This is a genomic window from Pseudomonas sp. DP-17, from assembly GCF_022380625.1.
GTDB classification, from domain to species: domain Bacteria; phylum Pseudomonadota; class Gammaproteobacteria; order Pseudomonadales; family Pseudomonadaceae; genus Pseudomonas; species Pseudomonas nitroreducens_A.
Genome location: NZ_JAKSXG010000004.1, coordinates 1 through 228,693, shown reverse-complemented (window position 1 = coordinate 228,693; position 228,693 = coordinate 1). Strand labels below are relative to the sequence as shown.

General features: G+C 65.0%; 209 protein-coding genes, 3 tRNA genes, 2 rRNA genes and 1 riboswitch (1 of these 215 only partly in view). Of the genes, 98 read left to right on the top strand and 116 right to left on the bottom strand.

Annotated features, from left to right (window positions below):
- A protein-coding gene (locus MJ122_RS10425; RefSeq protein ID WP_239744100.1) for a fatty acid cis/trans isomerase crosses the window boundary here: on the bottom strand, positions 1-2,124 show its 5' portion. Its footprint begins 165 nt before the window's first position; only the first 2,124 of its 2,289 coding nucleotides appear in the window; it begins with the start codon at positions 2,122-2,124; its stop codon lies off the left edge, out of view.
- A 171-nt stretch (positions 2,125-2,295) separates the two neighbouring features.
- On the opposite strand from MJ122_RS10425, the gene metH reads away from it, so the two are divergent.
- The 6 genes from metH (at position 2,296) to MJ122_RS10395 (ending at position 11,686) form a co-directional block, all read left to right on the top strand.
- A complete protein-coding gene (gene metH, locus MJ122_RS10420; protein ID WP_239744099.1) occupies positions 2,296-5,988 on the top strand; it encodes a methionine synthase in 3,693 nt (1,230 codons plus the stop codon).
- 1,012 nt (positions 5,989-7,000) lie between these two features.
- Complete coding sequence (locus tag MJ122_RS10415; RefSeq protein ID WP_239744098.1) at positions 7,001-7,669, top strand: hypothetical protein; 669 nt, start codon at positions 7,001-7,003, stop codon at positions 7,667-7,669.
- A 14-nt stretch (positions 7,670-7,683) separates the two neighbouring features.
- Positions 7,684-8,493 (top strand): hypothetical protein, encoded by an 810-nt coding sequence (locus MJ122_RS10410; RefSeq protein WP_239744097.1) that lies wholly within the window; start codon positions 7,684-7,686, stop codon positions 8,491-8,493.
- Between the two features lie 134 nt (positions 8,494-8,627).
- The gene (locus tag MJ122_RS10405; RefSeq protein ID WP_239744096.1) at positions 8,628-9,743 is read left to right on the top strand and encodes a fimbrial protein; all 1,116 of its coding nucleotides are present in this window, start codon (positions 8,628-8,630) and stop codon (positions 9,741-9,743) included.
- Positions 9,744-9,846: 103 nt separating this feature from the next.
- A complete protein-coding gene (locus MJ122_RS10400) occupies positions 9,847-10,197 on the top strand; it encodes a 50S ribosome-binding protein YggL (protein ID WP_239744095.1) in 351 nt (116 codons plus the stop codon).
- A 127-nt stretch (positions 10,198-10,324) separates the two neighbouring features.
- Entirely contained in the window at positions 10,325-11,686 is a 1,362-nt protein-coding gene (locus MJ122_RS10395; protein ID WP_239744094.1) for an FAD/NAD(P)-binding protein, read from the top strand.
- Between the two features lie 81 nt (positions 11,687-11,767).
- Here the strand turns inward: MJ122_RS10395 and MJ122_RS10390 are convergent, their stop codons facing one another.
- From MJ122_RS10390 to MJ122_RS10375, 4 genes are all read right to left on the bottom strand, one after another.
- Complete coding sequence (locus tag MJ122_RS10390; protein WP_017519512.1) at positions 11,768-12,127, bottom strand: hypothetical protein; 360 nt, start codon at positions 12,125-12,127, stop codon at positions 11,768-11,770.
- A gap of 71 nt (positions 12,128-12,198) precedes the next feature.
- Positions 12,199-12,609, bottom strand: a complete 411-nt coding sequence (locus MJ122_RS10385; RefSeq protein ID WP_088417429.1) for a hypothetical protein — start codon at positions 12,607-12,609, stop codon at positions 12,199-12,201.
- A gap of 25 nt (positions 12,610-12,634) precedes the next feature.
- Positions 12,635-13,165: a GTP-binding protein gene (locus tag MJ122_RS10380; RefSeq protein WP_088417430.1), complete on the bottom strand. Its 531-nt coding sequence runs from the start codon at positions 13,163-13,165 to the stop codon at positions 12,635-12,637.
- Positions 13,162-13,761 carry a hypothetical protein gene (locus tag MJ122_RS10375; protein ID WP_239744093.1) on the bottom strand — a complete coding sequence of 200 codons (600 nt, stop codon included), beginning with the start codon at positions 13,759-13,761 and terminating at the stop codon, positions 13,162-13,164. The genes MJ122_RS10380 and MJ122_RS10375 overlap by 4 nt, the downstream gene beginning before the upstream one ends.
- Before the next feature lie 121 nt (positions 13,762-13,882).
- Positions 13,883-13,970: riboswitch (cyclic di-GMP riboswitch) on the bottom strand.
- Between the two features lie 226 nt (positions 13,971-14,196).
- On the opposite strand from MJ122_RS10375, the gene MJ122_RS10370 reads away from it, so the two are divergent.
- From MJ122_RS10370 to MJ122_RS10350, 5 genes are all read left to right on the top strand, one after another.
- Positions 14,197-15,522, top strand: coding sequence for an MATE family efflux transporter (locus MJ122_RS10370; RefSeq protein WP_239744092.1), 1,326 nt, complete (start codon positions 14,197-14,199; stop codon positions 15,520-15,522).
- 49 nt (positions 15,523-15,571) lie between these two features.
- Entirely contained in the window at positions 15,572-15,787 is a 216-nt protein-coding gene (locus tag MJ122_RS10365) for a DUF2970 domain-containing protein (RefSeq protein ID WP_239744091.1), read from the top strand.
- A 330-nt stretch (positions 15,788-16,117) separates the two neighbouring features.
- Positions 16,118-16,612, top strand: coding sequence for a PaaI family thioesterase (locus MJ122_RS10360; protein ID WP_239744090.1), 495 nt, complete (start codon positions 16,118-16,120; stop codon positions 16,610-16,612).
- A 261-nt stretch (positions 16,613-16,873) separates the two neighbouring features.
- The gene (locus MJ122_RS10355) at positions 16,874-18,532 is read left to right on the top strand and encodes a nitrite/sulfite reductase (RefSeq protein WP_088417434.1); all 1,659 of its coding nucleotides are present in this window, start codon (positions 16,874-16,876) and stop codon (positions 18,530-18,532) included.
- A complete protein-coding gene (locus MJ122_RS10350; protein ID WP_017519521.1) occupies positions 18,516-19,019 on the top strand; it encodes a DUF934 domain-containing protein in 504 nt (167 codons plus the stop codon). Before MJ122_RS10355 ends, MJ122_RS10350 begins: the two co-directional genes overlap by 17 nt.
- Before the next feature lie 143 nt (positions 19,020-19,162).
- Here MJ122_RS10350 and MJ122_RS10345 read toward each other — a convergent pair whose 3' ends face one another.
- Positions 19,163-19,741, bottom strand: coding sequence for a TetR/AcrR family transcriptional regulator (locus tag MJ122_RS10345; RefSeq protein ID WP_088417435.1), 579 nt, complete (start codon positions 19,739-19,741; stop codon positions 19,163-19,165).
- 122 nt (positions 19,742-19,863) lie between these two features.
- On the opposite strand from MJ122_RS10345, the gene MJ122_RS10340 reads away from it, so the two are divergent.
- Entirely contained in the window at positions 19,864-20,301 is a 438-nt protein-coding gene (locus tag MJ122_RS10340; RefSeq protein WP_239744089.1) for a hotdog fold domain-containing protein, read from the top strand.
- Positions 20,302-20,312: 11 nt separating this feature from the next.
- Positions 20,313-21,167, top strand: coding sequence for an alpha/beta fold hydrolase (locus tag MJ122_RS10335; protein WP_239744088.1), 855 nt, complete (start codon positions 20,313-20,315; stop codon positions 21,165-21,167).
- Between the two features lie 21 nt (positions 21,168-21,188).
- Here the strand turns inward: MJ122_RS10335 and MJ122_RS10330 are convergent, their stop codons facing one another.
- Together MJ122_RS10330 and sohB are read right to left on the bottom strand one after the other, a co-directional pair.
- Positions 21,189-22,181 (bottom strand): YhdH/YhfP family quinone oxidoreductase, encoded by a 993-nt coding sequence (locus tag MJ122_RS10330; protein ID WP_239744087.1) that lies wholly within the window; start codon positions 22,179-22,181, stop codon positions 21,189-21,191.
- A 70-nt stretch (positions 22,182-22,251) separates the two neighbouring features.
- On the bottom strand, positions 22,252-23,280 hold the full coding sequence (gene sohB, locus MJ122_RS10325) for a protease SohB (protein WP_088417439.1): 1,029 nt from the start codon (positions 23,278-23,280) through the stop codon (positions 22,252-22,254).
- Positions 23,281-23,491: 211 nt separating this feature from the next.
- On the opposite strand from sohB, the gene MJ122_RS10320 reads away from it, so the two are divergent.
- The 4 genes from MJ122_RS10320 (at position 23,492) to MJ122_RS10305 (ending at position 26,739) form a co-directional block, all read left to right on the top strand.
- Positions 23,492-24,202, top strand: coding sequence for a histidine phosphatase family protein (locus MJ122_RS10320; protein WP_239744086.1), 711 nt, complete (start codon positions 23,492-23,494; stop codon positions 24,200-24,202).
- A gap of 58 nt (positions 24,203-24,260) precedes the next feature.
- Positions 24,261-24,572, top strand: a complete 312-nt coding sequence (locus tag MJ122_RS10315) for an SCP2 sterol-binding domain-containing protein (protein WP_017519529.1) — start codon at positions 24,261-24,263, stop codon at positions 24,570-24,572.
- Between the two features lie 304 nt (positions 24,573-24,876).
- Positions 24,877-25,944 (top strand): phosphotransferase family protein, encoded by a 1,068-nt coding sequence (locus tag MJ122_RS10310; protein ID WP_088417440.1) that lies wholly within the window; start codon positions 24,877-24,879, stop codon positions 25,942-25,944.
- A gap of 27 nt (positions 25,945-25,971) precedes the next feature.
- Positions 25,972-26,739, top strand: coding sequence for an SDR family oxidoreductase (locus MJ122_RS10305; protein ID WP_239744085.1), 768 nt, complete (start codon positions 25,972-25,974; stop codon positions 26,737-26,739).
- A gap of 135 nt (positions 26,740-26,874) precedes the next feature.
- On the opposite strand, the gene MJ122_RS10300 is transcribed toward MJ122_RS10305, so the two are convergent.
- On the bottom strand, positions 26,875-27,519 hold the full coding sequence (locus MJ122_RS10300; protein ID WP_088417441.1) for a hypothetical protein: 645 nt from the start codon (positions 27,517-27,519) through the stop codon (positions 26,875-26,877).
- A 157-nt stretch (positions 27,520-27,676) separates the two neighbouring features.
- Between MJ122_RS10300 and MJ122_RS10295 the strand changes: the two genes are divergently transcribed.
- On the top strand, positions 27,677-28,459 hold the full coding sequence (locus tag MJ122_RS10295) for a TSUP family transporter (RefSeq protein WP_088417442.1): 783 nt from the start codon (positions 27,677-27,679) through the stop codon (positions 28,457-28,459).
- 24 nt (positions 28,460-28,483) lie between these two features.
- On the opposite strand, the gene nudC is transcribed toward MJ122_RS10295, so the two are convergent.
- The 9 genes from nudC to MJ122_RS10250 form a co-directional block, all read right to left on the bottom strand.
- Positions 28,484-29,323 (bottom strand): NAD(+) diphosphatase, encoded by an 840-nt coding sequence (gene nudC, locus MJ122_RS10290; RefSeq protein ID WP_239744084.1) that lies wholly within the window; start codon positions 29,321-29,323, stop codon positions 28,484-28,486.
- On the bottom strand, positions 29,323-30,996 hold the full coding sequence (locus tag MJ122_RS10285) for a ferrous iron transporter B (RefSeq protein ID WP_239744083.1): 1,674 nt from the start codon (positions 30,994-30,996) through the stop codon (positions 29,323-29,325). The genes nudC and MJ122_RS10285 overlap by 1 nt, the downstream gene beginning before the upstream one ends.
- 42 nt (positions 30,997-31,038) lie before the next feature.
- The gene (locus tag MJ122_RS10280) at positions 31,039-31,851 is read right to left on the bottom strand and encodes a crotonase/enoyl-CoA hydratase family protein (RefSeq protein WP_017519536.1); all 813 of its coding nucleotides are present in this window, start codon (positions 31,849-31,851) and stop codon (positions 31,039-31,041) included.
- 238 nt (positions 31,852-32,089) lie between these two features.
- Positions 32,090-33,433 carry an amino acid permease gene (locus MJ122_RS10275; RefSeq protein WP_239744082.1) on the bottom strand — a complete coding sequence of 448 codons (1,344 nt, stop codon included), beginning with the start codon at positions 33,431-33,433 and terminating at the stop codon, positions 32,090-32,092.
- Positions 33,434-33,623: 190 nt separating this feature from the next.
- Positions 33,624-35,810 carry an EAL domain-containing protein gene (locus tag MJ122_RS10270; RefSeq protein ID WP_239744081.1) on the bottom strand — a complete coding sequence of 729 codons (2,187 nt, stop codon included), beginning with the start codon at positions 35,808-35,810 and terminating at the stop codon, positions 33,624-33,626.
- A 105-nt stretch (positions 35,811-35,915) separates the two neighbouring features.
- A complete protein-coding gene (locus MJ122_RS10265) occupies positions 35,916-38,168 on the bottom strand; it encodes an arginine/lysine/ornithine decarboxylase (RefSeq protein WP_239744080.1) in 2,253 nt (750 codons plus the stop codon).
- 206 nt (positions 38,169-38,374) lie between these two features.
- Positions 38,375-39,112: a DNA polymerase III subunit epsilon gene (dnaQ, locus tag MJ122_RS10260; RefSeq protein WP_088417448.1), complete on the bottom strand. Its 738-nt coding sequence runs from the start codon at positions 39,110-39,112 to the stop codon at positions 38,375-38,377.
- Between the two features lie 58 nt (positions 39,113-39,170).
- On the bottom strand, positions 39,171-39,614 hold the full coding sequence (gene rnhA, locus MJ122_RS10255; RefSeq protein WP_017519541.1) for a ribonuclease HI: 444 nt from the start codon (positions 39,612-39,614) through the stop codon (positions 39,171-39,173).
- Between the two features lie 11 nt (positions 39,615-39,625).
- The gene (locus tag MJ122_RS10250) at positions 39,626-40,381 is read right to left on the bottom strand and encodes a methyltransferase domain-containing protein (protein ID WP_026079125.1); all 756 of its coding nucleotides are present in this window, start codon (positions 40,379-40,381) and stop codon (positions 39,626-39,628) included.
- An 89-nt stretch (positions 40,382-40,470) separates the two neighbouring features.
- Here MJ122_RS10250 and gloB point away from each other — a divergent pair, with 89 nt between their 5' ends.
- From gloB to fabI, 8 genes are all read left to right on the top strand, one after another.
- Entirely contained in the window at positions 40,471-41,265 is a 795-nt protein-coding gene (gene gloB, locus MJ122_RS10245; RefSeq protein ID WP_088417449.1) for a hydroxyacylglutathione hydrolase, read from the top strand.
- A gap of 79 nt (positions 41,266-41,344) precedes the next feature.
- Positions 41,345-42,964 (top strand): LysM peptidoglycan-binding domain-containing protein, encoded by a 1,620-nt coding sequence (locus tag MJ122_RS10240; RefSeq protein ID WP_088417450.1) that lies wholly within the window; start codon positions 41,345-41,347, stop codon positions 42,962-42,964.
- Between the two features lie 116 nt (positions 42,965-43,080).
- Positions 43,081-44,910, top strand: coding sequence for an extracellular solute-binding protein (locus MJ122_RS10235; RefSeq protein WP_239744079.1), 1,830 nt, complete (start codon positions 43,081-43,083; stop codon positions 44,908-44,910).
- Entirely contained in the window at positions 44,907-46,772 is a 1,866-nt protein-coding gene (locus MJ122_RS10230) for an extracellular solute-binding protein (protein WP_239744078.1), read from the top strand. Before MJ122_RS10235 ends, MJ122_RS10230 begins: the two co-directional genes overlap by 4 nt.
- A complete protein-coding gene (locus tag MJ122_RS10225; protein ID WP_017519547.1) occupies positions 46,772-47,854 on the top strand; it encodes a microcin C ABC transporter permease YejB in 1,083 nt (360 codons plus the stop codon). The genes MJ122_RS10230 and MJ122_RS10225 overlap by 1 nt, the downstream gene beginning before the upstream one ends.
- 4 nt (positions 47,855-47,858) lie before the next feature.
- Positions 47,859-48,878 carry an ABC transporter permease gene (locus MJ122_RS10220; protein WP_239744077.1) on the top strand — a complete coding sequence of 340 codons (1,020 nt, stop codon included), beginning with the start codon at positions 47,859-47,861 and terminating at the stop codon, positions 48,876-48,878.
- 1 nt (position 48,879) lies between these two features.
- Positions 48,880-50,490 carry an ABC transporter ATP-binding protein gene (locus MJ122_RS10215; RefSeq protein ID WP_239744076.1) on the top strand — a complete coding sequence of 537 codons (1,611 nt, stop codon included), beginning with the start codon at positions 48,880-48,882 and terminating at the stop codon, positions 50,488-50,490.
- Between the two features lie 29 nt (positions 50,491-50,519).
- Complete coding sequence (gene fabI, locus MJ122_RS10210) at positions 50,520-51,317, top strand: enoyl-ACP reductase FabI (RefSeq protein ID WP_239744075.1); 798 nt, start codon at positions 50,520-50,522, stop codon at positions 51,315-51,317.
- 90 nt (positions 51,318-51,407) lie between these two features.
- Here fabI and MJ122_RS10205 read toward each other — a convergent pair whose 3' ends face one another.
- The 9 genes from MJ122_RS10205 to MJ122_RS10165 form a co-directional block, all read right to left on the bottom strand.
- Positions 51,408-53,297 (bottom strand): SurA N-terminal domain-containing protein, encoded by a 1,890-nt coding sequence (locus MJ122_RS10205; protein ID WP_239744074.1) that lies wholly within the window; start codon positions 53,295-53,297, stop codon positions 51,408-51,410.
- 227 nt (positions 53,298-53,524) lie between these two features.
- Complete coding sequence (gene hupB, locus MJ122_RS10200; RefSeq protein ID WP_003087931.1) at positions 53,525-53,797, bottom strand: nucleoid-associated protein HU-beta; 273 nt, start codon at positions 53,795-53,797, stop codon at positions 53,525-53,527.
- Positions 53,798-53,933: 136 nt separating this feature from the next.
- Positions 53,934-56,330 (bottom strand): endopeptidase La, encoded by a 2,397-nt coding sequence (lon, locus tag MJ122_RS10195; RefSeq protein ID WP_239744073.1) that lies wholly within the window; start codon positions 56,328-56,330, stop codon positions 53,934-53,936.
- Positions 56,331-56,463: 133 nt separating this feature from the next.
- Positions 56,464-57,744: an ATP-dependent Clp protease ATP-binding subunit ClpX gene (gene clpX / locus MJ122_RS10190; protein ID WP_017519553.1), complete on the bottom strand. Its 1,281-nt coding sequence runs from the start codon at positions 57,742-57,744 to the stop codon at positions 56,464-56,466.
- 108 nt (positions 57,745-57,852) lie between these two features.
- On the bottom strand, positions 57,853-58,491 hold the full coding sequence (gene clpP, locus MJ122_RS10185; protein WP_037006195.1) for an ATP-dependent Clp endopeptidase proteolytic subunit ClpP: 639 nt from the start codon (positions 58,489-58,491) through the stop codon (positions 57,853-57,855).
- A gap of 93 nt (positions 58,492-58,584) precedes the next feature.
- Positions 58,585-59,895, bottom strand: coding sequence for a trigger factor (gene tig, locus MJ122_RS10180; protein ID WP_239744072.1), 1,311 nt, complete (start codon positions 59,893-59,895; stop codon positions 58,585-58,587).
- Between the two features lie 142 nt (positions 59,896-60,037).
- Positions 60,038-60,122, bottom strand: a tRNA-Leu gene (locus MJ122_RS10175).
- Positions 60,123-60,174: 52 nt separating this feature from the next.
- Positions 60,175-60,250: transfer RNA gene (locus MJ122_RS10170), tRNA-His, on the bottom strand.
- 31 nt (positions 60,251-60,281) lie between these two features.
- Positions 60,282-60,358 (bottom strand) — tRNA-Arg (locus MJ122_RS10165).
- Positions 60,359-60,620: 262 nt separating this feature from the next.
- Between MJ122_RS10165 and folD the strand changes: the two genes are divergently transcribed.
- Entirely contained in the window at positions 60,621-61,475 is an 855-nt protein-coding gene (gene folD, locus MJ122_RS10160) for a bifunctional methylenetetrahydrofolate dehydrogenase/methenyltetrahydrofolate cyclohydrolase FolD (RefSeq protein WP_239744071.1), read from the top strand.
- A 62-nt stretch (positions 61,476-61,537) separates the two neighbouring features.
- Here folD and cysS read toward each other — a convergent pair whose 3' ends face one another.
- Both cysS and MJ122_RS10150 read right to left on the bottom strand, forming a co-directional pair.
- Positions 61,538-62,926: a cysteine--tRNA ligase gene (gene cysS, locus MJ122_RS10155; protein WP_239744070.1), complete on the bottom strand. Its 1,389-nt coding sequence runs from the start codon at positions 62,924-62,926 to the stop codon at positions 61,538-61,540.
- Positions 62,927-62,929: 3 nt separating this feature from the next.
- Positions 62,930-64,612 (bottom strand): glutamine--tRNA ligase/YqeY domain fusion protein, encoded by a 1,683-nt coding sequence (locus MJ122_RS10150; protein WP_239744322.1) that lies wholly within the window; start codon positions 64,610-64,612, stop codon positions 62,930-62,932.
- 121 nt (positions 64,613-64,733) lie between these two features.
- On the opposite strand from MJ122_RS10150, the gene MJ122_RS10145 reads away from it, so the two are divergent.
- The 3 genes from MJ122_RS10145 (at position 64,734) to MJ122_RS10135 (ending at position 67,423) form a co-directional block, all read left to right on the top strand.
- The gene (locus tag MJ122_RS10145) at positions 64,734-65,240 is read left to right on the top strand and encodes a peptidylprolyl isomerase (RefSeq protein WP_017519610.1); all 507 of its coding nucleotides are present in this window, start codon (positions 64,734-64,736) and stop codon (positions 65,238-65,240) included.
- Positions 65,241-65,244: 4 nt separating this feature from the next.
- Positions 65,245-65,967 carry a UDP-2,3-diacylglucosamine diphosphatase gene (gene lpxH / locus MJ122_RS10140; RefSeq protein WP_088417460.1) on the top strand — a complete coding sequence of 241 codons (723 nt, stop codon included), beginning with the start codon at positions 65,245-65,247 and terminating at the stop codon, positions 65,965-65,967.
- A gap of 124 nt (positions 65,968-66,091) precedes the next feature.
- Positions 66,092-67,423, top strand: coding sequence for an SPFH domain-containing protein (locus tag MJ122_RS10135; RefSeq protein ID WP_088417461.1), 1,332 nt, complete (start codon positions 66,092-66,094; stop codon positions 67,421-67,423).
- 73 nt (positions 67,424-67,496) lie between these two features.
- Here MJ122_RS10135 and miaE read toward each other — a convergent pair whose 3' ends face one another.
- Entirely contained in the window at positions 67,497-68,108 is a 612-nt protein-coding gene (miaE, locus tag MJ122_RS10130; RefSeq protein WP_088417462.1) for a tRNA isopentenyl-2-thiomethyl-A-37 hydroxylase MiaE, read from the bottom strand.
- Between the two features lie 205 nt (positions 68,109-68,313).
- On the opposite strand from miaE, the gene MJ122_RS10125 reads away from it, so the two are divergent.
- Positions 68,314-69,177 (top strand): universal stress protein, encoded by an 864-nt coding sequence (locus MJ122_RS10125; protein WP_239744069.1) that lies wholly within the window; start codon positions 68,314-68,316, stop codon positions 69,175-69,177.
- A 152-nt stretch (positions 69,178-69,329) separates the two neighbouring features.
- Here the strand turns inward: MJ122_RS10125 and MJ122_RS10120 are convergent, their stop codons facing one another.
- A complete protein-coding gene (locus MJ122_RS10120; RefSeq protein ID WP_088417464.1) occupies positions 69,330-69,806 on the bottom strand; it encodes a DUF1289 domain-containing protein in 477 nt (158 codons plus the stop codon).
- Positions 69,807-70,188: 382 nt separating this feature from the next.
- Here MJ122_RS10120 and acnB point away from each other — a divergent pair, with 382 nt between their 5' ends.
- The 11 genes from acnB (at position 70,189) to cobA (ending at position 86,317) form a co-directional block, all read left to right on the top strand.
- Positions 70,189-72,798 (top strand): bifunctional aconitate hydratase 2/2-methylisocitrate dehydratase, encoded by a 2,610-nt coding sequence (acnB, locus tag MJ122_RS10115; RefSeq protein ID WP_088417465.1) that lies wholly within the window; start codon positions 70,189-70,191, stop codon positions 72,796-72,798.
- A gap of 416 nt (positions 72,799-73,214) precedes the next feature.
- Positions 73,215-74,417 carry a CmpA/NrtA family ABC transporter substrate-binding protein gene (locus tag MJ122_RS10110; RefSeq protein WP_239744067.1) on the top strand — a complete coding sequence of 401 codons (1,203 nt, stop codon included), beginning with the start codon at positions 73,215-73,217 and terminating at the stop codon, positions 74,415-74,417.
- A gap of 2 nt (positions 74,418-74,419) precedes the next feature.
- On the top strand, positions 74,420-74,998 hold the full coding sequence (locus MJ122_RS10105; RefSeq protein WP_088417466.1) for an ANTAR domain-containing protein: 579 nt from the start codon (positions 74,420-74,422) through the stop codon (positions 74,996-74,998).
- Positions 74,999-75,233: 235 nt separating this feature from the next.
- Positions 75,234-75,926: a polysaccharide lyase family 7 protein gene (locus MJ122_RS10100; RefSeq protein WP_239744065.1), complete on the top strand. Its 693-nt coding sequence runs from the start codon at positions 75,234-75,236 to the stop codon at positions 75,924-75,926.
- 110 nt (positions 75,927-76,036) lie between these two features.
- Complete coding sequence (locus MJ122_RS10095) at positions 76,037-76,465, top strand: thioesterase family protein (protein WP_088417468.1); 429 nt, start codon at positions 76,037-76,039, stop codon at positions 76,463-76,465.
- Between the two features lie 313 nt (positions 76,466-76,778).
- Positions 76,779-77,990, top strand: a complete 1,212-nt coding sequence (locus MJ122_RS10090; RefSeq protein ID WP_239744063.1) for a nitrate/nitrite transporter — start codon at positions 76,779-76,781, stop codon at positions 77,988-77,990.
- 26 nt (positions 77,991-78,016) lie between these two features.
- Positions 78,017-79,687 (top strand): bifunctional protein-serine/threonine kinase/phosphatase, encoded by a 1,671-nt coding sequence (locus MJ122_RS10085; RefSeq protein ID WP_239744061.1) that lies wholly within the window; start codon positions 78,017-78,019, stop codon positions 79,685-79,687.
- A 271-nt stretch (positions 79,688-79,958) separates the two neighbouring features.
- On the top strand, positions 79,959-82,409 hold the full coding sequence (gene nirB / locus MJ122_RS10080) for a nitrite reductase large subunit NirB (protein WP_239744059.1): 2,451 nt from the start codon (positions 79,959-79,961) through the stop codon (positions 82,407-82,409).
- Positions 82,410-82,463: 54 nt separating this feature from the next.
- Complete coding sequence (gene nirD, locus MJ122_RS10075) at positions 82,464-82,793, top strand: nitrite reductase small subunit NirD (protein WP_017516806.1); 330 nt, start codon at positions 82,464-82,466, stop codon at positions 82,791-82,793.
- A gap of 35 nt (positions 82,794-82,828) precedes the next feature.
- Positions 82,829-85,543 (top strand): nitrate reductase, encoded by a 2,715-nt coding sequence (locus MJ122_RS10070; protein WP_239744057.1) that lies wholly within the window; start codon positions 82,829-82,831, stop codon positions 85,541-85,543.
- A 36-nt stretch (positions 85,544-85,579) separates the two neighbouring features.
- Positions 85,580-86,317, top strand: coding sequence for a uroporphyrinogen-III C-methyltransferase (gene cobA / locus MJ122_RS10065; RefSeq protein ID WP_239744056.1), 738 nt, complete (start codon positions 85,580-85,582; stop codon positions 86,315-86,317).
- A 67-nt stretch (positions 86,318-86,384) separates the two neighbouring features.
- On the opposite strand, the gene MJ122_RS10060 is transcribed toward cobA, so the two are convergent.
- The 8 genes from MJ122_RS10060 to ppsA form a co-directional block, all read right to left on the bottom strand.
- On the bottom strand, positions 86,385-87,443 hold the full coding sequence (locus MJ122_RS10060) for an OmpA family protein (RefSeq protein WP_239744054.1): 1,059 nt from the start codon (positions 87,441-87,443) through the stop codon (positions 86,385-86,387).
- A 108-nt stretch (positions 87,444-87,551) separates the two neighbouring features.
- Complete coding sequence (gene sigX, locus MJ122_RS10055) at positions 87,552-88,142, bottom strand: RNA polymerase sigma factor SigX (protein ID WP_026078770.1); 591 nt, start codon at positions 88,140-88,142, stop codon at positions 87,552-87,554.
- Positions 88,143-88,215: 73 nt separating this feature from the next.
- A complete protein-coding gene (locus tag MJ122_RS10050; RefSeq protein WP_017516811.1) occupies positions 88,216-89,040 on the bottom strand; it encodes a mechanosensitive ion channel domain-containing protein in 825 nt (274 codons plus the stop codon).
- Positions 89,041-89,042: 2 nt separating this feature from the next.
- Positions 89,043-89,291 (bottom strand): hypothetical protein, encoded by a 249-nt coding sequence (locus MJ122_RS10045; protein ID WP_017516812.1) that lies wholly within the window; start codon positions 89,289-89,291, stop codon positions 89,043-89,045.
- Between the two features lie 54 nt (positions 89,292-89,345).
- Positions 89,346-90,344, bottom strand: coding sequence for a zinc transporter ZntB (locus tag MJ122_RS10040; protein ID WP_239744052.1), 999 nt, complete (start codon positions 90,342-90,344; stop codon positions 89,346-89,348).
- 99 nt (positions 90,345-90,443) lie between these two features.
- Positions 90,444-90,932, bottom strand: a complete 489-nt coding sequence (rraA, locus tag MJ122_RS10035) for a ribonuclease E activity regulator RraA (RefSeq protein WP_088417476.1) — start codon at positions 90,930-90,932, stop codon at positions 90,444-90,446.
- A 96-nt stretch (positions 90,933-91,028) separates the two neighbouring features.
- A complete protein-coding gene (locus MJ122_RS10030) occupies positions 91,029-92,003 on the bottom strand; it encodes an alpha/beta fold hydrolase (RefSeq protein ID WP_088417477.1) in 975 nt (324 codons plus the stop codon).
- A gap of 65 nt (positions 92,004-92,068) precedes the next feature.
- The gene (gene ppsA / locus MJ122_RS10025; RefSeq protein ID WP_088417478.1) at positions 92,069-94,438 is read right to left on the bottom strand and encodes a phosphoenolpyruvate synthase; all 2,370 of its coding nucleotides are present in this window, start codon (positions 94,436-94,438) and stop codon (positions 92,069-92,071) included.
- A 165-nt stretch (positions 94,439-94,603) separates the two neighbouring features.
- Here ppsA and MJ122_RS10020 point away from each other — a divergent pair, with 165 nt between their 5' ends.
- The 6 genes from MJ122_RS10020 (at position 94,604) to MJ122_RS09995 (ending at position 101,463) form a co-directional block, all read left to right on the top strand.
- Positions 94,604-95,422, top strand: a complete 819-nt coding sequence (locus tag MJ122_RS10020; RefSeq protein ID WP_017516884.1) for a pyruvate, water dikinase regulatory protein — start codon at positions 94,604-94,606, stop codon at positions 95,420-95,422.
- A gap of 154 nt (positions 95,423-95,576) precedes the next feature.
- Positions 95,577-97,205 (top strand): DUF3300 domain-containing protein, encoded by a 1,629-nt coding sequence (locus tag MJ122_RS10015; RefSeq protein ID WP_239744049.1) that lies wholly within the window; start codon positions 95,577-95,579, stop codon positions 97,203-97,205.
- A gap of 10 nt (positions 97,206-97,215) precedes the next feature.
- Entirely contained in the window at positions 97,216-98,109 is an 894-nt protein-coding gene (locus MJ122_RS10010; RefSeq protein ID WP_088417480.1) for a DUF2950 domain-containing protein, read from the top strand.
- A gap of 284 nt (positions 98,110-98,393) precedes the next feature.
- A complete protein-coding gene (locus MJ122_RS10005; protein ID WP_017516887.1) occupies positions 98,394-98,936 on the top strand; it encodes an ATP-dependent zinc protease in 543 nt (180 codons plus the stop codon).
- Between the two features lie 4 nt (positions 98,937-98,940).
- Positions 98,941-100,473, top strand: a complete 1,533-nt coding sequence (locus MJ122_RS10000) for an inactive transglutaminase family protein (RefSeq protein ID WP_017516888.1) — start codon at positions 98,941-98,943, stop codon at positions 100,471-100,473.
- 3 nt (positions 100,474-100,476) lie between these two features.
- A complete protein-coding gene (locus tag MJ122_RS09995; RefSeq protein ID WP_017516889.1) occupies positions 100,477-101,463 on the top strand; it encodes an alpha-L-glutamate ligase-like protein in 987 nt (328 codons plus the stop codon).
- Between the two features lie 84 nt (positions 101,464-101,547).
- Here the strand turns inward: MJ122_RS09995 and MJ122_RS09990 are convergent, their stop codons facing one another.
- The 7 genes from MJ122_RS09990 to MJ122_RS09960 all read right to left on the bottom strand — a co-directional run bounded on the left by MJ122_RS09990 (position 101,548) and on the right by MJ122_RS09960 (position 112,382).
- On the bottom strand, positions 101,548-102,729 hold the full coding sequence (locus MJ122_RS09990) for a MalM family protein (protein ID WP_239744047.1): 1,182 nt from the start codon (positions 102,727-102,729) through the stop codon (positions 101,548-101,550).
- A 10-nt stretch (positions 102,730-102,739) separates the two neighbouring features.
- Complete coding sequence (locus tag MJ122_RS09985; RefSeq protein WP_088417482.1) at positions 102,740-104,338, bottom strand: outer membrane protein transport protein; 1,599 nt, start codon at positions 104,336-104,338, stop codon at positions 102,740-102,742.
- Positions 104,339-104,356: 18 nt separating this feature from the next.
- Positions 104,357-105,361: a transporter gene (locus MJ122_RS09980; RefSeq protein WP_088417483.1), complete on the bottom strand. Its 1,005-nt coding sequence runs from the start codon at positions 105,359-105,361 to the stop codon at positions 104,357-104,359.
- A 48-nt stretch (positions 105,362-105,409) separates the two neighbouring features.
- Positions 105,410-106,171, bottom strand: a complete 762-nt coding sequence (locus tag MJ122_RS09975) for a C39 family peptidase (protein WP_017516893.1) — start codon at positions 106,169-106,171, stop codon at positions 105,410-105,412.
- Positions 106,172-106,261: 90 nt separating this feature from the next.
- The gene (locus MJ122_RS09970) at positions 106,262-106,717 is read right to left on the bottom strand and encodes a DUF6160 family protein (RefSeq protein ID WP_017516894.1); all 456 of its coding nucleotides are present in this window, start codon (positions 106,715-106,717) and stop codon (positions 106,262-106,264) included.
- Positions 106,718-106,948: 231 nt separating this feature from the next.
- Positions 106,949-109,672, bottom strand: a complete 2,724-nt coding sequence (locus tag MJ122_RS09965; protein WP_239744045.1) for a helix-turn-helix transcriptional regulator — start codon at positions 109,670-109,672, stop codon at positions 106,949-106,951.
- 1 nt (position 109,673) lies between these two features.
- The gene (locus tag MJ122_RS09960) at positions 109,674-112,382 is read right to left on the bottom strand and encodes a helix-turn-helix transcriptional regulator (protein WP_088417485.1); all 2,709 of its coding nucleotides are present in this window, start codon (positions 112,380-112,382) and stop codon (positions 109,674-109,676) included.
- Between the two features lie 162 nt (positions 112,383-112,544).
- On the opposite strand from MJ122_RS09960, the gene pabB reads away from it, so the two are divergent.
- Entirely contained in the window at positions 112,545-113,888 is a 1,344-nt protein-coding gene (gene pabB, locus MJ122_RS09955; protein ID WP_239744043.1) for an aminodeoxychorismate synthase component I, read from the top strand.
- 126 nt (positions 113,889-114,014) lie between these two features.
- Here the strand turns inward: pabB and thrH are convergent, their stop codons facing one another.
- Complete coding sequence (gene thrH / locus MJ122_RS09950; RefSeq protein ID WP_017516898.1) at positions 114,015-114,632, bottom strand: bifunctional phosphoserine phosphatase/homoserine phosphotransferase ThrH; 618 nt, start codon at positions 114,630-114,632, stop codon at positions 114,015-114,017.
- 189 nt (positions 114,633-114,821) lie between these two features.
- On the opposite strand from thrH, the gene MJ122_RS09945 reads away from it, so the two are divergent.
- The 3 genes from MJ122_RS09945 to MJ122_RS09935 all read left to right on the top strand — a co-directional run bounded on the left by MJ122_RS09945 (position 114,822) and on the right by MJ122_RS09935 (position 117,249).
- Entirely contained in the window at positions 114,822-115,556 is a 735-nt protein-coding gene (locus tag MJ122_RS09945; RefSeq protein WP_239744040.1) for a phosphoadenylyl-sulfate reductase, read from the top strand.
- A gap of 85 nt (positions 115,557-115,641) precedes the next feature.
- Positions 115,642-115,986: a hypothetical protein gene (locus MJ122_RS09940; RefSeq protein ID WP_239744038.1), complete on the top strand. Its 345-nt coding sequence runs from the start codon at positions 115,642-115,644 to the stop codon at positions 115,984-115,986.
- 78 nt (positions 115,987-116,064) lie between these two features.
- Positions 116,065-117,249, top strand: coding sequence for an MFS transporter (locus MJ122_RS09935; protein ID WP_239744036.1), 1,185 nt, complete (start codon positions 116,065-116,067; stop codon positions 117,247-117,249).
- A 126-nt stretch (positions 117,250-117,375) separates the two neighbouring features.
- On the opposite strand, the gene cysB is transcribed toward MJ122_RS09935, so the two are convergent.
- The 5 genes from cysB to MJ122_RS09910 all read right to left on the bottom strand — a co-directional run bounded on the left by cysB (position 117,376) and on the right by MJ122_RS09910 (position 121,363).
- A complete protein-coding gene (gene cysB / locus MJ122_RS09930) occupies positions 117,376-118,350 on the bottom strand; it encodes an HTH-type transcriptional regulator CysB (protein ID WP_192433759.1) in 975 nt (324 codons plus the stop codon).
- A 167-nt stretch (positions 118,351-118,517) separates the two neighbouring features.
- Positions 118,518-119,003, bottom strand: coding sequence for a universal stress protein (locus tag MJ122_RS09925; protein WP_239744034.1), 486 nt, complete (start codon positions 119,001-119,003; stop codon positions 118,518-118,520).
- A gap of 96 nt (positions 119,004-119,099) precedes the next feature.
- Positions 119,100-120,011 carry a 5'-nucleotidase gene (locus MJ122_RS09920; protein WP_017516904.1) on the bottom strand — a complete coding sequence of 304 codons (912 nt, stop codon included), beginning with the start codon at positions 120,009-120,011 and terminating at the stop codon, positions 119,100-119,102.
- 18 nt (positions 120,012-120,029) lie between these two features.
- Entirely contained in the window at positions 120,030-120,977 is a 948-nt protein-coding gene (locus MJ122_RS09915; protein ID WP_239744032.1) for a putative 2-dehydropantoate 2-reductase, read from the bottom strand.
- Positions 120,977-121,363 (bottom strand): thioredoxin, encoded by a 387-nt coding sequence (locus MJ122_RS09910; protein ID WP_088417492.1) that lies wholly within the window; start codon positions 121,361-121,363, stop codon positions 120,977-120,979. Before MJ122_RS09910 ends, MJ122_RS09915 begins: the two co-directional genes overlap by 1 nt.
- Here MJ122_RS09910 and MJ122_RS09905 point away from each other — a divergent pair.
- Positions 121,362-121,781: a PilZ domain-containing protein gene (locus MJ122_RS09905; RefSeq protein WP_088417493.1), complete on the top strand. Its 420-nt coding sequence runs from the start codon at positions 121,362-121,364 to the stop codon at positions 121,779-121,781. The two genes, MJ122_RS09910 and MJ122_RS09905, sit on opposite strands and share 2 nt — an antisense overlap.
- A 180-nt stretch (positions 121,782-121,961) precedes the next feature.
- Complete coding sequence (locus MJ122_RS09900) at positions 121,962-123,038, top strand: 3-deoxy-7-phosphoheptulonate synthase (protein WP_239744031.1); 1,077 nt, start codon at positions 121,962-121,964, stop codon at positions 123,036-123,038.
- A 177-nt stretch (positions 123,039-123,215) separates the two neighbouring features.
- Here the strand turns inward: MJ122_RS09900 and MJ122_RS09895 are convergent, their stop codons facing one another.
- Together MJ122_RS09895 and MJ122_RS09890 are read right to left on the bottom strand one after the other, a co-directional pair.
- Positions 123,216-123,500 (bottom strand): GNAT family N-acetyltransferase, encoded by a 285-nt coding sequence (locus tag MJ122_RS09895; RefSeq protein WP_017516909.1) that lies wholly within the window; start codon positions 123,498-123,500, stop codon positions 123,216-123,218.
- Between the two features lie 22 nt (positions 123,501-123,522).
- Positions 123,523-124,797, bottom strand: coding sequence for a hypothetical protein (locus MJ122_RS09890; RefSeq protein ID WP_239744029.1), 1,275 nt, complete (start codon positions 124,795-124,797; stop codon positions 123,523-123,525).
- Between the two features lie 238 nt (positions 124,798-125,035).
- Between MJ122_RS09890 and MJ122_RS09885 the strand changes: the two genes are divergently transcribed.
- The 4 genes from MJ122_RS09885 (at position 125,036) to MJ122_RS09870 (ending at position 127,676) form a co-directional block, all read left to right on the top strand.
- Positions 125,036-125,725, top strand: a complete 690-nt coding sequence (locus MJ122_RS09885) for a crotonase/enoyl-CoA hydratase family protein (protein ID WP_088417496.1) — start codon at positions 125,036-125,038, stop codon at positions 125,723-125,725.
- 157 nt (positions 125,726-125,882) lie between these two features.
- Positions 125,883-126,074, top strand: coding sequence for a hypothetical protein (locus MJ122_RS09880; RefSeq protein WP_017516912.1), 192 nt, complete (start codon positions 125,883-125,885; stop codon positions 126,072-126,074).
- A gap of 309 nt (positions 126,075-126,383) precedes the next feature.
- Positions 126,384-126,605, top strand: a complete 222-nt coding sequence (locus MJ122_RS09875) for a hypothetical protein (protein WP_088417497.1) — start codon at positions 126,384-126,386, stop codon at positions 126,603-126,605.
- 99 nt (positions 126,606-126,704) lie between these two features.
- A complete protein-coding gene (locus tag MJ122_RS09870; RefSeq protein WP_088417604.1) occupies positions 126,705-127,676 on the top strand; it encodes a magnesium and cobalt transport protein CorA in 972 nt (323 codons plus the stop codon).
- A gap of 175 nt (positions 127,677-127,851) precedes the next feature.
- On the opposite strand, the gene MJ122_RS09865 is transcribed toward MJ122_RS09870, so the two are convergent.
- From MJ122_RS09865 to MJ122_RS09855, 3 genes are read right to left on the bottom strand one after another with little or no spacing between them, the layout of a single operon-like run.
- Positions 127,852-128,340 carry a GAF domain-containing protein gene (locus MJ122_RS09865; protein ID WP_239744027.1) on the bottom strand — a complete coding sequence of 163 codons (489 nt, stop codon included), beginning with the start codon at positions 128,338-128,340 and terminating at the stop codon, positions 127,852-127,854.
- Between the two features lie 21 nt (positions 128,341-128,361).
- Entirely contained in the window at positions 128,362-129,030 is a 669-nt protein-coding gene (locus MJ122_RS09860) for a MarC family protein (protein ID WP_239744025.1), read from the bottom strand.
- Between the two features lie 26 nt (positions 129,031-129,056).
- Entirely contained in the window at positions 129,057-130,307 is a 1,251-nt protein-coding gene (locus MJ122_RS09855) for an amidohydrolase family protein (protein ID WP_239744023.1), read from the bottom strand.
- A 118-nt stretch (positions 130,308-130,425) separates the two neighbouring features.
- On the opposite strand from MJ122_RS09855, the gene MJ122_RS09850 reads away from it, so the two are divergent.
- Positions 130,426-131,370, top strand: coding sequence for a LysR family transcriptional regulator (locus tag MJ122_RS09850; protein ID WP_239744021.1), 945 nt, complete (start codon positions 130,426-130,428; stop codon positions 131,368-131,370).
- Between the two features lie 197 nt (positions 131,371-131,567).
- On the opposite strand, the gene MJ122_RS09845 is transcribed toward MJ122_RS09850, so the two are convergent.
- From MJ122_RS09845 to MJ122_RS09830, 4 genes are all read right to left on the bottom strand, one after another.
- Complete coding sequence (locus tag MJ122_RS09845) at positions 131,568-132,320, bottom strand: amidotransferase (protein ID WP_239744019.1); 753 nt, start codon at positions 132,318-132,320, stop codon at positions 131,568-131,570.
- A gap of 204 nt (positions 132,321-132,524) precedes the next feature.
- Positions 132,525-133,079, bottom strand: coding sequence for a cysteine hydrolase family protein (locus MJ122_RS09840; protein WP_239744017.1), 555 nt, complete (start codon positions 133,077-133,079; stop codon positions 132,525-132,527).
- Positions 133,080-133,252: 173 nt separating this feature from the next.
- A complete protein-coding gene (locus MJ122_RS09835) occupies positions 133,253-135,397 on the bottom strand; it encodes a 3-hydroxyacyl-CoA dehydrogenase NAD-binding domain-containing protein (RefSeq protein WP_239744015.1) in 2,145 nt (714 codons plus the stop codon).
- Between the two features lie 17 nt (positions 135,398-135,414).
- Positions 135,415-136,620 carry an acetyl-CoA C-acetyltransferase gene (locus tag MJ122_RS09830; RefSeq protein WP_239744013.1) on the bottom strand — a complete coding sequence of 402 codons (1,206 nt, stop codon included), beginning with the start codon at positions 136,618-136,620 and terminating at the stop codon, positions 135,415-135,417.
- A gap of 670 nt (positions 136,621-137,290) precedes the next feature.
- Here MJ122_RS09830 and MJ122_RS09825 point away from each other — a divergent pair.
- Positions 137,291-138,094, top strand: coding sequence for a cytochrome c (locus MJ122_RS09825; RefSeq protein ID WP_239744011.1), 804 nt, complete (start codon positions 137,291-137,293; stop codon positions 138,092-138,094).
- A 36-nt stretch (positions 138,095-138,130) separates the two neighbouring features.
- Here MJ122_RS09825 and MJ122_RS09820 read toward each other — a convergent pair whose 3' ends face one another.
- The 4 genes from MJ122_RS09820 to MJ122_RS09805 all read right to left on the bottom strand — a co-directional run bounded on the left by MJ122_RS09820 (position 138,131) and on the right by MJ122_RS09805 (position 142,115).
- Positions 138,131-138,865 carry a proteasome-type protease gene (locus tag MJ122_RS09820; RefSeq protein ID WP_239744009.1) on the bottom strand — a complete coding sequence of 245 codons (735 nt, stop codon included), beginning with the start codon at positions 138,863-138,865 and terminating at the stop codon, positions 138,131-138,133.
- Between the two features lie 79 nt (positions 138,866-138,944).
- Entirely contained in the window at positions 138,945-139,754 is an 810-nt protein-coding gene (locus MJ122_RS09815; RefSeq protein WP_088417504.1) for a transglutaminase family protein, read from the bottom strand.
- A complete protein-coding gene (locus MJ122_RS09810) occupies positions 139,751-140,698 on the bottom strand; it encodes an alpha-E domain-containing protein (protein ID WP_239744007.1) in 948 nt (315 codons plus the stop codon). The genes MJ122_RS09815 and MJ122_RS09810 overlap by 4 nt, the downstream gene beginning before the upstream one ends.
- 4 nt (positions 140,699-140,702) lie before the next feature.
- The gene (locus MJ122_RS09805) at positions 140,703-142,115 is read right to left on the bottom strand and encodes a circularly permuted type 2 ATP-grasp protein (RefSeq protein WP_088417506.1); all 1,413 of its coding nucleotides are present in this window, start codon (positions 142,113-142,115) and stop codon (positions 140,703-140,705) included.
- Positions 142,116-142,479: 364 nt separating this feature from the next.
- Here MJ122_RS09805 and ydcS point away from each other — a divergent pair, with 364 nt between their 5' ends.
- The 5 genes from ydcS to MJ122_RS09780 all read left to right on the top strand — a co-directional run bounded on the left by ydcS (position 142,480) and on the right by MJ122_RS09780 (position 148,121).
- Complete coding sequence (gene ydcS / locus MJ122_RS09800) at positions 142,480-143,652, top strand: putative ABC transporter substrate-binding protein YdcS (protein WP_239744005.1); 1,173 nt, start codon at positions 142,480-142,482, stop codon at positions 143,650-143,652.
- 290 nt (positions 143,653-143,942) lie between these two features.
- On the top strand, positions 143,943-144,962 hold the full coding sequence (locus MJ122_RS09795; protein WP_239744003.1) for an ABC transporter ATP-binding protein: 1,020 nt from the start codon (positions 143,943-143,945) through the stop codon (positions 144,960-144,962).
- 47 nt (positions 144,963-145,009) lie between these two features.
- Positions 145,010-145,861: an ABC transporter permease gene (locus MJ122_RS09790; protein ID WP_239744321.1), complete on the top strand. Its 852-nt coding sequence runs from the start codon at positions 145,010-145,012 to the stop codon at positions 145,859-145,861.
- Complete coding sequence (locus MJ122_RS09785; protein ID WP_088417510.1) at positions 145,851-146,672, top strand: ABC transporter permease; 822 nt, start codon at positions 145,851-145,853, stop codon at positions 146,670-146,672. The genes MJ122_RS09790 and MJ122_RS09785 overlap by 11 nt, the downstream gene beginning before the upstream one ends.
- 24 nt (positions 146,673-146,696) lie before the next feature.
- Positions 146,697-148,121 carry a gamma-aminobutyraldehyde dehydrogenase gene (locus tag MJ122_RS09780; RefSeq protein ID WP_239744002.1) on the top strand — a complete coding sequence of 475 codons (1,425 nt, stop codon included), beginning with the start codon at positions 146,697-146,699 and terminating at the stop codon, positions 148,119-148,121.
- A 135-nt stretch (positions 148,122-148,256) separates the two neighbouring features.
- Here MJ122_RS09780 and MJ122_RS09775 read toward each other — a convergent pair whose 3' ends face one another.
- The 6 genes from MJ122_RS09775 to MJ122_RS09750 all read right to left on the bottom strand — a co-directional run bounded on the left by MJ122_RS09775 (position 148,257) and on the right by MJ122_RS09750 (position 153,806).
- Positions 148,257-148,961 (bottom strand): type 1 glutamine amidotransferase, encoded by a 705-nt coding sequence (locus tag MJ122_RS09775; RefSeq protein WP_239744000.1) that lies wholly within the window; start codon positions 148,959-148,961, stop codon positions 148,257-148,259.
- A 213-nt stretch (positions 148,962-149,174) separates the two neighbouring features.
- Complete coding sequence (locus MJ122_RS09770) at positions 149,175-149,513, bottom strand: ribonuclease E inhibitor RraB (RefSeq protein WP_017517276.1); 339 nt, start codon at positions 149,511-149,513, stop codon at positions 149,175-149,177.
- A gap of 280 nt (positions 149,514-149,793) precedes the next feature.
- Entirely contained in the window at positions 149,794-150,477 is a 684-nt protein-coding gene (locus MJ122_RS09765; RefSeq protein ID WP_239743998.1) for a hypothetical protein, read from the bottom strand.
- Between the two features lie 152 nt (positions 150,478-150,629).
- Complete coding sequence (locus MJ122_RS09760; protein ID WP_239743996.1) at positions 150,630-151,388, bottom strand: SDR family oxidoreductase; 759 nt, start codon at positions 151,386-151,388, stop codon at positions 150,630-150,632.
- On the bottom strand, positions 151,385-152,347 hold the full coding sequence (locus MJ122_RS09755; RefSeq protein WP_239743994.1) for an alpha/beta hydrolase: 963 nt from the start codon (positions 152,345-152,347) through the stop codon (positions 151,385-151,387). Before MJ122_RS09755 ends, MJ122_RS09760 begins: the two co-directional genes overlap by 4 nt.
- Positions 152,331-153,806, bottom strand: a complete 1,476-nt coding sequence (locus MJ122_RS09750) for an NAD(P)/FAD-dependent oxidoreductase (protein ID WP_239743993.1) — start codon at positions 153,804-153,806, stop codon at positions 152,331-152,333. The genes MJ122_RS09755 and MJ122_RS09750 overlap by 17 nt, the downstream gene beginning before the upstream one ends.
- 146 nt (positions 153,807-153,952) lie before the next feature.
- On the opposite strand from MJ122_RS09750, the gene MJ122_RS09745 reads away from it, so the two are divergent.
- Positions 153,953-154,969 (top strand): AraC family transcriptional regulator, encoded by a 1,017-nt coding sequence (locus MJ122_RS09745; protein WP_088417517.1) that lies wholly within the window; start codon positions 153,953-153,955, stop codon positions 154,967-154,969.
- A 14-nt stretch (positions 154,970-154,983) separates the two neighbouring features.
- On the opposite strand, the gene MJ122_RS09740 is transcribed toward MJ122_RS09745, so the two are convergent.
- From MJ122_RS09740 to speE, 3 genes are all read right to left on the bottom strand, one after another.
- The gene (locus MJ122_RS09740) at positions 154,984-155,769 is read right to left on the bottom strand and encodes a sulfite exporter TauE/SafE family protein (RefSeq protein WP_088417518.1); all 786 of its coding nucleotides are present in this window, start codon (positions 155,767-155,769) and stop codon (positions 154,984-154,986) included.
- A 268-nt stretch (positions 155,770-156,037) separates the two neighbouring features.
- Entirely contained in the window at positions 156,038-158,113 is a 2,076-nt protein-coding gene (locus MJ122_RS09735) for an LTA synthase family protein (protein ID WP_088417519.1), read from the bottom strand.
- A gap of 319 nt (positions 158,114-158,432) precedes the next feature.
- On the bottom strand, positions 158,433-159,293 hold the full coding sequence (gene speE / locus MJ122_RS09730) for a polyamine aminopropyltransferase (RefSeq protein WP_239743991.1): 861 nt from the start codon (positions 159,291-159,293) through the stop codon (positions 158,433-158,435).
- A gap of 193 nt (positions 159,294-159,486) precedes the next feature.
- Between speE and MJ122_RS09725 the strand changes: the two genes are divergently transcribed.
- Positions 159,487-160,398: a DNA-3-methyladenine glycosylase gene (locus MJ122_RS09725; RefSeq protein WP_088417521.1), complete on the top strand. Its 912-nt coding sequence runs from the start codon at positions 159,487-159,489 to the stop codon at positions 160,396-160,398.
- A 2-nt stretch (positions 160,399-160,400) separates the two neighbouring features.
- On the top strand, positions 160,401-160,877 hold the full coding sequence (locus tag MJ122_RS09720; protein ID WP_088417522.1) for a methylated-DNA--[protein]-cysteine S-methyltransferase: 477 nt from the start codon (positions 160,401-160,403) through the stop codon (positions 160,875-160,877).
- 9 nt (positions 160,878-160,886) lie between these two features.
- Here the strand turns inward: MJ122_RS09720 and MJ122_RS09715 are convergent, their stop codons facing one another.
- On the bottom strand, positions 160,887-161,423 hold the full coding sequence (locus tag MJ122_RS09715; protein WP_239743989.1) for a methylated-DNA--[protein]-cysteine S-methyltransferase: 537 nt from the start codon (positions 161,421-161,423) through the stop codon (positions 160,887-160,889).
- Between the two features lie 24 nt (positions 161,424-161,447).
- Positions 161,448-162,026: a helix-turn-helix domain-containing protein gene (locus MJ122_RS09710; RefSeq protein ID WP_088417524.1), complete on the bottom strand. Its 579-nt coding sequence runs from the start codon at positions 162,024-162,026 to the stop codon at positions 161,448-161,450.
- Positions 162,027-162,093: 67 nt separating this feature from the next.
- Between MJ122_RS09710 and MJ122_RS09705 the strand changes: the two genes are divergently transcribed.
- Complete coding sequence (locus MJ122_RS09705; protein WP_239743987.1) at positions 162,094-162,621, top strand: dihydrofolate reductase family protein; 528 nt, start codon at positions 162,094-162,096, stop codon at positions 162,619-162,621.
- Between the two features lie 177 nt (positions 162,622-162,798).
- Here MJ122_RS09705 and MJ122_RS09700 read toward each other — a convergent pair whose 3' ends face one another.
- The 6 genes from MJ122_RS09700 to aroC form a co-directional block, all read right to left on the bottom strand.
- Positions 162,799-162,990 (bottom strand): PLD nuclease N-terminal domain-containing protein, encoded by a 192-nt coding sequence (locus MJ122_RS09700; RefSeq protein WP_088417526.1) that lies wholly within the window; start codon positions 162,988-162,990, stop codon positions 162,799-162,801.
- Between the two features lie 86 nt (positions 162,991-163,076).
- Positions 163,077-163,760 carry an acireductone synthase gene (gene mtnC, locus MJ122_RS09695; RefSeq protein ID WP_239743985.1) on the bottom strand — a complete coding sequence of 228 codons (684 nt, stop codon included), beginning with the start codon at positions 163,758-163,760 and terminating at the stop codon, positions 163,077-163,079.
- 200 nt (positions 163,761-163,960) lie between these two features.
- Positions 163,961-164,506: an acireductone dioxygenase gene (locus MJ122_RS09690; protein WP_239743983.1), complete on the bottom strand. Its 546-nt coding sequence runs from the start codon at positions 164,504-164,506 to the stop codon at positions 163,961-163,963.
- 47 nt (positions 164,507-164,553) lie between these two features.
- Positions 164,554-165,180: a methylthioribulose 1-phosphate dehydratase gene (locus MJ122_RS09685; protein ID WP_239743981.1), complete on the bottom strand. Its 627-nt coding sequence runs from the start codon at positions 165,178-165,180 to the stop codon at positions 164,554-164,556.
- On the bottom strand, positions 165,164-166,324 hold the full coding sequence (locus MJ122_RS09680; RefSeq protein ID WP_239743980.1) for an MFS transporter: 1,161 nt from the start codon (positions 166,322-166,324) through the stop codon (positions 165,164-165,166). The genes MJ122_RS09685 and MJ122_RS09680 overlap by 17 nt, the downstream gene beginning before the upstream one ends.
- Positions 166,325-166,379: 55 nt before the next feature.
- Positions 166,380-167,471, bottom strand: coding sequence for a chorismate synthase (gene aroC, locus MJ122_RS09675; RefSeq protein WP_239743978.1), 1,092 nt, complete (start codon positions 167,469-167,471; stop codon positions 166,380-166,382).
- 123 nt (positions 167,472-167,594) lie between these two features.
- Between aroC and MJ122_RS09670 the strand changes: the two genes are divergently transcribed.
- Complete coding sequence (locus MJ122_RS09670; RefSeq protein WP_239743976.1) at positions 167,595-168,629, top strand: alpha/beta fold hydrolase; 1,035 nt, start codon at positions 167,595-167,597, stop codon at positions 168,627-168,629.
- 48 nt (positions 168,630-168,677) lie between these two features.
- Positions 168,678-169,457 (top strand): hypothetical protein, encoded by a 780-nt coding sequence (locus MJ122_RS09665; RefSeq protein ID WP_088417533.1) that lies wholly within the window; start codon positions 168,678-168,680, stop codon positions 169,455-169,457.
- Between the two features lie 125 nt (positions 169,458-169,582).
- Here MJ122_RS09665 and prmB read toward each other — a convergent pair whose 3' ends face one another.
- Positions 169,583-170,497 carry a 50S ribosomal protein L3 N(5)-glutamine methyltransferase gene (gene prmB / locus MJ122_RS09660; RefSeq protein WP_088417534.1) on the bottom strand — a complete coding sequence of 305 codons (915 nt, stop codon included), beginning with the start codon at positions 170,495-170,497 and terminating at the stop codon, positions 169,583-169,585.
- A gap of 180 nt (positions 170,498-170,677) precedes the next feature.
- Here prmB and MJ122_RS09655 point away from each other — a divergent pair, with 180 nt between their 5' ends.
- The 3 genes from MJ122_RS09655 (at position 170,678) to MJ122_RS09645 (ending at position 172,394) form a co-directional block, all read left to right on the top strand.
- Complete coding sequence (locus MJ122_RS09655) at positions 170,678-171,274, top strand: cysteine hydrolase family protein (protein ID WP_088417535.1); 597 nt, start codon at positions 170,678-170,680, stop codon at positions 171,272-171,274.
- A gap of 173 nt (positions 171,275-171,447) precedes the next feature.
- On the top strand, positions 171,448-171,768 hold the full coding sequence (locus MJ122_RS09650) for a hypothetical protein (protein ID WP_017517253.1): 321 nt from the start codon (positions 171,448-171,450) through the stop codon (positions 171,766-171,768).
- 68 nt (positions 171,769-171,836) lie between these two features.
- Positions 171,837-172,394: a Smr/MutS family protein gene (locus tag MJ122_RS09645; protein WP_239743974.1), complete on the top strand. Its 558-nt coding sequence runs from the start codon at positions 171,837-171,839 to the stop codon at positions 172,392-172,394.
- Here the strand turns inward: MJ122_RS09645 and MJ122_RS09640 are convergent, their stop codons facing one another.
- On the bottom strand, positions 172,395-172,943 hold the full coding sequence (locus MJ122_RS09640) for a carboxymuconolactone decarboxylase family protein (RefSeq protein ID WP_239743972.1): 549 nt from the start codon (positions 172,941-172,943) through the stop codon (positions 172,395-172,397).
- Between the two features lie 74 nt (positions 172,944-173,017).
- Here MJ122_RS09640 and MJ122_RS09635 point away from each other — a divergent pair, with 74 nt between their 5' ends.
- Complete coding sequence (locus tag MJ122_RS09635; protein ID WP_239743970.1) at positions 173,018-173,359, top strand: helix-turn-helix domain-containing protein; 342 nt, start codon at positions 173,018-173,020, stop codon at positions 173,357-173,359.
- 91 nt (positions 173,360-173,450) lie between these two features.
- Complete coding sequence (gene folE, locus MJ122_RS09630) at positions 173,451-173,996, top strand: GTP cyclohydrolase I FolE (protein WP_024765420.1); 546 nt, start codon at positions 173,451-173,453, stop codon at positions 173,994-173,996.
- Between the two features lie 64 nt (positions 173,997-174,060).
- On the opposite strand, the gene MJ122_RS09625 is transcribed toward folE, so the two are convergent.
- The 4 genes from MJ122_RS09625 to MJ122_RS09610 all read right to left on the bottom strand — a co-directional run bounded on the left by MJ122_RS09625 (position 174,061) and on the right by MJ122_RS09610 (position 177,800).
- Positions 174,061-174,912 carry a cache domain-containing protein gene (locus tag MJ122_RS09625; RefSeq protein ID WP_037006004.1) on the bottom strand — a complete coding sequence of 284 codons (852 nt, stop codon included), beginning with the start codon at positions 174,910-174,912 and terminating at the stop codon, positions 174,061-174,063.
- Between the two features lie 97 nt (positions 174,913-175,009).
- Entirely contained in the window at positions 175,010-175,471 is a 462-nt protein-coding gene (locus MJ122_RS09620; protein ID WP_017517247.1) for a bacteriohemerythrin, read from the bottom strand.
- Positions 175,472-176,029: 558 nt separating this feature from the next.
- Positions 176,030-176,632, bottom strand: a complete 603-nt coding sequence (locus tag MJ122_RS09615; protein WP_239743968.1) for a glutathione S-transferase family protein — start codon at positions 176,630-176,632, stop codon at positions 176,030-176,032.
- A gap of 10 nt (positions 176,633-176,642) precedes the next feature.
- On the bottom strand, positions 176,643-177,800 hold the full coding sequence (locus tag MJ122_RS09610) for a PLP-dependent aminotransferase family protein (RefSeq protein WP_239743967.1): 1,158 nt from the start codon (positions 177,798-177,800) through the stop codon (positions 176,643-176,645).
- 81 nt (positions 177,801-177,881) lie between these two features.
- Here MJ122_RS09610 and MJ122_RS09605 point away from each other — a divergent pair, with 81 nt between their 5' ends.
- Entirely contained in the window at positions 177,882-178,325 is a 444-nt protein-coding gene (locus tag MJ122_RS09605; RefSeq protein ID WP_239743965.1) for a MarR family transcriptional regulator, read from the top strand.
- On the opposite strand, the gene MJ122_RS09600 is transcribed toward MJ122_RS09605, so the two are convergent.
- Complete coding sequence (locus tag MJ122_RS09600) at positions 178,322-178,963, bottom strand: hypothetical protein (RefSeq protein WP_239743963.1); 642 nt, start codon at positions 178,961-178,963, stop codon at positions 178,322-178,324. The two genes, MJ122_RS09605 and MJ122_RS09600, sit on opposite strands and share 4 nt — an antisense overlap.
- A gap of 166 nt (positions 178,964-179,129) precedes the next feature.
- On the opposite strand from MJ122_RS09600, the gene MJ122_RS09595 reads away from it, so the two are divergent.
- From MJ122_RS09595 to MJ122_RS09585, 3 genes are read left to right on the top strand one after another with little or no spacing between them, the layout of a single operon-like run.
- Positions 179,130-179,732: a LysE family translocator gene (locus MJ122_RS09595; RefSeq protein WP_088417542.1), complete on the top strand. Its 603-nt coding sequence runs from the start codon at positions 179,130-179,132 to the stop codon at positions 179,730-179,732.
- A 13-nt stretch (positions 179,733-179,745) separates the two neighbouring features.
- Positions 179,746-180,945 (top strand): benzoate/H(+) symporter BenE family transporter, encoded by a 1,200-nt coding sequence (locus MJ122_RS09590; RefSeq protein ID WP_239743961.1) that lies wholly within the window; start codon positions 179,746-179,748, stop codon positions 180,943-180,945.
- Between the two features lie 48 nt (positions 180,946-180,993).
- A complete protein-coding gene (locus MJ122_RS09585; protein ID WP_239743959.1) occupies positions 180,994-182,157 on the top strand; it encodes an AAA family ATPase in 1,164 nt (387 codons plus the stop codon).
- A 266-nt stretch (positions 182,158-182,423) separates the two neighbouring features.
- Here the strand turns inward: MJ122_RS09585 and MJ122_RS09580 are convergent, their stop codons facing one another.
- The 3 genes from MJ122_RS09580 to MJ122_RS09570 form a co-directional block, all read right to left on the bottom strand.
- Positions 182,424-182,723, bottom strand: coding sequence for a LasR-specific antiactivator QslA (locus tag MJ122_RS09580; RefSeq protein WP_239743958.1), 300 nt, complete (start codon positions 182,721-182,723; stop codon positions 182,424-182,426).
- A 797-nt stretch (positions 182,724-183,520) separates the two neighbouring features.
- Positions 183,521-184,411 (bottom strand): bile acid:sodium symporter family protein, encoded by an 891-nt coding sequence (locus tag MJ122_RS09575; protein WP_088417546.1) that lies wholly within the window; start codon positions 184,409-184,411, stop codon positions 183,521-183,523.
- A 329-nt stretch (positions 184,412-184,740) separates the two neighbouring features.
- Entirely contained in the window at positions 184,741-185,502 is a 762-nt protein-coding gene (locus MJ122_RS09570) for an SDR family oxidoreductase (RefSeq protein WP_081520647.1), read from the bottom strand.
- A gap of 233 nt (positions 185,503-185,735) precedes the next feature.
- Here MJ122_RS09570 and MJ122_RS09565 point away from each other — a divergent pair, with 233 nt between their 5' ends.
- Positions 185,736-186,740, top strand: coding sequence for an NADP-dependent oxidoreductase (locus MJ122_RS09565; protein ID WP_088417547.1), 1,005 nt, complete (start codon positions 185,736-185,738; stop codon positions 186,738-186,740).
- Between the two features lie 304 nt (positions 186,741-187,044).
- A complete protein-coding gene (locus MJ122_RS09560) occupies positions 187,045-188,784 on the top strand; it encodes a SulP family inorganic anion transporter (RefSeq protein WP_088417548.1) in 1,740 nt (579 codons plus the stop codon).
- Here the strand turns inward: MJ122_RS09560 and MJ122_RS09555 are convergent.
- On the bottom strand, positions 188,752-190,722 hold the full coding sequence (locus tag MJ122_RS09555; protein WP_239743957.1) for a methyl-accepting chemotaxis protein: 1,971 nt from the start codon (positions 190,720-190,722) through the stop codon (positions 188,752-188,754). The two genes, MJ122_RS09560 and MJ122_RS09555, sit on opposite strands and share 33 nt — an antisense overlap.
- Positions 190,723-190,996: 274 nt before the next feature.
- Here MJ122_RS09555 and MJ122_RS09550 point away from each other — a divergent pair, with 274 nt between their 5' ends.
- On the top strand, positions 190,997-191,371 hold the full coding sequence (locus MJ122_RS09550) for a hypothetical protein (RefSeq protein ID WP_088417550.1): 375 nt from the start codon (positions 190,997-190,999) through the stop codon (positions 191,369-191,371).
- Between the two features lie 23 nt (positions 191,372-191,394).
- On the opposite strand, the gene MJ122_RS09545 is transcribed toward MJ122_RS09550, so the two are convergent.
- Positions 191,395-192,003, bottom strand: coding sequence for a flavin reductase family protein (locus MJ122_RS09545; RefSeq protein ID WP_088417551.1), 609 nt, complete (start codon positions 192,001-192,003; stop codon positions 191,395-191,397).
- Between the two features lie 65 nt (positions 192,004-192,068).
- Positions 192,069-192,347: a hypothetical protein gene (locus MJ122_RS09540; RefSeq protein ID WP_017517358.1), complete on the bottom strand. Its 279-nt coding sequence runs from the start codon at positions 192,345-192,347 to the stop codon at positions 192,069-192,071.
- Between the two features lie 152 nt (positions 192,348-192,499).
- On the opposite strand from MJ122_RS09540, the gene MJ122_RS09535 reads away from it, so the two are divergent.
- On the top strand, positions 192,500-192,847 hold the full coding sequence (locus MJ122_RS09535; protein ID WP_088417552.1) for a GFA family protein: 348 nt from the start codon (positions 192,500-192,502) through the stop codon (positions 192,845-192,847).
- A 176-nt stretch (positions 192,848-193,023) separates the two neighbouring features.
- On the opposite strand, the gene mnmH is transcribed toward MJ122_RS09535, so the two are convergent.
- Both mnmH and selD read right to left on the bottom strand, forming a co-directional pair.
- Positions 193,024-194,124, bottom strand: coding sequence for a tRNA 2-selenouridine(34) synthase MnmH (gene mnmH, locus MJ122_RS09530; RefSeq protein WP_088417553.1), 1,101 nt, complete (start codon positions 194,122-194,124; stop codon positions 193,024-193,026).
- Positions 194,124-195,158 (bottom strand): selenide, water dikinase SelD, encoded by a 1,035-nt coding sequence (selD, locus tag MJ122_RS09525; RefSeq protein ID WP_088417554.1) that lies wholly within the window; start codon positions 195,156-195,158, stop codon positions 194,124-194,126. The genes mnmH and selD overlap by 1 nt, the downstream gene beginning before the upstream one ends.
- A 107-nt stretch (positions 195,159-195,265) precedes the next feature.
- Between selD and MJ122_RS09520 the strand changes: the two genes are divergently transcribed.
- The 3 genes from MJ122_RS09520 (at position 195,266) to MJ122_RS09510 (ending at position 196,942) form a co-directional block, all read left to right on the top strand.
- Complete coding sequence (locus tag MJ122_RS09520) at positions 195,266-196,303, top strand: patatin-like phospholipase family protein (protein WP_088417555.1); 1,038 nt, start codon at positions 195,266-195,268, stop codon at positions 196,301-196,303.
- 79 nt (positions 196,304-196,382) lie between these two features.
- A complete protein-coding gene (locus MJ122_RS09515) occupies positions 196,383-196,619 on the top strand; it encodes a type II toxin-antitoxin system ParD family antitoxin (protein WP_017517363.1) in 237 nt (78 codons plus the stop codon).
- Positions 196,616-196,942 (top strand): type II toxin-antitoxin system RelE/ParE family toxin, encoded by a 327-nt coding sequence (locus MJ122_RS09510; RefSeq protein ID WP_239743955.1) that lies wholly within the window; start codon positions 196,616-196,618, stop codon positions 196,940-196,942. The genes MJ122_RS09515 and MJ122_RS09510 overlap by 4 nt, the downstream gene beginning before the upstream one ends.
- Positions 196,943-197,014: 72 nt before the next feature.
- Here the strand turns inward: MJ122_RS09510 and MJ122_RS09505 are convergent, their stop codons facing one another.
- The 6 genes from MJ122_RS09505 to kdpF form a co-directional block, all read right to left on the bottom strand.
- The gene (locus tag MJ122_RS09505; RefSeq protein WP_239744320.1) at positions 197,015-197,707 is read right to left on the bottom strand and encodes a response regulator; all 693 of its coding nucleotides are present in this window, start codon (positions 197,705-197,707) and stop codon (positions 197,015-197,017) included.
- Positions 197,708-197,747: 40 nt separating this feature from the next.
- On the bottom strand, positions 197,748-200,405 hold the full coding sequence (locus MJ122_RS09500; RefSeq protein WP_239743953.1) for a sensor histidine kinase KdpD: 2,658 nt from the start codon (positions 200,403-200,405) through the stop codon (positions 197,748-197,750).
- A 153-nt stretch (positions 200,406-200,558) separates the two neighbouring features.
- Positions 200,559-201,107: a potassium-transporting ATPase subunit KdpC gene (kdpC, locus tag MJ122_RS09495; protein WP_088417558.1), complete on the bottom strand. Its 549-nt coding sequence runs from the start codon at positions 201,105-201,107 to the stop codon at positions 200,559-200,561.
- Positions 201,108-201,241: 134 nt separating this feature from the next.
- Positions 201,242-203,302, bottom strand: coding sequence for a potassium-transporting ATPase subunit KdpB (gene kdpB, locus MJ122_RS09490; protein ID WP_239743951.1), 2,061 nt, complete (start codon positions 203,300-203,302; stop codon positions 201,242-201,244).
- A gap of 12 nt (positions 203,303-203,314) precedes the next feature.
- Positions 203,315-205,009, bottom strand: coding sequence for a potassium-transporting ATPase subunit KdpA (gene kdpA, locus MJ122_RS09485; protein ID WP_239743949.1), 1,695 nt, complete (start codon positions 205,007-205,009; stop codon positions 203,315-203,317).
- An 8-nt stretch (positions 205,010-205,017) separates the two neighbouring features.
- Entirely contained in the window at positions 205,018-205,107 is a 90-nt protein-coding gene (gene kdpF, locus MJ122_RS09480) for a K(+)-transporting ATPase subunit F (RefSeq protein ID WP_009618573.1), read from the bottom strand.
- 321 nt (positions 205,108-205,428) lie between these two features.
- Here kdpF and MJ122_RS09475 point away from each other — a divergent pair, with 321 nt between their 5' ends.
- The 5 genes from MJ122_RS09475 (at position 205,429) to MJ122_RS09455 (ending at position 210,201) form a co-directional block, all read left to right on the top strand.
- The gene (locus tag MJ122_RS09475; RefSeq protein ID WP_088417561.1) at positions 205,429-206,184 is read left to right on the top strand and encodes a response regulator; all 756 of its coding nucleotides are present in this window, start codon (positions 205,429-205,431) and stop codon (positions 206,182-206,184) included.
- A complete protein-coding gene (locus MJ122_RS09470; protein WP_239743946.1) occupies positions 206,165-207,280 on the top strand; it encodes a HAMP domain-containing sensor histidine kinase in 1,116 nt (371 codons plus the stop codon). The genes MJ122_RS09475 and MJ122_RS09470 overlap by 20 nt, the downstream gene beginning before the upstream one ends.
- A gap of 98 nt (positions 207,281-207,378) precedes the next feature.
- The gene (locus MJ122_RS09465; RefSeq protein ID WP_239743943.1) at positions 207,379-208,092 is read left to right on the top strand and encodes an EF-hand domain-containing protein; all 714 of its coding nucleotides are present in this window, start codon (positions 207,379-207,381) and stop codon (positions 208,090-208,092) included.
- 123 nt (positions 208,093-208,215) lie between these two features.
- Positions 208,216-208,863 (top strand): FadR/GntR family transcriptional regulator, encoded by a 648-nt coding sequence (locus MJ122_RS09460; protein WP_239743942.1) that lies wholly within the window; start codon positions 208,216-208,218, stop codon positions 208,861-208,863.
- Between the two features lie 60 nt (positions 208,864-208,923).
- Entirely contained in the window at positions 208,924-210,201 is a 1,278-nt protein-coding gene (locus MJ122_RS09455; protein ID WP_239743940.1) for a CynX/NimT family MFS transporter, read from the top strand.
- A 185-nt stretch (positions 210,202-210,386) separates the two neighbouring features.
- On the opposite strand, the gene MJ122_RS09450 is transcribed toward MJ122_RS09455, so the two are convergent.
- The 11 genes from MJ122_RS09450 to MJ122_RS09400 form a co-directional block, all read right to left on the bottom strand.
- Positions 210,387-211,442 (bottom strand): AI-2E family transporter, encoded by a 1,056-nt coding sequence (locus MJ122_RS09450; protein WP_088417566.1) that lies wholly within the window; start codon positions 211,440-211,442, stop codon positions 210,387-210,389.
- An 88-nt stretch (positions 211,443-211,530) separates the two neighbouring features.
- Positions 211,531-212,349, bottom strand: coding sequence for a DUF4892 domain-containing protein (locus MJ122_RS09445; protein WP_239744319.1), 819 nt, complete (start codon positions 212,347-212,349; stop codon positions 211,531-211,533).
- A gap of 155 nt (positions 212,350-212,504) precedes the next feature.
- Entirely contained in the window at positions 212,505-213,365 is an 861-nt protein-coding gene (locus tag MJ122_RS09440; protein WP_088417568.1) for an alpha/beta hydrolase, read from the bottom strand.
- 9 nt (positions 213,366-213,374) lie between these two features.
- Complete coding sequence (locus MJ122_RS09435; RefSeq protein ID WP_088417569.1) at positions 213,375-214,175, bottom strand: alpha/beta hydrolase; 801 nt, start codon at positions 214,173-214,175, stop codon at positions 213,375-213,377.
- Positions 214,176-214,399: 224 nt separating this feature from the next.
- Entirely contained in the window at positions 214,400-215,047 is a 648-nt protein-coding gene (locus MJ122_RS09430) for a LysE family translocator (RefSeq protein ID WP_239743938.1), read from the bottom strand.
- A gap of 45 nt (positions 215,048-215,092) precedes the next feature.
- Positions 215,093-215,896 (bottom strand): AraC family transcriptional regulator, encoded by an 804-nt coding sequence (locus MJ122_RS09425; protein WP_239743936.1) that lies wholly within the window; start codon positions 215,894-215,896, stop codon positions 215,093-215,095.
- A gap of 254 nt (positions 215,897-216,150) precedes the next feature.
- On the bottom strand, positions 216,151-216,576 hold the full coding sequence (locus MJ122_RS09420) for a hotdog fold thioesterase (protein WP_239743934.1): 426 nt from the start codon (positions 216,574-216,576) through the stop codon (positions 216,151-216,153).
- A 15-nt stretch (positions 216,577-216,591) separates the two neighbouring features.
- Entirely contained in the window at positions 216,592-218,259 is a 1,668-nt protein-coding gene (locus tag MJ122_RS09415) for an AMP-binding protein (RefSeq protein WP_239743933.1), read from the bottom strand.
- 381 nt (positions 218,260-218,640) lie between these two features.
- Complete coding sequence (sixA, locus tag MJ122_RS09410; protein WP_239743931.1) at positions 218,641-219,105, bottom strand: phosphohistidine phosphatase SixA; 465 nt, start codon at positions 219,103-219,105, stop codon at positions 218,641-218,643.
- Positions 219,102-219,443: a DUF4389 domain-containing protein gene (locus MJ122_RS09405; RefSeq protein WP_017517384.1), complete on the bottom strand. Its 342-nt coding sequence runs from the start codon at positions 219,441-219,443 to the stop codon at positions 219,102-219,104. Before MJ122_RS09405 ends, sixA begins: the two co-directional genes overlap by 4 nt.
- A 12-nt stretch (positions 219,444-219,455) precedes the next feature.
- Complete coding sequence (locus MJ122_RS09400) at positions 219,456-220,478, bottom strand: NAD(P)H-dependent glycerol-3-phosphate dehydrogenase (protein ID WP_239743929.1); 1,023 nt, start codon at positions 220,476-220,478, stop codon at positions 219,456-219,458.
- Positions 220,479-220,660: 182 nt separating this feature from the next.
- Between MJ122_RS09400 and MJ122_RS09395 the strand changes: the two genes are divergently transcribed.
- The 6 genes from MJ122_RS09395 to MJ122_RS09370 all read left to right on the top strand — a co-directional run bounded on the left by MJ122_RS09395 (position 220,661) and on the right by MJ122_RS09370 (position 228,153).
- Complete coding sequence (locus MJ122_RS09395; RefSeq protein ID WP_239743927.1) at positions 220,661-222,769, top strand: TonB-dependent receptor; 2,109 nt, start codon at positions 220,661-220,663, stop codon at positions 222,767-222,769.
- 1 nt (position 222,770) lies between these two features.
- On the top strand, positions 222,771-223,691 hold the full coding sequence (locus MJ122_RS09390; protein ID WP_239743925.1) for an ABC transporter substrate-binding protein: 921 nt from the start codon (positions 222,771-222,773) through the stop codon (positions 223,689-223,691).
- Complete coding sequence (locus MJ122_RS09385; protein WP_088417576.1) at positions 223,688-225,604, top strand: ATP-binding protein; 1,917 nt, start codon at positions 223,688-223,690, stop codon at positions 225,602-225,604. The genes MJ122_RS09390 and MJ122_RS09385 overlap by 4 nt, the downstream gene beginning before the upstream one ends.
- 228 nt (positions 225,605-225,832) lie before the next feature.
- On the top strand, positions 225,833-226,348 hold the full coding sequence (fabA, locus tag MJ122_RS09380; RefSeq protein ID WP_017517389.1) for a 3-hydroxyacyl-[acyl-carrier-protein] dehydratase FabA: 516 nt from the start codon (positions 225,833-225,835) through the stop codon (positions 226,346-226,348).
- Positions 226,349-226,358: 10 nt separating this feature from the next.
- Positions 226,359-227,576 (top strand): beta-ketoacyl-ACP synthase I, encoded by a 1,218-nt coding sequence (fabB, locus tag MJ122_RS09375; RefSeq protein ID WP_045208787.1) that lies wholly within the window; start codon positions 226,359-226,361, stop codon positions 227,574-227,576.
- 118 nt (positions 227,577-227,694) lie between these two features.
- On the top strand, positions 227,695-228,153 hold the full coding sequence (locus MJ122_RS09370; protein ID WP_239743923.1) for a GNAT family N-acetyltransferase: 459 nt from the start codon (positions 227,695-227,697) through the stop codon (positions 228,151-228,153).
- Between the two features lie 195 nt (positions 228,154-228,348).
- Here MJ122_RS09370 and rrf (MJ122_RS09365) read toward each other — a convergent pair.
- Together rrf (MJ122_RS09365) and rrf (MJ122_RS09360) are read right to left on the bottom strand one after the other, a co-directional pair.
- Positions 228,349-228,464, bottom strand: a 5S ribosomal RNA gene (rrf, locus tag MJ122_RS09365).
- A gap of 105 nt (positions 228,465-228,569) precedes the next feature.
- Positions 228,570-228,685: ribosomal RNA gene (gene rrf, locus MJ122_RS09360) — 5S ribosomal RNA — on the bottom strand.
- Positions 228,686-228,693 lie beyond the last annotated feature (8 nt).

Here is a 228,693-nt window from a genome sequence, read left to right as displayed (position 1 = left end):
CTCCAGCGCAGCGACAAAGTCACCCACCTCGGCGGCTTTCAGGTTGAACATGAAGTTCGGGTAGCTCGACAGCACGCCAGGGTAGATGGTCAGGGTATCCAACCCGGGCTGGTAGCGCAGCGACTCGCCCATCATGAAGGCAACGTTGCTGTGCGCGCGGTTGCGCAGCACCGTGTAGATCTCGCGCTGGCCGTCCGGCAGTTCCACGCGCAGCAGGGTCGCCTCGGGGAACTGGTCGATGACCGGCAACCCGGCGGCCGGGCGGCTGACCAGGCGGCTGAAGGCCTGTTCGGCATCCTGCAGCGGCGCAGCCACGGTGTTGCGGTAGCAGGCGCCGTCCTCGCACAGGTTGATCGGATCAGGGCGCGCATTGAGCGCCACGAAGTGCTTCAGCAATTGCTTGGCGAAGGCCAGCTTGGCGCCTTTTTCCGGCAGGAAGAGGCCGGTGGGCGCGTCGCTGTCGGAGTTGTAGTAGTCGGCCCACATCTTCAGCTTGCCGCTGCTCTGGTACCAGTCGTCGAGCAGCTTCTTGCGCTCGCCAACCGGCATCAGGCGCAGGAAGTTCTGCTCGGCGCCGTTGCGGATCAGGTCGAAATACAGCCGTGTCTGCGCCTGGTGGGCGACGTTGCCGAACACGTCGAAGTTCACCACCAGCCCATAGTAGGTGCGCTCCAGCAGTGGGTAATCCATCCACCAGATGGTCTGCGGCACGCCGCCGATCAACCCCTTGCGCACCGAGGCGCTGTCGTATTGGCGGAAGATGCTCAGCACCGCGTTGTCGTTGCCGGCCCAGATGTCGGCCCAGGTCGGCGCCGGCGCCTCGTCATAGACGTCCTGGCGCAGCTCTTCGTACTGGTTGCGCTTGTCGCGGTAGGAACGCCACTGCGACAGCATGGCGCCGACGTCATCAATCTGCCCCGGCAGCGCCAGCAGCGGCGAGGCCTGGCGTTGGAACTTCGGATCGGTGACGTAGAGATCGTGGTCCGGGTCCTGGAACACTGCCCAGAAATTGTCGCGGATCACGTCGGTGGCAATCTGTCCGCGGCACACCGGCCCGCGAATGAAGGTGCGGACGAAGTACTCAGCGTTGTCCAGCATGAACTGGTAGCGCGCCCGCGCCGGAATCGCCTCGAAGGTCGCGAACGGATTGGCGCGGTGCTGCAGACCGTAGCCCGGCACCTTGTCGGTGTCCCAGGCGGAGCCGTAGAACAACTCCTGATTACGCTTGAGGCGGGCCTCGTTGAGCGGATAGGTGATGTGCGTCTTGTGCACGATCACGCCCTGGATGGGCCAGAGACGGTAGTAGAAGATATTGCCCGGATCGTCATTGGGCCGGCGCGTGGCGATAGGGTCGATGGGCTGGCCGCTGGGCGTGCGCGAACGTACCAGTTGGAAGAAATGCCCCGGCTCGCCGTGCTCGGTGAAATACAGATGGGCGAGGTACAAATGTTCGTAAATCCACCGCTGTACCAGGCTCTGGCGCGCGCCGGCCTGGTTCAGGAAAGCCTCCCATTCCGCGATCTGCCGCGCCTCGCCGCTGCCCGGCCGCCAGGCCTGTTCGTCCACCGGCGCGCCCTGGGCCAGCCAGGTCTTGATGGTGGACAGCTGCTGGTCGGTCAGGCCGGTGACGGCGAAGGGCATGCCGCTGCTCGGATTCTTCGCCACGAAATCGTCAATGCTGTCGGGGGTCGGGCATTGGTTGGTACGGTTGATCGACAGGTCCAGCCCATCGGGAATCTTCGCGTTGGGCACCAGCGGATGCTCATGGCCCAGGTCGATCATCCGCGCCATCAGCGCCGCCTGGCTGCCGCGGCCATCGAGTACCGACCAGAAGTCCTTGCGCCGCCAGGCATCCGCGCCGTGAGCATCGAGGAACAGCCGGGTCGGGTCCTGCGCCCTGGTACGCGCACCGTCATACACCGGCAGCTTGTTCGCCCCGCGCTGCGCGCCTTCGGCCGCCGTCAGGTTGAGCTGGCAGGGCGAGTCGTAGCAGGCGTGGCAGGCCACGCATTTCTCGGTGAAGATCGGCTGGACGTCCTTGGTGTAGGACAGCCCACCCGCCAAGGCCTGCGCCGAAAACGCCAGGGATGCGATGAGCAACGTGAAACGGGCTCGCAGGGACATGAAGGACTCCGGACATCAGCAAGGAGCGGATTCTAACGGGAGTGCCGCTGCAATGCGCTCCAACCAAAGCCCGAACATGAGGGATTCTCATGTAAAACCGCGCTCGGTCAAATTTCCTGCAGCTTTGTTATCATCAGCGACCTTTCGTCACGCCCTTTTCCAGGTATTCCCATGATCGACCGTGCCGCACGCCAGCAAGCCCTCCAGCAAGCCCTCAAGGAGCGCATCCTGATCCTCGACGGCGGCATGGGCACCATGATCCAGAGCTACAAGCTGCAGGAAGAGGACTACCGTGGCGCGCGCTTCGCCGACTGGCCGAGCGACGTGAAGGGCAACAACGACCTGCTGCTGCTCAGCCGCCCGGACGTCATCCAGGCCATCGAGAAGGCCTATCTGGACGCTGGCGCGGACATCCTCGAGACCAACACCTTCAACGCCACCCGCGTGTCCCAGGCCGACTACGACATGCAGGAACTGGCCTACGAGATGAACGTGGAAGGCGCGCGCCTGGCCCGTGAAGTGGCCGATGCCAAGACCGCCGAGACCCCGGACCGCCCGCGCTTCGTCGCCGGCGTCCTCGGCCCGACCAGCCGCACCTGCTCCATCTCCCCGGACGTCAACGACCCCGGCTTCCGCAACGTCACCTTCGACGAGCTGGTGGAGAACTACAGCGAATCGACCCGCGGCCTGATCGAGGGCGGCGCGGACCTGATCCTGATCGAGACCATCTTCGATACCCTCAACGCCAAGGCCGCGATCTTTGCCGTGCAGGGCGTCTATGAAGAGCTGGGCGTCGAACTGCCGATCATGATTTCCGGCACCATCACCGACGCCTCCGGCCGGACCCTGTCGGGCCAGACCACCGAGGCCTTCTGGAACTCGGTGCGCCACGCCAACCCGATTTCCGTCGGCCTGAACTGCGCCCTGGGCGCAAAGGAACTGCGTCCCTACCTGGAAGAGCTGGCGACCAAGGCCGGGACCCACGTCTCCGCTCACCCCAACGCCGGCCTGCCGAATGCCTTCGGCGAGTACGACGAGACCCCGGCTGAAATGGCGGTGGTCGTGGAAGAGTTCGCCGCCTCGGGCTTCCTCAACATCATCGGCGGCTGCTGCGGCACCACGCCAGCGCACATCGAGGCCATCGCCAAGGCCGTGGCCAAGTACGCCCCACGGGCGATTCCGGAAATCCCCCGCGCCTGCCGGCTCTCTGGCCTTGAGCCCTTCACCATCGACCGCAACTCGCTGTTCGTGAACGTTGGCGAGCGCACCAACATCACCGGCTCGGCCAAGTTCGCCCGGCTGATCCGCGAGGAGAACTACGCCGAAGCGCTGGAAGTGGCACAGCAGCAGGTGGAAGCCGGCGCCCAGGTGATCGACATCAACATGGACGAAGGCATGCTGGATTCGAAGGCCGCCATGGTTCGATTCCTCAACCTGATCGCCTCCGAGCCGGACATTTCCCGCGTGCCGATCATGATCGACTCCTCCAAGTGGGAAGTGATCGAAGCTGGCCTGAAATGCATCCAGGGCAAGGGCATCGTCAACTCCATCTCCATGAAGGAAGGCGTCGAGCAGTTCAAGCACCACGCCCGCCTGTGCAAGCGCTACGGTGCCGCCGTGGTGGTGATGGCCTTCGACGAAGCCGGCCAGGCCGACACCCAGGCGCGCAAGGAAGAAATCTGCCAGCGCTCCTACGACATCCTGGTCAACGAAGTGGGCTTCCCGCCGGAAGACATCATCTTCGACCCGAACATCTTTGCGGTGGCCACCGGCATCGAGGAACACAACAACTACGCGGTCGACTTCATCGAGGCCTGCGCCTACATCCGCGACAACCTCCCCTATGCGCTGACCTCGGGCGGTGTGTCCAACGTGTCGTTCTCGTTCCGCGGCAACAACCCGGTGCGCGAGGCGATCCACTCGGTGTTCCTCTACTACGCCATCCAGAACGGCCTGACCATGGGCATCGTCAACGCCGGCCAGCTGGAGATCTACGACGAGATCCCGCAGGAGCTGCGCGACAAGGTCGAGGACGTGGTGCTCAACCGCAGCCCGGATGCCACCGAAGCCCTGCTCGCCATTGCGGACAACTACAAGGGCGGCGGTGCGGTCAAGGAAGTCGAAGACGAAGAGTGGCGCAGCCACAGCGTCGAGAAGCGTCTGGAACACGCGCTGGTCAAGGGCATCACCACCTTCATCGTCGAAGATACCGAAGAATGCCGGCAGAAGTGCGCCCGCCCCATCGAGGTCATCGAAGGCCCGCTGATGTCCGGCATGAACGTGGTCGGCGACCTGTTCGGCGCCGGCAAGATGTTCCTCCCGCAGGTGGTGAAGTCCGCCCGCGTGATGAAGCAGGCCGTGGCCCACCTGATCCCCTTCATCGAAGCGGAAAAAGGCGACAAGCCCGAGGCCAAGGGCAAGATCCTCATGGCCACCGTGAAGGGCGACGTGCACGACATCGGCAAGAACATCGTCGGCGTGGTTCTGGGTTGCAACGGCTACGACATCGTCGACCTCGGCGTGATGGTTCCGGCGGAGAAAATCCTGCAGACCGCCCGCGAGCAGAAGTGCGACATCATCGGCCTGTCCGGCCTGATTACCCCGTCGCTGGACGAGATGGTCCACGTCGCCAAGGAAATGCAGCGGCAGAACTTCAGCCTGCCGCTGCTGATCGGCGGCGCCACCACCTCCAAGGCGCACACCGCAGTGAAGATCGATCCGCAGTACAGCAACGATGCGGTGGTCTACGTCACCGACGCTTCCCGCGCCGTGGGCGTGGCGACCACCCTGCTGTCCAAGGAACTGAAACCCGAGTACACCCGCAATCTGCGCGAGGAGTATGCGGAAGTCCGCGAGCGTACCGCCAGCCGCAGCGCGCGCACCGAGCGCCTGAGCTACGAGCAGGCCATCGCCGCCAAGCCGCAGTTCGACTGGACCGGCTACCAGCCACCGGTGCCTTCCTTCACCGGCGTGAAGGTGCTGGATGACATCGACCTCAACGTACTGGCCGAGTACATCGACTGGACGCCCTTCTTCATCTCCTGGGACCTGGCCGGCAAGTACCCGCGCATCCTCACCGACGAAGTCGTCGGCGAAGCGGCGCGCAGCCTGTTCAACGACGCCCAGGCGATGCTGAAGAAGCTGATCGACGAGAAGCTCATTCGCGCCAAGGCGGTCTTCGGCTTCTGGCCGGCCAACCAGGTGCACCACGACGACCTGGAAGTCTACGCCGACGACGGCCACAAGCTGGCCACCCTGCACCACCTGCGCCAGCAGACCATCAAGCCCGACGGCAAGCCGAACTTCAGCCTGGCCGACTTCGTCGCGCCCAAGGAGAGCGGCCTGAAAGATTACGTCGGCGGCTTCATTACCACCGCCGGCATCGGCGCCGAGGAAGTGGCCAAGGCCTATGAGGCCAAGGGCGACGACTACAACGCGATCATGGTCAAGGCCCTTGCCGACCGCCTCGCCGAAGCCTGCGCCGAGTGGCTGCACGAGCGTGTTCGCAAGGACTACTGGGGCTACCAGCCCGAGGAGCACCTGGACAACGAGGCGCTGATCAAGGAGCAGTACGTCGGCATCCGCCCGGCGCCCGGCTACCCGGCCTGCCCGGACCACACCGAGAAAGGCACGCTGTTCAAGCTGCTCGACCCGAAGGGCGTCTCCGGCGTGACCCTGACCGAGCACTACGCCATGTTCCCCGCCGCCGCCGTCAGCGGCTGGTACTTCGCCCACCCACAAGCGCAGTACTTTGCCGTCGGCAAGATCGACAAGGACCAGATCGAACGCTACAGCACGCGCAAGGACCAGGAAATCAGCACCAGCGAGCGCTGGCTGTCGCCGAACCTGGGTTACGACAACTAAAGCTCCCGTAACTGAGCAAAGGGCTGGACGGCAGGATGCAAGGCATTCTTCTGCCCGGCCCGGCGCAGCAACTACCCCTCTGAATCTGCACCACCTCGGCCTACCGCCGATCCTGCTCCTCTTCAGCAAAACCCGCCCCTGCCGTCTCCCCAATCACTCTCCTTCCCTGTCAGCGGCTACTAGCCTGCTGAATTACAGCAGCACGAAACCTTATGAGCAGTAACGGCTGAAACCAGAATCCTTCTGACTAATCCGAGGCTGCAAGGTAATGGCGACAGAACACATGCAAATACCAAGAAATCAACATTCAACAATCAAACATCCAAGTAAACCCACAAACCGAAAATCCATCACCCACCCAAAAACATAGAAACCTTCAGAACACTCCTACAAATTTATAGAAAACCTCTCAATTGCGGTTTAACTCTCACAAAAATATTATCCTCAACACAACCCAGACAGTCGGCAACAATCTAGACAAGCCGACTTTCTGAATATACCAAGTCAGTCTTGCACACCATCAATTAAATCTGGTTAACCCAAAACAAACTCATAACCAGAAAAAATAGCGCCACCGCTATAAGTTCAAGGCTTCCCTACATGGGGAAGGGGCCGAGAGAGCAACACCGCAACACCCAGCTTCATACATAAGCCATTTATTCAAGGAAAGTCTAAAATGAAGAAAGTAATCCGTGAAGAATTGAACAAGTCCGAATTGGCCGGCGGCTGCTGCAAATGCAAGAAGAAACCAGCTCCGTGCCCGGCCCCGGTCCCACCGAGCGGCGGCGGCACCGGCGGCAATACCGTCGCTCCGTAAGCCAACAGCCAACCGGGAGAGCCACACAATGAACTGACGACTCTCGACGCAATATCGATGAGTAGTGTGTATTCCCGGCGACCTTGGCTGTATTGCGCTGCCCACCTCCCTGTTGGGCAGCGCCTCTCATTCTGCTGTCAACGGCATTGAGAGACAGACAACCCCGAACAGTACCCCACTCAGCAAGGTTAAGAAGTGAGCATCCAAGCAGAGAGACTGCCGCGCTTCTCCGATATCTCTTGGCGCTGGATCGCCTATTTCACCTCGGGGGCAGTGACTCTCGGAGTTGCTTTCGCGTTCTTCCAGGAGATCGAACTCAAACGCGATGTTTCCTGCGAGATCGTTTCCTCCTCAGAAGTAAAGGTCAAAGGACTCACCGGTTTGGTAACCGACGTCCATGTCCTGTCCGGGCAGGAGGTCAGCCAGGGACAGCCGCTCTTTCAACTTGCCCGGGATCTCACCCTCTCCAGCGACGGCACGCCTCGTCCTCGATTCGACGAATCCATGCGCGATGATCAAATCGAGACCGCCACCACCCAGCACGACGACCGAAAAGCGGCCCTGGTCGCCCGACTGGACGCCAGCGAACGTACCGTAAAGGCTCGCGAACTCGAACTTCAGGCTGTCGGCAGGCAGCATTCGCGCACTCTGCAGATCGCCGCGGATACCCGTCGAACACTGGCGCGGCTGGAAGGAATGGCCAGCTATGTCGTGGCCGAGCGCATCGAACAGGCGCGCCTGCAGGCGCACCAGAGTGCCGCCGAAGTTGCCCAGGGCGACGCGCGCCGACAGGCGCTGCTCAGCGAGATCGAAACCCTGCGGGGAAGCCTGCGTGAGCCTGGGAGATATCCAGGCGCTAGATAATTGGCTGACGACCGATGCCCCGTGAAGCGGCCCCACTCAAGCCTCGCTGGCGGGATCGCTGGCTGCTGGCCTCATCCGCACTCACACTCCAGCGCACAGGCCTGTTGCTTTGGGGTCTGCGCAGCTTGTTCAGTAGCCGGACCCGCTGGAAAGGGTGGTTACGCTACGAATGGGGAAGCGACAGCGATGCGCTGAAGCGGACCGACCTCTGGCGCACCATGGCAGCCGAGGAAATCGAACACCTGATAGATCGTCGCATGCACTTGGGACGCCTCTACGGCGTGGGTAATCATTGGCCGGAACTCGAAATGGCAGCGCGGGACCTGGCTGCCGCGACCCGCAGGATTCAGAGCGAGTATCCCGGTCGGCCCGTGATATTTTCGCCGTTCCACTATGTTTCCGAATACGCCAACATCTACGTAGTCGACGCCTTGCGCAACGCGCTGGGTCTGACGGAACTCGCCGTCGTCTCCGGCAGCCCGCGGGAAGCCTACGGCAACCGGGAGGACATCCTGATTCCCGGTTTGCGCATCCTGCACACCTATGACGAGAACAACCGTTCGGGGCTGGGGCTACGCGTCATGCGAGCCTTGCGGCAGGAAAGCATGGCGGTTCTGTTCAGCGATACCCGAACTGGATTCTGGCAGATCATCCTTCACGCTACGGCTTTTCCCCTACTAAATGATAGCGGTGCCATTAATCGACTTGCCCTACTCCGAAGCTGCCCCGGGTATCAATACCAACGGAATTTAGGGAAATTTCCCTATATGCAGGATTACTTCTCGGACAGACCCGAAACAGTCCAGTCGGCCATTATTTCCTGATCAAGTGTAAACACCAGAACCTCTGAGCGGCCGAAGTACTACTTGGAGCTTTCATTTCCAAGTCAATGCGCCGGCCGCTCAATCCAAATGAATCGGCCACTCAACTTCGCAGGAACGCGTGCAGGAGCCTCCCAATGAATGCCAGCCAACTCAGCAATCGGCCTATCCTCTTCCGGCTTTGGTCGTATTCACTCTACAGCTCAGTGGTATTTGCAATTGCTCTCTGGGGCCAAACCGCTTGGGCCGCCGCCACTTGTACTTTCAATGGCACGGGCGCCGAGACTTTTACCTTCCCCGGCCCTATTTCTGTCCCGCGCGACAATAGCGCAACCATGGCCCCTCTTTCCGCCTGGGTGACGGGTGAGGCCGCTACCAATATCTATACGTGCACACTCAGCAACAAAACAAAGGGTGGTATCGGCGTCAAGTTTCCTACCTTGGCGCAGGCGGGAAGCTATAGCGAGGGCGGTACGACATACAAAGTCTTCAATACCGGCGTATCAGGTGTCGGCATCGTCTACGGATTCCGCATTTACACCGGTGGCCCCTTTTGTGATGAGGCTGGCGGTGTCAATGGCTGGAACCCGTGGTTGACTGGCTCGGGGTCATACCCTTACAGCGACCGTTGGTGCGACAACCTACAGTCGGGAAGTTATTCATTCGGTGCGCAACTGAAATTCCGATTGATTCAGACAGGGCGAATCACTGCCGGAACGACGCCCACCCTCACCGTTACCAACACCGCACAAGAGACCGATGGCGTATTCTCAACCGCCATCGGCAGCCGCAACTACGTCATCGGCCCCGTGACATTCCAGGCCTTGAGCTGCACCGCGGTCGGGGCCGATGTCCTCCTGGATACGGCGAGAAAAAGCGACTTCGCCAACGCCACCAGCGTCAGGACCAAACCTTTCCAGTTCACCTTGCAGAACTGCCCGGCCGGCATGAACAGCATCAGGTACCAGCTCGATCCTGTCGGTACCATTATCAGCGCCACCGACGGCACCTTCCAGAACGCCTCGGGCGCCGACATGGCGCAAGGCGTCGGACTGCGGATCACCAATGAAGCCAATACAGCGCCCATTCGCTTCGGCGATTCCAGCTACACCGTCACGGACTACAGCCCGACATCGGGCAACACGACGTTGCCGATCAAGATGAACGTCTCCTACTACCGGACCGGTACGGCGGCCCAGGTCACCGGCGGAAAAGTCCAGGGAACGGCGCAGCTGACGGTCTTCTACCTCTGATCCAGCAACACTTGGATCAGGGATGGCGGGCGCGACGTGATACCATGGGCGGCTGTCACTGATTCGGATCAGTCGCCGGATCCACGAACTCCCAGGAGCCCCCATGAAATACCTCACCCCCGAACAAATGGCCAAACCGCGCAAACGCCGCCTGCTGAAGAAACTGCGCCTGGGCGAGTTCCAGGAGTTCGGTTTCAGCCTGGAAGTGAACTACACCGGCGAACTGGACGACGTGCTCGATGAGTGGATCGCCTTCGTCGAGTCCGAGGGCTGGGTCTTCGTCGGCGGCGCCACTGAAGAGGGCGAGTTCACCGGCTACCTGTGCCTGAACGCCGCCGGCAGCCTGACCGAGGCCGACCGCGAAACCACCCGCCTGTGGCTGGAAAAGCAATCCTGGGCCAAGTCCTTCGAGCTGGGTGAACTGAGCGACTGCTGGCACGGCCTGTTCGAGTAAGGATTCGACTCATCCGGCGCCAGGCCAGGCGTCAGCGCCGGATGGAATCGACGGCGTCGATTCGCCACTGTTGTCAGCACGCCCCTGCTCTGCGACCCTGCCCCCGTTCAAACACGGAGCAGGTTGCATGGAACACATCGCCATCATCGGTAGCGGATTCTGCGGCACGGCATTGGCTATCCAATTGCTGCGTAGCGCCAAGGGGCCGTTGCGCCTCAGCCTGATCAATCGATCAGGGCGCCTCGCCCGCGGCCTGGCCTACGGTACGCGCTCCGTGAGCCATATCCTCAATGTGCCTGCCGAGCGCATGAGCCTGTTCCCGGACCAGCCGTCGGACTTTCTCCAATTCGCCCGCAAGCAGATGCCCGAGGCAAAGCCCGGCGACTTCCTGCCGCGCCGTTTCTACGGGGACTACCTGCAGGACCGGCTCGGCCATGCCATCGCCGAAGCCGCTCCGGGGGTGCGCTTCAGCAGCCTCTGCCAGCAGGTGCTGGAACTGACCGAGCACGGCGATCGTCTGCGCCTGCTGCTGGATGACGGCCAACCGCTGGACAGCCAGAAAGTGATCATCGCCACGGGCAACTTCGCACCCGCGACACCCGGCCCGCTCAAGCTGCTCGAGGCCGATCCGCGTTATCTGCGCGACCCCTGGGCGCCCGGCGCCCTGGAAAGCATCCCGACGCATGCCAATGTGCTGCTGCTGGGCACCGGACTGACCATGTACGACATGGCCCTCGCCCTGGAGGACCAGGGGCACCGCGGCCCTCTGTTGGCGCTGTCGCGCCGCGCGCTGCTGCCACAGGCACACCGGGACAACGCCAGCCATCCCGTGCTGCCCGATCTGCCGCAAGCCTTCCTCCGGCACATGGGCCTGAACGAGCGGCTGCGTGGCTTGCGCCGGTTGATCCGGCAGGCAGCCGAAGACGGGCACGACTGGCGCGACGTGATCGCCGCGCTACGCCCAGTCACCCCGCAGCTCTGGCAATCGCTGAACGACACCGAGCGCGGCCGCTTCCTGCGCCATCTGCAAACCTACTGGGACGTTCATCGGCACCGTGCCGCGCCGCCCGTGGCCCAGCGTATCGAAGACTTGCGCAACAGCGGCCAGTTGCGCGTACAGGCTGGGCGAGTCCTGGCCGCCAAGGCGACAGAGAACAGCATCGACCTGGAAATCCGCCCACGTGGCGCCAGGCATTCGCAACGCCAGGTCGTCGATTACCTGATCAACTGCACCGGCCCCTGCACCGACCTGCGGACCGTGAACGAGCCGCTCCTTTGCGGCTTGCTCGACCGCGGCGTCATCCGCCAGGACCGACAAGGCCTGGGGCTGGACACGGATGAGGAATTCCGCCTGCTGGACGCCAGCGGCAAGGCCAATCCAGACCTTTATCTGCTCAGCCCGATGTTGCGTGCCAGCCACTGGGAAGCCACTGCGGTGCCGGAACTGCGCGGCCACGCCGCGCGTCTTGCCGAATTGCTGTTGGCCTGAAACGAAGCTGGCCCACAAAGGGCCAGCCAGGATTCGTCGACGAGGGCGAGCCTCCCCGCTCCCCTCGCGCTCGGGACATCGTCAGATCGCCACCTGCGCCTCCACCTCCTGCAGCTTGCGCCGGGCCAACGCCAGGTTGGCTTTCACCTTGTCCAGCACGTAATACATGAACACGCCTTCGTGCTTCGCCATGGGACGGATGATGTGGTACTGGCGGCCGAGCGTGATGAGGATGTCTTCGATCACATCGTTGAGCGCCAGCGACTTCATGGTCTTGAGTTTGGCGCGGACCACCTCGGTATTGCCCGCAGCGGCCAGTTCGAGGTCCACGCCGCCGCCGGCCTGCCCAAGCAGCATGCCGCTCTTGGCATCCACCACGGCCGACGCCAGGGCCCCATCCAGGTTCAGCAGTTCGTCCAGCGATTGTTGCAGTGCTGCCATAGCGATTACTCCTTGAGTGCGCGTCCTGTTGTAGTGGCCCCGCAGCCGCGCGCGCCGCGAAGCCTTTTGTCTCAGCCGGCCAGCGACAGATCCGCCAGCCGTGTTGCGGTTCGTTTTGCCTGGTAGAGCACCTGACCGAGCATCTCCTCGCGGTCGGCGACCAGGTTCAGGATCATCGGGTGGCTCGGGTGCGGGATGTCGACGATGACGATGTAGCCCTCGCTCGCTTCGACTATCACATTCTGGTGCGGCCCCACTTCGCTCTCCTGGCCGACCATGGCGCCGAGGGCGGAGATCGAGCAGGCCATTGCAGCCAGCTTGGAAACCTCCAGCCCCTTGCCGGCGCGGGAGGCCACTTCGAAACCGTCCGTGGTGGCGATCACCGCCGCGCTCAGCCGGCCCAGGCTGGAGCCGAGCTCGTCCAGCGCCTGTTCGGCGTCACTGCGCAGTCGTTCCGGCAGGCTCATCAAGGCGTGTTCCATGATCGACTCCGATGGGTTGTGGGCGTCAGGCCGCCGTGCATTCCAGTTGCAGCAGGAGCAGGTCAAGCAGCAGGCGCACCTGCTCCGCTTCACGCACGTCCACCTCAACCACGGGGAAGCTGTATCCGGCTTGCGCCAGGGTGGCGGCGTAGTCGTCCAAGCCGGGATGCGGATGACCGGGCAGGCGACCGACGCCGACCACGCAGGGCGCGCGGCCGATGCAGTCGGCGAAACCATCGAGGTAGATCCGCAGATCGGCCAGCGGATCGGGCCGCGAGTTGTCGATCAGAATCACCAGTCCCAGTGCGCCGCGGGAAAGAATTCCCCACATGAAGGCGAAGCGCGCCTGGCCGGGGGTGCCATAGAGGCGCAGGCGCTCGTCCGGGCCAAGCACCACCTCCCCGTAATCGAGGCCGACCGTGGTGCGCGCCTTGTCCAGGCTGGGGTCGTTGTTCTGCACATCGGTGGTGACAGGCTCGATATCGCTGATCGCGGCGATGGCGGTGGTCTTGCCGGCGCCCATGGTGCCAGTGAAGAGGATCTTGTATTCCCTCATCGGCTGGCCTCCGCCACACCGCCCAGGCCCAAGTGGCGGCGGATACGTGCCAGCAGGCCAACGGGAGCGGCAGTCTGCTGCGCAGGTGCAAGTGGAATGGCCTCACTGTGTTGAAGCATCCCCTGCGCCTCCATCAGGCGGACGAAGTTTTCCGCTACCGGGCGCGGCACACCGGAGCGCTCGCATAGCTCTTCCAGGCTCATGGCCCGGGCACAGAGCAGCGTGGCCAGGCGTACGTAGCGATGATCGCCCTGGAGCAGGGAGGCCGCTGGCCAGTGCTTCAGGCGCAGCGCTGCGCCAGGTATCTCCACGGGCTGGTGGCCAATGGCGCGGGCGGCGCGCTCCAGGCAGTCGAAGACTTCACCGGCACGCAGCGGCCAGTGCACCCAGAGTGACTCACCCTCGGCTGTGCGCAACTGCACCCTGGGCTCGCCTTCCTCACCCTCGACCAGCAAATCGGCCGGACCGTCGACGTAGGCCCAACTCGCCAATGTACGGCCGCTTAGCAGGCCGACAATGGACTTGAAGACCACCTGATCTCGTAACGCCATGCGGGCGAACCCGTAGGTGTACTGAAGCTTGTACGGCTGATTCATCGGCGCGCTCCCTTGGGCCAACAAACACCATCAACCTGCACGGGTTGATCAGGAGGCTCACCGGGACGTTGAAGGAAGCCGAGCGCACGCTCGCAGAAGGCTCGGACGAACGTCCGGCCTGCCTGGCAACCCCGCGGTCATGGCCCTCTCGGGCTGTAGATCGGTGGCTTTGCGTCCCTGGCTTTCGCACAGGTTTGCCCTGGTCAATTGAGTCTCAGCGTAGTACGCCGATTTCGTTCGCCAAGGCAAAAAAATGCGAAATGCATCACACAAATATCGGAAATATCACCGGAACGACTTCGCAATATCTGTCGCTACATTTCGATCCAAAAGCGGCGAAAACTGCCCCGTCGGCTAGGATTTCCTACAGCGGCACCCTACCGGCAGGGGCTCGCCGAATCCCCTACAAGCCGGAGCTCACTGCCCAGAGACGCCATGCTAGAGCGCCAGCGCTTCCTGAATATTCTCAACCTGGGTCTGCCGATCATCGGCGGGATGCTCAGCCAGAGCCTGCTCAACCTGGTGGACGCAGCCATGGTCGGCCACCTCGGGGAAAAGTCTCTCGCCGGAGTCGGCATCGGCAGCTACGCCAACTTCGTCGCCATCTCCCTGGTGATGGGCATGGGCGCCGGCGTACAGGCACTGGTGGCGCGCCGTCGGGGCGAAGGACGCAGCGACGAACTCGCCGCGCCGCTGAACTGCGGGCTGCTGGTGGCGCTGGGCCTGTCGCTGCCGATCACGCTGTTCTGCCTGCTATTTGCCGAGCCCATTGTCCGCGCCCTATCCCATGACTCCGAGGTGCTCGCGGTCGGCATTCCCTACTTCGAATGGCGTGCCTTGTCGGTGCTCGCCGTCGGCCTCAACTTCTCCTTCCGCGGCTATTGGAACGGCACCCGGCGCTCGGGCACGTACATGCGTACCCTGGTGGTGATGCACCTGGCCAACGCGGCGATCAGCTACAGCCTGATCCACGGCCTGTTCGGCCTGCCGCAAATGGGCGCCGTGGGCAGCGGCCTGGGCACCACCCTGGCGCTCTACATCGGCTCGCTGATCTATGCCTGGATCACCTGGCGCGACACCCGCGCCCAAGGCGGCCACCCGCGCCTGCCAAGTGAACGCGATATCCGCACGTTGCTGCGCCTGTCGCTGCCCAACTCACTGCAGCAATTCTTCTTCGCCGCCGGCATCACCCTGCTGTTCTGGATCATCGCGCAGGTCGGCACCCGCGAGCTGGCGGTGGCCCACGTGCTGATCAACCTGGCGCTGTTCCTGATCCTGCCCGGCGTCGGCCTGGGGATGGCGGCGACCACCCTGGTCAGCCAGAGCATGGGCGAGCGCGACTTCGACAGTGCGCACCGATGGGGCTGGGACGTGGTGAAAGTGGCGGCCTGCGGACTGGCGATGCTGGGCGCTCCTTTCTGGACTTTTCCCGAAACCATCCTGCGGCTGTTCGTCAGCGACCCCGCGCTGATCGAACTGGGCCGCGTACCGCTGATGCTGACCGGCATGGGCATGGTGATCGACGCCACCGCGCTGGTATTGACCCAGGCGCTGCTGGGCGCGGGAGCCGTCCGCACTGTGATGGCGGTCAGCCTGGGCAACCAGTGGCTGTTCTTCCTGCCGCTGGCCTACCTGGTCGGCCCGGTGCTGGGCGGCGGGCTGCTGGCGATATGGAGCATGCAGATTCTGCAGCGCGGGCTGGCTTCGGCGATCTTCGCGGTGATGTGGCAGAAGCGCCAGTGGACGCAGATCGAACTCTAGCGTTCGCGCCCTCAGGAGCTAGGCTTGCAGGCAATAAGGAGGACCAACGATGGACGAGCAACAGAACAAGCCACCAAGCTTCTGGCAGATGCTCCACAGCGTGCTGGCCGCGGCCTTCGGCGTACAGAGCGCACGCAACCGCGCGCGCGACTTCACCCACGGCAAGCCGAGTCACTTCATCGCCATGGGCATTCTCTTCACGCTGGCCTTCGTGTTGCTGCTCTATGGGCTGGTGCAATTGGTACTGCATTTCGCCGGGCTGTAGGAAAGCCGACTGGGGGCATGAGGTACCGGCCGGGCCGCAGGACGACCCGCCGGCACTGCTGTCACTGGTGGCTGACCCAGAACACGGCCGTCGCGACCACCAGCAGGATCAGGATGAATGCGGCTCGAGCATCGACAACGCTGTCGCTGGTCTTGTGGGACGTTTCTTCGCTCATGTTTCCCCCATCTTCTCGTTATTGGCTGAAGGACCACAGGCAAGAGTTAAGACCAGGCCGGCCCCCCGCTCAAGGAACCGCCCCCTTTTCGCCGCCGCACAAATGCCGGTAGGCTGCCGCTTCGACAAGACAAGCGATATGAGAAAGGTAGGACCATGCACGTGGATTCACTGCAAGACACTGTCGCCCCGGAAGGCGTCTGCTACGGCTGCGGCGGCAGCAACCCGCACGGACTGCACATCAAGAGCCGCTGGCACGAAGACGGCATCCACGTTGTCGCCGAGCACCTGCCCGAAGCCAAGTACTGCGGCTGGCCGGAACTGGTCTACGGCGGTCTGATCGCCATGCTGGTGGACTGCCACTCGAACTGGACCGCCATGGCCTACCACTATCGCACCGAAGGCCGCGAGCCGGGCAGCCTGCCGCGCATCGACTGCGTCACCGGCAACCTGGGCATCAAGTACATCAAGCCGACGCCCATGGGCGTGCCGCTGACCCTCAGGGCCCATGTCGAGGGTGAGGTCGGGCGCAAGAGCCGGATCATCTGCGAGGTCTACGCCGGCGACGTGCTGACCTGCGTCGGCGACTCGATCTTCGTCCGCGTCGACACCTCGCAACTGCGCGATGCCGCCCACGGTCGCGATGCCTGACCCACTCCCGTTGCGGCGCCGCGAATGAGCAGGCGAAGCGGCGCCACGCAGGAACGGACGTCCGGCTTCGGGCACCCGCCCCGCCTGAGCTTCAGGCCCGGCGCGGCTTAGATCCGAAAGTTCTCGCCATATACTCAAACATCACTTTTGCGCATATTCCCGAACTGGTATCGTGCGCCCCACTCCGCGTGGAGCGCGTTGCCGTGCGCGCTGGGATACGCAATACGCCCTGAGCGCTATAGCCTGACAGCAGGATGATTCATGTACGTATATGACGAATACGATCAGAGGATCGTAGAGGATCGCGTCAAGCAGTTCCGCGATCAGACCCGCCGCTACCTGGCGGGCGAACTGACCGGCGAGGAATTCCGCCCGCTGCGTCTGCAGAATGGCCTGTACATCCAGCGCTACGCACCCATGCTGCGAGTGGCCGTGCCTTACGGCCTGCTGTCTTCGAAGCAGGTTCGCAAGCTGGCGCAGATCGCCCGCGACTACGACAAGGGCTATGCGCATATCAGCACCCGCCAGAACGTCCAGTACAACTGGCCGGAACTGGAAGACGTGCCGGAAATCCTCGCCGAGCTGGCCACCGTGCAGATGCACGCGATCCAGACCAGCGGCAACTGCATCCGCAACACCACCACCGACCAGTTCGCCGGCGTCGCCCGTGACGAACTCGTGGACCCCCGCCCCTGGTGCGAGATCATCCGCCAGTGGTCGACCTTCCACCCCGAATTCGCCCACCTGCCGCGCAAGTTCAAGATCGCTGTCAACGGCGCCGTGAGCGACCGCGCCGCCATCGAGGTGCACGACATCGGCCTGGAAGCGGTGAAGAACGAAGCCGGCGAACTGGGCTTCCGTGTCTCCGTCGGCGGCGGCCTGGGCCGTACCCCGATCGTCGGCAGCTTCATCAATGAATTCCTGCCCTGGCAGCACCTGCTGTCGTACCTCGACGCCATCCTGCGCGTGTACAACCGCTATGGCCGTCGGGACAACAAGTACAAGGCGCGCATCAAGATCCTGGTCAAGGCGCTGACCCCGGAAGTCTTCGCCGAGAAGGTCAACGCCGAGTGGGCGCACCTGAAGGACGGTCCGAGCACCCTGACCGACGCCGAACTGCAACGCGTGGCCGCGCACTTCGTCGACCCGGCCTACCAGGCCCTGGAAGACCAGGACGCCGCCCTCGCCCAGCTCGACGCCGAGCACCCCGGCTTCGCCCGCTGGCGCAGCCGCAACACCTTCGCCCACAAGAAGCCCGGCTATGTCGCCGTGACCCTGTCGCTCAAGCCCACCGGCGTGGCGCCCGGCGACATCACCGACAAGCAGCTGGACGTGGTCGCCGACCTGGCCGACCGCTACAGCTTCGGCGAAGTGCGCAACAGCCATAACCAGAACATCATCCTCGCCGACGTCGAACAGGCGCAGCTGTTCACCCTCTGGGGCGAACTGCGCGAGAACGGTTTCGCCACCCCGAACGTGGGCCTGCTGACCGACCTGATCTGCTGCCCGGGCGGCGACTTCTGCTCCCTGGCCAACGCCAAGTCGATCCCGGTGGCCGAAGCCATCCAGCGTCGTTTCGACGACCTGGACTACCTGTTCGACATCGGCGACATCGACCTGAACATCTCCGGCTGCATGAACGCCTGCGGCCACCACCACGTGGGCCACATCGGCATCCTCGGCGTGGACAAGAAGGGCGAAGAGTTCTACCAGGTGTCCCTGGGCGGCAGCGCCAGCCGCGAGGCGAGCCTCGCGCAGATCCTCGGCCCGTCGTTCGCCCAGGAGCAGATGGCCGACGTGATCGAGAAGATCATCAACGTCTACGTGGAACAGCGCACCGAAGAGGAACGCTTCCTCGATACCTACCGTCGCATCGGCATCGACCCCTTCAAGGAGCGCGTATATGCAGCGAATCATTAAGCACCGCGAGGTCGTCGACGACCGCTGGCATCTGCTGCCCAAGGACGCGACCCTCGAGACCGTGCCCAACTGCGACGACGTGATCATCCCGCTGAACCTGTGGCTGGAGCACGGCCCGGCCCTGCGCGGCCGTGACGGCGGCCTGGGCGTCTGGCTGGATGCGGACGAAGAACCCGAGGCCATCGCCGAGGACCTGGACAAGTTCAAGGTCATCGCCGTGAACTTCCCCGCCTTCACCGACGGCCGCGGCTTCAGCACCGCGCGCCTGCTGCGCGAGCGCTTCGGCTACAAGGGCGAAGTGCGCGCCATCGGCGATGTGCTGCGTGACCAGCTGTTCTTCATGCAGAGCTGCGGCTTCGACGCCTACGCCATCCGTGCCGACCGCGACCCGCAGGCCGCGCTGGCGGGCCTGGATGACTTCAGCGAGGTCTACCAGACCTCGGTGACCCAGCCGCAACCGCTGTTCCGGCGCCGCCAGCTGGCCTGAGCCGACCGATATGAAAAAGCCCCGCATTGCGGGGCTTTTTCTTTGGCTCTTCGTAGGAGCGAGCTTGCTCGCGAACCCGCCCAGCTTCAGCGCCGCCGGTAAATCTGTTCGCGAGCAAGCTCGCTCCTACAGGGAGGCCACGCTCAAGCGCGAACGCTCTCCCAGGCAATCTGCGCCAGCTGATCCCGGCAATCGATCAGGTCCACCTTCGTCCGCCCCGCCAGCCAATTGCGCGCATAGTCCTGGCTCGGACCGATGACCACCGAATTGAACAGCTCCGGCGCAAGCTCCTTGAAGGCGCCGGCTTTGCGGTGTTCAGAGAGCAGACTGGCAATGCGTCGGCCCTGTTGGCGGTTAGCCTCACGCAACGCCTCGCCCACTTCTCCTGCCTCGACCCGGCCGCGGCTGTGCAGGATGAAACGTGCCCACTCAGGGTTGGCCGCCACCCAGTCGACATAGCAGGTGACGAACAGCTTCACGCAAGCCTCCGCGCTCATTCCCTCCTCCAATCCAGCATCGAGCAGCGCCGCGTATTGGCCGACGCCAGTGAGGTACAGCGCGCCAATGATCCGTTCCTTGTTGCCGTAATGGTGATACAGGCTACCGATGCTGGCCCCTGAGCGGTCGCGGATCATTTCGATGGTGGTGGCGTCCACGCCGGATTCGCTGAAGCAGGCCAGCGCGGCCTGGAGAATATCGTCTTTGCGGGAAGGTCGGGCCATGGGGTTCCTGTGGAAAAAACGCTCGAACAGAATTCTAGAATATTTTTCTAGAATTATTTTCTAGTCTTCGTATACTGCCTGGGCGCGCATCCATCTTCAATCCGCTTTGCCCCGGAGTTGCCATGAGTCAGATGATGCAAATGTACCAGCAGGCCGGCCCGGCGCAGTTCAGCGCCATGATCGGCCAGGTCGCCCCCTATTTCGCCAGCATCGCCCCGCAGTTCGTCGAGCTGCGCCCAGGCTATGCGGAAGTGACGTTCCCCAAGCGCCGCGAAGTGCTCAACCACATCGGCACCGTGCATGCCATCGCCCTGTGCAACGCCGCCGAGCTGGCCGCCGGGACCATGACCGACGTTTCGATCCCCCAGGGACGCCGCTGGATTCCCCGCGGCATGACAGTGGAATACCTGGCCAAGGCCGAGGGCGACGTCCGCGCCGTGGCCGACGGCCGCGCGATCGACTGGAACCAGGAAGGCGATGTCGTCGTCCCGGTGCTCGCCTACGTCGGTGACAAGAAGGTCTTCCGCGCCGACATCACCATGTACGTCAGCCAGGCCTGAGGGACCGCACCATGATCACCCCGCTCCCCCGCCCGCTGGACAACGGCAACGGCCACAGCCTCTCCAGCCACTGGTACTATCCGCCCGGCGAAGCTCGCGGAGCGGTGCTGATCGTCCCCGCCATGGGCGTCGAACAGCGCTTCTACACGGCCTTCGCCCACTGGCTGGCCGAGCGCGGCTTCCTCGCCGTGACCTTCGACTACACCGGCATGGGCAAGTCCCGCACCGGCCATCTGCGCGACCTGGATATCGACATACAGGCCTGGGGCAATCACGACTGCAGCGCCATGCTCGACGCGGTGGTCGAGGCCGCCGGCGAATTGCCGGTGTACTGGATCGGCCACAGCCTCGGCGGGCAGATCCTGCCCTTCGTGCGCGGCACCGAGCGCATCCAGCGCGCCTTCACCATCGCCACCGGCAGCGGCTATTGGCGCGAGAACACCAAGGGCCTGCGGCACAAGGCCTGGCTGCTCTGGTACCTGCTGGCGCCAACCATCACGCCAGTGCTCGGCTACTTCCCCGGCAAGCGCCTGGGCGTGGTCGGCGACCTGCCGCGCGGCGTGATCGAACAATGGCGGCGCTGGTGCCTGGATCCGGAATACGCGGTGGGCGCAGAAGGCGGCGCGGTGCGCGAGGCCTATTCCTCGGTACGCACCCCCATCACCTCGATCTCCTTTACCGACGACGAGATGATGTCCGGGCGCAACACCGAATCGCTCCACGGCTTCTACCGGGGCTCGCCGAAGTCGCTGAAGCGAATTGCGCCGCAAGACATTGGCGTGAAGCGCATCGGCCACTTTGGCTTCTTCAGAAGCCAGTTCGCCGATTCGCTGTGGACGGATTACCTGTTGCCGGACCTGGGCTGACACTCAGGCCCGGCACGGGCATCAATCAAGCGTGACCAGCACCCGGCCGACCAGCTTGCCGGCCAGGATCTGGTGTATGGCGGCCGGCAGTTCGTCGAGCTTGACCTCGCGCACTGCCGCTTCGAGGTTGTCGAGCTTCCACTGCAGGGACAGCTTGTCCCACATGGAAGCCTTGACCACCAGCGGCAGCTCCACCGAGTCCACACCCAGCAGGTTCACGCCGCGCAGGATGAAGGGCAGGACGGTGGCCTTGAAGGCGGCGCCAGCGGTCAGGCCGCAGCAGGCGACGCTGCCGCCGTACTGCAGCGACTTGACCACGTTGAAAAGGATGTCGCCACCCACGGTGTCCACCGCGCCGGCCCACTGCTCGCGCAGCAATGGCTTGTCGACACCATCGGAGACGGTGGCGCGGTCGAGGATCTGCCGCGCACCGAGGCGGTTCAGCAGCTCGGCCTGTTCCAGCTTGCCGGTGGCGGCAGCCACCGTGTAGCCCAGTTGCGCCAGCAGCATCACCGCGATGCTACCCACGCCGCCGGTGGCGCCAGTGACCAGGATCGGTCCGGCGGACGGCGTGACGCCGGCGCGCTCCAGCTTGTCGACGCAAAGGGCGGCGGTCAGGCCGGCGGTGCCGAGGATCATCGACTCGCGCAGCGAAAGGCCCTGCGGGCGCTTGATCAGCCAGGCCGCGGGCACGCGGATGTATTGGCCGAAGCCGCCCGGCGTGTTCATGCCCAGGTCGTAGCCGGTGACGATGACTTCATCGCCCGCAGCGAACTCGCCCACCGAGGACTCTTCCACCACGCCGGCGGCGTCGATGCCGGGGGTGTGCGGGTACTTGCGGGTCACGCCACGGTTGCCGCTGGCGGACAGCGCATCCTTGTAGTTCAGCGACGAATACTTCACCCGCACCAGCACTTCACCCGCCGGCAGATCGGCAACCTGCCGCTCGGCCACCTGCAGGTCATATACGCCATGCGCGCTCTCCGTGACCCACAACGCCTTGAATGCACTCATCTCGACCCTCCTCTTTCGAATATGGAACGGGCGCGATCCCGGCGCCCGACGACAATCATTGCCAGAAGAGTCACTGCCAGAAGCGGCTGCGGCCCAGGCGGTCCCACCAGGTCACCAGCACGCGATCGATCACGCCGCTGACGCCCACGCCGAAGCGCTCCTGGATGGACTTCTTCTGCACATAACTGAGCTGGTAGACATCCGCCTCGCGGGCACGTTCGGCCAGGTACTCGTCACTGGTCTTGAGTTCGTCGACCAGTTTCTTGCCCAACGCCGCCTGGCCCAGCCAGACCTCGCCGGTGGCGATCTCGTCGATGGCCAGTTGTGGGCGGTAGTGAACGACGAAGCGCTTGAACAGCTCGTGGGTGGTTTCCAGGTCTTCCTGGAACTTCTCCCGGCCCTTGTCGGTGTTCTCGCCGAACACGGTCAGGGTGCGCTTGTACTCGCCGGCGGTGAGCACTTCGAAATCGATGTCGTGCTTCTTCAGCAGGCGGTTGACGTTGGGCAACTGCGCCACCACGCCAATGGAACCCAGAATGGCGAAGGGTGCGGACAGGATGCGCTCGCCGATGCAGGCCATCATGTAGCCGCCGCTGGCTGCGACCTTGTCGACGCAGACGGTCAGCGGTACGCCAGCCTGACGAATGCGCGCCAGCTGGGAAGCGGCCAGCCCATAGCCATGCACCATGCCGCCGCCGCTCTCCAGGCGCAGCACCACTTCATCGCGCGGGGTGGCGAGGGTCAGCAGCGCGGTCACCTCATGGCGCAGCTGCTCGGTGGCGGATGCCTTGATGTCGCCATCGAAGTCGAGCACATAGACGCGATTCTTCTCGCCGCCCTTCTTCTTTTTCGCGTCCTTCAGGCTTTTCGCCTCGGATTTGCGCAGGGCCTTGAGCTTGGCCTTTTCCAATACGCTGTGTTGCAGGCGCTCGCGCAGTTCCTTGTAGAAGTCGTTGAGCTTGTGCACCTCCAGGTGCCCGCTGCCACCGCGACGGCCACGGCCGCGCAACGCGGCGACCACCACCAGGACGATGACGATGGCCACCACCACGGTGAAGGTCTTGGCCAGGAAACCCGCGTAATCCGCTAGAAACTCCACTCACATCCCCTTTTACAATTCTGGTCGAGCCCGCCAGGCGAGCGCAGCGAATCCCGCAAGCATACCCACGCCGCAGGCCCGCCACCAGCGCTGGCAAACCGCTGCATCAGTCCAGCGAATGCCATTCAAACAAGCGTATGTTTTTTCGTTGACAGCCCCAGGTGATCCTCATAACCTCGCCGGAACTTTCAGCCCTGCCGGGATACTGCGCGTGGGAAGCATCTACCTGATTCGACATGGCCAGGCTTCATTCGGCGCCGACGACTACGATGTGCTCTCGGCCACCGGCGTACGCCAGGCGGAAATCCTCGGCGAGCACCTGGCCAGCCTGGGCCTGCGCTTCGACCGCTGCGTCGCCGGCGACCTGCGTCGGCAGCGCCACACGGCCGAAGCGGTGATGGGGCGGCTGAACGAAGCCGGGATCGAAACCCCATCCCTTGAGATCGATTCCGCCTTCAACGAATTCGAAGCCGACGCGGTGATCCGCGCGCACCTGCCGGACCTGCTGGAGATCGAGCCGCATGCGCTGCACATCATGCGCAACGCCGCCGACCACCGCGCCGAGTTCCAGCGCCTGTTCTCCACCGTGATCGCCCGCTGGGTTTCCGGCGACCATGACAAGGACGGTCTGGTCAGTTGGGCGGAATTCCTCGACACCGTGCACGGCGGCCTCAAGCGCCTGCTGGAGTCGGCCAGCGGCAAGGATAATATCGGCGTCTTCACCTCCGGCGGCACCATCACCGCGGTACTCCAGCAGGTGACCGGCATCCCCGCGCTGAACGCCTTCGAGCTCAACTGGCAGATCGTCAACACCTCGCTCAACCGCCTGAAGTTCCGCGGCAGCGAAGTGGCCCTGGCTTCCTTCAACAGTCACGTGCATCTGGAACTGTTGAGGGCGCCGGAACTCATCACCTATCGTTGAGTGCCGGCCCATTGCGACGCAAGCGTCGCGCGAGAAAACCTAGAAAAGGAATAGAACCATGAGTGTTGCTGACATCGTTTCCACCATGAAGAGCAAGTTCAACGCCAGCGCGGCCGCCGGTCTGGATCTGGTGTTCCAGTTCAACATCGAAGACGGCGACAACCACTACCTGGTCGTCAAGGACGGCACCTGCGAAGTCGTACAGGGCGACGCCGAGTCCCCCAACGTCACCCTGATCATGGACAGCGAAACCCTCAAGGGCATCACCAGCGGCGAAACCGACGGCATGCAGGCCTTCATGGCCGGCAAGCTGCGCGCCGAAGGCGACATGATGCTGGCGATGAAGCTGGGCGAACTGTTCCCGGTCTGATCCGAGGAAAACCTGCCCGCGCAACGCGAAGAACCGGAGTCCATGGCTCCGGTTTTTTTATGCCCGCGCCCCGCTGCAAGGCCCGGATCAGGCAGCCTGATCGGGGCCCAACACGAACGCCAATAACGGCTCCGGCCGCTTGTGACGGGCAGAGGCGGATATTAGATTAGCCAATGATCACCCGGCGCCATCATAGCTTTGCCTGATCCTGCAAGGCGTCACGCCGGCCTGCGCGCACCTCGCCAGGAGCCCTGAGGCCCTCGTGAGGACGACTCGTACAAGCTCGTATAAGAAAGGGACCAGCATGTCGTTGACCGACCAGACCATCCGCTCCCGCGAAGGCGAAGAACTCGATGCCGCCGTGATCGACGGCTACCTCAAGGACCACATCCCCGGCCTGCAGGGTCAGCCGCGCATCAGCCAGTTCCCCGGCGGCGCCTCGAACCTGACCTACCTGATTCAGTACGACAACCAGGAACTGGTCCTGCGCCGCCCGCCGTTCGGCAAGAAGGCCAAGTCCGCTCACGACATGGGCCGCGAATTCCGCATCCTGAACCAGCTCAAGGACGGCTTCCCCTACTGCCCCAAGGCGTACACCTATTGCACCGACGAATCGGTGATCGGCGCCGAGTTCTACGTCATGGAGCGGGTCAACGGCATCATCCTGCGCAGCGACCTGCCCAAGGAGCTGAACCTCGACGCCGAGAAGACCACCGCCCTGTGCAAGAGCTTCATCGACAAGTTCGTCGACCTGCACAACGTCGATTACAACGCCTGCGGCCTGGGTGACCTGGGCAAGCCCGAGGGCTATGTGCAGCGCCAGATCGGCGGCTGGATCGATCGCTACGAGAAGTCGCTGACCCCCGACGCGCCGGCCTGGGAACAGGTGAAGGTATGGCTGCGCGAGAAGATGCCGGCCGACCACCACAAGCCCGGCATTGTCCACAACGACTATCGCTTCGACAACGTCATCCTCGACCCGAACAACCCGATGCAGATCATCGGCGTGCTCGACTGGGAAATGACCACCCTCGGCGACCCGCTGATGGACCTGGGCAACACCCTCGCCTACTGGATCGAAGCGGGCGATCCGCAGCCGATGCAGATGCTGCGCCGCCAGCCCAGCCACGAGCCGGGCATGCTGACCCGCCAGCAGTTCGCCGACTATTACGCCGAGCGCGCCGGCATCCAGATCGACAACCTCGATTACTACTACACCTACGGCCTGTTCCGCCTGGCCGGCATCATGCAGCAGATCTACTACCGCTTCTTCCACGGCCAGACCCAGGACAAGCGCTTCGCCACCTTTATCCACGCCAACAAGCTGCTGGAACAGGTGAGCCTGCAGGTCATCGGCAAGTCCCGCCTGTAACGGCGCCCCAGAACAAGGAGAACCCCCATGTCCAAGACCCAACTGTTCGACCTCGACGGCAAGATCGCCTTCGTCTCCGGCGCCAGCCGCGGCATCGGCGAGGCCATCGCCAAGCTGCTGGCCCAGCAGGGCGCCCACGTGATCGTTTCCAGCCGCAAGATCGATGGCTGCCAGGCCGTGGCTGACGACATCGTCGCCGCCGGCGGCAAGGCCACTGCGATCGCCTGCCACATCGGCGAGATGGAGCAGATCCAGGCCGTCTTCGCACAGATCCGCGAGCAGTTCGGCCGCCTGGACATCCTGGTCAACAACGCCGCCACCAACCCGCAGTTCTGCAACGTGCTGGACACCGACCTGTCGGCCTTCCAGAAGACCGTCGACGTGAACATCCGCGGCTACTACTTCATGTCCATCGAGGGCGGCAAGCTGATGAAGGCCAACGGCGGCGGCAGCATCATCAACGTCGCTTCGGTCAACGGCGTCACCCCGGGCGAGTTCCAGGGCATCTACTCGGTGACCAAGGCCGCGGTGATCAGCATGACCAAGGTCTTCGCCAAGGAATGCGCGCAGTTCGGCATCCGCTGCAACGCCCTGCTGCCGGGCCTGACCGACACCAAGTTCGCCTCGGCGCTGGTGAGCAACGACGCCATCCGCAACGTCGCCCTGCAGCGCATCCCGCTCCAGCGCGTGGCCGACCCGAGCGAAATGGCCGGCGCCGTGCTGTACCTCGCCAGCGACGCCTCCAGCTACACCACCGGTGTGACGCTGAACGTCGATGGCGGCTTCCTCGCCTAAGGCGAGCGCCGCAACGAAGAAGGGAGCCGGTTGGCTCCCTTTTTCATGTCAGAACGACGGGAATTGCGTAGGAGCGGACTCCGTCCGCGTTCAGTATCCGCCGTGAAGAAAGCGCGGATGAATCCGCTCCTAACCTCACTGCCAGTCTTTCAGCGCCTGATTCGCCGCCGCGTTCATCGGCTCGGCGGTCAGCCCGCCGGCCCCATAGCGCACCGCGAAAACGGCCTGGTCGGCCATCGGCAGATAGGTCACCCGGCCCGCCTTGGGCACGAAGGTCAACAGGTCATGCTGGCCGTCGCGCAGCCAGCGCCACAGGTCGATGCCCGGCACGTCGTCCGCCAACGCCACCCTGCGCCCCTGGCTCTGCTGCTCCACGGCCAGGAAGCGGCCGCTGAGGTCCTGAAGGCGGTAGCCCGGCGCCATCCCGATCAGCCGCGCCAGCCCCTTCCACTCCAGCACGCGCGCGTCCAGCTGCCAGAGGTCGCCGGCCAGCTCCACGCGGCGCTCGTCATTGCCCTGCAACAGCGTTACCTCATAGCGCTGCTCGGCGACCTTGTGGAAGCTCAGCGTTGCCAGCGGGCGCTCTGCCGGCAGCGGGTCGTAGCTGCGCAGGTCCCAGGCGACCAGCGCCACCAGCACGGCGACGGCCACGAACAGCATTCCCGCCGTACCGCGCAACCAGCCGAGGAACCAGTGGCGGTCGAACAGAATGCGGGCGGCTACCATCAGGGCCAACAACGCCAAGAAGGCAACGACCCAGGCCAGACCGTCGTACTGCATCGAATGATTTCCTTCCTCGTAGAAATGCCGGCATTATGCGCACCGCGTACCTGCGCGGCCAGCCAGACCGTCGCAGCTTTCGGGCCCGTTAACGTTTCCTATGCCACCGCTCTTTACAAAAGAGCGGCGCCGCGGGCTCCTGATCAAGGCTGACCCAATGCCCTTCGAACTCGTCGTAGACCCGACCACCCTCGTCATCCTCGCCGGCGTCGCCTTTCTCGCCGGTTTCATCGACGCCATCGCCGGCGGCGGCGGCCTGCTCACCATCCCTGCCCTGCTCACTGCAGGCGTCCCGCCGCACCTGGCGCTGGGCACCAACAAGCTGAGCTCGACCTTCGGCGCCGCGGTGGCGAGCTACACCTTCTACCGGCGCAAACTGTTCCAGCCGCGCCAGTGGCGCAACGGCATCATCGCCACGGCCATCGGCGCGGCACTGGGCGCCTGGGCCGCGCACCTGATGCCGGCGGAATGGCTCAACCGCATGCTGCCGGTAGTGGTGTTCGGCTGCGGTCTCTACCTGCTCTTCGGCAAGACGCCCGAAGCGCCTTTGGACGCCAACCCGCGCATCGCCCAGCATCGCCAGTGGCCGCAGGGACTGGGCCTGGGCTTCTATGACGGCGTGGCGGGCCCCGGTACCGGTGCCTTCTGGACGGTCAGTTCCCTGCTGATGTACCCGCTCGACCTGGTCCGCGCCAGCGGCGTGGCGCGCAGCATGAACTTCGTCAGCAATATCGTCGCGCTGGCGGTGTTCATCGCTTCGGGCCAGGTGGTCTGGCTGATGGGCCTGTGCATGGGCAGTTCGTTGATGATCGGCGCGTACTTCGGCGCGCGCACGGCGATTGGCGGCGGCGCCAAGTTCATCCGTCCGGTATTCATCCTGGTGGTACTTGCATTGACTGTGCGCCTGGCCTGGCAGCACTGGTTCAGCGCCGGGGCCTGAGCAAGGCCGGAGCGGCGCCTGGGTTCAGGCGCCGCCGGGCAGGACAGGATCGGGACGACCGGCGCGGCGTGCCAGGTAGACCTCGATCAGGTAGCGGGCGATGGAGCGCTCGGCCGGCAGGCGCGGCAGCTCGTCGACGTGGAACCAGCGGGCATCTTCGATCTCGTCCGGCTGCATGACGATCTCGCCACTGACGTACTCGGCGTGGTAGCCGAACATCAGCGAATGCGGGAACGGCCAGGGCTGGCTGCCCATGTAGCGGATATTGCCGATCTCGACACCGACCTCTTCGCGTACTTCCCGCGCGACGCAGTGCTCCACCGACTCGCCCGGCTCGACGAAGCCGGCCAGGGTGCTGTACATCCCCGGCACGAAGCGCGGCGAACGCGCCAGCAGCACTTCATCGCCACGGGTCACGAGCACGATCATGCTCGGCGACAACAGCGGGTAGCGCTGGATGCCGCAGCTCTCGCAGTGCATGGCACGGTCGCGGGGCATGCGCAGGCTTGGCTGGCCGCAGCTGCCGCAGAAGCGGTTCTGCCGCCACCAGATACCGATCTGGCTGGCGAAGCCAAGCATGGCGAAGATGTCTTCCTCAGCCTGCATCATGAACTGGCGCAGGCCGATCCAGCTGGCGCCCTCCAATGGATCAGTGCGGTCGACTTCCAGCAGGTACACCGGCTCGCCGTCGAACAGGCCGACAGCGTGCTCGGAAAGCACCGAAAGGTCCTGGCGCTTGAGCCAGTCGCGGGGGAACAGCACGCCGTTGCTGTCGGCGAGGAACTGCTGCTGGCAGTGGGCGAGCGCCCAGCCACCGTTCGCCGCGACCTCGAACATCGAGGATTCCCAACGTCCGGTACGCATCAGGCTGCCACCGTCAGGCCCAGGGCCCTGACGCTCTCGCTGGCGACGTCCAGGACGTCGGGTTGGCCTTCAGGCCGCATCATGGCTCCCCCTTCCAGGTAGTACTCCAGGCCGGTCAGCGCATCCGCCAGGGTTTCCAGCATCTGCTCGGACGGCATCTGGGTCGTCTCGATCATCTGCCCCTGAATGTAATCGGCGCAGGCGCCCACGAGCAATGCCGCACGTTCCTGGCCGAGGAACCACAGGCCGCCGCGCACCGCCTGCAGGCTGATCGGGACATTGGCCAGGTGCAGCTTGTCGCCGTTGGATTCCAGGTACGCCGTGATCGCGCGCTTGGCCAGCGCCAGGCCGGCCTGGGCCTCGTCGATCACCACGATGCGCGCTTCGGCGAGCTGGTGCACGGCGAAGGAATCGTCCTCCCCCATCGGCGCCGGACGCGCGCTCATGCGCTCGCCACGCTCCAGGTTGCCGACCATGCTCTCGACGTACAGCAGCGCGTCGGCCAGCGCGTTGAGCGCCGCAGGTTCATCCACCGCGCCCTTGGCGACCCAGCCGGCGACGACGCCATGCTGGTGCTGCAGCGAAGTGGCGGCGGAGTTCAGGCCGACCATACCAAGGGTCTTGGCCAGCTTGCCCAGCTGGGTGTGCAGGATGCCCAGGGCATCGGCCTGGGACACGCCTCGCTCGATCAGGTCGAGCTGGTCCTTCACCGCGGTGAGTTCCTCGCGGATCGCCACCGACAGCGAGCGCATCACCGACTGGCCGGGACCGGAGAGGCGCCGCGATTCGTCTTCGAGCAGGTGATCGGTGAACGGCAACGGTGCCAGGCCAAATACCTGGCGCAATTCGGTAGCGCGTACGCCGCTGGTGTCAGCCAGCGTGGTGAGATACAGCAGCTCCTTGAGCAACTGGCGCGGCGCTTCGTATTGCGGGTTGGCGATCAGTTGCTTGAGTTCGCGGTCCAGCCGCGCGAACACCTGCTTGCGCGTCTTGCGCGGCAGCATCTGCGCGTCCACCAGGGCTTCCAGCGCGCCGGCGCCGACCCAGCACAGGCGGGTGCGCGCGGCGCTGCCCAGCAACACGTCGAGCTTGCCCAGCGCGCGGCCCATGAGCTTGAGGCTGGGGTAGAGATTCTGTTCGCGGATCAGCCCCACCAGACCGACCTGGTACATCTGCCGCAGGCGACGGACTTCGCGGGCCGGGTCTTCCACCTGCGGTGCGGTGACGGCGCGCAGCGGGCGCGGCAGATCCAGCCGCGCACTGAAGAAGAAGCTCTCCGGCAGTGCGGGCTGGCCGGCGGCCTGGCGCACGTCGTTGATCGCCGGCAGTAGCAGCTCGGGGATTTCCTGGCGGTGCGCTTCGAGGTTTTCCAGGTAGCGACGCAGCACATAGAGCGCATTGCCGAGCGCGGCCAGTTGGCCGTCGCGGTCCTCGCTGACCCCGGTGGGAATGTCGGTGGCCAGGTCCAGCGCTTCCTGCGCCAGCAGCTCGGCACCGGCCAGCTCGATGAGATTGAGCGTGCCGCGGATCTGGCTCAGGCAATCGACAGAATGTTGCAGCAGGCTGCCGTTCTGCCGCTCGGCGATGAAGTGCTCGAGATTCTGCTCGGCCTCCTCCATCGTGGCGAACAGCTCGTCGCGGACCAGACTGAGGGACGTGGCTCCAGTAACCATCGGCCTAGTGCGCCTCCTGCGCGCAAGAAGAGTGGACGGACATCAATCGGCAAACTCGGGGGTCTTCTTGCTCATGTGCGCCATCATGGCGGCCTGCAGGTCGGCAGACTGCAGCATCGCGGCGTTCCAGGTGGCGATGTATTCCAGGCCGTCCTCGACGCGGTGGTCGCGGGCATAGCCGATCATTTCCTTGGTGCCGCGGATGGCGATCGGCGACTTGGCGGCGATCTGCCGGGCCAGTTCCATAACACCATCGAACAGCGCGGCATGGTCGGCGTAGACGCTGTTGACCAGGCCGATGCGCTGCGCTTCCTCGGCGTTGACGTTACGCCCGGTGTAGGCCAGCTCACGCATGATGCCATCGCCGATCAGGCGTGGCAGGCGTTGCAAGGTGCCGACATCGGCTGCCATGCCCATGTCGATTTCCTTGATGGAGAACTGCGCGTCCGCGCTGCAGTAGCGCATGTCACAGGCAGAGATCAGGTCGATGCCGCCACCGATGCAGTAGCCCTGGATCGCCGCAAGCACCGGCTTGCTGCACTTGTCCACGGCGTTGAAGGAGCCTTGCAGTTGCAGGATGGTCTTGCGCAATGCGCGGGCGTTGCGGCCTACGTCCTTGCCCAGGTGGCTGGCGGCCTGGGCCAGCAGGGCGAGGTCGATACCGGCGGAGAAGTGCTTGCCGGAGCCGCTGAGGACGACGACACGGACTTCATCCGTTTCATCGGCCCACTGGAAGATATCGATGATTTCTTTCCAGAAATCGGCATTCATCGCGTTGAGCTTTTCCGGACGGTTGATCTGCACATGGGCGATCTTGTCCGCCAGTTCAACGCGGAAGGCTTTGTATTCAGTCACGGGAGATGTCCTCGGGAATGCCCTGCTTCTCGTCTGGGGGCGGCGCGCTGCCGCCGGAGCCCGGGCCAACAGTTCTTATGGGTGCGGCATACAGATTTTTGGCATCGCGCCACTATAACAAGGCAAGACCAAAAGTCGATGCCGCGGTCTGTGACACAGACCACGGCATCGGGCGTGAATTCGCTCGCAATACGCTCACCAACTGCTTGATCTGGCAGGAAGGTGGTCGCCGCGGCAATCAGTCGCCAGCGGCCAGCGGCAACCCCTGCGCACGGTTGCGGTACTGGCGCCAGGTGTACATCGGGATACCGGCCATGAACACCAGGAAGCCCCAGAAGATTGCCTGCTCGCCGGTGCCATACAACGCCCAAAGTGAATAGAGGAAGCCCAGGCAACCGATCGCCAGCACCTGCGGCCGCGAGCGCGGCGAGAAGGATTCCGGCTTGGTCGCCAGCAGTTGCAGCAGCGCGGCGGTACAGAAGGCATAGGGCACGACACCGGTCATGGTGCCCAGCAGGATGATGACGTTGAACACCTCCACCAACTCGCCATGGCCGTCGACCATCACCAGCGCCGTCACCAGCAGCCCGGAGGACAGCAGGCCATTGGCCGGCGCGCCATTCTTGTTGAGCTTGCCCAGGGATTCGGGAAACAACCCGTCACGAGCCGGCGCCACCGGAATCTGTCCCTGCAGCAGCACCCAGCCGTTGAGCGCCCCCAGGCAAGCGATCACCGCGCCGCCGGCGACCAGGTAGTAACCCCAGTTGCCCAGCAGGATGCGCGCGGCATCGGCGAAGGGCGAAGTGGACTTGGCCAGCACTTCCGGCGGCATCAGGCCCTGCACGGCGGTGATCGACAGGATGTACACCGCAGCGGCGGCCAGGGTGCCGAACAGCGTGGCGCGCGGGATGGTCTTCTTCGGGTCGCGCACATCGTCCGCCGGCACGGTCGCCGATTCCAGGCCGATGAAGGACCACAGCGTCAGCGCCGCCGTGGTGGCGATCGCCTGGGCATAGCCCATGTTCGGCAGTTCGCTGGGCGCCGGGATGGTCAGGTAGTCAGGGTTGAAATGGAACCAGCCAAGGATGCCTACCAGCAGCAACGGGATCAGCTTGAGCGCGGTCAGGCAGTTCTGCACCACGGCGAAGGCAGTGATGCCGCGCAGATTGATCAGGGTGCACAGCCAGATGGCGCCGATGGCCGTGGCGACCATCAGCAGCGGGTCGGCCAGCGCCGGTATGAACACTCGCAGGTAGCCCACCAGCGTGACGGCGATGGCGGCGTTGCCGATCCACGCGGCTTTCCAGTACGTCCAGGCACAGAGATAGCCGGCGAAGCTGCCGAAGCCATCGCGGGTATAGGCGTAAGGCCCGCCAGCACCGGGATTGAGCCGCGCCAGCCGAGCGAAGGTGAAGGCCAGGATCACCGCCCCGGTACTCGACACCAGCCAGCCGAACAGGCTGAGCCCACCGAACGCCGCCAGGCTCGATGGCAACAGGAAGACTCCTGACCCGACCATGTTGCCGACCACCAGCGCAGTGCAGCTCCAGAACCCCATGCTGCCCTTTTTCGCTTCCGCCATCTGCGCTCCTTAGAAGCCGAGATCCGTATTTTCGTTTTATCGTCCTGCCCTCGGAAAAGACGCAGAGCGGCGATCTGTCCTACAGGGTAGACAGCGCCGGGCAAAGGAGGAAACCGTTTTGCAGGACGAGACCGCTCGTTTCGAGCGATTTCGCCCTGCGCGGTCAATGCCGCTGCAGAAATTCCGCCGCTCAGGCGGAGCCGAACTGGCGCCTGCCGATCTCGTAGAGCTGCTCGAACTGCAACGACGGCATCGGCTTGGCGAACAGGTAGCCCTGCCCTTCGGTGCAGCGCTCGGCGCGCAAACGGTCGCGCTGGGCGGAGGTTTCGATGCCCTCGGCGATGGTCTCCAGGTCGAAGCTGCGGGCCATGTCGAGGATCGCGCGGATCACCGACAGGTCCTGCTGCGTCTCCAGCATGCCGATCACGAAGGTGCGGTCGATCTTGATGCGGCTCAGCGGGTAGGTCTTGAGCAGGCTGAGGGAGGCGTAGCCGGTGCCGAAGTCGTCGAACGCGATGCCGACCCCATAGGAACGCAGGCTCTGCAGGGTACTGAGCACGCTGTCGTCGTGATTGAGCACGATGTTCTCGGTGATCTCCAGCTCCAGCGCTTCCGCCGGCAGGCCGTGGCGTTCCAGTGCTTCAAGCACCTGGGTGACCAGGTTGCCCATGCGGAACTGGGCGCCGAACAGGTTCACCCCCATGCGCAGGTCCGGAGCACCATTGCGCCGCCAGTAGGCAGCCTGGGCGCAGGCTTCATCCAGTATCCAGGCACCGACGATGGCCGCCAGCGGCCCGCCCTCCAGCGATGGCAGGAAAGCTGCCGGCGACAGCAGGCCGCGCTGCGGATGCTGCCAGCGGATCAGTGCCTCGGCCCCGCGCAGGGAGCCGTCGCGCAGGCTGACCTGAGGCTGGTAGAACAGCAGGAACTCGCCATTGGCCACGGCACGATGCAACTCCATGCCATAAAGATGCCGTGCCGCCGCTTCCATCTTCAGCGCCGGAAGGAACACGAAGGCGTGACTGCGGCCGCTACTCTTGGCCTTGAACAGCGCAAGATCGGCGTCGCCCACCAGCTCCAGCGCTTCCTGGGCGTGCAAGGGCGCCAGCGCCACCCCGCAGCTGGCGGCCACTCGCACTTCATGGGCCTCGATGACGATGGGCTCGGCGATACTGGCGATCACGGCCTGGGCCAAGCGCATGGCGTGCTCCGGCGAAAGCAGGTTGGGCTCGAGGATGGCGAATTCGTCTCCGCCGATCCGCGCGACCGTGGCGTCCGCCGTGGCCAGCCGGTCCAGTCGTTCGGCCACCTGCCGCAGGATGCCGTCCCCCACGGCATGGCCAAGAGAATCATTGACGTCCTTGAAACCGTCCAGGTCGATCATCAGCACCGCCGCCGGCCGGGACTGCACCAGCACCTCCTCGGTGCGCCGGTAGAACTGGCCGCGATTGGCCAGTCCGGTGAGCACGTCGACGCAGGCCAACTGGCGCAACGCTTCTTCTTCCCGGTGGCGGGCGGTGAGGTCCTTGAGCACAGCCTCGAACTTGAGTTTGCCCCGCTCCGACCAACTGAACAGGGTCAGGCCGAGGGACACTTCCGAGCCATCCTTGCGCAAGCCGGTGATTTCTCCCGGCACGGCCATGCCGTCCAGGGAGGTGGCATCGCTGGCCCCGCTGATCAGACTGCGAAAGGACTGGCGGCTGCGCTCGGGCAACAGCAGTTCAAAAGCCTGTCCGCTGCCCTCGGCGAGATCATAGCCAAACAGGTTGGCGGCGGCCTCGTTCCAGGCGCCGATCTCACCCCAGCAGTCGAACCACACGACCGGCGTCGGCGACGTGCCGGCGTACTCCTCGAACAGCGGCCGAGTGCGCGCCGAGGCAACCTCGATACGCCTGAGCTCGAGGCGGTCGGCAGCCATTCGCGCCAGCTCCTTCAAGCGCTCGCAATCATCCCGACTGAAGTCTTCATGGGGCTGGCTATCGATGATGCACAGGGCGCCCAATGGCTGACCTTCCACTGACAGCAGCGGCACCCCGGCATAGAAGCGCACGCCATTGACCGCGGTCACCAGGGGGTTGTCATGGAAACGCTCATCGCGGCTGGCATCGCCCACCACCATCACGCCGTCCTGGGCGATGGCATGGGCGCAGAAGGACACGTCGCGTCCCATGTCCACTTCGCCGATACCGGTGGCGGCGGCGAAGAACACATGGTCACTGCCGATCATGTTCACCGCCGCGACCGGCATACCGAACATGCGCACGGCAATCTGCACCACCGGGTCGAGGCTCGGCAGCAGGTTTTCGTCGTCGAATCCGTAATCGGAGAGCGCTGTCAGGCGCTCGCTTTCGTTCGGCAACGTCACGGGACAGCGCATGGGGGAAACCTCCCTTTTTCCTCATTTCTCCCTTTACCGATGCGCAGAAGAATAGTTCCACTTTTCAAAAATGGACGGCGGCCCACGAGCGCAGGGGCCGAGCGGTCATTTGCAGCACTCCACGGTGTAGCGTTTTTCTCCATCGACCTCTCGTATCTGCAGCCCATGGACGTCGGAGTCAAAACCGGGGAAGTTGCGCTCGAAACTCTGCGCGAAGGCCAGGTAGTCGAGTATCGAGCGGGTGGATTCGGTGAACCGCTCCCCCGGCATGATCAGCGGTATACCTGGCGGATATGGCACCAGCATCACCGCCGCGACACGACCTTCCAACTGATCGACAGGCACCGCCTCGACTTCGCCGCGCACCAGCTGCGCATAGGCCTCCGCCGGGCGCATGGCGATTTCCGGCAGCACCGTGTACATGCGCTTCATCGCCTTGGCGGTGGCATGGTCCCGGTAGCAGCGGTGCAACTCGTCGCACAGGTCGCGCAGGCCCATGCCCGCATATCTCGCGCCCCCCGCCTGGGCAACGCTGGGCAGCGCGTCCGCCAGCGGCTGGTTGGCATCGTAGCTGCGCTTGAACTCCAGCAACTCGGTGACCAGGGTGCTCCACTTGCCCTTGGTCACCCCCATGGAGAACAGCACGAGGAAGGAGTAGAGCCCGGTTTTCTCCACCACCAGCCCACGCTCCCAGAGGAAGCGGCTGACCACCGCGGCGGGAATCCCGCGCGAATCGAGACGCCCGCCGGCGGTAAGGCCCGGCGTGGCCAGCGTGACCTTGATTGGGTCGAGCAGCACGTAGTCTTCCACCGCGTCGCCGAAGCCATGCCAGTCGGCGTTGGGCTCGAGCACCCAATCGCGGGTCTTCACCTCATCGGTGCCCTCGACACCCGGCGGCTGCCAGACGCTGAACCACCAGTCATCCTCGGCGAGGTTCTGCTGTACGTTGGCCAGGGCACGGCGGAAGCTCAGGGCTTCGTCGAAGGTTTCCTGGATCAGCGAGCGGCCCGCCGGGCCCTCCATCATCGCTGAGGCCACGTCCAGCGAGGCGATGATGCCGTACTGCGGCGAGGTGGAGATGTGCATCATGAAGGCTTCGTTGAAGCGCGCCTGCTCGAAGCGCCGCGCACCGGCATCCTGCACGTGGATCATCGAGGCCTGGCTGAAGGCCGCGAGCATCTTGTGCGTGGAGTGGGTAGTGAATACCAGCGGGCCGCTGTCATCGCGACGGGTGCCCATGCCATAACGGCCGTCGTAGAACTCGTGGAAAGCCGCGTAGGCGTACCAGGCCTCGTCGAAATGCAGCACCTCGACGCTGCCCCCCAGTGCCTGCTTGATCATCTGTGCGTTGTAGCAGAGGCCGTCGTAGGTGGAATTGGTCACCACTGCCAGCCGCACCTTGGGCTCGCGGCCGCGTGCCAATGGGCTGGCCTCGATCTTGGCGGCAATGGATTCGCGGCTGAACTCCGACAGCGGGATCGGCCCGATGATGCCCAGCTCGTTGCGCTCCGGCGTCAGGTACAGCGGGATGGCACCGGTCATGATGATCGCATGGAGGATGGACTTGTGGCAGTTGCGGTCCACCAGCACCAGGTCGTCGCGGCAGACCATCGAGTGCCAGACGATCTTGTTCGCCGTGGAGGTGCCGTTGATCACGAAGAAGGTGTGGTCGGCGCCGAAGTTGCGCGCGGCGCGGGCCTCCGCTTCGGCGAGCGGGCCAGTGTGGTCGAGCAGCGAGCCCAGTTCGGGCACCGAGACGGAGAGGTCCGAACGCAGGGTGTTTTCCCCGAAGAACTGGTGAAACGCCTGCCCCACCGGGCTCTTGCGATAGGCGACACCGCCGCCATGGCCGGGCGTGTGCCAGGAGTAGTTGGACTGCGCGGTGTGCTCCACCAGCGCGCGGAAGAACGGCGGCAGCAGACCCTCCAGGTACTTGCGCGCGGCGCGGCTGACCTGGCGGGCGAGGAAAGGCACGGTGTCTTCGAACAGGTAGAGGATGCCGCGCAGCTGGTGCAGGTCGGCCATGGACTCGGCCGGTGCGTTCTCGATGGTCATCTGCTCGCCCAGGGCGAAGATCGGCAGCTGCGGTGCGCGCACCCGGGCCATGCGGATCAGTTCCACCACGTCCTGCAGAAGGCGCTGGTTCTCCCCCGCCCCCTCGGCGGCGACCAGGATGCAGGCCAGCCCATGGTGAGTCGAGGCGACGATGCGCCCCTCGGCGGAGCTGGCAGTGGAAAGGATGCTGAAGCCGTCCTGCTCCAGCTCCCGCGCAATATCCCGCACCCGGTCGCCGGCCACGGTATCGGCCTTGATGTCGCGGTGAACGATGAGGATGGGGAATTTTAGATCTTTGTACATTGTGAACCCCTGAAAGGACGTACGACTGGCGTCGATCCTCTCCAGAGTATGGGCTCACGGAATGTAGGGGAATGCGCCCGGCTGACAGCTGTAATAAAACGTCGCGTGGCTGACAGGTGCGTTCACCTCGAGCGCCTGGCTCTGGCGACTGTTCGCAGAAATGAAAAAGACCCCTGTTCGGGGCCTTCTTCAAGCAGCGCGGAGGATCACTCCTTCGGCGCTTCCATCTGCGCCCACAACGACGGGCCGCCAGCGGACTTCTCGATCACCGCCAGGCGCGCGATATGCGCTTCGATCTCTTCATCGGTGGCACGGATCACGCGGGTCAGCGCGCGGTCCGCCGCCAGGCGACGGATCGCCGTAGCAGCAGCACGGCCGCTGCCGTCACCCTCGGCGCCGTTGCCAGCCAGCGACAGGCTGGTCTGGCCACCGGTCATCGCCAGGTAGACGTCGGCTAGAATCTCGGCATCGAGCAAGGCGCCGTGCAGGTCACGGCCGGAGTTGTCGACGCCATAGCGCTTGCACAGGGCATCGAGGTTGTTGCGCTGGCCCGGATGGCGCTCGCGGGCCATCAGCAGGGTATCGAGGATACTGCAGTAATCGGCGACGTCCGCGCGCTCGCTCTGTCCCAGCAGGGCGAATTCGTTGTTGATGAAGCCAACGTCGAACGCCGCGTTGTGGATGATCAGCTGGGCGCCCTTGATGAACTCGAAGAAGTCATCCGCCACTTCGCGGAAGCGCGGCATGTCCTTGACGTATTCATTGGTGATGCCGTGGACCGCGATGGCGCCCTCGTCGATCTCGCGATCGGGCTGCAGGTAGACATGGAAGTGCCGGCCAGTGAGGCGACGGCCTTCGAGCTCGACGCAACCGATCTCGATGATCCGGTGGCCGTCGGTGACCGGCATACCGGTCGTTTCAGTATCGAGTACGACGCTGCGCATTCTCTGTGAAACCTTCTTGCGGTTGATGCGCCCGGAGCTTTCCGGGCGCTCATGATTCTCAGCGCGGCAGTTCGCTCACGCCACGGTTGGCGAGCATGTCGGCGCGCTCGTTGCCGGGGTGGCCGGTGTGGCCGCGCACCCAGCGCCACTCGACATTATGCCGGTTCACCTGCTCGTCCAGCGCCTGCCACAGGTCGGCATTCTTCACCGGCTGCTTGGCGGCGGTCTTCCAGCCGCGCTTCTTCCAATTGACCATCCACTCGGTGATGCCCTGCATGACGTACTGCGAGTCGGTGACGATGCGCACGTCGCAATGCCGCTTGAGCGCAGCCAGGGCCATGATCGCGGCCATCAGTTCCATGCGGTTGTTGGTGGTTTCCGCCTCGCCGCCCCACAGTTCGCGCTCGGCGCCCTTGTAGAACAGCACGGCGCCCCAGCCACCCGGACCCGGATTGCCCTTGCAGGCGCCGTCGGTGTAGATCTCGACTTTCTCTTCGCTCATTTGGCTCGCTTTCAGGACTCGGAATCGCGGCGACTGACCTTGGCCACCGGCAGCGGCACCAGTTGGCCGCGCGGCTCGCGACGGGGCTGACGCAGGGGCCGCAGACCGACCACCAGCTTGCGCGCCACCAATAGATAGAAGCCGGCGCCGGAGCCCTGCAGGACGGGGCCCCAGGTCTCCATGCGGGCCAGGCGGCCCTGCCACTTCGCCGATGCAAGCGGCGGACGATAACACCCGAAGCGGCGTTTCTCCAGCGCGAAGCCCAGCAGGTTGAGCCAGTCGCAGACCCGGTTCGGCGAGATGCAGCGGGCGCGGCGCAGGGCGTCGCGGGCGAAATAATGGCGGATGCCCCAGGCACTCCAGGGATTGACCCCGACCACCAGCAGGTGTCCACCCGGACGCACGCTGCGCGCGGCTTCGCGCAACAGGCGGTGCGGCGACAGGCAGAAATCCAGGCCGTGGTGCAGCAGCACCACGTCGGCGGCATGCTCGCCCAGCGGCCAAGCCGCCTCGTCGCAGGCGATCTCCACGCCGGGCAAGGGTGGCCCGAGGCGCACGCCACGCTGGATATTGCCGACGCTGGCCGGCAGCTGCGCATGCGGTCCGTAATGCACGAGGTAACCGCCGAAATAGCGCTCCAGCTCGTCGATCAGCAGTTGCTGCTCTTCGGCGAGCATCATCCCGCCGATCGGCCCGGACAGCCAGTGGCGGGCCTGGTCGATCAGCTCGAGCCAGTCGGCATCCGCCTGGGCGAAGGGTTCTTCAATCATCACTACCCCCTGTGGGACAGCGCGACACAAAAGTGCGTATCCGCACTACTATGCGCCAATGCCCACCACTTGGCGACTTTCCACCCATGATACAGATAGATGCTCTGCCCGCCTTTTCCGACAACTACCTCTGGCTGTTGCAGGATGTGACCCGCCGCGAATGCGCGGTGGTCGATCCGGGTGACGCCGCGCCGGTCGAGCGATGGCTGCAGGCCCATCCCGGCTGGAAGCTGACCGATATCGTCATCACCCACCACCATGCCGACCACGTCGGCGGCGTCGCCCGCCTCAAGGCCGAAACCGGCGCCCGTGTACTGGGCCCGGCGGGGGAAAAGATTCCCGGGCGTGACGTGGCGCTGGAGGATGGCGACCGTGTCGCAGTGCTCGGCCTGGAGTTCGAGGTCATCCACGTGCCCGGCCATACCCTCGGCCACATTGCCTATTTTCATGCAACGAACCGCCATGACGATGAAAGCCTGCCACTGTTGTTCTGCGGCGACACTCTGTTCGCCGCCGGTTGCGGCCGACTGTTCGAAGGCACGCCGGCACAGATGCATGCGTCGCTGAGCCGTCTGGCCGCCCTGCCCGGCCACACCGCCGTGTACTGCGCCCACGAATACACCCTGAGCAACCTGCGCTTTGCCTGTGCAGTCGAACCGGGGAACCCGGAAGTCCTCGCGCGCTTCGAGGAAGTCAGCCGCTGGCGCGAACAGGGGAAGATCAGCCTTCCTTCTTCCATTGCTTTAGAGCGGGCGACGAATCCTTTCCTTCGCGTGTCGGAAACATCCGTTAAGAAAGTCGCCGACGAGCGGAACGGCCAGCAAATCCGCACGCCGGAAGAGGTCTTTGCGACCATTCGCCGCTGGAAGGATCAGTTCTGAGGGCTGGCGAAATCTTGACCAGGATGGGCCCGGTTTCTAGAATCGCCGAAATTTTTGCCCCGGACATAGTCATCAGCCAATGCCGCCCAAGACCAGAAAGACCTCCGATCTAGACGCATTGGCACGCGCCATCCGAGTCTCCATTGTCCTGCTCGCGGCGGGCCTGGCGGGTTGCCAGTCGACCCAGCAGACCGCCAGCGACAGCCAGGTCCGCAGCGCTTCCCGCGCCGTCGACGTGCAGTTCAACCCAGCCTGGAACCAGGCCCAGAACGATATCTGGGAACGCATGCGTGGCGGCTTCCAATTGCAGGACCAGCTCAATACCAACCCGCGTATCGAACGTCAGCGCCTGTGGTTCATGAGCAACCAGTCGTTCCTGGAAAACGCCAGCGAGCGCGGTGCGCCATACATGCACTACGTCGTCGAGCGCCTGGAAGAGCGCGATATGCCGCTGGAGCTGGCGCTGCTGCCGATGATCGAGAGCTCGTACAACCCGATGGCCGTGTCGCGCGCCCAGGCCGTTGGCCTGTGGCAGTTCATCCCGAGCACCGGCACGCACTTCAACCTGCGCCAGACCAACTTCTATGACGGCCGTCGCGACATCACCGCGTCGACCAACGCCGCGCTGACCTACCTGACCCGCCTGCACGACATGTTCAACGGCGACTGGCTGCTCGCGCTGGCCGCCTACAATGCCGGTGAAGGCACCGTCAGCCGCGCGATCGAACGCAACGAGCGTCTCGGCCTGCCCACCGACTACTGGAACCTGCCGCTGCCGCAGGAAACCCAGGACTATGTGCCCAAGCTGCTGGCCCTGTCGCAGCTGGTGAATGCCCCGACCATCTACGGCATCAACCTCAGCCCGATCGCCAACCAGCCCTACTTCACCTCGATCCGCGTCAAGCCGGGCCTGGATCTCTCCCAGGTCGCCGCGGTCGCCGACCTGGACCAGGACGAACTGCAACAGCTCAACCCAGCCTTCAAACGCGGCGTGACCCTGGACGGTCCGCACCACCTGCTGGTGCCGCTGGCCAAGGCCGACTCCCTTAAAGCCGGGGTCGCGAACCTGCAGCCGGTCGAACTCAAGCCGCTGGCAGCAACCGTGGCCAGCTCGGGCAGCCGCTACCGTGTACGCAAGGGCGATAGCCTGCACAGCATCGCCCAGCGCTACCGCCTGAGCGTGGCCGAGCTCAAGGCAGCCAACCGCCTGAGCGCGAACCGCCTGCGCAACGGCCAGACCCTGGTCATCCCCGGCCAGCCCGGCCGCCCGACCATCGAGCCGGAAAGTCCGCGCCAACTGGCACAGGTGGAAAGCTCGAAGACCGTCGCCAGCGCCCGCGTCGCCACCCGCAGCTACACCGTGAAGAACGGCGACACGCTGTGGAGCATCGCCAAGAAGAACAGCGTCGCGGTCGCGGACCTCAAGCGCTGGAACGGCCTGGACAGCCATGGCGTCAAGCCCGGCCAGACGCTCAAGCTGCAGAGCGCCGCTGCCACCCAACTGGCTTCCAGCAGCAAGAGCAAGGCCAAGCAGGACACCGCGACCTACTACAAGGTCAAGCAGGGCGACTCGATATCCATGATCGCCAAGCGCTTCAACGTCGAGACGCAACATATCCAGCGGTGGAATCCGCGCACCGGCAAGGCCCTGAAGCCCGGCCAGACGCTGACCCTGTACCTCGGCACCGCCAGCCGCTGAGTTTCAGCCTGCGCCGGGGCGCACAGCCCCGGCCGCATGTCTTCTGGCAGCACGGACAAGCTGCTACTGTACGACGCAACTCCCCTTCAGCCAGCCAGGATCGGATCCTACGCCTGATGCGTCGCTTGTCTCTGATGCTCCTGGGACTTTTCCTGGGCCTTCCCGCCTCCGCCCAGATCACCGAGAGCCACGGCTACGCCCAGTTCGGCGACCTCAAGTACCCGGCCAGCTTCGATCATTTCGACTGGGTCAACCCCAAGGCTCCGAAGGGCGGCGTGCTGCGGCTGATGGGCCTGGGCACCTTCGACACGCTAAACCCCTACACCTTCAAGGGCAGCCCGCCGGTCAGCACCGCGGACTTCCTGCAGTACGGCGTCAGCGAGCTTAACGAGCCGCTGATGGTCGGCACCGGCCTGTACGACCCCTCTGGCGACGAACCCGCCTCCAGCTACGGCCTGATCGCCCGCAGCGTGGAGTACGCTGAAGACCGCAGCTGGGTGGTGTTCAACCTGCGTCCGGAAGCTCGCTTCCACGACGGCAAGCCCATCACCGCCTACGACGTGGCGTTTTCCTACCGCACGCTGCTCAAGCATGGCCACCCGATGTACCGCACCAACCTGCAGGAAGTGCAGCGGGTCGACATCCTCTCGCCGCAGAGCATCCGCTTCGTCTTCAAGCGCCACGACAACCCGCTGCTGATCCTGCGCCTGGGTGAGATGCCGGTGCTACCGCAGCACTACTGGAAAGGCCGCGACTTCCAGGCCACAACTTTCGAACCGCCGCTGGGCAGCGGCCCCTACCGGATCACCGAGGTGGTGCCGGGGCGCCGTCTGGTGTTCGAGCGGGCCAAGGACTGGTGGGGCAAGGACCTGCCAGTAAACCGCGGCAAGTACAACTTCGACCGCGTCGAGGTGGACTTCTACCGTGACGCCGGTATCGCCTTCGAAGCCTTCAAGGCCGGCGAGTTCGACATCTACATCGAGCACCAGGCGAAGAACTGGCGCAGCAACTACCGCTTCCCGGCGGTACGCCGTGGCGACGTGGTGAAGGCAGAAATTCCCCACCAGATCCCCACCCAGACCCAGGCGCTGTTCCTCAATACCCGCCGCGCGACCTTCGCCGATCGTCGCCTGCGCGAGGCGCTGGGGATGATGTTCGACTTCGAGTGGACCAACCGCGCGCTGTTCAACGACGCCTATGTACGCGCCAGCAGCTACTACCCCAACAGCACCTTCGCCGCCACCGCCGTCCCCCAGGGCCAGGAATGGCTGCTGCTTTCGCCGTATCGTCAGCAGTTGCCCGAAGCGCTGTTCAAGCGTCCTTTCACGGTGCCGGTGACCAAGGGAGCCGGCATCCCGCGGGAAACCCTGCGCCATGCATTGGGTCTATTGGGCGAAGCCGGCTGGAAGCTCTCCGGCGACCGCCTGCTGGACGCCAACGGCAGGCAGCTGCGCTTCGAGATCCTGCTGGTCAACCCCAGCCTGGAACGCATTCTCCAGCCGTATCGCGAGAACCTCGCCAGCATCGGCATCGATACGAGCTTGCGCACCGTGGACCGTGCCCAGTACAAACAGCGTCTGGACCAGTTCGACTACGACATGATTCTGATGACCCTGCCCCAGACCCTGAGCCCCGGCCTCGAACAATGGCAGTACTTCCATTCCAGCCAGGTGGCGGTGAAGGGCAGCAAGAACTATGCGGGCATCGCCAACCCCGTGGTGGACGCGATGCTCGAGAAACTCCTCGGCGCCACCGACCGCGACCAGCAGGAAGCCGCGGCGCGCGCCCTGGACCGGGTGCTGCTGTGGCAGCACTACAGCATTCCCAACTGGTACCTGAACAAGCACCGACTGGCGTACCGCAACCGCTTCGCCTTCGTCACCACGCCGCCCTACACGCTGGGTCTGCGAGCCTGGTGGCAAAAAGACCAGGAGAAAACCCTATGAAAAGCCCCCGCCGCGCCGCGCTCTGCGCCGGCCTGTTGCTGGGACTGCTGGGCAGTGCGCAGGCCGCGCCGCAGCACGCCATCACCCTGTATGACGAGGCGCCCAAATACCCGGCGAACTTCAGGCACTTCGACTTCGTCAATGCCGATGCGCCCAAGGGCGGTACGCTGCGCCTCTCCGATTTCGGCGGCTTCGACAGCCTCAATCCCTTCATCGCCAAGGGCAACTCGGCCCCGCAGATCAACCTGATCTACGACACCCTGACCTTCCACTCCCTCGACGAACCCTTCACCGAGTACGGCCTGCTCGCCGAGAAGATCGAGAAGGACCCGGAGCACCGCTTCGTCCGCTACTACCTGCGCCCGGAGGCGAAGTTCCAGGACGGCACGCCGGTCACCGCCGAAGACGTGGTGTTCACCTTCGAGACGCTGATGAAGGACGGCGACCCCATGTACCGCAACTACTACGCGGACGTCGACAAGGTGGTGGCCGAAGACAAGCTGCGCGTGCGCTTCGACTTCAAGCACGGCGACAATCGCGAGCTGCCGCTGATTCTCGGCCAGTTGTCGATCCTGCCCAAGCACTGGTGGGCCAGCCGCGACTTCAACAAGACCAACATGGAGCCACCGCTGGGCAGTGGCCCCTACCGCATTGCCAAGGTCGAGGCCGGCCGCTCGATTCGCTATGAGAGGGTCAAGGACTGGTGGGGCAAGGACCTTCCGGTGAACCGCGGCTTCAACAACTTCGACGCCGTGGTGGTGGAGTCCTACCGCGACCTCACAGTGGCCCTGGAAGCCTTCAAGGCCGGGCAGTTCGACTTCAATGACGAGCGCATCGCGAAGAACTGGGCGACCGCCTACGATTCGCCCGCCGTGCGTGACGGCCGCATCGTTCGCGAAGAGCCGGTGAACGGCAACCCGTGGGGCATGCAGGCCTATGCCTTCAACATCCGCCGCCCGGTGTTCCAGGACCCGCGCGTGCGTGAAGCCATCACCAACCTGTTCGACTTCGAGTGGACCAACAAACAGCTGTTCTTCAGCTCCTACCTGCGCGATGGCAGCTACTTCGAGAACTCCGAGATGGCCGCCAAGGAGCTGCCCGACGCGGAGGAGTTGAAGATCCTCGAGCCGCTGCGCGACAAGCTGCCGCCAGAGGTCTTCACCCAGGTCTACGTGCCGCCCACCAGCGACGGCAGCGGCATCATCCGCGAGCAGAAGCGCAAGGCCTACCAACTGCTGCTGGACGCCGGCTACAGGATCGAGAACGACAAGATGGTCGGCCCCGACGGCAAGCAGCTGAGCTTCGAGTTCATGCTCGCCCAGGCCGACTTCGAGCGCGTACTGCTGCCCTTCAAGCGCAACCTCGCCGAACTGGGCATCGACATGCAGCTGCGCCGCGTCGACGTCTCGCAGTACATCAACCGCCTGCGCTCGCGGGACTACGACATGATCGTCAGCAGTTGGCCGCAGTCCAGCTCGCCCGGCAACGAGCAGCGCGAATTCTGGCACTCCAGCAGCGCCGACAAGCCCGGCAGTCGCAATTTCATCGGCCTCCGCGATCCGGGCATCGACGCCCTGGTGGAGGGCCTGATCAACGCCGGCTCCCGCGAAAGCCTGGTGCGCCACGCCCGCGCCCTCGACCGCGCCCTGCTCTGGGGCCACTACGTGGTGCCCAACTGGTACCTGGGCAACTGGCGTATCGCCTACTGGAACCGCATCGCCCACCCGGAAAAGCTGCCGCCCTACAGCTACGCCCTGCAGACCTGGTGGCAGGCCCGCGACAAGGCCGTACCGACCCATACGGATGCCAAGGCCGCGAGCGAAACGCCGGCTGACGGCACCGTCGCCCAAGGGTCCAACTGATGCTGGCCTACATCCTGCGGCGCCTGCTGCTGATCATCCCCACCCTGTTCGGCATCCTGCTGATCAACTTCATCATCATCCAGGCCGCCCCCGGCGGCCCGGTCGAGCAGATGATCGCCAAGCTGGAGGGCTTCGATGCCGCCAGCGGCGGCGCCACCGGGCGCATCTCCGGCGGCGGCGGTGAAGTCGCCTCCGCTGGCACGCACTACCGCGGCGCCCAGGGTCTGGACCCGGAGCTGGTGAAGGAAATCGAGAAGATGTACGGCTTCGACAAGCCGGCCCCCGAGCGCTTCTGGATCATGCTCAAGAACTACGTGCACCTGGACTTCGGCCAGAGCTTCTTCCGCGACGCCAAGGTCACCGACCTGATCGTCGAGAAGCTGCCCGTGTCCATCTCCCTGGGGCTATGGAGCACGCTGATCATGTACCTGGTGTCGATCCCGCTGGGTATCGCCAAGGCGGTGCGCCACGGCAGCCATTTCGACGTCTGGACCAGCTCGGCAATCATCGTCGGCTACGCCATCCCCGCGTTCCTCTTCGCCATCCTGCTGGTGGTTCTGTTCGCCGGCGGCAGCTACTGGGACTGGTTCCCCTTGCGCGGGCTGACCTCCAACAACTTCGACGAGCTGACCTGGGGCGGCAAGGTCCGCGACTATTTCTGGCACCTGGCACTGCCCATCACCGCGCTGGTGATCGGCAACTTCGCCACCATCACCCTGCTGACCAAGAACAGCTTCCTCGACGAGATCGGCAAGCAGTACGTGGTCACTGCCCGCGCCAAGGGCTTGACCGAACGCCGCGTGCTCTACGGCCACGTGTTCCGCAACGCCATGCTGCTGATCATCGCGGGCCTGCCGTCAGCCCTGCTGGGTATCTTCTTCACCGGTTCTCTGCTGATCGAGGTGATCTTCTCCCTCGACGGACTGGGACTGCTGAGCTTCGAGGCGGCACTGAACCGCGACTACCCGGTGGTATTCGGCACGCTGTTCATCTTCACCCTGTTCGGCCTGATCATGAAGCTGGTCAGCGACGTCCTCTACACGCTGGTCGATCCGCGCATCGACTTCGAGAACCGGGAGTAATCCGATGCGCCTGTCTCCCATCAATCAGCGCCGCTGGGCGCGCTTCAAGGCCAACAAGCGCGGCTGGTGGTCCCTCTGGCTGTTCCTCGCGCTGTTCGTCCTGAGCCTGGGCGCCGAGCTGATCGCCAACGACAAGCCGCTGGCGATCCGTTATGACGGCGAGTGGTACTTCCCGGTGGTCAAGCGCTACCCGGAAACCGTCTTTGGCGGCGAGTTCCCCATGGAGGCCAACTACAAGAGCCCGTACATGCGCGAGCAGATCGCGCAGAAGGACGGCTGGATTCTCTGGCCGCCGATCGCCTACAGCTACGACACCATCAACTACGACCTGCGGGTGCCCGCCCCCTCCGCGCCCACCGCGGAGAACTGGCTGGGCACCGACGACCAGGCGCGCGATGTCATGGCGCGGGTGATCTACGGCTTCCGTGTCTCCGTGCTGTTCGCCCTGATCCTCACCGTGCTCAGCTCCATCATCGGCGTCGCCGTGGGCGCGCTGCAGGGCTTCTACGGCGGCTGGATCGACCTGCTCGGCCAACGTTTCCTGGAAATCTGGTCGGGCCTGCCGGTGCTCTACCTGCTGATCATCCTCGCCAGCTTCGTGCAGCCGGGCTTCTGGTGGCTGCTGGGGATCATGCTGCTGTTCTCCTGGATGAGCCTGGTGGACGTGGTGCGCGCCGAGTTCCTCCGCGGCCGCAACCTGGAGTACGTGCGCGCCGCGCGCGCCCTGGGCATGCGCAACGGGGCGATCATGTTCCGCCACATCCTGCCCAACGCGATGATCTCCACCCTCACCTTCATGCCCTTCATCCTCACTGGCGCGATCGGCACCCTGACCTCCCTGGACTTCCTCGGCTTCGGCCTGCCCGCCGGCGCGCCGTCGCTGGGCGAGCTGGTCGCCCAGGGCAAGTCCAACCTGCAGGCGCCCTGGCTGGGCATCACCGCCTTCGTGGTGCTGGCCGTGATGCTGAGCCTGCTGGTGTTCATCGGCGAAGCCGCCCGCGATGCCTTCGACCCGAGGAAGTGACATGAACCAGTACGAGAACCTCATCGAAGTCCGCGATCTGTCCGTCGATTTCCGCTGCGGCGACGAACAAGTGCGTGCGGTCGAGCACATCAGCTTCGACATCCGCAAGGGCGAGACCCTGGCGCTGGTCGGCGAGAGCGGCTCCGGCAAGTCGGTCACCGCGCACTCCATCCTGCGCCTGCTGCCCTACCCCACCGCCAGCCATCCCTCCGGCAGCATCCAGTACGGCGGCAAGGACCTGCTCAAGCTGCCCGAGCGCAAGCTGCGCGGCATCCGCGGAAACCGCATCGCCATGGTGTTCCAGGAACCCATGACCTCGCTGAACCCGTTGCACACCATCGAGAAGCAGATCGGCGAAGTGCTCGCGTTGCACAAGGGCATGAGCGGCAATCAGGCCCGCGCGCGCACGCTGGAATTGCTCGACCTGGTCGGTATTCCCAATCCCGCCAGCCGCCTCAAGGCCTACCCCCACGAGCTTTCCGGCGGCCAGCGGCAGCGGGTGATGATCGCCATGGCGCTGGCCTGCGAGCCGGAGCTGCTGATCGCCGACGAACCGACCACGGCGCTCGACGTCACGGTGCAGCTGAAGATCCTCGACCTGCTGCGCGACCTGCAGCAGCGTCTGGGCATGGCCATGCTGCTGATCACCCACGACCTCAACCTGGTGCGGCGCATCGCCCATCGAGTTTGCGTAATGAAGCGCGGCTGCATCGTCGAGCAGGCCGATTGCGACACCCTCTTCGAGGCCCCGCAGCACCCCTACACGCGCGAATTGCTCGGCGCCGAACCCAGCGGTAGCCCCGCGCAGAACGAGCCCGGCGAGCCGCTGCTGGAGGTCGACGACCTGCGCGTGTGGTTCCCGATCAAGAAAGGCGTGTTCCGCAAGACCGTCGACCACGTCAAGGCGGTGGACGGCATCGACTTCAGCCTGCCGCGCGGCCAGACGTTGGGGATTGTCGGCGAGAGCGGCTCGGGCAAGTCGACCCTGGGCCTGGCCATCCTCCGGCTGATCAACAGCCGGGGCGGCATCCGCTTCGAAGGCCAGGCCATCGAAGGCATGAACCAGGCGGAAGTCAGGCCTCTGCGTCGCGAGATGCAGGTCGTCTTCCAGGACCCGTTCGGCAGCCTCAGCCCGCGCATGTCAGTGGGCCAGATCGTCGGCGAGGGCCTGGAGATCCATGGGATGGGCACCTCCGAGGAGCGCGAGCAGGCGATCATCGAGGCGCTCAAGGAAGTCGGGCTCGACCCCGGTACTCGCCACCGCTATCCCCACGAATTCTCCGGGGGGCAGCGGCAGCGCATCGCCATCGCCCGCGCGCTGGTGCTCAAGCCGGCGCTGATCCTGCTGGACGAACCGACCTCGGCGCTGGACCGCACAGTGCAGCGCCAGGTCGTCGAACTGCTGCGCGGATTGCAGGCCAAGTACAACCTGACCTACCTGTTCATCAGCCACGACCTGGCGGTGGTGAAAGCCCTCAGCCACCAACTGATGGTGATCCGCCATGGCAAGGTGGTCGAACAGGGAGCTGCAGAGGAAGTCTTCGCCGCGCCGCAACACACCTATACGCAACAACTGCTGGAAGCCGCTTTCCTGGCTCCGGCGGATGCGTAACCCAGCCTCAGCTCACAGAAGGAGAGCACATGGGTTTTCTCGCCGGTAAACGCGTACTGATAGTCGGAGTCGCCAGCAAGCTGTCCATCGCTTCCGGTATCGCTGCGGCGATGCACCGCGAAGGCGCCGCGCTCGCCTTCACCTACCAGAACGACAAGCTCAAGGGCCGCGTCGAGGAGTTCGCCGCCGGCTGGGGCTCCAGCGCCGATCTTTGCTTCCCCTGCGACGTGTCCAGCGACGAGGACATCGAGGCCGTGTTCGCCGCACTGGCGAAGCAGTGGGATGGCCTGGACTGCATCGTCCACTCGGTGGGCTTCGCGCCGGGCGACCAGCTCGACGGCGACTTCACCGAAGTCACCACCCGTGACGGCTTCCGCATCGCCCACGACATCAGCGCCTACAGCTTCATCGCCCTGGCCAAGGCCGGGCGCGGGTTGATGCAGGGCCGCAATGGCAGCCTGCTCACCCTCTCCTACCTGGGCGCCGAACGCACGATGCCCAACTACAACGTCATGGGCATGGCCAAGGCCAGCCTGGAGGCCGGCGTCCGCTACCTGGCCGGCAGCCTCGGTCCGGACGGCACCCGCGTCAACGCCATCTCCGCCGGCCCGATTCGCACCCTCGCCGCCTCGGGCATCAAGAGCTTCCGCAAGATGCTTGCCGCCAACGAACGCCAGACGCCGCTGCGGCGCAACGTGACCATCGAGGAGGTCGGCAACGCCAGTGCCTTCCTCTGCTCGGACCTGGCCAGTGGCATCAGTGGCGAGATTCTCTATGTCGACGGCGGCTTCAACACCACCGCCATGGGCCCGCTGGGCGACGACTGAGCCGCTCTCACAGACAAAGAAAAAGGCCGCATCAGCGGCCTTTTTCTTGTACCGGATAAAACGAGGGCCGCTTGCGCGGCCCCCTGTCCTTTACTTCTTGGCGTCGTCAAACTTCTCGATCTTCGCCTGATCCTGCAGATAGCGGCGGAAGGCCGAGAAATCGTCCTGGCCGCTGCGCGAGGCGAGGAAGCGCTGGTACATCGCCTTCTCCTGCTCGGTCGGCTTGGCCTCCGGCTCGCTCACACCGCTGAGCTTGACCACCACGAAGTCGCCGTTCTGCAGTGCGACACCGCCCAGGCTGGGCTTGCCGGCACCGTCCGGGCGAGCCATGCGGAACACGCTCTGCAGCACGACCGGATCGACCCCTTCCTGGCCACGGGCAGCCGCTTCCACGACTTTCCAGTCCTGGCCTTCCTGGGCCTGGGTCAGCGGGATCTTGCCATCGCGCAGCCCCGCCAGCAGCGCTTCGCCACGAGCCTTGGCATCGGTGGCGGCGTGCTCGACCTGCAGACGCTTGAGGATATCGCCACTGACCTGCTCCAGGGTTTCCTGTTGAGGCTTGTGGTGCTCCTTCACGCGCAGCACGACTACGGTGTCGGGGTCCAGTTCGATGGCGCCGCTGTTGGCGCCCTCTTCCAGCACTTCGGGGCTGAAGGCGGCCTGGATGACCTGGCGGTTGGCAGTCACACCCTCGCCACCTTCCTTGCCGAACGGCTTGCTGGTCTGCACCTTCAGGGCCATGTCCTGGGCCGGCTGGCCCAGATCGGAAGCTTCGTAGGCGGAGCTTTCCAGCTGCTTGGTGGCATCGACGAAGCGTTGTTCGACCAGCTGGGCCTTGGCTTCATGCTCAAGCTTGGCCTTCAGGCTGTCGAAGGTCGGGACTTCCGGCGCTTCGACTCCCAGCAGCTTGATCAGGTGCCAGCCGTAGGAAGTTTTCACCGGCGCGGAGACTTCGCCCTTCTTCAGCGCATACAGCGACTCTTCGAAGGCCGGGTCATACACGCCGCGACCGGCAAAGCCGAGGTCACCACCGTTGGCGGCGGAACCGGTGTCGTTGGACAGCTCCTTGGCCAGCTTGGCGAAGTCTTCACCCTTGTCCAGGCGCGCCTTGATCTCGTCGATCTTCGCCTTGGCCTGCTGGTCGTTCTGCTTGTCGTTCACCTCGATCAGGATGTGCGCGGCGTCGCGCTGCTCGGCCAGGCCGGCGATTTCCTTCTGATAGAGCGCGTCGAGGTCTTCCTTCTTCACCTCGACCTGGTCGAAGAAGGCGGACTTCTTCAGCTCGACGTAGTCGATGGTGACCTGTTCGGGTGTCATGAACTCGGCGCTATGGGCGTCATAGTAGGCCTTGATCTCGCTGTCCTCGACCTTGCTCCTGGCCGGGTCGGCCTTGAGGGTCAGGGTGGCGAAGTCGCGGGTCTGCTTCTCCAGGCGGGCGAAGGCATTGAGCTCGTCATCGGTGACGAACCCGGTACCGGCGATGCCGGCGCGCAGCTGACCAATGAGCATTTCCTCGCCGAACATGCGGCGGAACTGCATGCGGTCATAGCCCATCTGGCGGATGACCTGGTCGAAGCGCTCAGCACTGAACTTGCCGTCCACCTGGAATTCAGGGGTTGACAGGATCAGTTGGTCCAGCGCCTGCTGGGAGAAGGCGAACTTGTCGTTCTGGGCGGCTTGCAGGACCAGCTTGCGCTCGATGAGCGATTTCAGCGCGGCGTCCTTGAGCAGCTTGTCGTCGAGCATGGACGAATCGAAGTCCTTGCCCAGACGCTGCATCAGCTGGCGACGCTGCATGTCCGCAGCCTGCTGCAGCTCCGGCAGACCAATGTCTTCACCGTTGACCTGAGCAGCGACGTTCTCGTGGTGGGTTGCGCGAATGATCTGATCGAACCCGGTCAAAGCCATGAGGACAACGATCACGCCCAGGATGGTCTTGGTGATCCAGCCTTGGGAATTGTCCCTGATGTTTTGCAGCATGCGGCCCCCGACGCGGCCACGGCCCACCGTCAATGGCGGCGCGGCGTGGAAAAAAGGCGGATATAAGAAAGGCGCATCCGAGGATGCGCCTTCTCGTAACTGGTGGAGCTTGCGGGCTTTGAGCCCGTGACCCCTGATGATTCCAACCGACCTACGCCAGCCGGGTCACCGCTCCGTGACCGGCCCAACCGAGGTTGAACCGGTCCAGGTCAAGTCCAAAAAGACGCTTAGTTGACAGCGTCCTTGAGAGCTTTACCGGCCTTAAAGCCCGGGATCTTAGCAGCAGCAATCTTGATCGGCTTGCCGGTTTGCGGGTTGCGACCGGTGCGAGCAGCGCGCTCTTTGACAGCGAAGGTGCCGAAGCCTACCAGTACGACGGAGTCACCAGCCTTCAGGGCGCCAGTTACGGACTCGATCACCGCGTCCAGAGCGCGACCGGCAACAGCTTTCGGGATATCAGCAGATGCGGCGATAGCATCGATCAGTTCCGACTTGTTCACTCTAAGTCCCCTTATTTCTGTTGAGTATGTTTCTATGTGTTAGGTGTAAGCAAAAGCAGGTGCTGGTTTGCCAACTGACAAAGCAAGTGCCGCTTTATAACAAGGGCTCAAAAACAGTGTCAAGAAAGCCCCCCAACTAATGCGTGCTGATTCGCTCCTTGGAATCAGACTCGCGCTTCTCATCCTTTGCAACCATCTCGGGAGCCGCATCGGGCAAGGGCTCCGGGGCGTATTGCAGCGCAATTTGCAGGACTTCGTCAATCCATTTAACCGGTTTAATAACGAGATCAGCCTTAATATTATCCGGAATTTCCCTAAGGTCTCGTACATTTTCCTCGGGAATGATCACAGTCTTGATTCCACCCCGGTGCGCAGCCAGAAGTTTTTCCTTCAGGCCACCAATGGCCAGCACTTGACCACGCAGGGTGATCTCGCCGGTCATGGCAACGTCCGCCCGGACCGGGATCTGGGTAATCGCCGAGACCAGCGCAGTGCACATGCCGATACCCGCGCTAGGGCCGTCCTTGGGCGTGGCGCCCTCGGGCACGTGGATGTGGATATCGTGCTTCTCGTGGAAGTCCGGGGCGATGCCCAGGCTCTTCGAACGACTACGAACCACGGTCAGCGCAGCAGTGATGGACTCCGCCATGACGTCACCCAGCGAGCCGGTCTTGGTCAGTGCGCCCTTGCCGGGAACCATGGCCGATTCAATGGTCAGCAACTCGCCGCCCACCTGGGTCCAGGCGAGGCCGGTGACCTGGCCGATCTGGTCCTGCTGCTCGGCCAGGCCGTAGCGGAACTTGCGCACGCCCAGGTAGTTTTCCAGCGAATCCGGAGTCACCACCGCTTCGATGCGCTTGGCCTTGCCGCCATCCTTGACCGCCTTGCGGCAGACCTTGGCGATCTGGCGCTCGAGGCTGCGCACACCGGCTTCACGGGTGTAATAACGGATGATGTCACGGGTAGCCGCTTCTTCGAAGACCACCTCGCCCTTCTTGAGACCATTGGCCGCAGTCTGTTTCGGCACAAGATATTTCGAGGCGATGTTGATCTTCTCGTCCTCGGTGTAACCCGGAAGGCGGATGACTTCCATGCGGTCCAGCAACGCTGCCGGAATGTTCATGGAGTTCGCCGTGCAGAGGAACATCACGTCGGAGAGGTCGTAGTCGACTTCGAGATAGTGGTCGTTGAAATTGTGGTTCTGCTCCGGATCGAGCACTTCCAGCAGCGCCGACGCGGGGTCGCCGCGCATGTCGCTGCCCATCTTGTCGATCTCGTCGAGCAGGAACAGCGGGTTGCGCACGCCGACCTTGGTCATCTTCTGAATCAGACGGCCGGGCATGGAACCGATGTAGGTACGACGGTGACCACGAATCTCCGCCTCGTCACGCACGCCGCCCAGGGCCATGCGCACGAACTTGCGGTTGGTTGCGCGGGCGATGGACTCGGCCAGCGAGGTCTTGCCGACACCGGGCGGGCCGACCAGGCAAAGCACCGGGCCCTTGAGCTTCTTCACGCGCTTCTGCACGGCGAGGTACTCAAGGATGCGCTCCTTGACCTCTTCCAGACCGTAATGGTCGGCATCGAGGATATCCTCGGCCTTGTCCAGATCGTGGCGCACCTTGCTTTCGGCTTTCCACGGCACATTGACCAGCCAATCGATGTAGGAACGCACCACGGTCGCCTCGGCGGACATCGGCGACATCTGCTTGAGCTTGTTCAACTCGGCAGTAGCCTTGGCCATGGCTTCCTTGGTGAGGCCGGCAGCGTCGATGCGCTTCTTCAGCTCTTCGACTTCGTTGTGACCTTCATCGATGTCACCCAGCTCTTTCTGGATGGCCTTCATCTGCTCGTTCAGGTAGTACTCGCGCTGGCTGCGCTCCATCTGCTTCTTCACGCGGCCGCGGATGCGCTTCTCGACCTGCAGCAGATCGATCTCGGCATCCAGCATCGCCAGCACGTGTTCGACACGGGCAGACAGCTCGGTGATCTCGAGGATTTCCTGCTTCTGCTCGATCTTCAGCGCCATGTGGGCGGCCATGGTATCCACCAGGCGGCCGGGCTCGTCGATGCTGTTGAGTGAGGACAGGACCTCAGCCGGGACTTTCTTGCCCAGCTGGACGTACTGCTCGAACTGGCTGAGCAGGCTACGGGTGAAGACTTCGGATTCGCGCTCGCCGACGGAGACCTCGTCAATGATCGACACTTCGGCGCGGCAATAGGCTTCCTCATCGATAAAGCGCTCAACCTGGCCGCGCTGCTCGCCTTCGACCAGCACCTTGACGGTGCCGTCGGGCAGTTTCAGCAGCTGCAGGACGGTGGCCACGGTACCCATGCGGTACAGGCCGTCGGCGCCCGGATCGTCGTCGGCCGGGTTCTTCTGCGCCAGCAACAGGATCTGCTTGTCGCTGGTCATGGCGGCCTCGAGGGCCTCGATGGATTTCTCACGCCCCACGAAAAGCGGGATGACCATGTGCGGATAGACCACTACGTCACGCAGGGGGAGCAGGGGCAACTCGACGAGTGTTTTCATGATATTCGGCTCTACAGCGGCACTTGGCCTAAACGATGGGATTGGACCCTTCGGGCTAAGATGGGGTTAGGACTGGGAAAAAACAAGCGCGGTAGATGGGAAGAAAAAAGGGGCCCTAGGGCCCCTTCTGGTTTCAGGCGTCAGGTGCAGCCTTGGCCGGCTGCTCGCTGTTCTCGTAGATCAGCAGCGGCTGGGAGGAGCCCTCGATGACGCTTTCGTCGATCACCACCTTGCTGACGTCGTTCTGCGAGGGGATTTCGTACATGGTATCGAGCAGGATGCCTTCGAGGATCGAACGCAGGCCACGGGCGCCGGTCTTGCGCTCCAGGGCGCGACGAGCGACGGCCTTGAGCGCGTCCGGGCGGAACTCGAGGTCTACACCTTCCATTTCGAAGAGCTTGGCGTACTGCTTGGTGAGCGCGTTCTTCGGCTCGGTCAGAATCTGCATCAGCGCAGGTTCGTCCAGCTCGTCAAGGGTCGCGATGATCGGCAGGCGGCCGACGAACTCGGGGATCAGGCCGAATTTCACCAGATCTTCCGGCTCGACCTCACGCAGCGCCTCGCCCACTTTCTTGCCCGCTTCCTGGCTGCGAACTTCGGCGTTGAAGCCGATGCCGCCCTTGGTGGAGCGGTTCTGGATGACCTTTTCCAGGCCAGCGAACGCGCCACCGCAGATGAACAGGATGTTGCGGGTGTCGACCTGCAGGAATTCCTGCTGCGGGTGCTTGCGGCCGCCCTGGGGCGGTACGGAAGCCACCGTGCCTTCGATCAGCTTCAGCAGGGCCTGCTGAACGCCTTCGCCGGACACGTCGCGGGTGATCGACGGGTTGTCGGATTTGCGCGAGATCTTGTCGATTTCGTCGATGTAGACGATGCCCATCTGAGCCTTCTCGACATCGTAGTCGCACTTCTGCAGCAGCTTCTGGATGATGTTCTCGACATCCTCGCCCACGTAGCCAGCCTCGGTGAGGGTGGTGGCATCGGCGATGGTGAAGGGAACATTGAGCAGACGCGCCAGGGTCTCGGCGAGCAGGGTCTTGCCCGAGCCGGTCGGCCCGATCAGCAGGATGTTGCTCTTGCCGAGTTCGACGTCGTCCTTGCGCTCACGCTGGTTCAGGCGCTTGTAGTGGTTGTACACCGCTACAGCGAGCGTTTTCTTGGCACGTTCCTGGCCGATCACGTACTGATCGAGGATGGTGCGGATCTCTTTCGGCGCCGGTAGCTTGTGCGCACTGCTCTCCGCCTGTGCTTCCTGCACCTCCTCGCGGATGATGTCGTTGCACAGGTCGACGCACTCGTCGCAGATAAAGACCGAGGGGCCGGCAATCAACTTGCGCACTTCGTGCTGGCTCTTGCCGCAGAAGGAGCAATACAGCAGCTTGCCGTTGTCCTCGCCGTTGCGGGTGTCAGTCATTCGATCGTTCCAATCGGGGATATACGTGAAGGACAAGATGAAGGCATTCGCAGGCATTTTCAAGCCCGCGAAGCGGCCGGATCACCGGCCGCGGTATTGCGGAGAGACTCAGCTCGCAGCAGGACGCTGAGTGAAGACCTGGTCGATCAGACCGTATTTGACGGCCTCTTCGCCGCTCATGAAGCGGTCACGGTCGGTATCGCGGGCGATGATGTCCAGCGGCTGGCCGGTATGGTGCGCCAGCACCTGGTTCAGGCGCTCCTTGATGAAGAGGATTTCCTTGGCGTGGATCTCGATATCCGAGGCCTGGCCTTGGAAGCCGCCCAGCGGCTGGTGGATCATCATCCGCGAGTGCGGCAGGCAATAGCGCTTGCCCGCGGCGCCGCCAGCCAGCAACAAGGCGCCCATGCTGCACGCCTGGCCCACGCAGATGGTGGACACGTCGGGCTTGATGAACTGCATGGTGTCGTAGATCGACATGCCAGCGGTCACCGAACCACCCGGGGAGTTGATGTAGAGGTGGATATCCTTGTCCGGGTTCTCGGCTTCGAGGAACAGCAACTGGGCAACCACGAGGTTGGCCATGTAGTCCTCGACCTGGCCGACCAGGAAGATGATCCGCTCCTTGAGCAGGCGCGAATAGATGTCGTAGGAACGCTCACCGCGGGCGGACTGCTCCACCACCATCGGCACCAGACCACCAGCGGCCTGAATGTTCGGAACTTGCGGCATATAAGGATTATGCATGTCCGACGATCACTCCCTAATAAAAAGTCATGTCTCTATAGACGCACAAGCCAGCCCGAAGGCTGGCTTGTGACAATCGAACGAAGCGCTGGATCAGGCCGCTTGCGGAGCTTCTGCAGGCTTGACCGCTTCTTCGTAGGATACCTGCTTGTCGGTCACATTGGCCTTCTGCAGGACAGTATCTACAACTTGTTCTTCCAGTACAACCGAACGAACTTCGTTCAGTTGCTGGTCGTTCTTGTAGTACCAGGAAACAACTTGTTCCGGCTCCTGATAAGCGGAAGCCATCTCTTCGATCATTTCGCGAACGCGGGCTTCGTCAGCCTTCAGCTCATGCTGCTTGACCAGCTCGGCGACGATCAGACCCAGTACCACGCGACGCTTGGCTTGTTCTTCGAACAGCTCGGCCGGCAGTTGGTCGGGCTTGATGTTGCCACCGAACTGCTGAACAGCCTGAACGCGCAGACGATTGACTTCATTGCCGATCAGGGCTTTCGGAACTTCGATCGGGTTGGTCTCGACCAGACCTTCCATCACCTGGTTCTTCACCTTGGACTTGATGGCCTGACGCAGCTCACGCTCCATGTTCTTGCGAACTTCGGTGCGGAAGCCTTCCAGGGTGCTTTCCTTCACGCCGAACAGAGCGAAGAACTCTTCGTTCAGTTCCGGCAGCTTCGGCTCGGCGACGCTGTTGACGGTAGCGGTGAACTCGGCGGCTTTGCCGGCCAGGTCCAGATTCTGGTAGTCCTCGGGGAAGGTCACGTTCAGCACGCGCTCTTCACCGGCCTTGGCGCCAACCAGGCCTTCTTCGAAGCCCGGGATCATGCGACCGGAGCCCAGCACCAGCAGGGTGCCCTTGGCGGAACCGCCAGCGAAGGCTTCGCCGTCGATCTTGCCAACGAAGTCGATGTTCACCTGATCGTCGTTCTGAGCGGCGCGATCAACGGCTTCGAAGCGGGTGTTCTGCTTGCGCAGGATTTCCAGCATGTTGTCGAGATCGGCGTCAGCCACGTCGGCCTGCAGGCGCTCGACCTTGATGCCGTCGAAACCGGCAACCTTGAATTCCGGGAAGACTTCGAAGGTAGCGATGTACTCGAGGCCCTTCTCTTTCTCGAACACTTTCGGCTCGACAGAAGGAGCACCCGCCGGGTTCAGCTTCTGCTCGACCACGGCTTCGTAGAAGGTTTCCTGGATCAGGTCACCGAGGGCTTCCTGACGAGCGGCGGCTTCGTAGCGCTGACGGATCACGCTCATCGGCACCTTGCCGGGACGGAAGCCAGGAACCTTGGCGCGACGAGCGGTCTGCTGCAGACGCTTGTTGACTTCGGTCTCGATACGCTCGGCCGGCACGCCAACAGTCATGCGGCGCTCAAGAGCGGAGGTGCTTTCAACGGAAACTTGCATGGATATTCCTCGTGGCACAGACGTAAGCCGGTCCTTCCGGCTCCCAGAATCAAGGGCGAGCATTCTAGTAGCTAGAAATGCAGAAGTCACCCTGAGTGGAAGCTGCAGAAATTCACGGATGCGAGAGCTTATGGAAAGAAGATGGTGCGGACGGAGAGACTCGAACTCTCACAGCTTGCGCCACCGGAACCTAAATCCGGCGTGTCTACCAATTTCACCACGTCCGCAGGGTACCGCAGAAACGAAAACGCCAGGCTCTGGGCCTGGCGCTTCGGAATATGGGGTGGACGATGGGAATCGAACCCACGACACCAGGAGCCACAATCCTGTGCTCTACCAACTGAGCTACGCCCACCATATTACACTTGCTTGTACCGAACGCCACTTGGCGCACCCGGCAGGACTCGAACCTGCGACCATCCGCTTAGAAGGCGGATGCTCTATCCAGCTGAGCTACGGGCGCTTTAGTGGCTGCAACCCTTGCTAAGCAGACCCAGTGGAAACCACCGAATCGGTTGGCACCGCCTCTTTCGTGTTTCAGGCTGTGCTCGGCAAGCGGGGCGCATGTTATCGATGAGGCCATACCCCGTCAACAACTTTTTTAAAAAAAATTCAAAGAGATAAAGGAGTTACGCCAAATCGGGGACTCCCGCCTTTGCCTTATGGAGGCAGCGTGCGAAAATGCGCGCCTTCTTTTCACCCGCCTTAATGGTTATCCCCCCGACATGACTGCAAAACTGATCGACGGCAAAGCGATCGCCGCCAGCCTCCGCCAGCAGATTGGCCAACGCGTCGACGAACGCCGCCAGCAAGGACTGCGCATCCCCGGCCTGGCTGTGATCCTGGTCGGTAGCGACCCCGCCTCTCAGGTCTATGTCGCGCACAAGCGCAAGGACTGCGAAGAGGTCGGCTTCCTTTCCCAGGCGTACGACCTCCCTGCCAGCACCACACAGCAAGAGCTGCTGGCGTTGATCGACCGCCTGAACGCCGACCCGGCCATCGACGGTATCCTCGTGCAACTGCCCCTCCCTGCCCATCTCGACGCCTCCCAGTTGTTGGAACGCATCAGCCCGGACAAGGATGTGGACGGCTTCCACCCATTCAACATCGGCCGCCTGGCCCAGCGCATCCCGCTGCTGCGCCCCTGCACCCCGAAAGGCATCATGACCCTGCTGCAAAGCACCGGCGTCGACCTTTACGGCATGGACGCAGTGGTCGTGGGCGCGTCGAACATCGTCGGCCGCCCCATGGCACTGGAACTGCTGCTGGGTGGCTGCACCGTCACCGTGACCCACCGCTTCACCCGTGACCTGGCCGAGCACGTACGCCGCGCCGATCTGGTGGTCGTGGCCGCCGGTAAGCCGGGCCTGGTCAAGGGCGAGTGGATCAAGGAGGGCGCCATCGTCATCGACGTGGGCATCAACCGCCAGGAAGACGGCAAGCTGGTGGGCGACGTGGAATATGACGTGGCCGCCGAGCGCGCCAGCTGGATCACACCGGTGCCGGGCGGTGTCGGCCCGATGACCCGCGCCTGCCTGCTGGAAAACACCCTCTACGCCGCCGAACACCTGCATACCTGACAGGTTTCGACGAGCATGAAAAAGGCCGCTGATCAGCGGCCTTTTTCATTTTCAAGGAGCTATTACTCGGCGAGACGCCAGGTAGTACCGCCCTTGCCATCTTCCAGCACCACGCCCAGAGCGGTCAGCTCATCGCGGATACGGTCGGATTCGGCCCAGTTCTTCGCCGCGCGGGCATCCAGGCGAGCCTGGATCAACGCCTCGACCTGTTCCGCGTCGACCTTGCCAGCCGCGCCAGCCTGGAGGAACTCGTCGGCATCCAGCTGCAGCACGCCCAATAGAGCGCCCAGTTCACGCACCTGCGCAGCCAGTGCCGCAGCAGCCGCCGGATCACTCTCGCGCAGGCGGTTGACCTCGCGGACCATCTCGAACAGCACGGCAACCGCTTCCGGCGTACCGAAGTCGTCGTCCATCGCGGCGCCAAAGCGCGCGACGAACTCCTCGCCCCCCTCGGCCACCACCCGCGGCAGACCGCGCAGCGCGGTGTAGAAACGCTCCAGCGCGCCCTTGGCTTCCTTCAGGTTGTCTTCGGAGTAGTTGATCGGGCTGCGGTAGTGACTGGAGACCAGCAGGAAGCGCACGACTTCCGGGTGGTACTTCTCCAGCACCTCACGGATGGTGAAGAAGTTGCCCAGGGACTTGGACATCTTCTCGCCATCCACGCGCACGGCGCCGGCGTGCATCCAGCTGGCCGCGTAGAGCTTGCCGGTGGCCGCCTCGCTCTGGGCGATCTCGTTCTCGTGATGCGGGAACACCAGGTCGGGACCGCCGCCGTGGATATCGAAGGTCTCGCCCAGGCAGCAGGTGGACATCACCGAGCACTCGATGTGCCAGCCGGGACGCCCGGCGCCCCAGGGCGACTCCCAGCTCGGCTCGCCCGGCTTGGCGCCTTTCCAGAGCACGAAGTCCAGCGGGTCTTCCTTGGATTCGTCGACCTCGATCCGCGCACCGATGCGCAGGTCCTCGATCTTCTTGCGCGACAGCTTGCCGTAGCCGGCAAACTTGCCGACCCGGTAATAGACGTCGCCGTTGCCCGGAGCGTAGGCGTAACCCTTGTCGATCAGCGTCTGGATCATCTCGTGCATGCCGGCAATGTGGCCGGTGGCGCGCGGCTCGATGTCCGGACGCAGGACCGACAGGCGCGCCTCGTCCTCATGCATCGCGGCGATCATGCGGGCGGTCAGGTCTTCGAACGATTCGCCGTTCTCCTGGGCGCGACGGATGATCTTGTCGTCGATATCGGTGATGTTGCGCACGTAGGTCAGGTCATAGCCGCGATGGCGCAGCCAGCGGGCGATCACGTCGAACGCCACCATCACGCGGGCATGGCCGATGTGGCAGAAGTCGTAGACGGTCATGCCGCACACGTACATGCGCACCTGGTTGCTGACCAGCGGCTTGAAGACGTCCTTGGTCTTGGACAGCGTGCTGTAGATCTGCAAGTCAGCCATGCCTCACTGCCCCCAGGAGTCGCGCAGGGTCACGGTGCGGTTGAACACCAGGGCGCCGTGCCGGGAATCCTTCGAGTCCACGCAGAAGTAGCCCTCGCGCTCGAACTGGAAGCGGTCGACCGCGGTGGCACCAGCCAGCGACGGCTCGGCGCGGCAGCCCTTGAGTACCACCAGGGAGTCCGGGTTGATGTTGTCGAGGAAGCTGCCGCCCTCTTCCGACTTCTCCGGATTGGCGGAGCGGAACAGGCGGTCGTACAGGCGCACTTCGCACTCGATGCTCTCGGCGGCCGGCACCCAGTGGATAACGCCCTTGACCTTGCGGCCTTCGGGGTTCTTGCCCAGGGTGTTCTCGTCGTAGCTGCAACGCAGTTCGACGATGTTGCCGTCGGCATCCTTGATCGCCTCGTCGGCGCGGATCACGTAGCTGCCGCGCAGGCGCACTTCGCCGCCGGGGATCAGGCGCTTGTAGCCGGCCGGCGGGACTTCTTCGAAGTCGCTGGCGTCGATATAGATCTCGCGGCTGAACGGCAGCACGCGCATGCCCATGTCCTGCTTCGGATGGCACGGCAGCTCGAGGCTCTCGACCTGGCCTTCCGGGTAGTTGGTGATGACCACCTTCAGCGGCTTGAGCACGCACATGGCGCGACCGGCATTGGCATCCAGGTCGTCACGGATGGCGAATTCCAGCATGCCGATGTCCACCACGCCGCCGGCCCGGTTCACGCCGATCATGTCGCAGAAGGTGCGGATCGACGCCGGGGTGTAGCCGCGGCGGCGATAGCCGGAGAGGGTCGACATGCGCGGGTCATCCCAGCCGTCGACGTGCTTCTCGTCCACCAGTTGCTTGAGCTTGCGCTTGCTGGTGATGGTGTAGTTCAGGTTCAGGCGCGCGAACTCGTACTGGCGCGGCTGAGCCGGGACCGGCAGGTTGGCCAGGAACCACTCGTAAAGTGGGCGGTGATCCTCGAACTCCAGGGTGCAGATGGAGTGGGTGATGCCCTCGATGGCGTCCGACTGGCCGTGGGTGAAGTCGTAGCTGGGGTAGATGCACCACTTGTCGCCGGTCTGGTGGTGATTGGCGTGGCGAATGCGGTAGAGGATCGGGTCGCGCAGGTTGATGTTCGGCGAGGCCATGTCGATCTTCGCGCGCAGCGAGCGGGCGCCATCCGGGAATTCGCCTGATTTCATGCGGGCGAACAGGTCCAGGTTCTCTTCCACCGAACGGTCACGGAACGGGCTGTTCTTGCCCGGCTCGGTCAGGGAGCCGCGGTAGGCGCGCATTTCCTCGGCATTGAGGTCGCAGACGAAAGCCTTGCCGGCCTTGATCAGCTCCACCGCCCAGGCATGCAACTGGTCGAAGTAGCTGGACGCATAGCGCACCGGGCCGACCCAGTCGAAGCCCAGCCACTTCACATCGGCCTCGATGGCGTCGATGTATTCCTGGTCTTCCTTCGCCGGGTTGGTGTCGTCGAAGCGCAGGTGGCAGTCACCGCCGAACTCCTTGGCCAGGCCGAAGTTCAGGCAGATGGACTTGGCGTGGCCGATGTGCAGGTAGCCGTTGGGCTCCGGCGGGAAGCGGGTGACGATCTTCTGGTGCTTGCCACTTTCCAGGTCGGCCGCAACGATCGGGCGCAGGAAGTTGGCGGCAACAGTGGCTTCTTTCGTATCGGCGGTAGGCTTGCTCATGGTGTCCTTGATCATGCTGGTGTTCGGCCAGGGTAGGCCAGCCAAACCAAAGCGCTTATCATAGCCGAAGCTGTCAACCCCCTGACAGGCCTTCGATTTTTCAAAAGAGCGGATTTCCCTGATGACTACCACCGTCAAACTGCAGACCAATTTCGGCGATATCACCCTTGAACTCTTCGACGACAAGGCGCCGGAAACCGTGGCCAACTTCAAGGAGTACGTGAAGGCCGGCCATTACGACAACACCGTGTTCCACCGCGTGATCAACAACTTCATGATCCAGGGCGGCGGTTTCGAGCCGGGCATGAAGCAGAAGACCACCCGCAAGTCGATCAAGAACGAAGCCAACAACGGCGTCGGCAACAAGATCGGCACCGTTGCCATGGCCCGTACCATGGAGCCGCATTCGGCCAGCGCGCAGTTCTTCATCAACGTCGCCGACAACGACTTCCTCAACCACAGCGCGCCGACCGTGCAGGGTTGGGGCTACTGCGTGTTCGGTGAAGTGAAGGACGGCATGGACGTGGTCAACAAGATCAAGACCGTCGCGACCACCATGCGCTCCGGCCACCAGGACGTACCGGCCGACGACGTGATCATCGAGAAAGCAGAAGTCATCGGCGAGTGAGTCGATGAGCGTCCTGTTCATCTCGGACCTGCATCTTGAAGCGGAACGCCCGGACATCACCCGGGCGTTCTTGCATTTCCTTTCCACCCGCGCCCGCAAGGCGCAGGCGCTGTATATCCTCGGCGACTTCTTCGAAGCCTGGATCGGCGACGATGGCATGGACGAGTTCCAGCACTCCATCGCCCGCGCCCTGCGCGAACTGTCCGACCGCGGCACGCGTGTTTACCTCATGCACGGCAACCGCGACTTCCTGATCGGCCAGGCTTTCTGCCGCGAAGCCGGCTGCACCCTGCTGCGCGACCCGAGCCTGATCGACCTGGACGGCGAGAAGATCCTGCTGATGCACGGCGACAGCCTGTGCACCCTCGATGCAGCCTATATGAAGCTGCGCCGCTGGCTGCGCAACCCGCTGAGCCTGTTTATCCTGCGCAACCTGCCGTTGGCCACCCGCCACAAGCTGGCCCGCAAGCTGCGCAAGGAAAGCCGCGCACAGACCCGCATGAAGGCCAGCGAGATCGTCGACGTCACCCCGGCGGAAGTAGAGAAGATCATGCGCGACAAGGGCGTACGCATCCTGATCCACGGACACACCCACCGCCCTGCCGTCCACGAACTGGAAATCGACGGCCGCCCCGCGCGGCGAATCGTCCTCGGCGACTGGGACAGCCAGGGCTGGGCCCTGGAAGCCGACGAGCAGGGCCTGCAGCAGGCGCCCTTCCCGCTCTGAACCATCCTGGCCACTGCAATGGTGGCCTTCTGACGTTAACCGACTCGCACTGTAAGACCTTTCCTATTGACCAGGACCTGCCGTCTTCAGCAGCATTGCGGGTTTGCTCACTCAAGGAAGAAACATGCTGGTCTCCAAAGGAAATCTCATCAAATTCGGCGCGGCGCCGCTGGCGCTGGTCGCCGCTGGCTTCATCCTGTTCAACGGCGTCTTCTTCTATAACGAAGCCGGCTTCATGACCCACGTGCGGACCATCTTCGGCGACGAGAAGATCGTCGACGATGTCGGCTACGCCACCAAGTGGTTCGGCCGAGCCACCACCTGGAAGAAAGCCATCAGCGTGCAGTCCGTGCTGCTTGTGGACGAGAACGACAACAACCCGGACAACGACGGGCTGGGCGCCACCATCGAAGCCTTCCCCATCGTCTTCCTCGGCAACGTCGACGCCAAGGTCGAGTCCTCCGCGCGCTTCCGCCTGCCCGGCGGCGACCAGTTCCTGAAGATGGCCCAGGAATACCGCAACCCGGACAACTTCATCCGCACCGCACTGGTCCCGGCGATCAAGGAAACCCTGCAGGCCACCGCCTCGCTGATGACTGCCGACGATTACTACGCCGGCGCCCGCAGCGAGTTCGCCGCGGAATTCGAGAACCAGCTCAACGACGGCCTGTACCTGATCAAGCGCAAGGAAGTCCGCGGCCCGCGCGGCGCCTTACCGCACCAGACCGCGATCCTGCAGGCCGGCACCGAACAGGGCAGCTTCGGCGACAACAATGCCAGCCAGTTCGTCACCGAGAAGGTCACCGACGCCAAAGGCATCCCGGTGCGCAAACAGCAGCAATTCCGCAAGTTCGGCGTGGAAGTGGTGGAGGCGCGCATCACCAACGTCGACCCGAATCCGCAGTACAAGCAGCGCATGGTCAAGGTGCAGCAGGCCCTGGCCGAGCTGGCGGTGGCTCGCCAGAACCGCCTGAAGGAAGAGGAAGAGAAGCTGCTGGTCACCGCCCGCGGCGAGAAGGAAGTGGAAGCCAAGCGCCAGGAAACCCTGCGCGACCAGATCGAGCGCACCACCCAGGCAGAAACCGAGAAGCAGCTGGCGGTGATCAATGCCGAGCGCGAGAAGCAGCGCGCCGAGATCGAGAAGCAGACTGCCGAGCTGCTGCGTGACAAGGCTGCCGTGACCGCGCAGGCCACCAAGATCACCGCCGACGCCGATGCTTATGCCCGCGAAGCGGTCATCAAGGCGGACGGCGCGCTGCAGCCCAAACTGGACGCGCTGATCGCCATCAACAAGGTCTGGGCCGAAGCCGCCGCCCAGGCGCCGGTGCCGAGCGTGATGATGGCCGGCGGGCAGAACAGCGCCAGCAGCCGTCAGGACGAGATCGGCCAGCTGATGGGCGTGTTGGCGACCAAGGCCGCGCGTGACCTGGCGCTGGATCTGAAGGTGAAAGACTGATCGCGCAAGCGCACTCCTACAAAAGCGGAAAAAAAGCGCCCCTCAGGGCGCTTTTTTTATTTCGGCGAGCGGCTCAGGCCGCCTGCTCCAACGGCACACCGCTATGGAAGCGGAATTCGCTGTCCGGCGACTGGATCAGGCCAGCTTCCACTTCGCGGATCTCCGCCACGCGGCGGTCGATGTCGGCGTCATCGCCGTAGCGGCGCGCCAGGCTCAGGTAGCCCTGGAAGTGCCGCGCCTCGGACTTCAGCAGCGAGCCGTAGAATTTGGCCAGATCGGCATCCAGGTGATCCACCAGCGCGGCAAAACGCTCGCAACTGCGGCATTCAATGAAGGCGCCGACGATCAGGGTATCCACCAGTTTCTGTGGCTCGTGGTTGCGCACCACGGCGCGCAGGCCAGAGGCGTAACGACCGGCGGAGATCGGCCGCAGGGGTATGCCGCGCTTCTTGAGGATCGCCAGCACCTGCTCATGATGGCGCAGCTCTTCGCGGGCGAGGCGCGACATGAAGTTCACCAGCTCCTCGTGGGCGCTGTACTTGGCGATCAGGGCCAGGGCCGTGCTGGCAGCCTTGAACTCGTTGTTCTTGTGGTCGATCAGCATCACCGCCTGATCCCGCAGCGCGGCTTCCACCCACGCATCCGGCGTGGCACAACCGAGGAATTCCCTGATTTCAGACAGCATGTCAGTTCTCCAACCGCGGCCGCCATGCAGCCGCGCAAACGCTTGGCGCACCCTGCGCTTCTCTGGCCGGTGCAATAAAGGCGGAGCATTATACGAGTGCCGCCGCGCGGGACCAGCATCCGGCATTGATATGCCTCAACGTCATGAACGAGATATCCCGACTACAGTTGTTCCACATAAACAACGCGCACGAAGGGAGACGATCATGCAAGCCATCCGTAGCATCCTCGTAGTCGTGGACCCGGACCAGCCGGAAGGTCTCGCGCTGAAACGGGCCCGCCTGATCGCCAGCGTGACCCAGTCGCACCTGCACCTGCTCGCCTGCGAACGGCGCGCCGACTGCAGCGCCAAGCTCGAGGAAGTGGCGGAGGTCCTGCGCCAGGAAGGCTTCAGCGCATCCAGCCGCCAAGCCTGGAAGGACAACCTGCACCAGACCATCATCGCCGAGCAGCAGGCCGAAGGCTGCGGGCTGGTGATCAAGCAGCACAGCCCGGACAACCCGCTGAAGAAGGCACTGCTCACCCCCGACGATTGGAAGCTGCTGCGCTTCTGCCCTTCTCCGGTGCTGCTGGCGAAGACCAGCCTGCCCTGGGCCGGGCGCAACATCCTCGCCGCCGTGGACGTGGGCAACAACGACGTCGAGCACCGTACGCTGCACGCCGGGATTGTCAGCCACGCCTACGACATCGCCGGCCTCGCCCATGGCCAGTTGCACGTCATCAGCGCGCACCCCTCGCCCATGCTTTCGGCGGCCGACCCGACCTTCCAGCTCAGCGAGACCATCGAGGCCAAGTACCGCGAGGCATGCAAGGCGTTCCAGGCCGAATACGGCGTCGACGACCAGCATCTGCACATCGAGGAAGGCCCGGCGGACGTACTGATCCCGCGCGCGGCGCACAACCTCGACGCCGCGGTGACAGTGATCGGCAGTGTGGCGCGTACCGGGTTCGCCGGCGCGCTGATCGGCAATACCGCCGAAGTGGTGCTGGATACGCTGGAAAGCGACGTCCTGGTGCTCAAGCCGGACGACATCGTCGCCCACCTGGAAGAAATCGCCGCCAAGCCCTGACGGGCTTGAATGCCCGGGCGAGTGAAACCGCCTGGTCCTCGCTCGCGAACCCGCCCAGCGCAGGGCTACGGGGTGATCCGTTCGCGAGAAAGCTCGCTCCCCTAAAAGCAGAAAGCCGCCCATCGGGCGGCTTTCCTGTCGTGCGGCGGCGATCAGACCCTCGAGCCCAGCCCGTCAGCCAGGAAGCTCGGCGCGATGTACCGCTCGTAATGCGCCTCGGAGAGGATGAAGAACTCCTTGTCGATGGCATCGCGCAGGTCGGGCAGCGGCCAGCCACGAAACTCCGGCAGCAGCGCCAGACCGTAGGCCTCGATCTGGTTGATCATCCGCGAACCGCGGGCGATCAGCTGATAGGCCCAGCAATAAGGTGACTGCTCGGGCACGAAGCGGATCTGCCGCTGCTCCAGCTGGCTGCGCAGCAAGGACGCATCGAAGACCTCCAGCTTGGCCATCATCACCTGGGCCAGCAGGATTTCCAGACGACTCAGGACCGCCCGCTTCTCCTCGTCGCCGTAGCGGTTCCAGTTCACCACTTCATGGTGGAAACGCTTGCAGCCACGACAGACAAGGTCGCCATAGACCGTCGAGCAGAGCCCGACACAGGGGGTTTTGATGCGCTGGGAAGACATGGGGAAACAGGTTGTCGGCAAAGCGGGCATGTTAGCCCTTTGTCTAGGCAAGATCACCCTTTGGCGCCACGCAAATCGGCTTACCAAGGCCCATTAATTCCATTAGAATGGCTGCGCCTTTTTGGCGTCATTGTCCGAAAGAAGCTGTTTTCAAAGCGTCACGAAGCACAGATTCCGGCAGCCGCGCGGTCTGGGCGCTCCCCTCAAGCGTCCAGCCCCATCAGTCCCTGGCCACCCCGGCGTAAAACTTTGAAAACAGCTTCTGCCCGGAGATCGCCGGTGCCGTCGTAGGTCAGTGGATTACCGTCCACCATGCCTGACGAATGGATCGGAAGGGTCTCCTGGATACGCGTCCTCCGGGACCACTGATGAGGGAAATACTGTGCTTGAAGCCTATCGCAAACACGTAGAAGAGCGTGCCGCCCAGGGCGTCGTGCCCCAGCCGCTGAACGCCGAACAGACCGCTGGTCTGGTCGAACTCCTGAAGAACCCGCCGGCCGGCGAAGAAGAATTTCTCCTCGACCTGATCACCAACCGCGTACCGCCGGGCGTGGACGAAGCTGCGTACGTCAAGGCCGGTTTCCTGTCCGCCGTTGCCAAGGGTGAAGCCACCTCCCCGCTGCTCTCCAAGACCCGCGCCCTCGAGCTGCTGGGTACCATGCAAGGCGGTTACAACATCGCCACCATGGTCGAACTGCTGGACAACGCCGAGCTGGCCGAAGTCGCCGCCGAGCAACTCAAGCACACCCTGCTGATGTTCGACGCCTTCCACGACGTCGCCGAGCGCGCCAAGAAAGGCAACGCCGCCGCCAAGGCCGTGCTGCAATCCTGGGCCGAAGGCGAGTGGTTCAAGGCCCGTCCGGCCGTCGCCGAGAAGCTGACCCTGACCGTGTTCAAGGTCCCCGGCGAAACCAACACCGACGACCTGTCCCCCGCTCCGGACGCTTGGTCGCGTCCTGACATCCCGCTGCACGCCCTGGCCATGCTGAAGATGGCTCGCGACGGCATCGAGCCGGTTCAGCCGGGCTCCGTCGGTCCGCTGAAACAGATCGAAGCAGTCAAGGCCAAGGGCTTCCCGGTTGCCTACGTCGGCGACGTGGTCGGCACCGGTTCGTCCCGTAAATCCGCCACCAACTCGGTGCTGTGGTTCTTCGGCGACGACATCCCCTACGTACCGAACAAGCGCGCTGGCGGCTTCTGCTTCGGCACCAAGATCGCCCCGATCTTCTACAACACCATGGAAGACGCCGGCGCCCTGCCGATCGAGTTCGACTGCACCAACCTGGCCATGGGCGACGTCATCGACGTGTACCCCTACGAAGGCAAGGTCGTGCGCCATGACAGCGGCGAACTGGTCACCACCTTCGAGCTGAAGACCCCGGTCCTGCTGGACGAAGTCCGCGCCGGTGGCCGTATCCCGCTGATCGTTGGCCGTGGCCTGACCGAAAAGGCCCGCGCCGAGCTGGGTCTGGCTCCGTCCGACCTGTTCAAGAAGCCGGAAGCGCCGGCCGACAGCGGCAAGGGCTTCACCCTCGCGCAGAAGATGGTTGGCCGCGCCTGCGGTCTGGCCGAAGGCCAGGGCGTACGTCCGGGCACCTACTGCGAACCGAAGATGACCACCGTCGGTTCCCAGGACACCACCGGCCCGATGACCCGCGACGAGCTGAAAGACCTGGCTTGCCTGGGCTTCTCCGCCGACCTGGTGATGCAGTCCTTCTGCCACACCGCCGCCTATCCGAAGCCGATCGACGTCAAGACCCACCACACCCTGCCGGACTTCATCATGACCCGCGGCGGTGTCTCCCTGCGTCCGGGCGACGGCATCATCCACAGCTGGCTGAACCGCATGCTGCTGCCTGACACCGTCGGTACCGGCGGCGACTCGCACACCCGCTTCCCGATCGGCATCAGCTTCCCGGCCGGCTCCGGCCTGGTCGCCTTCGCCGCTGCCACCGGCGTCATGCCGCTGGACATGCCGGAATCGGTTCTGGTGCGCTTCAAGGGCAAGCTGCAACCGGGCATCACCCTGCGTGACCTGGTCCATGCGATCCCCTACTACGCCATCCAGGCGGGTCTGCTGACCGTCGAGAAGAAGGGCAAGAAGAACATCTTCTCCGGCCGCATCCTCGAGATCGAAGGTCTGAACGACCTGACCGTCGAGCAAGCCTTCGAGCTGTCCGACGCCTCCGCCGAGCGTTCGGCTGCCGGTTGCACCATCAAGCTGCCGGAAGAGGCCATCGCCGAGTACCTGAAGTCCAACATCACCCTGCTGCGCTGGATGATCGGCGAAGGCTACGGCGACGCCCGCACCCTGGAGCGCCGCGCGCAAGCGATGGAAGCCTGGCTGGCCAACCCGCAACTGCTGGAAGCCGACAAGGACGCCGAGTACGCCGCGGTCATCGAGATCGACCTGGCCGACGTCAAGGAGCCCGTACTTTGCGCTCCGAACGACCCGGACGACGCTCGCCTGCTGTCCAGCGTCGAAGGCCGCAAGATCGATGAAGTCTTCATCGGTTCCTGCATGACCAACATCGGCCACTTCCGCGCCGCCGGCAAACTGCTGGACAAGGTCAAGGGTGGCATTCCGACCCGTCTGTGGCTGGCTCCGCCGACCAAGATGGACGCCCACCAGCTGACCGAGGAAGGCTACTACGGCATCTACGGCAAGGCTGGCGCGCGCATGGAAATGCCGGGCTGCTCGCTGTGCATGGGTAACCAGGCTCGCGTACAGACCGGTTCGACCGTGGTCTCCACTTCGACCCGTAACTTCCCGAACCGTCTGGGCGACGCCACCGACGTGTTCCTGGCATCCGCCGAGCTGGCCGCTGTCGCTTCGATCATCGGCAAGCTGCCGACCGTCGAGGAGTACATGGCCTACGCGAAGGACATCGACAGCATGTCTGCCGATATCTACCGCTACCTGAGCTTCGACCAGATCGCCGAGTTCCGCGAAGCTGCAGCCAACGCGAAGATCCCGGCCGTTCAGGTCTGAGACTCCTAGCGCGATGAAAAGCCCCGCCCCGTGCGGGGCTTTTCTTTTCCAGGCCCGAAATAGAGCGCTCCCACCCTCCCCTCACGATGGGCCTAATACTTATTGACCGGTTGCACCACAGCCCACCGGGACTAAGGTGGACATCAGGCTCCTGCCGATATCCGTGCCCAGGTGCCCTTGTGGAACCCTCCAGAGGTGCGCTCCCTTCCTCTGCGCCCCGCCTGTATGGCGGGGCTTCTTTTTTCCCGCCCTGGCACAGCCCTTGCTCGACTCCTGAGGCTTGCGGTCCAACGGCGGATCGCCCCCGACAACCAACCATCGACAATGGCGTCGCGGCTACCTCCCTTCGGCGGCAGGTGGTGCGGCGCCATTTTTTTGCATTGGAAAGTGCATCGCGAATGCGCTCAGAGGTGGAGATGATCGACAGTACCAGCCCACTGCCGCACAGCCTGGCCTGGGTGGCCGGCTCCGACGCCCCGGAAAAGACCGCGCTCAACCTGGGCTTCATGGCCCTCACCGACTCCGCCTCGCTGGTGGTGGCCGCGACCCAGGGTTTCGGCCAGCCCTACGGCCTGACGCTCAACCTGCGGCGGCAGAACTCCTGGGCCGGGCTGCGAGACCGGCTGCTCAGCGGCGAGCTGGATGCCGCGCAAAGCCTCTACGGGCTGATCTACGACCTGCAATTGGGCCTGGGCGGTGCGCCGTCCACCGACATGGCAGTGCTCATGGGCCTGTGCCAGAACGGCCAGTCGATCAACCTTTCCGCCCCTTTGATGCGCGACGGCGTGACCTCCGCTGAAGCACTGCAACGCCATGTGCGCCAGAACGGTGCACAACTCACCCTCGCGCACACCTTCCCCACAGGCACCCATGCGATGTGGCTCTATTACTGGCTGGCGGCCCATGGCATCGATCCACTCCAGGATGTGCGCAGCCTGGTGGTGCCGCCGGCGAAGATGGTCGAGCATCTGAGGGCTGGACGCATCGACGGCTTCTGCGCCGGCGGCCCCTGGGGCGCGCTGGCCGTGGACGAAGGCATGGGCTTCACCCTTGCCACCAGCCAGCAGATCTGGCCGGATCACCCGGAAAAGGTATTGGGCAGCACCCGCGCCTTCGTCGAGCAATACCCCAACACCGCCCGCGCACTGGTCATGAGCCTGCTCGACGCCAGCCGTTTCATCGAGGCCAGCGCGGACAACCTGAGCAGCGCCGCCCAACTGATCAGCAGCGCAGACTACATCGACGCCCCGCTCGCCAGCATCGAGCCGCGCCTGCTCGGCCGCTACCAGGATGGTCTCGGCCACGCCTGGCAGGACGCGCACCCGCTGCGCTTCTTCGATGGAGGACAGGCCACCTACCCGTGGCTTTCCGACGGCCTGTGGTTCATGACCCAGTTTCGGCGTTGGGGCCTGCTGCGCGAAGACGTCGACTACCTCGGCATTGCGCGCCAGGTCCAGCAACTCGACCTTTACCGCGAAGCCGCCAGCGCCGTGGGCGTCAGAGTGCCGAACGTCGAGATGCGCCGCTCGACCCTGATCGACGGCCGCCCCTGGGACGGCAGCGACCCGGCCGGCTATGCGCGCAGCTTTGAGCTGAATGCCCTGGCGGAGCGAGGTTGAGCATGCTGCGCGTCCTGCTGATCAACGACACCCCGAAAAAGGTCGGGCGCCTCAAGGCTGCCTTGGTGGAGTGCGGTTTCGAGGTCATCGACGAATCCGGCCTCACGGTCGACCTCGCGCAACGGGTGGAAGCCTTGCACCCGGACGTGATCCTCATCGACACCGAGTCCCCCGGCCGCGACGTAATGGAACAGGTGGTGCTGGTCAGCCGCGACCAGCCGCGCCCCATCGTCATGTTCACCGACGAACACGACCCGCAGGTGATGCGTCAGGCCATCCGCTCCGGTGTCAGCGCCTACATCGTCGAGGGCATCCAGGCGCAGCGGCTGCAGCCGATCCTCGATGTCGCCATGGCCCGCTTCGAGAGCGACCAGGCCCTGCGCGCCCAGCTGCAGGCCCGCGAGCAGCAACTGGCCGAGCGCAAGCGCATCGAGCTGGCCAAGGGATTGTTGATGAAGATGAAGGGTTGTGCAGAGGAAGAGGCCTACACCCTGATGCGCCGCCAGGCCATGGGCCGCCAGCAGAAGCTGGCGCAGGTGGCGGAACAGATCATTGCGATGCACGAGATGCTCGGCCACTGAGATTGCGAGCGAGGTCCGGCCATCTGCCAGCGGCGGCACGGCGCGATCATTTCGCCAGCCACTCAGCTGGCCCCCGCTTCGCTGGCAACGCCCTATGCTGCGGCCGCCCGGCCAACTGGCCGGGCCCCGGAGCGCCATCGGCAGGGTTCGATGGCGTATCGCAGTGGCCGCCGCCGGCTAGGCACCTCGGCGCCACCCGACCTCGCCGCCAGTGCGGCCCAGCAAGGGCAAGCCCATGATCGACCTCAGCACCTGGAACCTCAGCGTCCCCACCGACCCCAGCCCCACCGAAGTCAGCACCGAGCAGATCGCCAGGGGCTACCAGAGCCAATATTTCCAGCGCGACGGCAGCCAGGTGATCTTCTGGGTGCCGGTTACCGGTTCGCACACTTCCGATAGCGTCTACCCGCGCAGCGAACTGCGCGAGACCACCACTGCCGGCGAAGTTTCCAACTGGTACTACAACCAGGGCGACAACGAGCTGCGCGTGACCATGAGCGTCCAGCAGGTCCCCTCGAAGAACAAGATCATCATCGGCCAGATCCACAGCCGCTCGCCCTACACCGGCGATGGCGAACCGTTGGTCAAGCTGCAATACCACTACCTGCCCACCCTGGAAAGCGGGCGCCTGGAAGCCCTGGTACGCAACCACCCCGACGACAGCGCCAGCATCAACATCCCGCTGATCGACAACGTCGCCCTGGACCAGGCCTTCAACTACAGCCTGCGCGTCACCTCGGTGGGCAACCTGGCGATCCGCGTGGAGACCTCCGACGGCCGCGCCAACTACTACCGCAAGATCCTCAGCACCGCCTGGTCCAGGCAACTGCTCTACTTCAAGGCCGGCGCCTACATCAACGACAACTATGGCGACAGCAGCGAGGGCGGGCGGATTACCGTGTTCCACCTGAACTCGGCGCACCGCTGACTCGTCATTCACTGGCCTGATGAGGCGCTGGGCGGGCGAACTGCGCGTAGAATGCACGGCACGCCCGCAACAACCCTCGCACTGCCCGCCGCATTTCGTCGAGATCGCCCATGGCCCGCCTGAAACTGGAATTTCCCGAAGAACTGTTCATCTACGAAACCAAGCTCACCGTCCGCGTCACCGACATCAACGGCGCTAACCACCTGGGCAACGACTCGATGATCTCGATGATCTCCGAAGCCCGCGCACGCTTCCTGTTCGACTATGGCATCCGCGAGACCGGCATCATCGTCACCGACCTCGCCACCACCTACCGCGCGGAGGCCCACGCCCGCGACCAGCTGCTGTTCGAAGTCGGCGTGATGGACTTCAACAAGTACGGCGGCGACATCATCTTCCGCATCACCCGCCCAGCCGACGACACCCTGGTGGCCATGGCGAAGTCCGGCTTCGTGTTCTTCGACTACGAGGCCGGCAAGGTCGTGCCGATCCCCGAGGCGTTCCGCGACACCTTCCCCAACGTCAACTGGGTCGCCTGACGCTCCAGTACGGGGCACGCCGCAACACGGCGCGCCCTTCGATGGACCACCGGTGCCCCGCACTCCTTCCTCATCCCCTTGATCTGACCGGGATTTTTCATCCTGGCCCGCGCCTTGCTCTACACAAGGCGATGGTAGTCAACGGCGATTACCCGACTTCGACAAAGGCGTCGCATCCACACCCGCGCAGTGCGGTGGGTGGAGCGACGCCTTTTTCGTTTGCCCCGGCGCAGGGGCTCAGGACCTTCTCGAACCCGGCGGCTGCCATGTGGCGCGCGACCGGGCTCCTCTACCGTCGATGATGAGGTGTTCGATGAACACGAGTTTCTGGAAAGCCGGCCATGCGCCGACCCTGTTTGCCGCCTTCCTGTATTTCGACCTGAGCTTCATGGTCTGGTACGTCCTCGGCCCGTTGGCGGTGCAGATCGCCACCGACCTGCAACTGACCACCCAGCAGCGCGCGCTGATGGTCGCAACGCCGATCCTCTCCGGCGCCATCCTGCGCTTCCTCATGGGCCTGCTGGCTGATCGCTGGTCGCCCAAGGCGGCCGGCATCCTCGGCCAGGTCATCGTCATCGGCGCACTGTTCGGTGCCTGGCAACTGGGCATCCACAGCCTGGAGCAGGCAATGATCCTCGGCGTGCTGCTGGGCATGGCCGGCGCCTCGTTCGCCGTGGCTTTGCCGCTGGCCTCGCAGTGGTACCCGCCGCAGCACCAGGGCAAGGCCATGGGCATCGCCGGCGCGGGCAACTCCGGCACCGTGCTCACCGCGCTGTTCGCACCGGCCATCGCCGCCGCGTTCGGCTGGCAGAACGTGTTCGGCTTCGCGCTGATCCCGCTGCTGGCCACCCTGGTGGTGTTCACCCTGCTCGCCCGCAATGCCCCGGAGCGACCGCCGGCCAAATCCCTGGGGGACTACCTGAAGGCCCTGGGCGACCGTGACAGCTGGTGGTTCATGTTCTTCTACAGCGTGACCTTTGGCGGTTTCCTCGGCCTTGCCAGCACCCTGCCTGGCTACTTCCACGACCAGTACGGCCTCGATCCGGTGAAGTCCGGCTACTACACCGCGGCCTGCGTCTTCGCCGGCAGCCTCATGCGCCCGCTGGGCGGCGCCCTGGCCGACCGCATTGGCGGCATCCGCAGCCTGCTGGTGATGTACACCGTGGCATCGATCTGCATCGCCGCCGTGGGCTTCCACCTGCCCAGCGCGATGGCGGCGCTGAGCCTCTTCGTGGTTGCCATGCTCAGCCTCGGCGCGGGCAACGGCGCGGTGTTCCAGCTGGTGCCGCAGCGCTTCCGCCAGACCATCGGCGTGATGACCGGCCTGATCGGCATGGCCGGCGGCATCGGCGGCTTCTGCCTGACGGCGGGCCTGGGCGCGATCAAGCAGGCCACCGGTGACTACCAGATCGGCCTCTGGCTGTTCGCCAGCCTCGGTGTACTGGCCTGGTTCGGCCTGCACGCGGTGAAAGCCCGCTGGCGCACCACCTGGGGCAGCGCAGCCGTCACAGCCGCACGGGTCTGAACGATGCGCTCCTACCGGTGTTGCCCATGACCCTGCAGGTCACCTTCGCCCAGGCCAGCGCCACGGGTCCGCGCGACGAGAACCAGGACGCCCTGCGGGTGGTCACCCCTCCCGCAGGGCTGGCCGCCAGCAAGGGTCACCTGTTCGCCATCGCCGACGGCGTCAGCCACTGCGCCGACGGCGGCCTGGCCGCGCGGCTGACCTTGCAGGCGCTCGCCGCCGACTACTACGCCACCCCCGAGACCTGGGCCGTCGCCCAGGCCCTCGACCGCCTGCTGATCTCGCAGAACCGCTGGCTGCAAGCCAACGGCGGCGGCCAGCCATTGCTCACCACCCTGACCGCGCTGATCCTGCGGGGCCGGCGCTTCACCCTGGCCCATGTCGGCGATTGTCGCCTGTACCGCTGGAGTGCCGGTCAGCTGGACTGCCTGACCCAGGACCACGTCTGGGAGCAGCCCGGCATGCAGCACGTGCTCAAGCGCGCGCTGGGCCTGGATCAGCACCTTGTGGTGGATTACCGCGACGGTGAGCTGGAGGCGGGGCAATGCTTCCTGCTGGTCAGCGACGGCATCTGGGCCGCCCTGGGCGATAGCGCCATCCAGCGCCTGCTGGAGGACGCCCAATCCCTGCAGGCCTGCGCCGACGCATTGGTCAGCGCCGCGCACCTGGCCGGCAGCCAGGACAACGCCAGCGCCCTGCTCCTGCAGGTGGGCGAACTGCCGCCGGCGAGCCTTGGAGATGCCCTTGCCCAGCTCGACCACTGGCCCACGCCGCCCGCGCTGCGGGAAGAACAGGAGTTCGAAGGCTGGCAGGTCGAAGGCAAGCTGGCCCAATCCCGCCAATCGCTGATCTACCGCGTGCGTGATCGACAGCATCGCCCCTGGTTGCTCAAGACCCTGCCGCCGGCGCTGCGCGATTCTCCGCAAGCCGCCCAGGCGCTCCTGCTGGAAGAATGGTTCCTGCGCCGGGTGCAGGGCCGCTATTTTCCCGAGCTGCACAGCCTGCCGCTGCGCCAGCACCTGTACTACGTGATGCGCGCGTACCCGGGGCAGACGTTGGACGAGCACCTGAAACTCAACGGCCCGCTGAACCTGCCCGACTGGCTGGACCTCGCCCAGCGCCTGCTGCGCGGCCTGGGCCAGCTGCATCGGCGCAACATCCTGCACCGCGACATCAAGCCGGAGAACCTGCACTGGGCGGACGACGGCGAGCTGCGCCTGCTGGACTTCGGCCTGGCCTACTGCCCTGGGTTATCGCAGGAAGACCCGCACGACCTGCCCGGCACCCCGAGCTACCTCGCCCCGGAATCCTTCCAGGGCGCGGCGCCGGACGCTCGCCAGGACCTTTACGCCGCCGGGGTCACGCTGTACCGCCTGCTCTGCGGGCACTACCCCTACGGCGAGATCGAAGCCTTCCAGCATCCGCGCTTCGGCACGCCGGCCCCGGCCAGCCGCTACCGTCCGGATGTACCGGCCTGGCTCGACGACTGGCTGGCGAAGCTGACTGCCGTCCAGCCGCAGCAGCGCTTCGAGACCGCCGAGCAATGCCTGCTCGCCCTGGAACAAGGCGAGCGGCAAGCCCCTGCGCGTCCTCGCCCGCTGCTGGAGCGCGAGCCGCTGCGGGTCTGGCGCGGCGTCGCCCTGGCCTCGCTGGCGATCAACCTGGGGCTGCTGCTCTGGCTGTTGCACAAAGGCTGAAGGCGCACCAGTTCGGTTCAGAACGCATCACCGCGGTGCAGCAAAATGGCCGGCCGGTACAACAGGCGAACTGAAAACCCCGGAAATCGGGGCCCGAGCAAGTTGGCACAGCCCCTGCAGTGACCTTGCAACAATCTACAAAAGCGCGTCCCTCAACGAAGAGGCTCGCACTTCCCGATCGATCGGGACTTGGACAAAGGCGTCCTCGCTGGGTAACCGGCGGGACGCCTTTTTTGTTTTCCGTGATTTATCCGTGACGCGGAGCCCCGACATGAAAAAGCTCAAGCTCGTCCTGATCGGCAACGGCATGGCCGGTGTGCGCACCCTGGAAGAACTGCTGAAGATCGCACCGGACCTCTACGACATCACCGTGTTCGGCGCCGAGCCGCACCCCAACTACAACCGCATCCTGCTCTCCCCCGTGCTGGCCGGCGAGCAGGCCTTCGAGGACATCGTCCTCAACGACCTCAACTGGTACAGCGAGAACGGCATCCGCCTGCTGCTCAACCGCAAGGTCAACCGCATCGACCGACATCGTCGCAAGGTCTACGCCGAAGACGGCACCGAGGCCGAGTATGACCGCCTGCTGATCGCCACCGGCTCCAATCCCTTCATCCTGCCAGTGCCCGGCAGCCGCCTGCAGGGCGTGATCGGCTATCGCGACATCGCCGACACCCAGACCATGATCGACACCGCCGCCACCCACAGCCACGCGGCGGTCATCGGCGGCGGCCTGCTCGGCCTGGAAGCGGCCAACGGCCTCAAGCAGCGCGGCATGGACGTCACCGTGGTGCACCTCTCCGACTGGCTGCTGGAACGCCAGCTGGACCGCACTGCCGGCAAGCTGCTGCAGGAAGCGCTGGAATCGCGCGGCATCCACTTCCGCCTGAACACCCACACCGAAGAGCTGATCGACGACGGCAACGGCCGTGTCTGCGCCATCCGCTTCAAGGACGGCGAAGTGATCGCCGCCGACCTGGTGGTGATGGCCGCCGGCATCCGTCCCAACACAGAACTGGCAGAGAAGACCGGCCTGCCCTGCAACCGCGGCATCCTGGTCAACGACACCCTGCAGACCTATGACCCACGCATCTACGCCCTGGGCGAATGCGCCAGCCACCGCGGCATTGCCTACGGCCTGGTGGCGCCGCTGTTCGAACAGGCCAAGGTCTGCGCCAACCACCTGGCCATGCTCGGCTTCGCACGCTACCAGGGCTCGGTGACCTCCACCAAGCTCAAGGTCACCGGCATCGACCTGTTCTCCGCCGGCCAGTTCATGGGCGGCGAAGGCACCGAGACCATCACCCTCTCCGACCCCATCGGCGGCGTGTACAAGAAGCTGGTAATCAAGGACGACGTGCTGGTCGGCGCCTGCCTCTACGGCGATACCGCCGACGGCGGCTGGTACTTCCGGCAGATCCGCGAGAACCACAACGTCGCGCAGATTCGCGACCACCTGATGTTCGGCGAAAGCAGCATTGGCGACGTCGGGCACCAGGGCCAGAACAGCGCGGCGAACATGCCCGACACCGCCGAGGTCTGCGGCTGCAATGGCGTATGCAAGGGCACCATCGTCAAGGCGATCCAGGAGAACGGCCTGTTCAGCGTCGACGAGGTGAAGAAGCACACCAAGGCCGCCAGCTCCTGCGGCTCCTGCGCCGGTCTTGTCGAGCAGATCCTGATCAGCACCGTGGGCGGCGCGGCAGATGTGAAGCCCAAGAGCGAAAAGGCCATCTGCGGCTGCAGCGACCTCAACCACGGCCAGGTCCGCCAGGCGATCCGTGAGCATCACCTGGTGACCCTGAGCAGCGCCATGCGCTTCATGGACTGGCGCACCCCGGACGGCTGCGCCACCTGTCGCCCGGCGTTGAACTACTACCTGATCTCCACCTGGCCGGGCGAAGCCAAGGACGATCCGCAGTCGCGCCTGATCAACGAACGCGCCCACGCCAACATCCAGAAGGACGGCACCTACTCGGTGGTCCCGCGCATGTGGGGGGGCGTCACCAATGCAGCCGAGCTGCGTCGCATTGCCGATGTGGCGGACAAGTACCAGGTGCCCATGGTCAAGGTCACCGGCGGCCAGCGCATCGACCTGCTGGGGATCAGGAAGGACGACCTGCCGGCGATCTGGAAGGAACTGGACATGCCTTCCGGCCATGCCTACGGCAAATCCATCCGCACCGTGAAGACCTGCGTGGGCAGCGAATTCTGCCGCTTCGGCACGCAGAACTCGACCCAGCTGGGCATCGACCTGGAGCACGACCTGTTCAACATGTGGTCGCCACACAAGGTCAAGCTGGCGGTCTCCGGCTGCCCGCGCAACTGCGCCGAGGCGGGAATCAAGGACATCGGCATCATCGGCGTGGATTCTGGCTGGGAGCTGTACATCGGCGGCAACGGCGGGATCAAGACCGAGGTGGCGGAGTTCTTCGTCAAGCTCAAGACCTCCGACGAAGTCCGCGAGTACAGCGGCGCCTTCCTCCAGCTCTACCGCGAGGAAGCCTTCTACCTCGAACGCACCGTGCACTACCTGCAGCGCGTCGGGATGGAGCGCATCCGGAAGGCCGTGCTGGAAGACGCGGACAACCGCAAGGCGCTCAACGCCCGCCTGCAGTTCTCCCTGTCGCTGGAGCAGGACCCATGGCAGGAGCGCATCGCCCTGCAGCCGCTGAAGAAGGAATTCGAACGGATTCCCCTCCAGCAGCTGGAGCCCGCCTGAGTGTTCGCCTGGCCCCGCCGGCGGCCCCTACCACCCGATTGCTGGAGACACCCCATGAACTGGTTAGACATCTGCGCCCTGGACGACATCAACCCGCTGGGCTCGCGCGTCATCGCCGGCCCCAAGGGCGACATTGCGATCTTCCGCACCTCCGATGACCAGGTCTTCGCCCTTGACGACCGCTGCCCGCACAAAGGCGGCCCGCTATCCCAGGGCCTGATCTACGGCAAGCGCGTGGCCTGCCCGCTGCACAACTGGCAGATCGAGCTGGAAAGCGGCGAGGCGGTAGCCCCCGACCAGGGCTGCGCCCACCGCCACGAGGCGAAGGTCGAAAAGGGCCGCGTACTGCTGGCCCTGCGCGACAACCTTGCCCACTGCGCCTGATCCTGACTTTGCCGAGACCCAAGCGAGGCTGCGCCATGACCCAGAACCGTCGCACTACCGCATCCACTTGCTGCTACTGCGGCGTGGGCTGCGGTGTACTGATCGAGCACGACGACGAGCGCATCCTGGGCGTGCAGGGCGACCCACGGCATCCGGCCAACTTCGGCCGCCTGTGCAGCAAGGGCTCGACCCTGCACCTCACCGGTGATGCGGATGCCCGCGCGCAGTTCCCGGAGCTGCGCCTGGGTAAAAGCCTGTCCCGCGCCCGTGCCGACTGGGACACCGCGCTGGAGCATGCCGCCGGCGTCTTCGCCGAAACCATTCGCGAGTACGGACCGGACAGCGTGGCCTTCTACGTCTCAGGCCAGTTGCTGACCGAGGACTACTACGCCTTCAACAAGCTGGCCCGCGCTTTGGTCGGCACCAACAACATCGACAGCAATTCACGCCTGTGCATGTCCTCGGCGGTGGTCGGCTACAAGCGCAGCCTGGGCGCCGACGCACCGCCCTGCAGCTACGAGGACATCGAGCTGGCCGACTGCGTGATGATTGCCGGCAGCAACATGGCCTACGCCCACCCGGTGCTGTTCCGCCGCCTGGAAGAAGCCCGCGTACGTCGCCCGGAGATGAAGCTGATCGTCATCGACCCGCGCGTCACCGACACCGCCGAGGCGGCCGACCTGCACCTCGCGATCCTGCCGGGCACCGATGTGGCGTTGTTCCACGGCATCCTGCACATCCTGCTCTGGGAAGGCTGGATCGACCGCGCCTTCCTCGACGCCCACACTGATGGCCTGGATGAACTGAAGGCCCTGGTGCGCGACTATGGCCCGCTGGCCGTGGCGGACATCTGCGGCATCGCGGTCGACGACCTGCAGCGCGCGGCCCAGTGGATCGGCCAGTCGCCCAGCTTCCTTTCGCTCTGGTGCATGGGCCTCAACCAGTCCACCGCCGGCAGCGCGAAGAACAGCGCGCTGATCAACCTGCACCTGGCCACCGGGCAGATCGGCCGCCCCGGCGCCGGCCCCTTCTCCCTCACCGGCCAACCCAATGCCATGGGTGGCCGTGAAACCGGCAGCCTGTCCAACCTGCTGCCCGGCCACCGCGACGCTGCCAATGCCGAACACCGTGCCGAAGTGGCGGCTTACTGGGGCGTCGAGCAATTGCCGGAAGCCCCCGGCCTGAGCGCCATCGAGCTCTTCGACGCGGTACGCGACGGGCGTATCAAGGCCCTGTGGATTGCCTGCACCAACCCGGCGCAATCGCTGCCGGACCAGACCCGCGTGCGCGAAGCCCTGGCCGCCTGCCCCTTCGTCATCGTCCAGGAAGCCTTCACCACCAGCGAAACCTGCCAATACGCGGACCTGCTGCTGCCGGCCGCCAGTTGGGGCGAGAAGGAAGGCACGGTGACCAACTCCGAACGCCGTATCAGCCATGTGCGCCCGGCCATTCCCGCTATCGGCGAGGCGCGGGCGGACTGGAGCATCGTCTGCGATTTCGCCCGCCGCCTGGAGCGGCGCCTGCGTCCCGGCGAAAGCAGCCTGTTCGACTTCGACTCTCCGTCCGCGCTGTTCGACGAATACAAGCTGCTGACCCGTGAGCGCGACCTTGATCTCTCCGGCATCGACTACACGCTGCTGGATACCCGCGGCCCGCAGCAATGGCCCTTCCGCGCCGGCGCAACACAGGGCACCGAGCGCCTGTATGGCGACGGACAGTTTCCCACCGCCAACGGCCGCGCGCGGCTCATCGCCGAACCCTACCGCGCACCAAAGGAAAAGCGCGACGCGCGCTATCCGCTGATCCTCAACACGGGCCGCCTGCGCGATCAGTGGCACGGCATGACCCGCACCGGTACCGCACCGCAATTGTTCGGCCACGTGGAAGAGGCCGTACTCGGCCTGCACCCGGACGAACTGCGCCGCCGGCGTATCAGCGACGGCCAACTGGTGCGCCTGCATAGCCGCCGTGGAGAACTGGTGCTGCCGGTGCAAGCCGACGAGCACCTGCGCCCCGGCCAGGCCTTCCTGCCAATGCACTGGGGCGACCGCTTCCTCAAGGGTCTGGGCATCAATGTGCTCACCCTGCCGGCGGTGGACCCGCTGTCCCGCCAGCCCGAGCTGAAACACGCCACTGTGGAAGTCAGCCGCATCGAGCTGCCCTGGCAGTTCTTCGCCCTGGTGGAAGGCGACGTCCAGAAACGCTTCGACGCCTTGCGCCCGCTTTTCGAAGACCTGCGCTACGCCAGCTTCAGCCCCATCGGCCGCGAGCGCCCGGCGCTGGTGATCCGTGCAGCGCACCACGAGGCCCCCAGTGCGGACTGGCTGGCCCGTATAGACGCCCTGCTTGACCTCGGCGATGGCCCGGTCATGGCCTATGACGACCCGCGCCGCACCGTCGGCAAACGCGTGCGTATCGAACAGTCTCGAATTGTCTCGTTGCGCCTGGCCGGCGAAACCGCCGCCCGCGCCTGGCTGCGCGAATTGTGGAAGGATGGCCGCGCCGACCAGGAGCTGCGCCGCTGGCTGCTGGCACCACTGAGCACCGCCCCCGGCAAGGCCGGCGCGGTGGCGGACAAGACACTGTGCAACTGCCTGAACGTCAGCCAGAGCCGCATCCAGACCGGCATCGACAAGGGTCTGGACCTGGAAGGCCTCAAATGCGAACTCAAGTGCGGGACCGCGTGCGGCTCCTGCGTACCGGAAATCAAGCGCCTGCTGGCCCGGAAGCCGCTGGCTGCTACCGCCTGACCCGAGTCGCGAAGACGGCAGCCTGAGGAGAACGACATGAGTGGAAAAGTCTGGCTGATCGGCGCCGGCCCCGGCGATCCGGAACTGCTGACGCTGAAGGCCGTCCGCGCCATGGCCAAGGCCGACGTGGTGCTGATCGACGACCTGGTGAATCCGGCGGTGCTGGAACACTGTCCTTCAGCCCGGGTGATCTCCGTCGGCAAACGCGGCGGCTGCCGCTCCACACCGCAGGATTTCATCCACCGCCTGATGCTGCGCTACGCCCGCCAGGGGCGCCACGTGGCACGCCTGAAAGGCGGCGACCCGTGCATTTTCGGCCGTGGCGGCGAAGAAGCCGACTGGCTCATTGCACGTGGCATCGAGTGCGAGTTGGTCAACGGTATCACCGCCGGGCTGGCAGCAGCGACTCAATGCGGCATATCCGTGACCCTGCGCGGCGTCAGCCGGGGCGTAACCCTGGTGACCGCCCACACCCAGGACGACAGCCCGCTGAATTGGCGCGGCCTGGCCGAAGGCGGCACGACGCTGGTGGTGTACATGGGTGTGGCGAAACTGGCGGAAATCCGCGACGGCCTGCTCGAAGGAGGTATGGCTGCCGGCACTCCGGTGGCGATGATCGAAAACGCCTCCCTGCCTGCCCAACGCGAATACCGCAGCCAACTGGGCAACCTGCTGGAAGACGCCCGGCGCTTCGCCCTGAAGAGCCCGGCAATCCTGGTGATCGGCGAAGTGGCGGCTGCCGCTCAGCAGGCAATCCTGGCCCGCACCGCCTGAAACTCACTTTTCTGCAGGCAAAGAAAAACCCGGCCTAGGCCGGGTTTTTCTCGTCAGCTCAGACCAATTACTTGGCCTGGGCTTCCACTTCGGCTTCTACGCGGCGGTTAACAGCGCGGCCTTCGGCGGTTGCGTTGTCAGCAACCGGACGGGACTCACCGTAACCAACAGCGTTTACGCGGCCGCCTTCAACACCGTACTCGTTGACCAGTACGTCACGAACGGCGTTGGCACGACGCTCGGACAGCTTCTGGTTGTAGGCGTCGGTGCCGACGGAGTCGGTGTGGCCTTCAACGGTGGTGGAGGTGGACGGGTACTGCTTCATGAAGTCAGCCAGGTTTTTGATGTCAGCGTAGCTGTTCTCTTTAACCTTGGACTTGTCGAAGTCGAACTTCACGTCCAGCTGAACGCGAACGACTTCGGCAACAGCCGGGCAGCCGTTGGCGTCAACGGTGACGTTGGCCGGGGTGTTCGGGCACTTGTCGACGTTGTCGCAGACGCCGTCGTTGTCGGAGTCGGAGCAGACTTCAGCAACCGGCTCAGGAGCCGGGGCCGGCTTGGCGCCGCCGCCGAAGTTCATACCAACGCCCAGGCCAGCCATCCACTCGCCCTGGTGACCGTTGTCACGCTTCTCCAGGCCGTACTGGCCGTCGAGGCTGGCTTTGGCATAGAAGTTTTCGGTGAAGTAGTACTTCAGACCGGTACCGATCATGGCCATGGTCAGGTTCTGACGGCCATCGTTGTCGGAGTTGATGTTGGTCAGGCTCTGGTGGCCAACGCCGGCGGAAACGTACGGACGCAGGTTGCCAGCACCCGGAGTGCCGAAGTGGTAGATGGCATCCAGAGTGCTCAGGTTGCCATGGACCTTCTTGTTGCCGGTCTCGTAGGTGCCACGTACGTCGTGGTATTCACCGTAGGACAGAGCCAGCTCGACGTCGTCGGTCAGGAAGTAGCCGACCGAACCGCCGTACAGATCGGCGTTCTTCATGTTGCGGGTGCTGTCGGTGAAGTAGCGCTTGCCGAAAGCTTCGACTTCGACGGCGCCCTGGCCTTGAGCGAACGCATTGACAGCGGCAGTGGCGATCAGCGAGCCAACTACGACGCCTAAGGTGTTCTTCAGTTTCATCCGTTAAATCCCCATCTTGGTGGTCAATAAGTTGTCTAACCAGAGGCCGTACAACTTGGGTGGCAAGTTTATCAGAACTTGCCAAACAGAGAGACAATATTTCCCGGACTAAGATTCCGTCACATTCGAAAACTTTTCTCTCATTCGATCGAGTGCACGTTTGTAGCGCATTTTCGTGGCGCTAAGCCCCATGTGCATGATGTCGGCGATCTCCTGGAACTCGAGTTCAGCAACAAAGCGAAGCACGAGGATTTCCCGATCAATGGGATTGACATGAACTAGCCAGCGGTCTAGTCCACCTCGCTCTTCGACTTTCGGAGCCTTCTCTTCAGAAGCTTCCTCGATTGGATCCAGACTCAGCGCATCGAGCAATCTGCGTTTACGCCGTTCCTTCCGATACTGCGTAATGCACTCGTTGTAAGTGATGCTGTACAGCCAGGTCTTGAACTTCGACTTTCCCTCGAAGTTCTTCAGACCATACAGCACCTTGAGCATGACCTCTTGACACACATCATCGGCGTCCCGGTCGTTGCCCAGATAGCGCGCACAGACGTTGAAGAGCGTGCGCTGGTAGCGGCGCATCAGCTCTTCATAGGCCCGCGTCACGTGGTAAAGCTCCTCGTGAGAACGCTCCACCAGCTCCTCGTCGGTAAGCTGGCGCGGGTCATAGCGCAAAGGCAGTGATTGCGGCTTGTTCAAGTCGGGTCGGGCCAGGTCAAGTCAGCGTCCGGCTCGGCCTTGCAGCAGCCGTACCGGCAATCGGTCATCATCTTCAGCGACTGGTTACACGCTGATCGAGCAGGATGCGGTTGGCGATCGACACCAGCTCACCCTCGTCTGTCAGCAGGATAGTCTTGATGGTACCAATTTCCTCGATGATGCCTTCGACATCCGCCACTTTCACCTGTTGTCCGACCTGATACAGCTCCCGCACGTAAATACCGGCAATGATCTGCCCCGCCACTTCGCGACTGCCCAGCCCCAGCGCCAGCGCAGCGGCCAGACCGATGGTGATCAGCACGATGGCGATGATGTAGTTGAGCAGATCGGTCTTCACCTCGAGCTGGCCGATGGCCACCGAGATGCTGATGATGATGACCAGCCATTGGGCGACACGGCCCAGGCCGTTGGAGTACTCCAGGCCGACTCCGTCGGCGGCGCCGCGAACGAGGCTGTTGGCCAGCTGGGCGAGCAGGATGCCGACGATCAGCACCAGCGCCGCGCCGAATACCTTGGGCAGGTACAGCGCGAGCATGTCCAGGGTTGCCGAGACGCGCTGCAGGCCAAGGGATTCCGCGGCAGATACGAGGAACACCAGCAGCACGAACCAGTAGACGATCTTGCCGATCAGCGTCGAGACCGGCACCTGGATACCGGCGCGCGACAGCAGCTTGGTCAGGCCGGTACCCGCCATCAGGCGATCCAGCCCCAGCTTGGCGAGCAGCTTGGAGAGCAGCGCGTCGAGCAGCTTGGCGACGACGAAGCCAAGCAGCACGATCACCAGAGCAGCGAGCAGGTTCGGAATGAACCCGGCCAGCTTGCCCCACAGGGTGTTCATGGCGGTCAGCAGGCTTTGCGTCCAGATGTCGAATTGCATGTTCAATCGGCCTTATCAGCGGAAGGGGCGGAATTCTGCGCGTGGCGCGAGACGGGTGCAAGGTGCGCGGCGCCTCGGCTCACACCAATGGAAAGGGCCTGGAACCAGTGCCCCATCAGGCTGAACAGATCGCCCGCGCCGACCTGGCGGTTGGCGGTCTTCAGGACGCGATCCAGCCGCGAATCGTCTCCCGGCTGTTCGGGGGGCATTCGCAGCAGATCGCGCAAGGATTCTTCAAATGGGTCGTGCATGCGCACCTCGCCTGTGTGAGGTGCTTGACGCCCCCACCACCTTAAAAGTCACACCTACAGCCAACGCATGCGGCGGAAGATCCACCATTGGAAAGCCACTATCCCGAGGATCACCATGCAGGCCACGGCGAAGCCGTAGGGTGCTTCGGCCCCGGGGATGCCGCCCACGTTGATGCCCAGGAGCCCGGTCACGAAACTCATGGGCAGGAAAAAGCCGGTAATGATACCAAGCAGGTACATGGTGCGGTTCATCCGCTCGGTAATTCGGCGATGTTCGGCCTCCTGGATCAGGCTGATACGCTCGCGTACCAGTTCCAGTTCCTCCAGGTTGCGGGTCAGACGGTTGTACAGCTCGTTCCAATAGTCTGCGTCGTCGGCGACCGTCCAGGACAGCTTGAACTTGACCATCTGCGAGTAGATTTCCCGCTGAGGCGCCAGGTAACGACGCAGCCCTGCGGCACGACGTCGCAGGGTGCGCAGCTGGTGCTGATCGGGAATGCTGCGCTCGTCCTCCTCGATGGCCTCCTCCATGGCGTCGAGCTGGTCGGCAAGGCCGCCGATCAGGGTATCAACGCGATCGGTAAGGTAATGAGCGAGGCTCAGGACCACTTCCGAAGCGGTTTTCGGCCCCCGCCCCGCCTCAAGGTCGGCACGCAGGTCGGCCACCGCCTTGAGCGGCCGCAGGCGCAGGGAAATGACGCGCTGCGACTCGGCGTAGACGCGCAACGAGACCATATCCTCCGGCACAGCGCCCGGGTTCAGGTTGACCCCGCGCAGGAACAGCAGCAGGCGCTCGCCGCCCAGATCCACGAGGCGCGGACGGGTCGCCTCTTCCAGCAGCAGGTCGCAGGCGAACCCGTTCAGCCCGCTGGATTCACGCAGCCAGGCCTGGGCCTCGGGCACTCCGCGGTCCCAGTGCACCCACAGGCTTTCCTCCGGCTTGAGATCGAGCAACGGCAACTCGCTGCGACTGATGCGCCGGCCGCCACCGTGGCCGTCCAGCACGAATCCGTCGATCAGTCCGCGCTCCGTGCCGCTTTCGTACTGCTGCATGCCTTTTCCTTCGCTTGGATCGTTACCGCGAAACGCCATGAAAAATGCCGGAAGCTTGCGCTTCCGGCATTGACCCGGACCTTTGCTGTAAGGTTCGAATTATTCCGGCATTTTCAATGCTTTAGGTGAGACGATGATGCCATTGTTGTCAGCATAGACGAACTCGCCCGGGCGGAAGGTGATGCCGCCAAAGGTCACGGCCACGTTCAGGTCGCCAATGCCGCGCTTGTCGGTCTTCATCGGGTGGCTGGCCAACGCCTGCACGCCCAGGTCGGTCTGCGCAATGACGTCGACGTCGCGGATGCAGCCATACACCACGATGCCTTCCCAACCGTTCTTGGCGGCCTTCTCGGCCAGCATGTCGCCCAGCAGCGCGCGGCGCAGCGAGCCGCCACCATCCACCACCAGCACCTTGCCCTTGCCGTCCTTCTCGACCTGCTCCTTGACCAGCGAGTTGTCTTCGAAGCACTTGATGGTGACGATCTCGCCACCGAAGGAGTCCCGTCCGCCGAAGTTGCTGAACATCGGCTCGACGACCTGGACCAGCTCCGGGTAGGCATCGCACAGATCGGGGGTGACGTAATGCATGGAGAAGCTCCTCTTGATGAAATCCGGCAGGGTTTCAGGCCTGGATGTGACCGAAAGCCGCAATGGCGTCACAGTCTACTCCCTGCCGCGCCAAGCTCAAGCCTGCGCCAGAGCGCCCTGTCCTTCCGGCAAGCCACTGTGTTCAAGCCAGTATTGCAGCAGCGGCCAGACTTCACGCTGGGCGCCTTTGCTGATCAGCATCTCGACGTGGCCGAAATCCTCGGAGAATCCGTGGCGCCGCCCCAGATGCAGGAACTGCCGAGTCTCGGAGCCAAACTGTTCCAGCAGCTTGCGGCAGGCCCAGGCTGGATCCTGGATATCGCCGTCGGAGCCGATGGCCAGCACCGGCAGGGAAGCTCTCTGCAAACCACCCCACCAGTCGTTGTCCTTCTCGCCGAAGCGGCCAAACAGGCTGTACCAATGCAGCGCCTCCAGGGCTAGCCCCAGCGGCTCGTCCTCCGGGCCGCGCTTGAGCCGCGAGCCGGACAGCCCGCCCATGCGCTTGAGCAGGAAACGCCCACCCCAGGTCACGGGCGGCAGCTTCAGCGGCCAGTAGGTGCGGCTGACCTGACTGCCGCACAGCGCCGCGCTGGCCGCCTGCCGCTCGTCCAGATAGCCGCCACCCAGCGCAGCAGCCAGGGTGACACCCCCCAGGGAATGCCCCACCCAATGCGGCGCCTGGCCGCTCTGCTCGACCACGAAACTGGCGATGGACGGCAGGTCGAAGCGGGCGTAGTCGGCAACGCGATTGCGATCGTAATCCGCGTTACGCGGCGACAGGCCATGACCGCGCATTTCGGGGATCCACACATCGAAGCCGGCTCGGGCCAGATGCGCGCCCAGGCCGATGCCTTTGGGTGAGTACCAGAAACGGCGGTTGGAAAAGCTGCCGTGCAACAGGACCACCGGCACACCACGCCGTCCTTCGGAGCGACCGAGACGGGTGACCGCCAGCTCGACACTGGAATCGGGGCTGTTGTTCGGCTTGAGGCGGTAGACATCCTCGGTGAGGTCGCCGCGCAATTCCGCGCTGACTAGCGCGACGGGAAAGAGTTGACTGCTGCTTTGCATGGAATCGCTTGCATAAAAAAGGGCGGGTGAAATCACCCGCCCTCTTCAGGATGGTAAAGGAGAGGTCAGGATTGGCCTTCGGCGAGGAAGAACCAGGTGTCGAGGACCGAGTCAGGGTTCAGCGACACACTCTCGATACCCTGCTCCATCAGCCACTTGGCGAGGTCCGGGTGGTCCGACGGACCCTGGCCGCAGATGCCGATGTACTTGCCGGCGCGGTTGCATGCCTGGATGGCATTGGACAGCAGCTTCTTCACCGCCGGGTTACGTTCGTCGAACAGGTGCGCGACGATGCCCGAGTCACGGTCCAGACCGAGGGTCAGCTGGGTCAGGTCGTTGGAACCGATGGAGAAGCCATCGAAGAACTCGAGGAACTCGTCAGCCAGCAGGGCGTTGGACGGCAGCTCGCACATCATGATGACGCGCAGGCCGTTCTCGCCACGCTTGAGACCATTGGTGGCCAGCAGGTCGACGACCTGGGAGGCTTCGCCCAGGGTACGGACGAACGGCACCATCAGCTCGACGTTGGTCAGGCCCATCTCGTTGCGGACCTTCTTCATCGCACGGCATTCGAGTTCGAAGCAGTCACGGAAGGATTCGCTGATGTAGCGCGAGGCGCCACGGAAGCCGAGCATCGGGTTCTCTTCTTCCGGCTCGTAGAGCTTGCCGCCGATCAGGTTGGCGTATTCGTTGGACTTGAAGTCCGACAGGCGCACGATGACCTTCTTCGGCCAGAACGCGGCGGCCAGGGTGCTGACACCCTCGACCAGCTTCTCGACGTAGAAGCCGACCGGATCGTCGTAGCCGGCGATGCGCTTCTCGACGCTGTCCTTGATATCTGCGGGCAGGCTGGCGAAGTTCAGCAGCGCCTTGGGATGCACGCCGATCATGCGGTTGATGATGAACTCCAGGCGGGCCAGGCCCACCCCTTCGTTCGGCAGCTGGGCGAAATCGAAGGCGCGGTCGGGGTTGCCGACGTTCATCATGATCTTAAACGGCAGCTCGGGCATGGCGTCGACCGAGTTCTGGCGGACGTCGAAGCCCAGCTCGCCTTCGTAGATCAGGCCGGTGTCGCCTTCGGCGCAGGATACGGTCACGCGCTGGCCGTCCTTCAGCGCCGCGGTGGCATTGCCACAGCCGACGACGGCCGGGATGCCCAGTTCACGAGCGATGATCGCGGCGTGGCAGGTACGGCCGCCGCGGTTGGTGACGATGGCGCTGGCGCGCTTCATCACCGGCTCCCAGTCCGGGTCGGTCATGTCGGAGACCAGCACGTCGCCCGGCTGGACCTTGTCCATCTCGGAAACGTCGTGGATCACCTTCACCGGGCCTGCGCCGATGCGCTGGCCGATGGCGCGGCCTTCGACCAGGACCTTGCCTTTTTCCTTGAGCAGGTAGCGTTCCATCACATTGGCGCTGGAACGGCTCTTAACGGTTTCCGGACGGGCCTGCACGATGTACAGCTTGCCGTCGTCACCGTCCTTGGCCCACTCGATGTCCATCGGACGCTCGTAGTGCTTCTCGATGATCAGCGCCTGCTTGGCCAGCTCGATCACTTCGGCGTCGGACAGGGCGAAGCGGGCGCGGTCGGCCTTGTCCACGTCGACCACCTTGACCGATTTACCGGCCTTGGCTTCCTCGCCGTAGATCATCTTGATGGCCTTGCTGCCCAGGTTGCGGCGCAAAATGGCCGGGCGGCCGGCTTCCAGAGTCGGCTTGTGGACGTAGAACTCGTCGGGGTTCACCGCGCCCTGCACCACGGTCTCGCCGAGGCCGTAGGCGCCGGTGATGAACACCACGTCACGGAAACCGGACTCGGTGTCCAGGGTGAACATCACGCCGGCGGTGCCGGTTTCCGAGCGGACCATGCGCTGCACGCCGGCGGACAGGGCGACCAGCTTGTGGTCGAAGCCCTGGTGTACACGGTAGGCGATGGCACGGTCATTGAAGAGGGAGGCGAAGACTTCCTTGGCCGCGCGGATCACGTTGTCCACGCCGCGGATGTTCAGGAAGGTCTCCTGCTGGCCGGCAAAGGAAGCGTCCGGCAGGTCTTCGGCGGTGGCGGAGGAACGCACGGCCACGGCCATGTTGTCGTTGCCGCCGGCCATCTCGGCGAAGGCCTTGCGAATCTCGGCATCCAGACGCTCGGGGAACTCGGCGTCCATCACCCATTGGCGAATCTGCGCGCCGGTCTTGGCCAGTGCGTTGACGTCGTCAACGTCCAGGGCGTCGAGGGCCGCGTGGATGCGATCGTTCAGGCCGCTCTGCTCGAGGAAGTCACGGTAGGCCTGGGCGGTAGTGGCGAAGCCACCCGGTACGGAAACGCCGGCACCGGCGAGGTTGCTGATCATTTCTCCCAGGGATGCGTTCTTGCCCCCCACATGTTCGACATCGTGGACGCCGAGCTTATCGAGGGAAACTACGTACTCTACCAAGGTGATCTCTCCACTAAGTGTTGGAAAAGCTCATACAAGTCGGAGCCGCCCCACCCTTCTGGCCGGAGCCGGAAAAATGGGTGAGAATGCCCCGGCAAAGGGCCTTGCAAACGCGGGGCCTATCATAACCAGGATTCGCTCCTACCTATAAGGCCCGCAGCGCACATGAAACGAACTGCATTTTTCATTTCCGACGGCACCGGCATCACTGCCGAAACCCTCGGCCAGAGCCTTCTGGCGCAGTTCGAGAACATCAACTTTACCAAACTGACGCGACCTTACATCGATACCGAGGAAAAGGCGCGCGTCATGGTACAGCAAATCAACCGGGCTGCGGAGGCGGACGGGGCACGACCGATCATCTTCGATACCATTGTCAATCGTGAGATCCGCTCGGTCCTTGCGCAGTCGAATGGCTTCATGATTGACATCTTCTCGACGTTTTTGTCCCCACTGGAACAGGAATTATCCTCAGATTCGTCGTATTCCGTCGGAAAGTCCCACAGCATCGGCCATAACCCGCATTACATGGAGCGGATCGATGCGGTGAACTTCGCTCTCGATAACGACGACGGCGCCCGCACCCACTATTACGACAAGGCCGACCTGATCCTGGTCGGCGTCTCGCGCTGCGGCAAAACGCCCACCTGCCTTTATATGGCCCTGCAATACGGCATCCGCGCGGCCAACTACCCGCTGACCGAAGAAGACATGGAGCGCCTGCAGTTACCCAACGCGCTCAAGCCCTACAAGCACAAGCTGTTCGGCCTGACCATCGACCCGGACCGGCTCACCGCCATCCGCCACGAGCGCAAGCCCAACAGCCGCTACGCCAGCTTCGCCCAGTGCGAGTTCGAAGTTCGCGAGGTCGAGAATCTGTTCCGACGCGAGAACATCGCCTACATCAACTCGACGCATTTCTCGGTGGAAGAAATCTCCGCCAAGATCCTCGTCGAGAAGGGCGTCGAACGCCGGCTGAAGTAACCGGCAATCGCGGAAAGATTCCACAACCAACGGCCGGCATCACCGGCCGTTCGACTTTCTGCAGCCTTTCATTCTGGCGCCTATCATTCCCTGAACCCGCGTATTACCCGTGGCAGTTTTCACGGATCGGGCATTCCCGGCACAGGAGAGCGCCATGCGAGAATGTCAGTACCTGATTCTGGTTGCCTTGTTGGCTTTGACGGGTTGCGATTCGGGCGACAAGCCCGTCGCCAAGACCGCCACCGCCGCCACGCCACCCGCCAGCCCGCCCGCAGCGACAGCACCTCCTCCGCCAGCACCACCTGCGCCACCAGCCGCCGCCCCTGCGCCAGCCGCGCCTGCTGCCGCGCCCTCGCAAGCCGTGTTCAGCGTCGAGGAGTTGGACCAGATGCTCGCGCCGCTGGCTTTGTACCCGGACTCCCTGCTCGCCCAGGTGCTGATGGCAACCACCTACCCTGGCAACGTAGCCGATGCGGTGGCCTGGTCGAAGGCCCACCCCAAGGCCGTGGGTGACGACGCAGTGAAACAGGTCGCCGACCAGCCATGGGACCCGAGCGTGCAATCGCTGGTCGCCTTCCCGCTGGTGCTGGCGACGCTGGGGCAGGACCCGGTCTGGGTGCAGCGCGTCGGCGACGCCTTCCTCGCCCAGCCCGAGGCGGTGATGGACTCCATCCAGCGCCTGCGTCGACAGGCCCAGGCCGCCGGCAACCTACAGTCCAACGAGCAGCAGACGGTGACCATCAAGCCGGCCGCGCAGCCAGCCCCGGCACAGCCTTCTTCCGGCGGAGACACCGTGGTGGTGCAGCAACCGGCAACGGCACAGACGATCATCATCGAGCCCGCCGATCCGCAGGTGGTCTACGTACCCAGCTACAACCCTACGCAGGTCTACGGCTCCTGGCCGTATCCCGCCAGCCCGCCGGTCTATTACCCGCCGCCGCCCGAATACCCCGTCGCCACGGCGCTGGCCACCGGCCTGGCGTTCGGCGCAGGCGTGGCCATCGTCGGTGAACTCTGGGGTGACTGCGACTGGGACGACCACGACATCGACGTCGATGTGGAGCATTACAACAATTTCAACAGCAACCGGAACGTGAACCGGAATGTGAATCGAGACTTCACCAGCAACGTCAACGGCAACCGGGCGAAGTGGCAGCACAACCCGACCTACCGCAACGGCGTGCCCTACCGCGACTCCGCCAGCCGCCAGCAGTACAACCGCCGGCTGGCCGGCAGCGAACAGCGCGAAGCCCTGCGCGGGTTCGACTCGGCGCGCACCCAGGAGCGGGCGCGGGCGAGGGAAAGCCTGACCCAGCGCGGCATCGCTCCGCCGCCAGCGAACAACGCACAGGCACGCGAGCGCGCCCAGGCGGTGACTCGTGACCTGCGGGACAATCCGCAAGCCCAGCAGCGCCTGCAACAAGGCAACCGCGACAACGCCCAGGCCAGGGAACGGGCGCAGGCCGCCACCCGCGAACTGAACCGCACGCCGGAAAACCGCCCGCGTGCCCAGACCCAGATGCAGAACCGCAGCAACCCGGTGCAGCAACGGCCGCGAACGCAGAACAACCAGCAGATCCGCGAACAGGCGCGCCTGCAGCACGCCCGCACCCAGGCGCCGCGCAACAACGCCTTCGCCGGCGCCAACAACCCGCGGCAATCCCGCGAGCTTGCCAACCGTGGCCAGGCCAGTCGCGCCGCTGCCAGCCGGCCGCAGGCGGCACGCGCCGGCCACACCGTGCAACGCCCCGCCCGCGCCCCGCGTGGCGGCGGACGCCGATAGGAGACGAGTCATGCCCATCGCCTCGCGCCTGCTGGCGCTCGCCTTCCTCGCCGCGCTGCCAGCCAGCCTGCTGGCTCAGGACAGCTTCCCCACCCCCGACGCGGCCGCCGACGCCTTCATCACCGCCCTGGGCACCGAAAAGGCCGACCCCGAACGCCTGGCCGCCCTGCTGGGCAAGGACTGGCAGAGCTATATACCCACCGCCGGCATCGACCGGAGCGAGGTCGACGCCTTCCTCGCCCACTACAAGGACAAGCACCGGATCGAGAAGGACAACGCCCACCTCGCCCATCTGGTCGTTGGCAACGACCCTTGGACCCTGCCCCTGCCGATCGTCCATGAGAAGAACGGCTGGGCTTTCAACGCCAAGGCCGGCGGCGAGGAAATCCGCATCCGCCGCATCGGCCGCAACGAGGAATCGACCCTGGAAGCCGTGCAGGCCTACCACGATGCGCAAATGGACTACGCCGAGGTGGACCGCAACGGCGACGGCGTCCTCGAATATGCGCAGCAGTTCGTCAGCAGCGACGGCCACCATGACGGGCTGTACTGGCCGGAGGAAGACGGCGGCGAGGAAAGCCCGCTCGGCCCGCTGTTCGGCGACGATCTGCCGGGCGACGGCTGGCACGGCTATCACTACCGCATCCTCACCGCCCAGGGCCCCTCGGCGCCTGGTGGCGCCTACGACTACCTGATCGGCGGGCGGATGACCCGCGGCTTTGCCCTCGTCGCCTGGCCGGTGAAGTACGGCGACAGCGGCGTGATGAGTTTCATGATCAGCCACGATGGCGAGATCTTCTCCAAGAACCTCGGCCCGGAGAGCGACAGGATCGCCAAGAAGATGACTCGGTTCGACCCGGACAGCAGCTGGACCGAGGTCACTGCGGAGGAAGAAAAGCCCTGAGCGGCTGAACCCGTCCGGCCGCCCTGCGGTCGGACGGGTTCTGGGAAAGCCCACCGCTTTCCCGGCTTCCGGCGGGCCGGAACGGGCTGTCATGAGCCTGAAACAAATACCCTGCCAACGAGCCAACCGACTGTCGCCAGCGAAAAACCACATGGTAGAATTCGCCGCGCTATTGCCTGGCGTCACCAGGCCACGCTGGCCGGCATGCCGGTCACGGCTGCACGGGGTGACGACCGGGGCGTTTCTTTATTCAAGGCTTTGCGGCCACTCACTCATCAAGGCCCATGAGACTCACGCCCACTGCCCTGCTCCTCTTCCTGAGCATCTTCCTGCTTCCCGGCATCAGCGCCGCTGCCGGCAAGACCGTCTATGGCCTGAACGAATACGCCCGGATCAACGACCTGGACATCGAACTGGCCGCCAAGCTCGACACCGGCGCCAAGACCGCCTCCCTCAGCGCCCGCGACATCAAGCGCTTCAAGCGCGACGGCGAGACCTGGGTACGCTTCTACCTGGCCACCGACACCGCCGACAGCCAGCCGATCGAGAAACCCCTGGCGCGCATCAGCAAGATCAAGCGTCGCCACGGCGACTACGACCCCGACGAAGGCAAGGCCTACACTGCGCGCCCGGTGATCGAGCTTCAGCTGTGCATGGGCAAGGCCCTGCGTACCATCGAAGTGAACCTTACCGACCGCAGCGCCTTCCAATACCCGCTTCTGATCGGCTCCGACGCGCTCAAGCGCTTCGGCGCCCTGGTCGACCCGAGCCTGAAATACGCTGCCGGCAAGCCCGGCTGCCAACCCGTAGCGAAACCTGCCGAGTAATCCCATGCGCTCTCTTACCCTGCATCTGAAGGTCCTGATCGCCATCCTGCTGACGCTGGGCGTCGCGATCACCGCCTACCAGATCTTCGTCCTCGGCATACCCATGACCGAGGCCGAGACCGACGACCTGTGGAACATCGACGCCAAGGTCGAGTTCGTCGCCACGCCGAAGACTCCGGTGAAGGTGCAGATGTTCGTACCGCCGCTGACCCAGGATTACGTCAGCCTCAACGAGAGCTTTGTCTCCAACAACTACGGCGTGGGCATCAACCGCTCCGACGGCAACCGCAAGGTCACCTGGTCCTCGCGCCGCGCCAACGGCCAGCAGACCCTCTACTACCGTCTGGTGCTGACCAAGCGCTATGCCGGCGCCACCGAGAAGGCCAAGGAGAAGGGCCCGATCTTCCGCGACAGCCTGCCGCTGGAAGGCCCGGACAAGATCGCCGCCGAAGCCCTGATCGCGCCCATCCGCCAGCACTCGGCGGACGTCGAGACCTTCGTCAGCGAAGCGATCAAGCGCGCCAACAACCTCAATGACGACAACGTGAAACTGCTGCTGGCCGGCGACACCAGCCTGGACAAGCGTTCCCACGTGGTCGAAACCCTGCTCGCGGTGGCCCACGTGCCGCTGGAGCGCGTGCACACCATCCGCCTGGTCGCCAACCAGCCGCAGCAACCCGAGCTTTGGCTGCGCAGCTACAACGGCAAGGAGTGGCTGTACTTCAACCCGGAAACCGGCGAGCGCGGCCTGCCCGCCGACCGCCTGATCTGGTGGCTGGGTGACGAAAGCCTGCTGTCGATCGAAGGTGGCAAGAAGGCCCAGGTCAGCTTCAGCCTCAACAGCAGCGAGATGAACGCCATCCGCCTGGCCAAGCTGTCGGACGAGAACACCGACGCAGCCTTCCTCGAGTACTCCCTGTACGGCCTGCCGCTGTCCACCCAGCAGACCTTCCAGATCATGATCATGATCCCCTTCGGCGTGCTGGTGATCCTGGTGCTGCGCAACCTGATCGGCCTGCAGACCCTGGGTACCTTCACCCCGGTGCTGATCGCCCTCGCCTTCCGCGAGACCGGCCTGCAGTGGGGCATCGGCCTGTTCACCGTGATCACCGCGCTGGGCCTGTCGCTACGCTCGTACCTGGAACACCTGAAGTTGCAGATGCTGCCGCGCCTGTCGGTGGTGCTGACCTTCGTGGTGGTGATGATCGCCGCCATCAGCCTGCTCAGCCACAAGCTCGGCTTCGAGAGCGGCCTGTCGGTCGCCCTGTTCCCGATGGTGATCCTGACCATGAGCATCGAGCGCCTGTCGATCACCTGGGAAGAGCGCGGCGCCGCCCACGCCATGAAGGCCGCCATCGGCACCCTGTTCGCCGCTGCGCTGGCGCATATCCTCATGCGCGTACCGGAGCTGGTGTACTTCGTGTTCACCTTCCCGGCCGTGCTGCTGATCCTGGTGTCGTTCATGCTGGCGATGGGTCGCTACCGCGGTTACCGCCTGACCGAACTGTTCCGCTTCAAAGCCTTCCTCAAGGACTAAGCCATGTTCGGCCTGATCAAGCGATGGAAAGCCCTGGAAGCCAAAGGCATCATGGGCATCAACCGACGCAACGCGGACTACGTGCTCAAGTACAACCAGCGGCACCTGTACCCGATCGTCGACGACAAGATCATCACCAAGCAGCGTGCCATCGAGGCGGGCATCCACGTACCGGAAATGTATGGGATCATCTCCACCGAGAAGGAGATCGAACGCCTGCCGGAAATCATCGGCGAACGCAGCGACTTCGTGATCAAGCCGGCGCAGGGCGCCGGCGGCGACGGCATCCTGGTGATCGCCGACCGCTTCGAGGAGCGCTACAAGACGGTTTCCGGGCGGATCATCAGCCATGAGGAAATCGAGCACCAGCTCTCGAGCATCCTCACCGGCCTGTACTCCCTGGGCGGCCACCGCGACCGCGCACTGATCGAGTACCGGGTGACCCCGGACCAGATCTTCAAGAGCATCAGCTACGAAGGCGTGCCGGACATCCGCATCATCGTGCTGATGGGCTACCCGGTGATGGCGATGCTGCGCCTGCCCACCCGCCAGTCCAACGGCAAGGCCAACCTGCACCAGGGCGCCATCGGCGTGGGTGTGGACCTGGCCACCGGCCTGACCCTGCGCGGCACCTGGCTGAACAACAAGATCAGCAAGCACCCGGACACCACCAACGCCGTGGACGGCGTGCAGCTGCCCAACTGGGACGGCTTCATGAAGCTCGCCGCCGGTTGCTATGAGCTGTGCGGCCTGGGCTACATCGGCGTGGACATGGTGCTGGACCAGGACAAGGGCCCGCTGATCCTCGAGCTCAATGCCCGCCCTGGCCTGAACATCCAGATCGCCAACGACTGCGGCCTGACCCTGCGCACCCATGCCGTCGAGGCGCACCTCGCCGAGCTGGAGGCCAAGGGCGTGAAGGAGACCGTGGAAGAGCGCGTGCGCTTCTCCCAGCAGCTCTTCGGCCACGTGCATCCGAAGGAAATCTGAGGCGCCCTGCCCCACGAAAAAAGCCCGGCGATCGTCGGGCTTTTTATTGCGCCGAGGGAAACGCTGCGAACCCGTGGGAGCGAGTCAGCGCACCACCGCCAGCTCGAAGCCACCCTGGTCACCGTGCTCACGCACCTTCATCCCCGCCTCGTTCACCGCCAGGTCTTCCAGCGGGCGTTTGTAGGGCTTGTTGTCGAGGGTCTGCAGGCTGCGGTCCTCATCGGTGGTGAGTAGCAGCACGTAGCGCTCGCCCTGGTTGGCCCGCACCGGGACGGTTCCCTCGATGAAGGCGTAGCGGTACCAGGTTTCCGGATTGAGCTTGTACACGGCGTCACTCACCAGCCGAGTCGGACGCTTCTGTTCGTCGAGGAACAGCAGCGACGGATACACCACCTGGTGGTTGGCGAAGCTGCGCACGCGCAGGCCGTAGACGCGCTGGGAACTGGGCAGTTTCATCGCCACGAAGTAGCTCTTGCCCATGGGGAAATCGAAACTCGGGGAGAATTTGTTCAACTCCTCGTAGCGCGGCTCGTCCGAGGACAGCTCGGTGAAGTCGCCATCGCCCATCTGCTCGCAACAGCGCCGTTGCAGGTCGACATAGAGATCGTCCAGGGTCTTGCCGCTGCCCTTGAGCAGTGCCTTCATGGCATCGGTCTGCTCGCCCATGCCGTCGAGCCCAGGCAGGTTGTTCGGGCCGCCCTTCAGATCGATCTGACGGCCCTCGGTGAAGGCGATATTGCTGCCGCCCTGCTCGCCGCGACGGAACATCGCCCCGCGCTGTTCCGCCGTGATCGGCGAGTTGCGCACCTGGCCCTTGTCATCGACCCAGGTGAAGTACGGGTTGCCGTTTTCGCTGCGGACGAAGCCGCGGTCTTCGTAGGACTCCGCGTCGATGTACTCGGAGGAGTGGTCGCCGTTGGGCAGCACGTAATCGGCGCGGCCGGGCGCTACCTGGCCGGCAGCATAGAAGCTGTTCTGCAGGTTGCCCTGGGCGTCCACCCAGGTGAAGTAGCGGCGCTTGCTCTCCCCTGCCGGTCGGCTGCCCGGCCACTGTGTGGCGCTGAGGTCGATCAGCCGCGCGCGGTCGCTCTGGTCGATGCGCTTGTCCGCCTGACGCTGCTGCTGGGTGTAGTTGGCGTCGACGAAGGTGTTGTGCACCTGGCCGCTGTCGTCGATCCACGACAGGTAGCGGCCGCTGGCGGCCTGGGCCGATGCACTCACGCCGGCGGCGGCGAGGCAGGAAATCAGGAGGGTCAGCCTGTTCATGTCGTTGCCCTCAGAAGGTGGTGCGGTAGGTCATGGCGAAGACGTAGGCCTTCACCGTGGTGCTGACGTCAAGGCCGGCATAGGGGTTGTAGACCAGGTTGTCGATGCCGGTGCAGTTGAGGTTGCAGCTGGTGCCCGCCTTGATGCTCTGCTTGGAGACGAAGTAGTTGAAGCCCAGGTCGATGACCGTGTCCTTGTCCCACTGGTAGCCCAGGCCCAGCCCGTAGAGGTTGGCATCGCCGATGGGCACCAGGGCGTCGGCCTTGTCCTTGGGAATCGCCGAGGGACGGTACTCGTAGCCGGCCCTTAGTTGCAGGCGGTCGTTGACGTCGTACTGCATCCCCATGGCGTAGCTCCAGGTGTCCTGGTAGCCGCGGTCGAGAATGATGCTGTGGTCGGTGGCGCCGTTGGGGGCGAAGTTCTTGGCGATGCGCAGCAGATCGAGTTCCTTGTCGAATTCGATTTCCAGCTTGTTCCAGTCGCTGTAGTCAGTCCATTTCAGGTCGAAGTTGAACTGCCATTTGTCGAACGGACGCACCTTGATGCCGGTGGAGAAGCTGTCCGGGTTGACCATGTTCAGCGTCGCCACGCCGTGTTCTTCCTCGGCATTGCCGTAGGGAAACAGCGGGCTGAGGAAAGCGCCGAACACCGAGCTCTGCATGCCGGACCAGAAGCCCTGCCAATCCTTGGTGTAGTCGACGCGGTACTTGCCCTTGAGGTGCATGCGCGATTCGCTCTGGTAGGTCGCCCCCCAGGCGAGCCAGTCGTAGGGCTCCCAGAGCACGCCCAGGTTGAAGCTGGGCGACAGGGTCTGCTGCATGTCCAGCTTGAGGTTGGCCAGCGAGTCGTAGGGGCCGATGCGCCCGCCGCAGACGTTGAACACCAGCTCGACGATTTCCTGCGCGCCCGGCACGCAGGTGGTGTCGTGCAGGGTCTGCAGCAGACCGGTGAGCAGGCCCGGGTTGCGGAAGTCGGTGTCCAGTGCCATGGCCTGGTGGGAGAAACCGATGCTCAAGCCCACCGACAGGTCGTCGTTGACCTCATAGCCCACCGAGGGCGAGAAGTAGGTGATGCGCTGCAGCGAGACGCGGCGCCCTTCGTAGCGCGCCGGGTCGCTGTCCGAATCGCGCGAATAGCCCAGGGCCTGGGGTGCGTAGACGTTGGTGGCGAAGGTGAACTTGGAGCCAGGCGGGTTGATCGACAAGCCAGCCAGCGGCGCCACCAGCAGTGGCATGTCGGTCATGCCGCCGAGGCCGGGCAGGTACATGGTCGGGGTCAGGGTGCGGCTGTTTTCGCCCGCCACCGGGTCGTTGTCCAGGCCGAAGGAAGAAGAACCGTAGTCAGGCGGCGCCTTGAAGCCGGCGCGGATATCCATGACCCCGGTGATCAGCTTGATCTGGGTCTGACGGCCCTTGAGCTTGGTCAGGGCGGCGGGGTTGTAGTGCACCGCGTCGATGCCGGTGGAGTCGGCCGTGACCGCGTTGGCCATGGCCATGGCCTTGGGGTTGCCGATGGTCAGGTCGTTGGCCAGTTGGGCGTCGGCCAGCGTCGCCCAGCCAAGCCCTACCCCTGCCATCGCCACCGCGAGGGGCGAAATGCGCATAGTCATGTGGTGGTCGCTCGTCGGTTACTGGGCTTTGAGGCCTTGGATATCCAGGGGAAGGGAAACCCCCAGCAGTACATCCGGCGAGTCTTCGGTCAGACCGAAACCGGCGTTCACGTTGACGATGTAGTCCGGCGATGTTCGCAGGCCGAGCGAGAAGTTCATGATCGCGCTGGTCTGCTCGGGCGCCTCGACCGTTCGGTCGTTGAAGTAGTACTTGTTCTTGAACGAGTAGGCCATCTGGTAGGAGGTGGCCAGGGAAACGTCGTAGGACAGCGCGTAGGCCATGCCCATGGCGAAGTTCAGGGTATCGCCCGGCACCACCTTCTCCAGTTCTTCGCCGTACTGGTTCTGGTGGATGTCGTCGACCTTCATGTTGTAGGTGTAACCGAGCGAGCCGTAGAGCACGACCGGGTCGATCACGTAGGACATGTTGGCGCCGGCGCCCAGGCTGTAGAAACCGTTGCCGGTGGAAACGTCGTCCTGCACGTTGCCCTTGTACGGGCTGTCGCCGGTGGGCAGGCCCAGGGTTGCGTAGAGCGTGGTGACCGGCCGGCCGCGGCGCGCGGCCCAGGGTTGCCAGCGCAGGGTCGCGGAGATGTCGCCCAGGCTGTAGGCATGGATGTCGCGTTCGGTGTCGTACTTGGCCACGAACGGCAGGCGCATGCTGAAGGTCAGGTTGTCCCAGATGCCGTAGTCGAAGGTGAAGGAGTTGGTGAAGGTGTGCTGCGCCTCGCTCTGGGCCAGCACGCTGTAGACGTTTTCGCCGCTGCGCACGGCCTGCAGGCGCGTATCGCGCATCAGGGTGTAGTCGAATCCGTAGGTCAGCTGGCGCTCACCCTTCTTGAGCAGGGTGTAGCTCTTCTCGGCGGCCTGGAATACCTGCTCGAGCGCCTTGGCGCTGTCGGCGTCGGTGTCCTTCTTGGCCAGCGCATCTCGCGCGTCCTCGGTTGTCGCTTCCTCGGCGATGGTGCTGGTACTTGCCAGCAAGGCCAGAGCGGCAACGCACGCAAACCCCTTGAAATCCATGTTGCTATCCCCTGGTCTTGTTCTTATTCGTATGGGCCGATCGGGCGGTCACTTGCGCCGGATGTACTGCACATCTCCATTCGTGGCGGCTTCGCCAATCTGGTTCTGGGTGATCTTGCTCATCTGCGGGAACTCGCGGAAAGCCAGCAGGCTGACGGTCCGGTCGTCCACCAGGCGCAGGTCGGCCTCGCGCAGCTCCAGGGCGTTTTTCGGCTCCTGGCCACTGGGGTAGATGACGAAGAGTACGTTCTGGTCCCAGATTTCCTCGAAACGGGCGCGGGTGAAACTGATGTTGCCCAAGGCAGGATCGGCAACGAAAACGTGGTCGTTGTAGACATCGCGGACCACGACGAAATGCTTGAAGCCGGCATAGTGGATCGGCACCAGCGCCGGATGTTCGAGCGAGTCCAGGTCGGAGAACTCGGCACGGAAGCCACCACTCTTGTAGCCGAGTGCGGCGGCGTAGCGCTTCATGTCCAGAAGCGAGAATCCACGGCGCTGGACGATCTTGTCGGCCTCGCCGTACTTGATCAGGCCTTCCATGACCTGACGCTCTTCCAGGTTGCGTCCCAGGTAGTAGTCCAGCAGCGTGGTCAGCGCCGCCGAGCCGCAGCTGTAGTCGTAGGCCTGGCGGATGACATTGCGGAACTGCACCTGGCTCATCGGCTCGAGCTGGACCGACTCGCGGAAGGGACCGTTGGGCGTGAGCGGCTGCGAGATGTTCACTGTGCCCTGCTGTTGCGGCTTGGTATCCACGGCCTGGGTAAAACCGAACAGGCCCAGCAGGCTTCCCAGCAGAATCTCGAACATCCCACCCCTCGCTTCAAATTCTGGAAGTCATTCCTGGAAGACCCTCGCCGGCAGGCGCCGGCAAGGGGTACTGCGCTGCAACCTTCGGGATCAGTGACCCCAGACCTTCACGGTCGAGCCGGCCAGGTTCAGGTTGGAAACGGTCAGCGAGCCGATGCTGGCGCCGCCGGTGCCGACCTTGACGGCGTCGATGGTCACGTCGCCGGTCACGGTGGGCAGGCCGATGGCCAGTTGCTCGGTGGCAACAGCGGTGCCGCCGCCAACCGGAGTGATGTTGGTTTTCACCACGTCGACGGTCATCGGGGCGTTGTCGGCGATGGTCACGCTCGGCAGGTGGATACCCTGCAGGACCAGGGAACCGCCGTTGGTGTCGGCGTCCTTGTAGGTGACAGCGCCGATGGAGGCGTTGAAGGTACCGGAAATGCTGATGCCATCCTGGCCGGTGATACCGGACAGTGCAGCGTCATCCATGGATTTCATGTCGGCATGTGCCAGGAACGGAGCGGCCAGAACTGCGCTTGCAAGAACCAGTTGCTTGATTTTCATTGTTATAACTCTCCAGTGTTCAGGTGGGGTTGCCCCAGGCACTGCAAGGGGCGTCCTACCCCGCTGCAGGTTGACCGGCTGCTGCCGATCTTCCAGACCCCCGACTTCTTCCTTAGGCGCCGCGGGCATGGATTCGTGAAGCACGTAGCTTCGCGTCCTGATCTCCAAGCTACTGACCCGCCGTGAACCTGCCAGCCCATCCAAGGGATGGCGCAAAACCAACCTTCCGACTCAAGCTTCGCTCAGCAATCCCAGACTCTTCCCCTTGAGCACAGCCTGGGTCCGACTGCGCACGCCGAGCTTGGCGAACAGGTTGTGCAGATGCCACTTGATGGTGGCCTCCGACAGATGCACCGCCTGGGCGATGTCCCGGTTCGACAAGCCCGCCGCCACGAGCCGCAGGATCTCCCGCTCTCGATGACTAACATCTTGATTTTCATCGAAACTTTCAGGGTCGACGGAGAGCCTGCGGCACTGCTCGCGAAGCATCTCCGCCACCCCCTGCCAGGCCGACGCGCGCTTGGGCTCGGCACCCTTCCAGGCCTCCCAGAGCGGCAGCAGCCACAGGGCGTCGTCCTGGAACAGGCGCCGATAGCCCAGGTTCCAGGCTTCCTCAAGGGTGGGGGCGAACAAGGCGAAGGCTTTTTCGCTGTTACCTTTCTGCCAATACGCCACAGAAAGTAACAGCGAAAGACGCAACCGCCGGTCGCGCTGATAAGGCGAGGTAAAGCCCGCCAGGCACGATTCCAGACGCTGCTGCGCACGCTCGGCATGGCGCTCGGAAAGCGCCAGGCGCGCCTCCGCCATCACCAGCGCCGCATGGGCATCGGCATAGCGTTCGGCGTTGAGCCCCGAGAGATGCCGCGCCAGTTGCAGGCACACGCGCTCGGCCTCGTTGGGCCGTCGCATCCACAGCAACAGCTGCACCTTGCAACTCATGGCCAGTGCATGCACCCGCTCGTAGCCCGGCGACTGCAGGCCAACCAGCCATTCGTCGAGCTGGGCCAGACCTTGCTCAGCCTCACCGGCAAAGAATCGCGCCTTGGCCATTACCAACTGGCCGCGGCTGATCAGCTCCACCGGCGTGGCGACGTCGCGCCAGGTGGTCGCCAAAGGCAGTTCGGCGAGGATCGCTGCGTGGCGATCCTGCTCGTACAGCAGGTCCGCGTAGGCCAGGGACAACGGCCCGCCGACCCGGCTGCGCCGGCCGAAAACCCTTTCCACGCGGCCGCGCGCGCTCTCGGCGATGGTCCGGCCGCGCTCCAGTTCACCGCGCTCCTTGCAGATCAGCGCCTCGATCATGCTGACGACGACCTGAAGGTATTCGCTGTCGGCCATGCGCAGGCAATCGCGGGCGACGCCGATGGCATTGGCCGCCTCGGCGTAATCGCCCAGCAGCGCATAGGCCGCCGCCTGGATGCACGACAGGCTGGCGCGGAACACCGGCTGATTGCCCGGCACCAGCGCCAGCCACTGGCGCGCCACCTTCAGGCAGGCCTCCAGCTTGTCCTGGTAGAGCAGCACCAGCGCCTTGAGCACCTGGGCCACGGCGAGCAGCTCGGCCATGCCGAAGTGGCGCACCTTGCCCTGCCCCTGCAGCAGCCGGACGCTCAGCTCCTCGATCAGCGCCTCGGCCTCGGCGAACTTCTGCTCGAAGGCCAGTTGCCAGGCGTAGAAGATCTGGAACACCGGGTGCTCGCGGATCACCTCGGCGGGGATGCTGCTGAGCATGCCGAGGATGCCGTAGACGCGGTTACCGGCGATCAGCTTGGCGCCCTGGCGCTCCAGCAGGTCGGCGGCGAAGGCATAGTCACGGGCACGCAGGGCGTACTTGATCGCCCGATCCGCCATGTCCCTCCCCTCGCACCAGCGCGCGGCGGCGTGCAGTAGCGGCGTCGGGTCGGAGTTGCGCGCCAGGCGGCCCTGGAGGAACTCGGCGAACAGATGGTGGTAACGGAACCACTCGCGCTGGTCGTCCAGCGGGATGATGAACAGCTGCTCGTTCTGCAGCCGCATCAGCATGTCCAGGCCATCGCGGCGCCCGGTCAGGGCATTGCACAGCTCGGCGCAGAATTCGTCGAGCACCGAAGTCTGGTCGAGGAACTGCTGCAGCGGCTCGGGCAGGCTGCGCAGCACATCCTCGGCGAGGTAGTCGGCGAGGTCGCGCTCGGTGCCGGAAAGCCCCTTGAGCAAGGCCACGCGGTCCGGGTTACGCGCCAGCGCCAGGGCGGCGAGATGCAGCGCGGTGATCCAGCCCTCGGTGCGCTTGTGCAGCAGCTTGAGCTCGCTGTCGCTCAGGGCCAGGCCCTTCAGCCCGGTGAGGAAGGTGTCGGTTTCCTCGCGGGTCAGGCGCAGGTCGTCGCCGCTCAGGCAGAAGGCCCAGGGCGCCAGGCCCGGTTCGTCCACCAAAAAGCGCGGGCGATAGCGGGTGCTGGTGACCAGGCGGATGTTGTCCGGCAGGTGCTCGATCAGGTAGCGCGCACCGTGGGCCAGTGCCGGGTGACGGATCTGGTGGAAGTCATCGAGCAGCAGGTAGAGCGGCCCGTCGAGACGGCGCAGGTCGGAAAGGAAGGCGTCGATGATGCCTTCCAGCGGCAGGGTCATGTCCGATTGCAGCAGGTTCGAGGTGTTGGCACCGAACTCCGCTTCGACGCTGCGGATGCTCGCCACCAGATACTGCACCAGGCGCTGCGGCTCGCTGTCGCCTTCATCGCAGGACATCCACGCGACCCGCGCGCCGCTCTCCACCAGGCGCTGGCGGAACAGGCTGAGGATGGTGCTCTTGCCGAAGCCGGCCGGCGCGCTGAGGATCAGCACGCGCTGCTGGCGGTTGGCGTACAGGCGGTCGATAAGGGCGCGACGCGGCAGCAACGAATCGCTGTCGGCGCGTGGCGGAAACAGCTTGGTGCGCAGCAGCGGCATGGGCTGCTGTGGCAGTGTGGTCAGGGTCGTCATGTCAGAGCAGACTCAGCTCGCGGGCACGGCGTATCGCTTGGGTCCGATTGCGTACCTTGAGCTTCTCGTAGATGTTGTGCAGGTGCCATTTGACGGTGCCCAGGGCCAGCGACAGCTGCTGGCCGATCTCCTCGTTGGAAAGTCCCTGGGCCGCCAGGCATACCACCTCGCGCTCGCGGTCGGTCAGACCTTCTTCGAGCACTTCGGGCGACCTGCGTGCTTCCTGCCCCGGCCAGACGGTCAACATTCCGCGAATGAAGACCTGCAGCGCCGGTTGCCGCTCGGTGGATTCCAGTTGCTGCAGCAACTGCCGAATCCCCTCGCCTTCCTCGATGAAGATGCTCCGCACCCCTTCCCGTTCGGCGCCGACCAGGCATTGGCCGAGCAGGCTGTGGGAACGTTCCTGATAGCCCAGGCGCTGGTAGCTCAGGGCCGCCAGCAGGTCCAGGCGCAGCCGTTGCAGGCCGTGCCAGCCCGGCTGCAGCATGCCGCGCAGCTGGGTGATTTCGTGCAGCGCCTCACTGAAGTGCCCGCGCGCCTGGAGCAGGCGCACGCGGCTGATGCCCTGCACCCAGAGCACCGGGTTGAACGACATCTGCTTGTAGTGACTGGCCAGTTTCGCCCAGTCGATCGCCTTGAGCCGCTGCTCGGCGCGCTTGCAGCGGTCGGTGGCGGTTTCCTGGAGAATCAGATTGACCTCCTCGCCCACCGCCATGGCGAAGAAGCGCCAGGACTGGTTGCGCGAGGCCAGGGTCTGCATCAGCCCGAGTGTGGCCAGCGCCTCCTTGCCGCGCCCCTGCAGGCGCTGGATACGCGCCAGGCACTGCATGCCCTGGGCGTAGAGATCGATCGGGTTGACCACGTCGACCCGGCCCAGCGCCCAGCGCAGACGCTCTTCCAGGCCGTCCAGCTCGGTGCGGTAGTAGGCGGTCAGCGCTTCGGCGATGGCCGGAAGCGCCAGGGCCTGGGAGCGCTTGTCGAACAGCGGCATGGCCTGCTCGCGCACCCGCTCGATGAGCATCTGCGCCTGCTTGACCTGACCCTGCTCCAGCGCCAGCACCACTTCGATGGTGCACTGCTGCATGTGCAGGTAGCGACCATCGAGGAAGTGGTTGCGCTGCTGCGCCAGGCCCATCAGGCGACGCGCCTGTTCCGCCTGGCCACGCACGACCTGGGCGAAGGCTCCGATCAGCAGGATGGCGCCTTCCAGGAACGCCGAGTTCTGGCCCAGCTGGCTCTCCACCTTGCGCGCCAGGGTGATGCACTGCTCGAGATCATCCTTCTGTAGCGCCAGCACGGCCTTCACCGCCAGCGCGGAGAGGTACTGATTGCCCATCGGGCCGCTGCCGCGCGAGTCGCCCCAGCGCGCCAGCAGCTCGTCGATCATGCGGTTGGCTTCGGGCAGGCTGAGCTCGGTGGCGCGGGTCCAGACGTCGCTGAGCACGAGGATCGGGTAGCGCTCGGCGATCTCGTTCGGCACGTGCTTGCGCCAGCGCGAGATCAGGTAGAGCTGGCCCCGGTTGATCAGATCCAGGCCGCAGCCATCCACCAGTGCGGCGAGCATCTCCGGGTCTTCGGCGAGGCAGGCATGCTCGATGGCCAGGGTCGGCATATGGTGGTTGGTGAACCACAGGCTGGCGTTGAAGTGCAGTTGCTTGAAGCGCTCCGGGTCGCGCTCGCGCAGGCGGGCGCGGAGGAAGTCGGCGAACAGCTGGTGGAAGCGGTACCACTGGCGGTCGCGGTCCAGCGGCAGGAGGAACAGCTGCATGCTGTCCAGGTGCTCGAGCAGCGCCTGGCCATCCTGGCGACCGGTCAGGGTGTTTGCCAGGTCGCCATTCAGGCGATTGGCGATCCCCAGAGACAGCAGCGCGCCCTGCACATCGGCAGGCAGACGCTCGAACACGGCGCGCAGCAGGTAATCCCCCACCGCCGCCTTGTCGCTGCTGAGCACTTTGAGGTCTTCCGATGCGCCCGGCTGCTGGCGCAGCCACAGACTGACCAGGTGAACCCCTGCCATCCAACCTTCGGTCTGGTTGTGCAGCGACTGCAGGCAGCTATCTTCGAGTTGCAGGCCGTCGCGGGCCAGGTATTCACGGGTTTCGTCGCGGGACAGGCGCAGCTCGTCCTGGCCGATTTCCAGCAGCAGGCCCTTGGCGCGCCAGGTGGCGAGGTTCAGTGGCGGCTGGGAACGGCTGCCGATGGCCAGGGTGAGGCCGGGCGGTGCGTATTGCACCAGGCGATTGAGACCGGCGTAGACGTCGGAATGGGTGATCTCATGCAGGTCGTCGAGTACCAGCAGGACCTTGTGCTCGTCGCGGGAAAGGTCCATCAGCAGGCTTTCCATGACCGCGACCACGGGCACGCGCATGGTGTTGTGCACGTACCCCAGCGCATCCTCGCCAATGCCCGGCACGGCGGTGGCCAGGGCCTGGATGAGTTTCAGGCAGAAACGGCCGGGATCGTCGTCGTCGCTCTCCAGGGAAAGCCAGGCGACTGGGTGGCCTTCGCCGGCACGCTTGCCGGCCAGTGCCGCCAGTGCGGTGGTCTTGCCGAAACCGGCGGGCGCCGTGAAGGACAGCACCGAGGCATAAGGATGTCGGTCCAGGGCATTCTGGACCTCAGGACGAATCAAATAATCAGCAGGCACCCGAGGGGGTGTTAATCTGGAGCGCAGAAGGCTGCCGGCTGCGGGTTCGAGCACTACATCCACGGCCTGTATCCCTATGTCATTATCGTTGTTGGTACGGAGCACTGTCCGCGTGGGATTCGTCACTTCTTATCAGAATGCTTTTCCTACGTAAACCGAAGAAATAGCTCTAGGATCGACCCTTCAGCCGACCTGATCACCTCATTTGCCTGCACGCCGTTACCCATGCCTGACTGTTTCCTGCACCCGCTTCCTTATCAGGAAGACCCGGGTGAACGCTTCGCCCTGATCCATCGGGCGCCCGGCGCCGTACTCCTGGACGCCGGTCGACCCATTGCCACACGTGGACGCTATGACCTTCTGAGCGCCTGGCCATTGGCAGAACTGGCACCGACCGCCGACGAATCGGCCAAGAGTTTTTTTGCCCGCGCGCGAACCGCCCTGCAGAGCCTGGGCGAGGCCAAGGTGCCGGACAATCGCGAGCTGCCATTCGTCGGCGGAATGATTGGCTATCTCGGTTATGACTTCGGCCGACGTGTCGAGCGGCTGCCCGAGCCGAACCTCGACGACCTCGCCCTGCCCGACGCTCGCCTTGGCCTGTATGGCTGGGCGTTGGTCACCGACCACGAGGCATGCAGCAGCCAGCTGGTGTTCCACCCGTCATTGCCGACCAGCGAGCGGAAGCGCCTGATCGCCCTGTTCGAAGGCGCCCGCGGCGACGAAGCGCTGCCGCCCTTCCGGCTCTCCGCGCCATTCCTGCCAGACATCACCCGCGAGCAATACCGCGAGGCGCTGGAGCGAGTGCACGGTTACATCCTCGCCGGCGACTGTTACCAGGTGAATTACACGCAGCGTTTCCGCGCGCCCTGCAGCGGATCGCCCTGGCTGGCCTACCGTGCGCTGCGCGAGGCGTGTCCTACCCCCTTTGCCGGCTATCTGGCATTGCCTGAAGGTGCCGTCCTCAGCCTGTCGCCGGAGCGCTTCATCCAGCTCCACGGCAACCAGGTGGAAACCCGTCCGATCAAGGGCACCCGTCCGCGCGGCGACACGCCCGAGGCCGACCTGGCCAACGCCGATGCGCTGCTCGCCAGCGAAAAGGACCGCGCCGAGAACCTGATGATCGTCGACCTGCTGCGCAACGACCTGGGCCGCAGCTGTCGCGCCGGCAGCGTGCGCGTGCCCGAACTCTTCGCGATAGAGACCTACCCCAACGTCCACCACCTGGTCAGCAGCGTGCGAGGCGAACTGGCGGAAGGAAAGGACGCACTGGACCTGCTCGAAGGCAGCTTCCCCGGCGGCTCCATCACTGGTGCGCCGAAGGTCCGCGCCATGCAGATCATCGACGAACTGGAGCCGACCCGGCGCAGCATCTACTGCGGCAGCCTGCTCTACCTCGACGTGCGCGGCGAGATGGACAGCTCCATCGCCATCCGCACTGTGCTGGTGAAGGACGGCCAGGCGAGCTGCTGGGCCGGCGGCGGCATCGTGGCCGACTCCGACTGGGAAGAGGAATACCAGGAGTCGCTGACCAAGGTAGGCGTGCTGCTGCGAACCCTGGAAAGTCTGTAGGAGCGGATCTTATCCGCGAACCGGCCGACAGGCCGGCCTGAAGGGCATCGCGGACAAGGTCCGCTCCTACAAAAGCGCCAAAGGAAAAAGCCCCGCATCAGCGGGGCTTTTTCGTCACAGCCGGTATTACAGGCTGAGCGGGCGGTTGGACGCCTTGAGGAACTCCTTCTTCAGGTCCTCATAGGTGTGCACGGCCGGGAACTGCGGGAACTCGCGAATCACGTTGTCCGGCGCGTGGAACAGGATGCCGGCGTGGGCTTCGGAGAGCATGGTGGTGTCGTTGTAGGAATCGCCAGCAGCGATCACACGGTAGTACAGGCTCTTGAAGGCGATGACCGACTGACGCTTCGGATCCTTCTGGCGCAGCTGGTAACTGACGACGCGATCGGTCTCGTCGGTAATCAGCTTGTGGCACAGCAGGGTCGGGAAACCGAGCTGGCGCATCAGCGGCTGGGAGAATTCGTAGAAGGTGTCGGAAAGGATCACCACCTGGAAGCGCTCGCGCAGCCAGTCGACGAATTCCACCGCGCCCTCCAGCGGCTTCAGGGTAGCGATCACTTCCTGGATGTCCGACAGCTTCAGGCCGTGCTCGTCGAGAATGCGCAGACGCTGCTTCATCAGCACGTCGTAGTCCGGGATATCACGGGTCGTCGCCTTCAGCGCATCGATACCGGTTTTTTCAGCGAAGGCGATCCAGATTTCCGGAACCAGGACCCCTTCCAGGTCGAGACAGGCGATTTCCACGAACGATTTCCCCGCAGGATTGGCTTGAGAGGCGGGCACTCTAGCGGCTCGCTGGAAGCGGCGCAACGCGCCACTTATACCCAAAAACCACAGTCCACCAACCCGATGGTTATTTAGGGGCATATCCCGCTCTTTGCTACCATCGCGCCACGCACCGCCCTGCGCCATTAAAACTAGGAATACCGCCTGATGAGCCTCCCGTTCGATATCGCGGAAACTGCCGCGAGCTATGCCAGCAAATCCCCGCAGGACATCCTGAAGCTCGCCTTCGAGCATTTTGGCGATGAGCTGTGGATTTCCTTCAGCGGTGCCGAGGACGTGGTGCTGGTGGACATGGCCTGGAAGCTCAACAAGAACGTCAAGGTGTTCAGCCTGGACACCGGCCGCCTGCACCCGGAGACCTACCGCTTCATCGAGCAGGTACGCGAGCACTACGGCATCGCCATCGAAGTGATGACCCCGGACTCGCGCCTGCTGGAGCCCTTCGTCAAGGAAAAGGGTCTGTTCAGCTTCTTCAAGGACGGCCATGGCGAGTGCTGCGGCATCCGCAAGATCGAGCCGCTCAAGCGCAAGCTGTCCACCGTGACCGCCTGGGCCACCGGCCAGCGCAAGGACCAGAGCCCCGGCACGCGCAGCCAGGTAGCGGTGGTCGAACTCGACGGCGCCTTCTCCACCCCGGAGAAACCGCTGATCAAGTTCAACCCGCTGGCCAACATGAGCAGCGAAGAAGTCTGGGCCTACATCCGCATGCTGGAAATTCCCTACAACAGCCTGCACGAACGCGGCTTCATCAGCATCGGCTGCGAGCCGTGCACCCGCCCGGTACTGCCGAACCAGCACGAGCGCGAAGGCCGCTGGTGGTGGGAAGAAGCCACGCAGAAAGAGTGCGGCCTGCACGCCGGTAATTTGATCACCAAGGCCTGAAGCCTTACCCTCGGCTGACGGAAATTTCCTTGTCAGCCCGCAGCCCAGGATCGGACGCCTGCACGCCTGCGGCGGAGCCGATCCCATGCGCATCACCCTGGTGAAGAAGGTCCTTGCCGATGGCCAGGACTGCCGCAAGTGCCGCGAAGTCCACGAGCGACTGGAGAAAGGCGGCTACCTCTCCCGCATCGACCGCACCCTGGTCGCCGACGAGCGCAACCCGGCCAGCACCGGTTGGCTGGTCGCGACCCAGTATGGCGTGGATACCGCGCCCTTCTTCGTCGTCCGCCACGATGACGGCCGCGAGGTCGTCTACACGGTATTCATGAGCTTTCTCCACGAGGTGCTCGAAGGTCGTGGCGAACTGCCGCTGGATTCCCGCGAAGCCCTGGCCGAACTGGCCCAGCGCGACGATCTGGATCGCCTGTAGAGCTCACGTTTGACGCTTTCTTGATGGCCGACAAGCCAGACTGTGCTCCCCTCCCCTGATGCATGAGGAAGCTGTCCCATGGCCGACGGCTCGGACCGCACACGCCCCCGTATTCCCGGCACCGTCTGGGCGCTGGGTTTCGTCAGCCTGTTCATGGATGTGTCGTCCGAACTGCTGCACAGTCTCCTGCCGCTGTTCCTGGTCGGCAGTCTGGGGCTGAGCATGGTCGCGGTCGGACTGATCGAAGGCATCGCCGAAGCCACCGCGCTGATCGTCAAGGTGTTCTCGGGCGCCATCAGCGACTTCCTCGGCCGGCGCAAGGGCCTGGTACTGTTCGGCTACGGCCTCGCGGCGCTCTCCAAGCCGCTGTTCCCGTTGGCCACCTCGGGCGAGACGATCTTCGCCGCGCGCCTGCTCGACCGCATCGGCAAGGGCATCCGCGGCGCGCCGCGCGACGCGCTGATCGCCGACGTCTCGCCAGCTTCGATCCGTGGCGCCTGCTTCGGCCTGCGGCAGTCCATGGACACCGTCGGCGCCTTCGCCGGCCCCCTGCTGGCCATCGTGCTGATGCTCTGGCTGGGCAACGACCTGCCGCTGGTGTTCTGGTTCGCCTGCATTCCCGCCGGCATCGCGGTGCTGGCCATCGTCTTCTTCGTCAAGGAACCGGAACAGGCGGAAGGCACCCATCGCTTCCGCTCGCCGATCCATCGCGACGCTATGCGCAGTTTCCCGGCGCGCTACTGGTGGGTGGTCGGTATCGGCGCGGTGTTCACTCTCGCCCGTTTCAGCGAAGCTTTCCTGGTGCTGCGCGCCCAGGACATGGGCCTGCCGATGGCCTGGACGCCGGTGGTGATGGTGGTAATGGCCCTGCTGTTCATGCTCTCGGCCTACCCGGTGGGCTGGTGGTCGGACCGCACCGACCGCACCGGTCTGCTGGCCATCGGCATGCTGCTTCTGGTGGCGGCCGACCTGCTGCTGGCCTGGGCCGACTCCACGCCGCTGATGCTCGTCGGCGTCGCGCTCTGGGGCCTGCACATGGGGTTCACCCAGGGGCTGCTGGCGACCTTGATTGCCGACACCACCCCAGCCGACCTCAAGGGCACCGCTTTCGGCGTGTTCAACCTTGCCAGCGGCATCGCCATGCTGCTGGCCAGCGTGCTGGCCGGCTGGCTGTGGCAGAGCTTCGGCGCCAGCTGGACCTTTTTCATCGGTGCCGCGCTGGCCTTCGCTGCCTTGCTTTTACTGCGCTGGCGTATTCGCTAAGGCACCGGCAGGAGCGGGCCTGCTCGCGAATCGGGGCCACCGGGCACGCCGACGTTGGGCCGCGATTCCCAGCAGAATCGCGGCGTTTTTCCGTGAGCCCAGCGCCATAGGACCGGCGCCGTGCAATCAGTAGATCGGCAGTTCGATGCCGTCGAACAGCTCATCCAACTCGGTCTTGTTGTGGCACTGCACGGCCTTGGCCAGCAGGTCGCGGGTCAGGTGCGGGGCGAACTTCTCGATGAAGTCGCACATGAAGCCGCGCAGGAAGGTGCCGCGACGGAAGCCGATCTTGGTCACGCTGGATTCGAACAGGTGGCTGGCGTCGAGCATCACGAGGTCGTTGTCGAGCTTCGGGTCCACCGCCATGTGAGCCACGATGCCCACGCCCAGGCCCAGGCGCACGTAGGTCTTGATCACGTCGGCGTCGGCAGCTGTGAACACCACTTTCGGGACCAGGCCACGCTGGTTGAAGGCTTCGTCGAGCTTGGAGCGGCCGGTGAAGCCGAATACGTAGGTGACGATGGGCTGCTCGGCGAGCAGTTCCAGGGTCAGCTTCGGCACCTTGGTCAGCGGGTGGCCCTGGGGCACGATCACGCAACGGTTCCAGCGGTAGCACGGCATCATGATCAGATCGCCGAAGAGCTCCAGCGCCTCGGTGGCAATGGCGAAGTCGACGGTGCCGTCGGCGGCCATCTCGGCGATCTGCATCGGCGTGCCCTGGTGCATGTGCAGGGAAACGTCCGGGTACTGCTTGATGAAGCCGCTGATCACGCCGGGCAGCGCATAACGCGCCTGGGTGTGGGTGGTGGCGATGGACAGCGTGCCCTTCTTCTCGTTGGAGAATTCCTGGGCGATCTGCTTGATGCTCTCGACCTTGCGCAGGATCTCGCCGGCGGTGGTGATGATGCGCTCGCCGGCCGGGGTGACGCGGGTCAGGTGCTTGCCGCTGCGGGCGAAGACTTCGACGCCCAGTTCGTCTTCCAGCAGGCGGATCTGCTTGCTGATGCCGGGCTGGGAGGTGTACAGGCTTTGGGCAGTGGCCGAGACGTTCAGATCGTGGTGCGCGACTTCCCAGATATAGCGCAGTTGCTGAAGCTTCATGGAATTTCCTCGAAATGAATGTCGCGACCCGCGATGAGGGGCTTGTCGTTTTATAACCATATTAATGGTTTAAGGAATAAAACTAGACGTTTTTTTTCGCTCTGCATGCCATTCGTCTAAAGCCCCACGGAAACTCCGGGCTTGTCCGACGTATCGTCACAAAGCTTTCAGCGGTGCTGCAGCATCGGCACCAGGTAGACCGGTACCTCGGCCAGTTGCACCAGGCGCGCGGCGGTGCGCCCCAGCGGCGTGTTCAGCCCTTCCCCGTGGCTATGACTGCCGGCGACGATGATGTCGACATCCAGGCGCTTGGCCTCGTCGAGAATCACCATCGGCGCGTCCCCCTGCAGCACGCGCACCGAGCGGATCAGCGCGGCGTCCTGATGCGCTTCCCCCAGTTCGTCGCGGAACCCTTCCATTACCCGCTGCTCGATGCTGGCCATGACATTGGTCAGGCCATTGGTGCGCATCTCCTTCAGCGTGCCTTCGTCCAGGTAGGTCTGCAGGACGGATTCGGCAAACAGCCCCAGCGGCTCCACGGCATGCACGACATACACTTCGGCTCCGTAGGCACGGGCCAGCGAAAATGCGTGCTGGAGGACGTAAGGGGCGTAAAGACCGAGGTCGGTGGCGTAAAGAATCGTTCGGATCATGCGGCCTCCTCGACAGCCTGCGCGGCGGGGCCTATCCAGCAGCGTAGCAGGAGAACGCGAATCGCTCCGATAAGGCCGGATGTCGCGGCCCGGCGGCTACTGGGCGACCTTCTTCTCGTTGCTTACACCGTGCGGAACGTGGCCGGTTGCCACCACGTCGCGAGCCTTCTCGCAGTGCAGCGGCTGGTCGTCGAAGAACACGTCGGCGGCGAAGGCTTCGAGGAAGGCGGCCTTGTCCAGGCCACCGAGGAACAGCGACTCATCCAGACGGATGTCCCACTCGCGCAGGGTGCGGATCACCCGTTCGTGGGCCGGAGCCGAACGCGCGGTCACCAGCGCCGTGCGGATCGGGCAGGACTCCTGGGGGAAGGCCTGCTGCACCCGATTGAGCGCCGCGAGGAAGGGCTTGAACGGCCCGCCGCCCAGCGGCTCGCGGGCAGACTCGCGTTCGTGGGTCTGGAAAGCCTCCAGCCCGCCCTGCTGGTAGACGCGCTCGGAGTCGTCGGAGAACAGCACGGCGTCGCCGTCGAAGGCGAAGCGCAGTTCGCCGCTGGCCTCCCGCCGGGTACCGCCGGAAAGAATGGTCGCGGCGGCGAAGCCGGCGTCCAGGGCGTTGCGTACGTCTTCTATATGAGTCGAAAGGAACAGGTGGCAGTTGAACGCCTTGAGGTACGGATAAGGGCTGCGGCCGCCGACGAAGGCGGCACGGGAGATACCCAGGCCATAGTGCTGGATCGAATTGAACACGCGCAGGCCGGTGTCGGCGCTGTTGCGCGAGACCAGGATGACTTCCACCGGCGCGCTGTCGGTCCCGCCGTTGAGGGCAAGCAGCTTCTGCACCAGGGCGAAGGCGTCCCCCGGCGGCAGGACGTCGTCCTCGCGGGCGATCTGGTACTGGCGATAGGCTTCGACGCCTTCGCTTTCATACACCTGATGGCTTTCCCTCAGGTCGAACAGCGCCCGCGAGGAGATCGCCACCACCAGCTTGTCGCCCAGCCCTTTTGCCATGCTTCCCCCCGGTGTCCGTCAGCGTGCCTGGTTGCGCGCATCGATGAAGCGCAGCGCACGATACAGGACCTCGATCTTCGGTAGTTCACGTCCTGCCTGGCGCGCGGCTTCCAGAGGCGCGGCGTAGATCGCGCCCAGTTCCAGCGGTCGGCGCTGGGCGAAATCGTGGTACATGCTGGGCAGGTAGTCCGGCATGGCGTCGGTGGAGCTGAGCATCGCACCGACTATGCCCTGAGGCAGCGAGTACCCGCAGGCAGCGGCGCCGGCGATGACTTCCTCCATCAGCTCGGCCACCAGGGCGCGGCTGTCGGGGTTGTCCATGATCGCCCGCGTGCCACTGTCGAGCAGCACGGAGAGGCCGTTGTAAGGGATATTCCAGACCAGCTTCTGCCAGCGCGCCTGCTCCAGGTTGGGCATGGCGTTGGAGTCCAGGCCGGCACTGCGCAACAGCGCGGCGCCCTCTTCCACTATCGCCAGGCGCGCTTCGACCTCCTGCGCGGAGCCTGAGTGATAACCGATATTCACCGCACCGAACGCCTGGTGTTCGATCACGCCCGGTTCGGCGCGATGCACGCAGATGAAGCACAGCCCACCCAACAGGTGGATGTGCTCGGGCAGCAGCGCGCGCAGCTGGTCTTCCACGGCAAGACCGTTCTGCAGCAGCAGGACCTTCGCCCCCTGCGTAGCGGCCTGAGCGATCAGCGGTGCGAGGTCGGCGTTGCTGGTGGTCTTGGCGCCTACCAGCAGCCAGTCGCAAGGCGGCATCTTCGCCACGTCGTCGTAGGCATTCACCGGCGACAGGCTCAGCGCGCCGTGTACCTGGCTGTTGAGGCGCAGGCCGTTCTGCGCGACGGCGGGATACTCGCTGCGCAGCAGGAAATGAACGTCATGGCCGGCCCGGGCCAGCATCAGGCCGTAGAAACCGCCAATGGCGCCGGTTCCGATAATGCCGATTCGCAGATTCATCAAGGCAATTCCTCAGCAGGGCGCGCCAGGGCAACGCGCAGGGCCTGGATCAGGGGTTCAGGGCGCAGCGGTGCGTGAACCGGGCCCAGGAAATGGCCGTCGCGCACCAGGAACAGGGACGGCAGGTGGAAGACCTCGTAGCGCTCGACCAGTCCGCCGCTGTGCCCGGCATCGATCCAGCACAGGCGATCCACCGGCAGGCCGAACTCCGGCAGCACCTGCCGCGCCCAGCGACAGCTCGAGCAGCCTTCGCCGGTAAAAACCAGTAGCGAGACACCGGAAAATTCCAGCAGCCGGCGGTCGGCATCCAGGTCGGTCAGCTCCAGGCCCGGCACTATACTCAAGGTGCCATCACTCTGAGGATTGCAGTCGGAGCGTTCCGTCATGCGTCAGTTCCTGCGTCACCCTTGCGACCTTCCGGTCGAGCTGGTCATCCGCAAGCAGACCTTCCTGCCGCGCCAGCGGTTGCACAATATCAGCCTGGGCGGCGTGGCGTGCAACTCACCACGGGGCTTTCGTCGCGGCACCTCCATCGAACTGCACATTCCGCTGCTGGGCGACGCGGCGCGCTATGGCGGCGTGATCGCCTGGAGCCGCAAGCAGGCGAGCGACTACCGCGTGGGCATTGCCTTCATCGACGAAGACATGCTTTTTCGCGCGAGGATGATCGAGCAGGTCTGCCAGATCGAGCACTACCGCCGGCAACACGCCCAGGCTGACGGTGGCGAGTCGCCGAGCGAGGATCTTGCGCTGGAATGGATCGCGCAGAACGCGGCGGACTTCCCATTGTTTTGCGCGGTCTGATCGCCGCTGCGCAGAAAGTCGCGCCAAAGCCCGTGATCCGGGCATTTTCCTGCATCGAGCCATTGTCGAGGCCACGCCTGACCGGTTAAGGTTCGGCTTCCCCTTAGCGACACACTTGCCTGCGCCCCATCGCACGGGGATTTCTGGCGGCCGGCACCCGTGACCTGATTGAGTACCACGATGGCTGATTTACAGATCGACGACCTTAACGTTGCCTCCAACGAGACACTGATCACGCCGGAGCAGCTCAAGCGCGAAATCCCCCTGACCGACGCCGCCCTGCGCACCGTCGCCAACGGCCGCCAGGTCGTCCGTGACATCCTCGATGGCAAGGACCACCGCCTGTTCGTGGTGATCGGCCCCTGCTCGATCCACGACATCAAGGCCGCCCACGAATACGCCGAGCGCCTGAAGGTGCTGGCCGCGGAAGTCTCCGACACCCTGTTCCTGGTGATGCGCGTGTACTTCGAGAAGCCGCGCACCACCGTCGGCTGGAAGGGCCTGATCAACGACCCCTACCTGGACGACTCCTTCAAGATCCAGGACGGCCTGCACATCGGTCGCCAGTTGCTGCGCGACCTCGCCGAGATGGGCCTGCCCACCGCCACCGAGGCACTCGACCCGATCTCCCCGCAGTACCTGCAGGACCTGATCAGCTGGTCGGCGATCGGCGCGCGTACCACCGAATCCCAGACCCACCGCGAGATGGCCTCGGGCCTGTCCTCGGCGGTCGGCTTCAAGAACGGCACCGACGGCAGCCTGACCGTGGCGATCAACGCCCTGCAGTCGGTTTCCAGCCCGCACCGTTTCCTGGGCATCAACCAGGAAGGCGGCGTTTCCATCGTCACCACCAAGGGCAACGCCTACGGTCACGTGGTGCTGCGTGGCGGCAACGGCAAGCCGAACTATGACTCGGTCAGCGTCGCCCTGTGCGAACAGGAACTGACCAAGGCCAGGATCCCGCTGAACGTGATGGTCGACTGCAGCCACGCCAACTCCAACAAGGATCCGGCCCTGCAGCCGCTGGTGATGGACAACGTGGCCAACCAGATCGCCGAAGGCAACAACTCCATCGTCGGCCTGATGGTGGAAAGCCACCTGGGTTGGGGTGCTCAGCCGATTCCGAAGGACCTGTGCGAGCTCAAGTATGGGGTGTCGATCACCGACGCCTGTATCGACTGGGAGACCACCGAGAAGGCCGTGCGCAGCATGCACGCCAAGCTCAAGGATGTCCTTCCCAAGCGTCAGCGCGGCTGACGCTCAGGGCGCGAACGAAAAGCCGGGCAGATGCCCGGCTTTTTCATTGGATTTGCCTAGGAGCGAGCTTGCTCGCGAATCTACCGCAGCACCTGCATCTGGGTTCGCAAGCAAGCTCGCTCCTGAACCCGCAAACAAAAAGCCCCGCATCAGCGGGGCTTTTTCTATTTGTGAACGTCAGAGCGCGGTATCGGTGTGGCGCTGGCGGCGTTCCAGGTAGCGCTCGACGTAGGAGCACGACGGAATGACGCTGTAACCCTTGCGCTCGGCGTACTGCAGTGCGTGTTCGGTGAGGGCGGCGGCGATGCCGCGGCCGCGCAGGCTGTCCGGGACGAAAGTGCGGTAGATGTCGAGCGTCTGCTTGCCCAGATCCATGTAGGCCAGATAGGCGCGATGACCATCAACAGTCGTTACGAACTGGTGGCTGGTTTCATCATGCTGGATGGACAACGACTCACTCACTTGCTCTCTCCTTCGCAGGGCCTCACAACATGACCCGCACCTGATTGATCTTGTTCAGGCGGAGGAACATTTCTGCCGAACCCGTCCCGAGCAGGACAGTGATATAGACTCGGCCGTTCTCCACCTTGTGCAGCACACCCTGGTAATAGGCACCATCGAAGGTGATGAACTGCAGGCGCTTGCCGGTGTACTGGGCAAGGCTTTCAACGCTAACAAACTCATATTGCTGCGTTCTGGCCTGCGACTCAACCGTTTCTTGGGCCGAAACCATTTCATATTGGCTTTCCGGCGTGATTTTTTTCTTCAGCGGATCGACCCAGGCGAACCCCAGCGGTGCCACAGATTGCTGGTTCACTAGGACGACCGGATGCAGCATCTGGATCACATCCTTGGGCTCGAAAAATTGCAGGCCATCCCAGGTCATGCCTTCGGTGGGCGTCAGTTCGACGCGCAGCGAACGCGGGTCAGCCAGATAGCGGCCGTAGGCTTCGAGCACCGGCTTGTCGAGGGCGATGCGTTGCTGGCGCAGCGCCTTGTCGAACTGCTCCAGTGACAGTGCGGTGTAGGCAGCCTGGTCCAGACCGAGCTTGCCCCGGCAGAATTCGCTGACCCGGCGCTGGTACTGGTTGTCGTTCATCTCGACGACCACCTGGGATACTCGCGGCGGGTTCACGCGCATGTCGCCCGGGCGCTCGGAGACATTCATCAGCGTCATGCTGGTGTGCATGTCGAGCATGTCGCGGGTATCGCTGCGCAGATCAAAGGTCAGGGTCTGCGCGCCCGGCTGCAGGCGGTAGGAAAACTCGATGTCCGACTCGAGGGTGCGGTAACCCATCTGCAGCAGCTCATCGACACCGATATTGCGCACGTTGCCGCAGGCCACTTCGCTCATCGCGGTGAAGGCGCTCTTCTCCGCCGGCTGGGCGTACAGCGACTGCATGAACGGGCCATGGATCTGCAACTCCACGCCCTTGAGGTCCACCGCCATCTGCTCGGGCAACTTGCCCTCATCCAGGCGCTCCTTGAAACTCAGCAGTTCGCGCAGACCATTGAACTTCAACTGCGCGTGCGCAACCTTCAGGCTGTCCCCCGCCATCGGCACCCTGATCACCAGGTTCTGCAAGCCAACACGTCCATCGAAGGACGACGAGATGCCACCGTAGGAAATGTCCATGAACGGCGAAACACGGGCGATGGCGTCGTTCACTACACTGCGCACGGACAGCCACAGCGACGCCTTGATGATCAGGGCGATCGCCACGACGGCGAACAGGGACCACTTGAGAATCTTCGACATGGGATGCACATCCTGGATTGTGCGAGGGCGGGACGCAGGGATACTGGCAGCTTAACAGCACACCTGGGACCTCTCCACGAGAGCCGTAGGAATTTGCGTGCATAGCGCACAGAAATCGCGCGGATTTCGTGACAAGCGGCTGACTCACCAGTCAGTCAAAACGCTTTACGCCCCAGGTCTGCGTCAGTATGTTCTGGCCACTTCCAACCCAAGGACTGCAACCCAGGACCCCTCTGCCATGAGTGAGCTGATCAGCTACCAATTCGAAGACGGCATCGCCACCCTGACCCTGAACAACGGCAAGGTGAACGCCATCTCTCCGGCGGTCATCGAAGCCTTCAACCAGGCCCTGGACCAGGCGGAGAAGGACCGTGCCATCGTCATCGTCACCGGCCAGCCGGGCATCCTCTCCGGCGGCTACGACCTCAAGGTCATGACCTCCGGTCCGGAGAACGCCGTGAACCTGGTAGCCGCAGGTTCCACCCTGGCCCGCCGCATGCTGTCGCACCCCTTCCCCGTCATCGTCGCCTGCACAGGCCACGCGGTGGCCAAGGGCGCCTTCATCCTGCTCTCGGCGGACTACCGCATCGGCGTCGACGGCCCGTTCCAGATCGGCCTCAACGAAGTGGCCATCGGCATGACCATGCACCACGTGGGCATCGAACTGGCCCGTGACCGTCTGCGCCGCTCCGCCTTCACCCGTTCCGTGGTGAACGCCGAGATGTTCAACCCGCGCGACGCAGTCGACGCCGGCTTCCTCGACAAGGTGGTGCCGGCCGAACAACTCCAGGCCGCCGCCCTGGAAGCCGCCCAGCACCTGAAGAAGCTGAACATGACTGCCCACCGCAACACCAAGCTGAAAGTGCGCAAGCAGCTGCTGGAAACCCTGGACAAGTCCATCGAACTGGACCGAAGCCATCTGGCCTGATCGACGCTGACAAAAAGCCCGGCCATCTGCCGGGCTTTTTCATGCCACGACTATTACCTAAAGAGCAATACTGATTAAGCCTTTTTGCTATTTTTCAAAAATTATTACGCATTAACCTATAGATGAACCCAGAGAAAACCAACCGGAGGTGTTCATCATGAAACTCAACATCATCGCCGCCAGCGTACTGGCCGCCGCTACCGCTTTCGCCGCCCAGGCCAGCTTCGCCGAAGAATCCCCGCTGATGCAGGACCGTATGGTTCACATGACCCAGGCTGCCATCCAGCAACAGCAATCCGAACAGTCCGCCAGCCATGTGAATGTCGAAGCTGCTGCCAAGCAGGGCTGAAACCTTCGCGCACAGCCAGCCGCGTGCAGCCGGTGACGTCATGCAGTCCTGCCCGAAGCGAAAAGCCCGGCGTGATGCCGGGTTTTGCAGAGACGATGTCACTCCCATTCTGACGAGGGTAAAGCAGCCATGAAGCCCGCCAGAGTCCCGGAAACATTCGATAGCGTCCCACCCTCCACCTGCTTGCATCTGGTCGTAGCGCCGTTATCTATCAATTTGCCTGATACCGGAAACCAACCGGCATCGTTATTCAATCGAAATGACCAAAGCGACACTGGGCCATCACTTCCCCGAGCCCGAGTCGCCAGCATGAACCGCCAAGCCCACCGCTACGCCCGCAACGGCGCCCTCGCCGCCCTGGGGCTCTACACCATCGTGATACTGGTGATCACCGCCCTCAGCGCCGGCTTCGACGGCGCGCGCCGCGCCCCGGTGGACAACATCGACCGCAGCGGGCTCTTCGAACGCTTCAACCAGGCGGTGCCCGTGGCACTGCAAGGGCTCCAGGAAGCGCTCACGCCTCACTCCTGATTCCGCTTCGCTGGCGCGTGGCGCCAGGCTGGCCAACACTCAATCCCTGCAGAACGACTCCCGACTCCACACCAGATTCACAGCAGGGTGGGCTTCAGCATGGGCCGAGTCATCGCTTCCGCCGTCTACAGCAAGGGCCGCAAGGTGTCCGACATCCCGCTGGAGGACGGCTACCGCTGGGCCTGCCAGCCCGACCACTTCGTCTGGACCGGACTGCAGGAACCCACGCCCGAGGAAATGTTCAACCTGCAGCGACAGTTCAACCTTCACGAACTGGCCGTGTCCGACGCCCTGGAAAAGCACAGCCGGCCGAAGCTTGAGACCTTCGGGGATGCGCTGTTCATCGTCATCTATTCACCGATCCGCGCCGATAGCCGATTGATGTTCGTCGAAACCCATCTATTCGCCGGCATCGGCTACATCATCAGCGCACGCCACGGCTTCTCCCAGTCCTACGCCCAAGTCCGACAGCGCTGCGAGGCGCGGCCGCTCCTGCTGGCGCACGGCACCGACTTCGTGCTCTACGCCCTGCTCGACTTCGTGATGAGCAACTACGAGCCGGTGGTCGAGGCGATCCGCGAGGAAATCGAGGAAGTGGAGCAGCAGGTTCTGCGCAAATCGCTGACCCAGGAGCAGATCGAGAAGATCTACGGCCTGCGCCGCGAGGTACTCAAGCTCAAGCACTACGCCGCGCCCATGGTGGAGATCTGCCAGGAACTGCAGCGCCTGGACTTCCCCTTCATCGACAAGCAGATGCGGCCCTACTTCCGCGACGTGGCGATCCACGTGAACCGCTTGCTCGAAGACCTCACCACCCTGCGCGACGTGGCCAGCCAGACCATCGAGGTCGGGCTGGCACTGGAGTCCTCACGGCAGAGCGTGGTGCAACGCAAGTTCGCCGCCTGGGCGGCCATCCTCGCCTTCCCCACCGCCGTGGCCGGCATCTACGGGATGAACTTCGAGTACATTCCGGAACTGCGCTGGCACTACGGCTACTTCCTCATCATGGGGTTGCTGGCGCTGGGCTGCGTCGGGTTGTACATCAGCTTCAAGCAGGCGGATTGGCTGTAGTGCTGACAACGTCCAGCTCGCTACCGGCATCTTTCCTGTACATGCCATTTTCCCGCGGCCTTTGCGGATCTTGCAGCAGTCCTTCCCGCCGCGATGCTAGAAACCCGGACAGAGGTGTTGCTTCGGAAATGATTCCAGCGTCCTTCCTTGCCAGGCTGCAGGCAGCGTCGGTTGCTTAACCATCCAGCAGCGCAGGCAAAGCCATATGAGCGATTGCCTTCACAGCATCAATATCAAGTGCGGTGTAATGACCTTCCCCATCCAGCATGTTCAGCGTTCCTTTTACTTTCCCCCGCCAGCGGATCGGCATGTTGACCACACTCCCCAACTTCAGCGAAGCCAGCCTGTCGTGGTATGCAAAGACACGATCAAGATCAGCAGCGCAGTTACCAACATAAGGCTGGCCGTGGCGTAACAACTGATCGGCCCAGGAGGAGGAGACGATCGGGTCCGATATGCCTGCGGGATAAATTTTGGGCTGACTGGAATAAAGTCGCATGGCTGCGCTCATCGTGTCGTCGTACGTCAATATCGTCAGCAGCCGATGCCCCACCATCCGTTGCAGGGACTTATCGATGGCCAGGAAGACTTCGGTTGCTCCTCGCGCCTGGTAGGACGCTATTTCGACGGCATTGAGCTCCCGTCGCAGCAGGGTATCGATCATCAGCCTATCTCCTCAGTGGCTTCAGCCGGTTGCGGGCTGGATCATGGGTTGCAGAAACTCGGACAGGCCGGTCAGCATGATCTGTACACCGATGCACAGCAGCAGAAACGCCGATAGACGCTCGGCAATACGCGTGCCTTCTGCGCCCAGATGCCGAGCCAACCATGCCGCCCGGCCAAAGAGCAGCCAGATCACCGCGGCCACCAACGTCGTGACCAGCAGTGCAATCAGGCCGGTCAGTGCGGCGTCAGTCAGTGCCTGCGAGTACCGCGTATTCAAGGCAATCGCTGTGGCGAGAGTGCCCGGCCCGATGGTCAGCGGCATGGTGAGCGGAAAAAACGCCTGGGCCATCGGTCGAGAGACGGTGACCGGTTCGCCCTGAACGGCGACTTCTCGCGGGACATCGGGCGCATTGAGCATCTGCCAGCCACTCACCGTGACGGTCAGCCCTCCACCTATGCGCAGGGCCGCCATCGATATCCCAAAAAAGTGCAGGATGCGCGTACCGATGAAGAAGGTCACCAGCAACAGGATCAGTGCGTTGAACGCCACTCGCCGAGCGAGCCGCGCACGGTCGGCGTCATTGAGCGATTCGGTGCGGTCGAAAAACACGAACGCCATCCCCAGCGGATTGATGATGGCGAGCAGGCCGGTAAAACCGAACAGAATCTCGGAGACCAGATTATTCATTCGGGTGCACTTCAATCATCGCGACGTCAAAGATGCGGCGACAGGTGGTTGATGAAGAAGCAACCGCCTTTCATCACCGCGAGCCGTTTCGCTTCATCCTGAAAGATCGCAAGCCCCTTCAGCGGATCCCCATCGAGCACCAACAGATCCGCCCAAGCCCCGGGAACTATCGCCCCTGCCTTTCCCGTCAGCCCCATGATTTCGGCGTTGATTGCAGTGGCGCTACGAAGTATCTCGCTCGCAGGCATCACCCCCTCCCGCAAGGTCAATTCCTCGAGCTGATCCATCATCATGTCACCCAGCAGATCACTACCCAGGCCAATCCGGACACCGGCTTCCCACGCAATCTTCAAGGCATTGAGTCCCTGCTCCTTGACGATGCGGGTCTTGGCCAGCATGGCCTCCGACCAGCCAAGCGCGTTGCCTCGGCGAGCGATGGCCGCGTAAGTAGACAGGGTCGGCACCAGAAATGCACCATGCTCAGCCATCAGGCGCGCCGTGTCGGCATCCAGCAGATTGCCGTGCTCGATCGACCGGACTCCGCAGGTGATAGCACGCTCAATGGCGGCCGGGGAGTACGCATGTGCCATCACGTATGTCCTGGCGGCCTCGGCCTCCTCAACAATGGCTCGCATTTCCTGAATGGAAAACTGAGTGCCATCGAGAGGATCGTTGGGTGTGGAAACACCGCCACCGGCCATGACCTTGACATGATGTGCGCCGTTGCGAATCTCCTCGCGCACGGCCTGCCGCACAGCGGGTACCCCATCGGCAACGCGCCCCAGCAAGCCCACCGCGCCGCAACAGGCACACTGTGCGCCCGCAAAGAACTCGGGGCGCGGATCCCCGTGCCCTCCCGTTTGTGAAATGGCGCGACCGGCTATGTAAAGGCGTGGACCCGCAAAGTGTCCTTGATCAACGGCACGGACTAACCCGCTGTCGGCCCCTCCTGCATCCCGCACAGTAGTGAAACCCCGCGCCAGCATCTGCGCGAGCAAGTCCTTCGCCTGAGCGGTAATCAACGATTGCGGCAGCAGGGATAGCTGGAAAAAGTCCGGAACCGTGGCGGTAACGTGGACATGTGCGTCGATCAGACCGGGCAACAGCGTTCGACCCGCCAGATCGAACACCTGATCATCCGGCGCTGACGGCAACGCGGATGACAAAAATGACACCGAGTCAATTCGTTCATCCTTGACGACAACGGTCGCCTGCGGAATGAGCGTTGCAGTCGCACTATCGAAGAGCTGAGCGTTGCGGAAAATAATGCGTGGCATGGCGTGAGACTCCCGATTTACTGTGGAGCCATCACGTTAAGCCCCCATCAGCGACCGGCCCATAACAGCGTCGGCCCCGCTTCGTTGTCTGCAAGACAACACCTCAAGAGGTCCGCCCATGAGATTCAGTCGAAGCCAGCCGAATATGGACGGCATCACCCTCGGCCGCCTGCGCTACCTGCATGAAGTGGCCCTGCGGGGTGGCGTACGCAAGGCCGCCGACCATCTTGATGTCGCACCCTCATCTGTCAGCCGCCAGCTGGCATTGCTCGAATATGCCGCGCGCATGCCTCTGCTCACATCCGACCAGGGGAGGGTCGAACCCACCGCTGCCGGTCAACTGCTGCTCGACTACTACGCTGAAGCCATCGCGCGCAGGAAAGCGCTGGCCGCGCAAATGACCCGGCTGCAGGATTGCAGCGACAACCATGTGGCTGTCGGTCTGGTACAGGGATTGGCCAGCGGCTTGATACGTGAAGCGTTGTGCCAACTGGAAAAGCTACGCCCGGAAGTGACCGTATCAATGCAACTGGGCGGAATGGACGATATCCTGCATTGTCTTCTGCAGGACGAAATCCATTCGGGCGTCATTTATGGGCCGCCGTCTGACGGATGGCCCCATAGCCTGCGCAAGATCATCGGCGTGCCCCAGCCGCTCTGCGTGATCGTCCCCCCCGGACACCCGTTGACACAGCAACCGCAAGTGGCGGTAAAAGCGATGCTGCCCTATGACTTTGCCTTGACCGAGCCCGGCTACGGCTCGCGCAAAATCCTGCTACAGATCGAACAGGAGCAGGGTTGTGTGTTTTCCCTGCGACTGGAAACCAACCATCTGCTGGGTCTATTGAACTTCGTCGTTGCCGGACTGGGCATCACGGTACTGCCAGCATTCGCCGTACAGAACGAGCTCGATCAGGGCAGAATTGTCGCCCTCCCCATCGCGCACCCGTTTGCGCGGCAAGCCGAAATGCAGCTACTGGTACGATCCGGCCGAGACCTGCCGGCCGGGGCGCAGGCTTGGCAGCAAGTACTGTTGAGGCAGTTACGCGATTGGCATCAATAACTGAGCCTGGTAGCTCGACGATGAGGCTCTCGAGGCGACTCGATATCCCGGGCCTTGCAAGCTTGCTGCCGCTTATCGGCCCGGACGTATCGTCGCCCCAGGAGGCGCTGAAACGCGCCGCCCCCTCGATAGACACCGCAGACGCAGGAACGAAAACGCCGCTCGGTTGAGCGGCGTTTCGGTCAGCACGGCAGGAATCAGGCCGCGCTTTTCTTCTCGGCTTTTTTCTTCTCGTCACGACCTTGCTGAACGAAGCGCATCATCCATTCGCCGACTGCCGTGCCCTGGTGCGGGCGCGCGAGGCTGTCGATGCCGGACTGGAACACCGGTTCGCTGAAGATGTGCTTGCGCAGCTCGAGGATCGCCTGGGAATAGTCGCTCTGGAACTCCGGGTGGCCCTGGAAGCACAGTACCTGGTCGCCGATGGCGTAGGCGGCGTTCGGGCAGAAGTCGCTGGAAGCGATGCGACGCGCGCCATGGGGCAGCTCGGTGACCTGGTCCTGGTGGCTGACCAGCAGGGTCAGGCCCTCGCCCAGTGCCGGGCTCATCCACTCCGGCTGTTCCTCGATCCGGTAATCGTGAATGCCCACGCCCCAGCCCTGGCTCGCGCGCTCGGTCTTGCCGCCCAGCACCAGCGCCAGCAGTTGGTGGCCGAAGCACACGCCCAGTAGCTTGTCGCCGCGCTGGTAGAGCTTGAGCACGTAGTCCTTGAGGGTCTGGATCCAGGGATCAGTGCCGAAGGAGTCCGCCTTGCTGCCGGTCACCAGGTACGCGTCGAACTTCTCATCTTCGGGCGGGTAATGCCCTTCCACCACGTTGTAGACCGTGAACTCGGCCGGAACGGGTTGCTTGGCGAACAGTTGCTGGAACATCCAGCCATAGCCCTTGTACTGATCGATGAGTTCGGGGCGGAGGATGTCGGTTTCCAGAATGCAGATGTGCAACGACATGCAGGGGTGATTCCTGGGGGGTTGGCGGCTGATAAGAATGGTTTTCCTGACACTGATGAAACGCGCGTGAAAATTACGCCCTATTTTTTCACCACACAAGATGCCGAGGCCGATTCTTGTGTAGGAATTTCAGGGGAAATACCGGAAAAACCGACTTCCTTCAATTGCACGGATGCACAGGGGTGACGGCCGGTTGGCAAGGACTCAACCGATGGACAGCCTTTGCAGCACCGAGTTCGTGTCCAGAACCTGCGCATACTCGCCCTGCAGGTTGGCCAAGGACATGGCGTGAACCTCCTCGGCGCTGCGTGGCACGCCATTGAAATCGCGCTTGTCGAAGGCGAAACAGGCGTCCGCCACGACCCGTGTATCGAAGCCCAGGTTGCCCGCTGTGCGCGCCGTGGCCTCCACCGAATTGTTGGTGCTGACGCCGCAGATCACCACCATCTCGATGCCCCGCACGCGCAACCAGCGCTCCAGGCCGCTATGGATGAAAGCATCGGGGACGTTCTTCTCCACCACATGCTCATGCTCCAGCGGCGCCAGCGCCTCCTGGAACTCGGCGCCCGGCTGCCCAGGCCAGAACGGCGAGCCCGGCGTGCGCGACAGGTGGCGGATATGCACCAGCGGCCAACCTTCCCGTCGCCAGGCGGCCAGCAATTCGCCAATGCGCTGCTCGGCCTGCGGGTTGTTGCGCGGGGCGGGGCTGTCACGCATGCCTTTCTGCTGGTCGATGATCAACAAGGCGGGAGGGGTCATCGGGGCGCTCCTTGCGAGTCGGAAGACGCCATCCTACGGCCTGAACAGGCAAGAAAAAACCGGCCACCACGGCCGGTTTTTCTGTAAGAGCGAGAGGGCGCCTAGTGCTTGCTCGCGAACCCAACCCCGCTGCGAGCCCGTTCGCGAGCAAGCTCGCTCCTACGAAGAGCCCGTCAGAAGGTCTCGTTGCGCGCAGCCTTCTCCAGCAGCAGCGCCGGCGGCAGGAAGCGCTCGCCATACTGCTCGGCCAGGTATTGGGCACGGGCGACGAAGTCCTTCAAGCCGTACTGGTTGATGAATTGCAGCGCGCCGCCGCTCCAGGCCGCGAAACCGATACCGAAGATCGAGCCGATGTTGGCGTCGGCGGTGGAGGTCAGCACGCCCTCCTCCACGCAGCGCACGGTCTCGATGGCCTGAACGAAGAGGATACGGTCACGCACGTCTTCGGCGGATATCTGCGCGTCAGCCTTCTCGAAGCGCTGCTTGAGCTCCGGCCACAGGTGCTTCCTGCCGTTGGCGGGATAGTCGTAGAAGCCCGCGCCGGCGGCTTTGCCCGGGCGCTTGTACTCGTTGACCATCAGGTCCACCACGGCGAAGGCCGGGTGCTTCGGCAATTGCTTGCCCTCCGCTTCCAGGTCCTTGCGCGTCTGCTCGCGGATGTGGGTCATCAGGCTCATGGAGACTTCGTCGCTGATCGCCAACGGCCCCACCGGCATGCCGGCCTGGCGCGCCTGGTTCTCGATCATCGCCGCCGACACGCCCTCGCCGAGCATCGCCAGGCCTTCGTTGGTGAAGGTGCCGAACACGCGGGAGGTGAAGAAACCACGGCTGTCGTGGACCACGATCGGGGTCTTCTTGATCTGCAGTACGTAGTCGAAGGCGCGCGCCAGGGTAGCGTCGTCGGTCTTTTCGCCACGGATGATCTCCACCAGCGGCATCTTGTCCACCGGGCTGAAGAAATGCAGGCCGATGAATTTCCGCGGCTGCACCACGGCTTCGGCCAGGCCGGTGATCGGCAGGGTCGAGGTGTTGGACGCGATCACAGCATCGGGCAGCGCGGCGGACTCGGCGGCAGCACTGACCTTGGCCTTCAGGCCGCGGTCCTCGAACACGGCTTCGATGATCAGGTCGCAGCCTTCGAAGTCAGCGTCGCTGGCAGTCGGCTTGATCCGCGCGAGGAAGGCGTCGCGCTTGTCGCTGCTCATCTGGCCCTTGCCGACCTTCTTGTCCAGCAGGCCGGCGGAATAGGCCTTGCCCTTCTCGGCGGCTTCGACGGACACGTCCTTGAGCACCACCTCGATGTCGGCGGCGGCCGAGACGTAGGCGATGCCCGCGCCCATCATGCCGGCGCCGACCACCCCGACCTTTTTCGTCTGCTGCGGCGGGATGCCTTGCGGGCGGGACTTGCCGGCGTTGATCTCGTTGAGCTGGAACCAGAAGGTACCGATCATGTTCTTCGCCACCTGGCCGGTGGTCAGCTCGGTGAAGTAGCGCGCCTCGATCAGCTGGGCGGTGTCGAAGTCCACCTGCGCGCCCTCGACGGCGGCGCACATGATCTTCTCCGGCGCCGGGAAGCAGCCCTTGGTCTTGTCGCGCAGCACCGACGGGGCGATGGCCAGCATCTGCGCCACGGCCGGGCTGGACGGCGTGCCGCCGGGGATCTTGTAACCGGCGCTGTCCCACGGCTGCTTGGCGGCCGGGTTGGCGGCGATCCACTCGCGGGCCTTGGCCAGCATGTCCTCGCGGCTGGACGCCAACTGGTGGATCAGGCCGGCCTTGAGCGCCTGTTCCGGGCGCACCTTCTTGCCTTCGGCCAGGTACGGCAGGGCCTTCTCCAGGCCGAGCAGGCGCACCATACGCACCACGCCGCCACCGCCGGGCAGCAGGCCCAGGGTGACTTCCGGCAGGCCAAGCTGGACGTGGCTTTCATCCAGGGCGATGCGGTGGTGGCAGGCCAGGCAGATTTCCCAGCCGCCGCCCAGCGCCGCGCCATTGATGGCGGCGACCACGGGCTTGCCGAGGGTTTCCAGGCGGCGCAGCTGGCCTTTCAGGACCAGGATGCCTTCGTAGAAAGCCTGGGCGTCGGCCTTGGTCACCTTGATCAGTTCATTGAGGTCGCCGCCGGCGAAGAAGGTCTTCTTCGCGGAGGTGATCACCACGCCGGCGATCGAGTCCTTCTCGGCTTCCAGGCGCGCCACGGTGGCGGCCATGGCCTCGCGGTACACCGCGTTCATGGTGTTGGCGCTCTGGCCGGGCATGTCCATGGTCAGGACGACGATGTTGTCCTGGCCTTTCTCATAGCGGATGGCGTCGGTCATTTTCTTGTTCTCCGGCCTCAAACCCTTTCGATAATCGTCGCGATGCCCATGCCGCCGCCCACGCAGAGGGTGGCCAGGCCGTAGCGCAGGTTGCGCCGCTCCAGTTCGTCCAGCAGGGTGCCGAGGATCATGCAGCCGGTGGCGCCCAGCGGGTGGCCCATGGCGATGGAGCCGCCGTTGACGTTGACCTTGCTCTCCGGCACGCCCATATCCTTCATGAACTTCATCACCACCGAGGCAAAGGCCTCGTTCACCTCGTAGAGGTCGATGTCCTCGGCCTTCAAACCGGCCTTGGCCAGCGCCTTGCGGGTCGCCGGCGCGGGGCCGGTGAGCATGATGGTCGGGTCGGTACTGGTCACCGCCGTGGCGACGATGCGCCCGCGGGCCTTCAGGCCCAGCTCGCGGCCCTTGGCCTCGGAGCCGATGAGCATGGCGGCGGCGCCGTCGACGATGCCGGAGCTGTTGCCCGGCGTGTGCACGTGCTCGATGCGTTCGACAAAGCTGTACTTGCGCAGGGCGCTGGCGTCGAAGCCCATCTGCCCCATCATCTCGAAGCTGGGCTTGAGCGCGCCGAGGCCTTCGAGGGTGGAGTCGGCGCGGATGAATTCGTCATGGTCGAGCAGGACGATGCCGTTCTGGTCGGTCACCGGCACCAGCGACTTGGCGAACAGCCCTTCGGCGCGGGCCTTGGCGGCCTTCTGCTGGGAGCGCAGGGCGAAGGCGTCGACGTCGGCGCGGCTGAAGCCCTCCAGGGTGGCGATCAGGTCGGCGCCGATGCCCTGGGGCACGAAGCTGGTGTGCAGGTTGGTTTCCGGGTCCAGCGCCCAGGCGCCGCCGTCGGAGCCCATGGGCACGCGGGACATGGATTCCACGCCGCCGACCACCACCAGCTCCTCGAAGCCCGAGCGCACCTTCATGGCGCCCAGGTTGACCGCTTCCAGGCCCGAGGCGCAGAAGCGGTTGATCTGCACGCCGGCAACCTGCTCGTCCCAGTCGGCCACCAGCGCGGCGGTCTTGGCGATGTCCGAGCCCTGGTCGCCTACCGGGGTCACGCAGCCCAGGACGATGTCGTCGACCTGGGCGGTATCGAGCTGGTTGCGCTGCTGCAGCGCGCGCAGGACACCGGCCATCAGGTTGACCGGCTTGACGCTGTGCAGTGCGCCGTCCTTCTTGCCTTTGCCGCGGGGAGTACGCACCGCGTCGTAAATGAATGCTTCGGTCATGGCGTTCTCTCTTAGAGTTGTCGTCACGCAGGCGTGGCGTGTCGGCCTACCTTAGCGACGTATCGGCCGGGGGCAATGACCGCAGCGCTCAGCGCAATTGACCGCCACGCTCAGCCACCGACCGGCGGCCAATGGGTCGAAGGCTCTGGAAAGGGGCTGCCGGCGAAGGCGGACGAGCGGTAAGCAAACACCCCTGAGCTGTCACCGCACGGTCATATAGATGGAATATGCCTGGATCTGCGGGACTTGCTGCCAGATGGTCTAAGCCCGCGCAGCACTAGGCTTAGACTCAATCAGGCAGATGATGCGAAGAGTGCCGTTGCCGGGTTTGCCGGCTCGGCTCGAATAACCAGAAGCCAAGGTACGAGGCTCGCTACTACAGGCCGTGAGCGAGGCGTGCCAAGAACAAGAAAGGCGGAAGGACATCATGGACAAACAATCCAGAAAATGGCGTCAGGCAAGCCTGATCGTCTTCGCAACCACCGTTGTTCTGATCATCCCCAATCTGAGTCGTCTGGTCGGCTAGGGCCAACACCCGGCATCCCCGTTGCTGCGTACCGCGCGCCGCCATCCGCGAGCCACGGTCAACGCAGCGCGGGAGCCACCACCTCCTCCAGCGCGCCTACCTCTGCTAATGTTCCGCGGCCCCCTCCCCGCCACGGATGCGACCATGCGCCCACTGCTGCTGACGCTGCTATTGCTCTGCCCCGCCTCTTTTGCCGCCACGCTCACCCTCGAGTTGCCCGACGGCAAACACGACGTCACCACCGAGCAACTGCTGGCCAACCCCAAGGCGCAGGACATCGAGATTCCCGCTGACGTTTCCTACAACCGCACCATGCATTACCGCGCGGTGCCACTGGCGACACTGCTGCAAGGCGTGAAGCCCGCCGACCACCTGCAGGCCGTGGCGCTGGACGGCTTCGCCGCCGAGCTGCCCGCCGCGCCGCTGTTGGCGGAGAAGGGTTCCCGCGCCTGGCTGGCCATCGAGGAAGCGGACGAACCCTGGCCTAAGCTGGGCGACGGCAAGCCCTCCGCCGGCCCCTTCTACCTGGTGTGGACCGATCCCCAAGCCGCCGGCATCGGCCCGGAACAATGGCCGTTCCAGGTTGCCAGCATCCGTTATCTGAAGCCGCTGGCCGAGCGCTTCCCGGCGCTGTTACCGGCGAAGAATGCCGCTGAACCGGTGCAGAAGGGTTTCGCCCAGTTCCAGAAGAATTGCCTGGCCTGCCACCGCCTGAACGGCGCCGGAGACTCGCAGTTCGGCCCGGACCTGAACATTCCGCACAACCCCACCGAGTACTTCGCCGCGGGCTATCTGAAACAGTACATCCGCGACCCGCAAAGCCTGCGGCACTGGCCCGAGGCGCGGATGAAGGGCTTTGCGGCCGCTGTGATCAGCAACCAGGAACTGGATGAGATCGTGGCTTACCTCAAGCACATGGCGGGCCGGAAGGTTAAGGCCGGAGGCTGATCGGAGATGTCGGCGCGAAGCCGACCGGCTGCGAATTCAGTGCCAGTAGTCCCCAGGCGGCGCCGGTAATTCCCCGAGCAGTTGGCGCAATCCCGCGCCCCACTGGTTGCGAATACCCTCGAAGTACGGGTCGCCCTCCTGGATGCGGTAGCCCGCCGGCACCTCCAGGCTACCCTCGCGGTACACCAGCAGGTCCAGCGGCATGCCCACCGAGAGGTTGCTGCGGATGGTCGAGTCGAAGCTGATCAGCGCGCAGCGCAGGGCCTGTTCCAGTGGCGTGGAATAGCTCATGGCGCGGTCGATGATCGGCTTGCCGTATTTACTCTCGCCGATCTGGAAGTACGGCGTGTCGCGGCAGGATTCGATGAAATTGCCCTGCGGGTAGACGTTGAACAGGCGCGGCACTTCCGTACCGATCTGCCCGCCGACGAGGAAGGAGCTGCCCAGGTCGACGCCCTGGTTCTGGCCGATGTTCTCGTCGTGGTCGACCACTTCGCGCAGCGTCGATCCCACGAGGCGCGCGGCCTCGAAGAGATTCTCCACCGTGCCGAGGTTCGGTCCGTCGGCCCCCATGCGCTGACGCAGCACGCTGATCACCGCTTGCGAGGTGGCCAGGTTGCCGGCGCTCTGTACCACGATCAGGCGCTCGCCGGGCGTACCGAAGACATGCAGTTTGCGGAACACAGCGATGTTGTCGACGCCGGCATTGGTGCGCGAATCGGAAACGAAGACCAGGCCCTGGGCGAGGTTCATGGCGACGCAGTAGGTCATAGCGCTCTCATGACTGTTTTTTGGCGGGGTGAACTGGCACCGATCTTACTGCCGGTGCCGGCTCGCGCGCCATGCACCCTCACTGCTGCGCCTGCTGCATCTGCTGCAGATGCCCCGGCGCCACGGTCACGCGGGCGTGCATCTGCTCACCGCCGCCGCCGCGGCGCATGCCGCGCACCGGGCAGGCGTCGAGATAGTCCAGGCCCACCGCCAGCTTCAGGTGGCGCTCCGGGCGGTCCAGCACGTTGGTCACGTCGAAGCTGTACCAGGCGTCGTCCAGCCAGGCTTCGGCCCAGGCGTGGCTGGCGAGATGCTCCTCGGCGTCGGTGTAGAGATAGCCGGAGACATAGCGCGCCGGCACGCCCAGATGGCGCAGGCAGGCGAGGAAGGCATGGGCATGGTCCTGGCAGACCCCCTGCCCGGCCGCGAAGGCTTCGGCGGCGGTGCTGTCCACCTGGGTCGAGCCGGGCACGTAGGCGATGCGCTCGTTCAGCGCCTGCATCAGGCCGATCATCGCCTGGCGGTCGCGGCGCTCGGCGCATTGGGCGCGAGCGAACTCCTGCAGGGCGCCATCGGCCTGGGTCAGGCGAGTGCTGCGCAGGAACGGCAGCGGCGACAGGTGATCATGCTCGCGCTCGTTTTCCACGTCGATTTCCACCTGGCCGTGGGCGGCGATGACGATGGCCTCATGGGGCTCGTCGAGGGTCAGCACGTGGAGGATGTTGCCGTAGGCGTCGCGCTGCGGATGCGCCGGGCGCGGCAGGTGCAGCTGCCAGTCGAGCACATGCTGGCGCTCGCTTTCCTGAGGGGTCAGGCGCAGGTACTGGATGCTGGCGCGCACCTGGTCTTCGTAGCGGTAGGTGGTGTCGTGGCGGATGGAGAGTTTCATGCGGCCTCCAGGTACGAGCTGTGAATGGCGTTGGCGAGCTGGCGCACCAGCCCGATGTGGTCGGTGATCCAGGGATGCAGGCCGTTGCCCAGCACTTCATCGATGCCGGTGTAGCGCACCCGCGCTTCCAGTTCGGCGGCCAGGCGCTGGGCCGGGCGGCCGTTGACGCCGGGAAGGCTGGCGAGGATCTGGCGCAGCTCCTCGGCGCAGGCCAGCAGCGAGCGCGGCACGTCCTCGCGCAGCAGCAGGAGTTCGGCGATATTCCGCGCATTAAGGGCGTCGCGGTACAGCTCGGTGTACCCCTCGAACGCCGACAGCGCGCGCAGCAGCGCGGTCCACTGGTAGTAACCGCGCGCCGTGCCTTCGGCCGGCCCCTGGTCACCACCGAGCACCTGGTTGCGCGCATCCAGCAGCCGCAGCGTGTTGTCGGCACGCTCGATGTAGGTGCCCAGGCGGATGAAGTGGAAGGCGTCATTGCGCATGCTGGTGCCGAAGGTGGCGCCCCGGAACAGGTGGGAGCGATCCTTCACCCATTCGCAGAAATGGCTGATGCCATAGCGCAGCAGGCCCTGGTGGGCGATGTCGCGCATTTCCAGCCAGGTGGCGTTGATGTTCTCCCACATGTCGGTGGTGATACGCCCGCGTACCGCGTGTGCAGCGGCACGGGCGGCCCCCAGGCAGCAGTAGATGCTGGTGGGATTCTGCGCATCGAGGGCGAAGAAGTTGAGCAGGCGCTCGGCATGCAATTCGCCATGCCGTGCCAGGTAGGCATCGAGGTTTCCGGTGATGCGCAGCGGCATCGCCAGTTCCTCCAGGCCATCGCCACGGCCATCCTGGGGCATCAGCGACAGCGAGTAGGACACGTCGAGCATGCGCGCGAGGTTCTCGGCACGCTCCAGGTAGCGCGACATCCAGTACAGGTCGGAAGCGGTACGGCTCAGCATGATTTCAGTCCTCGACTACCCAGGTGTCCTTGGTACCGCCACCCTGTGACGAATTGACCACCAGCGAGCCTTCGCGCAGCGCCACGCGGGTCAGCCCGCCGGGCACCAGGCGCACGTTGTCCGGCGCCGACAGCACGAAGGGCCGCAGGTCGATGTGGCGCGGGGCGATGCCGTTCTCGACGAAGGTCGGGCAGGTCGACAGGCTCAGGGTCGGTTGCGCGATGTACGCCTCCGGACGGGCCATCAGGCGGGCGCGGAAGGCCTCGATTTCCGCCGTGGTCGCGGCGGGGCCGACCAGCATGCCGTAGCCGCCGGAGCCCTGGGCCTCTTTCACCACCAACTCGGGCAGGTGCGCCAGCACGTGGGAAAGGTCCTGCGGCCGGCGGCATTGCCAGGTCGGCACGTTGTGCAGGATGGGTTCCTGGTCGAGGTAGAAGCGGATCATTTCCGGCACGTAGGGATACACCGACTTGTCGTCAGCGACCCCGGTGCCGATGGCGTTGGCCAGCACCACGTTGCCCGCGCGATAGGCAGCCAGCAGGCCGGGCACGCCGAGCATGGAATCGGGGTTGAAGGCCAGCGGATCGAGGAAGTCGTCGTCCACCCGGCGGTAGATCACGTCCACCGGCATCGGGCCGGCGGTGGTGCGCATGTAGACGCGCTCGTCGCGGACGAACAGGTCGGCGCCCTCCACCAACTCCACGCCCATCTCGCGGGCGAGGAAGGCGTGTTCGAAGTAGGCGCTGTTGAAGCGCCCGGGCGTCAGCACCACCACGCAGGGCTGGTCCACGGCGCTGGCCTGGCGCAGGGTGTCGAGCAGCAGGTTCGGGTAGTGATCGATGGGCGCGATGCGCTGGGCGCCGAACAGCTCGGGGAACAGGCGCATCATCATCTTGCGGTTCTCCAGCATGTAGGAAACGCCGCTGGGGGTGCGCAGGTTGTCCTCGAGGACGTAGTAGGCGCCGTTGCCATCGCGCACCAGGTCGATGCCGGCGATATGCGCATAGACGTTGCCGGGCACATCCAGGCCCTGCATGGCCAGCTGGTACTGGTCGTTGGCCAGGACCTGCTCGGGTGGAATCAGGCCCTCCTTGAGGATGCGCTGGTCGTGGTAGAGATCGGCGAGAAACAGGTTGAGCGCCTGCACGCGCTGGATGCAGCCGGCCTCGATGGTCTTCCACTCGCTGGCGGGAATGCTGCGCGGGATGGTGTCGAAGGGGATCAGGCGCTCGGTGCCCTGGTCGTCGCCGTAAAGGGTGAAGGTGATCCCGGCGCGATAGAACAGCAGGTCGGCCTCGCGGCGGCGCTGTTGCAGCTGTTCGCCGGGCATGTCCGCCAGCCAGCGGGCGAACTCCGTGTAGTGCGGTCGGCAGGCGCCAGCGGCGTCATGCATTTCGTCATAGAACACCCGAGCCATCTTCCACTCCTTGTTGCCGTGCTTCCCCGGCATGCTCTGCATTGGCAGGAGAGCCGTCGCAAGGCCCGTGCCAGAGGTCGATTTCCTATCCATTCAATGACTTGCAAAGGTTGCCCGAGCGATTCGCACCAGCGCGGTGCGCTTTTCACCAGCAGTCCCCTCGGCTCGCCCCGTTTGGGGCCGCAAGCGCCAGCGGGCGGGGCTTTGCGGGGCATGGGGGGGTTCTTGTCAGCCTTCGGGGCCGGAACTACGCTGCAAGAACGTGCCCATTCGCTATGGACACGCAGCGGTCGACCGTGGTGCCAATTTTCTGCGCGCAGGTTCCGCAGTGGCTCCCACAACGAAGAACAACAGGAGTCCGTCCATGTCATCAGTGCAATTGTCTTGCGTGAAAGTCGCGGCGCTCGCCTTCGCCGGCATCAGCCTGCTTTTCGGCGCCTCGCTGCAGGCCGCTGAAGCACTCAAGCAACTCGGCAACCCAGAAGGAGCGCTGGATATCATTGCCTGGCCCGGCTACATCGAGCGCGGCGAGAGCGACAAGAACTACGACTGGGTCAGCCAGTTCGAAAAGGACACCGGCTGCAAGGTCAACGTGAAGACCGCCGCCACCTCCGACGAGATGGTCAGCCTGATGGCCAAGGGCGGCTACGATCTGGTCACCGCCTCCGGCGACGCCTCGCTGCGGCTGGTCTACGGCAAGCGCGTACAGCCGATCAACATTGCCCTGGTGCCCAACTGGAAGAACGTCGACCAGCGCCTGCAGGACGCGCCCTGGCACACGGTAGACGGCAAGCACTACGGCACGCCCTACCAGTGGGGGCCGAACGTGCTGATGTACAGCACCAAGGTCTTCCCCAAGGCTCCTGAAAGCTGGAGCGTGGTGTTCAGCGAGCAGAAGCTGCCCGACGGCAAGAGCAACAAGGGACGCGTACAGGCCTATGACGGGCCGATCTATATCGCCGACGCGGCGCTCTACCTGAAGACTGCCGAGCCCAAACTGGGCATCCAGGACCCCTACGAGCTCAACGAGGAACAGTACGCCGCCGCGCTCAAACTGCTGCGTGAGCAGCAGAAGCTGATCCATCGCTACTGGCACGACGCGACGGTGCAGATGAGCGACTTCAAGAATGAGGGCGTGGCCGCTTCCGGCTCCTGGCCGTACCAGGTGAACGCGCTGCAGGGAGAGAAGCAGCCGATCGCCTCGACCATTCCCGGCGAAGGCGTCACCGGCTGGGCCGATACCACCATGCTGCACGCCGATGCCAAGCACCCGGTATGCGCCTACAAATGGCTGAACTGGTCGCTGGAACCCAAGGTGCAGGGCGACGTCGCCGCCTGGTTCGGCTCGGTGCCGTCCGTACCCGACGGCTGCAGCGGCAGCCAGCTGCTGGGCGAGAAAGGTTGCGCCGCCAACGGCTACGACCAGTTCGACCGCATCGCTTTCTGGAAGACTCCGCAGGCCAAGTGCGCGCAAGGCCAGTGCGTGCCGTACAGCCGGTGGACACAGGACTACATCGCGATCATGGGGGGGAGGTGACGTTGTTTCGTCGCTGAAGGCCCCTCTCCCCAGCCCTGGCTGCGCGCCCCGCTCCGAAGGGAGAGGGAGCCATCCGAGCGGGAGCTGAATATAGAGTCAGCCGGCAATTTCGTTTTCCGCAGTGAGCGATGTGTTTTCCGCGCTCGCCGGACAGTCCCCCTCTCCCTTCAGGGAGAGGGTTTGGCGAGGGAACACGACGTCCGCCGCGCCTGGCCCCCAGCGAACCGAGCACCCCCGCCCCCATGCGCTACCTTTTCTGATGCAGCCCCGCCCTTCAGGTAGCCAGCAGCATGACCACAGCCGTCCAGTTCACTGACGTCAGCCGTCACTATGGCGAGGTGCGCGCCGTCGATGCGGTGTCCATCGAGATCCGTGACGGCGAGTTCTTCTCCATGCTCGGCCCTTCCGGCTCGGGCAAGACCACCTGCCTGCGCCTGATCGCCGGCTTCGAGCAGCCCACCTCCGGCTCCATCCGCATCCATGGCGCCGAGGCGGCTGGCCTGCCGCCCTACGAGCGCGACGTCAACACGGTGTTCCAGGACTACGCGCTGTTCCCGCACATGAACGTGCTGGACAACGTCGCCTACGGCCTGAAGGTAAAAGGCGTGGCCAAGGCCGAGCGCTACCACCGCGCGGAAGAAGCCCTCGGCATGGTCGCCCTGGCCGGCTACGGCAAGCGCAAGCCGGCGCAGCTCTCCGGCGGCCAGCGCCAGCGCGTCGCCCTGGCCCGCGCGCTGGTCAATCGCCCGCGCGTGCTGCTGCTGGACGAACCTCTCGGCGCGCTGGACCTCAAGTTGCGCGAGCAGATGCAGGTGGAACTGAAGAAGCTGCAGCGCCAGCTCGGCATCACCTTCATCTTCGTCACCCATGACCAGAGCGAAGCGCTGTCCATGTCCGACCGCGTGGCGGTGTTCAACAAGGGCCGCATCGAGCAGGTCGACACCCCCGGCAACCTCTACCGCCGCCCCGCCACTCGCTTCGTCGCCGAGTTCGTCGGCACCGCCAACGTGCTGCGTGGCGACCTGGCCCAGCGCCTGCTCGGCGAATCGCGCCCGTACTCGCTGCGACCGGAGCACGTGCGCTTCGGCCATGCCGGCGAGGGTGAACTGGAAGTCAGCGGCACCCTGTTCGACGTGCAGTACATGGGCGCCAGCAGCCGCTACGAGATCGAGCTGGAAAACGGCGTGCGCCTGGTCGCCGCGCTGCCCAACGGCGAGCGCGAGGAGCACAGGCCGAAACCCGGTGACGCCGTGACCGCCTGCTGGGCACGCAGCGCGCTGGTGCCCCTGCTCGAGGAGCCGGCGCCGTGAGGGCGATCTCCAGCTTCCTCTACCGGCGCAGCACGCTCTACCTGCTGATGCTGCTGATCCCGCCGCTGCTGTGGTTCGGGGTGATCTACATCGGCTCGCTGTTCGCCCTGCTCTGGCAGAGCTTCTACACCTTCGACGACTTCACCATGGCGGTGACGCCGGACCTGACCCTGGCCAACTACCAGGCGCTGTTCAACCCGGCCAACTACGACATCGTCCTGCGCACCTTCAGCATGGCGATTGCCGTGTCGGTGGCCAGCGCCATCCTTGCCTTCCCCATCGCCTACTACATGGCGCGCTATGCCGGGCCCAAGGAGAAGGCCTTCTTCTACATCGCGGTGATGCTGCCGATGTGGGCCAGCTACATCGTCAAGGCCTATGCCTGGACGGTGATCCTGGCCAAGGGCGGCATCCTTTACTGGGTGATCGAGCACCTGCACCTGCTCGGCCCGCTCGGCCTGTTGCTGGAGGTACCCGGTGTCGGCGGCAATACCCTGTCCACCTCTCACCTGGGGCGCTTCTGGGTGTTCACCTACGTCTGGCTGCCGTTCATGATCCTGCCGATCCAGGCCGCCCTGGAGCGCCTGCCGCCGACACTGCTGCAGGCCTCGGCTGACCTGGGTGCGCACCCGCGGCAGACCTTCTTCCAGGTGATCCTGCCGCTGGCCTTCCCGGGCGTGGTGGCGGGCTCGATCTTCACTTTCAGCCTGACCCTCGGCGACTTCATCATCCCGCAACTGGTGGGCCCCAGCGGGCTGTTCATCGGCACCATGGTCTATGTGCAGCAGGGCGCCGTGGGCAACATGCCGCTGGCGGCGGCTTTCACCCTGGTACCCATCGTGCTGATCGCCGTCTACCTGTCCATCGCCAAGCGGCTGGGGGCCTTCGATGCGCTCTGACGCCCATTCGACCGACCGCCCCTCCTGGTTCCTGCGCCTGGCGGCCTGGGGCGGGCTGGTGTTCCTGCATTTTCCGATCCTGGTGATCCTGCTCTACGCCTTCAATACCGAGGAGTCGGCCTACAGTTTTCCGCTGCAGGGCTTCACCCTGAAGTGGTTCAGCATCGCCTTCGCCCGCGGCGACGTGCTCGACGCCATCTGGCTATCGGTGAAGATCGCCTGCGTGGCCACGCTGATCGCCATGGTCCTCGGCACCCTGGCCGCCGGCGCGCTGTACCGCCGCGACTTCTTCGGCAAGGAAAGCATCTCGCTGATGCTGATCCTGCCCATCGCCCTGCCTGGCATCATCACCGGTATCGCCCTGCTCTCGGCATTCAAGACGCTGGGGATCGAGCCAGGTTTCCTGACCATCGTCATCGGCCACGCGACCTTCTGCGTGGTGATCGTCTACAACAACGTGATCGCCCGCTTCCGCCGCACCTCCTTCAGCCTGATCGAGGCGAGCATGGACCTGGGCGCCGACGGCTGGCAGACCTTCCGCTACATCATCCTGCCGAACATCGCCACGGCGCTGCTGGCCGGCGGCATGCTGGCCTTCGCCCTGTCGTTCGACGAGATCATCGTCACTACCTTCACCGCCGGCCACGAGCGCACCCTGCCGCTGTGGCTGCTCAACCAGTTGAGCCGCCCGCGCGACGTGCCGGTCACCAATGTGGTGGCGATGCTGGTGATGCTCGCCACCATGCTGCCGATCCTCGGCGCGTACTACCTCACGCGCGGCACCAGCGATGTGGCGGGGAGCGGCAAATAAGCCCATCCACAGGGAGGACATGCGATGCAAACCAAACTGCTGATCAACGGCCAGTTCGTCGCCGGCGAAGGCGCAAAGCTGGACGTCCTCAACCCCGCCACGGGCGATGTGATCGGCCAGGTCGCCGAGGCCAGCGAAGCCCAGGTGGACAGCGCCGTGCGCGCCGCCGATGCGGCCTTCGACGGCTGGTCGCAGACCGCGCCAAAGGACCGCGCCCTGCTCCTGCTGCGCCTGGCTGACCGCATCGAGGAGCACGCCGAGGAGTTGGCCCGGCTGGAATCGGACAACTGCGGAAAGCCCTACGCGGCCGCGCTGAACGACGAGATCCCGGCCATCGCCGATGTGTTCCGCTTCTTCGCCGGCGCCTGTCGTGTGCTGCCCGGTTCCGCCGCTGGCGAGTACCTGCCCGGCTTCACCTCGATGATCCGCCGCGACCCGGTGGGCGTTGTCGCCTCCATAGCGCCGTGGAACTACCCGCTGATGATGGCCGCCTGGAAACTCGGCCCCGCTCTGGCCGCCGGGAACTGCGTGGTGCTAAAACCTTCCGAGCAGACGCCGCTCACGGCCCTGCGGGTGGCCGAATTCATTGCCGAGCTGTTCCCCGCCGGCGTGGTCAACCTGGTGTGCGGCCGCGGCCCGAGCGTAGGCGCGCCGCTGGTGAGCCACGATCGGGTGCGCATGGTCTCGCTGACCGGCTCCGTAGGCACCGGCAAGGCCATCATCAAGAGCGCCGCCGAAAGCGTGAAACGCCTGCATATGGAATTGGGCGGCAAGGCCCCGGTGATCGTCTTCGACGACGCCGACCTCGAAGACGTGATCGCCGGCATCCGTACCTTCGGTTTCTACAACGCCGGGCAGGACTGCACCGCGGCCTGTCGCATCTATGCCGGCAAGAAAATCTACGACAACTTCGTCGCCGACCTCGCCAGCGCGGTTTCGAGCCTCAAGACGGGTTTGCAGAACGCCCCCGACACCGAACTCGGCCCGCTGATCACCGCCGCCCAGCGCGACCGCGTGTCCGGATTCGTCGAGCGCGCCAAGGCCAGCCCGCATATTCAGATCGCTACCGGCGGCAAGGTGGTCAGCGGCAACGGCTTCTTCTACGAACCCACCGTGGTGGCCAACGCCCAGCAGGATGACGAGATCGTCCGCCGCGAAGTGTTCGGCCCGGTGGTGTCGGTGACGCCATTCAGCGATGCCGACGAGGCGGTGCGCTGGGCCAACGACTCCGACTACGGCCTTGCCTCGTCGGTGTGGACCCGGGATGTCGGCCGCGCCTCACGGGTGGCGGCGCGCCTGCAATACGGCTGCACCTGGGTAAACACCCACTTCATGCTTTGCAGCGAGATGCCCCATGGCGGCTTCAAGCAGTCCGGCTACGGCAAGGACCTGTCGATGTACGGCCTGGAGGACTACACCGTAGCGCGGCACATCATGTTCAAGCACTGAACCGGCTGAACATATGAACCGTAGGATGGGAGGAGCGCAGCGATACCCAGGCTGATGGGCTCGCAGCAATGATGGGTATCGCTACGCTCCACGCCATCCTACAAGGCGCACCCTGCACCGCTGGCGGGGTGCCAATCAGACTAACCCGGCCAGCTTCAGCCAGTGATGGTAGAACCCTTCCGCCACACGGTTCATGGCCGCCACCCGCTGCGGCAGGTCGGCCAGCATCACGTCAGCACTTTCCTGACTCGGCTGGCTCGGATCGAGGTATTCCGGGAAGCCATTGACCCAGCCGCTGACCAGTTCTTCGGTCATTTCCGGATGCCCCTGCAGGCCAAGGATGCGCTCGCCAAAACTGAACGCCTGGTTCTCGCACCAGGGGCTGGACAGCAGGCGGGTGGCGCCTTCGGGAATATCGAAGGTATCGCCGTGCCACTGGTAGATCGGGAACTCGTCGGGCAGGTGCGCCAGCCACGGACTCTGCCCTTCCGCCCGGCGCATCGGCTGCCAGCCCAGCTCGGTGTAGGGCAGGCGGTGGATATCGGCACCCAGCGCCTTGGCCAGCAACTGACCCCCCAGGCAGTGGCCGATCATCGGCACGTCGCGCTCGATGAAGCGGCGGATCGCGGCGATCTCATCACGCAGCCATGGCAGGTCATCATTCACGCTCATGGGCCCGCCCATGATGGCGACGGCTTTCGGCCGCTCCAGGTCGTAGTCTTCCAGCTCGCCCAAATCGACGCGGCGTACGTCGAACGGCAATTGCAGACGGTCGAGCAGCGCGCCCAGGTGGCCGGGCGGGCAGAAATCGACGTGGGTCAGGATCAGGATATCGGTCATGGTCACCTCCGCGCGGCAGTCTGCCGCATCGGTGACCCAGGGGGAACCTGGCGTGTCCGCAAGCTCGTGCTTGCACGGTTGCAGCGCTGAACCCTTTGCCAGGCGAAGAAAGGCGCGCCGTCACTGGCGACGGCGCGCATTTTCCTTTTTCGCGATTGAGAAGACGCGGGTAGAAGATCGACCGTCGGCAGACGGCTCAACGATGTGTTGCGCTCAACGCAGGGAGGTGACCTCCTGGGTCACACCCCATCCATCGAGCGTACCGCCCAGTGGCACCACGACTTCCTCAAGGTCGTGTTCGAAATCGCCGATGGCGGCATGGGTGGCGAACATCACCTTGCTGATCTGCAGGTTCCAGCCGCCGTCATCGCGTGCCTCGACCTGGGTTCTCAGCGACTCTCCGCGAAACTGCCGGGCAGCTTGGCGGGCGTTCTGTTCATCGGAAAAGATGGCGAAAAAATCGATGGGATGAATGCGAGCGAAATCGAAGCCACCTTCCTTCATCCGGCGCAACACGTTGACGCTGATATCCTCCGAGAGGGGCTTTTCCATGGTACGCACCTCCTTTCGAGACGTTCAGAGTGTATTCCCCGCCAACGAACACGCCCTGGGCGGGCGCGTTCCGGGCACTTCAGTGTGCCGCCAGGAAACGTCAAATCACGTAACGTCCCCCGAAATGGTGGCCAACTCCGCCGAACGCGCCGAGCAGCGCAACGGAATTTCCTGACCACAGTTCTCAGAGTAGCGTCTGCGGGCGTGCCCTGCCGCTTGTTTGACGCCCAGGTCCGTCCGGCGGCGACAGGCGGCAGCCGGACGGCCCGCGCCCTCGGCGCTAGCCGCCCAATGCCAGACAAATGCCCGTCATCGTCACGCCCAGGGCGGTAAACCCCAGCGCGCCCTGCCAGGGCCTGCCGCCCGCCCAGCGCGCCAGCAGCCATCCCAGGCCGAACATCAACAGCAGGCCCGTGGCTTGTGCCAGGCGCAACGCCAGCAGATCGTCAGGGACGAGGAGCAGCGGCAGGATGATCGGCAAGGTCGCGACGAAGGTATGCGCCGCCAGGATCAGCCAGGCGAGCCAGTATTCGCGGCCCAGCCTCGGCGTCTCTCCGGTGCCGAGCAATGATTTCAGGAAGTTGCTGCGCAGGCGCTGGACATCCTTGGCCTGCAGGTGATCGACCATCAGGTCGGGCAGGAAGTCCCGCAGCCCCTCGCGAAAACTCTTCTCGTCCTCGACATCGCGCAGGGCGCGCAGGCCGGCATGTCGGTGCTCGCGGTCCACGCGCATGCCGACCAGGGTCATCAGGGCATCGACTATGCCCCAGGCCAGGTTGCAACCCAGCGCTGCCAGCACCAACTGCTGCCGGCCCGCACCGTCCGCAGCGGTTGGAATGACCGAGATGATGGTCAACGCCATGATCACGCCGAAGGCGACCTCGCTGAGCCGGTCGAACGGGTCGGTGAGATCGTTCCAGGCCTTGCTCCAGGCGGCTTTCCAGGAAAGACGCAACTGCTCCACGAATCAGGCTCCCTCGATGCGTTGCCGCCCTGGCGCCAGCCGGCCAGGGCGATTTCAGCACGCAGTCTAAAGGGAGCGCTGGTCGTCCGCGCTGACGGCTGACACTCTGCGGCAATTGGGCAAAGCGAAGCGTGAACGCCTGCGCGCTGCACTCAACGGCTGAGCCAGGCCATCACCCAGCGATTGATGGCCGGTGGCGACAACTGGCCGGACCAGTACATCGCGCGGAACATCGCGCCGATGGGCCGGTGGACAGCGCCGCTACGGGCCTGCCGCCACGCGGCCAGGGCGATGTCCTCGGCGACCAGGGTGACGCCCAGGCGGCGCAGCACCGGCGGCTCGAAGGTCTGGCTGGCGACCATCGGCGTGCGCACGAAGGGCGGCATCAGGTCGGCGACGCGGATGCCCAGCTCGCGCCACTCGAGCTCCAGAGCCTCGGTCAGCCCGCGCACGGCGAACTTCGACGCCGAGTAGCTGGCCATCTGCGGCACGCCATAGAGCCCGGAAGCCGAACCCATGTTCAGCACCTGCGCGCCCGGCGTGCGCTTGAGGTAAGGCAGCGCGGCGTAGCAGCAATTGAGTACGCCCTGCACGTTGATCGCGATGATGCGGTTGTGCTCGGCGAGGCTGATGTCCTCGAAGCGGCCGAAGCGCAGGATGCCGGCGCAGTTGAACAACAGGCGCAGATGCCCGCCGTTGGCTTCGGCGAACTCGCGCACTGCCGCCGTTACCGCCTCGGCGTCGGTAACGTCCAGCGCCCGTTGCCAGGCGCCACCCAGCTCGGCAGCCAGGGCTGCCAGCGGCTCGGGATTGAGGTCGAGCAGGCCGACGCGCCAGCCGCGCTGGTGGAACAGCTTCGCGGTGGCGGCACCGATGCCCGAGGCCGCCCCGCTGATCAGAAGGGTGTTCATCGCTGCACTCCCTGCATGGAGGCGGGTTGGAGATGGTGGGCGAGGAAGACGGCAACGTCCTGTAGCGCGCGATCTGCCACGTCCAGCAGGCCGGCATAAGCCTGGAACACGTGCCAGCATCCGGGGAAGCGCTGCAGTTGCACCGTGTTGCCGTAGCGCCGCGCGGCGTCGGCGAAACGCAGGCTGTCATTGCGCAGCACCTCGTCTTCGCCGACCTGGATCAGCAGCGGCGGCAGGCCGTTGAGATCGGCGTGCAGCGGCGACAATTGCGCGTCTGCACGGGGCACGCCCGTCGGGCAGAACATCGCCATGGCGCTGTCCATCCAGGCGCGGGTGATCAGCGGGTCGCCCGCCGCCGGCGCATGCAGATGCCCGTTGGAGAGGTCGGTCACCGGCGAGAAGGTCACCAGTGCCCCCGGCATCGGCAGGCCCTGCGCCTTGGCTTCCAGCGCCAACTGCAGGGTCAGGTGGCCGCCGGCGGAATCCCCGGCCACCGCGATGGCCGACGCGGGAATGCCCTTGTCCAGCAGCGCGCGGTAGGCCGCCACGGCGTCTTCACGCTGCGCGGGGAAGCGATGTTCGGGCGCCAGGCGATAGTCGATCACCCAGACCTCCGCCTTGCAAAGCCGCGCCAGGTTGGCGGTGATGGCCCGGTGCGTGGCCGGCGAGCCGATCAGATAGGCGCCGCCGTGCAGGTAAAGCATCACCCGGCCCTCGCTCCCGCCTCGTGGTCGCCAGACTTCCGCCGGCACACCGCCCAGCGTCGTCTGCTCCCGGTGCACGCCACGCGGCGTCAGCGTGGCGGCCGTCAGACCGCGCAGCAGCGCGCGCTGCGCCTTCACCGGCAATTGCGGCCCCATCAGCCCGCGGAACAGCAGGTTCAGCGCGCCGCGCAAAGTGGCAGTCAGCAGCTTCTGGCGGATCGACAGCGGCAGGTGCGGTTCAACGGATGCAGTCATAGTCGGCGAACTCCGGCTGACGGGTCTGTTGGCGGTAGCGGAAGGTGAAGCCCGGCCAGTTCACGGTATTGCGGCCACTTTCGGTCTTGTACCAGCTGCTGCAACCGCGCTCCCAGATGGTGTGCTGCAGGTCGTGCTGCAACTGGCGGTTGAAGCCCTGCTGCGCCTGTGGCTTGAGGTCCAGGTACTTCAGGCCCTCGCGCTGGATCCGCTGCAGGCAACCGAGCACGTAGGGGAACTGGCTCTCCAGCATGTAGATGATGGAGTTGTGCCCCAGGTTGGTGTTGGGCCCGTAGAGGATGAAGAAGTTGGGGAAACCGCTGACGCTGATGCCCTTGTAGGCTTCGGCGCCGTCGCTCCAGGCCTGGTTCAGCTCGCGCCCGCCGAGGCCAGTGATGCGCATCGGTGCGAGGAACTCGGTGGCGGCGAAACCGGTACCGTAGATGATCGTATCCACCGGATGTCGCTCGCCGTCGCGGGTGACGATGGCGTCCTCGGTGACCTCGCGGATGCCGGTGTCCACCAGCTTCACGTTGCTGCGCGCCAGCGCCGGGTAGTAGTCGTTGCTGATCAGGATGCGCTTGCAGCCCATGGGGTAGTCGGGCTCCAGCCGCGCGCGCAGTTGCGGATCACGGATGCTCTTGCGCATATGCAGATGGAAGCTGATCCGCATGATCTTCATCAGCGGCGGGAACACCGTGAAGGCCAGCGCGCGGGCCTCGTGCTGGATGTACTTCAGGCCGCGGTCCAGGCGCTGCAGCCAGGGCAGCCGTGATTTGATGCGGCGCTCCCAGTCGGCATAGGGACGGTCCGGCTTGGGAATCACGTAGGCCGCGCTGCGCTGGAACAGCAGCAGTTCAGCCACCTTCGGGGCGATCTGCGGGACGAACTGGATGGCACTGGCGCCGGTGCCGACCACCGCGACGCGCTTGCCCTCCAGCGGCGTGCCGTGGTCCCACTGTGCGGAGTGAAAGGCCTTGCCCTGGAAGCGCTCGATACCCGGCAGCTTCGGGATCAGCGGGCGGCTCAGCTGGCCAAGGGCGCAGACCAGCGACTGGGCGCGCAGCTCCTCGCCGTCGGCGCAGGTCACCCGCCATTCGCCGGCGCCTTCGTCAAAGCTCGCCTCGCTCACTTCGCAGTTGAAGCGGATGCGCTCGCGCAGGCGGTACTTGTCCGCGCAGTGCCGGGCGTAGTCGAGGATTTCCGCCTGGGGCGCGAACTTGCGCGACCAGTCGGCCTTGGGTTCGAAGGAAAAGGAATACAGGTGCGAAGGCACGTCGCAGGCGGCGCCCGGATAGACGTTCTCGCGCCAGCAACCACCGACGTCGGCGGCCTTTTCGAGGATCAGGAAGTCCTGGATGCCCGCTTGCTGCAGGCGGATCGCCAGGCCCAGGCCGGCGAAGCCGGCACCGATGATCAGCACGCGCGGGGCGGCCGATCGACGGGATGATGTTGTCATTGTTGTGCTCCCGGTTTCGAAGTCCGCACAGCGGCGGATGACACCATCCTAGTGCGACTTCCCGCCGCGGGTTATGGCATAGTCGGACATAAAATTGTGACTTTCGGTCACCCCTGATTTTCGATCATTTGAAAGCCGAGGCCCCGATGCCAGCCCCCCCATCCTGGTCGCCCAGGCGCAGTGCCATCAGCGTGCAGCTCATGACCCAGTTCGGCCTCGACCACGGCATGACCCTGGAACAGTGCCTGGACGGCACGGGCCTGGACATCGGCGTGCTCGCCGACCCCGGCGCCGAAGTGGAAGCCACCCAGGAGCTGGAGCTGCTGCGCAACATCAACCGGCAGATCGGCCAGCGCCCTGGTATCGGCCTCAAGGCCGGCCTGCGCTATCACCTCAACACCTATGGCATCTGGGGCTTCGCCCTGCTCAGCAGCTCGACCTTCCTCAGCGCGGCGCATCTGGGCCTGCGCTACCTCGACCTGACATACGCCTTCCACCGCATGACGCTGGAGGAACAAGACGGCGAGGCGCATCTGGTACTGGACGATGCGGCCGTGCCGGAAGACCTGCGCGACTTCCTCATCGACCGAGACGGCGGCGGCGTGCTGCGCATCCAGCGCGACCTGACCAACCAGCCTCCGCCGATCCGCCAGGCGCTGTTCCGCCGCGAGGCGCCGGCCGACGTGCAGCCGTACGTCGATGAACTGGGCGTGATGCCGCTGTTTGCCCAGGCGGAGAACCGCATCGTCTTCGACAGCCGCATCCTCGAAATGCCGCTGCCCGGCGCCAACCCCGAGGTGGCGCGCCGCTGCGAGGAGCAGTGCCGCGCCCTGCTCGCCCGGCGCCGGGTGCGTACCGGGCTGTCCGGGCAGATCCGCGATCGCCTGCTGGGCACGCCGGGGCGGCTGCCGGACATGGAACAACTGGCGGATGAACTGCACATGACGTCGCGCACGCTGCGCCGCCGGCTGGAAACCGAAGGCAGCAGCTATCGCGCCCTGCTGGACGAGGTGCGCCAGGCACTGGCCGAGGAGTTGCTGGCCACCGGGGCGATTCGCCTGGAGGAGATCGCCGAGCGGCTCGGCTATGGCGAGGTGTCGAACTTCATTCACGCCTTCCGCCGTTGGAAAGGCGTGACACCGGGGCGTTTCCGCCGCAGCTGAACGTTACCGGGCGCTTAGAAGACCAGCTTGTAGCCGATCATCGCCAGCATCACGGCCAGGCATGGTCGCAGGATGCCATCCGGAATGCGTCCGGCCAGATGGCTGCCGACGTAGATGCCCGGCAGCGAGCCGATCAACAGGTAGCCAAGCAGGCCCCAGTCCATGTTGCCCATGCTGGCGTGGCCTAGGCCGGCAACCAGGGTGAGCGGCACGGCGTGGGCGATCTCGGTGCCCACCAGACGGCGAGTGGCGAGGAAGGGATAGAGAATGAACAGCGCCACGGTACCCAGTGCGCCGGCGCCGATGGAGGTCAGCGCGACCATCGCACCGAGGATGGCGCCGGTGATCACCGTGAGGCTGTTCAGCTTCGAGCCGCTGAAATGGAAGCTGTCGCCGGCATGGCGCTGGGCGAACGCCAGCACCTGCCCTTTGAACAGCACGGCCAACGCGGTGAGCAGCAGCACGACGCCCAGGGCGTTCTTGATCACGGCGTTCGTGGCTGTGGTATCGGTGTGCAGGCTGTGCAGGAACAGCAGCGTCAGCGCCGCCGCCGGGACGCTGCCCAGGGCCAGCCAGCCGGTGATGCGCCAGTCGATGTTGTCGTTCTTGCGGTGAACCAGGACGCCGCCGGACTTGGTGATGGCGGCATAGAGCAGGTCGGTGCCTACCGCGGCGGCGGGGTTGATACCGAACCAGAGGAGAATCGGCGTCATCAGCGAACCGCCGCCGACACCGGTCATTCCCACGATAAAGCCAACGACAAGACCCGCGATTACGAAACCGATATTGCCAACATCCATCTACGCGTCCTGACTGGCGAAACTGATCACCTCGTGGTGTGGGCGGCAGGATAACGGCTTTTCTTATAATCCATTAGATCGATGTGGTCTTACTTTATAACTGCTTTTTACCGTTAGTTTGGTGGCTTATTTCTCGTCCGAGGGGTCTGGCACGGGCCTTGTCGCAGCTCGCGGTGCGCATGATCACGGGCATGACTCGCCCCTTGCAGGGAGCTCCGCTGCGGGAACGAAAAAGGGGCCCGAAGGCCCCTTTTCACTTACCGCTCGATCACTTCACGTCAGGCTTGCCGTCCACCACCCCAGCGGTGTTGTCCAGCAGGCTCTTGGTAGCGGTCTGGATGAAGGACTCCAGGCGCAGGCGCAAGGCTTCCTGGTCCGGCGCGTTGTCCACGCGGGTCACGCCGAAATCCTTGCCGAGTTTGTAGTCATAAACGCGGATGTCGCCTTCCTTGGGCCTGATCAGGATGCGGTTGCCGGAAATCACCGCCACCACCTGTTCGCTGCCCGACGGCTTGATCACACCGATGCCCTTGTCGCCGGCCGGCAGGTTCAGCAGGTCGCGGCCCCAGCACTGGTGGCGGGTTTCACCGCCCAGGCGGCCCATGATGGTCGGGGCGATGTCGACCTGGGTGCCTACGGTATCGCGGGTGGCGCCGAACTTTTCCTGGATGCCCGGAGCGATCAGCAGCAGCGGCACGTTGAAACGGAACAGGTCCATCTCGGTGAGCTGCTCCGGCGCGCCGAAGCCGTGGTCGCCAACGACCACGAACAGGGTGTCCTTGTAGTACGGCGACTTCTTCGCCTTCTCGAAGAACTGCCCCAGCGCCCAATCGGAATAACGCATCGCCGTCAGGTGCTCGTCCAGGCTGCCGAAACCGGTCACCGGCTTCACCGGCAGGTCCTTGGGCAGCGCGTACGGGACGTGGTTGGAGAGCGTCTGCAGCAAGGCATAGAACGGCTTGCCGGTGGCCTCGAGCTTGTCCAGTTCCTCGTTGCCGCGGGCGAACATGTCCTGGTCGGACACACCCCAGGTCGGATCGGAGAACACCGGGTTGACGAAGTCGTTACGGCCGATGAACGAGGTCATGCCCTGGTTGGCGAAGAAGCCGGACTGGTTGTCCCAGGCAAAATCGCCGTTGTAGACGTAGACGTCCTCGAACTGGCGCGCCGACAGCAACTGCGGAATACCGGAGAACTTGTGACCGCCCTCGGGCGTCTGCATCAGGTATTCGAAGCCCGGCAGGTTGGGGAAGCACGCCATGGTGGCGAACATGCCCTGGTGGGTGTGGGTGCCATTGGAGAAGTACTGGGTGAACAGCAGCCCTTCTTTCGACAGCTGGTCGAAGTACGGCGTGATGTCGCCCTTGCCGCCCAGCGCACCGACGAAGTGGCCGGCGAAGCTTTCCATCAGGATCACCACGACGTTCTTGATCGGCAGCGTGCCGTCGGCCGGCGGGGTGTAATCGCGGCGGATGGCGGCATCGTCGGCATCGACCAACTTGTCGTCGGGCACCAGCAGCATGTTGCGGACGGTGTCACGAGCCTGCTCGACCGGCAGGGTCGCCTTCCAGATGTTGTCGCGGTCCTCGCCGAAGCGGTCCTCGGCGGCCTTGATCAGCGTCATCGTGCCGTTCAGGCCCAGGTGGTTGGCGAACATCGAGTCAGTGGTGAAGGCATCACCCCAACGCAGCGGCGGACCCTGACGCAGGGTGCCACGGGCGGCGACCACGCAGACCACGATCACCACCAGCATCACCGCGACTCGGATGTACCAGGCGGCGACGGCAGCGCCGGAAGCGCTCGGACGGGTCGCCCGGTCGATGCCACGGAACACCAGGTACAGCAGCCAGGTGGCGACGGCCCAGGCCAGCAGATAACGGACGACCGGGTAGCCGTACCAGATCATGCTCATGACCGTCTTCGGGTCTTCGGACATGTACTGGAATACCAGGCTGTTCAGGCGCTGGTGGAACTCACGATAGAAGTCCATCTCCAGCACGCCGAGGAACAGCGTGAGGCTGGCGGTGATGGTCAGCCAGGCTTTCCACAGCCAGCGCCAGCTCATGGCGCGAGCGCTGGCCATGGCGAACACCAGCGGGGCGATGAGGTAGACCACCATGCGGATATCGAAGCGCATGCCGGTGATGAAGGCCTCGACGAAGGTGGACGCCGGGGTGCTGCCGATCAGCTCGCGGTTATAGATGAGCAGCGCCAGGCGCAGCAGGGAGAACATCACCATCAGCGCAACGACGCTGAGCGCGGTGAACGCCAGGTGGCTGGACACGGTGGGCCGCGTGAGGCTCGCACCGGTCTGGCGGTTGGTCAGGACTTCTGATTGGCCCATTTCTTGGTTCCGTTGTGAACGTTCAGGTTCGAAGGTGCGTCGCCATGGCCGGGCGGAAGGTCTGCCCGCGCGAGCGCGAAAGGCTGCGGCATTACACCGCAAAAGCAGCGGCGCCGCATTCTATTGTGCGCGCCTTAAGCAGGCATTAAGCCTGGCCGGCGATTCGTTTCCGAATGATGCAAGCGTGAACCGGCGCAGGTGGGACCGCCTGAGGGCGGGGATAGTGCCGGGCGGCCTGTGAAGAAAATGTCCCGACAGGCGGGAAACCGGGCATGGCGCCCCTGCCCGCCACGCGCAGCGCGCGACGGGCAGCATTGCATCAGTCGTTGGCCGGCTTGCCGATGGCCTGCAGCACATACTGCGGCAGGGCGAAGGCGCCCTGGTGGATGGCCGGGTTGTAGTAGCGGGTCTGGATGCCGCTGGCGACGAAGCGTTGGGCCAGGGTGGCGGCGTCGACCTTGCGCAGCGCCGGGTTGGTCGAGCCCCAGGCGAAGGTCATCGAGCCGCCGATGTAGGTCGGCACGGCCGCCTGGTAGAAGTGCCAGTCGGCGAACAGGCCGTTCATCCGGCCGGCGGTGTTGCGCACGGTGTCCAGCTGCATGAACGGCGTGCCGTTCTGGGTCACCAGCACGCCGCCTTCGTTCAGGCAGCGATGGCAGGCCTGGTAGAAGTTCTCCGAGAACAGCACCTCGCCTGGACCGATCGGGTCGGTGGAGTCGGAGATGATCACGTCGAACTTCTCCGTGGTGGTGGCGACGAAGCGCATGCCGTCGTCGATCACCAAGTTCAGCCGCGCATCGTCGAAGGCGCCCTGGGAATGGTTGGGCAGGAACTCCTTGCACATGTCGACCACGGTGCCGTCGATCTCGACCATGGTGATGTGCTCGACGCTGGCGTGCTTGGACACCTCGCGCAGCATGCCGCCGTCGCCGCCACCGATGATCAGCACGCGCTTGGCCGCACCATGGGCGAGGATCGGCACATGGGTGAGCATCTCGTGGTAGATGAACTCGTCGGCCTCGGTGGTCTGGATCACGCCGTCCAGCGCCATCACCCGGCCCATGCGGGCGTTCTCGAAGATCACCAGGTGCTGGTGCTCGGTGCGCACCTCGTGGAGCATCCTGTCGACGCTGAAACGCTGGCCATAGCCGTCGTAGAGGGTTTCCTGGTAATCGTGCATGCAATGGGCTCCCGTCGGGACAAGACACTAGGAGGGGACGGCCGGGCCGCCCCGAAAGAGGCGCGCATTCTACGTGCCCGAAGATGACAGGTCGAACCCTGCCGTCGGCGTCCTCTACCTGAGGAGCCGGCCGTACCCGTTTGAAAGTCAGGCGCGGGAGGACAGCCCGGCGCGCAACAGGTAAGGTCGCTGCATGAAAAGCACAGCCCCCGCTTCCCGGATCATCCGCCTGCCCTACCACGCCCCCTGGGACTGGCAGCAGTTCCACGACCACTTCGCCCTGCGCAGCCTGGCGGGCGTCGAATGCCTGTCCCCGCGGCGCTACGCCCGCAGCTTGCGGCTGGGCGCGGATAGCGGCTGGTTCAGCGTGGAGCCCGTGGATGACTGCGCTGAACTCGAACTTCAGCTGCACCTGCCTGCCACTCACGCCGAAGCGCTGACGGCACGGGTGCGCAAGATGTTCGACCTCGACAGTGACCCCGCCCATGTCGCCCGACACCTGAGCAACGACGCCGTCCTCGGCCCGCTCCTGCTGCAAGCCCCCGGGCTGCGCCTGCCCACCGCATTCGACCCGTTCGAACAGGCCGTGCGCGCCATCGTCGGCCAGCAGGTCACGGTGAAAGCCGCGGTGACCATAGTCGGGCGGTTGGTGCAGCGCCTGGGCGAGCCCTTGCCGGGAGGCGCAGAAGTCGAAGGCCAGCCAAGCCGCCTGTTCCCGACGCCCGAGGCCCTGGCCGAAGCCGACCTCGCCGGCATCGGCATGCCCGGCAAGCGCGTGGAAACCCTGCAACGCTTCTCCGCCGCCTGTGCCAGCGGTGCACTGGCACTGCACGTGGACGACGGCGCCGAAGACCTGGTGAAGCGGCTCTGCGCCCTCCCCGGCATCGGCCCCTGGACCGCGGAATACGTCGCCCTGCGCGCCTTCGGTGATCCGGACGCCTTCCCCGCCGCCGACCTGGGCCTGCTCAAGTCGCCGGTCTGGGGCCCCACCGGCATCACCGCCCGCGAACTGCAACGCCGCGCCGAAGCCTGGCGGCCCTGGCGCGCCTACGCCGCTGTCTATCTGTGGCACGCCTACTCCCAGGCCGGCCGCACCGGAGGATGACCATGCGCTACCGCTATCACGACAGCCCCACCGGCCGTCTGCTGCTGGCCGGCGACGAAGGCGGCCTGCGAATGCTCTACATGGATTTGGAAGTGCGGCATTACCCGCAGCCGGAATGGCAACAGGGCAGCCCGCTGCTGGATGACGTGGCGCGACAGCTGGACGAATACTTCGCCGGCAAGCGCCAGCGCTTCGATGTGCGCCTGAACACCGGCGGCACCGAGTTCCAGCGCCAGGTCTGGCAGGCATTGCTGGATATCCCCTACGGCTTCACCACCGTCTATGCCGAACTGGCGCGCCGCATCGGTCGGCCCACGGCAATCCGCGCGGTGGGCGCGGCCAATGGCGCCAACCCCATCAGCATCATCGTCCCTTGCCACCGGGTGATCGGCAGCAACGGCAGCCTCACCGGCTACGCCGGCGGCCTGCCGCGCAAGGAACTGCTGCTGCGCCTGGAAGGTGCGCTGGAAAGGGCATAGCCGTTCGCCCTAGAAAAAGTCGAAGGCAGTCTGCGCGGCCTGGGGGTCCTCGTAGCCTTCCAGGGCCAGCATGCGCATTTTCGAGGTGCTGCCGCCCGGTGCGGAGAATCCGCCGGTTTTGCCGCCGCTGGCGAGCACGCGGTGGCAGGGAATGATCAGCGGGATCGGATTGCTGCCCATCGCCTGCCCCACCGCGCGGGACAAGCCGATATCGCCCAGGCGCCGGGCGATCTCGCCGTAGGTCGTGGTTTCGCCGCGTCCCAGCTGGAGAATGTCGTCGTAGACGCGGCGGTGGAAATCGCTCACTGCGGACAGGTCCAGCGGCAGACTGTCGAAGGACACCGCCTCTCCCCGCGCATACCCCAGGATCAGCTGGCGCGCCTCGTCGATGAACGACGGCCAGTGGGCGGTTTCGCTGCCGAGCAGGTCGAAACGCTCGCGCAGGCTGTGCACCGGGTCGCCCGGCAGATAGGCACGCGTGATTCCCTGCGGGCTCCAGGCGAGCCCGAACCAGCCGAGGTCTGTTTCGATCAGGCAGTAATGCATCAGGCGAGTCTCCATCCCGGCGCCTTATCCCGCAACCTTTTCCGCCTTCAGCACGACTTCGCACCAGCGCCGCAGCTCGGCACCAATGGCGCTGGCCGGGTCGTCCTGACGCTCGAAGGCCCACCACAGCTGCGCGCCCTGCCATTGGCTGGCCATCAGGCGACCGAGGATCGGCTGACGCTGCGGATCATCGCTCAAGCGCCGCCCCAACGCCCCGGCCAGCGCGGCGCCCCACTGCGCACCACGCTCGCGAAGCAGCGGGTCGCGCATGTCCTCGCGCAGGATCAGCAAGCCCTCCGCGTAATCGGTCTCTCCCTCGCCCACCGGGAACATTGCCACCAGCATCTGCACCGCGCCTTCCGGGCTCAGCTCGGCGCTCGCATCGAGCTGCGCGGTCTGCTCATCCAGCCGGTCCCAGGCGCGCAACAGTACGGCACGGAGGAACTCGGCCTTGGTGGCATGGCGCTGCACCAGCGTCGCAGCGGATAGCCCTACTTCACGGCCCACCGCGGCAAAAGTCACCGCATCAGGCCCTTCACGCACCATCAGCGCCATGGCGGCGTCGAGTAGCGCTTCGTCACTCACCGTCTTGGTTCGAGCCATGCATTCCTCTTTTATAAATGAACATTCATTTATATATTGGCGCAAAGCTTACCCAAGGAGACTCAGCATGGCCAGGATTCTCGGCTACATCGCCACCAGCCTCGACGGCTTCATCGCCACCCCGGATCACCGGCTGGACTGGCTGTTCAAGCATGACCCACTGCAGCTGGGCGAACACGACTACGGCCTGTTCCTGCAACGCATTCGCACCGTTGTCATGGGGCGTGCGACCTACGACTTCCTGGCCGCCGATCCCAGCCCCTGGCCCTATGGCGAGCAGCGCGTACTGGTGGTGACCTCCCGCCCCATCGACTATCCGAAGGGACCGCTGGAAATTCGCAGCGATATCGACGCGCTGGTCGCGGAACTGCGTGCGCTGACGGACGGCGATGTCTGGATGCTCGGCGGCGGCCAGTTGCAGATGGCCTTCCTGGAGCGCCGGGCGCTGGATGAGCTGGAGATCTACGTGATGCCGGAGATCATCGGCGGCGGCTTTGCGCTGTTCCCCGCCACCGGCCTGCGGGTGTCGCCGACGCTGCTGTCGGCCAAGATCATCGAGCCAGGCTGCGTGCGGATGCATTATCGGTTCGACTGATGGAGCTCCAGAGCAACGCGGTTCGCGAGCAGGCTCGCTCGTACAGGACGCCTACCCTTCGGAAGACGCGGAACATCGAGCCGAAGCAGCGCATCCCAAGCAAGGAAGCCAGGGTATGCGCCGGCCCTTCCGGCGGATCGCGGGGCGGGCCGGCTCCTGCAGGGAGCGGTACGGCAACTAGACCCTCACATTCCCCCGCGGCCCCGCCACCGCCCAGATGATCAGCCCCAGCACCGGCAGGATGACGATCACCAGGATCCAGAGGATCTTCATCGACATCTCGGCGTTGCTTTTCACCACGTTGATGATTGCCCAGATATCCAGGGCAAAGATGATCAGGCTGATCAGGCCACTCAGGGTCGAACCCATATGAAAGATCCCTCTATGAGAATGTTCGCCTGGTCAGCATAGCCGCCCGCGCCGCAGCGGCACAGGCGAACACCCTCACGGCGGAATCAGACCCGCGCCGGGTCGATCACCGCGAAGCTGGCCACGGTGTCATGGCCTTCCAGCACGCCGCCCTCGCGGGCCAGGCCGATGGTTTGCAGGCCGGCCTGCTGCGCGGCGTCCAGTTCCTGCACCACGTCGGAAAGGAAGAGGATTTCCTCGCCCGGCAAGCCCACGGTGGCAGCGATACGCTGGTAGGACCCGGCCTCGCGCTTGGGTCCGCTGGTGGTATCGAAGTAACCGGAGAACAGCGGCGACAGGTCGCCCGCCTCGGAGCAGCCGAAGATCAGCTTCTGCGCCTGGATCGAGCCCGAGGAATAGACGTACAGCTGGTAACCCTCGGCGTGCCAGTGGCGCAGCGCATCGACGGCGTCCGGGTAGACGTGGCCCTTGAGCTGGCCGGCGCGGTAGCCCTGCTCCCAGACCATGCCCTGCAGCGCCTTGAGCGGCGTCGCCTTGCGGTCTTCGGCGATCCAGCCGAGGAGAATCTCGATGCAGCGTTCGGTGTCGGCATTCGCCTCGCCGCTGTCGGCGCGCACGGCAGCCAGTTGCTCGGCTACGGCTGGCTCGGCGGCGTGCTCGCGCACGTAGTCCGGCAGGTGCGCGGCGGCATAGGGGAAGAGCACGTCGAAGACGAAGCTCACCGCGCTGGTGGTGCCTTCGATGTCGGTGAGGATGGCTTTGATGGGCATGGGGACTCCAGGGAACTGACCGGCTCGTGCATGAGCCTCTCTCCCCCGCCTCTCCCTGAAGGAAGAGAGCCGCATATGCCGGCTGAAACCGGGGTGCCAGCCGGCACCGACCAGTCCCCTCTCCCGTCAGGGAGAGGGTCAGGGAGAGGGAGACTCAGGTAATGACCGTGGGTGAGCGCAAACACGGTCACGCTTGGTTTTCAGTCTTCCAGCAGCGGAAACCGCTTGGCGATCTCGTCGCCGGTGAACTTCGCGACCCAGCCCTCGGCATTGTTGAACAGGCGGATGGCAACGAAGTGCGGGCGCTCGCCCATGTCGAACCAGTGGCGAGTGCCGGCGGGCACCGAGATCAGGTCGTTCTTCTCGCACTGCACGGCGTAGACGTGATCCTCGATATGCAGGGTGAACAGTCCGCGGCCGGCGACGAAGAAGCGCACTTCGTCCTCGCCGTGGCGGTGCTCGTCGAGGAACTTCGCGCGCAGCTCGTCCTTTTGCGGATGGTCGGCGATGAGGCTGACCACATCGACGGTGACGTAGCCCTCCTCTTCCTGCAAACGGCGAATCTCGTGCTGGTAGGCGGCGATCACTTCTTCCTGGCTGGCGCCGGGGACGATGGGGGCGTTGGCCGCCCAGCGCTGGAAGCGCACGCCCAGCTCGCCGAGGGTGGAGGCGATGTCCTCGGCGTGGGTCAGCAGCTTCAGTGGCTGCTCGGGATTGGATTCGTGGTAGACGGTCAGGATGCTCATGGTCGTTGTCCTTCTGGGCTTTTTTCTCAAAAGCGGGCCGGATTCGCTCAGCGCGTGCCGCCGCGAAGGCTCAGTACTTTCAGTTCGCATTCGAAGAGGAATTCGAAGGCTTCGATCTGGCGCAGGGCATCGGCCATGCGCGGGCCCCAAGTGTACAGGCCGTGGCCTCGGATCAGGTAACCGGGGCAGTCCGGATGCGCATCGAGCCAGGGCTGCACCTTGGCGGCCAGGCGGGCGATGTCCTGGTCGTTGTCGAAGATCGGCACGGTGACGCGGCCTTCATGGGTGGTGACGCCGCTGAAGGCCTTCTGCAGTTCGTAGTCTTCCAGCTCCAGGCGGTCGCCGGCGGTCAGGCGCGACAGCACGGTGGCGTTGACCGAATGGGTGTGCAGCACCGCGCCGATCTCCGGTCGCCAGGCATAAAGCTGGGTGTGCAACAGCGTTTCCGCCGAGGGCTTCTTGCCCGGCTCCAGGCTGTTGCCGGCCAGGTCGGTTTCCAGCACATCGTCCTCGCCGAGCTGCCCCTTGTGCTTGCCCGAAACGGTGAGCAAAGCGCGATCGGCGGCCAGGCGCACCGAGTAGTTGCTGCTGGTGGCCGGCGACCAGCCGCGGCCATAGAGGAAGCGGCCGGCGTCGATGATCTGCCGGGTCAGCTGTTCACGGGTGTCGTTCATGCGGGTCCTCGTTCAGACGGGTCCAGATGATGAAGGCGGCGGCCAGCGCGGCGACGCTGGCGATGGCGAAAGTCCAGGTCGGGCCAAGGCTACCCCAGCTGTAGCCGGAGTAAAGCGCACCCAGCGCACCGCCGGTCCCCGCCAGCGCGGCATAGAGCGCCTGGCCCTGGCCCTGCTGGCGCGCCTGGAAGCTGCGCTGGACGAAATGGATGGCGGCGGCGTGGAAGCTGCCGAACGTAGCAGCGTGCAGGAGCTGGGCAAACAGCAGTACCGGCAGGTGCGCGGCCAGCGTTCCCAGCAGCAGCCAGCGCAAGGCAGCCAGCAGGAAGCTCGCCGCCAGCACCTGACGCAGGGTGAAGCGCTTGAGCAGGCGCGGCATGACCAGGAACAGCAGCACCTCGGCTACCACGCCCAGCGCCCAGAGCTGGCCGATCAAACCACGGGCATAGCCGAGCGCTTCCAGATGCAAGGTCAGGAAGGTGTAGTACGGGCCATGGGACAACTGCATCAGGCACACGCAGAAGTAAAACGCGAGTACGCCGGGCTTGACCAGTTGCTGGAGAAAGCCTCCGGCGCTGGCCTCGTCCTGCCGCGCTGGCGGCTGGGCGTTCGGCACCCACCAGCTGGCGCCGACAATACCGAGCATGATCGCCAGCAGCGCCAGCGGGTAAGCGTCCAGGCTGGCGAACTCGAACAGCCAGCCCAGGCCGACCACGGTGCAGATAAAGCCGATGGAGCCCCACAGGCGTACCCGGCTGTAGGTTTCCGTGCGGCCCTTGAGGTGCGCGAGCGTGATCACTTCGAACTGCGGCAGCACCGCGTGCCAGAAGAACGCGTGCCCGGCCATGATCAGCGCCAGCCAGGCGTAGCTGTGGCCGAGGAAGATGCCGGCGAAGCACAACGCCGTGCATACCGCGCCAAAGCGCACGATGGCCAGCCGCTGGCCGCTGCGGTCGCCCAGCCAGCCCCACAGGTTGGGCGCCACGCAGCGCATCAGCATGGGGATGGCGACCAGCTCGCCGATCCGCGCGCTGGAGAAACCCAGGTGATGGAAATACAGCGCGAGGAACGGCGCCGTCCCACCCAGCAGGCAGAAGTAGAAGAAGTAGAAACTGGACAGCCGCCAGTATGGGACCTGCGTCATCGGCGGCGAACCGAACCCTCCGCGAACCGCTTGGCTCGCGGAAGGTCCAGGTTGGTCAGAGCTGGCCGAGGACCGGCGTGCCGACGCTCACGTCGGCATTCTGTGCGCGGTGGCGCAGCAGGTGGTCGAGCAGCACGATGGCCATCATCGCCTCGGCGATGGGGGTCGCGCGGATGCCCACGCACGGATCGTGGCGGCCCTTGGTGATCACGTCCACCGGGTTGCCGTTCACGTCGATGGAGCGGCCAGGGGTGGTGATGCTGGAGGTCGGCTTGAGCGCCAGGTGGGCGATGATCGGCTGGCCGGAGGAAATGCCGCCGAGGATGCCGCCGGCATTGTTCGACAGGAAGCCTTCCGGGGTCAGCTCGTCGCGGTGCTCGGTACCGCGCTGGGCGACGCTGGCGAAGCCGGCGCCGATTTCCACGCCCTTCACCGCGTTGATGCTCATCAGCGCATGGGCCAGTTCGGCGTCCAGGCGGTCGAAGATCGGCTCGCCCAGGCCCGGCGGTACGCCTTCGGCGACCACGGTGATCTTCGCGCCGACCGAATCCTGGTCACGGCGCAGCTGGTCCATGTAGGCCTCCAGCTCCGGCACCTTGTCCGGGTCGGGGCTGAAGAAGGCGTTGTCTTCGACGCTGTCCCAGGTCTTGAAGGGAATTTCGATCGGGCCGAGCTGGCTCATGTAGCCGCGCACCGTGATGCCCATGCCTGCCAGCACCTTCTTGGCGATGGCGCCGGCGGCCACGCGCATGGCGGTCTCGCGGGCCGAGGAGCGGCCGCCGCCACGGTAGTCGCGGATGCCGTACTTGTGGTGGTAGGTGTAATCGGCGTGGGCCGGGCGGAACAGGTCCTTGATCGCCGAATAGTCCTTGGACTTCTGGTCGGTGTTGCGGATCAGCAGGCCGATCGGAGTGCCGGTGGTCCTGCCCTCGAACACACCGGAGAGGATTTCCACCTCGTCGGCTTCCTGGCGCTGGGTGGTGTGGCGGCTGGTGCCGGGCTTGCGGCGATCCAGGTCACGCTGCAGGTCTTCCAGGGAAATCTCCAGGCCGGGCGGGCAGCCGTCGACGATGGCGACCAGCGCCGGGCCGTGGCTTTCGCCAGCGGTGGTGACGGTGAACAGCTTGCCGTAGGTGTTGCCGGACATGCGAGGCTCCGCGAAAAGACTTGGTTTGCAAAAGGCCGAGCAGTATACCTGCGTCAATCCGCCCTGCGAACCTTCGCCGCCCGCGAGGATCAAAGCGCCATCAGCCCCATCGCGAAGTCCTCGATGCGCCGTATCGCCCTGCTCTGCCTTATTTCTGTTGCCTGGTTTGCCCAGGCCGCGCCCACCAGCATCCTGCAACGCCCCTATGACCTGGACACGGGCCACGGCGTTCTGCGCGGCACCCTGCTGCTGCCGCAGGCCCCGGCTTCCCAGCCACAGAACCCGCCGCCCGTGGCCCTGCTGATCGCCGGCTCCGGCCCCACCGACCGCGACGGCAACAACCCCGAGGGCGGACAGAACGCCTATCTGCGCAAGCTGGCCGAGGCGCTGGCGGAGAACGGCATCGCCAGCGTGCGCTACGACAAGCGCGGTGTAGCCCGCAGCCTGCCGGCGGCGCCGCGCGAGGAAGAACTCAGCGTCGAGGCCTACGTCAGCGACGTGGTGGCCTGGAGCGACAAACTCGCCCACGACCCGCGCTTCGGCCGGCAGATTCTCATCGGCCACAGCGAGGGCGCGCTGATCGCCAGCCTGGCTGCACCGAAAACCCACGCCGAGGCGCTGGTTTCCCTCGCCGGCAGCGCCCGCCCCATCGGCGTCGTGCTGCGCGAACAGTTGCAGGGCCGACTGCCTCCGCCGCTACTGGCCCAGGCCGACCAATTGATCGACGAACTGCAGGCGGGGCGGTTGCAGCCCCGCGTGCCGGAACCGCTGAAGGTGCTGTTCCGCCCCAGCGTGCAGCCCTACCTGATCTCGCTGTTCCGCCAGGACCCGGCCCGAGCATTCGCCATGCTCAAGCTGCCCACCCTGATCCTGCAGGGCACCAACGACATCCAGGTCGGCATCGAGGATGCCCAGGCGCTCAAGCGCGCCAAGCCCGACAGCGACTTTCACCTGATCTCGGGAATGAACCACATCCTGCGCATCGTTCCGACCAGCGGCCCGCTGCAACTCGCCTCCTACAACAACCCCAACCTGCCGCTGGCCCGCGAGCTGGTGAAGCACGTCACGACTTTCATCCGGCAGGTGCAGACCTTGCCTGGTGGCACGCTTGCGTCATCTGGAGCGATCGTCTCAAGAAATCCGCCGGTGCGTCGATAAACCACGGGAGAGCCCTGGCCACGCCCGCCAGGCCCCGAGGTAGCCCCCATGACCGAAGCCGAACAGACCGCCGTCGCCGCCGACGAGGCCGCCGCCCGCCCGCACCCCTGGGCGGAGCTTGCGCCGGAACACTATCGCCTGCTGCGCCTGGCGCCATTGCCCACCGACCGTACCACCGGTGCCCGGCCACTGCGTTTCGTCCAACTCGGCCGGGTGGAACGCCACAACGCCGAGCAGAGCCTGCTGCGCCTGACCATCCAGGTGCCCGGCCAGGTGCTGCGCAAGGAAGTGAACCTGCTGGAGGTCTGGGCGGACCACCGCAACAAGGAAGTGCGCTTTGGCGCCGATTCAGGCTTTGCCACCGAACCGCTGAACCGTGGCCTCGGGCGCTTCCTGCTGGCCCAGGGCGTGGCGTGGGCGAAAAGGAAGTGGTCGCACTACCGCGTCGAGGGCGGCGCGCTGGCGATGAAGGACGTGCCCAACGAAGAGGCCCGGCAGCGCCGCGACCACTTCCTGCGCGCCCAGGGCTTCGACGTCATCTACGAGGATTCGCGGCTGCTGAAGGCGCGCTACAGCGTTGGCCGGGTCAGCGAGTTGTATGACGACTGGCACAAGGACAAGGTGCAGATACTCCCGCTGCTGGAAGCCGGCGCCATGCTCGAACAGGCCGACCAGAACCTCGCCATCCAGTCCAACGAGATCCGCCGGCTGGAGCAACGCATCGAAACCTTCCGCCGTGACGACACCAGTCTGCGCTTCACCATCGCCTGCCTGACGGTGTTCGCGGTGTTCCAGGCCGGGCTGCTGATCTGGATCGCCACGCACTGAGACGCGGCGGGTAGACGATTGCGCCGTTTCTGGATATCGGAGCGGCCGTCGAACAATCGCGGACAGAGTCCGCTCCTACCCAAAGCCCACCTTCGCGTAGGGGCGGACTCCGTCCGCGATCGGCTTCAGGCTTTCACACGGGACTTGAACAGCTCCTGATGCTCCCGGCACTGCTGCGCCGAAAGCAGGAACACGCCGTGGCCGCCGTATTCGAAGTCGAGCCAGGTGAAGTCCACTTCCGGATAGAGCGCCGCCACATGCACCTGGCTGTTGCCCACCTCCACCACCAAAGTGCCGCGCTCGGTCAGGTGATCCGCGGCTTCGGCCAGCATCCGCCGCACCAGGTCCAGGCCGTCATTGCCGCAGGCCAGGCCCAGTTCGGGCTCGTGGTGGTACTCGGCGGGCATGTCGGCGAAGTCTTCGGCGTCGACATAAGGCGGGTTCGACACGATCAGGTCGAAACGCTGGCCCGGCAGGCCGGCAAAGCCGTCGCCCTGAACGGTGTAGACGCGCTCGCCCAGTTCGTGGCGCTCGATATTGATGTTGGCCACTTCCAGCGCATCGAACGACAGGTCGCCCAGCACCACCTCGGACTCCGGGAAGGCGCTGGCGCAGGCGATGCCGATGCAGCCCGAACCGGTGCACAGGTCGAGGATTCGCGCAGGATCGGCCGCCAGCCAGGGCTCGAAGCGGCGCTCGATCAGCTCGGCAATGGGCGAGCGCGGCACCAGCACGCGCTCGTCCACCACGAAGGGCATGCCGCAGAACCAGGCTTCGCCCAGCAGGTAGGCAGTGGGCACGCGCTCCTCGATACGCCGGCGCAGCAAGTGCATCAGGTACTCGCGCTCCTCGTCCTCGAGGCGGCAGTCCAGGTAGGCATCGGCCATTTCCCACGGCAGGTGCAGCGCGCCCAGCACCAGCTGGCGGGCTTCGTCCCAGGCGTTGTCGGTACCGTGGCCGAAGAACAGTTCCTCGGCGTGGAAGCGGCTGACAGCCCAGCGGATGTGGTCACGCAGGGTCAGCAAACGGGATTGGGTCACGGCAGCAGTCCTCGCAGCTCGCAAAAAGGGGCGCATTCTAGCGGAACGCGGGGGCTCTGGGGCGCCTCCGGGCAGTTCCTGAGAAGAATGCCAATACCACTTTGGCGCGAGTTCGCAAAGATTCACAGCGGACGCGTTACGGCCCACAATGAGTGAACATGCATTTACAGGAGTCCAGACATGTCCCATCCGCTCAGCATGCTGCAGATCAGTGGGCGCGGATATCCGCCGGCCACCCTGCGCCAGAGCACTCTGTTGATCATCGACGCCCAGGAGGAGTACCGCAGCGGCGTGCTCGCGCTGCCTGACCTGGACGCCGCTGTGGCGCAGATTCGCCTGCTGCTGGAGACGGCCCGGAACATGGGCACTCCCATCGTCCACGTGCACCACCTGGGCGTGGTCGGCGGCCTGCTCGACCCGCAGGGCCCGCGCGGCCGCTTCCTGCCCGAGCTGGCCCCGCTGCCGGGCGAGGCGGTGGTGGACAAGCGCCTGCCCAACGCCTTCGCCGGCACCGACCTGCATGACCGCCTGCAGGCCAGCGGCCGCCTGGACCTGATCGTCTGCGGGTTCATGACCCACTCAAGCATCAGCACCACGGTGCGTGCCGCCAAGGACTACGGCTACCGCTGCACCCTGGTGGACGCGGCCTGTGCCACCCGCGACATTCCCACTCCCGAAGGTGGCGTGCTTGCCGCCCGCGACCTGCACCGCGCGGAAATCGCCGCCCTGGGCGACAACTTCGCCGCCGTGGTCGCGCAGGCCCAGGCGCTGGTCTGACGCCACTCGTCCCGACGGGCGGCAACGACAAGCGCCCGGGGTTAGGCTCAGCTTAGGCGCGCAAGCCCGCGAACCCGTTCACCCCGCGGGTTCGCCGCGCTTCCCGACCCTGGGGTTGGAACCCCACCCATCCCCACCGGTCATAGCCTCGTTCAACAGATGAGGAAGTCGGGATGAAGATGACCGAGAAGTTCGACCCACCCAGCCTGCGCCCGAAACGTCCGGGCCGCTGGCGCTGGCGCTTCGCCGCCGCGATTGCCGCGGTGATCGCCACTTTCGGCATCCTGTCCAGCATGGCCGGCGTCGCCGCCCTGCTCCGCCGCCAGCCCGCCGTGGGCGTGCTGCACATCGAACCGGGCGCCGGCGCCGTGCTGCTGGTGATCGGCCTGCTCTGCCTGTGGCTGGGCATCACCTTCTGGCGCGCTGCCCGCCGCCGTGCCCGTGGCCGCGACGGCCTGAGCCTGTCGCCGCGACTGATGAAGCGCCGCAACTGATGTGTTGGGCGAATTTCCGTAGGACCTGCACGATCCGTTAGACTGCGCGGCTCTTCGAGGAGGTGCGCATGCAAGACGACGACTTTTCCCAATTCGCCCGCGAGATGCGCGGCGTCAAGCGCATCACCGTGGACCAGGCCGACACCGGCAAACCCAAGGCCGACCGCAAGCAGCTCAAGGAGCTGCGGCAGAACGCGACCGTGCGCACCGAGAACATCCGGGTGGATGGCCTGTCCGACCAGTTCGTCATCGACGTCGGCCCGGAAGACGAACTCTACTGGGCCCGCGACGGCGTCCAGGAAGGCCAGATGCGCAAGCTGAAGGCCGGCCAGATCCCCTTCGAGGGCAGCCTCGACCTGCACGACATGAAGATCGAGACCGCCCGCGAAACCCTCTGGGACTTCATCGCCGAAGCCACTCGCTTCGAAATCCGCTGCGTGCGCGTCACTCACGGCAAGGCCGCGCGCGTCGACGGCCGCAGCCCGATGGTGAAAAGCCACGTGAACACCTGGCTGCGCCAGCATCCGCAGGTGCTGGGCTTCGCCTCCTGCCTGCCGCGCCACGGCGGCACCGGGGCGATCTACGTGATGTTGCGGCGCACCATGCTCGAAGGCCGTGACGAGTAATCAGGCCGGAAAACGCGCGCCGTAGCTTTCGCGCTGCACCTTCAGGCCGTTCACCAAGAACGATACCGAGTGGTAGAAACCCACCACCATCAGGCATTCGATCAACTGCTCGGCGCTGAAATGCCCGCTCAGCCGCAACCACAGCTCGTCATCCACACTCGAGCTGTCGTGCAGGCTATCCGCCAGCGCCAGCAGAGCCAGCTGCGCAGGACGCCACAGCTCGGCGTCGGGTTTCGCGCTGCAGGTGTCGACCAGTTGTTCGTCACTGAAGCCGGTCTTGCCGGTATAGAACGCCACGTGCACGCCCCACTCGTATTCCGCGCCGCAGCGCGCGGTGGTGCGCAGGATCAGCAACTCGCGGTCCTCCAGGGCTATGCTGCCGCGGTCCAGCAAGCCGCCGGCGAAGAAGCGCTGCAGCACCCGCGGGTTGTGCGCCATCGTCCGGAACAGCTTCAGCGGCTCCACGCCCGGCGGCATGATCCGCGTGAATGCGGCCTGCATGTCTTCGGGAAACGGCGGTTGCAACGGTTCGATACGCGACTGTGTCATGATGCGCCTCCGGCTGCTATCAATTAAGTAGCATTCAAGCTAGACCGCTACTGAAAAAGTAGCAAGGAGAATCGATGGCGCTTCCCCTCCCCGGCAACCCCGTACGCGGCTCCGACAGCGGTCGGCCGATCATGGCGCTGCTCGACCTGCTCGGCCGCCGCTGGAGCCTGCGCGTGCTCTGGGAACTGCACCAGGGGCCGGCGAGTTTCCGCGAGCTGCAGGCGCGCTGCGAAGGCCTCTCGCCCTCGGTGCTCAACACCCGCCTGGGCGAGTTGCGCGAGGCGCAGCTGGTGGAAAACGGCGCGGACGGCTACCAGCTTTCCGAGCAGGGCCGGGAGCTGGCGCTGCACTGCCTGCCGCTGGCGCAATGGGCCGAGGGCTGGGCGCAACGCCTGGCGACAAACCACCCGCCATAACGCGCCAACCGGCAGCGGGCGCTTGCCAGAGGGGGCCGCGCGCCCTACCCTGCGCCACGGTTTTTATTTTTGTCATTGCCACAGGTAGATCATGTCCCTGGAACAAAACTACTCCGCGATCCTCAGCCAGCTCGGTGAGGACGTCACCCGCGAAGGTCTGGTCGACACGCCCAAGCGTGCCGCCAAGGCCATGCAGTACCTTTGCCGCGGCTACCAGCAGACGCTGGAGGAGATCGTCAACGGCGCCCTGTTCAGCTCCGACAACAGCGAAATGGTGCTGGTCAAGGACATCGAGCTCTACTCGCTGTGCGAACACCACCTGCTGCCGTTCATTGGCAAGGCGCACGTCGCCTACATCCCCAATGGCAAGGTACTGGGCCTGTCCAAGGTCGCGCGCATCGTCGACATGTACGCCCGCCGCCTGCAGATCCAGGAGAACATGTCCCGGCAGATCGCCGAGGCCGTGCAGCAGGTCACCGGCGCGCTGGGCGTGGCCGTGGTGATCGAGGCCAAGCACATGTGCATGATGATGCGCGGCGTGGAGAAGCAGAACTCCTCCATGGTCACCTCGGTGATGCTCGGCGAGTTCCGCGAGAACGCCGCCACCCGCAGCGAGTTCCTCAGCCTGATCCGCTGATCGCGAACCGCCGCCATGAAAAAACCGGCCAGTGGGCCGGTTTTTTGTGCCTGCTAGCGGGAGGTCAGCGGGTGTAGTAACCCACCGCGACCAGATAGTGCCCAGCCTTGCGCAGGAAAGCGTGCTTGTTCTCCACCTTGCTGGTCACCGGGTTACGCCACTGGTACTCGAACTCCGCTTCGCCCTTGGCCTTCACCAGCTCCAGCATGGCGTGGCCGATGGGGTTGCCGCCCGGGTCCTTGAGCGAGTCGAAATCGGTGCCGACCATGCGCGTGTTGAAGCCGTGGGCGACAAACTTCGAAGTATCCAGGTCGACCACGAAGACATAGAGGTCATCCTCGATGAACGCCTTGTCCCGCGCGGTGATCTGCTTGAAGGTGCCTTCCGGGTCGGCCTCCACGGCCTTCACCGCCTTGTCCAGCATGGCGGCGGCCTGTTGCGCCGAGGCACGCGGAATGTAGTAGCCCACCGCGAGGAAGCGCTCACCGACGCGCTGGTAATAGACGTGCTTGCGCTCGACCTTGCCGTCTGCCCAGTTCTTCCAGCGGTAGTCCGCCTGCTGCACCTTGCCGGTTTCCGGCGATTTCAATGCCTTGGCGAATTGCGCCTGGAGCGAGGGATCGAGCGTCGAGGAAACGTCCCGGTCGATCAGCACCACCGACGGCCCGCCACTGGCCAGCATGGTGCCGTTGCTGTCCACCACGAAGACGTAGAGGTCGCCATCGACGAACTCGCCCTGGCGGCTGAACGCGGCAAAGGCCTTGTCGCCTTGCTGCTTGTAGGCGGCCACCGCCTTGGATAGCAGCGCCTTGGCGCGCTGGTCGTCGGAGGTCGACGAGGCGGCCGGCTGGGCGGCGAACAGTGAAAAGGACGACAGCAAGGAAAGCAGCAGCAGTGACTTCAACAACGTCTTCATGCGCGAATACCCCCGTGGCATTGCTTTTAGTTGTGCAAGGAGCATAGCCAGCCGGGGGCGATTCGCGCTGGCATTCACTGCCCAAACAGGGGGCGATTCAGCCGAAGAATCGCTTCATCGAGCGCGATAGCCAGCCGCCATGGCTCTGGTCGCGTGTGAGTTCGTGCATGGTGGCCTTTACGGCCTCGACGTAGTTGGCGTCGTCATTGCGGATATGGTTGAACAGCCAACGGCCGAGCAGGCCCTTGAGCTCCTCGGCGACGTCCTCGCCGGCATCGAAGCGCGTGCGGTAGTCGGAAACGCGCTTGATGAAGAGTTCATGGACCTTCTTGTGCGCCCGGGTGAACTGGTAGCCGGAGTCCTCCAGCAGGGTCTCCTCGAAGGCGAAGTGCGAGATGGTGTAGTCGACCAGTTCCTCGATCACGCCGCCGAGCATGGCCCGGTCGTGATGGGCCTGGGCCTCGTGCAGCTGGTTGATCATTTCGACGATGCGCTTGTGCTGTGCGTCGATCACTCCGATCCCGGTATCGAGATCCGCCTGCCAGACCAGATAGGCCATCTTTCCCTCCCCACGCCGGACGACGACACTGCCTGCCGCTCGCGCCCGGCCACATCGGTACATCCCGCATGGCAGCGCGCCCAGATTAGGGATGGCGACAAAACGCCGCCATGATGCTGGTCAACCCCAAAGCCACGAAATCCGCGGTTTAGAGCGGTTCTTTCGGATTTATCTGATGGCATTTTGCCGGCTTTCGCTGCGCACAAAGCGAATCCTTGCGTAGAGCAACTGTCTTCTTCTGAAATTCCGTGCCCACGTTGTCCCTCTCCCCAACCCTGGCTGCGCGCCCCGCTCCGAAGGGAGAGGGAGCCGTCCGTGCCGGCTGATGGCGTGGTTTCATCCTGCTCCGAACGGTCCCCTCTCCCGCTTGCGGGAGAGGGCTAGGGAGAGGGGCTCTCGTAGGAGCGGACTCTGTCCGCGATGGGCAGCCGGCCGGCTCGGAGCGACGGGAATACGATCACGGACGGAGTCCGCTCCTACGCCCCCGTGGCATTGGGGCGACACAATGAAAAACGCCGCTTCCAGGGAAGCGGCGTCTTCAAGGGCGGAGTACGGCGATCAGTCCTGCATCCCCACATGCCGTGGGTGGTCCGCCACCCGCGCCAGCCAGGCGTTGATCGCCGGGAAGGTCGACAGGTCGAAGCCGCCCTGGTGGGCCACATGGGTGTAGGCGTACAGGGTGATATCGGCGATGGAATACTGGTCGCCCACCAGATAGGGCGTCTGCTCCAGCTGCCTCTCCATCACCTTCAGCGCCTTGTAGCCGCCCTTGTGGCAGCGCGTGTACTCCTCGCGGCGCTCCTCGGGCAGGCCGAGGTAGAACTCGATGTAGCGCGCCACCGCCACGTAGGGCTCATGGCTGTACTGCTCGAAGAACTGCCACTGCAGCACCTGGGTGCGCAGGCGCGGCTCGCTGGGCAGCAGCTCGCTGCCATCGGCGAGGAAGTTGAGGATGGCATTGGATTCCCACAGGCAGGTGCCGTCCTCAAGCTGCAGTACCGGCACCTTGCCGTTGGGGTTCATCGCCAGGAACTCGGCGGTCTGCGTCTCGCCCTTGAGGATGTCGATCTCGCGCCACTGGTAAGGCAGGCCGAGCAGGTGCAGGGCCAGCTTGACCTTGTAGCAGTTGCCGGACAGTTGATCGCCGTAGACGGTGTACATGCTCATCTCCTCACTGGGCCTGGGCGTCGCGGATTACCGCGGCCAGGCGGCGCAGACCTTCGCCGGCACGTTCCGGCGCCACGTGGCTGAAGTTAAGCCGCAAATAGCCGGGATTGGCGTCAGGTTGCGTAAAGAAAGGCTCGCCGGGCATGAAGGCCACGTTCTGCGACAGCGCCTTATCCAGCAAGGTACGAGTGTCCAGCGGCTGCTTGAGCCTGAGCCAGAAAAACAATCCGCCCTGGGGCACGTTCCATTCGGCCAATTCGCCAAAATGCTCTTCAAGTTGCTTCTGCATGGCATCGCGGCGTATGCGGTAGAAATCGCGCAGCTCGGCCAGGTGGCCACGGTAAGCCTCGGTGCCGAACCACTGCAGCGCCTGCCACTGGCCGACGCGGTTGGTGTGCAGATCAGCAGATTGCTTCAGACGCAGCAGATACGGGAACAGGTCCGGCGTGGCGATCAGGAAACCGACGCGCAGGCCTGGCAGCAGCGTCTTGGAAACGGTGCCGGTGTAGATCCAGCTGGCGCGCTTCAGGCGGCTGACCAGCGGGGTGGCGGCGCCGTCGTCGAACACCAGTTCGCGGTAGGGCTCGTCCTCGATCAGGGTCACGCCGAACTCGTCCAGCAAGGCGGCGACCTCATCGCGGCGCTGTTCGCTGTAGCGCACACCGGACGGATTCTGGAAAGTCGGGATCAGGTAGGCGAAGGCCGGCTTGCTGGTCTCCAGGCGCTGGCGCAGCGCGGCGACGTCCGGGCCTTCGGCACCCAACGGCACGGTCAGGCAGTTCGCGCCGAACAGCTGGAAGGCCTGCAGCGCAGCGAGGTAAGTCGGCGCTTCGAGCAGCACCTCGGTGCCCGGGTCGATGAACAGCTTGCTCGCCAGGTCCAGCGTCTGCTGCGAGCCGCTGACGATCAGCACCTGGCTCGCCTCGCAGGGCACCCCCAGCGCCCGCGCTTCGGCAGCGATGGCTTCGCGCAGCGCCGGCTCCCCTTCGCTCATGCCGTACTGGCCCATGCTCGCCGGCATGTCATCCCAGTTCACCTTGGGCAGCATCGGCTCGGCGGGCAGCCCGCCAGCGAAGGACATCACCTCCGGGCGCTGCGCCGCAGCGAGGATTTCACGGATCAGAGAGCTTTTCAGTCGGGCGATGCGTTCGGAGAAGGCCATGGGGTCACCGGTAGCGGGAGCACGGAAGAATGAGTCAAACTGCTTGACCGAAGCTACGACGCCCGAGACGGATACGTCAATATGCCTGACCTAATAAAAAATGCCCTGCAACTCCAGGCCATGGAAGCCTTCTTCTTCAGCTATCGCGCCTTCACCGCGAAACCCGACGAGATGCTGGCGCGCCGCGGCCTGAGCCGCGTGCACCACCGCATCCTGTTCTTCATCGCGCGCAATCCGGGGCTCTCCGTCAGCCAGCTGCTGTCCGCCCTGGGGGTGACCAAGCAGGCACTGAACCTGCCGCTGCGCCAGTTGCTCGAGCGCGACCTGATCCGCAGTGAAGCCTGCGACAACGACAAGCGCCGGCGCCTGCTGGAGCTGACGACCGAGGGCGGCAAGCTGGAAAAGACCCTGCGCCAGGAACAGGGGCGCCTGCTGCAACGGGCCTTCGACGAGGCCGGAGAGGACGCCGTTCGCGGCTGGCTGGCGGTCAACCAGGCCATCGCCTGGTCACAGGACGAAGACTAGCGGGCGGCGCCTTCCAGCTCGCGCGCCGCCCGCAGGAACATCAGCGCCAGCGGCAGCAGGCTGGCCATCGCCAGGGCGGTCCCGGGCAGGAAAAGCAGGACGCTGAGCAGGCAAACGCCAGAGGCGACCTCCAGCCAGCCCATGACCTTTACCGACGGGTACGGCAACTCGATCTTCAGCAGGCGAACGCCGTACCACAGGGTGACGACGCCGGTGGGCACGAACAGCCCCATGAAGCCCATCAGCGCACCGTTGAATTCGCCGCTGAGCTGCTCGTCGAAAATCAGGCTGTAGACCTGCATCACCAACGCAGTGGCAATCGACAGCCCGACCGGCCAGGCCAGCCCGCGGGCGTTGAAGCGGTCCTCGAGAAAACTGCGGGTGCGCCACAGCAGGAAGCAGCCGAGCACCGTGCTGAGCACGCCAACCCAGAGTTCGTAGCGCTGCCAGGTGCTCGACTCGTGCAGCGCGGCGGCGAAGGACAGGACAAACAGCACCACATCGCACAGCAGCAGCGCCAGGCTCAGCCAGCCAAGCAGACGCAGATGGCCGGGATTCCAGCGCCCGGCGAGGAATGCCCCCGGAGCGCTCTGATCCACCAGCTCGACCTTGGGGGCGGCATAGGGATTCTGTTCCATGGTGGCGATCTTCCATCAGTGGTACGGCTTCCCCGCACCATACCGGCGCACTCCCGCGCACGCCACCACCGTTCGCACTGTACGGGCCACTCGGCCGCTGGCTGTTATGGGACAGCCCGAAGCCTGCGGGATTAGTCTGGCCCGACAACTAGACCGGTATACCGCCATGCCCCTCGAACTCCTCGGCGCCTTCGTGCTGTTCGCCTTCGTCACCTCCATCACCCCCGGCCCCAACAACATGATGCTGCTGGCTTCGGGCGTGAACTTCGGCATCCGCCGCACCGTCCCGCACATGCTCGGCATCAGCATCGGCTTCCTGCTGCTGGTGGTCGCCGTGGGCCTGGGCCTGCACCAGCTGTTCGAGCGCTTCCCGGCGACCTATACCGCACTGCGCTACGCCGGCGGCGCGTATCTGCTGTATCTGGCATGGAAGATCGCCCGCTCCGGCGCGCCCGAGGCGAAAGGCGAGCACAGTGCCAAGCCGATGACCTTCCTCCAGGCTGCTGCCTTCCAGTGGGTCAACCCCAAGGCCTGGGTGATGGCCGTGGGCGCCATCGCCACCTACCTGCCGGCCAACAGCTGGATCGGCAACGTGGTGCTGATCGCCACCCTGTTCGCCGTGGTCAACCTGCCCAGCGTCGGCGTCTGGACAGTGCTCGGCAGCCTGCTGCGGCGCTGGCTGGAGGACCCGCTGCGACTTCGCCTGTTCAACATCGGCATGGCTGCGCTGCTGGTCGCTTCGCTCTACCCTCTGTTCACCCGCACCTGATGGAAATTCGTGCATGACTGACTCCACACCTGCCTCCGCGCCCCTGCGCCCGCTGGCCGACTCCTCCCCCGCCGCCGTCGTCGCCGGGTTCGTCGCCATGCTCACCGGCTACACCAGCTCGCTGGTGCTGATGTTCCAGGCCGGCCAGGCGGCGGGGCTCAGCACCGCGCAGATTTCCTCATGGATCTGGGCGCTGTCCATCGGCATGGCCCTGACCACCATCGGCCTGACCCTGCGCTACCGCACCCCCATCGTCATCGCCTGGTCCACCCCCGGCGCCGCGCTGCTGATCAGCAGCCTGCCCGGCGTGCCTTATGGCGAGGCCATCGGCGCGTTCATCGTCTGCGCCGCGCTGATCACGGTCTGCGGCGTCACCGGCAGCTTCGACCGCCTGATGCGCCAGGTGCCCGGCTCGCTGGCCTCGGCCTTGCTGGCCGGCGTGCTGTTCCGCATCTGCATCGAGATCTGCAACGCCGCGCAGCAGCAAACGGCGCTGGTGGTGGCGATGTTCGTCAGTTACCTCGCCGCCAAGCGCCTGTCGCCGCGCTACGCCGTGTTCGCCGCCTTGCTGGTGGGCATCGCCCTGGCCGGCTTCCTCGGTCTGCTCAACTTCAGCCACTTCCAGCTGGAGATCGCCCGCCCGGTATGGACCACGCCGAGCTTCTCGCTGGCCGCCACCATCAGCATCGCCATCCCGCTGTTCATCGTCGCCATGGCCTCGCAGAACATGCCCGGCCTCGCCGTGCTGCGCGCCGACGGCTACCAGGTACCCGCCTCGCCGCTGATCTCCACCACCGGCATCGCCTCGCTGCTGCTGGCGCCGTTCGGCTCCCACGGCATCAACCTGGCAGCCATCAGCGCGGCCATCTGCACCGGGCCGGAAGCCCACGAGAACCCGCACAAGCGCTACACCGCCGCGCTCTGGTGCGGGCTGTTCTATGGCATCGCCGGCATCTTCGGCGCCACCCTGGCCGCACTGTTCGCCGCGCTGCCCAAGGCGCTGGTGCTGTCCATCGCCGCGCTGGCCCTGCTCGGCTCGATCACCAATGGCCTGACCAACGCCATGGCCGATGCCCGCCAGCGCGAAGCGGCGATGGTGACCTTCCTGGTCACCGCCTCGGGCTTCACCCTGTTCTCCGTCGGTTCGGCCTTCTGGGGACTGGTCGCAGGCCTGCTGACCCAGCTGGTGCTGAACTGGCGCCGCGCGCCGTAAGACCCTTCTGCTAGCATGCGGGCGTTTCCCGCCCACGGATCACCCCGCATGCTGCACACCCTGGCCGTCGCCAACTACCGCTCGATCAACTCGCTGGTGTTGCCCCTGGGCCGGCTGAACCTGATCACTGGCGCCAACGGCAGCGGCAAGTCCAACCTCTACCGCGCCCTGCGCCTGCTCGCCGAAACCGCCCAAGGCGGCGTGGTCAATGCACTGGCGCGCGAGGGCGGGCTGGAATCCACCTTCTGGGCCGGGCCGGAAAGCCATTCACGACGCATGCGCACGGGCGAAGTCGAGGTCCAGGGCGGCCCGCGCAACGAAGTGAAACGCCTGCGCCTGGGCTTTGCCGGTGAAGACTTCGGCTACGCCATTGCCCTCGGCCTGCCGCCACCGCCGGTAGTCAGCGCCTTCGGCCTGGACCCGGAGATCAAGCACGAAAGCATCTGGGCCGGCCCCTGGTATCGCCCCGCCTCGCAACTGGTGGAGCGCAACGGCCCGATGCTGCGCGCCCGCGAAGGCCGCAGCTGGCAGGTGCTGGAGCAGCACATCCCGACCTTCGACAGCCTGTTCACCCGGATCGGCAGTGGCTCCGACTGCCCCGAAGCGCTGCTGCTGCGCGAGCAGATTCGCGGCTGGCGCTTCTACGATCACTTCCGCACCGACGCCGACGCGCCTGCGCGTCAACCGCAACTGGGGACTCGCACCCCGGTGTTGCACCACGACGGCCGCGACCTCGCCGCCGCGTTGCAGACCATCCGCGAAATCGGCGACGCAGCCGCCCTGGAAACCGCCATCAGCGATGCCTTCCCCGGCGCCGAACTGCAGATCGACTGCCAGCCCGGCGGACGCTTCGCCGTGGCGCTGAAGCAATACGGCCTGCTACGCCCGCTGAGTGCCTCGGAGCTGTCCGACGGCACCCTGCGCTACCTGCTGCTGGTCGCCGCCCTGCTCACCCCGCGCCCGCCGTCGCTGATGGTGCTCAACGAACCGGAGACCAGCCTGCATCCGGACCTGCTGCCGGCGCTGGGACGCCTGATCATCGCCGCCTCGAAGCACACCCAGGTCTGGGTGGTGTCCCACGCCAGCCGGTTGATCGCCACGCTGGAGGAACACCCCGAGTGCAATTGCCTGCACCTGGACAAGGAACTGGGCCAGACGCGCATCCGCGACCAGGGCATGTTCGATGCGCCGGCCTGGCATTGGGCGGATTGATGAGAGGACGAATGGGCGATTCGGACCATCCGTAGGATGGTAGAGCTTGCAATACCCATGCTGCTCCTGCAGGGCCTCGATGGGTATCGCTGCGCTCCACGCCATCCTACGTGCTCTGCACTGGGCAGCATTGAGTCCATGTTCCAGAACGCCCTATCGGGGATTCGCAAGCAAGCTCGCTCCCGCCAGAACCGGAGAGATACCAGGGAGGAAGTCGGCGTCCCACCCGTCGCCACGGGAGCGAGCTTGCCTGCGAACCCGGTCGATCAGACCTTCAGCACCGCTCGCGAAGCGGTACCCATCAGGCGCTGCTGCAGGCGCCAGAGGAAGGCGGTTTCGTAGGCGACCTGATGGAAGTCACGCCCCTGGTCGAGTCGCCCCACATGCAGGGCCAGCCAGAGGTTGGATTTGTGTCGCTCGGCGAACCACTGCTCGACGCGAGCCACGCCGGCATCCGCGGCCGCCTGGCAATCCATCGGCCACTCCAGCACCAGTCCCGGCCAGCCATCGGCCTGGGGAACGTGGCAGAGATGGAATGCCGCTTCCTGTACTTTTTTGCTGCGCATTGAAAACTCCCTTTGCCGCGCACGGGCGCGACGTCGATCCCTGTTCAAAGGACCGCCGGGCGTCCCAATACGCCCGGCGGCCTGCCGCAAACCTCAGGTGCTCGGCAGGTAGGTGAGCACCGAGGGCCGGCCAGGTTTGCTAGTCGATAGAAGGAATTCCACAGGAAAACGGTCGGCGGTGCGCGGGGATAAAAGCGGGGTAATGCATCGTTCAGTTCCTACGTAGCAGTGAGAGGAACCCGACTCGCCCAACTTTCCACTGAAGGGTGGCGGGACCATGCAAGGGTGGAAATACCGGCTACGTAGGGCCCGGCCGGGCCGAAGCCCGCCTTGCACGATCCCGCCATAGACACCGCCTGACGGGCACAAAAAAGCGCCAATCAAACAGCCATGGCGCCACCGCGCCTACGTAGCAAAACACCGGGTTTCCACGCCCAGGTCACGACGACCGTCGCGACCCGGAGACCTTACCGGCGGCCTTGCAGGCGCAGCAACGCGGCATGCTACCGGTTCTTCCGATGCCGGTGCAGGACGCTTCCCGAGTACGTTGTCGCAATTGCGTAGGATGAATCAGGCGCCAGATTCCAGGGCAGTGCCGTGCGCATCGCGAGCAAGCTCGCTCCTACAGGTTCACTCCGCGCGGCTCCATTGGGCACCGGGCCCCACACGGGGGTGGGGCGAATACCCTGCAACTGTTTTGGCGCCCCTCTTGCAGTGCGGATAGTGCGGGCGCGTTATCCGCCCCACGAACGGCCCGTGCCCTCAGCATGGGCCGCGCCTGCCACTGAGGCAGTCGGTCAGGCGGCCGCCTGCTCCGGCGCAGTCTTTGCCACGCCTCGGCTGACCCACCAGCCGAAAATGCCGGCGGTGAAGAACATCAGCACGCCATAGATGGCCGCCGGGATCGCCATGGTCTTGTTGTTCAACAGCATGGGGCTGAGCGCCAGGGCGATGGCGAGGGTGCCGTTGTGGATGCCGATCTCCATGCCGATGGCGATGGATTGTGGCTTGGACAGTTTCAGCAGGCGCGGCACACAGTAACCCACGGCGAGGCTCAGCAGGTTGAAGCTCAGGGCCGCCGCACCGACGATGGGCGCATAGGTGAGGAAGGTCTGCCAGTCCTTGGTCACGGCCACACCGATGATCACCGCCAGCAGCAGAGCGGAGAGGATCTTCACCGGTTTCTGCAGCGCCGCCGCCACGCCCGGCAGCAGGCGCCGCACGATCATGCCGATGGCTACGGGGCCCAGTACGATGACGAATACCTGCAGCACCTTGCCGAACTGCAGCGGGATGGTCTGGCCGTCGTTCATGAAGTACAGCAGCGACAGGTTGACGATCAGCGGCATGGTGAGGATGGCAATCACCGAGTTCACCGCGGTCAGCGTGATGTTCAGCGCGACGTCACCGTGGGCCAGGTGGCTGTAGAGATTCGCGGTGGTGCCGCCGGGAGACGCGGCGAGCAGCATCATGCCCACGGCCAGCGCAGCTTCAAGGGCGAAGCCGATGGTGATGAGAAAGCACGCCAGGGGCAGCAGGATGATCTGGCAGACCAGGCCGATGAGCACGGGCCTGGGGTAGCGCGCCACGCGGGCGAAGTCGGCGACCGTCAGGGACAGGCCGAGGCCCAGCATGATGATGCCCAGGGCGATGGGCATGAAGAGCGTCAGCAAGGGATCGTTGGTCATTGTCGTTATTCTCCAACTGGAATGGGCCGATTGTTTCGGCCTCTTGGGCGCTTGTAACTGGCCTTGCAGGCCAAAACCACTTCATCCTGTAACAGAATGCGAAAGTTTGTAGCGAACGGGTCGGGATCTTGCGGAGAGAAGTTGCAGGAGCGCGCCTTGCGCGCGATCGCGGGCATGGCCCGCTCCTACAAGTTGATGCCGCGATCACCGGCCGCGTAGGAGCGGATTTATCCGCGATCGATTCCCAGCCACTCCGAGTTGGCCGGCAACCCATCGCGGACGGAGTCCGCTCCTACGGGATGATCTGCGCTCGGGGTTGCCCTGGACGATCAGATTGCGGTGGCGCCGCCATCCACCGGCAGCGCAATGCCGGTGGTGAAGCCGGCGTGGTCGCTGCACAGGTAGAGCACGGCGGAGGCGATTTCCTCGACGCGCCCCACACGGCCCACCGGGTGCATGGCGGCGGCGAACTCGGCCTTCTTCGGGTCGGCCTCGTAGGCGCGGCGGAACATGTCGGTGTCGATCACCGCCGGGCACACCGCGTTGACGCGGATTTTCTTCTTCGCGTACTCGATGGCGGCGGACTTGGTCAGGCCGATCACCGCGTGCTTGGAGGCGGCGTAGATGCTCATCTTCGGCGCGGCGCCCAGCCCGGCGACCGAGGCGGTGTTGACGATGGCGCCGCCGCCCTGTTCCAGCATCACCGGGATCTGGTGCTTCATGCACAGCCAGACGCCTTTCACGTTGACGCCCATGATGGCGTCGAACTCGCTCTCCTCGCCGTCGGCCAGCTTGCCCTTCTCGATCTCGATACCGGCATTGTTGAAGGCGTAGTCCAGGCGACCGTAGGCGGCCACGGTGCCTTCCACCAGCGCCTTGACCTCGGCGTCGCGGGTCACGTCGCAGCGGATGAAGGTCGCCTCGCCGCCCGCCGCGCGGATCAGCTCGACGGTGCCTTCGCCGCCCTTGGCGTCGACGTCGGAAACCACGACCTTCACGCCCTGCTGGGCAAAGGCCTGGGCGGTGGCGCGGCCGATGCCGTTGGCGGCGCCGGTGACCAGGGCGACCTGGCCGGAAAGCAGCTGACTCATGAGCGTTCCTCGAAGGGTTGGGGAGGCAATGGATAACCGTCGCAGTCTAGCCAGCGCGTTGCGGGCGCGAAGCACTATCAGGCGGGGCGACGTCGTTGCATCCATGCCAATGATGATTCCGCCAAATCCGGATCACTGGAACCGATGGACGAACATTCCTCCGGCGGACGGAACTTGCCCCAACGCCGCGGGCGGACTATCACCTAGGCTTTCCCCTGACTGAGTCCACTGCCATGTCCGCCCAGATCAACCGCCAGTTCCAGCTCGCCCAGCGCCCGGTCGGCGCCGCCACCCGCGACACCTTCGCCTACGTGGAAACCCCGGTCGGCGAACCCGGCCCCGGTCAGATCCTGGTGAAGAACCAGTACCTGTCGCTGGACCCGGCCATGCGCGGCTGGATGAACGACGCCAAGTCCTACATCGCCCCGGTGGCCATCGGCGACGTGATGCGCGCCCTCGGCGTGGGCAAGGTGATCGCCTCGCAGCACCCGGACTTCAAGGTCGGCGACGAAGTGAACGGCGCCCTTGGCGTGCAGGACTATTTCCTCGGCGAGCCCAAGGGTTTCTACAAGGTGGACAGCCAGCGCGCGCCGCTGCCGCTGTACCTTTCCGCGCTGGGCATGACCGGCATGACCGCCTACTTCGGCTTCCTCGACGTCGGCCTGCCCCAGGCCGGTGACACCGTGGTCGTCTCCGGCGCCGCCGGCGCGGTGGGCAGCGTCGTCGGGCAGATCGCGAAAATCAAAGGCTGCCGCGTGGTCGGCATCGCCGGTGGCGCCGACAAGTGCCGCTACCTGGTGGAAGAACTGGGCTTCGACGGCGCCATCGACTACAAGGCCGAGGACGTCAACGCCGGTCTCAAGCGCGAATGCCCCAAGGGTGTGAACGTGTTCTTCGACAACGTCGGCGGCGACATCCTCGACGCCGTGCTGGCCCGCCTGGCGCCCAAGGCGCGGGTGGTGATCTGCGGCGCGATCAGCCAGTACAACAACAAGGAAGCCGTGCGCGGCCCGGCCAATTATCTGTCGCTGCTGGTCAACCGTGCGCGCATGGAAGGCATGGTGGTGATGGATTACGCCCACCGCTTCCAGGAAGGTTTCAAGGACATGGCGACCTGGATCGCCGAGGGCAAGCTGAAGTCGAAGGAAGACATAGTCGAAGGCCTGGAAACCTTCCCCGAAACCCTCGCCAAGCTGTTCAGCGGCGAGAACTTCGGCAAGCTGGTGCTGAAGGTCTGACCGCTGCCGTTGCTGGCATGCCCCGTAGGAGCGGACTTCGTCCGCGATGGCTTCCGGCGCGATGCGGACCTATCGCGGACGGAGTCCGCTCCTACGCTTGTCCCCGCGCCGGAGTGACGCTGTAGGAGCGAGCTTGCTCGCGAACCGGCCCAGCTCCCAAGTCGCCGGTAAGTCCGTTCGCGAGCAAGCTCGCTCCTACAGGTCCTCAGTTGCTTGCATGCTCTAACTCGATGATTTCCGACAAACCCTGAACCGCCTTTCCAGCTAGGATTTCCCCTGGTCGATTCCAAGGAAGATCCCCCCGATGTCCCTCGCCCGTTGGCTGCCCGGTCTGGACAGCCTGCTGCACTACCGTTCCGACTGGCTGCCGCGCGATATCCAGGCCGGCCTGTCGGTGGCAGCGGTGCAGATTCCAACCGCCATCGCCTATTCGCAGATCATCGGCTTCCCGCCCCAGGTCGGGCTCTACGCCTGCATCCTGCCGATGCTGATCTACGCCGTCGTCGGCAGCTCCCGGCAGCTGATGGTCGGCCCGGACGCCGCTACCGCCGCGATGGTCGCCGCGGCCATTACGCCATTGGCCGCCGGCAATCCGGAGCGCCTGCTGCAACTGTCGATGATCGTCGCCGTGCTGGTGGGTGCCATGTCCATCGCTGCCGGTTTCGCCCGCGCCGGCTTCGTTGCCAGTTTCCTCTCGCGGCCCACGCTGGTGGGCTACCTGAACGGCATCGGCCTGAGCCTGATCGCCGGCCAGCTGGGCAAGATCCTCGGCTACCACAGCGAGACCAGCGGCTTCGTCCGCGGGCTGATCGCCCTGGCGCGCAACCTCGCCGATACCCACTTCCCGACCCTGGCGCTGGGCATCGGCACCCTGGCACTGATGGTCCTGCTGCCGCGCCGCTATCCGAAGATTCCCGGCGCGCTGGTGGGCGTACTCTTCGCCTCGGTCATCGCCGCTCTGTTCGGCCTGGACCAGTACGGCATCAAGCTGTTGGGCGAAGTGCCGCAGGGCCTTCCGCACCTGAGCTGGCCGAAGACCAACTACGAGGAGCTGGGCAGCCTGTTCCGCGATGCCATGGGCATCACCATCGTCAGCTTCTGCAGCGCCATGCTCACCGCGCGCAGCTTCGCCGCCCGCCACGGTTACGCCATCGATGCCAACCACGAGTTCATGGCATTGGGCATGGCCAACATCGGCGCGGGGATTTCCCAGGGCTTCGTCATCAGCGGCGCGGATTCGCGCACGGCGGTGAACGACATGGTCGGCGGCAAGAGCCAGATGGTCGGCGTGGTCGCCGCGCTGGTGATCGGCCTGGTCCTGCTGCTGTTCAGCAAGCCGCTGGGCTGGGTGCCGATGCCGGCGCTGGGCGCGGTGTTGCTGATGGCAGGCTGGGGGCTGATCGACTTTCGCGCCCTACGCGGCTTCTGGGCGCTGAGCCGGTTCGAGTTCGGCCTGTGCGTACTGACCACCGCCGGTGTGCTCAGTGTCGGCGTGCTGCCGGGCATCTTCGTCGCCATCATGCTCGCCCTGCTGCGCCTGCTGTACCTCACCTACCGCCCGCACGACGCGGTGATGGGGTGGGTGTATGGCATCGACGGCCAGGTGGAGGTCGGGCAATACCCCAACGCGCACACGCTGCCGGGCCTGGTGATCTACCGCTTCGACGCGCCGATCCTGTTCTTCAACGCCGACTACTTCAAGCAGCGCATCCTCGAGGTGGTGACGCAGACGCCGAATGCGCGCGCGGTGCTGCTCAATGCCGAGGGCATCCTCAACCTGGATATCAGCGGCCTGACGACGTTGCGGGAAGTGCAACAGACCCTCGATGCGCAGGGCGTGCATCTGTCGCTGGCGCGGGTGACTGGCGAAACCCTGGCGATGCTCAAGCGCTCCGGCGCCCTAGGCGAGGTGAAGCCGCCGCTGGTATTCAGCTCGGTGCGTGCGGGCGTCAATGCCTACCGCCGCTGGCACCAGCAGCGCAAGCGCGAGCAGGCGGCCAGCGCCCGGGCGTCACAGGCGGAACTGCCCGACCAGTCCCTGTAGTTCACGGCTGAGCTGCGCCAGCTCGACGCTGGAAGACGCGGTGGATTCCATGGCCTGCGCCGACTCGTCGGCTATGCCACGGATACTGCTGACGCTGCGGCTGATCTCCTCGGCCACCGCGCTCTGCTGCTCGGAAGCGGCGGCGATCTGCTGGTTCATCTGGTGGATCACCGCCACCGCCGAAGCGATGGTGCCCAGCGCGGCCTCGGTCTGCACCGCGTCGCCCACGGTCATTTCCACCAGGGCGTGGCTGCGCTGCATGCGCTGTACCGAAGTGCTGGCGCCGTTCTGCAGGGCGGCGATCAGCGTCTCGATCTCGGCGGTGGACTGCTGGGTGCGCCGCGCCAGTGCCCGTACTTCATCGGCGACCACGGCGAACCCCCTGCCCTGCTCGCCCGCCCGCGCGGCCTCGATGGCGGCATTGAGCGCCAGCAGGTTGGTCTGCTCGGCGACGTTCTTGATCACATCCAGCACGCTGCCGATGCTCTGGCTCTCGCGGCCGAGCTGCTCGATGCTCTGGGTGGCCGCGCGCACGGCCTCGGCCAGTTGCTCGATGCGGCCGAGCGTCTGGCGCACCACATCCTGCCCGCTGGCCACCTTGCCGTCGGCCTGTTCGGCGGAGGTGGCGGCCTCCTCGGCATTGCGCGCCACATCATGGACGGTGGCGGCCATCTGGTTCATCGCCGTGGCGACCTGGTCGGTCTCGGCCTTCTGGCTGTTCACCCCGTGCTGGGTGCGCTCGGTGACGCTGGACAGCGCCTGCGCCGAGGCGGAGATACGCCCCACGCCGTCGCTCAGGCGGCTGACGATGCCCCGCAGGCTGTCCGTCATGCTGCCGACCGCGCCCATCAACTGGCCGACTTCATCCTTGCGCCGAACCTCGACGCTCACGCTCAGGTCGCCCTCGGCAATGCGGCGTGCCATGCCGATCACCTGGCGCAGCGGGCGAACGATCATCCAGGTGATCAGCAGCGAAGCCAGCGCGCCCACCAGCAGTGCCAATGCCGCCGAAGCGACGATCAGCAGGGTGTTGGTGCGCAGCTGGGTCTGCATGGCCGCGCGCTGGGCGGCGTAGGCGTCGTCGACCTGCCGCATGACCTGGGCCGCGCGCTCGTTCATTTGCGCGTGGACCTGCTTCTCCTGCTCGAGGCTGGCGGTGTAGTCGTCGAGCTTCTCGACGAAGGCGTTGATGTTGGTGATGACGTCCTTGAGCACCGAGACGTAGGTCGGGTCGGTGATGACCTCCTGCAGCTTGGCGGACAGCTCCAGCGCCTCGGCGGCGGACTTGATGCGGCCACCCTCGGCTTTCTCCTCGCCGGTCTTTTCGTCACCGCCGGCGTCCAGGCGCGAGCGCGCCTCGTCCAGGCCCTGCAGCACCAGGCGATAGAGCTGGCTGACCTGGGCGGCCTGCTGCAACAGCTCCTCGCCCTTCTGGCCCTGGGAATCCTTGAGCTCGTAGGCGCCGTCATCGGCCAGGCTGGATTGCAGGATGTCCAGGCTGTTGGACGCACCGTTCACCGACCAGGTGGCGGCGTCCAGCGACAGGCGCCGGCTCTTGCTGGACTTCTCGAACTTCTCGAACGCCGCCAGGTAATCGGCAATGCCCTGCTCCACCTGCTGCATCGCAGCGGCCTCGCCCGCCTGGGCCTTGAGCCGCGCCACCGCCTCGCCGAGTATCCCGGCGTGCTCGCGCAGGCGCTTGGCGGAGGCGTCGCTGGCATCGATGACGAAGTCCTTCTCGCTCTGGCGCATCTCCAGCAACTCGCGGTTGATGGTCGACATGTCACCGAGCAGGTCGAAGCGCTGGGCAATCGTCCGTAGCGCGGTCACGCCGATCGCCGCCACCACGGCGGTCAACAACAGCACCAGGCCGAAGCCGATGGCCAGTTTCTTCGCCGTTCCCATATCGGCCAGACGACGCTGCACGAAGGCAAACATGGCTTCTCCCCCCATCCGCAATGGCGTTGCAGGAAATCCCCGAAGGTCTCCTGATCGTTATCGCTGCTTTTGGCCGGAACATTAGGAGTACCGCCCACCGACTGGATAGAGGGCGCGACGGTGATGGCACGGTGATGCTGCACAGAGATACGCGGAGGTCGCATCCAGAACACTTAACAGGACTTTCCCGGCGCGGATACGGAAATTGCCGACAGCGAGCTGACAGCCCGACCGTTCAGATTCCGACACCTGACTTTCCCTATCAGGTGCTCGGATGAATGCCTACTACCAACTGGTTCTACAACGCCCGCTGGCGGGATTCGCCCACCCACTCCAACTGCCGGAGCTGTATCGCGAGCAGCGCCGCCTCGACCCATTGCTGCTGGCTCGCGGACACATGCCGATCCGCAGCTTCGTCTGCCCGCTGGCCTGCGACGAGGTCAAGGGCGAATGGCTGGACTGCTGGTTCGATGCCCAGACCGGCTGGCGCCTGGTGCATGGCATCGTCAGTCTGATACACGCCAGCACGCAGGACTTCCCCCGCTGCGACCCACTGCTCTCCGAACTCTTCGCCCTTGGCGAACGACTGGACGTGGCGCGCATGGGTGGCATCCACTGGCAGCTTGGCCTGGAGCTGGAGTTCGCCTGACGCTGTCGCGCCAGCACGGAGTCCTACTTCGGACGAATCATGCTGAAGGTGTCGCGGGTGCGGCTGTATTGCGTGCCGCCCAGGCGTCCGACCAGATCCAGCTTTGCCGGGTCGACGTGGCGCTCGTCCTGCATCACCGAGTCATCGACGTGCGCCAGCAGCACGCGGGCGAAGATCAGCAGGCTGGAAGGGTTCTCCGCCGGGTACGGCATGATTTCCGCCAACCGGCACTCGAAGGCCACCGGCGCGCCTGCCACACGGGGTGGCGCCACGCGTTCGCTGGGGACCGTGGCAATGCCGGCGTGGTCGATCTCGCTGACGCCGTGGGGCAGCCAGGCGGCAGTCGCGTTCATGGCTTCGGCCTGGGCGGCGCTGACCAGGTGGATCACCAGCTCGCCGGTCTCGCGGACATTGCGCAGGGTGTCCTTGACGCTGCCATCCTCACGCACGCTGGTGTTGACCAGCAGGGTCGGCGGCGAATCGCTGATGACCTGGAAGAAGCTGAACGGCGCGAGGTTGCTCTGGCCGTCCGCGGACAGCGTGCTGACCCAGGCGATGGGCCGCGGCGTGACGGTGGAGGCGAGCCAGCGATAGGCCTCGGCCTTGGACAGTTGGGTGAAGTCGAGTTGCATGTCGAAATCCGGGCGATGCGAGAGGGAATGCGCGGGCCGCTTCGCGCGGCCCGGCGGTGCACGGCTCAGCGGCCGGCGCGGGATTCCTTGATGTAGAAGCGCGCGCGGCTGGCCTTGTCGGAGCAACCGGTATAAGCCTCGACCTGCTGCTGGGTCTTGGCGGCGGTCAGCAGGCCGACGGCCTTGGAGTAGCTGACGGTGCCGGCGAAACCTTCGGCCTTGGCCAGGTCCAGCTCGTGCCAGGCGGCGTCCAGCTGCGAAGCACAGCTGTCGCGGTTGACGGTCTTGCCCGAGCAGCCGGCGACGGCGAGCAGCAGGGCGATGATCACGGGAATGCGCGGCATGACGAAACTCCTGGAAGTATTCGGGGGTGAATCCAGCTTAGAACGCGGCGCAAAGGCCTGCCGGACGGCGCCGCAGTATGCCACCGGACGGATGGCGTTCAAGCGACTACTACACTGATTGCCCACGGGATAACCCGGCAAGGAGAAGGACCATGGTGCACCAGGGCAGCTGCCATTGCGGGCAGATCGCGTTCGAAGTGGAAGGGGATGTCGGTGAAGTCGTGTCATGCAACTGCTCGATCTGCCGCCGCAAGGGCTCGCTCCTGTGGTTCGTCCCGCGCGGCAAGCTGAAGCTGACGACTCCTGAGAGTGCCATGAGCACCTATACGTTCAACACCCACCGCATCGAACACCGCTTCTGCCCTACCTGCGGCTGCGCGCCCCTGGCCTACGGAGCGATGCCGGACGGCACGCCGATGGCGGCGATCAATGTGCGCTGCCTGCCGGGCGTGGACCTGGCGGGGCTGACAGTGAAGGAGTACGACGGCAAGAGCCGGTGACTGCGCAGCAGGCGCCGCCACCGTGGCTCACCTCGTTGTGGCACCGCCCGCTCCTGCTGGGAGGCAACGAGCTGGCCTGGGAGCCATCGCGGACGAAGTCCGCTCCTACCCAGGGCCCTGCATGTGCGTAGGAGCGGACTGCGTCCGCGATCGGCCGCCTGTCGCAGAGGGCTCAATCACCGCTCGGCGCGGAACCGCAGGTACTCGACCACTTCATCCTGGGTGCCACGGAATTCCACGCGCTCGCCCTTGCTCTCGCGCTGGAAGGCATACATCGGGTCGTAGTACTCGCCCAGCAGCCCTTCGATCCAGCCACGATGCAGGTCCACCGCGCCGCTGCGTTTCTGCTCTTCCAGGGCTTCATCCATGATCGCCGCCAGGCGCTGGTAACGCTCGCCTCCCAGGCGCTTGACGATGCCCGACAGGCTCTTGCGCAGGTAGGCGGCGAAAGAGTCGAAGCCGCCCTCTTCACCCACCACCTGCACATGGTCCGCGCACAAGTCGACCACGTAGTCCTTAAGGATGCGCTCCACGCGCTGCTCGAAACTGTCTTCCAGCCACACCAGCGGGTAGTGCTGCATGCCCTGGTACAGCTCCAGCGGTACCGAGCAACTGCCGACGATGCGACCCTCGTCTTCCAGCACGAACTGCTCCATGCCCGCGTGGCGCTTCTTCAGGATGTCGATGGCCAGGCGGTTCTCGAAATCGATCTGCGCCGGCTGCGGCGTGGCGCGGCGGCCGAAGGCGGAGCCGCGATGGTTGGCGTGGCCTTCGAGGTCCAGGCTGTTGGCCAGCTGGGCGATGACCTCGGTCTTGCCGGTGCCGGTCAGGCCGCCCACCAGTACGAACTGGCATTCCTCGACAGCGGCGCGGGTGGTGTCGAACAGGAAACCGCGCATCGCCTTGTAGCCGCCGACCACGCGCGGGTAGTCGATGCCCGCCTCGGACTTCAGCCACTGCTGGGTGATCTGCGAACGCAGGCCGCCACGGAAGCAGTACAGGTAGCCCTCGGGATTGGCCCTGGCGAAGTTCGCCCAGGCCTCGATGCGTTCAGCCTTGAGCTTGCCGCAGACCAGTTCGTGGCCCAGGGCGATGGCCGCCTGCTGACCGTGCTGCTTGTAGCTGGTGCCGACCTTCTGCCGTTCGATGTCGTTCATCAGCGGCAGGTTGATCACGTTGGGGAACGCGCCCTTGCCGAATTCGACCGGGGCACGCACGTCCATCATCTTCACATCACCCAGGAACAGCTCGCGGTAGTGGCGGGTGTTGTCGCGCATCACGCCACCTCGACCGCGTGACGCTGTCGGCCGACCAGTTCGCCGATGGACGACAGCTCCATGCCCAGTTCTTTCGCCGTGGCGAGGAACTGCGCCTCGCCTGCAGGCTCCACCGCCACCAGCAGGCCGCCGCTGGTCTGCGGGTCGCACAGCAGCAGCTTGTGCAGCTCGGGCAGCGGCGCGATGCGCTCGCCGTAACTGTCGAAATTGCGCAGGGTGCCGCCCGGCACGCAGCCGGCCTCGAGGTAGTACTCGACGCTGGCCAGACGCGGCACGGCATCGTAGCGGACGCGGGCAGTCAGGCCGCTGCCGTCGGCCATCTCGACCAGATGGCCGAGCAGCCCGAAACCGGTGACGTCGGTCATCGCCTTCACACCCTCGAGCTTGCCGAAGCGCGCCCCGGGCTTGTTCAGGGTGCACATCCAGTCGCGGGCAACGCCGACGTCCTCGGCGCGCAGCTTGGCCTTCTTCTCGGCGGTGGTGAGGATGCCGATGCCCAGCGGCTTGGTCAGGTACAGCTTACAGCCGGCGGTGGCGGTGTCGTTGCGCTTCATGAAGCGCTTCTCCACCAGGCCGGTGACGGCCAGGCCGAAGATCGGCTCGGGAGCATCAATGGAGTGCCCGCCGGCCAGCGGGATACCCGCTTCGTCACAGACCTTGCGACCACCGGCGATCACCTCGCGGGCAATTTCCGGTGCCAGCACGTTCACCGGCCAGCCGAGGATGGCAATCGCCATCAGCGGGTCACCGCCCATGGCGTAGATGTCGCTGATGGCGTTGGTGGCAGCAATACGGCCGAAGTCGAAGGGATCGTCGACGATCGGCATGAAGAAGTCGGTGGTGGATACCACGCCGCGCTCGGCGTCGATTTCGTAGACGGCGGCGTCATCGCGCGAGGCGTTGCCGACCCACAGCTTGGGGTCGAGGTTCTGCGCGCCGCTGCCCGCGAGGATGACTTCCAGGACCTTGGGGGAAATCTTGCAGCCACAACCGGCACCATGGCTGTACTGGGTCAGGCGGATCGGTTCGCTCATCAGGAGGCTCCGGCAGGGAAATCAAACGGCGATTCTAGCAAAGCCCGGCTTGGCGCGGCCGCTGCCCCCGGCGTATCGTCGCAGGGTTCGTCACGCGGAGTTGCCCCATGTCAAAACAGATCGCGCTGGTACTCGGTTCCGGCGGCGCGCGCGGTTATGCGCATATCGGAGTGATCGAGGAGATCGAACGACGCGGCTATGAAGTGGTGTGTATCGCCGGTTGCTCCATGGGCGCGGTGATCGGCGGCATCTACGCCGCCGGCAAGCTGGGCGAGTACCGCGACTGGGTGGAAAGCCTGGACTACCTCGACGTGCTGCGCCTGCTCGACGTCAGCTTCCGTCTCGGCGCCATTCGCGGCGAGCGGGTCTTTGGCAAGATCCACGAAATTCTTGGCGAGATCGACATCGAACAGCTGCCGATTCCCTACACGGCGGTGGCCACCGACCTCACCAACCAGCAGGAAATCTGGTTCCAGGAAGGCTGCCTGCACCAGGCCATGCGCGCCTCGGCGGCGATCCCCAGCCTGTTCACCCCGGTCATGCAGGGCACCCGCATGCTGGTTGACGGTGGCCTGCTCAACCCGTTGCCGATCGTCCCGGTGGTCTCGACCCACGCGGACCTGATCATTGCGGTCAACCTCAACGCCACCAACCAGCGCCAGTATTCGCTGCCGGTGATCGAGCGCCCGGCAGCGCTGAAGGGCCGCTTCGACTCGGTGATATCCGGGCTGTCGAACAAGCTGAGCTTCTTCCGCCGCGGCGAAGTCGAGCCGCCACCCGAACTGATCGCCGACGCCCTGCTCCACCCGATTCCGGCGGCCTCCGAAGAGCCCGCCGAGCCGGAAATGCAGCAACCCGCCGCCGCCCCGCAGGCCAAGGGCTCGCCGCGCTCGGCCACCGGCAGCCACGTAATCGACAGCAGCAGCCCGGCCTCGCTGCTGGAACTGGTGAACCAGAGCTTCGAGGTGATGCAGACGTCGTTGGCGCAGTACAAGATCGCCGGCTACCCGCCGGACATCCTGATCAACGTTCCCAAGCGCGTGTGCCGCTTCTTCGAATTCTACAAGGCCCCCGAACTCATCGCCCTCGGCCGGCAGATCGCCAGCGATACGCTGGATCGGTATGAGGCGGAGAATCCGTATTGACCGACCAGCGGAAGGCTTTTGCCACGCGAGGTAAACGGCGTATGCTTTGGCAAATTTTGCCATTTCCAAGAGAGCCGGCATGAGCACGATGAATATTTCCCTGCCTGAAGCATTGAAAGGCTTCGTCGATGATCAGGTCAGCCAACGCGGCTACGGCACCAGTAGCGAATATGTACGCGAGCTGATCCGCAAGGACCAGGACCGCCAGCACCTGCGTGAGCTACTTCTGGCCGGTGCTGCATCCGAGCCAGGTGAAGCCGTGGATGATGGTTACTTCGAAGCGCTGCGTGACCGCGTGCGCAGGCGCGATTCGTGAAAGCTCGCCCGGTCAGACCCCGGGCCATAGCCCGGCGGGATGTCGCAAAGTCCTTGGAATACTATCTGAGCGAAGGTGGCGAGAAGGCCGCCTTCGGCTTCATTGACGAGCTACAACGCGCCTATCAGTTGATTGCACGAAACCCCTCAACAGCCTCTTCACGATATGCCCACGAACTGAACATTCCAGGCCTGCGCAGTTGGCCTCTGAAACGCTATCCACACTTGGTGTTCTTCATTGAGCGAGCCGACCACATCGATGTCTGGCGAGTGCTTAATGGCAAACGGGATATCGCCGACTGGCTGCTGACCAACGAAGGCTAATGTCGCAACTCGTAGGAGCGCCTCATGGGCGCGATCGTGAGCATTGCCCGCGCAGCAGAGGAATGCGCGAGGTCAGACCTCGCGCAAGCGGTAGCCAACACCAGCTTCAGTGACAATGAAACGCGGTGTCGCCGGGTCGTCAGCAAGCTTTTGGCGGAGATGGCCAACGACCACCCGCAGGTAGTGCGTGTCCTCGGTGTGCGTCGGCCCCCAGATATCCTTGAGCAACTGCTGCTGGGTCACCACCCGGCCGATATGTCGCGCCAGGGTCGAGAGCACGGCGTACTCCTTGCGGGTCAGCGAGACCTCTTCGCCATCGAGCAGTACGCGACGATAGGAGAAATCCACGCTCAATGGCCCGACCGCAACCACCGCTTCCTGTGTCTCGCCGCTCGCCCCCTGGCGCAGCAGCACACGGATGCGCGCGAGAAACTCCTGGATGCCGAAGGGCTTGGTCACGTAGTCGTTGGCGCCGCTGTCCAGCGCCAGCACCTTCTCGCTTTCGCTGGCGCGCACCGAGAGCACCAGCACCGGCACCTGCGACCACTCGCGCAGTTCGCGCAGCACGTCCTGGCCATCCTTGTCCGGCAGGCCGAGGTCGAGCACCACCAGGTCCGGACGGCCCAGCGCAGCCTGGGCCAGGCCCTCCTCGCCGATGCCGGCCTCCAGCACCTTGTAGCCACCGGCGCTGAGGCTGATGCGGAGGAATTTGCGGATCTGCGGTTCGTCGTCGACGACCAGGATGGTGGCGGCGCTGGCGTTCATTGGGAGCCCGGACTGACTGGGGGCGTCCAGCTTGAGCCTTTCAGACAGCAGCATCAAGTTGCTCCAGGTCCGGCTGCTGCTGCAACGGCAGGTGCAGCACAAGGGTGGTGCCGCGCCCGTCGATGCCGTCCTCCACCGTGATCCGCCCGCCGTGGGCGCCGACCATGCCCTGGCAGATCGCCAGGCCCAGCCCGGTGCCCTGCCCGCCGCGGTCGCCGCGGGCAGCGGTGTAGAACATGTCGAAGATCTTCTCGCGCTCGGCCGGCGGAATGCCGGGCCCTTCGTCACTGACCAGGAAGCGCAACTCGTCATCGCCCTGCTCCACCGCCACCCGCAGGCGGCCCTGGGGCGGCGAGAAGCGCGCGGCGTTTTCCAGCACGTTGACCAGCGCCTGTTCGATCAGCGCGGCGTGCACATAGAGCAGCGGCAACTCCGGCGGCACACGGGTTTCCACACGGTACGGGGCAACCACCGCGCGCAGGCGATTGAGCGCACTGCCGACGATGTCGCCGGGCGATACCCAGTCGCGCGACAGCTTCAGGCCTCCATGGCCGAGTCGGGTCATGTCCAGGAGGTTCTGGATGTAGCGGTCCAGGCGCTCGGCCTCGTCGCGGGTGCTTTCCAGCAGTTCGCGGCGATCCGGCGGCGGGATCGCATCGCCCAGGGCAAGCAGGCTGTCGATGGCGCCGCGCATGGAGGTCAGCGGCGTACGCAGGTCATGGCTGACCGAGGCCAGCAGCGCGCTGCGCAGTTGTTCGGTTTCGCCATGCAGGCGCGCAGCTTCCAGGTCTTCCGCCAGACGCGCACGGGCCAAGGCTTGCGCCAGCGGTTGACCGAGAGCAGCCAGCAGGCGGCGGCGCGACCCGGACAACGGTTGCGAATCGCGCGGGCTGACGCCGAGCAGCGCCAGCGGGCCGTCCTCGCCGGACAGCGGCCACCACCACCAGCGCCCGCCCGGCAGCGTGCCGGTGCCCAGGCCGGCGGGCTGGTCGTGCTGCCAGGCCCAATCGGCGGCGGCGCGCTCCGGGTCTTCCAGCGCGCGATTGAGGCCGCCCTCGGGTTTCCACTCGCCGTTGACCCGGCCGAGCAGGCAGATATCCAGGCCCTCCCAACCGCCGAGTTGCTGCGCGGCGGCGGCCATCACCGCCTGGCGGTCGGTGGCGGCGGTCAGCTTGCGCGACAGCTCGAGCATCTGGCTGGTCTCTTCCTGCGTCTCGCGCAGCGCCTGCAATTGTCGGCGCTGGCGGGCCGCGAGGTTGCCGGTGAGGCCGGCCATGAGCAGGAAGAACAGCAGGGTCAGCACGTCCTCTTCGCGCTGGATGGAGAAGGAGAAGTGCGGCGGGATGAACAGGAAGTCGTAGGCCAGGAACGACAGCACCGCGCAGGCCAGCGCCGGGCCGAGGCTGCTGCGTACCGCCACCAGCAGCACGGCGGCGAGGAACACCAGGGAAATGTTCGGCAGCTCCAGCACGCTGGCGACGCCCCAGGCCAGGGCGCTGGCGCAGCCGGCGGCGAGCGCGGCCAGCGCGTAGTTGCCCCAGGGCCACGGCGTTTGCGGGCGAGCCTTGGGTGGCGCAAGGTCGGCCTCGCTGTCGAGCACGCTGATCTCCAGGCCGTCGCCCAGGCGCAGCAGACGCGCGGCAAGGCCGCCGCCGAACAGCTGGCGATACCAGCGCTGCCGCGAGCGGCCGACCAGAACCAGCGTGGCGCGGCGCTCCTTGGCGTGTTCGACCAGGGTTCGTGCGACCTCTCCGCCGCGCAGTTCGACCACATCGCCCCCCAAACGCTCGGCCAGTTGCTGGGCGTTCTGCAACTGCATGCGCGACTCTTCGCTGCGCGGCTCACCGGTCTCCACGTGCACCAGCGACCAGGGCAGGTGCCGGCGCTCGGCCACGCGGCTGGCATGGCGCACCAGGCGCTCGGCGTTGTGCTCGCCGTCCACGCCGACCAGCAGACGGCCGCGCACGGCCGGCGCCTCGCTGCCCTGCTGGCGATAACGGTGAGCCAGGTCGTCATCCACCCGCGCGGCGGCAGTCTGCATGGCCAGCTCGCGCAGCGCGGTGAGGTTGGTCTGGCTGAAGAAGGCGTCGATGGCGGCGCGGGCCTGCTCGGGCACGTAGACCTTGCCCTCGCGCAGGCGCTCCAGCAGCTCACGCGGCGGCAGGTCCACCAGCAGCAGTTCGAAGGCCTCCTGCAGCACCCAGTCGGGTACGGTTTCGCGCACCTGCACGCCAGTGATGTCACGCACGTGATCGTTGAGGCTTTCCAGGTGCTGGACGTTGACCGTGGTATAGACATCGATGCCGGCGGACAGCAGCTCCTGAATGTCCTGCCAGCGCTTGGCGTGGCGGCTGCCGGGGGCGTTGCTGTGGGCCAGTTCGTCCACCAGTGCCAGCGTCGGCGGGTCGGCCAACAGGCCGTCGAGGTCCATTTCCTCCAGGGTGATGCCGCGGTAGACCGAGCGCTTGAGCGCCTGCTGCGGCAGTCCCGCGAGCAGGGCTTCGGTCTCGGCGCGGCCGTGGGTTTCGACGACGCCGACGCGCAGCTTGACGCCCTGGCGCAGCTGGCTCTGGGCGGCCAGCAGCATGGCGTAGGTCTTGCCGACCCCCGGCGCGGCGCCGAGGAATACCTTGAGGCGGCCGCGACCCACGGGGGGCAGGTCGGCCAGCAGGGCGTCAGCGCGGTTGGGGTCGGTCATGGGGCTATCCTCGGAGCGCTTCGGGCGCTCGTTTCACAGTTGCCGGAGTGCGGAAAAAATCCCTCACCCCAACCCTCTCCCCAGGGGAGAGGGAGCTGTCCGCTGCAGGTCGGCGACTTCGTGCACCGGCCTGGACGGCTCTGGCGCTGGAGTCTAGCGAGGCAGGCTGGCCAGGGCCATGTTCAGCGCCAGTACGTTGACCACGGCGGGGCCGATCAGCGGGCGTTCGGTGTTGGCTTCCACCAGCTTTTCCAGGCTCGCTGCGGGCACGCCGCGCTCCAGGGCGATGCGTGGCACCTGGTACAACGCGGCGGCGGGCGGCAGCTGCGGGTCGAGGCCACTGCCGGAGGTGGTGACCAGCGCCAGCGGCACCGGCTGCGCGCCGATCTGCTGGGCGGCAGCATCCTTGGCGATGCGTTCGGCCAGCGCCGGGTTGCCGGGCGCAAGGTTGCTGGCGCTGCTGGAGACGGTGGCGAAGTCGCCCGCCGAGGGGCGCGAGTGGAACCACTGGGCGCCGTCGAACTTCTGCGCGATCAGGGCCGAGCCGCGGACGTTGCCGTTCTCGTCACGCACCAGGCTGCCGTTGGCCTGGTCGTGGAAGGCCACCTGGGCGATGCCGGTGACGGCCAGCGGATAGGCGACGCCGGTGACGGCGCTGAGCAGGACCAGCGAGGCGATGGCGGGACGGAGTTGGTTGAGCATGTTGGTGTTCCTCTTTGGCGTTCAGTGCGTGCTACATGAGTAGCGTTCGTAGGATGGGTGGAGCGGAGCGATACCCATCGCGGTTCGGCGATCTGTTGGGTATCGCTTCGCTCCACGCCAACCTACAAAGGGCGTCAGGCGAGGCCGACGGCAACGAGGATCATGTCGATCACCTTGATCCCCACGAACGGCGCCACCAGCCCGCCCACGCCGTAGATGAGCAGGTTGCGCCGCAGCAGCTGCGAGGCATCGCTGGCCTGCACGCGCACGCCGCGCAGGGCCAGGGGGATCAGCGCGACGATGATCAGTGCGTTGAACACGATGGCCGAGAGGATGGCGCTCTGCGGGCTGGCCAGTTTCATCACATTGAGTACGCCCAGCTGCGGGTAGATGCCGGCGAACAGCGCGGGGAGGATGGCGAAGTACTTGGCCACGTCGTTGGCCACCGAGAAGGTGGTCAGCGCACCACGGGTCACCAGCAGCTCCTTGCCCACCTGGACCACGTCCAGCAGCTTGGTCGGGTCGCTGTCCAGGTCCACCAGGTTGGCGGCCTCGCGGGCGGCCTGGGTCCCGTCGTTCATGGCCATGCCGACATCCGCCTGGGCCAGCGCGGGCGCATCGTTGGCGCCGTCGCCGCACATGGCGACCATGCGGCCCTCGCCCTGCTCCTGGCGAATGCGTGCCAGCTTCTTCTCCGGCGTGGCTTCGGCGATCACGTCGTCCACGCCCGCTTCGGCGGCGATGGCAGCAGCGGTCAGCGGGTTGTCGCCGGTCACCATCACGGTGCGGATGCCCATGCGGCGCAGCTCGGCGAAGCGCTCGCGGATGCCCGGCTTGACCACATCCTTGAGGTGGATGGCGCCCAGCAGCTCGCCGTCGGCCACCACCAGCAGCGGCGTGCCGCCGCTCTGGGCGATGCGCTCGATCTCCTTGGCCAGGCTTTCGGGCATCTGCGTGCGGCCCAGGCCGACGAAGGCCAGCGCCGCGTCCACCGCGCCCTTGCGGTAGACATGGCCATCGAAGTCGATGCCCGACAGGCGCGTCTCGGCGCTGAAGGCGACCGGAGTCACGCGGTTGCGCTCCGGCTCCGGCAGGATGATCTGCGCCCGCAGGAACTCGACGATGGACTTGCCCTCGGGCGTGTCGTCGGCCAGCGAGGCGAGGAACGCGCCCTCGGCCAGCTCCAGCGGCTGCACGCCGGGGGCGGTGTGCAGGGCGCTGCAGCGGCGGTTGCCGAAGGTGATGGTGCCGGTCTTGTCGAGCATCAGCACGTGCACGTCCCCCGCCGCTTCCACGGCGCGGCCGGACTTGGCGATGACGTTCAGGCGCACCAGGCGGTCCATGCCGGCGATGCCGATGGCCGAGAGCAGGCCACCGATGGTGGTGGGGATCAGGGTCACCAGCAGCGCCACCAGGAACACCAGCGGCAGGTTGCCGCCGGCGAACAGGGCGAAGGGCTTCAGGGTGACCACCACCAGCAGGAAGATCAGCGTCAGGCCGATCAGCAGGATGTCCAGCGCGACTTCGTTGGGGGTCTTCTGGCGCTTGGCGCCTTCGACCAGGGCAATCATGCGGTCGAGGGTGGACTCACCAGGGTTGGCGGTGATCTTTACCAGCAGCCAGTCGGAAACCAGCCGGGTGTTGCCGGTCACGGCCGAGCGGTCGCCACCGGACTCGCGGATCACCGGAGCGGATTCGCCAGTGATGGCGGCTTCGTTGACCGCCGCCACGCCTTCGATCACCTCGCCGTCGCCGGGGATCAGCTCACCGGCTTCGACGCGCACCACGTCGCCCTTGCGCAGGCTGCTGGCGGCGACTTTCTCGAAATTGCCGCTGCTGGTGCGGCGCATCGCCTGCAGGCCCTGGGTGCCAGCCTTGAGGCTATCGGCGCGGGCCTTGCCACGGCCCTCGGCCAGAGCCTCGGCGAAGTTGGCGAAGAGCACGGTGAACCACAGCCATACGGCGATCTGCACGGCAACGAAGGTCGGTACAGCTTCACCACCGACCACGCAGAGCACGGTGGTCAGCACGGCGGTCAGGGCCACCACCAGCATCACCGGCGAGCGTTGCAGCTGGCGCGGGTCGAGCTTGACGAAGGCCTGCAGCAGCGCCGGTTTCCACAGGGCGGACAGCGCGGTGGTCGGGCGTTTCTCGACGGCCTTGTTCAGGGCCGGTTCCTGGGTTTTCGCATTCATTGCGACAGCTCCTCAGAAGCCAAGCGTCAGGTGATCGGCCACCGGGCCCAGCACCAGCGTCGGCAGGAAGTTCAGGCCGCCCACCAGCAGGATGGTGGCGGTCAGCAGGCTGACGAACAGCAGGCCGTGGGTCGGGAAGCTGTTGGGGCCGACCGGGGTGGCCTTCTTCGCCGCCAGGCTGCCGGCGATCGCCAGCACCGGGAGGATGTAGCCGAAGCGGCCGATCAGCATGGCCAGGGCGATCATCAGGTTATGGAAGGGGGTGTTGGCGCCGAAGCCGGCGAAAGCCGAGCCGTTGTTCGCGGTGCCGGAGGTATAGGCGTAGAGCAACTGGCTGAAGCCATGCGGCCCCGGATTGGTCACCGCCGACGCCGGGCCCGGCAGGCTGGCGGCGATGGCGCCGAGCACCAGCACGCCCACCGGCATCACCAGCAGGGTCGCCACCAGCAGGCGCACTTCACGGGCTTCGAGTTTCTTGCCGAGGTATTCCGGGGTGCGGCCGACCATCAGCCCGGCGAGGAAGACGGCGATCAGCACGAACAGCAACATGCCGTAGAGGCCCGCGCCGACGCCGCCAAAGATCACTTCGCCGACCATCATGTTGAGCATCGCCACCATGCCCGACAGCGGGTTGAGGCTGTCATGCATGGCGTTCACCGAGCCGTTGGAGGCCGCCGTGGTGGTTACCGACCAGAGCACGCTGGCAGTAGTGCCGAAGCGGCTTTCCTTGCCCTCCAGCGGAGCGACCTGCTCCACCGGCAGCGCACTGAGCGCCGGGTTGGGCTGGTACTCGGCCCACAGCGACGCACCCAGGCCCAGGGCGAACAGCACCAGCATGCAGCCGAGGATGGCGCGGCTCTGGCGCAGGTCCTTCACGTAGTGGCCGAAGGTGAACACCAGCGCGGCCGGGATCAGGATGATCGAGGAGACCTCGAACAGGTTGCTCCAGATGGTCGGGTTCTCGAACGGGTGCGCCGAGTTCACGCCGAAGAAGCCGCCGCCGTTGGTGCCCAGTTGCTTGACGGCGATCTGGCTGGCTGCCGGGCCCAGCGGAATGGACTGGTCGGCGCCCTGCACGGTCAGCGCGTGGGCATAGTCGAGGAAGGTCTGCGGCACGCCCTGCCAGACCAGCAGCAGCGCCAGCAGCAGGCACAGCGGGATCAGCCCGTAAAGCGTGGCGCGGGTCAGGTCGACCCAGAAGTTGCCCAGGTTGTTCGTCGACTTGCGCGAGATGCCACGGGCCAGCGCCACCAGCACGGCCAGGCCGACGGCGGCGCTGACGAAGTTCTGCACGGTCAGGCCGAGCATCTGGCTCAGGTAGCTGAGCGAGGCCTCGCCACTGTAGGCCTGCCAGTTGGTGTTGGTGACGAAACTCACCGCGGTGTTGAACGCCAGCGTCCACTCCAGGCCCGGCAGGTGTTGCGGATTGAGCGGCAGCAGCCCCTGCAGCATGAGGATGGCGAACAGCAGCACCAGCCCCACCAGGTTGAACGCCAGCAGGGCCAGGGTGTAGCGCTTCCAGTCCTGCTCGTCTTCGGGGTGGATGCCGCAAGCACGGTAAATCGCCCGCTCCACCGGCAGGAAAATCGGGCTGAGGAAGGTGCGCTGCCCTTCCATCACCTTGTAGTAGAAGCGCCCGAGGAAGGGCGCCGGCACCAGCACCAGCGCCAGGAAGGCAACGATCAGCAATACGTCATGGCTGTTCATGGCCACTCCTAGGAACGGTCGGCGCGCAGCAGCGCCACCAGCAGGTAGATGAACAGCCCGGTCGCCAGGACCAGGGAAACACCGTCGAGCACGCTCATGATCTATTTCTCCTCACGCGGGCGACTCCATCGCTTGGGCGGCCGTTGCCGCCTGACGGAAATTTTCCGCAAGCTGCGCGTAAAGGAGCGATTCCCGACCCCGGCGGGCGGCATAAAGAAAGCGTAAAAAACCGCTCTGGCACGGTTGTCGGAAAGCTTTGTATCGGCATCGATACAGAGCGGACACGCTGGCGACACCCGTCGACTGCAGCCTCGCCGACCATGGCCCGCGCTCGCGATGACGGGTTAGCATGCGTTCGTCGCACGCCCATCGAGGCCTTTGGCCACCCTGCCCTACGTTTTCCTGCGACAGGTCCCTTCATGCAACTCACCACTTCCGACGACCCACGCCGCTGGACTATCCGTGCCCTGCTGGTGGATGACGACGAGCCGATCCGCGAGCTGCTCTGCGGTTATCTCGCGCGTTTCAACATCGAGGCCCATGGCGTAGCCGACGGCATCGGAATGCGCCGCGCACTGGAGAACGGAAGTTTCGACGTGGTGGTACTGGACCTGATGCTGCCCGGCGAGGATGGCCTTTCCCTGTGCCGCTTCCTGCGCGCCGAGTCGGACATCCCGATCCTCATGCTCACCGCCCGTTGCGAGCCGGCGGACCGCATCATCGGCCTGGAGCTGGGCGCCGACGACTACATGGCCAAGCCCTTCGAGCCGCGCGAGCTGGTAGCGCGAATCCAGACCATCCTGCGCCGCGTGCGCGGCAGCAGCGGCCCCAGCGAGGAAGGCGCACGTGGTGAACCGCGCGCCCAGGTGCGCTTCGACCAATGGCGCCTGGATAGCGTGCTGCGCCAGCTGCATGCACCCGATGGCCTGGTTGTGCCGCTGTCGAACGCCGAATTCCGCCTGCTCTGGGTGTTCCTCGAACGCCCGCGGCGGGTGCTCAACCGCGAGCTGCTGCTGGACGCCGCTCGCGGCCGCGCCATCGAGGCCTTCGACCGCAGCATCGACCTGCTGGTCTCGCGCCTGCGGCAGAAGCTCGGCGACGATCCGCGCTCGCCGCGGCTGATCAAGACCGTGCGCGGCGAGGGGTACCTGTTCGATGTCCGCGACATCGCCTGAGCCCGCGCCCGAGCGCGCCAGGGAAAAACCGCTGCAGCGTGCCGACAGCCTGTTCGCCCGGCTGTTCGGCGTATTCCTGCTGGCCATCGTGATCGCCCACCTGCTGGCCTTTGCCTGGTTCCACCATTACGGCCCGCACCGGCCCGACATGCCGCCACCACCGCCGCCGGAGCAGGGCTTCGAGCACGGCCCGCCGCCGCAAGGCTTCCAGCCGCCACCCGAGGGTTTCCGTCCGCCTCCGCCGCCGCGCCTGCCGTTCTGGAGCGCGCCGTTCGCCTTCCAGCTGCTGGCGCTGATCCTCGCCGCCGGCATCGGCGCCCGCCTGCTGGCGCGTCCGGTGCAGCGCATGGGCGACGCCGCACTGCGCCTCTCCGAAGACCTGGACAGCCCGCCCCTGCCGGAAACCGGCCCGCGCGAAGCGCGCCAGGCCGCCCACGCCTTCAACCGCATGCGCGAACGCATCCGCGAACAGGTGCAGCAGCGCAGCCGCATGCTGGTGGCGGTCTCCCATGACCTGCGCACCCCGCTGTCGCGCCTGCGCCTGCGCGTCGAGGAAATCGACAACCCGCAGCTGCGCACGCGTATCGGCCAGGACCTGGCCGAGATGATCGGCATGCTCGACTCCACGCTGCACTACCTGCAGCAGGAGCGCGCCACCGAGCCGCTGCAGTGGTTCGACGTGAAGGCCCTGGCCGACTCCCTGGCCGAAGACGCCTGCGAACGTGGCGCCGATGTCGGCGTCGAAGGCGTCTGCGCGCCGCTCAAGGTGCAGCCCATGGCCTTGCGCTCGTGCCTGAACAACCTGCTGGACAATGCCCTGCGCTACGCCGGCGAGGTCAGCATCGAGCTGCGCGACGGTACCCGCGAGGTGGAAATCCGAGTGCGCGACCACGGCCCGGGCATTCCCGCCGAGCTGCGCGAGCAGGTGTTCGAACCGTTCTTCCGCCTGGAAGGCTCGCGCAACCGCAACTCCGGCGGCGTTGGCCTGGGCCTGGCCATCGCCCGCGATGCCGCGCGGCGCCAGGGCGGCGACCTGACCTTCGAGGAAACCCCGGGCGGCGGCGCCACCGCCGTGCTGCGCCTGCCACGAGGCTGATGTAGAGCGACGCATACAAGGCGCACAAACCCTCGACACAGACGCCACCGAGGCTGCGAAAACCGGAGAACCCTCCGGGCAACCATGGAGACAGTCCTATGATCAGCGGCGTCAGCAGCTACTCGAGCTATTACACCGGCTCGACGCTCGCCAGGACCCAGACCGCCAGCAGTTCGACCGGCACCCAGGCCGGCAACTGCGGAGGCAACCAGGGCGCGGCGAAATTCCAGGAAGACCTGTTCAAGTCCATCGACAGCGATGGCGACGGCAACCTCACCAAAGACGAGCTGACCAGCGCTCTGTCTTCTGGTGACAGTGACAGCAGCATCGATGTCGACGACCTGCTCGCTCAACTGGACAGCGATGGCAGCGGCGGAGTCTCGCAGGACGAGCTGTCGGCCGCCATGCCTCCGCCGCCGCCCGGCGGCATGGGTGGCCCAGGAGGCGTGGCCAATGCCGGCGGGTCCGGCGAGGAGTTGATCAGCGCGCTGGACACCAATGGCGACGGCGTCATCAGCGCCGACGAACTGGCAGCCGCCGGCAAGGACGACGCCAGCGACCCGCTCAGCCAGGTGTTCAGCCAACTCGATGCCGACGGCAGCGGCGGCGACGAGCCGACCAGCGCGTTCCAGGCCCAGCGCCCGGACGATGGGCCACCGCCTCCCCCACCATCCGCCAGCCAGTCCGACACGGACTCCCACACCACCGCGGCCTACCAGAAGCTGGTGGCCAACCTGCTCAAGCAGTACCAGAGCAGCGATGCCACTGCGCTCCAGGCCACCAGCGGCAGTCTGGTGAACATCGCCGCCTGACCTGCCCGGCACCGCCACCGGAGCGCCCCCGCTCCGGTGGTATTGCTCATTTTTCGCATTGCCAGCGCTCCGCCGCTGTCCTAGTCTTGGCCTTCCAAATTCATCCGATGATTGGATGTCTGCATGCCAAGCCCCCTTCAGAAACGCTCGCTGGTGGACATCGCCCTCGAGCAGATCCACCAGCGCATCGGCGACGGCACCTGGCCACTGGGCCAGCGCCTGCCGCCGGAGCCCGAACTGGCCGAGTCCCTCGGTATCAGCCGCAACACCGTGCGCGAGGCGGTGCGCGTGCTGACCTTCTCCGGCGTACTGGAAGTGCGCCAGGGCGACGGCACCTACGTGCGCGCCTGCGCCAACCCGCTGGACGCCATGCTGGTGCTGGCCCGCAGCTCGGTGGAACAGGCGCTGGAAGCGCGCGGCATCATCGAGGTGGAAGCCAGCCGACTGGCCGCCGAGCGCCGCAGCGAAGCCGACCTCGCCGACCTGCGCGAAGCGCTGGAAGCTTCCGCCGTGCATCACGGCGGCGATCTCGCCACCTACATCGAGCTGGACCTGATGTTCCACCAGCGCGTGGTCGACAGCGCCCATAATCCGGTGCTCAGCGAGCTTTACCGCTATTTCTCCCAGGTGATCCGCGCCGGCCTGGAGCGCACGATCGGCGACCCGAGCCGACCGCAACCCAGCTTCGAACTGCACCGCGAGCTGCTCGAGGCCATCGCCCGTGGCGACGCCGAGGCCGCCGCGAAAGCGAATCGCGCGCTGCTGATCTGACGCTCTTTCCCACAACGTTTCGACGAATGTTCTCTGCCTTGCTGCCCTGGAATGCCCGCCATGTCCTTGCCCCATGACCCGAAAGACACCGAACACAAGGTGTCCTGCCCGCCCGAAGAACTGCTGATCGACGCCGAGGACGACGACGTAAAGGCAGCGCCGCGCCCGCAACGCACCTGGCTGTTGCTGCTGGGCCTGGTGCTGGTGGCGATCAACCTGCGCCCGGCGCTGTCCAGCCTGTCTCCGTTGCTCAACGCCGTGCGTGACGGCACCGGCCTCTCCGCTGCCGCCGCCGGCCTGCTGACCACCCTGCCGGTGCTCTGCCTGGGCCTGTTCGCGCCGCTGGCGCCGATGCTCGCGCGGCGCCTGGGCGCCGAGCGCACCGTGTTGCTGATCCTCTTCAGCCTGGCCGGCGGCATCGTCCTGCGCAGCCTGTTCCCGGTGGCCGGGCTGTTCCTGGGCAGCCTGGTGGCCGGTGCCAGCATCGGCATCATTGGCGTGCTGCTGCCGGGGATCGTCAAGCGCGACTTCCCGCACATCGCCGGCACCATGACCGGCGTCTACACCATGGCGCTGTGCCTGGGCGCCGCCACCGCCGCCGGCGCCACCGTGCCGCTGGCCAGGCTGATGGGTAACAGCTGGCAACTGGCGCTGGCCTTCTGGGCGATCCCGGCCATGATCGCCGCGATCATCTGGCTGCCGCAGACCCGCCAGAACCACCACGCCCACCGCGCGGTGTACAGAGTGAGGGGTTTGTGGCGCGACCCGCTAGCCTGGCAGGTCACGCTGTACATGGGCCTGCAGTCATCCCTGGCCTACATCGTCTTTGGCTGGGTACCGTCGATCCTCATCGACCGCGGCCTGAGCGCAGTGGAGGCCGGGCTGGTGCTTTCGGGCTCGGTGATGGTGCAGCTGTTCAGCGCCCTGGCCGCGCCCTGGCTGGCCACCCGCGGCAAGGACCAGCGCATCGCCGTGGTGATCGTCATGGGCCTGACGCTGGCCGGCCTGCTCGGCCTGTTGTTGGCCCCGCTGTCGGGCATCTGGGGCTGGGCGGTGGTGCTCGGCCTCGGCCAGGGCGGCACCTTCAGCATCGCACTGGCGCTGATCGTGCTGCGCTCGCCGGACGCCCACGTCGCCTCCAGCCTCTCCGGCATGGCCCAGGGCGTGGGTTACACCCTGGCGGCCTGCGGGCCGTTCCTGGTCGGCGTTGTGCACGACGCCACCGGCGGCTGGGCAGCGACCGGGGTGATCTTCGTGGTGGTGACGGTGGCGGGGATCGTGTTCGGTCTGGGCGCCGGGCGGGACAGGCTGGTGCAGGTGAAGAGCGAGCACGTCTGATTCGCTGATCCGTAGGGCGGATAACCCGCTCCGGGGTTTAAGCCCGAACCCCCCGACCTTTTTTTTGTCGTTGAGCCTTGGGGCGAAAACCCGGTGGGGTTTACCCCCCCCTACGCCGAAGTTCCTCTGTGGCGAACGGTGCTTGCCGTCAGCACCAGAGTGGCCGGCGCCCCCTCTCCACAGTCTCAAACCACCGGCGGAGGCGGCGGCCGATGCGAACTGGCCACCCAGGCGCTGACCAGGTTGTAGACCACCGCCAGCAGCACCGGCCCGAGGAACAGGCCGATGAAGCCGAAGCTGAGCAACCCGCCGAGCACGCCCAGCAGCACCACCACCAGCGGCAGGTTGCCGCCGCGGCTGATCAGGTAGGGCTTGAGGATGTTGTCCACGCCACTGATGACGAAGAAGCCCCAGATCGCCATGAACACCGCGTATCCGTAGCTCTCCTGGTAGAACAGCCAGATGACGGCCGGGCCCCACACCAGCGGCGGCACCATCAGCAGACTGCAGACGAAGGTCAACAACCCCAGCACCAGGGCGCCCGGCACGCCGGCGACAAGGAAGCCGATGGTGGCGAGCACAGCCTGCGCCGCGGCGGTGCCGATCACACCGTTGACCACGCGCTGCACGGTGCCGGCGATGATATCCATGTACTGCTGCGCCGCCTCGCCGATCAGGCGCTCGAGCACACCGTGGGCGAATGCCTGCAGGCGCAGGCCATCGCGGTAGAAGAAGAAGATCAGCACCAGGCTGAGCACCAGTTCGAAGATCCCCGCGCCCAGCTTGGCGCTGCGCGCCAGGGCCCAGTTGCCAACCTCGCCCATGTAGGGCTTGAGCGCGGAGAAGATGGCCACGCCCTGCTGGTCAGCCTGGTACCACCAGCCGATCAGCCGATCGCCGATCAGCGGTACCCGTGCCATCCACGCCGGCGGTGGCGGCAGGCCGGAGACCTGCAGGTTCTTCACCAGTTCGACGCCTTCGCGCACCCTGTCCACCAGGCCGAAGCCCAGCCACACCAGGGGCAACGCCACCAGCACGATCCAGCCCACGGTCAGCAAACCCGCCGCCGTGGCCTGTCGGCCGCCCAGCAACTGCGTCAGCAGGCGCATCAGCGGCCAACTGGCGAAGGCCAGCACGGCGGCCCAGAACAGCGCGGACCAGAAGGGCAGCAGCACCCAGATACTGGCACCCAGCAACCCGAGCAGCAGCAGGCGCAGCAACAGGCGATCGTTGTCGAACATTGGAAACCCCGATTGGCTCGAAAGCCCCAGTGTAGGGCGTTTCCGTTCTTGGTGCCGGATATTCGGCCTGGACAATGCGCTCAGGAAATCAGCGCAGCCAGGTCATATGCAGGCCGTCGCCATCATCCTTGCCTTGCTCCAGACGCGCATCGCGTACGCCCTGGGCGGTGAGCGCCGCGCGCCAGTCGCCAGCGTGCCGGCCGGCCAGTTCCACACGCACGCCGGTGTCCAGGCGCAGGGTGCGCACCAGCAGGTCGAGCCAGGCGCCACCCGGTTCCTGCGGTACGTGGCTCAGGGTCAGCTCGCCGTTGGCCTTGAGCAGGCGCATCAGGGTCGCCGGGCTGGGCAGCAGCTCGCCCAGAGCAGCGCTGCTGTCCAGCTGTTCGGCGTGCAGGTAGGCGCGGCGGTTGCCACGGGTGATGGTGTAGACCGCCAGCAGGCTGTTCTCGAGGGGAGCGGCGAGGCGCACCAGCAGGTAGGCCTGCTGGTCGTCCGGACCGAACAGCTTGGAGTTGCCGAACACCGAGTTGGCCAGCAGGTTGCTGGAGCCGCAATCGCGGCTCTCGCACCAGAACAGCGGCGTGGCGTCGGCCTTGAGCAGATCCTTGCGCGCGGCGGCAAAGGCGCTCTGGCTGGAATCCTCGTCAGGCAGGCGGTAGGTCACGGCGGTCAGCTCGCCGATGGCGCGTACCTCCCCTTCCATGCGCAGGCGGCCGCTGATGCGGCTGATCGAGCCTTGCGGATAGATACGCTCCTGGCTGGCGGCCTGGTTGAAGTCGACGATCTCCGAACGCGGGAAGCGCGGGAGGATCTCCAGGTCGTGGCTGTCGGGCAGATCGGCGGAGCCAGCGATACTGGCGAAGCCGAGCAGTCCGCCAGCGATCAGCATGCGGAGCAGCCGTGACATCCGGTGCGCGTCGGTCCTGACGAAGTGAGGGTGTTCCGGCCCCTGGCGCGCGGCGGTCTGGATGTCGAGCATGCACAATCTCCCTGAAGCGATCCGTGCAGCGTCGCGGCCGGCCCCGCTTTAGTCAAGCCACAGGGCGCTACCGGGTGTTTCCCTCAGGCTTGCAGGAAGGGTCGGAAGATCGCGGCAACGGCTTCGGCGCCCGCCTCGTCATCCAGGTGCAGGTGGTGCTGGCCGGGCAGCTCATGGACCTCGAAGGGCAGGCTCTTCAGCATTTCGCGCAGTGCCGGCTCGACCATCAAGAGCCCCTGCTGCGCCAGCACCAGGCTGGCCGGGCATTGCACGGACTGGACGAATTGTCGCGCATGGGCGCGGGTCAGGCGCAGCGGCGACGGCAGGGTCAAGCGTGGGTCAGTGCGCCAGGTGTAGCCGCCGGGCACCGGCACCAGGCCACGGGAGGCCAGCAATTCCGCCGCCTCGCGGCTTACCGCGCCGACGCCTTTCATGCGCGCTTCCACCGCACGGTCGATGGCTTCGTAGACCGGCTTGCGCTTGTTCGGCAAAGCCAGCTGGGCACGCAGCGCTTCGCCGAGTTTCTGTGGCGAGGTGTCCGGCTCGCCGGTATAGGGCACGAGGCCGTCGATCAGCGCCAGGCGCTCGATGCGCTCGGGCATGGAGCCGGCCAGCAGCACCGAGACGATGGCGCCCATGGAATGCCCGAGCAGGGAGAAACGTTCCCAGCCCATCTGCTCGGCCACCATCAGCACATCCAGCGCGTAGTCCCAAAGCAAATAGCTGGCCCCCGGCGCGCGGTGGCCTGAATGGCCGTGGCCGGCGAAGTCCAGCGCGAGGATGCGTACGCCTTCGAGCCTGGGCGCCAGGCGCGCAAAGCTCATGGCGTTGTCCAGCCAGCCGTGCAGGGCAATCACCGGACGCCCGTCTTCCGGGCCGAAGAGGTGCGCGGCCAGCTCGATGTGCGGCAGGTTCAGGCGGATTTCCTGGACTTGGGCGGTCATGGCGATTCCTCAGGTGTTGGCGCGCTGTTGCCAGCGAGCAAAGACGGTCTTGAGCAGCGCAGCGGTATCCTGCGGGCGCTCCAGCGGGAACATGTGCCCACCGGGCAGCGACAGGCTTTCGCCCATGGGGATGCGGCCGATCAGCCGGGCATGGTGCGGCAGCACTACGCGGCTGTGGCGGCCGCGCACCATGGTCAGCGGCACGGCCAGCTGTTTGGCGCGCCCCGGTGCGGTGTGCGGCACGTTGCGGTAGATGGAAATCTCGGTGGCCGGGTCGAACTTCAGCCGCAGGCCCCGTGCGTCCGCAGGCGCCAGCCCGTGGCGCACGTAGGCTTCCAGGCAGTCGCGGTCGAAGCGCTTGAACAGTGGCTTGCCGGCGAAATATTCCAGCGCCTGGGCGAAGTCGTCGAAGTCTTCGCGGCGGCCGAGGGTGCGGCCAGCGGGCGTCAGCCGGTCGATGAAGCCGAAGCGCTTGGCGGCGCGGATCACCAGTTGGTCGGCCAGGGTCAACAAGGGCGAGTCGAGCATCACCACGCCGCGGTACAGCTCGGGTTTGCGCAGCGCCGCATGGTAATGCAGCACACCCCCCAGGGAATGACCGACGCCCCACACCGGCTCGTCCAGCGCCTGCAGGTGATGCAGCAGCTCTTCCACCAGGTTTTCCCAGTTGGCGTTCACCGGGAAGCGCGGGTCATGGCCATGCATGTCCAGCCGATGGACCCGGTAATCCGGCTCCAGGGCGTCGAACAACTTGCCGTAGGTGCCCGAGGGGAAACCATTGGCGTGGGCGAAGAAGACCGCTTGCGACATGCTGCGTGAACTCAGGGGAATGACAGCCTGAATTTTCCGACAGCACCGGGGGCGCGGCAATGACCCGCGCTCCCGCGAATGACGGCACTACGGCCAAACTCCATGGCGCTCCGGCGGATTTGCCCTGATCTCACCCTTTTTGCGGCGGATAACGCGTGCCGCGTTATGCGCCCTCCGGAACGCCCATCGTAGGGCGCATGGAACAAGTTATGCGCCAGCACGCCTCACACCCAATGCGCCGCGTGGTTCATTACGCTGAGCAGGATTCCCCCCGCCACCAGCAGGAACACCAGCCCGCAGGCACCATCGATCACCGGCACCGCGCGTAGCAGGCGCTGCTGCCATAGCGGTCGGGTGAGAATCACGCTGAGCAGACTGAACCAGGCGAAGCCAACGACGAACAGCATCACCGCCACCGAGACCTTGCCGGGAACCGACATGCCCACTGGAATCAGGCTGGTCAGCAGTGCGAGGAAGAACACCAGCGCCTTGGGGTTGAACAGGTTGGTCGCCAGCCCGCGCAACCAGGGACCGAGCGTCGAGTCCGCCAGCTCGCCGTCGATCCGCCCTGCTCCACCGGGCTTGCACAATGCGCGCAGCGCGCCGACGCCGAGCCAGGCGAGGTAAGCCGCGCCCACCAGTTGCAGGGCGCTGAACAGCAGCGGTGAGCGGGCCAGCAGCAGCGACACACCGGTCAGCACCAGGGTGCCGTGGACCAGGATGCCGCAGGCCAGCCCAAGGGCGCTGAGCACGCCAGCGCGGCGGCCCTGGTGCAGCGAAGTGCGCACCACCAGCGCGACGTCCGGGCCGGGGCTGACCAGGGCGACTGCGAACACGGCAGTGAGCATGAGCAAGACGTGAACCTCCTGCATGGCGGGATTCTCCAGTGGGAAAGTGGAACGGGAAGTGGGATCGGATCAGCGTTGGCGTAGTCGAGCGGGCGGCAATCCGTAGGTCCGACGGAACAGGCGGCTGAAGTGCGCCTGGTCGTAGAAGCCCAGGCTCAGGGCGATTTCCGCCAGCGGCTGGCCCTTGATCACCCGTGGCAGGGCGCGCTCCAGGCGCAGCTGGGTCAGCCACTGGTGTGGCGGCAACCCGCACTGGTGGTTGAAGCGGCGCAACACCTGCCAGGGGCTGAGGTCGCAGAACTCGGCGATCTCTTCCAGGGTCGGTGGGGTTTCCAGGCGCGATTCCAGCCACTCGCGCAGGCGCGTCCAGGTCGGCGCATCGAAACCCTGCCCCGGCTCGCGAATGCGCAGGCTGGAGGCGCGCTCCAGCAGCGCGGCCAGCGCCTGCCAGAGCTGACCTTCCTGCGCCAGCCGCTCGCCACCGAGCATCAGGGCGTGGGCGCGCAGCAGTTCGGCCTGCAGCAGCGGATCGCGCAGCTGCGCAGCAGTCAGGCGCGGCGCGCCCTGGCGGCCATCACTGAAGGCGCGGCAGGCATCGTCCAGCCATTGCGGGTCGATGGACAGTACGCGGATGCGGTAGCCGTCCTCGCCTTCGCTGGAACCGTCGTGGATGCTTTCGGGGCTCATCAGCAGGATGTCGCCATTGCCGGCCAGCGAGCGCTCACCGCGATGGGTGTAGCGCTGGCAGCCGTCCAGCATCAGCCCGACGTGATAGTCGAGGTGAAAATGCCGGGGAAAGGCGAAACGGCGGTACTCGGCGTCAATGAAACGGACGCCGGGCAAGCCGCTGCTGTGGTGTTCGATGCGTTCCATGGGCCTACTGTACCGGCGCGGGAACGGCGGGTCTTGGACAAAATTGCGAGCGACGGATCAACCGGAGTTGGGCGGCGACATCGCGGACGGAGTCCGCTCCTACATCAAGCCGGAATCCCCGGGAGCGTAGGAGCGGACTCCGTCCGCGATCGGCCTAGCCTCGTGCCAATCCCTGGTCAACGCCCCGGGCGCAGAATTCGATGGGTATCGCTTCGCTCCACGCCATCCTACATCCGAGCCAGATCACGGCCTGGTCAGCGCTCCAGCGGCACCACGGCCATGGTCAGTCGCGAGATGCAGCTTGGCTTGCCATCATCCCCGTGCAGGCGGATTTCCCAGACGTGGGTCGAGCGGCCGATGTGCACCGCCTTGGCCACCGCCGTCACCCGCCCGCTGCGCAGGCCGCGCAGGTGGTTGGCGTTCACCTCCAGGCCGACGCAGTAGTACTTGGAGGTATCCAGGCACAGATAGCTCGCCGTGGAGCCGACGGTCTCCGCCAGCACCACCGAGGCGCCGCCGTGCAGCAGGCCATAGGGCTGGTGGGTGCGCGAATCCACCACCATGCTGGCGGTCAGCGAGTCGTCGTCGAACGCCTCGAAGCGGATGTCGAGCACTTCACCGATGGTGTTCTTCAGGTTCGCGTTGAGCTTTTCCAGGTCGGGCGGGGTGCGCCAGGTCATTCCACATTCCTTCTGTCATTCATGCCATTGCACCGCCTCGCGGCGCTCCGCCCATTCATTGAAGCGCTTGCCGTAGGTCCCTTCCACCACGTTGCGCTTGATTTTCAGGGTCGGCGTGAGGAAGCCGTTGTCCACCGTCCAGACGTCCTTGACCAGCACCAGCCCGGCCAGGCGCTCGTGCTTGTCCAGCGCCTCGTTCACCTCCGCGAGCAGCTCCTGCAGGCTCTGCTCCAGTTGGCTGCGCGAGCCGTTGGCGGCTTCCTGGCGGCCCACCTCGGACAGCACGCAAAGGCCCAGCGGGGCGATCAGGCCATCGCCGACCACGCAGATCTGCTCGATCCGCGAGTGCACCGCCAGGCGGTTCTCGATGGGCGCCGGGGCCACATACTTGCCCTTGGCGGTCTTGAAGATTTCCTTGATGCGACCGGTCAGGCGCAGGTTGCCCTGGGCGTCCTGCTCGCCCTTGTCGCCGGTGCGCAGGAAGCCGTCCTCGGTGAGGGTCTCGGCAGTGCGCTCCGGGTCCTTGAAGTAGCCGACCATGGTCGCACCGCTGCGCACCTGCACCTCGCCTTCGTCGCTGATGCGCACTTCCACACCGGGGCTGTTGCGGCCGATCCAGCCGACCCGCTGCTCGCCAGGCCGGCAGACGTGGGAGTAGCCGCAGTTCTCGGTCATGCCGTAGACCTCGAGCACGCTCAGGCCCAGGCGCCGGTACCAGTCCAGCAGCGCTTCGGGCACCGGTGCGGCGCCGCACAGGGCGTAGCGCACGGCATCGAGGCCAAGGCCGGCGAGCACCTTGCGGCCAACGAGGCGGCCGATGATCGGCAGACGCAGCAGTCGGTCAAGCTTCTGCGCCGGCATCTGCGCATAGACGCCCATCTGGAACTTGGTCCAGATGCGCGGCACGCCGAAGAACACCGTGGGCCGCGCGCGCCGCATGTCGGCGACGAAGGTGTCCAGGCTCTCGGCGAAGAAGATCGTCTGCCCGGCGTAGATCGACGCCATCTGCACGAACATGCGCTCGGCCACGTGGCACAGCGGCAGGTAGGACAGCAGGCGGTCCTCCTCGCCGACACCGAACAGGTCGATGGCATGGCTGGCGGCGAAGGCGAAGTTGCCGAAGGTGTGCATCACGCCCTTGGGCGTGCCGGTGGTGCCGGAGGTATAGATGAGCGTCGCCAGGGTCGCGGCGTCCGGGCGTGGATCATCGAGGATCGGCGATTGCGCCTGCAGATCGCTCCACTGGTGGTCGAAGCGTCCTTCCGGGTGCAAGGGCAACGCCACAGTAGGCACGTCTTCGGGAATGCCGTCGACCATCGCCGGCCAGTCGTCCAGCTTGCCGATGAAGGCCACCCGCGCTTCGGAGTGGGTCATCACCTGGCGCACGGAGTCGGCCGTGAGGTTGGGGTACAGCGGCACCGAGACGTGGCCGGCCATCCAGATGGCGATGTCGGCGACTATCCAGTGCGCGCAGTTCTTCGAAATGATCGCCACCCGGCTGCCTTCGGGCAGATCCAGGCTGCGCAGCCAGGCTGCGGCGCGGCGGGCCTGTTCGCCCACTTCGCCCCAGGTCAGGGTTTGCACGTCGCCGCCGGTGAGCGGCTGCACCAGGTAGCGTTTGTTCGGGTGGCTCTTCTCGCGCTGATAGAACAGGTCGAGTGGTAATCGGACTGCTTTAACCACGTGCCCCTCCTTTGTTCTTGTTGTCAGAGGTGTAGCTCAGGGATATAGCGATGGATCAACCAAGCACTTGCTTGGTCGAATATTCCACGCAGCGCAGCCGCAAACAAGGTTGGTCGTGTGAAGTTTTGTAGGATTTAGTCGAAGGATGGGCGCCAGCCGCTCTGCGACGGGCACTGCACGGAAACATCCGGGCACGAATTGCTAGGAGCGGAGGACGAGCCCCTCTCCCTGGCCCTCTCCCGCAAACGGGAGAGGGAACTGTTGGGCAGCAGGAGAAACCACGGAATCAGCCGGCACGGGCGGCTCCCTCTCCCTTATAGGGAGAGGGCCGGGGAGAGGGGAAAGCTCCGGCACAAAGTATCCGGAGGTCTTTCAGCGAGCTCAGGAGTGCCGCGGATGGTAGAGCGATACCAGCTCCATCAGCCCCGCCACCGGCACCTCGCCTTCCAGTTCCGCAAGGGTGGCGGTGCTGAACGGCACGGCGTCGCTGCGGCTGCCGTGCACCAGCAGCCCGGCCAACGCCCCCACCAGCGGTTGGTGGGTGACCAGCAGCAGGTTTCGCTCGTTGCGGCCGTCGAGGAAGCGCAGCACGTCCTTGGGGTCATCGTCCGGAGTCAGCCAGGGTGCGGTGCCGACCGAACCTTCGAAGCCCAGCGCCTCGCGGACCAGTTCGGCGGTTTCCTGGGCGCGTACGTAGGGGCTGGCCAGGATGCCGTCCAGCGGCTGGCCGGCGAGCTGGGCGGCGCTCTTGAGCGCCTCCTTGATGCCGTGGGCGGTCAGTCGCCGCTCCGAGTCGCGGCGGGCCTGGGGCTCGGCTTCGCCATGGCGCAGCAGCCAGAGCTTCAAAGCTTCGGCTCCTCGTCACGCACCGGGTGCGGTGCCGGCGGCACGTCGTGAGGGGCCTCGCCCTCCGGCGCGCGAGCGGTCGGCCAGTCGGCGAACGGCCAGGGCTTCTCTTCGGTCTGGAAGGTGCCGAAGCGGCCAATCTGCGCAAAGTACTGGCTCAGGCTGTCGCCGAAGCCCATCAGGCTGCCGCTGGGCGCGCCATAGATGATGCGGTAGATCAGCTGGATGATCACCACAGCGCCGAGGATGATCTCGGCGACGAACCAGACCAGCGCGAAGACCAGCATCCAGACGACGCGCAGGACCAGGGACTCTTTTTCCTGACGTTCCGCAGACATGGTTGTACCTCCTCAGAAACCGGTGGTGGGAATGAAGTCGACGTCGGTCTTCGGCTCGCCGCTCATCAGCGCCCCGATAACCTGCTCCAGGGTGCGGCCGCCGAACAGGATGGCGTTGAGGCCGGCCACCAGCGGCATGTAGACCTGCAGCTCATCGGCCTTGGCCTTGAGCACCTTGAGGGTGTTCACGCCCTCGGCGGTCTCGCCCATGCGCGCCACGGCGTCATCCAGGGTCAGGCCTTCGCCCAGGGCGAAGCCCACCTGATAGTTGCGGCTCTTGGGTGACGAACAGGTGACGATCAGGTCCCCGACGCCGGCCAGGCCCAGGAAGGTCATGGGGTTGGCGCCGAGCTGGACGGCGAAGCGGGTCATTTCGGCCAGGGCGCGGGTGATCAGCATGCCCTTGGTGTTCTCGCCCATGCCCAGCGCGGCGGCCATGCCGGCAATGATGGCGTAGACGTTCTTTAATGCGCCGCCCAGTTCGACGCCGAAGCGGTCACCACTGGCGTAGACGCGGAAGGTGCGCCCGTGCAGGGCCTGCTGCACCTGGGCGCAGAGGTCTTCGTCCTCGCTGGCGACCACGGTAGCGGTCAGCTCATGCTCGGCGATCTCCCGCGCCAGGTTCGGGCCGGAGATCACCGCGATACGGGACTTCGGGGCAATCTCTTCGAGCACCTGGCTCATCAGCTTGAAGCTCTGCGCCTCGATGCCCTTGGTCAGGCTGACCAGCATCTTGCCCGCCAGTTGCTCGCTGCGGCCGTCGAGCACCTTGCGCAGGGCGCTGGAAGGCACCGCGACGAAGATCATCTCGCACTCGGCCAGGGTGGCGGCGAGGTCCGTGGTCGGCTCCACGCCGTCATGAATGCGTATGCCCTTGAGGTAATTGGGATTCTCGCGACGGGTGCGGATCGCCTCGGCCTGTTCCTCGTCGCGCATCCATTGGCGAACGCGCTGTCCGTTTTCTGCCAGCAGATTGGCGAAGGCGGTGCCGAAACTGCCACCGCCGAGGACGGCGATCGGTTGCTGCTGTGTCATGTCTGTTCCATTGGTGACCGCTGAGGGGCGGCGATTGGGGCATTATAAGGCCGCATCGGCGAGCGACCAGTGCGGATCGCGGGACTGGCAATCAGCGCCGCCTCGTTTAACATCCGTCTGACAGGAAACGTCTGGCTGCCGACGTTGACCCCATTGATAAGAAGCGAGAACAAGGCCGTTCCGTGCATCGATCCGTCCGCGTCCCTTTGCCGCTCTCCCTGCTTGCCGCATTGCTGGCGGGCAAGGTTGTGGCGGGCGACCTGTTCGTGGACAGCCTCGATGTCCCGGAAGTTCTGACCGCGACGCGGCTCAAACAGTCCCCCGCCGAAGTTCCCGGCAGCATGACGGTACTCGACCGCGACCTGATCAAGGCCTCCGGCGCCCGCGACATTCCCGAGCTGATGCGCCTGGTGCCGGGCATGATGGTCGGCTACCTGTCGGGCAACCAGGCGACGGTGAACTACCACGGCACCAACGTCACCGAGGCGCGGCGTTTGCAGGTACTGGTCGACGGCCGCTCGGTGTACCGCCCCGGCCTGGCCACGGTGGACTGGAGCGACATCCCGGTGGCCATCGAGGACATCGACCGCATCGAGGTCTTCCGCGGGCCCAACGCCGTGAGTTACGGCGCCAACGCGCTGATGGGGGTGATCAACATCCTCACTCGCCACCCCGCCGACAGCCAGGGCACACGGCTGAAATACACCGCCGGGCAGAACGGCGTTCGCGACTGGTACGCCAGCCAGGGCATCCATGACCGTTCCGGCGACTACCGGCTGTCGCTCTCCGGCCAGGAAGACGATGGCTTCGACCACGACCAGTACGGCCGCGACTACCGCGATGGCCGCCGCCTGAGCCGCTTCAACCTGGTGGCCAGCCACAGCCTGGACCTGCGCAACAGCCTGGACTGGCAGCTCGCCGCGAAGGAAGGCAGCAACCAGCGGCCCTACGGCTACGAGCCGATCTTCGGCAACATCGCCGCAGGCGACAACGACTCCGACCTGACCGCCCGCGATTACGCAGGCTCGATGCGCTGGACGTTCGACGCCAACCCTGAGCACAGCCTCTACGTGCAGGGATACGCTGAACACTGGGAGCGCCTGCAGGACTTCGACGCGTGCGAAGCGCAGATCGCCTTCAGCCCGCAGCTCGCGCAGCTGTGGGAACTGGACCCGAAATATGTGCAGAATTTCGCCGATGCTCTGCCGCGCATTCCCCGCGGCACGCCGCAGAAGCAGGCGCTGGCACGACAGGTCATCCAGCAGCTGGCGGCCGGTGCCTATCTGCCGGTCTGCGGGCAGGTGAACCAGAACATCCGCGAGACCCGCTACGACCTGGAAGTCCAGGACACCCTGAGCCTTGCCGACGGCGTTCGGCTGGTCAGCGGCATGAGCTACCGCCACGACCAGGCCACCTCGGAAACCTACTTCGACGGCACGGTGAACAACGATATCTGGCGCCTGTTCGGCCAGCTGGAATGGCACCTGACGCCGCACTGGCTGCTGCAGGGCGGCGCGATGGTGGAGGACGACCAGCTCTCCGGCAGCTCGGTCAGCCCGCGCATCGCCCTCAACTACCTGATCACCCCGCGCCACAGCCTGCGCGCCGTGTATTCCGAGGCGGTGCGTTCGCCGGACATGTACGAGAACGACGTGAACTGGAGCTACCGGGTGCGCAACCTCTCGGCGCCGGTCTACGGTCAGTCCAGCGCCTACTACTTCGCCCGCGCCCACGGGCCGGGCGACCTCGACCAGGAGCGCATGCGCTCGCGGGAAATCGGCTACAACGGCCAGTTCGACGAATTCGGACTCGCGGTCGATATCAAAGCCTACTACGACGAAATCCACGGGCTGATCAGCGATCCCTTGAAGGTCTCCGACTTCGAACCAACCAACGACAACGACATCCGCTTCAGTGGCGCCGAGACCCAGCTCGACTGGCGCCTGACGCGCCAGGACCGCGTGCGCCTGACCTATGCCTATGTCGACTACGAGGCGAGCAGCCGCTACGACCAGCGCCTGACCGCGCGCAACAGCGGCTCGGCCGGCTGGATGCGCGACTGGGGGCGCGGCTGGTCCAGCTCGGTCTTCTACTACGGTGACGACGCGCTGAACGAGCACCGCTTCGAGCGTGTCGACCTGCGCGTCGCCAAGCGCATCCCCCTGGGCCGCGCGATGCTGGAGCTGGCCGGCGTGCTGCAACAGCGTCTGGACGACGAACCGCTGACCTGGCCGGAAAACCGCTACGACAATCGCCACCTGCTCTATTTCAGCGCCGAGGTGGACTTCTAGCATGTCTGCCCCCCGCTCAAGGATGAGCCTCACAACCCTCCGCATCGCCCTGCTCCTCTGGCTGGCCTGCCTGTTCGCACTGCCGGCCCAGGCCCGCGAAATCTTGCTGGTCAGCACCGAACAGAGCCCGGCGCTGCAGGACTTTGCCGAGGCCCTGGCACAACGTCGTCCTGACGATCACGTGCGGCTGGAATCACCGGAGAACCTGCCGCCCGCCGCCAAGCTGGATGGCGAGACGCGCCTGTTGCTGCTCGGCAGCGGCGCGCTGAATTGGCGCCTGGCCAGCCACGATGCACCGCCGGCGTTGACCCTGCTGGTCAGCCGCGTCGAAGCCCGGCAGGTGCTGGGCGAGCGCGCCCCGCCGCACCTGAGCCTGCTGTGGAGCGATCCGCCGCCGGCACGCCAACTGGCCTTGGCCCTGCAGCTCAGCCCACGCCCGCAGCGCATCGGCGTGCTGGTCGGGCCGAGCAGCGAATTCCTGTTGAAAGAGCTCCAGCACAGCGCCGCCCAGCTCGGAGTGGAGCTGGTCAGTGAGCTGCAGACCCGCGCCGAAGACAACCGCCCGCTGCGAGAACTGCTCGGTCGCAGTGACCTGCTGCTCGGGCTGGACGACAAACAGCTTTATAACGCGCAAACCATCAAGGGCATTCTGCTCAGCGCCTACGCCGAAAACCGGGCGCTGATCGGTCCCACGGCAGCCTTCGTGAAGGCCGGCAGCCTGGCCAGCACCTACAGCGACCAGAGCGACTGGCTCGAAACCCTCGACACCCTGCTCGACGAGCCGGCGGAGCACTGGCCCCGCAGCCGCTACCCCGACCGCTTCAAGGTGCAGAGCAACCGCCAGGTGGCGCGCTCGCTCGGCATCGACCTGCAAGGCGACGCGGAACTCGCGCAGCGCCTGGCCGAAGGAGAGAAACCATGAGTTCCCGCAAGAGCTGGAACATCCAGACGCGCATGCTGGCCATCAGCCTCGGCCCGGCGCTGCTGCTCACCGTGCTGCTGACCGGTTACTTCACCTACTCGCGTCTGCAGGACCTGCGCCTGGAGTCCAACCACACCGGCCAACTGATCGCCAACCAACTCGCCCCGGCGGCGGAGTACGGGGTGATCTCCGGCAACCTGCCGGTGCTGCAGAGCCTGCTACGCGCGACCCTGAGCACCGCCCACGTGCGCTTCATCGAAGTACGCGACCGCGGCGACAACATCCTCGTCTACGTCGAGCACGCCGCCGATCCCGCGCAGGCGAGCACCAAGGTGGAGATCTTCCACGCCTCGATCCAGCGCGAGAACATCGCGCTCAACGGCAGCGGGCTGGCCGATTCCAACGACATGCTGCCGGCTGCCGCACCGCCCAGTGGCGACTATCTCGGCCGCGTGGTGGTCGGCATGGCCAGCGACGCCTTCAGCGAACGCCAGCAGGAAATCCTCCTCAAGGCGAGCCTGCTCGCACTGTTCGCGTTGATCCTCACCTATCTGCTGGCGCGCCGCCTCGCCCGCCGCCTGGCCGCGCCGATCCGCACCATGGGCCGCGCCGTGCAGGCGATCCAGACCGGCGACTACCACACCACCCTGCCGGTGCCGGATGACGGCGAAGTCGGCGACCTCGCCCGGCACATCAACAACCTTGCCCGCGGCCTGCAGCAGGCCAGCCTGGAGCAGGAGCGCAGCATCGCCCAGTTGGTTGCGGCGCGGGAGGAAGCCGAAGAGGCCAACCGCGCCAAGTCCGACTTCCTGGCGATGATGAGCCACGAACTGCGCACTCCGATGAACGGCGTGCTGGGTATGCTGCAGTTGCTGGAAACCACCGAGTTGAACCAGGAGCAGGCCGAGTACAGCGCGCTGGCCACCGAATCCACCGAGCACCTGCTCAAGGTGATCAACGACATCCTCGACTTCTCTCGGGTCGAGCGCGGCGCCCTGGAGCTGGAGCGCATCCCGTTCAACCTGCTGGAGCTGATCCAGAGCTCGATCCAGGTCTTCCAGCACAGCGCCCAGCAACGCGGGCTGGAGCTGGAAATGAAGGTCCAGGAGGGCCTCGACAACCTGGAGGTGCAGGGCGACCCGACGCGCATCCGGCAGATCCTGGTCAACCTGTTGGGCAACGCCCTGAAGTTTACCGAGGACGGCGGCGTGCGCCTGGAAGCCACCTGGCAGGCGCTGGACGACGAAGTGCTGTGGCTCAGCTGCTCGGTGCAGGACAGCGGCATCGGCATCTCCCACGAGCGCCTGGAGCACATGTTCGAAGCCTTCCAGCAGGCGGACTCGTCCACCTCGCGGCGCTACGGCGGCACCGGGCTGGGGCTGTCCATCGCGCGCACCCTGGCCGAGCGGATGGGCGGCACCCTGGGCGCCGTCAGCGAAGAGGGATGTGGCTCGACCTTCACCCTGGAAATTCCGCTGCCCTTCCGGGAGCGTCAGAGCGCCGCAGAGAACGGATTGACCGGTGTCGATGCCCTTGCCACTGGTCAGTCCGTACTGCTGGTGGAGGACAACCCGGTGAATCAAACGGTCATAGAAGCTATGTTGCGCAGCCTGGGTTATCGCGTCACGCTGGTGGGTGACGGCGCCCAGGCAGTGCGCACCTCGGAGCGCGGCGAATTCGCGGCGATCCTGATGGATTGCCGGCTGCCGGTGCTCAACGGCTACGAGGCGACCCGGCAGATCCGCGCGAAACCGGGCGGCGAGCAGGTACCGATCATCGCCCTGACCGCCAACGCGCTGCAAGGTGACCGCGAAGCGTGCCTGGAGGCGGGAATGAACGATTACCTGGCCAAGCCGTTCAAACGCGCGGAACTGCAGCGGATTCTGCAGCGCTGGGTTGCCCCAGGTCGTTGATCGGCGGAGCGCTTGCCCGCAAACTGCGGACCGGTCCGGGCCTGCGTCCTGACGGAAACCTTGCGTCGGCGAAAAGTGAACAAGCGTTCGCCGATTGCTGTGACTTTCACTTAAAGGCAATAGTCTATGACTAGGCTGCCGCATGACACCGTGACAAGAACAACGGAACGCGGCGCCGCAGGCACAAGCCAGACAACGCCTGCTATCCAGGATTTTTGAGGAGCTCGCATGACCAAACAAAACGCCTTCACCCGAGAAGACCTGCTGCGCTGCAGCCGCGGCGAGCTCTTCGGCCCGGGTAATGCGCAACTGCCCGCCCCGAACATGCTGATGATCGACCGCATCACCCACATCAGTGATGTTGGCGGCAAGTACGGCAAGGGCGAACTGGTCGCCGAGCTGGATATCAACCCGGACCTGTGGTTCTTCGCCTGCCACTTCGAGGGCGACCCCGTCATGCCGGGCTGCCTGGGCCTCGATGCCATGTGGCAGCTGGTGGGCTTCCACCTCGGCTGGCAGGGCAACCCCGGCCGCGGCCGCGCCCTGGGTTCGGGCGAAGTGAAGTTCTTCGGCCAGGTCCTGCCGACCGCCAAGAAAGTCACCTACAACATTCACATCAAGCGTACGATCAATCGTTCGCTGATCCTGGCCATCGCCGACGGCACCGTCAGCGTCGATGGCCGCGAAATCTACAGCGCCGAAGGCCTCCGCGTCGGCCTGTTCACTTCCACTGACAGCTTCTAAGGGTATCCGCATGCGTCGCGTCGTGATCACCGGTCTGGGCATCGTTTCCTGCCTGGGCAATGACAAAGACACCGTCTCCGCCAACTTGCGTGCAGGCCGTGCTGGCATCCGCCACAACCCGAGCTACGCCGAGATGGGCCTGCGCAGCCACGTGTCCGGTTCGGTCAACCTGAACCTGGAAGAGCTGATCGACCGCAAGGTCTTCCGCTTCATGGGCGACGCCGCCGCTTATGCCTACCTGGCAATGGAACAGGCGATCAAGGACTCCGGCCTCACCCCCGAGCAGATCTCCAACCCGCGCACCGGCCTGATCGCCGGCTCCGGCGGTGCTTCCACCCTGAACCAGATGGAAGCCATCGACACCCTGCGCGAGAAGGGCGTCAAGCGCATCGGCCCATACCGCGTCACCCGCACCATGGGCAGCACCGTATCCGCCTGCCTGGCCACTCCCTTCCAGATCAAGGGTGTGAACTACTCCATCTCCTCGGCCTGCGCCACCAGCGCGCATTGCATCGGCCAGGCGATGGAACAGATCCAGTTGGGCAAGCAGGACGTCGTCTTCGCCGGCGGCGGTGAGGAAGAACACTGGAGCCAGAGCTGCCTGTTCGACGCCATGGGCGCCCTCTCCACCCAGTACAACGACACCCCGGAAAAGGCCTCGCGCGCCTACGACGCCAAGCGTGATGGTTTCGTCATCGCCGGCGGCGGCGGCATGGTCGTGGTCGAAGAGCTGGAACACGCCCTCAAGCGTGGTGCCAAGATCTACGCCGAAATCGTTGGCTACGGTGCAACTTCCGATGGCTACGACATGGTCGCCCCGAGCGGCGAAGGCGCCATCCGCTGCATGCAGCAGGCCCTGTCGACCGTGGACACCCCGATCGACTACCTGAACACCCACGGCACCTCCACCCCGGTCGGCGATGTCGCTGAAATCCGTGGCGTACGTGCCGTGTTCGGCGACAAGGCTCCGGCCATCAGCTCCACCAAGAGCCTGTCCGGCCACTCCCTGGGCGCCGCTGGCGTTCACGAAGCGATCTACTGCCTGCTGATGATGGAAGGCAACTTCATCGCCGGTTCGGCAAACATCGACGAGCTGGACCCGGAAGTCGCCGACCTGCCGATTCTGCGCGAGACCCGTGAGAACGCGAAGATCGACACCGTCATGAGCAACAGCTTCGGCTTCGGCGGCACCAACGCCACCCTGGTCCTGAAACGCCACAACGGCTGATCGATGATCCAAACAGGAAAGGCGCCCCAGGGCGCCTTTTTTGTTGCCTGCAATTCCGCTCTATCCTCGCACTACCGATCCCGTCAGGATGAGCAGGCTGATAACAGGGAGCGCACGGATGGAATTGACGATCAGGCAAGCCCACAGCGACGACGCCAAGGCCATCAGCCAGGTGATAGTAGCGGCCGTCCAAGAGAGCAACAGCCAGGACTATCCGGAGAGCGTTATCGCATCAGTGGTGGCCAATTTCACGCCTGGGCGGGTGCTGGAGTTGCTGGAGCAACGCCTGGTCTTCGTCGCCCTGCTGAACGACAAGATCGTGGGCACTGGCGCCCTGGATGGCGATGTCGTGCGCAGCCTCTTCATAACCCCTGCGCAGCAACGCAGAGGCATCGGCCAGGCCCTGATGAGCCGAATCGAGAAAGCCGCTCTGGAGCGCAGCATAGAGGCCCTGCTGGTGCCCTCTTCCATCACTGCTGAAAGCTTCTACGCTCGCCTGGGCTATTGCGTGCTGCGCGAACAACTCCACGGCGAAGAGCGCACCCTCATCATGACCAAGCCCCTCAGCCCGCTGTAGGAGCGAGCCTGCTCGCGAACAGCATCCGTTCTCCGACTAACGCCAGAACTGTTCACCGTGCCAATCGGTCCCCTCTCCCTTCAGTGAGAGGGCGGCGCGCCAAGCGGAAGCATCCCATGGCACAGCGAGTATTTTTCCTTCCCCAAAAACAAAGCCCCCGATCAGCTTTCGCTGATCAGGGGCTTGGAATTAGAAGCTTGACGATGACCTACTCTCACATGGAGAAACTCCACACTACCATCGGCGATGCATCGTTTCACTACTGAGTTCGGGATGGGATCAGGTGGTTCCAATGCTCTATGGTCGTCAAGCAATTCGGTTGGATGCTCGCCTTGGCGCTCATCCGAATTCGGGTTGCTTACACTAATAAGCAAAACCCCCGGCCAGCGAAGCTGACCAGGGGTCTTGGGATAGGAGCTTGACGATGACCTACTCTCACATGGAGAAACTCCACACTACCATCGGCGATGCGTCGTTTCACTACTGAGTTCGGGATGGGATCAGGTGGTTCCAACGCTCTATGGTCGTCAAGCAATTCTT

Coding starts and splice junctions, on each gene's coding strand:
- metH (WP_239744099.1), top strand. CDS start 2,296: ATGATCGACCGTGCCGCACGCCAGCAAGCCCTCCAGCAAGCCCTCAAG.
- MJ122_RS10410 (WP_239744097.1), top strand. CDS start 7,684: ATGCCCCGTGAAGCGGCCCCACTCAAGCCTCGCTGGCGGGATCGCTGG.
- MJ122_RS10405 (WP_239744096.1), top strand. CDS start 8,628: ATGAATGCCAGCCAACTCAGCAATCGGCCTATCCTCTTCCGGCTTTGG.
- MJ122_RS10400 (WP_239744095.1), top strand. CDS start 9,847: ATGAAATACCTCACCCCCGAACAAATGGCCAAACCGCGCAAACGCCGC.
- MJ122_RS10395 (WP_239744094.1), top strand. CDS start 10,325: ATGGAACACATCGCCATCATCGGTAGCGGATTCTGCGGCACGGCATTG.
- MJ122_RS10390 (WP_017519512.1), bottom strand. CDS start 12,127: ATGGCAGCACTGCAACAATCGCTGGACGAACTGCTGAACCTGGATGGG.
- MJ122_RS10385 (WP_088417429.1), bottom strand. CDS start 12,609: ATGGAACACGCCTTGATGAGCCTGCCGGAACGACTGCGCAGTGACGCC.
- MJ122_RS10380 (WP_088417430.1), bottom strand. CDS start 13,165: ATGAGGGAATACAAGATCCTCTTCACTGGCACCATGGGCGCCGGCAAG.
- MJ122_RS10375 (WP_239744093.1), bottom strand. CDS start 13,761: ATGAATCAGCCGTACAAGCTTCAGTACACCTACGGGTTCGCCCGCATG.
- MJ122_RS10370 (WP_239744092.1), top strand. CDS start 14,197: ATGCTAGAGCGCCAGCGCTTCCTGAATATTCTCAACCTGGGTCTGCCG.
- MJ122_RS10365 (WP_239744091.1), top strand. CDS start 15,572: ATGGACGAGCAACAGAACAAGCCACCAAGCTTCTGGCAGATGCTCCAC.
- MJ122_RS10360 (WP_239744090.1), top strand. CDS start 16,118: ATGCACGTGGATTCACTGCAAGACACTGTCGCCCCGGAAGGCGTCTGC.
- MJ122_RS10355 (WP_088417434.1), top strand. CDS start 16,874: ATGTACGTATATGACGAATACGATCAGAGGATCGTAGAGGATCGCGTC.
- MJ122_RS10350 (WP_017519521.1), top strand. CDS start 18,516: ATGCAGCGAATCATTAAGCACCGCGAGGTCGTCGACGACCGCTGGCAT.
- MJ122_RS10345 (WP_088417435.1), bottom strand. CDS start 19,741: ATGGCCCGACCTTCCCGCAAAGACGATATTCTCCAGGCCGCGCTGGCC.
- MJ122_RS10340 (WP_239744089.1), top strand. CDS start 19,864: ATGAGTCAGATGATGCAAATGTACCAGCAGGCCGGCCCGGCGCAGTTC.
- MJ122_RS10335 (WP_239744088.1), top strand. CDS start 20,313: ATGATCACCCCGCTCCCCCGCCCGCTGGACAACGGCAACGGCCACAGC.
- MJ122_RS10330 (WP_239744087.1), bottom strand. CDS start 22,181: ATGAGTGCATTCAAGGCGTTGTGGGTCACGGAGAGCGCGCATGGCGTA.
- MJ122_RS10315 (WP_017519529.1), top strand. CDS start 24,261: ATGAGTGTTGCTGACATCGTTTCCACCATGAAGAGCAAGTTCAACGCC.
- MJ122_RS10310 (WP_088417440.1), top strand. CDS start 24,877: ATGTCGTTGACCGACCAGACCATCCGCTCCCGCGAAGGCGAAGAACTC.
- MJ122_RS10305 (WP_239744085.1), top strand. CDS start 25,972: ATGTCCAAGACCCAACTGTTCGACCTCGACGGCAAGATCGCCTTCGTC.
- MJ122_RS10300 (WP_088417441.1), bottom strand. CDS start 27,519: ATGCAGTACGACGGTCTGGCCTGGGTCGTTGCCTTCTTGGCGTTGTTG.
- MJ122_RS10295 (WP_088417442.1), top strand. CDS start 27,677: ATGCCCTTCGAACTCGTCGTAGACCCGACCACCCTCGTCATCCTCGCC.
- nudC (WP_239744084.1), bottom strand. CDS start 29,323: ATGCGTACCGGACGTTGGGAATCCTCGATGTTCGAGGTCGCGGCGAAC.
- MJ122_RS10285 (WP_239744083.1), bottom strand. CDS start 30,996: ATGGTTACTGGAGCCACGTCCCTCAGTCTGGTCCGCGACGAGCTGTTC.
- MJ122_RS10275 (WP_239744082.1), bottom strand. CDS start 33,433: ATGGCGGAAGCGAAAAAGGGCAGCATGGGGTTCTGGAGCTGCACTGCG.
- MJ122_RS10270 (WP_239744081.1), bottom strand. CDS start 35,810: ATGCGCTGTCCCGTGACGTTGCCGAACGAAAGCGAGCGCCTGACAGCG.
- MJ122_RS10265 (WP_239744080.1), bottom strand. CDS start 38,168: ATGTACAAAGATCTAAAATTCCCCATCCTCATCGTTCACCGCGACATC.
- dnaQ (WP_088417448.1), bottom strand. CDS start 39,112: ATGCGCAGCGTCGTACTCGATACTGAAACGACCGGTATGCCGGTCACC.
- rnhA (WP_017519541.1), bottom strand. CDS start 39,614: ATGAGCGAAGAGAAAGTCGAGATCTACACCGACGGCGCCTGCAAGGGC.
- gloB (WP_088417449.1), top strand. CDS start 40,471: ATGATACAGATAGATGCTCTGCCCGCCTTTTCCGACAACTACCTCTGG.
- MJ122_RS10240 (WP_088417450.1), top strand. CDS start 41,345: ATGCCGCCCAAGACCAGAAAGACCTCCGATCTAGACGCATTGGCACGC.
- MJ122_RS10235 (WP_239744079.1), top strand. CDS start 43,081: ATGCGTCGCTTGTCTCTGATGCTCCTGGGACTTTTCCTGGGCCTTCCC.
- MJ122_RS10230 (WP_239744078.1), top strand. CDS start 44,907: ATGAAAAGCCCCCGCCGCGCCGCGCTCTGCGCCGGCCTGTTGCTGGGA.
- MJ122_RS10225 (WP_017519547.1), top strand. CDS start 46,772: ATGCTGGCCTACATCCTGCGGCGCCTGCTGCTGATCATCCCCACCCTG.
- MJ122_RS10220 (WP_239744077.1), top strand. CDS start 47,859: ATGCGCCTGTCTCCCATCAATCAGCGCCGCTGGGCGCGCTTCAAGGCC.
- MJ122_RS10215 (WP_239744076.1), top strand. CDS start 48,880: ATGAACCAGTACGAGAACCTCATCGAAGTCCGCGATCTGTCCGTCGAT.
- fabI (WP_239744075.1), top strand. CDS start 50,520: ATGGGTTTTCTCGCCGGTAAACGCGTACTGATAGTCGGAGTCGCCAGC.
- MJ122_RS10205 (WP_239744074.1), bottom strand. CDS start 53,297: ATGCTGCAAAACATCAGGGACAATTCCCAAGGCTGGATCACCAAGACC.
- lon (WP_239744073.1), bottom strand. CDS start 56,330: ATGAAAACACTCGTCGAGTTGCCCCTGCTCCCCCTGCGTGACGTAGTG.
- clpX (WP_017519553.1), bottom strand. CDS start 57,744: ATGACTGACACCCGCAACGGCGAGGACAACGGCAAGCTGCTGTATTGC.
- clpP (WP_037006195.1), bottom strand. CDS start 58,491: ATGCATAATCCTTATATGCCGCAAGTTCCGAACATTCAGGCCGCTGGT.
- tig (WP_239744072.1), bottom strand. CDS start 59,895: ATGCAAGTTTCCGTTGAAAGCACCTCCGCTCTTGAGCGCCGCATGACT.
- folD (WP_239744071.1), top strand. CDS start 60,621: ATGACTGCAAAACTGATCGACGGCAAAGCGATCGCCGCCAGCCTCCGC.
- cysS (WP_239744070.1), bottom strand. CDS start 62,926: ATGGCTGACTTGCAGATCTACAGCACGCTGTCCAAGACCAAGGACGTC.
- MJ122_RS10150 (WP_239744322.1), bottom strand. CDS start 64,612: ATGAGCAAGCCTACCGCCGATACGAAAGAAGCCACTGTTGCCGCCAAC.
- MJ122_RS10145 (WP_017519610.1), top strand. CDS start 64,734: ATGACTACCACCGTCAAACTGCAGACCAATTTCGGCGATATCACCCTT.
- lpxH (WP_088417460.1), top strand. CDS start 65,245: ATGAGCGTCCTGTTCATCTCGGACCTGCATCTTGAAGCGGAACGCCCG.
- MJ122_RS10135 (WP_088417461.1), top strand. CDS start 66,092: ATGCTGGTCTCCAAAGGAAATCTCATCAAATTCGGCGCGGCGCCGCTG.
- miaE (WP_088417462.1), bottom strand. CDS start 68,108: ATGCTGTCTGAAATCAGGGAATTCCTCGGTTGTGCCACGCCGGATGCG.
- MJ122_RS10125 (WP_239744069.1), top strand. CDS start 68,314: ATGCAAGCCATCCGTAGCATCCTCGTAGTCGTGGACCCGGACCAGCCG.
- MJ122_RS10120 (WP_088417464.1), bottom strand. CDS start 69,806: ATGTCTTCCCAGCGCATCAAAACCCCCTGTGTCGGGCTCTGCTCGACG.
- MJ122_RS10110 (WP_239744067.1), top strand. CDS start 73,215: ATGATCGACAGTACCAGCCCACTGCCGCACAGCCTGGCCTGGGTGGCC.
- MJ122_RS10105 (WP_088417466.1), top strand. CDS start 74,420: ATGCTGCGCGTCCTGCTGATCAACGACACCCCGAAAAAGGTCGGGCGC.
- MJ122_RS10100 (WP_239744065.1), top strand. CDS start 75,234: ATGATCGACCTCAGCACCTGGAACCTCAGCGTCCCCACCGACCCCAGC.
- MJ122_RS10095 (WP_088417468.1), top strand. CDS start 76,037: ATGGCCCGCCTGAAACTGGAATTTCCCGAAGAACTGTTCATCTACGAA.
- MJ122_RS10090 (WP_239744063.1), top strand. CDS start 76,779: ATGAACACGAGTTTCTGGAAAGCCGGCCATGCGCCGACCCTGTTTGCC.
- MJ122_RS10085 (WP_239744061.1), top strand. CDS start 78,017: ATGACCCTGCAGGTCACCTTCGCCCAGGCCAGCGCCACGGGTCCGCGC.
- nirB (WP_239744059.1), top strand. CDS start 79,959: ATGAAAAAGCTCAAGCTCGTCCTGATCGGCAACGGCATGGCCGGTGTG.
- nirD (WP_017516806.1), top strand. CDS start 82,464: ATGAACTGGTTAGACATCTGCGCCCTGGACGACATCAACCCGCTGGGC.
- MJ122_RS10070 (WP_239744057.1), top strand. CDS start 82,829: ATGACCCAGAACCGTCGCACTACCGCATCCACTTGCTGCTACTGCGGC.
- cobA (WP_239744056.1), top strand. CDS start 85,580: ATGAGTGGAAAAGTCTGGCTGATCGGCGCCGGCCCCGGCGATCCGGAA.
- MJ122_RS10060 (WP_239744054.1), bottom strand. CDS start 87,443: ATGAAACTGAAGAACACCTTAGGCGTCGTAGTTGGCTCGCTGATCGCC.
- MJ122_RS10050 (WP_017516811.1), bottom strand. CDS start 89,040: ATGCAATTCGACATCTGGACGCAAAGCCTGCTGACCGCCATGAACACC.
- MJ122_RS10045 (WP_017516812.1), bottom strand. CDS start 89,291: ATGCACGACCCATTTGAAGAATCCTTGCGCGATCTGCTGCGAATGCCC.
- MJ122_RS10040 (WP_239744052.1), bottom strand. CDS start 90,344: ATGCAGCAGTACGAAAGCGGCACGGAGCGCGGACTGATCGACGGATTC.
- rraA (WP_088417476.1), bottom strand. CDS start 90,932: ATGCATTACGTCACCCCCGATCTGTGCGATGCCTACCCGGAGCTGGTC.
- MJ122_RS10030 (WP_088417477.1), bottom strand. CDS start 92,003: ATGCAAAGCAGCAGTCAACTCTTTCCCGTCGCGCTAGTCAGCGCGGAA.
- MJ122_RS10020 (WP_017516884.1), top strand. CDS start 94,604: ATGAAACGAACTGCATTTTTCATTTCCGACGGCACCGGCATCACTGCC.
- MJ122_RS10015 (WP_239744049.1), top strand. CDS start 95,577: ATGCGAGAATGTCAGTACCTGATTCTGGTTGCCTTGTTGGCTTTGACG.
- MJ122_RS10010 (WP_088417480.1), top strand. CDS start 97,216: ATGCCCATCGCCTCGCGCCTGCTGGCGCTCGCCTTCCTCGCCGCGCTG.
- MJ122_RS10005 (WP_017516887.1), top strand. CDS start 98,394: ATGAGACTCACGCCCACTGCCCTGCTCCTCTTCCTGAGCATCTTCCTG.
- MJ122_RS10000 (WP_017516888.1), top strand. CDS start 98,941: ATGCGCTCTCTTACCCTGCATCTGAAGGTCCTGATCGCCATCCTGCTG.
- MJ122_RS09995 (WP_017516889.1), top strand. CDS start 100,477: ATGTTCGGCCTGATCAAGCGATGGAAAGCCCTGGAAGCCAAAGGCATC.
- MJ122_RS09990 (WP_239744047.1), bottom strand. CDS start 102,729: ATGAACAGGCTGACCCTCCTGATTTCCTGCCTCGCCGCCGCCGGCGTG.
- MJ122_RS09985 (WP_088417482.1), bottom strand. CDS start 104,338: ATGACTATGCGCATTTCGCCCCTCGCGGTGGCGATGGCAGGGGTAGGG.
- MJ122_RS09980 (WP_088417483.1), bottom strand. CDS start 105,361: ATGGATTTCAAGGGGTTTGCGTGCGTTGCCGCTCTGGCCTTGCTGGCA.
- MJ122_RS09975 (WP_017516893.1), bottom strand. CDS start 106,171: ATGTTCGAGATTCTGCTGGGAAGCCTGCTGGGCCTGTTCGGTTTTACC.
- MJ122_RS09970 (WP_017516894.1), bottom strand. CDS start 106,717: ATGAAAATCAAGCAACTGGTTCTTGCAAGCGCAGTTCTGGCCGCTCCG.
- MJ122_RS09965 (WP_239744045.1), bottom strand. CDS start 109,672: ATGACGACCCTGACCACACTGCCACAGCAGCCCATGCCGCTGCTGCGC.
- pabB (WP_239744043.1), top strand. CDS start 112,545: ATGCCTGACTGTTTCCTGCACCCGCTTCCTTATCAGGAAGACCCGGGT.
- MJ122_RS09945 (WP_239744040.1), top strand. CDS start 114,822: ATGAGCCTCCCGTTCGATATCGCGGAAACTGCCGCGAGCTATGCCAGC.
- MJ122_RS09940 (WP_239744038.1), top strand. CDS start 115,642: ATGCGCATCACCCTGGTGAAGAAGGTCCTTGCCGATGGCCAGGACTGC.
- MJ122_RS09935 (WP_239744036.1), top strand. CDS start 116,065: ATGGCCGACGGCTCGGACCGCACACGCCCCCGTATTCCCGGCACCGTC.
- cysB (WP_192433759.1), bottom strand. CDS start 118,350: ATGAAGCTTCAGCAACTGCGCTATATCTGGGAAGTCGCGCACCACGAT.
- MJ122_RS09925 (WP_239744034.1), bottom strand. CDS start 119,003: ATGATCCGAACGATTCTTTACGCCACCGACCTCGGTCTTTACGCCCCT.
- MJ122_RS09920 (WP_017516904.1), bottom strand. CDS start 120,011: ATGGCAAAAGGGCTGGGCGACAAGCTGGTGGTGGCGATCTCCTCGCGG.
- MJ122_RS09915 (WP_239744032.1), bottom strand. CDS start 120,977: ATGAATCTGCGAATCGGCATTATCGGAACCGGCGCCATTGGCGGTTTC.
- MJ122_RS09905 (WP_088417493.1), top strand. CDS start 121,362: ATGCGTCAGTTCCTGCGTCACCCTTGCGACCTTCCGGTCGAGCTGGTC.
- MJ122_RS09910 (WP_088417492.1), bottom strand. CDS start 121,363: ATGACGGAACGCTCCGACTGCAATCCTCAGAGTGATGGCACCTTGAGT.
- MJ122_RS09900 (WP_239744031.1), top strand. CDS start 121,962: ATGGCTGATTTACAGATCGACGACCTTAACGTTGCCTCCAACGAGACA.
- MJ122_RS09890 (WP_239744029.1), bottom strand. CDS start 124,797: ATGTCGAAGATTCTCAAGTGGTCCCTGTTCGCCGTCGTGGCGATCGCC.
- MJ122_RS09885 (WP_088417496.1), top strand. CDS start 125,036: ATGAGTGAGCTGATCAGCTACCAATTCGAAGACGGCATCGCCACCCTG.
- MJ122_RS09880 (WP_017516912.1), top strand. CDS start 125,883: ATGAAACTCAACATCATCGCCGCCAGCGTACTGGCCGCCGCTACCGCT.
- MJ122_RS09875 (WP_088417497.1), top strand. CDS start 126,384: ATGAACCGCCAAGCCCACCGCTACGCCCGCAACGGCGCCCTCGCCGCC.
- MJ122_RS09870 (WP_088417604.1), top strand. CDS start 126,705: ATGGGCCGAGTCATCGCTTCCGCCGTCTACAGCAAGGGCCGCAAGGTG.
- MJ122_RS09865 (WP_239744027.1), bottom strand. CDS start 128,340: ATGATCGATACCCTGCTGCGACGGGAGCTCAATGCCGTCGAAATAGCG.
- MJ122_RS09860 (WP_239744025.1), bottom strand. CDS start 129,030: ATGAATAATCTGGTCTCCGAGATTCTGTTCGGTTTTACCGGCCTGCTC.
- MJ122_RS09855 (WP_239744023.1), bottom strand. CDS start 130,307: ATGCCACGCATTATTTTCCGCAACGCTCAGCTCTTCGATAGTGCGACT.
- MJ122_RS09850 (WP_239744021.1), top strand. CDS start 130,426: ATGAGATTCAGTCGAAGCCAGCCGAATATGGACGGCATCACCCTCGGC.
- MJ122_RS09845 (WP_239744019.1), bottom strand. CDS start 132,320: ATGTCGTTGCACATCTGCATTCTGGAAACCGACATCCTCCGCCCCGAA.
- MJ122_RS09840 (WP_239744017.1), bottom strand. CDS start 133,079: ATGACCCCTCCCGCCTTGTTGATCATCGACCAGCAGAAAGGCATGCGT.
- MJ122_RS09835 (WP_239744015.1), bottom strand. CDS start 135,397: ATGACCGACGCCATCCGCTATGAGAAAGGCCAGGACAACATCGTCGTC.
- MJ122_RS09830 (WP_239744013.1), bottom strand. CDS start 136,620: ATGACCGAAGCATTCATTTACGACGCGGTGCGTACTCCCCGCGGCAAA.
- MJ122_RS09825 (WP_239744011.1), top strand. CDS start 137,291: ATGCGCCCACTGCTGCTGACGCTGCTATTGCTCTGCCCCGCCTCTTTT.
- MJ122_RS09820 (WP_239744009.1), bottom strand. CDS start 138,865: ATGACCTACTGCGTCGCCATGAACCTCGCCCAGGGCCTGGTCTTCGTT.
- MJ122_RS09815 (WP_088417504.1), bottom strand. CDS start 139,754: ATGAAACTCTCCATCCGCCACGACACCACCTACCGCTACGAAGACCAG.
- MJ122_RS09810 (WP_239744007.1), bottom strand. CDS start 140,698: ATGCTGAGCCGTACCGCTTCCGACCTGTACTGGATGTCGCGCTACCTG.
- MJ122_RS09805 (WP_088417506.1), bottom strand. CDS start 142,115: ATGGCTCGGGTGTTCTATGACGAAATGCATGACGCCGCTGGCGCCTGC.
- ydcS (WP_239744005.1), top strand. CDS start 142,480: ATGTCATCAGTGCAATTGTCTTGCGTGAAAGTCGCGGCGCTCGCCTTC.
- MJ122_RS09795 (WP_239744003.1), top strand. CDS start 143,943: ATGACCACAGCCGTCCAGTTCACTGACGTCAGCCGTCACTATGGCGAG.
- MJ122_RS09790 (WP_239744321.1), top strand. CDS start 145,010: ATGCTGCTGATCCCGCCGCTGCTGTGGTTCGGGGTGATCTACATCGGC.
- MJ122_RS09785 (WP_088417510.1), top strand. CDS start 145,851: ATGCGCTCTGACGCCCATTCGACCGACCGCCCCTCCTGGTTCCTGCGC.
- MJ122_RS09780 (WP_239744002.1), top strand. CDS start 146,697: ATGCAAACCAAACTGCTGATCAACGGCCAGTTCGTCGCCGGCGAAGGC.
- MJ122_RS09775 (WP_239744000.1), bottom strand. CDS start 148,961: ATGACCGATATCCTGATCCTGACCCACGTCGATTTCTGCCCGCCCGGC.
- MJ122_RS09770 (WP_017517276.1), bottom strand. CDS start 149,513: ATGGAAAAGCCCCTCTCGGAGGATATCAGCGTCAACGTGTTGCGCCGG.
- MJ122_RS09760 (WP_239743996.1), bottom strand. CDS start 151,388: ATGAACACCCTTCTGATCAGCGGGGCGGCCTCGGGCATCGGTGCCGCC.
- MJ122_RS09755 (WP_239743994.1), bottom strand. CDS start 152,347: ATGACTGCATCCGTTGAACCGCACCTGCCGCTGTCGATCCGCCAGAAG.
- MJ122_RS09750 (WP_239743993.1), bottom strand. CDS start 153,806: ATGACAACATCATCCCGTCGATCGGCCGCCCCGCGCGTGCTGATCATC.
- MJ122_RS09745 (WP_088417517.1), top strand. CDS start 153,953: ATGCCAGCCCCCCCATCCTGGTCGCCCAGGCGCAGTGCCATCAGCGTG.
- MJ122_RS09740 (WP_088417518.1), bottom strand. CDS start 155,769: ATGGATGTTGGCAATATCGGTTTCGTAATCGCGGGTCTTGTCGTTGGC.
- MJ122_RS09735 (WP_088417519.1), bottom strand. CDS start 158,113: ATGGGCCAATCAGAAGTCCTGACCAACCGCCAGACCGGTGCGAGCCTC.
- speE (WP_239743991.1), bottom strand. CDS start 159,293: ATGCACGATTACCAGGAAACCCTCTACGACGGCTATGGCCAGCGTTTC.
- MJ122_RS09725 (WP_088417521.1), top strand. CDS start 159,487: ATGAAAAGCACAGCCCCCGCTTCCCGGATCATCCGCCTGCCCTACCAC.
- MJ122_RS09720 (WP_088417522.1), top strand. CDS start 160,401: ATGCGCTACCGCTATCACGACAGCCCCACCGGCCGTCTGCTGCTGGCC.
- MJ122_RS09715 (WP_239743989.1), bottom strand. CDS start 161,423: ATGCATTACTGCCTGATCGAAACAGACCTCGGCTGGTTCGGGCTCGCC.
- MJ122_RS09710 (WP_088417524.1), bottom strand. CDS start 162,026: ATGGCTCGAACCAAGACGGTGAGTGACGAAGCGCTACTCGACGCCGCC.
- MJ122_RS09705 (WP_239743987.1), top strand. CDS start 162,094: ATGGCCAGGATTCTCGGCTACATCGCCACCAGCCTCGACGGCTTCATC.
- MJ122_RS09700 (WP_088417526.1), bottom strand. CDS start 162,990: ATGGGTTCGACCCTGAGTGGCCTGATCAGCCTGATCATCTTTGCCCTG.
- mtnC (WP_239743985.1), bottom strand. CDS start 163,760: ATGCCCATCAAAGCCATCCTCACCGACATCGAAGGCACCACCAGCGCG.
- MJ122_RS09690 (WP_239743983.1), bottom strand. CDS start 164,506: ATGAGCATCCTGACCGTCTACCACGAATCCAATCCCGAGCAGCCACTG.
- MJ122_RS09685 (WP_239743981.1), bottom strand. CDS start 165,180: ATGAACGACACCCGTGAACAGCTGACCCGGCAGATCATCGACGCCGGC.
- MJ122_RS09680 (WP_239743980.1), bottom strand. CDS start 166,324: ATGACGCAGGTCCCATACTGGCGGCTGTCCAGTTTCTACTTCTTCTAC.
- aroC (WP_239743978.1), bottom strand. CDS start 167,471: ATGTCCGGCAACACCTACGGCAAGCTGTTCACCGTCACCACCGCTGGC.
- MJ122_RS09670 (WP_239743976.1), top strand. CDS start 167,595: ATGCGCCGTATCGCCCTGCTCTGCCTTATTTCTGTTGCCTGGTTTGCC.
- MJ122_RS09665 (WP_088417533.1), top strand. CDS start 168,678: ATGACCGAAGCCGAACAGACCGCCGTCGCCGCCGACGAGGCCGCCGCC.
- MJ122_RS09655 (WP_088417535.1), top strand. CDS start 170,678: ATGTCCCATCCGCTCAGCATGCTGCAGATCAGTGGGCGCGGATATCCG.
- MJ122_RS09650 (WP_017517253.1), top strand. CDS start 171,448: ATGAAGATGACCGAGAAGTTCGACCCACCCAGCCTGCGCCCGAAACGT.
- MJ122_RS09645 (WP_239743974.1), top strand. CDS start 171,837: ATGCAAGACGACGACTTTTCCCAATTCGCCCGCGAGATGCGCGGCGTC.
- MJ122_RS09640 (WP_239743972.1), bottom strand. CDS start 172,943: ATGACACAGTCGCGTATCGAACCGTTGCAACCGCCGTTTCCCGAAGAC.
- MJ122_RS09635 (WP_239743970.1), top strand. CDS start 173,018: ATGGCGCTTCCCCTCCCCGGCAACCCCGTACGCGGCTCCGACAGCGGT.
- folE (WP_024765420.1), top strand. CDS start 173,451: ATGTCCCTGGAACAAAACTACTCCGCGATCCTCAGCCAGCTCGGTGAG.
- MJ122_RS09625 (WP_037006004.1), bottom strand. CDS start 174,912: ATGAAGACGTTGTTGAAGTCACTGCTGCTGCTTTCCTTGCTGTCGTCC.
- MJ122_RS09620 (WP_017517247.1), bottom strand. CDS start 175,471: ATGGCCTATCTGGTCTGGCAGGCGGATCTCGATACCGGGATCGGAGTG.
- MJ122_RS09615 (WP_239743968.1), bottom strand. CDS start 176,632: ATGTACACCGTCTACGGCGATCAACTGTCCGGCAACTGCTACAAGGTC.
- MJ122_RS09610 (WP_239743967.1), bottom strand. CDS start 177,800: ATGGCCTTCTCCGAACGCATCGCCCGACTGAAAAGCTCTCTGATCCGT.
- MJ122_RS09605 (WP_239743965.1), top strand. CDS start 177,882: ATGCCTGACCTAATAAAAAATGCCCTGCAACTCCAGGCCATGGAAGCC.
- MJ122_RS09600 (WP_239743963.1), bottom strand. CDS start 178,963: ATGGAACAGAATCCCTATGCCGCCCCCAAGGTCGAGCTGGTGGATCAG.
- MJ122_RS09595 (WP_088417542.1), top strand. CDS start 179,130: ATGCCCCTCGAACTCCTCGGCGCCTTCGTGCTGTTCGCCTTCGTCACC.
- MJ122_RS09590 (WP_239743961.1), top strand. CDS start 179,746: ATGACTGACTCCACACCTGCCTCCGCGCCCCTGCGCCCGCTGGCCGAC.
- MJ122_RS09585 (WP_239743959.1), top strand. CDS start 180,994: ATGCTGCACACCCTGGCCGTCGCCAACTACCGCTCGATCAACTCGCTG.
- MJ122_RS09580 (WP_239743958.1), bottom strand. CDS start 182,723: ATGCGCAGCAAAAAAGTACAGGAAGCGGCATTCCATCTCTGCCACGTT.
- MJ122_RS09575 (WP_088417546.1), bottom strand. CDS start 184,411: ATGACCAACGATCCCTTGCTGACGCTCTTCATGCCCATCGCCCTGGGC.
- MJ122_RS09570 (WP_081520647.1), bottom strand. CDS start 185,502: ATGAGTCAGCTGCTTTCCGGCCAGGTCGCCCTGGTCACCGGCGCCGCC.
- MJ122_RS09565 (WP_088417547.1), top strand. CDS start 185,736: ATGTCCGCCCAGATCAACCGCCAGTTCCAGCTCGCCCAGCGCCCGGTC.
- MJ122_RS09560 (WP_088417548.1), top strand. CDS start 187,045: ATGTCCCTCGCCCGTTGGCTGCCCGGTCTGGACAGCCTGCTGCACTAC.
- MJ122_RS09555 (WP_239743957.1), bottom strand. CDS start 190,722: ATGTTTGCCTTCGTGCAGCGTCGTCTGGCCGATATGGGAACGGCGAAG.
- MJ122_RS09550 (WP_088417550.1), top strand. CDS start 190,997: ATGAATGCCTACTACCAACTGGTTCTACAACGCCCGCTGGCGGGATTC.
- MJ122_RS09545 (WP_088417551.1), bottom strand. CDS start 192,003: ATGCAACTCGACTTCACCCAACTGTCCAAGGCCGAGGCCTATCGCTGG.
- MJ122_RS09540 (WP_017517358.1), bottom strand. CDS start 192,347: ATGCCGCGCATTCCCGTGATCATCGCCCTGCTGCTCGCCGTCGCCGGC.
- MJ122_RS09535 (WP_088417552.1), top strand. CDS start 192,500: ATGGTGCACCAGGGCAGCTGCCATTGCGGGCAGATCGCGTTCGAAGTG.
- mnmH (WP_088417553.1), bottom strand. CDS start 194,124: ATGCGCGACAACACCCGCCACTACCGCGAGCTGTTCCTGGGTGATGTG.
- selD (WP_088417554.1), bottom strand. CDS start 195,158: ATGAGCGAACCGATCCGCCTGACCCAGTACAGCCATGGTGCCGGTTGT.
- MJ122_RS09520 (WP_088417555.1), top strand. CDS start 195,266: ATGTCAAAACAGATCGCGCTGGTACTCGGTTCCGGCGGCGCGCGCGGT.
- MJ122_RS09515 (WP_017517363.1), top strand. CDS start 196,383: ATGAGCACGATGAATATTTCCCTGCCTGAAGCATTGAAAGGCTTCGTC.
- MJ122_RS09505 (WP_239744320.1), bottom strand. CDS start 197,707: ATGAACGCCAGCGCCGCCACCATCCTGGTCGTCGACGACGAACCGCAG.
- MJ122_RS09500 (WP_239743953.1), bottom strand. CDS start 200,405: ATGACCGACCCCAACCGCGCTGACGCCCTGCTGGCCGACCTGCCCCCC.
- kdpC (WP_088417558.1), bottom strand. CDS start 201,107: ATGCTCAACCAACTCCGTCCCGCCATCGCCTCGCTGGTCCTGCTCAGC.
- kdpB (WP_239743951.1), bottom strand. CDS start 203,302: ATGAATGCGAAAACCCAGGAACCGGCCCTGAACAAGGCCGTCGAGAAA.
- kdpA (WP_239743949.1), bottom strand. CDS start 205,009: ATGAACAGCCATGACGTATTGCTGATCGTTGCCTTCCTGGCGCTGGTG.
- kdpF (WP_009618573.1), bottom strand. CDS start 205,107: ATGAGCGTGCTCGACGGTGTTTCCCTGGTCCTGGCGACCGGGCTGTTC.
- MJ122_RS09475 (WP_088417561.1), top strand. CDS start 205,429: ATGCAACTCACCACTTCCGACGACCCACGCCGCTGGACTATCCGTGCC.
- MJ122_RS09470 (WP_239743946.1), top strand. CDS start 206,165: ATGTCCGCGACATCGCCTGAGCCCGCGCCCGAGCGCGCCAGGGAAAAA.
- MJ122_RS09465 (WP_239743943.1), top strand. CDS start 207,379: ATGATCAGCGGCGTCAGCAGCTACTCGAGCTATTACACCGGCTCGACG.
- MJ122_RS09460 (WP_239743942.1), top strand. CDS start 208,216: ATGCCAAGCCCCCTTCAGAAACGCTCGCTGGTGGACATCGCCCTCGAG.
- MJ122_RS09455 (WP_239743940.1), top strand. CDS start 208,924: ATGTCCTTGCCCCATGACCCGAAAGACACCGAACACAAGGTGTCCTGC.
- MJ122_RS09450 (WP_088417566.1), bottom strand. CDS start 211,442: ATGTTCGACAACGATCGCCTGTTGCTGCGCCTGCTGCTGCTCGGGTTG.
- MJ122_RS09445 (WP_239744319.1), bottom strand. CDS start 212,349: ATGTCACGGCTGCTCCGCATGCTGATCGCTGGCGGACTGCTCGGCTTC.
- MJ122_RS09440 (WP_088417568.1), bottom strand. CDS start 213,365: ATGACCGCCCAAGTCCAGGAAATCCGCCTGAACCTGCCGCACATCGAG.
- MJ122_RS09435 (WP_088417569.1), bottom strand. CDS start 214,175: ATGTCGCAAGCGGTCTTCTTCGCCCACGCCAATGGTTTCCCCTCGGGC.
- MJ122_RS09430 (WP_239743938.1), bottom strand. CDS start 215,047: ATGCAGGAGGTTCACGTCTTGCTCATGCTCACTGCCGTGTTCGCAGTC.
- MJ122_RS09425 (WP_239743936.1), bottom strand. CDS start 215,896: ATGGAACGCATCGAACACCACAGCAGCGGCTTGCCCGGCGTCCGTTTC.
- MJ122_RS09420 (WP_239743934.1), bottom strand. CDS start 216,576: ATGACCTGGCGCACCCCGCCCGACCTGGAAAAGCTCAACGCGAACCTG.
- MJ122_RS09405 (WP_017517384.1), bottom strand. CDS start 219,443: ATGTCTGCGGAACGTCAGGAAAAAGAGTCCCTGGTCCTGCGCGTCGTC.
- MJ122_RS09400 (WP_239743929.1), bottom strand. CDS start 220,478: ATGACACAGCAGCAACCGATCGCCGTCCTCGGCGGTGGCAGTTTCGGC.
- MJ122_RS09390 (WP_239743925.1), top strand. CDS start 222,771: ATGTCTGCCCCCCGCTCAAGGATGAGCCTCACAACCCTCCGCATCGCC.
- MJ122_RS09385 (WP_088417576.1), top strand. CDS start 223,688: ATGAGTTCCCGCAAGAGCTGGAACATCCAGACGCGCATGCTGGCCATC.
- fabA (WP_017517389.1), top strand. CDS start 225,833: ATGACCAAACAAAACGCCTTCACCCGAGAAGACCTGCTGCGCTGCAGC.
- fabB (WP_045208787.1), top strand. CDS start 226,359: ATGCGTCGCGTCGTGATCACCGGTCTGGGCATCGTTTCCTGCCTGGGC.
- MJ122_RS09370 (WP_239743923.1), top strand. CDS start 227,695: ATGGAATTGACGATCAGGCAAGCCCACAGCGACGACGCCAAGGCCATC.